Here is a 165924-nt window from a genome sequence, read left to right on the forward strand (position 1 = left end):
GTCTCTGGAATTCGTTGGTGCCAAGATGGGCGATGGTGTCTCTCAGGCCATTATGCCCACCGTGTCCTCCGCCTCTTTTAAGCTTGGCGGTTCCAGGGGGTAGGTCGAGCTCATCGTGAGCGATCAGTATCTGGCCGGGGAGAATTTTGAAAAAGTCAGCGAGGGCCTTTACAGATAAGCCGCTGCGGTTCATGAAGGTAGCGGGGTTCAGTAGGTGAAGTTCAAGACCTTGCCACTGAATGCGGGCGTAGTGCCCATTATACTTCTTTTCGGGGCGGAGCGACTGGCCCGCATCGCGAGCCAGTGCTTCGACGAAAAGGGCGCCGGCATTATGGCGGGTATTCTCGTAGTCGGGACCGGGGTTACCCAGCCCAACCACCATGACAATATCCTGTGCCATCTGCCAACGCCTCCGGAGTGATTACTCCTTGCTTTCGCCTTCTTCGCCTTCGGCTTCGTCTTCAGCGTCGTCAGCTTTGATGCCTTTCGGCTTGCTGACAGACACAACAGCCTGATCGTGCTCTGCACCGTGTTGCAGGGCAGGAATACGAACGCCTTTCGGAAGTTTCAGGTCGCTCATGTGAACGATCTGATCCATCTCTACGTCGATCATATCGATTTCGATGAACTCAGGCAGGTTCTGCGGCAGACAGGCTACCTCAACCTCAGTTTTCAGGCGGAATGCAACGCCACCCATAGTCTTGATTGCCGGAGCTGAGTCTTCGTTCAGCAGGTGCAGCGGAACGTGAACAAAGATTTCCTGATCTTTTTCAACGCGCTGGAAATCGGCGTGAGTCAGCAACAGCTTGTACGGATGACGCTGAAGGTCCTTCATGATTACGCTTTCTTTCTTACCATTCACTTCGATGGTCAGAATGTGCGAGAAGAACGCTTCGTTTTCCAGAGCTTTTTTCAGCTCGTTGTGCCAGATGGAAATCGGAGTAGCTTCTTTGCCGGCACCGTAAATGATGGCCGGGATTTTACGTTCTTCGCGACGCAGGCGGCGGCTCGCACCTCTCCCCTTGTCGTCACGAGGAAATGCTTCAATAACAAAGTCCTGAGACATGGTCTGTACCTCAATCGTCACCTGAACTGCCCGCGACCAGGCGTTGGGACAGGTGATGTTTCCGAAAAGCCGGGTTTTCCGGCTGACTAAAAGAGTCGGGAGCCTGTTTAGGCTCCCGACTCGGTAACTTTTTGCGATCGCTTATAACTTCCTGTTTTTCTGAGTGTTATGACTGCTTGCCTACTCAGACATTCTCAAACAGGGCGCTGATGGACTCTTCGTTGCTGACGCGGCGAATGGATTCCGCGAGCAGTCCGGCCATACTGAGGGGGCGGATTCTATCACAATTCTTGGCTTTGTCACTCAGCGGAATGGTGTCGCACACAACGAGCTCATCCAGATCCGAGGCCTCGATGTTTTCGATAGCCGGGCCGGAGAGAACGGGGTGGGTGATGTAAGCCACTACCCGGGATGCGCCACGCTCTTTGAGGGCGTTCGCCGCTTTGCACAAGGTACCTGCGGTATCCACGATATCGTCGACCAGGATGCAGGTCTTGTTCTGCACGTCACCAATAATATGCATTACCTGCGAAACGTTGGCCTTCGGGCGACGCTTGTCGATGATGGCCAGGTCGGCATCATCCAGTCTCTTGGCAACGGCGCGGGCGCGTACAACGCCGCCCACATCCGGTGACACCACGACAAAGTTCTCGAACCGCTGCTTTTCGATATCTTCAAGCAGAACGGGTGTGGCGTAGATGTTGTCTACCGGAACGTCGAAAAAGCCCTGAATCTGGTCTGCATGAAGATCTACGGTTAATACGCGGTCGACGCCAATGCTGGAAATCATGTCGGCAACGACTTTGGCGCTGATGGCAACCCGGCTGGAACGCACCCGGCGATCTTGGCGGGCGTAACCATAATACGGAATGACCGCCGTTATGCGTGATGCAGAAGCGCGGCGCAGAGCGTCGGCCATCACGATAAGTTCCATCAGGTTGTCGTTGGTGGGGTAGCAAGTGGGCTGAATGATGAATACATCGTGTCCACGTACATTTTCATTGATCTCGACGGTGGTTTCGCCATCGCTGAACCGGCCTACAGTGGCCTCTCCCATGGGGATGTGGAGTTTTTTGGCGATAGCATAGGCAAGCTCTGGATTGGCGTTGCCTGAGAAAATCATCAGTTTGGACACGATGGCACCCTTCTCGTTTTCGGCGTTTGAGTCAGAATCAGAAGAAGCGGGAGAAAGTTGGCTGGGGTGGCAGGATTCGAACCTGCGCATGACGGGATCAAAACCCGTTGCCTTACCACTTGGCGACACCCCAGTATCGTGCTTTTTTGGCATCATTCCAGCTCTGTCAGCTTTTGGTGAAGAGGTGATACGTTCACCCCTTGAGCTACGAACCCGGTGATGCCGGAGGGTTTGCTTTCCCAGATGATCCGGGCTGCGGATTCTGTAGGGAAACGTCCAAATATGCAAGCCCCGGTTCCGGTTAATCTTGCAGGTCCGAATTGTGTGAGCCATTCCATGCTCTGTTTGACGTCAGGATACAGTCTTCTGACTACATCTTCACAGTCGTTTCGGTACCTCGAGGCGTCTCCCTCAAAAGCGGGCGCTATTCTGATTCTCGGGGTGTTTCTTGTCAACCCTTGCGCTGAAAAAATCTTTCCTGTGTTGATGTCACAGGCAGGTTTCAGGACCACAAACCAGTCTTCCGGCGGGAAAGCGGGGGTCAGTTTTTCTCCTACGCCTTCTCCGAAAGCGGCATGACCACGCACAAAAACCGGCACGTCAGCGCCGAGTGCCAGCCCTGTTTCCGCCAGTTCATCAAGCCCTATCCCGAGTTTCCAGAGGTGGTTCAGGCCGAGCAAAGTTGTGGCTGCATTGGAACTTCCGCCGCCGAGCCCGCCACCCATTGGCAGACGCTTGGTGATGGCTATGGTTACGCCAGGCAGCTCGCAAGGTGCTTTTTTCGCAAGAGCGCGTGCGGCTCTGATAATCAGGTTGTCTTCATCCGCAACCCCGTTTACGGGCCTCTCAAGCCGGATGCCGGGCTGTTCCGGGGTCAAGCTCAAGGTTATGTCGTCGCCATAGTCGAGGAACTGAAACAGTGTCTGAAGCTCGTGGTGGCCATCCGGGCGCCTGCCAATAATGTGCAGGAAGAGGTTCAGTTTGGCGGGTGAGGGCAGTGTGATGGCAGTTGTCACGGGTTCAGGTCCTGCCAGCTGCTGACGACAACACGTACCCGCTTATCCTTTTTTAAGGCGGTAATCCGGGCGGGCAGGGCGGGTGTGTTGCCTTGCAGCTTATGCCAGCGTTCGTAACGGATTTCCCAGCCAGCCTGGCGAATCATGGCCAGTTCGCCCCGGGTTCCAAACAATAGCCGGAAATCGCCGCCAGGTGCCGGGAGGCCGCGTATCCACCATGTCAGGCTCTCCAGGGGGAGTTGCCAGCCGGTGGCTGCTTTCATCAGTGCATCCGGGTCTCCGGAGCGGTAGGTCTCGCCGTTCGAGAGCGTCAGTTCAATGAATCCCGGCACGCCTTTAAGCTTCGTGCTGCCCATTCCGAGGAATGATGACGACAAGGCGAGGTCGTAGGTTTCGCCTTCCTGTATCCAGTAATTGATGATGGCGGTGCCACTGTCCGAAGGCTGACGCACAGCCAGTTTTCCGGACAGTTGCCAGTGATCAAATTGCCTGAGTTTGGCGGAGCGGTCTTGCCAGTCGGCCGGCGGTTGATCGGTCATGCCCTCCGGCAGTGGCTCCAGCTGAATGGTAGTACAGGCGCTCAGCCCGGCAATCATGAATATGGCCGCCCAGGCGCGAATGAGCTGACCCATTACTGGTCACCGTTGCCGGTCAGCCGCTCAATGGTTTCCCGCAGTACATCGTGGTTTGCATCCTGCGCAAGCCCTTCTTTCCAGATGATCTGTGCCTGCTCTTCTGCACCGCTCATCCACAATGCTTCGCCGTAATGGGCAGCGACTTCCGGGTCGGGATAGGCAGCCCATGCGCGGGATAGGTAGTCCAGCGCGGGTTCGATCTGGCCTTCCTGAAGCAGAACCCAGCCCATGCTGTCGAGAATGGCAGGGTTTTCCGGATCCAATGCTATAGCCTGCTCGATGTAGCCGCGGGCTTCCTTCAAGCGGTCAGTGCGGGTTGTAAGTATGTATCCCAGAGCGTTAAGTGCGACCGCATTTTCGGGGTTATTTTCAACAATCCGCTTGAGATCTTCCTCGGCTTTGCCCGGTTGGTCCAGGGCGTCGAAAAGCATGGCTCGCGCATAGAGGATCTGGAGGTTTTCAGGGTATTCCTCAAGTGCGCTGGAGGCAGCTTCGAGGGCCTCTTGCTGAAGCCCTTGGTCGAGCAGCAAGTTTACCTCCAGCAGCCAGAAATTTTCTGCCCGATCAGGGTTGGTGCTTCGCAAAGAGCGAATATTGTCCAGCGCGTCATCCAGCTTGCCTTCTGCTGCCAGCAAGGCGCTTGCCCGGGCGAGGGAGGGGAGGTAATAGTTGCCCTGTTCCACGCTCTGGTAGTAACCGATGGCCTGCTCCGTATTGCCGGCCTCATCTTCAATCCGGCCAAGGTAATAGCTGGCTTCGCTAATGTGGTGGCCCTGCTCGGTGAGTTTTGTAAGCTCTTCCTTTGCGAGTTCGAGCTGCCCGTTTTCCAACGCAACAAGCGCGTGTGAAAGTCGCAGGCCAGGATTGTCCGGGTAGCGGCTCACCAAACGACTGAACTCATCCTGAGCGGCCTGTAATTCACCTTCGCTGATCAACATGCGCCCGTATAGCGTGCCCATCTGTCGATTTTCCGGGAAGCGCCGGGTATTTACCATCAGGTGATCAATGGCCTCGCCTTCTTTGCCAACCTGATACAGGAGGTCACCCTTAAGGATAATGGCGGGCTGAAAGTTGGGTTTTTTTGCAAGCAGTGGCTCCAGCCTGCTAAGTGCCGCCTCAGGATTCCCGGTGATTTTCAGCAGCAAGGAGGTGCTATATTCCAGCTCCGGTGTGTCCGGATGGCGGTTTGCCATCTTTTCATACAAGGCCAGCAACTCCTGTTGCTGTTCCGGAGGGAGGTTTCCTGCCATGGCTGCAAGGCTGTCGAAATCTGCGTCGCCGCCCTGATTCAGAATCTGCTCCATATACCCCAGGGCAGCTTCAAGTTCATTCCTTTTGACAGCCTGAATGGCTAAAACCCGAAGGGCCTGGAGGTTGCCAGGATCTACGTCGAGCCATAACTCTGCCAGTGTCTTCTGGGCGTTGTCGCCATTGAGGGACTGGGCAATGCGCATGGCCCGCTCGATGACATTTTTATCCCGGGATTGCTGCGCGGCTCTGAGGTAGTTAACCAGAGTGACGTCATACCGGCCACGTTGTGCAGCAATTTCTGCCGAGAGGAGCAGATAAAGAGTTTCCGGCTCAAAGTCTGCGTATTCAATGGCCGGCTCGCTGCTTTTCTGCCCGATACTTTCCTGTTTGTTCGTGCCGGTTGTATCGTCGACGGCAGATGTGCCACCCGAACCGGTTATACTGGCGCAACCTGCCAGTGAGAGGGTGAACAGGCAGATAACCAAAAGCGGTGCGGATTTGTGCATGCAACTTCCCGTAATTTGTCGACTACGCATCTTGAATAACCCGAATCCCCTCTTTTTTGAGCTGAGTCGGGCCCCGGCGGCTGCCGTTTCCCTATAATGGCATAAGCTCCTGTTCTTGCCCAACCTGTCCGCACTTCCCGAAGCACAGGCGGGTTTGGGTGACAGATGCAGGCTCGGGCGGCTAAAATGCCCGCGAAACGGCGCTCGTTTACATTGCACACCGGTAAAGGATTGTATAACCAAGAGATGGCATTGCTAACGCTGGGAATCAATCATCGCACGGCCCCTATTGAGTTACGGGAGCGGGTTGCGTTTACGCCTGAGCGCATGTCAGAGGCGTTTGCGGAGCTGCGGGCGGCGTCTGGCGCCAGTGAGGCAGCCATTCTTTCTACCTGCAACCGCACAGAGCTGTACCTTGCGGGCGACGATGACTGCGCGCCGCTGGTGTTGCGCTGGCTGGCAGGCTTTCACGATCTTGATGTCGCCGAGCTTGAAGAGGTGCTTTATATACACCGCGACGCGGACGCGGTGCGACACATGATGCGCGTCGCTGCCGGGCTGGACTCAATGGTTCTGGGTGAGCCGCAGATATTCGGCCAGTTAAAGGATGCCTATGCGCTGGCCCGGGAATACGGTGGGAGTGGGTCCTTTCTTTCTCGCTTGTTTGAGCAGACGTTCTCCGTAGCCAAGCGTGTCCGTACACAGACCGCCATCGGCGAAAACCCGGTTTCCGTAGCCTATGCTGCCGTGAGTATGGCTCATCGCATTTTTGCCGACATGTCCCACAACAAGGCGCTGCTGATCGGCGCAGGCAAGACCATCGAACTGGTTGCCCGCCACCTTGCAGATGCCGGCGTAAAGAATTTCATTGTTGCCAACCGAACGCTGGAGCGAGCTCAGGCGCTGGCAGAATCCAGAGGTGGCCAAGGTATTCTGCTTTCTGAAATTCCGGATTATCTGGCGGATGTCGATATTATTATTTCATCCACTGCCAGCCCGCTGCCTATCCTTGGGAAAGGCGCGGTCGAGCGCTCGCTGAAGAAGCGCAAACATCGGCCATTTTTCATGGTTGATATCGCCGTGCCCCGGGATATCGAACCGGAAGTGGCTTCCCTGGCGGATGTTTATCTTTATACCGTTGATGATCTACGCCAGGTAATCGAAGAAAATATCCGTACCCGTGAGGGTGCTGCTCGTGAAGCGGAAAATCTCATCGCGGCCGGCGTTCAGGAGTTCCTCAGCCAGCTTCGCGCACTGGATGCGGTTTCTACGTTGAAGCAGTTCCGGCAGCGTGCGGAAGTGTTACGGGACGTAGAAATAGAAAAAGCTCTGCGCGCCTTGCGCAATGGCGGTGATCCCGAGACAGCTTTGCGCGGCCTTGCGCGGGGCCTTACAAACAAACTCCTGCACGAACCGTCTATACAGGTTCGTAAGGCCACCACCGAAGGGCGCACCGAGGTGACCGAGTGGCTGAGAGAGCTTCACCAGCTTGATGTGTTGGACGTAGACGCGACGACCACCCCGGAAAAACTATGAAATCATCAATACAGTCCCGCCTCGAACAGCTCGTTGAGCGCTTCGAAGAGGTGAGTGCTTTGCTCAGCGATCCGGCCACCATTGCCCATCAGGACAAGTTCCGGGAATTGTCCCGGGAATATGCCGAGATTGAGCCTGTGGTGCAGTGCTTTCAGGCATGGAAACAGTCGCTGGACGATATCAGCGAGGCAAAAGAACTGGCCAAAGACGGCGATGCGGATATGCGCGAAATGGCCGCCGAAGAGCTTGAGATTGCTGAGCAGAAAACCGAAGACCTGGATGAAGAGCTGCAGCGGTTGATGCTGCCAAAAGATCCGAACGATGGCAAAAACGTGTTTCTGGAAATCCGTGCGGGAACCGGTGGCGATGAAGCTGCAATTTTTGCCGGGGATCTTTTTCGCATGTACAGCCGTTACGCTGAGCGTCGGCGCTGGCAGATGGAAGTGCTGAGCGAGAATGATGGCGAGCACGGTGGTTATAAGGAAGTTATTGCCCGGGTTGCGGGTGACGGTGTTTATGGCGCACTGAAATTCGAATCCGGCGCGCACCGGGTGCAGCGGGTTCCGGAAACCGAATCCCAGGGTCGTATTCATACTTCTGCCTGTACCGTTGCCGTCATGCCGGAGGCGGATGAGGCCGAGGCGATTGAGATCAACAAGGCGGACTTGCGCGTGGATACCTTCCGCTCCTCCGGCGCGGGTGGCCAGCACGTTAACAAAACCGATTCCGCCATCCGGATTACCCACCTGCCAACCGGTATTGTGGTGGAGTGTCAGGAAGAGCGCTCGCAGCATAAAAACCGTGCCAAGGCTATGAGCTTTCTGGCTTCACGATTGAATAATGCTGAAACTGAGCGGCAGCAGAAATCCATGGCAGAAACCCGCAAAAGCCTGGTGGGCAGCGGCGATCGCTCCGAACGTATCCGCACCTATAACTTCCCCCAGGGCCGGGTAACTGATCACCGTATCAACTTGACGCTTTACAAGCTTGATGACGTAATCACCGGTGATCTGGACTCCGTGGTCGTGCCTCTTCAGCAAGAGCATCAGGCGGAGCTTCTGGCCTCGCTTTCGGATGACCAGTAAACCCTTACTAACCTGTGAGGCGCTGTTGGACAAAGCGGTTCGCAGGATTACCAGTGATACGCCCCGGCTGGATGCGGAGTTACTTCTTGCCCACGTGAGTGGCCTGAGCCGTTCTGGCTTCCGTGCTTTTCCCGAACGCGAAATGGATGCCCGGCGGGCAGCGGAATTCGAAGACCTTGTGGTGCAGAGGGCGCAGGGAATGCCGGTTGCCTATCTGTTGGGCCATCAGGAGTTCTGGTCACTTCTGCTTAATGTGAGCAGCAGTACCCTGATTCCCCGGCCTGATACCGAGTGCCTGGTTGAACAAGCGCTGGAACTACCCCTGCCGGATAACGCCCGGGTTATTGACCTGGGTACTGGCACGGGCGCCATTGCCTTGGCACTGGCCAGCGAACGGCCTGGCTGGGTGATCAGTGCCTGTGACCTGATGGAAGAGGCTGTGGCTTTGGCACAGGCGAATGCCAGCCAGTTACAACTACCAGTGGAGGTTTTTCAGAGCCGTTGGTTTTCTGATTTGCTGGCTGCCAGTTTTGATCTGATTGTTTCCAATCCCCCCTATGTGGCTTCGGAAGATCATCATCTTGATGAAGGCGATGTGCGCTTCGAGCCCGCCTCTGCGTTGATATCCGGCCCTGATGGGCTTGATGATATCCGCCTGATTGTGGATGCAGCTCCTTCCTGGCTGAACAGCGAAGGCTGGCTTATCCTGGAGCATGGATTTGATCAGGCTGAGGCCGTTCAGGAGCTGTTCGCCGCCCGTGGGTTTGCTAAGGTGGAAAGCCGCAAAGATTATGGCGGGAACGATCGCATGACACTGGGGCAATGGCCCCGAAAAGGAGCCAGCCTTGCTCAGTGATGAAGAACTCCTGCGCTTCAGTCGCCAGATTCTGATGCCCCGTTTTGATATCGCGGGCCAGGAAGCTTTGAAATCCGCACGTGTCATGGTGGTTGGCGCGGGTGGCCTAGGCTGCCCGGTTGCGCTTTATTTGGGCGCAGCAGGTGTGGGCCATTTAACGCTGGTAGATGATGATGTTATCGAGTTGGCCAATCTGCAGCGCCAGATAGCGTTTGAAACTGCCCAGATTGGTGAATTCAAGGCAGAAACTCTGGCTGCTCGGGTGCGTAGAATTAATCCAGAGGTGTCTGTTTCTGTGGTTAACCGCCGCCTCGAACTGGACGACGTTGCACGCGAAGTGGCCGAAGCCAGCCTGGTTCTGGATTGCTCGGATAACTTCAGTACCCGGTTCGCCCTGAACCGCGCCTGTGTGACTGCAGGCGTTCCGTTGATCTCCGGTGCGGCTATTCGGGGCGAGGGCCAGCTTAGTGTTTACGATAGCCGGAATCCGGACTCTCCTTGTTATCACTGTTTATATCCGGAGCAGGGTAATGAAGACCTGACCTGTTCCGAGGCGGGGGTGATTGCTCCACTTGTTGGGATGATTGGCTCAGCTCAAGCCATGGAGGCCATTAAGGTGATTTCTGGTGTTGGCAGACCGCTCGTGGGGCGTTTGTTGATTCTCGATGCCTGGGAAATGCAGTGGCGCGAAATGAAGCTAAACAAAGACCCTGATTGTCCGGTTTGTGGGTCGAAATAGTATGGGACTGGCCGAAGCGGGCGTGGGAAAAGACTCTCCAAAACACGCTGTGAATACGTCCGTGTACGCTCGGCTCCGCCATCCATGGCTCCGCATGGTTTTGGAGAGTCTTTTCCCACGCCCGCTTCTACATTGGTTCCTCGGTCTAGTTCTTTAGCGCCTGGAACTTCGCGATGGCCTCTTTTCTACTCTCTTTCAGATCAACAATTGGCCTTGGATACCCACCCGGAATAACTCCACCTTTCGATGGGTCGTGGATGCGTTTGTTATCCAGCGTCGCCAGCTCAGGCACCCACTCGCGGAGGAACTCACCTTTCGGATCAAAGCGTTCACTTTGAGTGACCGGGTTGAACACCCGGAAGTAGGGCGCGGCGTCGGTGCCGGTGGACGCGCTCCATTGCCAGCCGCCGTTGTTGGAGGCCAGAAAGCCGTCCGCCAGCTTTGACATGAAGTAGGCTTCGCCGAGACGCCAGTCGATAAACAGGTTTTTGGTCAGGAACATCGCCGTGACCATTCTCAGCCGGTTGTGCATCCAGCCGGTCTGGTTGAGCTGGCGCATGGCTGCGTCAACCAGGGGGATGCCGGTATTGCCTGATTTCCAAGCCTCAAAGTGCTGACTCGGATCGTTCCAATGCAGTGCCTCGGTTTCCGGCTTGTAAGCGCGATGCATGCTCACCCGCGGGTAGTGATACAGGATGTTGATGTAGAAATCCCGCCAGGCAATCTCGTTTATCCAGGTTGCCAGACCTTCCTGATTGCCTCCCATGTCTTGCGCCTGCCGCGCTGCGATCAGGCACTGGCGGCCGGAGAGTACGCCGTTGGCCAGGTAAGGGGAGAGCTTGCTGGTGCCATCAAGCGCCGGGAAGTCTCGTTGTTCCTTGTAGGCGCCACCGCGCTCCGTGAGGAAACGCTCCAACTGGGAGTGCGCGGCATCCTCGCCGGTTTCTGCCAAGGCTGGCGGAGCATCGTTAAAACCTTCAGGAATTTTAGTGATGCGTTCCGGCTGAATGGCATCGCCCTGGGCCTTGGGAACCGAATAAGGCATCGGCTGATTGTCGTCAATCCAGCTGCGCCAGCGGCGGGAGAAGGGGGTGAATACGGAGTAAGGCTCGCTTTGGCCAGTCAGTATTTGGCCTGCCGGTGCTACGGTTTGATCGCGGTACTTGCGCGTCGCAATGCCCAGTTCATCAAAGCGATGCTTCACCGCCTTGTCGCGCTTGCGCTCGTTGATGCCATACTCTTCATTGAAGTGGAGTCGGTTGATGCTGTGTTCCCGGCAATGGGTTTCCAGTGCTGTGATGCTATCGCTGAAGCGATCAGCCTCTATAAAGGAAAGCGGTATGCCGAGTTTTGCCAGTTCCCCGGCCAGTGCGTTTGCGTGGGCGATAACAAACTGAACCCGCGCCGGCGACCAGTCATGCTCCTGCCATTGCGCCGGCGTGAGGATGAAGCAGGCACGAATGCCTGTATTACCCTCTGCTACGCTGGATTCTTTGCAGGCGGCGGTAAGGGCGGAATTGTCGGCGATCCGCAGGTCGTTTCTGAACCATACCAGTTGTGTCATTGGCTATTCCGTATCCGGTTCCGGCTTTGAATGTAAGGGTAATTACATCGCACTGTGGCAATAAAATCACATAGTTAGATATTCGCCCAAGGTCACTGATTGGATTATAGTTGTCACAACTTTACCAGCAGTATTCGTAAGGAATTCGCAGCGTTTATGGACAATGAAACCGAAAGCCGGCGTGACGGTAATTGGGCCCAGCCGTACGAGCTTGTCTCCGGCCAGACCCAGCACCACAAGCTCGGGCATGTCCGGCTGTGGGTTACTCTGCTGGACCAAGAGTGGCAGGTACGCTCCGAAACCCGAGAGCCTGAGACCGACCCCGTGAGCTGGACGGAATCCGTAGGTCGTCAGCTGCCACTCGCAAGCATGTCCCTGCAACGGTTTATTCGAGAGGGGGATTCGTCAACGGTAACCTTCATACCGGCAGTGGCCAATCTACCGACGGTGATTCGTCCTTATCATCCGCTGACCATCCCCGCTGGCGCTCGGTGCACGATCTACGTGGGAACGGTTGTCTGGATGAAAGTCTGTGCCGGGCAGAATCAGACCCTACTGACCGAGGTTCCGCTGGCGGTGCCATCTTTAACCTGGGTGGGGCGAAATACCATGGAAGGGGAGCTGTGCTACTCGTCGTCGAGCTTTGGCCGTTTAGTACTTGAGGCAGTGCCGAAACGGCCGTGGCGGGCAGTGACTCCGGTCACAATTATTAACCGCAGGACTGAGTCCCTGTTGCTGGAACGCTTCAGCCTGCCTACACCGTTACTTTCACTGCATCAGAATCAGCGCGGGGAGCTTTGGACGCCGGGAGTGGTTGTAGAAGTGGCAACCGATATGAATTCAGCAAGCCTGCATATAGATGAAGGCTTGCTCGTTGCTGCCGGCCCCTGCCAGCAAGTGGCGCCGGCTCGGGAAACGTCTGCCAGAGGGCGCCTGGTGCGAGCCTTCGACCGGGTATTTGGCTAATGCGCATTCTGCGGAGTAACGATTGTGGTTGAAGAGCTGAAAGCGGGTGCAATGAATGTGTTTGCCGGCATAGCCTGGGGGCAGTGGATCGGCTCCGGCTTTTTGTTGGTGCTCGGGCTGGTTCTCGGATCTTTCGCAGCCCGCAGTGTGTCGCGGGTCATGGCCAAGCGCAGTTCCCGTCACCATACGGTTATGGTCCGGCGGCTGGTTTTTTACGTCATTGTTCTACTGTTTGGTGTGGCGGCACTTCGGGAGGCCGGCTTTTCGCTGGATGTGGTTTTGGGTGCGGCCGGTATTCTTACCGTCGCCATCGGTTTTGCGTCCCAGACTTCTGCGTCAAATATGATCAGCGGTTTATTCCTGCTTGTTGAAAAGCCCTTTGAAATCGGCGACTTCATCGAAGTGGAAACCATCATGGGTGAAGTGGTGGGAATCGATATGCTCAGCGTAAAGCTGCGCACCAGGGACAATCTTTATGTGCGTATTCCCAACGAAACGCTGATCAAGACCCCCGTAATCAACCGGTCCCGGTTTCCGATTCGGCGGATCGACCTGAGCGTGGGAATTGCCTATGCTGAAGATGCAGAGAAAGTAGAAGCTCTGTTGATGGGGTTGGCAGAAAATAACCCCGCCTGCCTGGAAGAGCCAAAAGCGTTTGTATTGGTGTCCGCGTTTGGCCCCTCCTCGGTGGATCTGCAGTTTTCTTTCTGGGTGCCGAAAGACAAGGTGCTTGAGGGCAAAAGCGACATGCTCGTAGCCATCAAGAAGACCCTGGACAGGGAAGGCATAGAAATACCTTTCCCGCACACCAGTATATACGCCGGCAGTCATTCCGAGCCCTTCCGTGTGCAACTGCTGGGGCTGGAAAAAGCCACTGAAAAGGAAGTGTTGGATGTCGACAAAGACAGCTGAAGCTCTCAAAACCGTTGCGCCTATACCGGGTGAAAACAAAATCAGCCTGGGCTGGCGGGAATGGGTGGCGCTACCTGATCTCGATATTAACCGCATCAAGGCGAAAGTGGATACCGGTGCACGTACCTCCTGCCTGCATACGTTCCGGACGGAACCTTACACAAAGGACGGCGAGCGCCGGGTTCGGTTCTGGGTTCATCCGGTGCAGAATGATATGCATCAGGTGGTGGAGTGTGATGCCCGTGTTCTTGATGAGCGTGACGTCTCGGATTCCGGCGGCCACAAGGAACTACGGCTGGTGATCGAGACCACGTTGATGATTGGTGGCCAGAGCTGGCCCGTTGAAATGACACTTACGAATCGGGATACCATGCGGTTTCGCATGTTGCTTGGGCGTACCGCGATGGCGGGGCGCTCGATGATTTATCCCGAAGCTTCCTATCTCGCCGGGGAACCGGCTTTAAGGCCTGAAAAATGAAAATTGCAGTTCTGTCCCGTAACCGGCATCTCTACTCGACCCGTCGTCTGGTGGAAGAAGGTATTAACCGTGGTCATGAGGTGAAGGTTATCGATTGCCTGCACTGCTCGATGAACATCACGTCTGCCAACCCCCGGATTCATTATCACGAGGAGGTGCTGGAAAATTTTGACGTTGTGATTCCCCGTATCGGGGCCTCCGTAACCTTCTATGGCACAGCGGTTCTGCGCCAGTTTGAAATGATGGGAACCTTCCCGGTAAACGAGTCTGTTGCTATCACCCGTTCAAGGGACAAACTGCGCTCCCTGCAGTTGCTCGCCCGTAAAGGCGTCGGCATGCCGATAACCGGGTTTGCCAACAAACCGGATAACGTACCGGAACTGCTGAAAATGGTGGGCGGTGCACCGGTTGTTATCAAGCTTTTACAAGGTACCCAGGGCATTGGCGTAGTGCTGGCGGAAACCCGTACAGCGGCAGAAAGTGTAATCGAGGCCTTCATGGGCCTCAAAGCCGACATTCTTGTGCAGGAGTTCATCAAGGAAGCCGGCGGCGCCGACATTCGCTGCTTTGTTATCGGCGACAAGGTGATTGCCGCCATGAAGCGACAGGGCGCCGAGGGTGAGTTCCGGTCCAATTTGCATCGCGGCGGCAGCGCGTCTCTGGTTCGCATTACACCGGAAGAACGAAAAACAGCCATTACCGCAGCCAAGTCCATGGGCCTGAACGTTGCTGGTGTCGACTTGCTTCGCTCCAGCCGCGGCCCGTTGGTGATGGAAGTAAACTCCTCGCCTGGCCTGGAAGGCATTGAAAACGCCACCGGCAAAAACGTAGCGGGCATGATCGTTAACTGGATCGAAAAAAATCAGGCGCCTTGGCGCACCAAAACCAAAGGTAGAGGTTAGTCGATGGCGCGCGCGCCCTTTGAAATGGCCGGAATTCAGGTTCAGCCCGGTGCCCGGCAAACCATAGAAATTCCGGTCGCAAAGCTGTACACCCATACCCCTCTGCACTTGCCAGTGGAAATAGTGCACGGGCGCAGGGATGGCCCGGTATTGATGGTTTGCGGTGCAATACACGGTGATGAAATTGCCGGCGTGGAAATTGTGCGCCGTGTGCTCACCAATTCGGCGCTTCGTAATTTGCGCGGCACCCTTATTGCCGTGCCTATTGTGAATATTTTCGGGTTTGTGCACCGCACCCGCTATCTGCCAGACAGGCGCGACCTTAACCGCTGCTTTCCCGGCAGTGAACGTGGCTCCCTTGGCGGGCGCATTGCTTACCTTTTGCGTACCCAGATTATGGAGCACGTAACCCACATCATCGATCTGCACACAGGCGCTATTCACCGCTTCAACCTGCCGCAGATCCGGGCGGAGCTGAAAAACCCGGAAACTGCGCGTATGGCCGAAGCGTTTGCAGCACCCGTTATTATCAATGCGGGTCTGCGTGAGGGCAGTCTGCGCGCCTATGCAGACTCTCTGGACATTCCCGTAATCACCTATGAAGGTGGCGAAGCGTTGCGGTTTGATGATGTTGTTATCGGCAGCGGCGTGAAAGGCGTGATGCGAGTGATGCGGGAACTGGAAATGGTTCCTCCAAGGAAAGGTCGCAATACGTCGAAAAAACGCTCGGAAATTGCAGCCAGCTCGCAGTGGGTGAGGGCAGATATCGATGGCATCATGCGCCCCGTTGCCCAGCTCGGGCAGAAAGTGCGCAAAGGCCAGAAGCTGGCCATGGTCGCGGACCCCTTTGGCGAATCAGAAACGGCCGTTATCTCGCCCTGCTCCGGCATTGTGATTTGTGTGAACAACCTGCCTCTGGTCAACGAAGGCGAGGCAATCTATCACATCGCGCGGTTTGACGAACTCAGCGAAGCAGAGAAGGCGATGGATTACTTCCGTAGCTCCTTTGAGGCGGAAGTGAGCGAAGCCGTTGTGCCCATGCACCCCTGGGATGAACTCCAGAAATAGGCCACAGGAGCAGTCATGATCTGGGATCAGACGTTTGTTGACCTGGCGCCGCTGCCACGGGGATTTCACTTGGTAACCAACGAAATCCTGGTCCAGGCGCCGGATATGACCAACTGCGAAGTCGGGCTGCTGCACCTGTTTATCCAGCACACCTCGGCTTCGCTGGCGGTGAACGAAAACGCTGATCCGGATGTGCGCGGTGATTTTGAGCGCCACTTCAACGTGATGGTGCCTGAAAGGGCGCCGCACTATGAGCACGTTATGGAGGGGCCGGACGACATGCCGGCTCATATCAAGAGCGTTCTCATCGGCCCGTCACTCACTTTGCCTGTGCATCACGGGCGCCTTGCTCTCGGAACTTGGCAGGGCCTCTATCTTTGCGAGCACCGGGATCGTGCTGATGGCCGCCGGATTGTGGCTACACTGCAGGGGCGTTGGTGAGTGCGGGGCGTTTGCAAAGTGTGCTAACGGGGATGAAGTCTCCCCTCAAGCTTTAAGCCCCGCGCATAGGTCTGTATTTAACGAAACGGTGGTTCATCAAAGCTACGCAGCTTGCGCGAATGCAGGGTGTATCGCTCACTGCGCACCAGTTCCAGCGCGTGGGCCTCTTTCAAAATTTGTCCGGCGGCAGCGACTTGTTGGGCCTCAAGCCCACCGGCGTACCTCAGACCTGTAATTTGTGTATGACTCACCAAACTTTTCGCTCATGAATTGCTCCTCCGGAACGATCTGAAAGCGGTTCATGTAGATGATGAAGGCGGGAAGAAAGAGCAAAGAGAAGGCGTTGCCCAGGAACAAGCCCCACCCACATAGGACTAGCAAAAATCCTAAATACATCGGATTTCGGCTATGTCGATAAACTCCACGAACCACCAAGGTTGCCGATTGGTCTGGCACCCGTGGGTCTACAGTCGTTTTGGCTACTCTGAATTCCAGGACTCCAAGAACGACGATGCAAACGCCAACGAGAGCAATGCCGGCTGATAACCATGCTACGCCGGGGCTGGTAAAATATAAGTTTGGCGAAATACGCGACAAAGCCCACATACTGGCAGCCACTATGGCTACCAATGCAACGGGGGGAACTTTAAGCTCAAGTGCTTTCATGGCATCATTTTTGTTGCTCAAAAAGTTCCTTCCAGACTGAAAAAGGATATGTTGCCGCCTTCAAAGTCGTGCTTTGGCAGACCGAGACCTTCGCCATAGAAGCGAGTAGCCCTCTCCAGATCCGCCACACCAAGCGTGATAACGCGGATCTTCGGTTTCATTAGGCTCTTCCTAACAGGGTAGAACCCCGTGAAGTCTTTATTTTGCTCAATCAATCGTATTGCATAGAAATGCCGTTACAGAAATCGGAGGGGCAGAGCAGGCTGTAGCGGGTTTCGATAGGAGCGAGGGAAGCAGCGAAAGGCCGACAGGCTCCGATGCGGGTCGGGAGCCGGACCGATCATAAGATGTATATCCGTGTTCCAGCGCTCCAGTTTGGTGTGGCGGAATTCAACCCATGGGCCTTTATTAATGGGTCAGAACGCACCCATTTCTTAGCGTTTATTTTTCGGCTTTTCAGAACATCGTTGTTTTATAGGCATTTTTTAATCTGGCCTGCTCCTTGCTGCTCATTTTTCATCGCAGCCCTTCCGGGCTTCGTTGAGCACCCAACAAACAAAATGAACCAGGGAGCATTCTCTATGAAGACCCAAGCCATTATGGCAGTGGCATTCGCCTCTACTCTTGTTGCTAGTCCCGTTTTTGCCCAGGATCGGGCTGGATGGCCGGATAACTTTACTGTGGGAACGGCCAGTCAGGGCGGAACCTACTTCGCCTATGGCTCCGGCTGGGCTAACTTTGTTGCAGAAAATCTGGGTGTTTCCGGCGGTGCCGAGATTACCGGTGGCCCGATGCAGAATATGGCTTTGGTGCATACAGGCGACCTCAAGTTTGGTCTGACCACCATGGGCCCTGGACGGGAGTCCATGGAGGGCAACAGCCCGCTGGCGCCAGGCATGAAGATGGATAACGTTTGTGCCATGTTCCCGATGTACGAGACGCCTTTCTCGGTAACAGCGCTGAGCAGCTCCGGTATCACGGCTATTTCCGATATCCCGGATGGCGCCACCATCGGTTTCGGCCCGGCTGGCTCAACGTCTGACACCTATTTCCCGCGCATGATGGAAACCCTGGGTGTGAACTTCGAACGCCGCAATGGCAGCTGGTCTGATCTTGGCGGTCAGCTTCAGGATGGCTTGATCGATGTTGTAGCCTTTGCCGCAGGTATTCCCATTCCGGCCGTTAGTCAGCTGGAAGTTCAGACCGATGTGAACATCATCGGCATGACCGATGCGGAAGCCAAAAAAATCACTGATAACTTCCCGGTGTCCGAATTCACTATTCCAGCGAGCACGTATCAGTCTCTGGACAAGCCGTCGCGGGTTGTTTCCATGTGGAACTTCGCCATGGTGAATTGCGATATGCCTGAGAGCTTCGTCTATGAAATCACCAAGCTGACGATGGAGCAAAACGAGAGGATGGTCTCCATTCACAAGGCAGCCCGCAACTCGATTCCTGAGAACTACGGCAAGAACAACGTTCTGCCCTGGCATCCGGGTGCGGCACGTTGGTTCAACGAAAATGGTTACACCATCGAAGCAAGCAAGATCAAGTAACACGGTTGATCTGAACGACTGACTGAAGGGGGCCGGCAAGGCCCCTGAACAATAGCCGGCAAACTCTGCCGGCTCCGATTTGCCTGCTGGCAGGACCCCCTCAATGACACTCGAACGACACCCCAAAGACTTTTCCGATGTGGAGGTGGGCGAAGACCACGTGCTTGCCCACGATGTGGACGAAGAGCCTGTAGAGGCAAACCGCAGGCTGTTTGAAGGCGGCATGCTGAGGTTTGTTTCTTTGCTTGCGATTGTTTACTCCTCATTTCACCTTTATTCACTGAATATTGCACCGCTGGAAACCTGGTCTTTCCGGATTGTGCACATTGCCGGGACCCTTGTTCTGGGTTTTTTGCTGTTTGCCGGCGCACGTTTTGTTTCTGCCGAAGAAGGCCCGGTGCGCCATCGCTGGACTACCTGGATCAGTGCTGTAGCGCTTTTACCTGCATTTTATGTGCTGTATCAGACTTTTTCGTTCTGGCAGATGGTTCAGAACGGCGCCATGCGAATTCCTGTTGAGCTGGAAACCTGGCATTTTGGCTGGCCCTTACTGGCGACAACAGGCACGGGTATCGTGATGAGCTGGTTCCACCAGCGCGAACGCTCGCGCTTCAGCTTGCCGGATCTGGTTCTGATTGTGTGTTCGATCGCTGTCGCCGCGTACTTCCTGGTGGCCTATAACACCTCCATGCGCATGTCCACGGGCACATCGTTTGCACCGGTGGGTATATCGTTTGCCGCTGTCGGAGGCACCGCGCTGATCATGGAGCTTACCCGCCGGGTTGCTGGCCTTGCGCTGGTGGTTATCGGGCTGATATTTCTCTTGTATGTATTTGCCGGGCCTTATCTGCCCGGGTTCCTCGGCTATCCGGGGCTTTCGGTGCAGCGCTTTTTCAGCCAGGTGTATACCGACGCCGGCATTCTTGGGCCCACTACGGCCGTATCGTCTACATACATTATCCTGTTCATTATTTTTGCCGCATTTTTGCAGTCATCAAAAGTGGGTGACTACTTCGTAAACTTCGCGTTTGCGGTGGCTGGGCGCTCACGGGGCGGCCCCGCCAAGGTATCCATTTTCGCCTCAGGCCTTATGGGTATGATCAACGGCACCAGTGCAGGCAATGTGGTGTCCACCGGGTCACTGACTATCCCGCTGATGAAAAAAGTGGGCTACAGCAAGAAATCGGCCGGCGCTGTGGAAGCGGCTGCTTCTACCGGTGGCCAGATTATGCCTCCGATCATGGGGGCGGGCGCCTTCATCATGGCCGAGATTACCGGTATTCCGTATACCGAAATTGCCATCGCTGCCATTATTCCCGCGATACTGTACTTCGCGTCCGTTTATTTCATGGTCGATTTCGAAGCTGCAAAAACCGGCATGCGTGGCATGCGCGAAGACGAGCTGCCAAAGCTGCGTACCATGGTGAAGCAATGCTACCTGTTTTTACCGATCATCATTCTGGTGGTGGCGCTGTTTATGGGCTATTCGGTAATACGTGCCGGGACCCTGGCTATGATTTCTGCGGCGGTTGTCAGCTGGTTTTCACCGAACAAGATGGGCATTCGTGAAATTTTGCATGCGCTGGAAATTGCCTCGTACATGGCAATACAGATTATTGTGGTTTGCGCGGCGGCGGGTGTTATCGTCGGCGTTATTTCCCTGACTGGCGTCGGTGCCCGCTTCTCGGTGCTGCTGCTGGATGTGGCAGAGGCGAGTCAGTTGCTCGCGCTCATCTTCGCTATGTTCATATCTATCCTTCTGGGCATGGGGATGCCGACAACGGCCGCATACGCGGTTGCCGCTTCGGTGGTGGCGCCAGGGCTTGTGCAGCTCGGGATTGAGCCGCTGACAGCGCACTTCTTCGTGTTCTACTTTGCGGTTGTTTCGGCCATTACTCCGCCGGTGGCGCTGGCTTCCTATGCGGCAGCGGCGATTTCCGGTGCCAAAGCCATGGAAACCTCAGTGGCGTCGTTCCGGATCGGTATTGCGGCGTTTATCGTGCCTTTCATGTTTTTCTACAACGGCGCCCTGTTGATGGAGGCAGGATGGTTCGACATTGCCCGTGCACTGGTCACCGCTCTCTTTGGTGTGTACATGCTATCGGGTGGGGTGCTTGGCTGGTTTGCCAATGTGTCGGCTTCCTGGGTAGCCCGTCTAATGCTGGTGGGTGCTGCACTGCTTATGATTGAAGGTGGCCTGATATCCGACCTGGCGGGCATCGCTCTGGCAGCGATGGTTTTCCTGCTGCAGCGGCAGCGCAAAGTTCGTATGGCAGCAGCATGAGTTAAGGAGTATAGCCAGGCCCTTGTCCTTGAAAGGGCCTGGCTATACTCTGGCGTCCTTCAACGGTTTTGCGGGAACCGGGTTATGTCCTACCGGATAGGCGCATTTTTTGTCTTTGTGTTCACTCTCATGGTGTCCTGGATGCTGGGTGGCTGGGTTGGCTACCGGCAGGTTGAGCAGGATAGCCTTGAGGAGTCTTTTCGCTATCGCCAGCTGGTCGGGAACGAGCTTAACCGGTACCTGCCTATTCCTGAACTCATGGCTGAGCACCCATTGCTGGAGGCCGCGCTGAGCTCTCCGGATAACTCAGCGGTGATTCATCAGGCCAACGAGGAAATGCAGCGCATGGCCACCATTGTGGGCAGTTCCGATGTTTATTTGATGGACACGTCGGGGCTGACGATTGCGGCCAATAACTACCAGCAGACAGACAGTTTTGTGGGCCGGAACTTTGCATTCAGGCCGTACTTTTATGAGGCCATGGAGAGCGGTCATTCGGCCGTCTATTTTGCGCTTGGGCTCATGTCTGGTGTGCGAGGTCTCTATTTTTCCCACCCGGTTCGGGGCCAGGATTCCGCAATTCTGGGCATTGTCACTGTAAAGGTACTGGTTCATGAACTGGAGTCCCAGTGGCACAGGCCGGCTTCCGTGCGTGCAGCAGAAATGGTGGTGCTGGATGAAGCCGGTGTGAGCTTTCTGGCCAGCAAGCCCGAATGGTTGTACCGGGACTTTACCGGCAGCGCCGGGGAGGCTCCGGGCGAGGCGTCACGCCAACGTTACCCGGATCGGGATCTCAAGCCGGTGTCACTGAATTATCTTGGTAAGCCCTTGGGCTTGTCTGGTTCATCGGAAACGTTACGCATTCGGGAAGACGGCGTAGGTCGGGAATACCTGAGCGTTCGGACGCCATTGCCCAGGCTGGACTGGACGCTGCAGGTAATGGTGAGCACCCGCTCGGTCGTCTGGATGCGGCTCGGGTTTGTGGTAGGAGGTATCGCAATATTTTTCGGTGGTCTGCTGGCCTGGCTCTACCTGCGCGAGCGCTACCGTCGCGAGGCGGAACTTGCTCTCAGAGGGGAGCAGCTTGAACTCAGTGTGGCTGAGCGAACAGCTGACCTGGAACACTCCAACCGTAAACTTCTGGATGAGATACGGGAGCGTGAGCGCACCCAAAGCGAATTGCGGGAAACTCAGCAGGAGCTGATTCAGGCGGCCAAGCTGGCGGTGCTGGGGCAGATGTCCGCTGGCCTTAATCATGAGATGAGCCAGCCTCTTACCGCCATCCAGACCTACGCCAGAAACAGTCGCCGCTTCCTTGAAAAAGGCGCCGCCGATATGGTGGATGCGAACCTCAGTGAAATCGTACTTTTGTGCGACAAAATGGCGGAACTCACCCGCCAGTTCAAGGTGTTTGCCCGCAAGTCTGAAGGCCCGCCAACGATCGTGGACTTTCGCCTGTCGGTGGATGCGTCCCTGAAAATTATTGCCGCACAGAAAAGTTGCGCGGGCATTAATATTTGCTGGGACCGGCCCTCGTTGCCGGTTTCTTGCCATGGTGACCTGATCCGCATTGAGCAGGTGATGGTCAATCTGCTTGCTAACGCTGTACAGGCGGTTGAAGGTCAGGAACAACCGGAAATCAGCATAGAGGTTGAGGAACAGGAGGGGAGCTGGCGCTGTTTTGTCCGGGATAACGGGTCCGGGCTGCCAGCGAATACGGAGCAGATTTTTGAACCTTTCTTCACCACCAAGTCAGTCAAGCAGGGGCTCGGGCTCGGATTATCTATCTCAAGGCAGATTGCTGATGCTTTGGGTGGCCGGCTCACCGGGCGCAATCGCAGCGATGCACCGGGTGCGGAATTTGAATTTACCCTGAAAAAACGGGAGGCCACGGAATGACAGAACCTTCGGTAATCTTTGTGGATGATGATCCGCACATCCGCCAGGCCATTTCCCAGGCGCTCACTCTGGAAGATCTGCCTGTGCGCTGTTTCGAGGATGCAGAGTCGGGCCTGATGGCCATTACGCCGGAATACAGTGGCGTTGTACTTTGTGACTACAACATGCCGGGTATGGATGGGCTTGAGATGCTGAGCGCCGTTCAGGCTCTAGACACTACCATCCCCGTTATTATTCTGACCGGCCAGGGTGATATCAGCACGGCTGTCTCCGCTATGCAGCGGGGGGCTTATGATTTTATCGAGAAACCGTTCAATCATGATGAGCTGATCGAACTGCTTCGGCATGCGCTGGAGAAGCGGTACCTCGCTCTGGAGAACCGTCGTCTCAAGGCCCAGTTACGTCATCTGGCCCGGCCTGGCCCCAGGATTCTGGGTAGCACGCCTAGCATGCAAAAAGTGATGGATACCATTACGCCGATTCTGGACATTACCGCCAACATTCTATTGCATGGCGAGACCGGCTCTGGCAAGGATGCTCTGGCCCGTTACATCCACGAGAACAGCCCGAGAGGTGCGCATAACTTTGTTGCGATCAACTGCGGTGCTGTGCCTGAAAACCTGATTGAAAGTGAGCTTTTTGGTCATGAGGCCGGGGCGTTTACCGGCGCTGATAAACGCCGCATCGGCAAGATCGAACATGCCCATCAAGGCACGTTGTTCCTGGATGAAGTAGAAAGCATGCCCATGCCGCTGCAGATCAAACTACTCAGAGTGCTTGAAGAGCAAAAGGTCGAACGCCTGGGTAGTAACAAGGTTCAGGAGCTGGATGTGCGCATTATTGCGGCCACCAAAGCTGATCTCAAAACGCTCAGCGATGAAGGCGTTTTCCGTGCGGATCTCTATTATCGGCTGAATGTGGTGAAAGTGGATATTCCACCCCTGCGTGAGCGCAAAGAAGACATCCCGATGTTGTTTCACCACTTTGTTCTGATTGCCGCCGCACGTTACGACCGGGAGAGCGTTCCATTGGATGCCAGCCAGGCTGCGCGGTTAATGCATCACAGCTGGCCCGGAAATGTTCGTGAGTTGCGTAACCTGGCCGAGCGTTATGTGCTGCTTGGTCCGGCTGCTTTGGACGAAAATGAACCTGTGGCCAAGGCCAATGTGAGTGGGCGGCGAACGCTTACAGAAATGATGGACAGCTTTGAGCATTCGGTGCTGACCAGCGCCCTCAATGCCTGCCATGGCAGTATCAAGGACACCATGGTGCAGCTGGGTGTTGCCCGTAAAACCCTCTACGATAAAATGAAAAAGCACGGCCTGGATAAGGCTGTGTTCAAGGACTGAGCCAAGTATCTGACACACAGTGACACGCGTATTTACACTCTGGATACAAAATACGCAGTACTCTCAACGATAATTTACGTGGCTATTCTGTAGCATCCCGTTTCTTTGCTTTGGGCGGTAGCTTCCGTCCATCCCCTGTAATAGACGGAAGACCTGCCAGATATGAAAAACCTGACCATTCAGGCGCGGGTGCTGTTGCTGGCGCTGGTGCCAGTGATTTTGCTCACTGTGTTTCTGACCACATATAACCTGAATCAAGCCCGGGGCATCGGTGACGGAGCCGTAACTGGTTTTTCCTCGGCCATGGAGGCGAGCAAACGCCAGGAGCTGAAAAACTATCTGGAGCTGGCACGCACCTCAATTGCCCACCTATACAATAAGCCGGGATCAGCTAACGATCCTGAAGTGCGCGAGCAGGCGTGGGACATCCTTCGCCAGATGCGCTTTGATGATTCCGACAGTGTTGGCTATATCTTCGCCACTGACACCAGTGGCCTAACCGTTATGCATGGCGCAAAGCCGGCATTAGAAGGCAAGAATCTCTGGGACGCTCAGGATCCCAATGGTACCTATCTAATCCGCGAACTGGTAAGAGTGGCTCTGAGTGGCGGTGGCTATGTGCCCTATGACTGGCAGAACAGCGATACTGGTAAAATCGCCCCGAAACTGGGTTACGCCATAATGCTGCCGAAATGGAACATCATGATTGGTACCGGTTTCTGGGTAGATGGCCTGGAAAAACAGGTTGCTGCTATGGATGATGAAGTCGAGGAGGCCTTGGGTAATGCGGTAATCGCCTCAATAACCACCTCGCTGATTGCACTGGCCATTATCGTCTTTTTGGCCCTGATTGTAGTACGCAGCATTATCCGGCCACTGAAATCGGCGGTGTCGGCCATGAACGATATCGCCAGAGGCGATGGTGACCTGACTCGTCGATTGGAGATGGAGGGCAAGGACGAGCTTAGTCAGTTGGCGACGGCGTTCAACAGCTTTGCTGACCAGGTGCACGGATTGGTTGAGCGGGTTCTCTCGTCCACCCGCACCCTGAATGAAGCCTCTACGGAGCTGAACCAGATAATGGGAGAGGCAGAGCAAGGCGTAGAGCGTCAAAAATCCGAGAGTGATCAAGTGGCAACTGCCATGAATGAGATGACCGCCGCGGCCCAGGAAGTAGCTAATAACGCCAGTGAGGCTTCCGATGCTGCGGACCATGCCAATGTTCAGGTATCTGATGCTCAGGGCCTGGTGCATCAGACCATCGAAGTGATCGGTGGCTTGTCTGAGCAAGTTGAAGAGGGCGTTAAAGTTATTCAAAAGCTTGGCTCGGATTCCCGCAAGATTGACAGTGTTCTGGAGGTGATCCGTGAGATTGCCGATCAGACAAATCTGCTCGCCCTGAATGCGGCCATCGAGGCCGCGCGGGCCGGCGAAGCGGGTCGAGGCTTTGCGGTGGTCGCGGATGAAGTTCGCACGCTGGCGAGCCGGACTCAAAAGAGCACCCAGGAAATTCAGGAAACCATCGAGCGGCTGCAAGCCGGTGCCGGCAATGCAGTGAAGCTGATTGGTTTGATCAGTGAGCGTAGTGAGGCCACAGTTGCGGAAACGCGTAAGGTGAGTGACGCGCTGCAGAGAATTAATCAGGCGGTCGGTACCATCAACGATATGAACACCCAGATTGCCAGTGCCGCAGAGGAGCAAACCAGCGTCTCCGAAACAATCAACCAGAATGTTCACGAGATTGTTGCGATAACGGAGCAGACTGCTCAGGGGACGTATCGGGCGGGCTTGGCAACACAGCGACTCAAGGCGCTGGCGGCAGATATGTCAGACCAGGTCAGTCGTTACCGGGTGTGAGTAATTGAGAATTTAAAAGCCGGGGCCCTGGCCCCGGCTTTTTTGTGACCCTGTGTCAGAGGTTGGCTTCGGCAAACTCCGCCAGTATTGAGCGCGGTACACCTTGCAGGTGAATGTGTCCCCCATGGCTGAAGCTTTTGAAGCGCTCGGTCATATAGGTCAGGCCGGAGCTCAGCGCGCTCAGGTAGGGCGTGTCGATCTGCGCCAGGTTGCCCAGGCAGATCACCTTGGAGCCATTACCCGAGCGGGTAATGATGGTCTTGATCTGATGCGGAGTCAGGTTCTGGGATTCGTCAATAATAATCAGACTGTGCTGGAAGCTGCGGCCACGAATATAGTTCATGGATTTGAAGTGCAGGGGCACCTTGCTGAGGATGTAGTCCACACTGGCGGTCATGTTCTCATCGTCTTCGTGCAGTGCTTCCAGGTTGTCCACGATGGCGCCCAGCCAGGGTTCCATTTTTTCTGCCTCGGTGCCGGGCAGGAAGCCGATATCTTCATCCAGGCCTTGGGTTGAGCGTGTTGCAATAATCCGTTTGTAGAGTTTGCTGGCAACGGTCATCTCGATGCAGGCGGCCAGCGCCAGAATGGTTTTACCTGAGCCGGCTGAGCCTGTGAGGTTGACCAGATGGACATCCGGATCAAGCAGCAGGTTCAGGGCCATGGCCTGATAGATGTCCCGCGGCACCAGGCCCCAGACTTCTTCATTCATCAAGTCGTGCTGATGCAGGTCCCTGATAACCACCTGAGTGTCGGTGATGTTCACGACTTTGCCGACAAACCCCTGCTCATCAAGAACAAATTCGTTAATGTTAAGTTTTGCCAGTTCGCCTTCGCGCTTGAGAATGTGTTCGGTTACACCTTCCCTCTGCACGGTTTCCACTTTGGCAATGGTGTCCCAGAATGAGTTCGGAAACTCGCGATAGCCTTTCGGCAGCAGGTTAATGTCATCCAGCAACTGATCGTTTTGGTAGTCCTGAGCTTCAACACCGAAGCCACGGGCTTTAAGCCGCATGTTGATGTCTTTGCTGACTAATATGATATCCCGGGACTTGTGCCGCTCCTGAAGTGCCGCAAGGGTGTTGATGATCTTGTTGTCGTTCAGATGTTCCGGCAGTGAATGGTTACCGGTGTGCTCTGTGCTCATCAGAATGGAGAGGGTGCCCAGAGGGGCAGCCATCTTGGCCCGTATGATGGGTACGCCTTTCTCTATGTCCTTCGGGCTGGCATCGCCAAGCAGCCTGTCGATGGTGCGGATCGCCTGGCGACAATCAGCAGCCACACTCTGCTTGCCGGATTTGAGGCCATCGAGTTCTTCAAGGACGGTCATCGGGATGATGACATCGTGTTCTTCAAAGTTGAGGAGGGCGTTCGGGTCGTGAATCAGGACGTTGGTATCGAGGACATACATTTTTCTTCGAGCTTGCGGTGCACTTTCCGGTGTTCTGGGCATATGGGCGCTACCTCTGTGGTGGTTCAGTCGTTACGGGCGCAGCGTTTCGTAAGCTCTTCATCCGAGATGACTTTCAGCATATCGTATGTAGTTACAATTCCGGTTATTTTCGACTCCCGGGTGATAAAAATCCGATGCAAGTGTTCACTCATCATGATGTTGGCAATGTCGCGCACTGGCGTGTTCTCGTCAACCGATAATACGATGGGCGTCATGATATCCCGGACTTCTACCGGCACTTTGCCCATTTCCTCAAAAAGTACCATGCGTAAACGCCGCGCTTCCTGCTGGTCTTCTGCAGTGAGCTCTTTGTCGGCCTCAGGCCGGTTGGCATTCCAGCGGAATTCTGTAATGTCCTTGAGTGTGGCAATGCCGACAATCTCGCCTGAGTCGTCAGTAACAGGGCTGCCGGTAATTTCGTTATCGGTGAGAAACCGGGCAAGACGATCCATTGTCCAGGATTGCGGTACTGCCTTGATGCTGGGAGTCATTATTTCGTAAGCGAGCACGGTCATTTGGTGTTCTCTGCTTTGTGAAGTCCTTGCCCCAGAGCTTAGCGTTTCGTACTCTGCCCGTCACCTCTCAGTTGCCTGTCGGTTTTTGCACATCAACCAATCGACCGTCCTCGTTGTAGATCAGGTTGAAACCCTGGTAGCGCTCCAGGCCTGCTACCCGTTCCAGTTCTTCCATTGAACTTACCGGTATATCAACCAGCCAGCCGGGCAGGGCGCCGTTGGGATCTGTGTGTTGCAGTCATATCATTCGGGTTTTACGGCCTTCGGGAATAAACCGGTACAAGGTATCGGAGCGATCAACCCTTATCCGGCTGCTACTCTCTGCCCGCTTACCCGGCGTGGCGCTCATTTCCATGAGGATTTCGCCTGAAATCTCGTTGCCCCGTGTGCGGATGTTCAGAACATAGTCGCGGTCGGTAACCGGCCAGGGCATGTCATTTACGGAGTAGGCGTAGCGGTCATAAAAGCTGCCTTTGCCGACACTGTAGGATTCAGTGCAGTTGAGCACCCACTTAACACAGGATGCCGGGTTTACCATGACTGCCTCAATAGGGGCATCAAGCAGTGTTTCGGCTTTGAACGCCTGAAAACTGGAGTCATTCTGGTTGGTGGTATAGATGCGAATATCGCCGGCTTCCTTGCGCAGGCTCCATGCTTCGCTGTTTTCGGCGGGCAATGCCGCGCGGGCGGTGGCGGCCGCCATGGCAGAAACCAGCAAGGCGCAAATGACACCGCTGATGACTGGGGCCCAGCCTTTAAAGCCATGGGCTCCGGTCTTTCTCATAAGCTACACTTCCCTGATGATCGTGGGCCGAGTCTAACATGAGGTGTTGGGCGTGATGGCTCCCGAAGCAGGGGATTGTGAACCAGGTAACGGCCCGGTGAAGCAGTTCGTTAAATTGGCCCGATCTGACGACGACCATGACCAAAATAAAACTTATTGATGCAAAGGGGCACATCTCGCCGGGTGTGCTTAACCAGCCGGTAGACGAAATAAACTACCTGGACTACGACTTGCGAACCGTGATGGATCGCCCGCGTTCAGGGCTGGCCCGGCGTTGGCGCTTTAACCAGTTCCAGTTCGTCAGCGCGACCGGCCCGGGGTGGGTATTTGGTCTGGCGCTTGTGGATCTGAAGCTGATAGGGAGTGGCTTTTTCTACCTCTACGATTTTGCATCCGGGCAAATGCTGGAGCGCAGCTTCATGCGCCCTCTGGCGCTAGGTACCCGGATTGAGCCCTATCCCGAACAGGGCTCGGCCTCTTTCATCAAAGGGGACGTTTCCATGCGCATTCTACCCTTTGTAGGGGGTAGGAGTGTCTCCGTATCCGCGCCCGGCGGAATTCGGGTGGAGCTTACGCTGAGAGAAGACAATGACCCTCTGCGGCTGGTGTGCCCGGCGGGCTACAATGGCTGGGTATTCACCCGGAAATCAGCGGGCCTGCCGGTGCAAGGTGAGATTCGCTGGGACGATCGCGTCTGGCGGTGTGATGAAGCCACCCGTGGTGCTATCGACTGGAGTTGCGGTTTTATGCGCCGCGAAACCGCCTGGAACTGGGCGAGCCTGGCCGGTCAACTGCCGGATGGCCGCTCTCTAGGGCTCAATCTGGCTGCTGGCGTTAATGAAACCGGCATGACAGAAAATGCGCTCTGGCTGGACGGGCAGTGCCAGAAACTCGGTGCTGCCCAGTTTCGCTTTGATCGTTATCATCCTGGAGGCGACTGGCACGTGACCACCGAAGACGGCCGGGTTGATCTGCACTTTGAGCCGGCGGCCGCACGTAAAGAAAAACTCAACGCAGTGATCCTGGCGTCCAATTTCCGGCAGTATGTGGGGACCTTTAACGGGACTCTTACTGATGAGAAAGGCGCAAAGGTTGCTGTACAGGATTTGCGGGGGTTGGTCGAAGACCATTTTGCCCGGTGGTAGTGATGAGTACCTGCCCACAGAAAATGGGCAGGTACTTTTCTGGCTCGTGCTGGTTTTGCCTTAGCGGGCTTCAGCGTTCCGGCAGGGTTACGTTCAACTCCAGAACAGAGCAACTGCCGTTGCGGTCTACTTCGACCTGAACCATGTCATCACTGATCTGGACATATTTTCGAATCACCGCCAGCAATTCCTGCTGCAATTGCGGCAGATAGTCTGGCTGATCGCGCTGGCCGCGCTCGTGGGCCACAATAATCTGCAGTCGCTCTTTCGCAACATTGGCAGTGCCGGTTTTTTTGCTTCTGAAATAATTGAGGAAACTCATCCGTCAGCCCCCTTTGAACATCCGTGAGAAGAAGCCCTTTTTCTGGGTAGTCATGAAGCGCTGTTCCCGCTCCTCACCCAGAAGGCGTGCAACTGCGTCATCGTACGCCTGGCCGGCGTCGCTCTCTTCTTCGAGAATAACCGGCAGGCCCTGGTTCGACGCGTTGAGGACAACCTGGCTTTCGGGGATAACGCCCAATAGCGGAATGGCAAGAATCTCTTCCACATCGGCTACCGAGAGCATTTCGCCTCGTTCAACCCGGCCTGGGTTGTAGCGGGTCAGCAGCAGATGCTCCTTAACCGGATCCTGGCCCATTTCGGCGCGCCGGGATTTGCTTTGCAGGATGCCTAGAATCCGGTCTGAGTCCCGCACTGAGGAAACTTCCGGATTGGTCACTACAATGGCCTCATCGGCATAATACAGCGCCATCATCGCTCCGTGCTCAATACCAGCGGGCGAGTCGCAGATGATGTAGTCGAACGTTTCAGAAAGTTCGTTGATGATTTTTTCAACGCCTTCTTTGGTGAGTGCTTCTTTTTCCCGGGTCTGAGACGCCGGGAGGATGTAGAGGGTATTAACCCGCTTGTCGCGGATCAGGGCCTGATTCAACGATGCCTCGCCCTGTATGACATTTACAAAGTCATACACTACACGGCGCTCGCAGTTCATGATCAGGTCCAGGTTGCGCAGGCCCACGTCGAAGTCAATCACGACGGTCTTGTGGCCGCGTTTGGCAATGCCGGTGCTGATAGAGGCGCTGGTGGTGGTTTTGCCAACGCCGCCCTTTCCTGAGGTAACGACAATGATTCTAGCCAAGGTTAATTTCCTGTGTCTCGGTGGATTCGTCGTGTCTGCCGGATAAACCGGTCACATTATTCTGCTCGATTCCAGTATCAGGCCTTGTCCAGTGGTGTCACCACCAGCAGGTCATCCCTGAGCTGGATTTGCACAGCGCTTTTCCAGCTATTGTCCTGAAGATCTTCGGAGATTTTATAGTGTCCGGCGATGGACACAAGCTCTGCCTCAAGTGATTGACAGAAGACTCTCGCGGACTCAGCGCCATGGATGCCGGCCAGAGCCCGGCCTCGCAGTGGTCCGTATATGTGAATGTTGCCTGCCGCCAGTACTTCTGCCCCCGCCTGAACCGGCGCCAGAATAACCAGGTCGCCTTCTGGTGCATGGACTTGCTGGCCCGAGCGAACCGGTTGGCTGATGATTTTGGTCGGCCGCACTTCCGAAGCAGTCTGGGCTGCTGGTGCTTCCGCTGCTTTTTCAGGCACCGCGTCGGTTTCATGGGCCCGGTCTCTCTGGCCGTTTCCCGGCATAAGGGCTAGAGAGGCTCCCCGGGCCAGTCGGCGCTGGTCATCATTGCCACCGCGAACGCCAATGACATGAATGTTGTTGCGCCGGCAAGTGCCGATGATGTTGAAGAAATCGAGCTCGCTGTCGAGGCCTTCGTACTTTTCCAGGCTGATGATGAGGGGCGTATCCCGGAAGAAGCCGGGAGCCTGGCTGATCTTGTCTTTCAGTGTTTCTTCGAATTCGTCGTTATCGAAATAGTAGAGCTCCAGCGCTGTCATGGAAACGCTGGTGCTTTTCAGCTGGAATCCGTGCTTTACCCCGGAGGTGGCGGTGTCGCTCATGAATGGGTCTCTTCCTTGGTGTCTGGCTCGGGTGGAGTTTCGCGCAGGCGCAGTGGTGCGTTTTCAAAACAGATGCCGGACCAGCCTGTGCTGATGAACTGGCGGATATTGCCGTGGCTTTCTTCGGTGGGGCTGTTCAGAACCTGCTCATAATGCTGCGCAAATAGCTTCAGCGTGTCTGCTTCGTTCAGGCTGCAATACTGAGCAATACCAAATACCTGGCAGGCCCCCGTGTTTTCACCGGCGGCATTGAATACCGGGCCGTTGCGGAAACCTGTGGGCTGGTAGTTAAAGTACTGTTCGATCAGCGCCAGGGTGTCATCAAAATCCGCATGGCCACCATCCAGGGATGCCAAGTGGATACGTAGTGCATTGTTTACGTTCATTACTTGTGATCCTGCCTGGGGCCGGCCTGGTGGAGAGCTTTCCACTCTTCGTAAGGCATTCCGTAGATCTCTTCCCTGGCGGCGGGATCGGAAATGTCCAGGCCTCGCTCGCCGGCTTCTGCCCGGTACCATTTGGAAAGGCAGTTGCGGCAGAATCCGGCCAGATTCATCAGATCGATGTTCTGAACGTCTGGGCTGTCCCGCAAATGTTTAACCAAGCGACGAAATGCCGCTGCTTCTATTTCGGTGCGCTCAGAGTCTGGAATGGGGTTTGTCATGGGGCCTCGTGATGGTATCCGGTTCTTAGCATGGGGGTTCCTGACATTCTCAGCATCTTACTTTAAGATACAAGGCTGTATAAATGTACAGAAACCCGACGCGAGCGCAGTGATTATGCCTCAACGCAAGATCATCCACGTGGATTGTGACTGTTTTTATGCGGCGGTCGAGATGCGTGATGACCCGACACTGCGAAATGTTCCGCTGGCAGTAGGCGGTGCCGGTGGCCGAGGTGTTGTCACTACTTGTAACTACAAAGCCCGGGCTTTCGGTGTGCGTTCCGCCATGCCCGGCGGTGAAGCCCGGCGGCTGTGCCCCGATCTGGTTACCGTGCCAACGGATATGGCCCGTTATCGGGCGGCGTCGCAACAGGTGATGAGCATTCTCCGCGAACTGACCGATCTGGTTGAGCCCCTGTCCCTCGACGAGGCTTTTCTGGACGTATCCGATATTACCGATCACCGGGGCAGCGCCACGCTGATGGCCCGCTACCTGCGGGAGCGGGTAAAAAAGGAAGTGGGTATCACCATTTCTGCCGGCGTGGCCCCCAATAAATTTCTGGCCAAAATTGCCAGTGACTGGCAAAAGCCCGACGGGCTGTTCGTGGTAAAGCCTGAAGATATCGACGGCTTTGTCCGGGAGTTAAAAGTCGAGAAGCTGTTCGGAGTAGGACAGGTGACAGCGGCCAAGCTGCACGCGCTTGGAGTGCAGACCTGTGGCGACTTGCAGGCGTTGGGCGCCGATGTGCTGATCGAGCGTTTTGGTAAGCAGGGGTACCGGCTGTACGAAATGGCCCATGGCCGGGATGAGCGGCCTGTAGTGGTTTCTCGGATTGCGAAATCCGTGAGTGTAGAGCGTACCTTCTCCAAGGATCTACCGGATATGGCGGCCTGTGAAACCGTGCTTGCATCGCTGGTTGCCGATCTTAACCTTCGGCTTTCCCGCAAAGGGCGGGAGAAACCCATTCACAAGTTGTTCATCAAAATACGGTACAGCGATTTTTCCACCCACACGCTGGAGCGCGTGCGGGGAAATATAAGGGAACCGGCTTTTGAGGATTATCTGCCACTTCTGACTGAGCTGGTAACCAATCGCGAGCGCCCCGTTCGCCTGTTGGGTCTTGGAGTGCGTTTTCGCAATGATGATGCGCCTGTTACGCAGCTGCGGTTATTTGATTGAGGTCAGCCGGGAAACAGGGCGAGGAAATCACTGAGAAAGTACAAAGTTGACAGGTATCCCATCAACCCTCCTATTAATGCCCCCGCTAAAACATCGGTGGGATAGTGCAAGCCCAACACAACCCGGGAGGCTGCCACACTCAGGGTAAATGGAAGGGTGGCCAGCGCCAATTCAGGTGTTGTCATGAATAGCATGGCCTGGAAGCAGGCAGCATGAAGCGTGTGTCCGGATGGGAAGCTGTAACGATCTAAGGGAGGCGTACAGCAGTTAATGGAGGGAAAGGATATAAACGGCCGCTCGCGAATCAGCCAGCGCTTAAGGAGTTTGTAGGTCAGGGTGCAGGTCAGCCCCGTCAAAGCCATTAGCAGTGCCAGGCCAGCGCCAGCCTCGGGCTCGATGAAGGGGGCGGACAATATGAGAACGTACCAGAACCATCCGTCACCCAGTCGGCTTACCAGCTGGAAGTAGCGGAGTACTGGCCGGAACCTGACTATTCGATTTATGCACTGACAGAAGGCGTACTCACGCTGATCTGCCGATTCAAAGAAGCGAGATGCTTTGCTTATTATTGGCATAGTATCGGGCCTTTGGGCTCTGGTTTAGCACGAGTTGCTCGAATTGTTCGATCTGCGAATTCCAGCTCAGTTTGAGAGCGTCCAGCCGGGCCTGGGCGCGAATACGATTGAGCAGAGTTGGCTGGTTAGCCAATCGGAGTGCCCCGCTAGTAAATTTCTCATCCATGGTCAACGGAGCCTTTAAGCCATTTTCCTCGTGGCGGATGTGTTCGCTGGCGGCGGCGTCGTCGTAGGCAACCACGGCGAGGCCGCTAGCCATTGCTTCAAGCACGACGTTTCCAAATGTGTCGGTTTTGCTGGGGAACAGGAACAGATCACCGGATGCATAGTGACGGGCGAGATCACTGCCACGTTGGATGCCGCAAAAAATATAGTCTGGGTGTTTTTCGGCTAACTGTTTGCGCATAGGGCCATCACCCACCAGCACAAATTTGGCTCGGGGATGTAATTTACGTATGCGCTCGTAGCACGCTACCGCCATCCTGAGATTTTTTTCTGCGGCTAGCCGTCCCACATAGAGCACCGCGAGGCTCTTGCCTTCGAGGCCCCAGCGCGAGCGCAGCGATTCATCCCGCTTGTGTGGTGTAAATCGGCTGCAATCCACCCCGCGACTCCAAAGGCCGGTCGGAGTGATGCCCATTTTTGCTGTGACCTGCTGCATTTTTTTTGTGGGAACCAGAGTTATTGATGTGCGGTTGTGGAACCAGCGCCCATAGGCGCAAAGCAACTTTTCGAGAGCTCCAACGCCGTAGTATCGACTGTACTGGTGAAAGTTGGTGTGAACGCCGGAGCTGACAGGTAGTTCCATCTTTTTTGCTGCAGAAACTGCAGCTATCCCCAAAGGCCCCTGAGTAGCTACATAGATTGCATCTGGCCGGTTCGCTTGCCAGAGCCGCCGGAGTTCGCTGCTGTGGGCTATACCGAAACGCAGATCGGTATAGCCGGGCAGGGGCACACCGGTCACAACGTATTCCCGGGAGAACAATTCATTGCCTGCGCTCGGCATCAGGCCTTTGCTCTCATGACGTTGCCGTGGGCGTATAACAGTGACTTGGTGCCCGTGTTGCATTAGTCCCTGGCACAGGTGCTTTAGTGTATTGGCAACCCCGTTGATTTCCGGCGGAAACGTTTCGGAAACGATGGTAATGTGTTGTTTTCGCGGGCTGGCCTGCTTGGTTTTGATCACGACGTTTCCCGAGGTTGCTTTGACATGCTTTCACTATGGGAGTTACGAGTGACAGTTATGCGACGCTCCTGTGACATTCTCTTTACTTATTTATCAATCTGAACCGGAGATTCTATGCAAACCCGAAAGCTCGGCAGTACGGACATTGACGTCAGCCTGATATGCCTTGGCACCATGACTTGGGGGGAGCAGAACAGCGAGCAGGAAGCCTTTGAGCAGCTCGATTACGCCACCTCTGAGGATGTGAATTTTATTGATGCTGCAGAAATGTACCCGGTACCGCCGCGGGCAGAAACCCAGGGGCTGACCGAAACTTATCTGGGCAACTGGCTGGCGAAGCGCGGGCGCCGTGATGATCTGGTGATTGCCTCGAAAGTCGCTGGGCCAGGCAATGGGTTGAGCTACCTGCGGAATGGACCGCGTCTGACCCGCGATCACATTATTGAAGCCTGTGAGGCCAGCCTGAAGCGTCTGAAGACCGACTACATTGATCTGTATCAGGTGCATTGGCCGGATCGCAACACCAACTTTTTCGGTAAGCTCGGTTATGAGCATGACCCGAAAGAGAAATTTACGCCGATAGAGGAAACGCTGTCTGCACTCGGTGAGCTGGTTGATGCGGGGAAAGTCCGGCATATCGGGATCTCCAACGAGACGCCCTGGGGGGCCATGGAGTATCTGCGCCTGGCAGGCGAAAAAGGCTTGCCGCGGATTGCCAGTATTCAGAACCCTTATAATTTGCTGAACCGGACTTTTGAAGTTGGTACCGCGGAAATAGCCCACCGGGAGCAGACGGGCTTGCTGGCCTATTCACCTTTGGCCTTCGGTATGCTGTCTGGCAAATACATGGGTGGTAAATGGCCTGAAAAGGCTCGCCTGACTCTCTATGAAAGGTTCAGCCGCTACACAAGCGGGGGCGGTGCGGATGCGACTCGCGCTTATGTAGAGCTTGCCCGGCATAGTGGTCTGTCTCCGGTTCAGATGGCCTTGGCCTTTGTAAACAGCCGGAGCTTTGTAACCAGTAATATCATTGGCGCAACCAGCATGGAGCAGCTTCGGGAAAACCTCGGCTCGCTGAACGTGAATCTCAGCCCGGAGACACTGGAAGCGATCGAGACGATTCACCAGGAGTTTACCTATCCCTGTCCTTGATAGCCGGTACAGTTGAAAAATGACCCAAGGTATAGAGCCAGAAGGAATTGGCCTTGCCTGACGAAATATTTGTTACATTCTGCAATATTGAGGATCATTTTTTGACAAAAAAGCGGGGCAATTGTGTGCGATTTCACATCTTTTCACCGCTCAGTGGTTAGACTTTAGCCTAGGGTATAAGTAAACTTCTGATCCGGTTAAAGGTCATCGTAAGTCTCATGATTATTCGCATATTTGTCGCATTGCTTGTTCTGAACGTCGCCGCGTTTGTGGTTCGCGCTGAGGCGGCTGAACGCGGGTTTAACGAACTGAGCGAGATAATGACCACCGAAGATGTTTATGAGCTGCAGCAGCGGATGTCCGGTGATTTTGACGACGACGCTGATGCCTTTGCCGAAATCGGGTCTCGTTTGCTGAGCTTGTCGCTGGTGCGCACTGTTAACACGGGCAAGCAATACGCTTCCCAGCCTGCCCAGGCCGATCATGGCATTGCGCTTCTGAATGATGGTGCTTGCCTGAATCTGAAGTGGAACTTCTGACCCCGTTATTGTAACCCGCAAGCTTTAGTTCGCTGTTCACCCTATCTTTTAATCTTGTTGCGTTCGCTCCGAACGTCAGACTTTTCCTCCCTCTGTATTTTCTGTCTCCTCTGGTTAATAGCCGGATTCATGATCTGGTGCATTGTCTGCGCACATATGTCATGTGATGATCCCCTTATGGATAAAAGCTGATTGATCAATGAGGATCCTGATATGGCGATAAACAGCAAAGAGCGTCTGAATGACACAGAACGTTGCGTGGATGAATTAATCCGCCGGGTTGGCAAGAATATTACGTTAGGTTTGCCCCTGGGTTTGGGAAAGCCAATCCGCTTTTTGAACGCGCTTTATCAGAGGGCCAAGGACGACCCGGAGATAAATCTGCACATATTTACAGCTCTGTCATTGCTGGCTCCCGCTGGCAGCTCATCTCTGGAAAAGCGCTTTATGGGGCCGTTTTCGGAGCGACTTTACGGCGGCATTCCGGACCTGCAATATGCCCGGGACGTCAGCAAGAACCGCTTGCCCCCCAATGTTCAGGTTTCGGAATTTTTCTTCAAGGCTGGCAGTTACCTCAACAACCGCAGCCAGCAGCGCCACTACGTATCCACCAACTATACCCATGCCGTTCGTGACCTGATGGATCTGGGGGTTAATGTGGTCGCTCAGATGGTGTCGCCTGGTGAGCTGCATGATGCGCCGGGTATGGTAAGCCTTAGCTGCAACCCTGATCTGACCCTCGATCTGCTGCCGCTGTTACGTGAGCGTGAGGCTGCAGGCACTCCGGTGGCTATTGTGGGCGAAATCAATCGCCAGCTACCCTGGTTTGGTCGTGATGCCGCTGTTGCCGAAGATCAGTTTGATATGGTGTTTGAGCATCAGGCCACGGAATACCCGTTGTTTTCTGCCCCTCAGATGGCCATCAGCCCGGAAGACCATCTGATTGGGTTTTACGCCAGCACCTTGCTGAAAGATGGTGGCACACTGCAGTTGGGCATTGGCTCTCTTGGGGCGGCTTTGGTGCATAGCGCTATTCTGCGCCACAAGAATAACGATGCTTGGCGGGCTGTTTTTGACTATCTGAAAGTTGCGGAAAACTTTCCTCTTGCTGAAAAAGAAGGTGGAACGGGGCCATTTGAGAAAGGCCTCTACGGCTGCAGCGAGATGATGGTCGACGGCTTTTTATACCTGATGGAAGCGGGCATTCTTCGGCGCGAGGTGCATGATCATGCCGATCTGCAAACACTGATCAATAACGGCGAAATTCATGAGCAGATTTCCCTGGTTACCCTGGATGTACTTCGCCGGGAGGGGCTCATTGATTCACCCATGAGAGCCCGGGATGTGGCCTGGCTGACACGGTACGGAATTCTCCGTGAAGCGGTTGAGTTCAAGGGCGGTCGGCTGCGGATTGGAGAGCACTCACTGGATGCCAATCTGGATGATGCCGGGGCGAGGGAGGCGATTGGAGCCTTGGCGCTCGGTGAACGGCTAACCGGCGGGGTGGCCATGCACGGTGGTTTTTACGTCGGTCCTCAGCAGTTCTATCAGTCATTGCGTGAGCTTTCCGATGAGGATCGTGATCGTATCTGCATGACCAGTGTCAACTTTATTAATCATCTTTACGATCATCGCTTCGGTAACCAGCGCCTTAAAGCTGCCCAGCGGATACACAGCCGGTTTATCAATACAGCCATGATGCACACACTCAGTGGTGCAGCGGTTTCCGATGGGCTTGAGGATGGCAGGGTGATCAGCGGCGTAGGTGGTCAGTACAATTTCGTGGCCATGGCCCATGAGCTGCCCGGGGCCCGATCCATTATCGCTCTGCGGAGTATCCGTAAATCTCAGGGCGCGGTGGTATCGAATATTGTGTTCAATTACGGCCACTGTACGATTCCCCGCCATCTGCGAGATGTTGTGATTACCGAATATGGTATTGCTGATCTGCGTGGCCAGTCAGATGAGCAGGTATACCTGCGCCTGATCCGTATCGCGGATTCTCGGTTCCAGCAGGATCTGCTCAAGCGGGCGCAGAAAGCTGGTAAGGTGGATGCGGCGTTCCGGCTACCGGCCAGTTGGCTTAACAATACGCCCGATGCCATCGCAAAGCTGTTCTCAGAAGCTGGCGGCAAAGACTGGTTTCCGGCGTTTCCTTTTGGCCGGGATTTTACCGACCAGGAGTTGGTTTTGGGCAAAGCTCTAAAGAGACTCAAGTCTGAAACGGCGACCCGCCGTGGTAAACTGTGGACGCTCTTGCAAGCCATCCGGACCAAAGATGAGCAGGGCCGTTATACCGAATTGCTGCAACGAATGGGCCTGCTCCAGCCTTCAGGGCTGCGTGAAAAACTGGATCAGCGGCTCGTGATCCATGGCCTGCAACTGACAGAAAATCCATCGGATACAGGAAACTCGAAACCCTGATGCAAGCTTCCCAAAAAAAACCTGACGTTTTTACTGTTCATTATGTGCTGAAGAACAAGGTCGGCGAGTTGGTTGATACTTCAGAGGGCAGTGAGCCTCTGCACTTTTTGTACGGTAGTCCGGATATTATCAAAGGTATCCAGGAGGCAGTGAAAGACCGTAATGCCGGAGACTGTCTGGAGGTAACCGTTCCACCCGCCATGGCCTATGGAGAACACAGGGAAGACCTGGTTCGGAAGATTCCCAAGTCGATGTTTGAAGGTGTGGAAAATCTGCAGGTTGGTATGAAGTTCCAGACCAATACCGGAGATAACGCCCAGATTGTTCAGGTCATGGGAATCGACGGCAACCTTATCCGGGTTGATGCTAACCATCCTTTGGCCGGTTTCACCCTGTATTTTGATCTGGAAGTCATTGAGCGCCGTGAAGCGACAGATGAAGAAATCGCTCAAGGCCGGCCTCTGTTGTGAGTGAACCGGCCTTTCTGAGCCTGCGAAAGACCCAGGTCAGAATTTGTCACCGGGTGTAACCGCAGGATGGGTCCATGTATATTTCTGAATAGCATGTATAATTGCTGTTACATCAGGTTGTCTGTATCGTCGGATACAGGAAGAAACTGAACCCGGAAAAATAAAATCAGAGATGGACCGCGTGGAACAGACAAACGAAAGTTGGCGAATTCTTATTGTCGAAGATGATGAGCGGCTGGCCGAGCTGACCCGGGAATACCTCGAAAGCAACGGCTTGGCTGTATCACTCGAAACGCATGGAGGCTCTGCCGTTGAGCGCATTCGCAACGAGCAGCCTGATCTTGTTGTACTGGATTTGATGTTGCCCGGTGAGGATGGCCTTTCCATTTGCCGTCGTGTGCGACCGTTTTATTCCGGCCCCATTATTATGCTCACTGCGCGTACTGACGATCTGGATCAGGTGCTTGGCCTTGAAATGGGGGCGGATGATTACATCGGCAAGCCCGTCAAGCCCCGCGTGCTTCTGGCCCGTATCCGCGCCATGCTGCGCCGTGTTACAGAAAATGCTCAAAACAGCGCCGATGAAGCAAGCAACGAAGAACCTACGCGGCTTCAGTTTAACGACTTGGTGGTTGATCGCTCCATGCGTGAAGCATGGTTGAGTGATATAAGCATCGACCTGACCAGCGCCGAATTCGATCTGCTCTGGTTGCTTTCGAGCAATGCTGGACGTGTGTTGAGCCGGGAAGAGATTTTCACCGCCTTGCGGGGCATCGAATACGATGGTCAGGACAGATCCATTGACGTTCGGGTCTCCCGGATTCGACCGAAAATCGGCGACGACCCCATCCACCCCCGCAGGATCAAGACGGTTCGAAGTAAAGGCTATCTGTTTGTGAAAGAAGCCTGACGATTCAGCCTTTAACGTCGGCCGGGGGTTTCCGGCCGGCGTATTCCTGCCTGGGTTCGTTGACATGCCCCTGAAGTTTTTTCTCAAGCTCTATGCCCGCCTCGCCGGCCTTACTGCACTGGTGATATTGCTTTGTGTTGTCCTTTTCGTGGGTGTCAATTCCGTACGCTCACAGTTCTGGCATGAACGATTCTCTGAACCGTTGATGCGTTGGCTGGCCTCATCGCCCGCACCGGAGCTCCAGTACCACTGGCTGGCTTCCCAGTATGACTTCAGCGTTGCAGGCGCCGGAGAGCTAGGGCTCTCTCAGGTTATCCGTGAGCGTCTGGGCTATGGCCAGGTGGTGTCGGTTGAGAGCAGCTTGGGATACCGGTTTCTGGTAACCGGGTTTCACGGTGAGGCTTTGCAATTCAGGGCACCTGAACCCTATCGAGATATAGCCGTTGCTTCCGCACAGATTCTGCGGGTGCACCTGGACGCTGCAGGACCGGAGGAGCGGGAGGAAGTCGTTGAGCGGCTGGCGGGAGGCTTGAATGTGACGATTTTGAGGATTCAGGGCTCCGGGGCTCTGCCGGATGACCAGGTTCTGGAGCGGGTTTACAGTCGCGGTTCCGCCTTTTATCACGACAACGGGAAGGGGCGGGTACTGGTGAAGTTGGCAGACGGCGAGCTGATTCAGGTTACCTTGCCTGCGCCCTTCAACCCATGGGCATGGCCGGTCATTCTGCTGTTGCTGGTGGTGTCAGGAAGTGTGCTGGCGCTGTCGTTGATTCTTGTGCTCCGAGGTCTGGACAGCAATTTTCGCAAAGTGGAGTCAGTCGCGGTGCGAATTGCCCGGGGAGAAATGAGTGCTCGAGTAGAGGCAGGCGAGGGCACTATTGTCTCGCGATTAGCGGCGGCGTTTAACGGCATGGCGGAGCACATTCAGCGTCTTGTGAACGTTCAGCGGGAAATGATTCATGCGGTTTCCCACGAATTGAGAACTCCGGTTGCCCGTATTCGCTTCGGCGTACAGATGATTGAGGACTGTCAGGGCCAGGAAGCTCTGCAGAAACAGTTGGATGGTATCGATGGCGATATTCAGGAGCTGGATGAACTGATTGATGAGATCCTGACCTATGCCCGCCTCGAACAGGGTGGGCCGGTCTTTTCGCTTGAGGAAGCGTCCATAACCGACATTGTGCACCAGGTTTTGGCGGAGCAACAGCTTGTCCGGCCGGCTCTGAGTATCGAGGGTGAAATTGATGAGGCGACAGAGCGCCTGGCTGTGGCCGACGTTGAACCGCGTTATATTCACCGTGCCATCCAGAACCTTGTGGGTAATGCCGGTCGCTATGCGGCTGACAGAGTACTTGTCCGTTGCCATATCGATGAAGATCATTGCCGGATTGATGTGGAGGACGACGGCCCGGGGATTCCGGAAGAAGAGTGGGAGAAGGTGTTTACGGCATTTGCCCGGCTTGATGACAGCCGCACTCGCACCTCCGGTGGGTACGGGCTTGGACTCTCTATCGTGCGCCGCATTCTCTACTGGCATAACGGTCAGGCATTCGTGAGCCGGAGTGATAGCCTTGGTGGAGCGCGTTTCAGCCTGGTCTGGCCGCGCAAAAAGCCGCTGGAGCCGGGTTTGTGAGGAGTTTGTGAAGCAGGTCTCAGGCTTTCACCTGATGTAACAAAGCGGCTACACAAGAACTACTGAAATCTTCGCCGAAGGCACAGATAATCAAAGCGTAAGGGATGACTTTTGAGGTTGTAGTTCTTACGAATTTTCCTTGTTTCATTCGTCATTTGAGGGCCGGTTCTCCGGCCCTTTTTTTTCTTTCTTTTTTGCATACTCTGCACTTTCTCCTGTCTGTTTACCTCCCGAATCCGCACCAATCTTCTTCTTCCCTGGAACCTGCTGGTAGAATCCGGTAAACAACCAGACACCAGGATCCATAATGACCCGTTACCTGCTTGCCATTGATCAGGGCACTACCAGCTCCCGAGCCATTGTTTTTGATCAGAGTGGTACCAGTGTTGCCGCAGATCAGCGGGAGTTCTCCCAGCACTTTCCCAGTGATGGCCGGGTAGAGCACGATGCCATGGAAATCTGGGAGAGTATCTTGGCTGTATGCCGAGGCGCGCTTGAGAAGGCTTCAGTTGATGCCTCGGAGCTGGCCGGAATCGGCATTACCAACCAGCGCGAAACCACGGTTATCTGGGAGCGAGCTACGGGTAAGCCCATCCATCACGCGATCGTCTGGCAGGACCGGCGCACAGCCTCACTGTGTACCAAGCTTAAAACCGACGGCCATGAGGATGCGGTGGTCGAGCGCACAGGCCTGCTGATTGACCCTTACTTCTCTGCCACCAAGATCGCCTGGATACTGGATAACGTGGAAGGTGCCCGCGACCGGGCCGAGGCCGGGGAGCTGGCGTTCGGCACGATAGACAGCTGGCTCCTTTGGAACCTGACCGGTGGGCGCTCGCATTATACTGACGCCAGCAACGCGTCCAGAACCGCGTTGTTCAATATTCACGAACAGCGCTGGGACGATGAGCTGCTATCGCTGTTTCGTGTCCCGCGCTCGTTGTTGCCTGATGTTCTCGACAGTGCAGCGAACTATGGTGAAACCGAATCCCATTGGCTTGGCGCACCGGTTATGGTGGCTGGTATCGCCGGCGATCAGCAAGCGGCTCTGATTGGTCAGGCCTGCTTCAAACCGGGCATGGCCAAGAGCACCTACGGCACGGGTTGTTTTCTGATGGTCAATACTGGTGCTAAAGCCCTGCGCTCTGAGAACCGCCTGCTGACAACTGTCGCTTACCGCCTTGATGGCAAACCCTGTTATGCGGTGGAGGGCAGTATTTTTGTGGCGGGTGCCGCAATGCAGTGGCTGCGTGATGGTCTGAAACTGATTCGTCATGCAAATGAGTCATCCACCTATGCAGAAAATGTTGGTGTGGATAATCATGTGTATCTGGTGCCTGCGTTTACCGGGCTGGGTGCTCCTCATTGGGATCCCCATGCCCGTGGGGCGATTATGGGGCTGACCCGGGATACCGGAATCGGCGAGATTGTGACCGCTGGACTGCAGTCGGTGTGCTATCAGACAAAGGATCTGGTGCGGGCCATCCAGAATGACGGTGCAGATCTGGCGTCACTTCGCGTGGATGGTGGTATGGTGGTCAACGACTGGCTGATGCAGTTTCTGGCAGATATCCTGAACGTTACGGTTGATCGCCCCCGGATTACCGAAACGACTGCTTTGGGTGCAGCCTATCTTGCCGGCCTGCAAACGGGTGTCTATGACAGCTTGGAGCAGATCTCAGAGCTCTGGGAATGCGAACGGCAGTTTCATGCCGAAATGCGCCCGGCGCTGCGTGAATCGCTGTATGCGGGCTGGCTGGACGCTATCGAAAGGGTCTGCAACAACTGACTCTGTTGATCAGTTGTTGCGTTCGAAAGCAATGAGGTGGTCAGCTTCTACTCGCACCGGAACCGTCTCACCCAGATGGAAATCCAGATGGCTGCGGAACAGGGCCTCAAATTCTGTATCTTCAGAGCAGCGGAAGCGGTAAAGCGTGGAGGTGCCTGCGAACGTTTTTTCCACCACTTTCGGGCGCAGGTCTGACGCCGCATCGTAGACAATATCATCAGGGCGGATAAGCACGTCTACCAAGGTGCCGGCGGGCCATTTGTAGGCTCTGTTGCCGTGAATTATACCCAGCTCGGACTCTATGATGTCTGGCCCCATGGCTTTGCCCGGAATAAATCCGCCTTGTCCGACAAAGCTCGCTACAAAACGGTTCACAGGTTCATGGTAGAGGTTGTAAGGGACATCCCACTGCTGGATTTTACCGTTCTGGAGCACCGCCACCTGATCGCACATGGCAAAAGCTTCCTGCTGATCGTGAGTCACCAGAATGGCGCTGATGCCGAGTGTTTTCAGGATCTCACGAACATCGAGGCTGAGTCTTCGGCGCAGGTCGGCATCCAGATTGGAGAAGGGCTCGTCGAGCAGTATCAGTGTTGGTTCCGGAGCCAGGGCCCGTGCCAGTGCAACCCGCTGTTGCTGGCCGCCCGAAAGTTCGTGCGGATAGTTCTCCGCCAGGTCCTGCAGGTGAACAACGTGAAGCAGTTCCATGACTTTCTGACGCTTCTCGGTCTTGTCCAGCCGGCGCAATCCGAAGCCTACGTTATCGGCAATGCTCAGATGCGGGAACAGGGCGTAGTCCTGAAAAACCATACCGATACGGCGCTTTTCCGGCGGCAATGTGCGGCCAGGGAGGCTGATCTGCCGGGACTGCAGGCATATTTCACCTCCGGTCAACGGAAGAAACCCCGCCAGAGCCCTTAGAATGGTGCTTTTCCCGCAACCGCTGGGCCCGAGCAGGCAGCCGATATCCCCGTGGCTGAGTGCGAAGCTGACATCTTTTACAACGGCGTCTCCGCCATAACCACAGGTCAGGTTATTTACTTCAAGCAGCCAGTTGTGAGCGGTCGTTTCGGGCGTGTTCATAAATCTTAGTCCAGGCGATTCAGGATCAGGAATTCCAGCAGAGCTTTCTGGGCATGGAGCCGGTTTTCGGCCTCGTCCCAGATTACGGAGCCTGGGTGGTCTATCATGTCTGCAGAAATCTCCTCGCCACGATGAGCGGGCAGGCAGTGCATGAGCAGTGCGTCTTTTGCTGCGATACCCATCAACGCCGGATTGATCTGGTAGTTGCTGAAGGCTTTCTCACGGGCTTTCTGCTCGTCTTCCTGGCCCATGGAAGCCCATACATCGGTTACCAGCAGGTTTGCATTGCGGGCAGCTTCAGCCGGCTCCTGCATGAGCGTTATGCGGGAGCTGTGGGCCTTTACCAGTTCCGGGTTTGGTTCGTAACCCTCAGGCGTTGCTATGTTCAGGTGAAAATCGAACTGTGTGGCAGCATTGATATACGAATGGCACATGTTGTTGCCATCACCAATCCAGGCCACCGTCGCACCCCGTATGCTTCCGCGATGTTCGCGGTATGTCTGCATGTCTGCCAGCAACTGGCAGGGGTGGAAATCATCCGTCAGGGCGTTGATAACCGGTGCCCGCGAAGTTTTTGCAAACTTTTCAACCGTTTCATGAGCAAAGGTACGGATCATTACAGCATCCACCATGCTGGAGATAACAATAGCGGAGTCTTCTATAGGCTCGCCGCGGCCAAGCTGCGTATCCCGCGGCGAAAGAAACATGGCAGAGCCGCCCAGCTGGGTCATGCCGGCCTCGAAAGAGACTCGGGTGCGGGTTGAGGACTTTTCAAAAATCATCGCCAGCACGCGATTTTTCAGTGAGTCCCTGACCTTGCCCTGACGCCATTCGCTCCGGAGCTTGGTTCCATGATCCACCAGGTTTTCCAGCTCGGTGGTGGTCATATCATTTAGTGTCAGAAAATGCCTTGCTGCCATGGGATGGCCCTTACCTTAATGAAGCCCAGGATGAGTATAAATACTGGTGAAAAACGGGGTCGACAAGTCTAGCCCTTCACGTCAGTGATGACAACGCTGCGGGTGGGGGCTTGCCCTGCATCAAATTGCAGGGTTTGGTGAGGAGCTCGCCCGACGTGTACAATGGAGGCTAGACAAGGCAGGTGCAACAGCGCAAAAGACTGTTCCGTTTTCAATCAGAGGTGAATGTTCATGGACATTAACGAAACCATTAAAACCCAACTCGCAGATAATCCAATTATTCTGTACATGAAGGGATCGCCCCAGGCTCCACAGTGTGGCTTTTCTGCTAAGACCTCACAGGCCCTGATGGCATGCGGTGAGCGTTTCGCATTCGTGAACATTCTTGATAATCAGGAGTTGCGTGAAGGCCTGAAAGTTTATTCGAGCTGGCCGACTTATCCTCAGCTTTACGTTAGCGGAGAGCTTGTCGGTGGCTGTGACATCATCATGGAAATGTCCGAGAACGGTGAATTGGCCAAGCTGGTAAAGGAAGCCGCCAAGCAAGCCGAGGCCTGATTCCTTTTTCCCTGCCGTTCAGAGCCGCGACGGAGCAAACACCAGTTTAACTTCGAAGCGGCTCTTTCCGCTCTGATCGGGCGTCGGTTCCGGGTAGGGGCTGGCAGATAGTGCGGCCCGGTAGGCCGCACTATCGATCTGCTCAATCCCTGTCGACCTGATCACTCTCGCTCTGGTAAGCGCGCCACTCCCTAGTAAGTAAAGCTCCACTTCCCTGATAGCCGATATCCGCAGCGTTTCAAGCTGGGTAGCCAGATGCGTGGCTAGTTTGATCAGGTAAGGATCCTGCTCCGAGGGCGATTGCGAAATCCTGGTAACATCTTCAGAGATTTGTTTGGCTGATGCCTGAGTGCGGGAACCTGACGTTGACGGCTCGCTTTCGGGATTTGAGAGTGTTGCTGAGCTGGTTTGATCCGCTTTTTTCGCCTGAGACTGGCGTGTGGGCAGAAGCGGGTGTCTCGGGAGTGCTCGCCGATGCGACCAACTCCAGGTTCAGTTGCTGCCGGTGCGTGACCGGGGGAGCCGGGATTAAAGAATGAGTTCCGGACAGCAACAGCGTATGAATCATGAAAGCAATTGATAAAGCGAGGGCAATCCGGTACTTCGCCGGAAGGCTGTTGTTGCTGCCATGCTCCAGCATTGATCTCAGGTTACTCCATTATTACCGTTTGATCGTTGCGCTAAGTGCCGGGCCTGCAGGATAGCTGCGGGGCCCGGGCCAGCTCAGGCAGTTTTGCTGCGCAGTGAACCGACGACGGCATCCAGTGCCCGGTCAATGAATGCACCTTGCTCAAGCAGCGTCATTCTCCCGCGTCGCATCTCATGTGCCAGCTCCACGCGTGTCTTTTCGATGACCTTCAGGCCCATGCGGTTCACAAAGACGAAACAGTCTGCTTCGTCAATGATCGCTGAAAGCTTGCACCGAAAGCTTGCACCATTAATCAGGCGGAACTCAACCCAGTTGCCTATCTCAATGCCGTCGATCTGAACCATGAACTCAGCGATAGCTGAATCCTCAGGCTGAAGCTCCGCTTTATTTCCGGAGTCATCCTGCTCATATTCCTGAGCCGGAAGCTCTTCAGCAGGTGCCATGCTGGAACTGGCGCGGAAAGCTTCCGCCAGTTCGTGCTTGAGCTGGCTCATAGTGTCATCAAGTTTTGTGGAGTTATATGAAACCTCTTCCAGCCCTGCTCGCAGCGATTTGAGCAGGCCGGGAACAACGCGCACCCACTGGTCCCTTTCTGCATCTTCCTGATGGGGATGCAGGCACCAGATCAAATCATCAACAACTTTCACGCTCTCCTGCCAGCGATGCTCCACATCGTCCCGAAGGTAGGCCAGAAACATGACCCGGCTCCAGCCATTGATCAGAATGTTATAGGTAGGCTCCGGAAGCCGGTAGCGAGCTACGCGTTCCTTTATTACCCGATCCACCAACTCCTGGGCTTTCTGGGATTTAATGCGTCCACGCTCAGATTCACGGGTGCGTTGCTCTACCAGGGATGCTTTGCGATTTTCCCGGGCAAGAAACTCTTCAAACTCATCGTTCAGTACTTCAAACAGTGCAACGTCACCGTCGAACTCGCAGAGGATCCTCTGCACAATACCGTGAATCTTTTCGTACAGCTTGTCTCTGGCTTTTTCGTCACTGTTGCTCCAGCCAATGCCTGCACGGGCAAGAGCGTTGAGCAGCTTCCTCGCAGGGTGCGTGGTCTTGCTGAAAAAACTCTTGTCTTTTATGACAACTTTCAGGATTGGTATCTGTAGCCGGCTTATCAGAACCTGGACCGGGGCGGACAGGTTGTAGTCATCAAGAATGAATTCAAAGAGCATGGATACAAGGTTGATCAGATCCTCGTCCATCTCCTTGAGTGCAGGCTTTTTGCCATCGCTGGCGTTGGCCTGGGACAGAATCTGTTGAACCACGTCACGAAGATCAATGGTAAGCGGTGCGCCTTCGCTCAGGTTGTGTTCAGCGCCGGCGTTAGTGCTGACAGGCAATGAGGCCAGCAAGCCTGCCAGTTCATTACCCCCGATAACCCGAGTGTTAGGGTCGTATTGTCTTGACGGTATGCCGGCATTGGCCCGCTGACGTGCCAGTAGCTGATGGATCTGCTCAAATACGGCGTTGCTGCCAGCACTGACATCTTGCCGGCTTTCTGATCCCACCGGGCCTTTCTGGTTCTCGGCAGCTGCTTCGCCCTCAGCTGCGCTATGTCGCTGGCCACTCTTACCGTGATAGCGGAAATTGGGGATAACGCCCGCCTGAATGAGGATTCTGTTTGCCTCATCCAACAGCATGCCCAGATTGGAGACAACATAGCGATCAAACTGCTTGAGCAGGATTAACCGTTCGCGGATCTGTATTTCCAGCGCCTGAATGGCTTCAGTAAAGGCGCTACAAAGATGCTCGGGCGCAATGGGGTTCACAGGTGATTCGTCTGACGCGCCGTCATAGACCTGGCTGAAGCGGGTCTGGAGCTGCAAAAGAGGGCCCTGGAAATGTGCCTTAGCCTTGGTGATCATGGCGTTCAGTGCAACCTGCTCTTCCAGATCATCATTGCCAACGAGCGCGAGGTTGTCTGCGTTTGCCTGCCGCCCCAGAGTGTCTTCCTGAAGTTGACCGGTGTGGGGTGGATTGGCAAAAAATTGGGCAACTGTATTCTGGAAATGACGCTCTACGCCTTTTCGCTTGATGCGAATTTCCCGCATGGCTTCAAAATAGCGATTCTGCTCATTATTACTGCGGGCATTGTTGGCCAGCTCGAACAGTGAATCATCAACGGCATCAAAGGCGCCCTGCAGCAAATCTCCGAGCCCGGCGACAACGGTGTCTCGAATGCGGGTGACCTCCACAGGAACCGACTTGCTGCTTCCAGCTTCTCTATGCCCACGGAGGTAATGTATGCCGGACTGCTTGTTCATGGCCGACTCCTGTTTACGGCTCAACCGGGTACATGACCGAGCTTGACTGCCTGTTTTTTGATTATAAGTTAAATTTACCGCATTTCCGGCTGCGTTAACATGAATAAAAACTAACCTGCGTGTTAAATCGAAAAATAAAGGGTGCTCCGGAGAAGCACCCTTTATTTGTCACTGACACGAATGCCGGGCCCTGATGATCCTCAGGTTACATACTCCGGGCCGATACCCATACTCCAGATCACTACACTGATTGCAAGGAGGGCGACAAACATGATCAGCCCTACAGTCAGTACCGCTGTGGCAAACATGAACCCGCGATCTTCAGGAATTCTCATCAGAATGGGCAGACCTTCGTAGAGCAGATACACCGCGTAAGCAATGGCGACGAGCCCTGCCAGCATATTCACCCAGATATTAGGATAAACTGCGATAACCCCGATCAGAAAGATAGGTGTGGCTGTGTAGGCGGCCATTGTAATGCCCCGTGGCGTTTCATCCACCGCATCATAGGTTGCCGCAAAGAAATCAATGAACTTGCCGAGAATGAATATGCCGGCCAGCATGGCGGCATAAAACAGCACGGACAGGCTCAGCGCGCTGCTGATAGACAGGCGTGTGACTTGGCCGTCACCGATTTGCCAGCCCACTTGGGTGGTTCCGAAGAAACCTGCCAGAGCAGGTATCAGGGCGAGAAGCAAAACGTGTCCTGTGTAAAGGCGGGTAACAGACTCAGATTCTCTTCGGATGGCTTCCCATTGTTGGTCAGGATGGGTCAGCAGGCCAAAGGTATGTGTCAGGCTCATGGACAAACTCCTTGAATTTATTATTTTTCGCATTCTTCCTAAGTGTTGGCGGTAGATTGATATGCGTCAAGGAGCTGGTTACATTTTGATCTTTCAAGAACCGGCTTCGCTATAACCGGGGCGTCTATCGAAGAGAGCAGAAATGACGGTGTCAGGTGATGGACAGTGCCCGTTTTTTGCGCTTTTTCGGATGCACAATCGCCGCTTTTACAACGTTGTCCTTGATCTGGAGAACCTCGACCCGATGCCCGCCTACCTTCAGGCAAACGTTGGTGTCCGGAATATTCTCAAGGGTTTCAGTGATCAAGCCATTAAGCGTTTTCGGGCCGTCGGTAGGTAGCTTCCAGCCCAGGGTTTTGTTGATGGTGCGCACGGCGGCAGTGCCATCAACAATGAAGGTGCCGTCGTCCTGTGGAATGATGTCTGGGCTGGTGGCAGCGTAGTCCGTTGTGAATTCGCCAACAATCTCTTCGAGAATGTCTTCCAGAGTAGCGAGCCCGAGCACATCTCCATATTCGTCCACCACGATCCCAAAACGGCGCTTACCTTTCTGGAAGTTGATGAGCTGCGTATTCAAGGGGGTGCTTTCGGGAACGAAGTAAGGCTCCTGGCAGAGTTGCAGAATCATGGTCTTGTTGATTTCTTCCTGTTGCAGCAGTTTGGCTGCGCTGCGCAGATGCAGGATGCCCTGAATATCGTTGATATCCCCCTTAAATACCGGTAGCCGTGTGTGTTGGCTGTTCCTCAATTGCCGCAGGATGGTGTCGGTATCGTCATCCAGATCGATGCCGGAGACTTCGTTACGTGGCACCATGATGTCGTTTACTGTCACTTTCTCCAGATCCAGGATGCTGACAAGCATATCCTTATGCTTTGCCGGGATCAGGGCGCCTGCTTCGTTTACCAGGGTTCTGAGCTCTTCCCGGCTGAGGTGATCGCTGGCGGCGTCGTTTGGGGAAATTCTCAGAATCCTGAGGATAGCGCCTGTAAACAGGTTTACTGCCCAAACGATCGGGTAAAGGATTTTTAGCAACGGCCCTAGTATGTAGCTCGCCGGGAATGCAATTTTTTCCGGGAACAGGGAGGCCAGAGTCTTAGGTGTGACTTCGGCAAAAATAAGGATGACGATCGTCAGTAGTAGTGTGGCAATGGCGATGCCGGCATCGCCCCATATGCGGATCGCAATAACGGTGGCAATGGACGACGCCAGGATGTTGACGAAGTTGTTGCCGATAAGAATGATGCCAATAAGCTGATCTGTGCGTTGCAGTAAACTCTGCGCCCGTTTTGCGCCTTTATGGCCGGTTTTTGCCATGTGTTTGAGGCGATACCGGTTGAGTGACATCATTCCGGTTTCAGAGCTGGAGAAAAATGCCGACAGCATGATTAGCCCGACGAGAATAATCGACAGCGCAGTAAGCGATGTACCGTCCAAACCAGAGGTGTCCTTATGTTGCTGACAAGTAGCGAAAATAGGTTGTGATTGTGTCTGGTGTCAAGAGGTTATGGTTGGCGGATCAGCCGCCCTTCCGGAATACCAGTTCGATGGCGAATTTGCTGCCGTAAAAGGCCACCATAAGGAGAGCGCAGCCGGCCAGTGTCCAGCGGCTCGCAGTTATGCCGCGCCAGCCTTTCGTGTAGCGACCGACAAGCAGCGCAACGAAAACCAGCAGCGAGAGTAGAGAGAATACGGTTTTATGGGCCAGGTTCTGGGCAAACAGGTTTTCGACAAAGAGGGCGCCCGTCACAATGGCGAGAATCAACATGACGACGCCTGCCCAGACCATCTCGAAAAGCAGGGATTCCATGGTTTGCAGTGGCGGTAAGTTGCGCACCAGAGGGCTATTATAGTTGCGCTTCAGTTGGCGGTTCTGGAAATAAAGCAGGCTTGCTTGTATGGCCGCCAGGGAAAACAGACTGTAGGCTGTAACTGACAGCGCGATATGAGAAAGTACACCGTAGCTTTCATCAGAAACCACGCGTGACGGCGTGTGTGTGATCAGTGCCGTGATGATGGTGAAGGCCGCCAGCGGATAAACCCCCAGGAAGAGGCTTTGAACCTGCTTTTTGAGGTTTAGTCCCAGCAAAAGGAAAACGATTAACCAGGAAATCAGCACCGAGCTTTTGAATAAACTGAAGTCGACACCACCATCGTGGCGAATGGTCTGGGCAATCAAAAGCCCATGAGCAGTGAGCGCCAGTATGCCTATAAGGGTGGTGATCGCAATGTTACTGTGAACGCGTCCACGAAAATGAAGCGCTTGCAGAGCGGTGCCGACGCTATACAGAAAAAGAGAGGTGACCGCGAGAATCAGCGTTCCCATGACTTCCTTATTAACCACTGTGCTGGCTGGAGATCGGCAGACATGGCTGCCGATTTGACCGGATTGGTCGTTTCAGGACGATAGTCTGGTTATAATGTCGCTATTATGCAACAGGAATCAAGGAGCCCAAGCCGGCTCTGAGATTTGTGCACTCAATTTATCCGGGGTACGGAAGAGCAACATGTTTGAGAACCTCCAAGATCGACTTTCCGGCAGCCTGCGCAAAATTTCCGGCCAGGCGCGGCTCACCGACGATAATATAAAGGACACTCTCCGGGAAGTGCGCATGGCGCTGCTGGAGGCGGACGTTGCCCTGCCGGTAGTAAAAGACTTTGTTGAAGGTGTTCGTCAGCGCGCTATCGGCCAGGAAGTCCAGCGCAGCCTTACTCCCGGTCAGGTGTTTGTAAAGGTAGTCCAGCAGGAGCTTGAGCGGGTAATGGGTGAGGGGAATGAAACCCTCAATCTCGCCGTTCAGCCGCCCGCCGTGATCATGATGGCCGGTCTTCAGGGCGCGGGTAAAACAACCACGGTTGCAAAACTGTCACGTTTTCTGAAAGAACGACAGAAAAAAACCGTCATGGTGGTGAGTGCTGACATTTACCGGCCGGCCGCCATCAAGCAGTTGGAAACCCTTGCGGCCGAAGTTGGCGTTGAGTTTTTCCCAAGTAGCGCAGACCAGGACCCGGTTGCCATTGCCGAAGGTGCTGTTGCGGCCGCCCGCAAGAAGCACATTGATGTTGTGATTCTGGATACCGCGGGTCGCTTGCACGTTGATGAACAGATGATGGGTGAGATCGGTCGCCTGCACAAGGCGGTTAACCCGGTTGAGACCCTCTTTGTGGTTGATGCCATGACAGGGCAGGATGCTGCAAATACCGCCAAGGCATTTAACGATGCTTTGCCGCTGACCGGTGTGGTGCTGACCAAGACCGATGGCGATGCCCGTGGTGGTGCCGCGCTTTCTGTAAGGCATATAACGGGTAAGCCCATCAAGTTCCTTGGGGTTGGCGAAAAAATTGATGCCCTGGAACCGTTTCACCCGGATCGGGTGGCATCCCGTATTCTTGGTATGGGCGACGTGCTCTCTCTTATTGAAGATGCAGAGCGCAAGCTGGATCAGAAAAAGGCAGAGAAACTCACCAAAAAGATCAAAAAAGGCAAAAGCTTTGATCTTGAGGACTTCCGTGACCAGCTTCAGCAGATGAAGAGCATGGGGGGTATCGGTGGCTTAATGGACAAATTGCCGGGAATGGGGCAGATGGCTCAGGTAGCGCAGCAGCAGGTTAATGATAAGTCGATGGGGCAGCTGGAAGCGATCATTTGCTCAATGACCGGGAAAGAGCGTCGCCACCCGGATGTTATCAATAATTCCCGCAAGCGCCGTATCGCCGCCGGTTCTGGAACGCAGATACAGGATGTTAACCGCCTGCTAAAGCAACACAAGCAAATGCAGAAGATGATGAAAAAGTTTAGCAAAAAGGGCGGAATGGCGAATATGATGCGCGGTCTTGGTGGTATGATGCCGCCGGGCGGTGGCGGCGGTGGCGCGCCGCCATTTGGTCGTATGTGAAAAGCCTTACATGGAAAACCTCGAAACAGTGTGTTTCGAGGTTTTCTTTGGCGCGTTTTTAGCATAGAATGGCGCCCCTTTCGAGTATGGGTCTTCGCGTAAGCCACTACTGTGGTCGGCGTGAAACGTACAAAGTTCGTATAACAGAACAGGATATTGGTTAAATGGTAACAATCCGTTTGGCTCGCGGCGGTTCCAAGAAGCGCCCGTTCTATCATCTGACAGTCACCGACAGTCGCAAATCACGCGACGGCGCTTTTATTGAGCGCGTTGGTTTTTTCAACCCGATCGCCCGCGGTCAGGAAGAGCGTCTTCGTGTTGATCGCGACCGTGTAAATTTCTGGGTTGGCCAGGGTGCACAAACCAGCGATCGCGTTGCGCAACTGCTCAAGGCTGCTGTGTAAGTTTTACTGACCACCGGGGTTGTTGTATGACGCAGAATCCTAAGGAAACTGTGATCGGTCGGATTACCTCGGTATTTGGGGTTAAAGGGTGGCTTAAGGTTTTTTCCTTTACCGACCCCATAGAAGGAATACTGGACTATACCGACTGGGTTCTTGATCTGGACGGTAAGCGTATCCCTGTAAAGCTTGAGGAAGGTCGCCGCCAAGGGCGGGCGATCGTTGTCAGGCTCAAAGGTATTAACGATCGTGAGCTGGCTCGCACATACTGTGGAGCCGAAGTCAGGGTTCCGACTACTGAGTTGCCCGTGCTCCCTGAAGGGGAGTTTTACTGGCTTCAGTTGCAGGGGCTAGATGTGTTCACGGTTGACGGTGAATGCTTCGGTCGAGTGGATCACCTGATAGAAACCGGTTCCAACGATGTTCTGGTGGTGCATGCAACGACAGGCTCCATTGATCAGCGCGAGCGTCTGATTCCTTACCTTCCTGATAAAGTTGTTCGGGAGGTGGATCTGGCAGGGCGTAAAATGATCGTAGACTGGGATCCGGAGTTCTGACGGGTGTGGATTGGTGCAGTGAGCCTGTTTCCGGACATGTTCCAAGCGGTAACAGATTACGGGATAACGAGCAGGGCAGTGCGCGATGGTCTTCTGACCTTCGAAAGCTGGAATCCTCGCGAGTTTACCCACGATCGCCACCGTACCGTTGATGACCGGCCCTATGGTGGTGGCCCCGGCATGCTGATGAAGATTCAGCCGCTCAGGGATGCCATTCACGCAGCGAAAGAAGCCGCGCCCGGAAAAGCTTGCGTGGTTTATCTTTCGCCTCAGGGCGAAACACTGAGCCAGGCTGTTGTTGAGTCACTTGCTGCAGAAGAACGTTTGATTCTGGTAGCAGGGCGCTATGAAGGTGTTGATGAACGCCTGATAGCGGCAGAGGTCGACCGGGAAATATCATTGGGCGACTTTGTACTCTCCGGCGGCGAACTGGCAGCCATGGCTGTTATTGATGCGGTTACACGCCTCATCCCCGGAGCGCTGGGTCATGCGCAGTCGGCAGAACAGGATTCTTTTGCTGACGGTTTGCTGGATTGTCCGCACTACACCCGGCCCGAAGTTTACGAAGGTCAGGCGGTGCCGGATATTTTGTTGGGCGGTCACCATGGACAGATCCGGCGTTGGCGGCTCAAGCAGTCGCTGAGGCGAACCCGGGAGCGACGCCCCGATCTGCTGGAAAAGCGGGTGCTTACGGACGAAGAGCGTGAGCTGCTGGGTGAGATTTTAAACGAACCGTGTGCCTCTGAATCATCAGGGCATTAAAAGATTGGGTATCAGGAGCATTACGATGAGCGGCAAGAACAACATCATCAATCAACTTGAAACAGAGCAGATGGCCAAGGAAATTCCCGCGTTTGCGCCGGGCGATACCGTGGTTATTCAGGTTCGTGTAACTGAGGGCAACCGTGAGCGTCTGCAGGCGTTCGAAGGCGTTGTTATCGGCAAGCGTAACCGTGGCATGAATTCGTCTTTCACTGTACGGAAAATTTCCTACGGCGTAGGCGTTGAGCGTACTTTTCAGACCTTCTCCAAGCTGATCGACAGCCTTGCGGTGAAGCGTCGCGGTGATGTGCGTCAGGCCAAGCTTTACTACCTGCGCGAGCTTTCTGGTAAGGCGGCACGTATCAAGGAAAAGCTGGGCTGATCAGCTATTTGCTGAGAAACCTTGTAGTGAAAAGGCAGCCTGAGGGCTGCCTTTTTCGTTTCTGGCGAGCCAGAATGCAGTGTTGCGGATATGGGTTGTCAGAGGGCGATGGTGTGAGATCAGAAGATGAAGCGGTAACTGTCCGGTTTGTTGATGCCGTTTGGCTTGAGGATGGCCTGGGTGAGAAAACCCGTCAGGCATATCGCAGCGATTTGCAGCGTCTGGCTGCCTGGCTTGAGAACCAGCCCGGCCGGCCGCTACTTGCTGAGGCGCGAAGGACGGATTTACTGGCGTGGATGGCCAGTGGACTCGCGGAGGGTATAAAGACATCTACGGCGGCTCGTCGTCTCTCCGGTGTCCGTCGGTTTTATCGGTTTCTGCTCCGGGAACGGCTGATTGCAGAAGACCCTACTTTGCGTATAGACAGCCCCCGGTTACCTCGCCGATTGCCGGAGTCGCTGACCGAAGAAGAGGTGGATGCACTTCTGGCGGAGCCGGATCCCGGCTTGCCGATTGAGCAACGGGACAAAGCCATGCTGGAGATCCTCTATGGCTGTGGTCTGCGAGTATCTGAGCTCACAGGGTTGCGTGTCGATCAGGTGAATCTGCGCCAGGGTGTTATACGCGTGACCGGCAAAGGCGATAAAGAGCGCCTGGTTCCTTTAGGTGAAGAGGCTGTGGACTGGCTTCTCCGGTATATGAAAGAGGGGCGCCCTGAACTTCTAAAGGGGCGCGCCTGCGATGCGCTGTTCCCCGGCAACCGGCCGGCCGCCATGACGCGGCAGACCTTCTGGCACCGGGTTCGACACTACGCTTTACGTACCGGTATTCGCAAGCATCTTTCTCCCCATACCCTCCGGCATGCCTTCGCAACTCATCTGCTTAACAATGGTGCGGACCTGCGTGTCGTTCAGATGCTGCTAGGGCACTCGGATCTTTCAACTACCCAGATATATACTCACGTTGCGCGCCAAAGGCTGCAGTCGTTGCATCAGGCTCACCATCCCCGTGGTTGAGTCTGTGATTTTTAGGTAAGGTGACGCTTTGAACTTTTGTGGCGAGCAGATGTCGCACGTAAACCCAATATTACCCGACTGAAAAGGTGTGTTTGCCAGGATGAATATAAAACGTTTTTTTATGATTGCAGTGATAGCGGCTGGTGTTCTGGGTTCGCCCTTCAGCGTTGCCGGTGATGTTGAGGACAGCATCAGCGAGCGTCTTTCCAGTGCCGTGCCCGGGCTTAAAATATCGTCTGTACGGGAATCAGAGGCGAAGGGGCTTTACGAGGTTAAGAGCAATAACGGAGATATTATCTACACTACGCCCGATGGCCAGTTCCTGCTAACCGGCGATTTGCTGCGAGTTTCCAGCAATGGCATTGCCAATGTGACAGAAGAAGCCAGGGCCGGCGAGCGACGCAAAACCATGGATAGCTATGGTGAAAAGGGCGTTATCAGCTACAAGGCCAGCAACGAGAAGGCGGTTGTTGATGTGTTTACCGACATTGACTGCCCTTACTGCCGCAAACTCCACGATGAAGTACCGCAGCTCAACGATTATGGCATTACGGTGAATTACTACGCCTATCCGCGCTCAGGTCCGGGCACGCCATCGTTCACAAAATACATGTCAGTCTGGTGTGCCGAGGATCAACAGTCTGCAATGACTTCAGCCAAATCCGGGAAAACGGTTGAAGCGGCGACCTGCGACAACCCTGTTCGGGAGCAGTTCGAGCTCGGTCGGCGTGTAGGTGTAACGGGTACGCCAGCCATCGTGCTGGAGGACGGCAATATTGTGCGTGGTTATGTACCAGCGAAGAATCTGGCCGAAGGGCTGGGCCTGCTCTGATACAACTGTGAGCCCGGCTGCATCCCGGGCAGCTGCAGTTATGTGACAAGCTTTCGATTCAGGGCTTATTCAGTAAGCCCTGAATCGGTATACTATTCGGCCTTTCAGTGTCGCAACATCACAATGCTGCACTATTACAATTCATCAGCACCCCTTCGGGATCAGAGGTGAGAGCTTGAAAGACGTTAGTGTCGGAATCTGCGGACTGGGAACCGTTGGCGGCGGTACATTCAATGTATTGACTCGCAACGCCGCGCTTATTGCGGGCCGTGCGGGGTGTAATATCCGGATTGCCCGGGTTGCCAGCCGACGCAGCCGTGACGATATAGATCTTGGCAACGTCGCCTTCAGCACCGAGATATTCGACGTGGTGAATGATCCTGCGATTGATGTGGTGGTAGAGCTGATCGGCGGCTACGAGACAGCGCGTGAGCTGGTGCTTTCTGCCATTCGTAATGGCAAGCATGTGGTTACCGCCAACAAGGCGTTGATTGCCGTTCACGGCAATGAGATTTTTGAGGCTGCGGAAAAAGCCGGCGTTGTGGTTGCCTATGAGGCGGGAGTTGCCGGTGGTATTCCCGTGATGAAGGCTATTCGCGAAGGCTTGGCGGCTAACCGTATCGACTGGATTGCCGGCATTATCAATGGCACGGGCAATTACATTCTTACCGAAATGCGCGCAGGTCGGGCATTTGCTGAGGTTCTTAAAGAAGCCCAGGATCTTGGATACGCAGAAGCAGACCCTACCTTTGATGTTGAGGGTATTGACGCTGCCCATAAACTGACCATTCTTGCTTCGGCCGGGTTTGGCGTTCCTTTGCAGTTCGAAAAAGCCTTTACCGAAGGGATTTCATCGATCACGCCCTACGATATCGCCCATGCTGAGCAACTTGGCTATCGCATCAAGCATCTGGGCATTGCCCGTCGTCGGGATGAAGGTATTGAGCTTCGCGTACACCCGACTCTGGTTCCCCAAAGTCACTTGATTGCTCAGGTTGATGGCGTCCTGAACGCCGTTCTTGTGGATGGCGACGCGGTTGGCCAGACCATGTATTACGGGCCGGGTGCTGGCGATGAAGCAACGGCTTCGGCTGTCATTGCCGACATTGTGGATGTTGCCCGAATTGTGGCGAGCGGGAGCACGCTACGGGTGCCTCACCTCGGATTTGTGCCGGGCGCGCTGGAAAACCTGAACGTTCTGTCCATGGAAGATATCCAGTCTGCATATTATCTGCGCATCACCGCCCTGGATCGCCCGGGCGTGCTGGCGAAGATAGCCTCGATTCTGAGTGAGCACGGCATCAATATTGAGTCGATCATGCAGAAAGAATCCGAAGTGAAGGATGGCCGAATTCCCGTCATTATCCTGACCCACACCGTGCAGGAACGACAGATCAACCGCGCCATCGAAGAACTGGAATCGCTTTCCGATACGGATGGCCCGGTTGTGCGTATTCGCGCCGAAAACTTTAACTGAGAATCCTATAACTGACAGGTGCGCACGTGAGATACATCAGTACGCGGGGAGAAGCACCCGCACTGGGCTTTGAAGACGTTCTGCTCACCGGGCTGGCTCCCGATGGTGGTCTTTATGTGCCGGAGTCACTCCCGCACTTCAGCCTGGAAGAGATCCGCAGCTGGCGCGGACTTCCTTACACCGAGCTTGCGTTCAACATCATGTACCCGTTTGTGGAAGAGGCCATTCCCGAGGCTGATTTCCGGCAGATGCTTGATGAAACCTACGGTGTTTTTACCCATAAAGCTGTCGCCCCGCTGGTTCAGCTGGATACCAACGAGTGGGTGATGGAGTTGTTCCGTGGGCCAACGCTGGCATTCAAGGACTTTGCGCTTCAGTTATTAGGCCGCCTGCTGGATTACGTGCTAGGAAAGCGCAAAGAGCATGCCGTCATTATGGGTGCAACCTCCGGGGATACCGGCTCCGCGGCCATTGAAGGCTGTCGTCGCTGCGAGCACGTGGATATCTTTATCCTGCATCCTTACGAGCGCGTATCGGAAGTGCAGCGGCGTCAGATGACTACGGTTCAGGGCGACAACATCCATAACATTGCTGTTCGGGGCAATTTCGATGACTGTCAGCGCATGGTCAAAGAGAGCTTTGGCGACCAATCTTTCCTGGGTGGCAAAGCCAGGCTGGCAGCTGTTAACTCAATCAACTGGGCCCGGATCATGGCTCAGATTGTTTATTACTTTCATGCTTCTTTGGCCCTCGGTGGCCCGGATCGCAGCATGGCGTTTTCTGTGCCTACCGGTAATTTCGGGGATATCTTTGCCGGCTATCTGGCAAAGAAAATGGGTCTGCCCGTGTCACAGCTGGTTATTGCCACCAACCGGAACGATATTCTCCATCGCTTCATGAGTGGCAACAAATACGAGCAGCACCAGCTTGAGCACACGCTTTCGCCGAGTATGGACATCATGGTATCCAGTAACTTTGAGCGCTTGCTGTTTGATCTTCATGGTCGCGATGGACTGGCGGTTAAACAACTGCTGGAAAATGCAGCCAAAGGGCCGGTGAGCATCGAAGATTATCGCTGGAAGCGTGTGCGCAAGCTTTTCGACAGTGCTGCGGTTGATGATAAGACTACGTGTAACACCATTCGCGAGGTCTACGAGCAGAACCAATACCTGCTGGATCCGCATACGGCCATCGGCGTGCACGCTGCTCGTGCCTGTCGCCGGGATATCCAGGTGCCGATGATCACTCTCGGGACTGCCCATCCGGCCAAGTTTCCGGATGCCATCGTCGAATCCGGTCTGACTGTAAAACCAGAACTTCCGGCTCATATGGCGGATCTTTTCGAACGTGAAGAGCACTATACGGTGCTTGATAACGACCGCGCGGATGTGCAGGCATTTATTGCAAAACACTGGAAGAATACCTGACCCGGTATGGCACCAAAAAAGATCCTGCGTCGCCCTCAGCCGGGCACCGTTTCGGCTTGGGGGCAAGACCTGCCCCCCTTGCTCCGGCGCCTTTACGCTGCCCGCGGCGTTACTTCCAACGAGCAGCTGAGTTACACCCTCAGGCATCTGGCCTCACCCTTCACGTTGCGGGGCATTGACCGCGCGGTCGAATTGCTCGCGGATGCCATCGCCCGGAATCAACGGGTACTTATACTCGGGGATTTCGATGCTGACGGCGCGACCAGCACCGCTGTTGCGATGCTTGGGCTTTCCATGCTCGGGCTACAGAGTATTGATTTCCGGGTGCCCAGCCGCTTTGCGGATGGCTACGGGCTGACCCCCGGGATCATTGATCGCCTGGTGGAGGAAGGTGAGCTGCCGGATCTTATGGTCACGGTGGATAACGGCATCTCTGCCATCGACGGCGTGAAGGCAGCACGGGACCTGGGCATCAAGGTGGTGGTTACGGATCACCATCTGGCCGGCGAGGTGCTGCCGGATGCCGATGCGATCGTAAACCCGAACCAGCCCGGCTGTGCTTTCCTTAGCAAAAACGCCGCTGGCGTAGGCGTTATGTTCTATGTGCTCACGGCACTGCGCAAGAAGCTCCGGGAGGCCGGCAGGTTGCCGCAGCCGGAGCCCAACCTGGGTAACCTGCTGGATCTGGTGGCATTGGGCACGGTCGCTGATGTCGTGCCGCTGGATCATAATAACCGTATTTTTGTTGAGCAGGGCCTGCGGCGCATTCGGCAGGGTGAAGCCCGACCCGGAATTCTTGCGCTACTGGAAGTTGCCGGCCGGGAACACGCAAACATTAGCTCAACCGATCTCGGGTTCGTGGTTGGCCCGCGCCTCAATGCCGCTGGCCGGCTGGACGATATGAGCGTTGGTATCGCCTGCCTGCTGACAGACAGTCGTGATGAAGCTCGACGCCTTGCTCGCGAACTGGATACGTTTAATCGGGAACGGCGCACTATCGAAAAGGATATGAAAACCCAGGCGCAGGATTTGCTTGCCTCTATGTCTCTGGATCTGGACGGGCTGCCATGGGGATTGGCTTTGTTTGATGAGGACTGGCATCAGGGTGTGATCGGTATCCTCGCGGCCCGCATCCGCGAACAGACTCATAGGCCGACGATCGCTTTCGCGCCGGATGAAAACGGCGTGGACGTAAAGGGTTCTGCCCGCTCAATTCCAGGGCTTCATATCCGCGATGTGCTGGCGGCTGTGGACTCCCGTCATCCCGGGGTGATGAAAAAATACGGCGGCCACGCCATGGCGGCCGGCATGACGCTGGCTCGCGGCGATTTTGGTGTCTTTGCGGAAGCGTTCGATAGAGCTGTGCGAGATATCCTGACTGCCGCGGATCTTGAGGCAGTCATCACTACCGACGGTCCGCTGAGTTCTGATGAGCTGTCGCTGGAAACGGCCGCTCTGCTGAAGCGTGCAGGCCCTTGGGGGCAGCATTTCCCGGAGCCTTTGTTTGACGGAGAGTTTCGTGTGATCAGTCAGCGTATTGTTGGAGAAAATCATTTGAAGCTGGTTTTGCAGCCGGTGGATGGCAGCGGCATTATTGACGCTATTGCGTTCAATACCGGGCCGGAGGTTCCTGACTATACGCGCACGGGTGCACGGGTGGTTTATAAACCAGATGCCAACACCTTTCGTGGCCGAACAAATCTTCAGCTTTTAGTAGAGTATCTGGAGCCGGTTTCCTAATTCGTTTTGTGGGCTGGTTTCTGGGAGTAAGTCAGGGGGTGGGTGCTCTTTTCTGCCGGAAAAAGATGTTTGAGCGCAGCGAGTTGCTTTTTCCAGAAGAAAAGAGCACCCGCCTCCTGACCGATAAGGCAGCACCAAGCCAGCGGACAACGGCTGATTTGCCACTGGAATTCCGGTAGAATCCCGCCACTGTTTTTTCACCATTTTCCAATACGAGTAAGGTTTTCATGGAAATTAATCCCATTGTGACGAAGATTAAAGAGCTTCGTGAGCGTACTGAAGCGCTCAGGGGGTATCTTTGACTACGATCAGCGTAGTGAACGGCTGGTCGAAGTAGAACGAGAGATGGAGCTGCCCACGGTGTGGGAAGATCCTGATCGTGCTCAGGCGTTGGGCAAAGAGCGCTCCGATCTTGATCTTATTATTAGTACGATCGACAACCTCACAACCGGCCTGTCCGATGCGGAGAGTCTGCTGGAAATGGCTGTTGATGAAGATGACGCAGGCACAGTGACCGAGATTGAGTCGGATCTTGAAGCTCTTGATGCAGAGCTTGAGAAGCTCGAGTTTCGCCGTATGTTTTCCGGTGAGATGGATGCCAACAGTGCCTATCTGGATATCCAGGCGGGGTCTGGTGGTACTGAAGCTCAGGACTGGGCCAATATGCTTTTGCGTATGTACTTGCGCTGGGCTGAGCGTCGCGGTTTCAAAGCCGAGATTGTGGAACTGCAGGAAGGTGATGTGGCCGGTATCAAGAGTGTCACCATTCACATTCAGGGTGAGTTTGCGTTCGGTTGGTTGCGCACGGAAACCGGCGTTCATCGTCTGGTTCGTAAGTCGCCGTTCGACTCTGGTAACCGCCGCCATACTTCTTTCTCTTCGGTGTTTGTATCGCCGGAAGTGGATGACAGTTTCGAGATTGAAATCAACCCGGCAGATTTGCGGGTGGATGTTTACCGTGCCTCCGGCGCCGGTGGCCAGCACGTTAACCGGACGGAATCTGCGGTGCGTCTGACTCATAATCCGACGGGTGTTGTTGTGGCCTGTCAGGCCGGTCGAAGCCAGCATCAGAACAAAGATCAGGCCATGAAGCAGCTCAAGGCCAAGCTTTATGAGCGTGAGATGCAGGCGCGTAACGCCGAGAAGCAGAAAGCCGAAGACGCAAAATCCGATATTGGTTGGGGCAGCCAGATTCGCTCCTACGTGCTGGATGACAGTCGAGTCAAGGACTTGCGTACCAAGGTTGAAACCAGCAACACTCAGGCGGTGTTGGATGGTGATATTGATAAGTTTATTGAAGCCAGCCTGAAGATGGCGCTTTAACCCGCGCCACTGCCAAGTCACCCGGACATCCCCGATTTTCTAGTGAGCCAACATGACAGAACACACCAAGAATGCACCGCAAGAGGACAACAGGCTGATCGCTGAGCGCCGCGCCAAATTGGCTGAGTTGCGTGAAAGTGGCAATCCGTTCCCAAATGATTTCCGCCGCAATGCCACCGCTGCCGAACTGCAGGCGAAATACGGTGACAAGAGTAAGGAAGAGCTGGAATCCATGGGTATCAAGGTTGCGATCGCTGGCCGTATGATGCTTGACCGCAAAGCATTCAAAGTGGTTCAGGACATGACCGGCCGTATGCAGATCTATGCGACCAAAGATGTGCAAAAAGACACCAAACAATGGGATCTCGGGGATATTGTTGGTGTGCGGGGAATGCTGACGAAATCCGGTAAGGGCGACCTTTATGTGACCATGGACGAGTACGTGCTGCTCACCAAGTCGCTGCGTCCGCTGCCGGAGAAACACAAAGGCCTGACTGATACCGAATCGCGCTATCGTCACCGCTATGTGGATCTGATGGTTAACGAAGACAGCCGCCGGGTATTTCTTGCGCGCTCGAAAATCATTACCGCCATGCGTCAGTTTTTTGCCGATCGCGATTTCATGGAGGTGGAAACCCCCATGTTGCAGGTAATTCCCGGAGGTGCAACCGCTCGGCCGTTTATGACCCACCATAACGCTCTGGGTATTGATATGTATCTGCGCATCGCGCCGGAACTGTATCTGAAGCGACTGGTTGTGGGTGGCTTTGAGCGGGTGTTCGAGATTAACCGTAATTTCCGGAATGAGGGGCTTTCCACCCGCCATAACCCGGAATTTACCATGGTGGAATTCTATCAGGCGTATGCCGATTACAATGACCTGATGGATCTCACAGAGGACATGCTGCGCGCTATTGCGGAGCAGGTGCTGGGTGCCACCACCGTGGTGAATACTCGCATTTTGGCTGATGGCAGTGAAGAGTCTATCGAGTACGACTTCGGCAAGCCCTTTGAGCGTATGACGGTTGTGGACGCGATCCTCCGATTCTCTCCGGATGTGACTGCGGAGCAGCTGGAAGATGAAGCATCGGCGCGGCAGTTGGCAAAAGATCTGCGCATTCACCTGAAAGATGGCTGGGGTCTGGGCAAGGTGCAGATCGAGATCTTTGAGGCGACGGCAGAGCACCGCCTGATGCAGCCTACGTTCATCACCGAATATCCGAAAGAAGTGTCGCCGCTGGCACGTTGCAAGGACAGCAACCCGTTTGTTACCGAGCGCTTTGAGTTTTTTGTGGGTGGCCGCGAGATTGCCAACGGATTTTCCGAGCTCAACGATGCGGAAGACCAGGCGGAGCGATTCCAGGCTCAGGTCGCCGAGAAAGACGCCGGTGATGACGAGGCCATGTTCTACGACGAAGACTATGTGATGGCACTGGAATACGGCTTGCCACCCACGGCGGGCGAGGGTATTGGTATTGATCGGCTGGCAATGCTCCTGACCAATTCGCAGTCCATTCGCGACGTTATTCTGTTCCCGGCCATGCGCCCGGAGCACAAAGCCGAGAGCTCGAACAACGAGAGCATCTAAGGTAAGGAGCACCCATGCATCCGGTCGAGGCACTGGCAAGTCATCTCAGCCCCGGTCGGGGCTGGAAAGAACACCTCGCGGATGAATTCAGTCAGCCCTATATGCAGGCGTTGGCTGAATTTTTGGCTGCTGAAGAAAACGCCGGAAAAATTCTCTTTCCGGACAGTTCACACTGCTTCAATGCCCTGAACAGCACTCCGTTGGATCAGGTGCGCGTTGTCATTCTCGGTCAGGATCCCTATCACGGTCCCGGTCAGGCCCACGGTCTGTGCTTTTCAGTAAGGCCTGACGTTCCCGTGCCACCTTCGCTCGTTAACATGTTCAAGGAAATCCAGAGCGATCTGGGTGTTGCGCCGCCGGATCACGGCTGCCTGCAGCCTTGGGCGGAGCAGGGTATTTTGCTTCTGAACAGTGTGCTCACGGTTGTTCAGGGCCAGGCAGGCGCGCATCAGGGAAAAGGCTGGGAGACGTTTACAGACCGTGTGATCGAAACCGTGAATCGTGAACGTGAGGGCGTCGTGTTCCTGCTCTGGGGTAATTATGCCAGGAAGAAGGGGCAGCACATTGATCGCAGCCGGCACTTGGTGCTGGAGGGGCCGCACCCGTCGCCGCTCAGTGCTTATCGCGGGTTCTTTGGCTGTAAACATTTCTCCCGGGCCAATGAATGGCTCCGGGAGCAAGGGCAGAAGCCGGTAAGCTGGGAGCTGCCCTCCAAAGCAGATCTGAGCATCGGTTATTGAAGCAGCGCCATCGCCGCTTCCATCTGGGCATTCAGGTCTTCTTCTTCGTTCATATCGATATTCGGGTCGATACCGAGGCGATCAAAAGCCGAGATGGCAGACCAGTCCATCTCTGCCCAGCGGTGCTCAGAGCCTGCAACCAGCTGAAGGTTGGCTACCATGACCAGATCGGCGTAGTCAGCTGAAGGCGCTTCTCTCTGGAAGTTCGCGTATTCCAGTGGGACATTTTGCAGGTCTTTCGGGAAATCCCACTTTTTGAGAATGGCTGCACCGATTCTCGGATGCAGTTCCTCAATGACATTGTCCAGCATGATGCTGCTGATCTGCACGTCTTCATCTTCCACGTAGCGCAGAATGGGCAGCACGCCGATCAGGTGCACCAGACCAGCGAGTGTGGCCTGATCGGGCTTCAGCTTCGTGTAATGCTGGGCAAGTACGTGGCAGACGCCAGCCACTTCGGTGCTGGTCTGCCAAGTTGCGCGCAGGCGCTGGTCGATCATGTCGGAGGTTGCCTGGAACATCTGCTGCATTGCCAGACCCATGGCCAGGTTGCTCGTGTAGGCCATGCCTAGCCGGCTTACAGCCATGTTCAGGTTCTCTATCGCGCGGTTGCCCCGGAAAAGCGGGCTGTTGCAGACCCGGATAATGCGGGCAGACAGAGCTGTATCGTTGCTGATCACCTTGACCAGGTCGCCAATGGCTGAGTCCTCGGACTCGGCGATCTCGCGCACCTGAAGCGCAGCTTCCGGAAGGGTAGGGAGTACCAGTTTATCGTTTTCGATGGCGGCGGTAAGATCCGCTTTTATAATTTCAGCAATATTCGACATGGTTCGGTAAGGATCCGGTTGTCAGTTCGGGGGGGCGTGACTGAGCAGGCCCGACACCCCGAAGATCAGAATTATGAACTCTATGTATAGCAAATTCTGGCGGCTTTGCCTGTCAACTTATGTATCAGTAGTTGTGCGATGCTCACGCTCTGTAACGTTATAAGGTAGAGGCTGTAGCTGCAGAAGGGCATCTGGCTGGCCATCAGCAAACAGTTTGCCATTGGCGGCGTCATGCCGGACGACTGCAAGTAGCTGGCAGGACCCGTCATTGAAACCGACTGCGTTGACCACTTCTCCCACAGAACGCTCGCCCGCCATGATGGGCATTCCCGGTGTGGGTACGGAGTCTGCTTTCGAAATGTGAAAGCGGAACAGGCTTTTTTTGAGCTGTCCGAGAAAGTGCATCCGGGCGATCACTTCCTGGCCGGTGTAGCAGCCTTTTTTGAAGTTCACGCCGCCCAGGTGTTGCCAGTTGAGTATCTGTGGCACATAGGATTCGCTGGTCGATGTGCTCAGCATGGCGACGCCGGCAGCAATCTCTGATGCCTGCCAGTCGGCAAGGGTCTTCACCGGAATGCTGTCCAGCTCCAGACCGCCGGCATCGGGTTGCCATAGCTCAAAGCGGGACAACCCTTCAGCCGTGTTCTCGATGCGGATCAGGAAGCCTGGGGCCAGTGCAAGTGTGTCGCCAGGCGATGCCAGGCGGTCCAGGTCCTCTCCGGCGAGGCTTGACGCGGCTTCAGTGCCCAACAGTCCGATGATTTGCCCATCCGTTTGTGCCGTCATGGATGTGCCACGGAACAGCATCATGTATTTGCGCAGGTGAGTCATGATCGGCTCTGCCAGTTCGGAGGGAAGATCCATCAGAACGTCGCCCCCATCGCGTACCAGGCGTGTAAGGCAGTATGCGCGGCCTTTTGGCGTTGCACCTGCGGCGCGGGGCGATGTGCCCGCTTTGACGTCGTCGAGGTTCTGGCTTAACTGGCCTTGCAGGAACTTGTCGGTACCCGGACCGGAGATACGAACCAGAACACGATTGGTCAGCAGAATGCGGCCTGAAGCCGATGGCGGAAACTCGGCTGAAGTGTAAACAGGCGCGGCTGAAACAGGTGTTTCTGTACCAGTCATGGGAAAACTCCGGGCAGAAGACTATTCAAATGATTGCTGAGTGCGGCCCAGTCGCAACCACATTCTCAGACGACGAAACTGATCTTCGGATAGGTTACCGGCGATCCGTTTGCCGGAGAGTAACACAACCGGGTACGAAGCAGATCTGGAGGCTGCGGACTGCAGTTTCAAGAGCACGATCTTTGAGCTGACGCGACTCGAAGGGCAGGCGCGCACAGCTACAGTTTGCCCGTTACCGAGGCGCGCGTAGAGCGTGTCCTGATCCTGGTGCAGCCCCAGAACCGCCGACGGCCCTGCCAGTAACCCATTAAGCCGATACTGGAACATGGCGCCCACGAGGGTTAGCGGAGCCAGCGTATACATCCAGGTTTTGCCGAAAGCACCTGCAGTCAGTGCGAAGGCGCTGGCAACCAGCCATGGTGCAGCAGCCAGGCAGCCAACCGCAACACAGCGTGATAGCGTCAGGTCAATCCGGTTGGACACGGGTAAGGATGATGTCAACGATGCGCTGGAGATCCGAATCGTCCGGGCGGCTGCGCTGCATGAACCATTCGAACATATCGGCATCTTCACAGCTCAGAAGCTTGTTGTAGCGTTCCTGATCTTCCTTGTCCAAATCCCGGTAGGCTTCTTCCAGAAACGGAATCAGCAGGACATCCAGTTCCAGCATGCCGCGGCGGCTATGCCACCAAAGACGGTTGAAATCCGAGTTCTCCGCAGGGGGTTGGGTGTCTGACATAGTGGTTCTCTTTACGGCGAAGGTGTTCTGTAGGTTGTTGGTATCAGTACAGTATCACGGGCTTCATGTAGCAGTCCCGGATAATCCAGTGTGTAATGCAGGCCGCGGCTTTCCTTGCGTTGCAGTGCTGCACAGATAATCAGGTCGGATACGGTTACCAGGTTCCTGAGTTCCAGAAGATCGTTGGTTACCCGATAGTTGCTGTAAAACTCGCCGATTTCGCGGGATAGAAGATCGACTCTGTGTTTTGCCCGCTGAAGGCGCTTCGTGGTGCGCACGATGCCCACGTAATCCCACATAAAGTGACGCAATTCGTCCCAGTTGTGAGAAATCACAACGTCTTCATCAGAGTCTCTTACCTGGCTTTCATCCCAGGCCGGCGCTTCAGGCGGGGGCGGGATGTCAGCTTCCCGGCGCGTAATGTCGGCGGCAGCTGCCCGGCCATACACCAAGCATTCCAGTAATGAGTTGCTGGCCATGCGGTTGGCGCCATGAAGCCCGGTAAACCCTGCTTCCCCGACAACGTAAAGCTGGTTGATGTCTGTTCGCGCCCGCTCATCGCTGACAATACCGCCGCAGGTATAATGCGCTGCTGGCACTACGGGAATGGATTCGCGGGTAATGTCGATGCCAAACGCGAGGCATTTTTCGTAAATGGTCGGGAAATGATGCCGGATGAAATCCGCTGGTTTGTGGCTTATGTCCAAGTAAAGATGGTCTGCGCCCAGCCGCTTCATCTCGTGGTCGATGGCTCGGGCCACTATGTCCCGGGGTGCCAGTTCTCCGCGTTTGTCAAAGCGGTCCATGAAGCGGGAGCCGTCCGGCAGCTTCAGCAATCCGCCTTCACCTCGCACCGCTTCGGAAATCAGGAATGACTTGGCGTGAGGGTGATACAGGCAGGTAGGGTGGAATTGGTTGAATTCCATGTTGGCAACACGGCAGCCGGCACGCCAGGCCATGGCAATGCCATCTCCGGATGCACCGTCAGGGTTGGTGGTATAGCGATACGCCTTGGAGGCACCACCGGTCGCAATCACGGTGAATCGTGCCCGGAACAGCTCCACATGGTTATCGTCAAGGTTCAGTATGTAGGCGCCAACGCAGCGGTTGCCCGGTAAAGCCAGTTTGCGGTTGGTAATCAGGTCCACAGCGACTCGCCCGGACATTAGCTCAATGTTGGGCCGGGCCTGGGCTTGGGCGGTCAATGTTGTGGATACGGCATGCCCGGTGGCATCAGCGGCGTGAATAATACGCCGGTGGCTGTGGCCTCCCTCGCGGGTGAGGTGGAGCTGGGCGTCGGTGTCCCGGGTAAAATTAACGCCGGTGCCGATGAGCCATTCAATGCTTTCTTTGCTTTTCTCTACGGTAAATCGCACGGCATCTTCGCTGCACAGGCCGCCTCCTGCGGCAAGGGTATCCTGCACATGGTTTTCGGTGGAGTCCTGGTCGTCCAGAACGGCGGCTATGCCGCCCTGAGCCCAGAGTGTCGCACCGCTGCTGATTTCTGCCTTGCTGACAAGGCATACCTTCAGGTGTTCCGGGAGATTAAGCGCAACGGTCAGGCCGGCAGCGCCGCTGCCGATAATGAGAACATCGTATTCATGGGACTGTGGCATCGGGTCGTTATCGCGGGCCATAATGTAGACGTCTATTGAACTAAACTTTACGCTTGCTGTCTATTTTGCCTGATGGATGACCTGCCTTGCGGGCTGAGTCGTCGTTTTCATAAACGGGCGCCGGACAATGAGTATGAATCATCAGAAACTCGTATTGGCCGGAAAGCTGGCCGCGAAAACAGAGAGTACCGGCATAGCGTCCATGGCACCCGATAACGATCAGAAAAAGACTGAGCAGCCAGATAGCCAGACCGACCTGCAACTTGTTCGCAAGGTCCGGAACGGGGATCGCGCAGCGTTTGACCTGTTGGTTGTCAAATATCAGTCAAGAGTAGCCTCCATCATCAGTCGTTACGTTTACGACAGCCAGGAAGTCATGGATCTTACCCAGGAAGCGTTCATTAAGGCTTACCGGGCTATTGATCGTTTTCGTGGTGACAGTGCTTTTTATACTTGGCTCTACCGTATTGCGGTGAACACCGCGAAGAATTATCTCGAGTCGCGCAGTCGCAGGCCTCAGGGCAGCGCTGACTCGGCCGAGGCAGAGAACTTTGACGATGGTCGACGCTTACGCGATATCGCCTCGCCAGAGCGCCTGCTCCAGCGTGATCAGCTGCAAAAAGAGCTCAGTAATGCGATAGCCAGTCTGCCAGAGGAACTGCGGTCGGCATTCCTTTTGCGCGAATATGACGGGCTCAGTTATGAAGACATTGCGCGGATTCTGGAGTGTCCCATCGGGACTGTGCGCTCGCGTATTTTCCGGGCCCGGGATGCCGTTGACAGGCATCTTGGACCTCTGCTTAATCATTCCGTGACGTAATTGAGGGTGCATCCTATGGATGATCGTCTCAGAGAAACACTGTCTGCCATGATGGACGATGAAGCCGACGAGCTTTCGGTCCGGCGTCTGTTGTCCCACGAGGGTCAGGATGACGTGCGTGCCCAGTGGCAGCGGTGGCAGGGTATTCACGATCTGATGCACCGAGTCCATTCACCGGCTGAGGGTGTAGATATAAGTGCGGCAGTGCGCGAGGCGCTGGACGGCCGCACAAGATCGCAGGTGCAGGCCGTAACGCAGAATCGTGAGGCGCCGCGCCGCTGGCAATGGCCGGCGGTGGCAACGGTTGCCGTTGCTTTGCTGGTAGGTTTTGGTGCAGGTGCAGGCTGGGATGCCGCAGAGACTTCTCCTGATGCCCTGGCCGCCGCGCCTGCAACGGAAGCGCCCGGTGCTGACTCTGCCAGCGAAGGTTCGCCGATTCAGGAAGTTGCCTTGCAGGGGCTGGATGAGAAACAGTGGGAACACATGAGCCGTTATCTGCTGGAGCATGCTCAGCACAACAGTGTGGGTGCCGGGCAGGGCTCGGTGGGCTATGCTCGTCTTGTCAGCGCAAATGGCGGCTACTGATATCAAGTAATGAAGGTGTTCATGAGCAAAGCTCGTTATTTCGGCCTGAGACTGACTTATCTGTCATTGCCTGGGCTCATTGCGCTTTTTCTGACTATGGTCATGCCGGCCTCGGCGATTGCCGGTGAGAAGTCAGCGGCCTACTGGCTTGAGCGCCTGGGGCCTGCCCTCAACATGACTTCTTATCGAGGCGTGTTTGTGTACGCCCGGGGTTCCAGCGTCCATTCCATGCAGATCGCCCACCGTTATCACGATGGCATCGTGGAAGAGCGGCTGGTTCTGCAGGACGGAGGCAGTGGTGAGATTGTTCGCCGGGATATGAATGTGGTCTGTGTGCTCCCGGAGCAGGGCAAGATAAAGCTGGATCAGGTCATTCCCTCCGGGCCCTTTGCAGAGGCATTCACCAGTCAACTGAGTCCTGTAAGCCGATGGTACAGTGCCGAACTCAAGGGCGAAGATCGTATTGCCGGCTATGATGTGGTTACCGTCGCGCTGACTGCCAAAGATAAGAATCGTTACAGCCATAGTCTGTGGCTGGAAAAATCCACTGGTCTTTTGCTAAAAAGCCACGTACTTGCAGCCGATGGCGATGTGCTGGAACACTTTCAGTTCACCAGTCTCGAGATTACTGAAGATATTCCTGACAGCGAGTTTGAAATCCGCACCGAGGGTCGTGAGATCTCCCGCACCTTGAGCGAGGCTGGTCGGCATTCTGGTTCGCGGGACGGGTTTTCAAAAACACCGCGTATGCATGGCTGGCACCTTGACTGGCGCCCGGAAGGTTTTGAGCCTGCCGCAGTGCCCAGCTCCAGTAAGGGACAGACAGTTGCGTTTTCGGACGGTCTGGCGGCATTCTCTGTGTTTGTTGAGCCTGTTGGCAGAGTGAGTATGCCTACGGGTGCCTCCCGCATCGGGGCGACAACCATATATATGCGCCAGTTGCAGAGCCGGAATAAGGCATTTTTGGTGACTGTTGTGGGTGAGCTGCCACCGGCTTCGGCCCGCCAGGTTGCCGAATCAGTGCGGATTGACGAAGCCTTTGCTCTGGGTGCGAGTGAACAGTGATTACCGAGACCGGAAAAGTCGTTGCCGTTACGGGTGAGCACGCCTGGATCCAGACCATCCGCACCAGCGCCTGCCAGAGCTGCGCTGCGCGCAATGGCTGTGGGCAGAAAGTGTTGGCTTCTGTCACGGGTGGCCGGGCCAACCAGGTGCGTGTTGTTAATTCAGTGGATGCCCGTGTTGGCGAAGAAGTGACACTGGGTATTGATGAAAGTGCGCTCCTTGGCGCCTCGCTGCTAGTGTACGCGCTTCCTCTGTTGCTTATGGTGGCTGCCAGTATGTTGGGGCACTACCTGTCCAATGGCAGCGATTTTGCGGCCATGTCGGGCGCCGTTGCCGGTCTTGCGTCAGGCTTCCTGGTAAGTCGCAAATTACAGAGCCGGAATGTCGGCAACTATGAACCCACGCTGCTCCGGGTTAACCGTATCCCGGCCGGAGCAGTTCCTCATCCAGACTCGATAACATGACATATAGGGGATTCTGACATGCTGAGAACGAGAACAGTAGTTACCTTGTTTTCCCCGGCATCACTCACTCAGAGGGTGCCAGCTTTTTTTCTGCTGATGCTGGCAGCCATTCTGATGGTGGCCTGGAGTCAGGTAGGTTTCGCTCGAGGCCTGCCGGATTTTACAGATCTGGTTGAGGAAAATGCAGGCGCGGTCGTCAATATAAGTACCACCAGCGCCCCCGCTGTGGGTAACACCCGCTTTCACAACTTGCCTTTTGATGAGCGGCAGCTCGACCAGTTGCCGGAGTTTTTCCAGGATTTTTTTCGTGGCCCCCAGTCACCCTTTGGCGGAGCACCGGGTAATGCTCAGCCGCGGCGCTCTATGGGCTCAGGGTTTATTGTTTCCGCCGATGGCTATGTGTTGACCAACAATCATGTGGTTGAAGGTGCTGATGAGATTATTGTCCGGCTCAACGACCGTCGTGAGTTGCCGGCAACTTTGGTTGGCACAGATCCCCGCTCGGATATGGCCGTTTTGAAAATCGAGAACGGGGACGACCTGCCTGTTGTAAAAACAGGGCGCTCCAAAGACCTCAAAGTTGGTGAATGGGTGGTTGCGATCGGGTCGCCGTTTGGCTTTGATTACACCGTCACGGCCGGCATCGTCAGTGCACTTGGCCGTTCACTTCCTTCAGAAAACTACGTGCCGTTTATTCAGACCGATGTTGCCATCAACCCGGGTAACTCCGGTGGTCCGCTATTCAATCTCGACGGCGAAGTCATTGGTATTAACTCGCAGATCTACACTCGCTCTGGTGGTTTCATGGGGGTTTCGTTTGCTATTCCCATTGATGATGCCATGAGCGTATTTCGCCAGATTCGCGATAAGGGTGTTGTTTCCCGTGGCTGGCTGGGCGTTCTGATTCAGGAGGTGAATCGTGATCTGGCTGAGTCGTTCGGGCTCAAACGCCCGAGGGGTGCGTTGATTGCAGAAGTTATGGATGGCTCGCCGGCTGAGGAGGGTGGCTTGCAGTCTGGTGATATCGTTCTTGAGTACGATGGTGACGATATTCAACTCTCGTCGGATCTGCCGCCTATGGTGGGCCGCACCCCGGTAGGTGAGACGGCTCGCCTCACTGTTCTTCGTAGCGGAAAAGAAATCGCACTGGACGTGGAAATTGGCGAGCTACCGGATGAAGGCGGTGCCCGGCAAGCCGCTCCCTCTGGTGGCAGCTCTTCAACCGCGCCCCTGGGGTTGACTGTTGAGCCTTTGCCGTCGGACCTTGCGGATTCTATTGGTGTATCCGGCGGTGTTGTAGTGACCGGTGTTGGCAGAGGGCCGGCCTATAATGCCGGCATTCGCGACCGGGATGTGATTACCGAGATCAACAGGAAAGCGGTGTCGTCGGTCGAGGATTTCCGGAAGGTGGTGAGATCACTGCCTGAAGGGCAAGCGGTATCCGTTCGCGTAGTGCGCCAGGGCAGGGCAATCTATCTTGTCATGAAACCCTGATAGTAATGATCTGAGCGGTCACCATTATTGCAAGAAGCCTCCAGGCCTGATGTTAAAAACGACAGTCTTGGGGGCTTTTGTTATACTGGCCGGCTACAATAAAACAGAACGGCCACGGAATGGACCAGATCAGATTATGAACAGAATGGACCTCCCCCTCCTGCAACTTCTGAAACCCCGTAATGCCTGGCTTGCCTGGCTGCTTCTGGTCGTGGCGATCGCCGTAACCGTCGTGTCGTGGCAGTTTTCCATCCGTCTGGTAGAAGATCGTACTGAAGCCCGGTTCCGAACCCAGTCGCTGCAATTGAAAACCGCCATTGAGGAACGGCTGCTTAACTATGAGCAGGTTCTGGCAGGCAGCGCCGGTCTTTTCGCGGTCGCGGGTAAGGTGTCCCGTGATCAGTGGCGGGAGTATGTTGATAAGGTCGACATTAACCGCTATTACCCGGGTATTCAGGGCATCGGGTATGTTGAGCGTATTGAAGTGCGGGAGATGGCCGATCACATTGCGTCGGTGCGTGCAGAAGGTGTTCCTAAATATCTTGTGAAACCACTGGGAACCGGACCTTTCTATTACCCCATGGTGTACCTCGAACCCGGAACCGAAAGTAATCGGTCAGCGCTGGGTTATGACGCCTTCAGTGACCCGGTTCACCGCAAGGCCATGGAGCGGTCGCGTGACAACGCAATTCCGACGGTAACGGCTAAAGTTGTTCTGGTTCAGGAAGAGCTGGAAGAGGGGCAGGCCAGCTTCCTTATGTATTACCCTGTTTTCCAGGGTGGTGTGGTGCCGGATATACGGGCAGAACGTCGCATGATGCTGGCGGGCTTCGTGTTCAGTGCGTTTCGCATGAACAACCTTCTTGACGGCATCATCGGCCTGATTTCGCCGTTTCTCGATGTTCGCATCTACGATAACGGTGCGGTCGCCCGTAAAAATCTGATGTACGGCTCGAACCTGGGCTCCCTGGATAATGAGTTCAGTTTTGAAATGAGCCAGACCGTAAGCCATGGCGGGCGGGACTGGTTGCTGCAAACCCGATCCACTCCGGCCTTTGACTATCTGGCATCAGATCCTCGTCCGTCGATCGTGCTTGGCAGCGGTGTTGTTATAAGCCTGTTGCTTTTTGCTGTATCACTGGTGCTGATACATTCGCGCCTCATGGCGCAGATCGGTGCCGGGCGTTATCGCGCTATTACGGAGGGCGCGGCTAACGTTACGCTGGTTATGGATGAGCACGGAACGCCGCTTTATGCCAGCCCGTCCTGTTTTGATATTCTCGGATTTGACCCCGACGAAGTTCAGGCGATTGCGCTGGAAAGTCTTGTGCACGAGGACGACTGGCCCCAGCTGCAACAGGGCTTTGATGATGCCGTAGAGGCACCAGGCAAGCAGATGACGGTTATCCGGGCGCGTATCCGCGATGCTGCTGACAACTGGCGCGACATGGAGGGTACCTATACCGCCATGCTGACAGTGCCTGGCGTTAACGGTGTGGTGCTGAGTCTGCGTGACCTGACCCAACTGAAAGCGGCCCAGTCCGAGTTGCACCGTCTTGCGTTTTACGATCCCCTTACCGGGCTGGCCAACCGCCAGTTATTCCGTGATCGTCTCAACAGTGTGGTGCGCCGGAGTCGCAGAAGCGGCGAGCCGGCAGCTCTGATGTTCCTGGACCTTGATGGTTTCAAGCGTATTAACGATACCCTTGGTCATGAAGCGGGCGACGAGCTTCTGTGTCAAGTGGCACAATGGCTTGAGGGTTGTGTGCGTGAAGAAGATTCTGTGGCAAGGCTTGGCGGTGATGAGTTTGTTGTGTTGCTGTCAGAGGTCAGTGGCACAGACGCTGCCTCCAAGGTTGCGGAAACCATTCTGCGCAGATTGTGCCAGCGGATTCGACTGAGTGATCATGAGGTGGGTATTACGGTCAGTATCGGCGTCACCATGATTTCCCTCGATAGCGAAGATCCCGGTACTTTGATGAAATATGCGGATCTGGCTATGTACCGGGCCAAGGAAATGGGTCGCAACACTTACCAGTTCTTTACCCCTGCCATGAATATCAAAGCCGCACGCCGTTTACTGCAGCAGGAAGAACTGGCGAGCGCCCTCGAGGGTGAGCGTTTTGTTCTGCATTACCAGCCAAAGGTGGATCTGGTCAGTGAGCGGGTAATTGGTGTTGAAGCCTTCCTGCGCTGGCATCACCCCGAGAAGGGTCTGGTGTCGGCGCAGCAGTTTATTGGTCTGGCCGAAGAAACAGGGCTGATTGTACGTCTCGGTGAAATGGCATTGCGCCAGGCCTGTATTCAGGTTCAGGCGCTGGAGCGGGCGGGCTTTGAAGCCCTGAAAATGGCGGTCAACCTGTCGGTAAGGCAGATCACAGATTCCCGTTTTCTCGATATGGTCCGGCAGGTAATTACTGAGACCGGTGTTTCACCAGAGAAGCTGGAACTGGAAATGCCAGTGGAGTTGCTGAATGAAGATCCGCGCATGCTGCGTGAGCTCCTTGTATCGCTTAATGACCTTGGCGTCTGCCTGATTCTGGACGATTTCGGAGCTGGCTCATGCTCCCTGGTTGCTTTGCAGCAACTTCCTCTCGATGTTATAAAAATTGATCACCGGTTTATCCGCGATATTCCGTACAATGTAAGCGCAACCGATGTGGCTTCTGCGGTGATTGCGCTGGCGCAGAAACTCCACCTTACCGTGGTGGCTGAGGGAGTAGAAACACCGCAACAACTGAGCTTCCTGAAATCGGCAGGGTGCACCCAGTGCCAGGGCAACCTCTTCAGTTACCCGCTGGATGAAGATGCGCTGATTGGCTTTCTTATCCGGCAATATGAGCGCCCTCTTATTTCCTGATCATGGCAATGGCGGCCGGTAACCGGTAAAATCACGCCTGCCCCGGATCCTGATAGTGGTCTCTCCGGGCCCAATCCTTCGTATTATTATGAGTATTCATTGTCTGTGACTGAACTGAGCCGAATCCGTAACTTCTCCATTATCGCCCACATTGACCATGGAAAATCCACACTTGCAGACCGTTTTATCCAGGTTTGCGGAGGCCTGACCAAGAGGGAAATGGCCGAACAGGTGCTGGACTCCATGGATCTGGAGCGGGAACGGGGCATCACCATCAAGGCTCAGAGCGTTACGCTGCATTACACGGCCAGGGATGGTCAGGTATACAAACTGAACTTTATCGATACCCCTGGTCATGTGGATTTTTCCTACGAGGTGTCGCGCTCTTTGTATGCCTGTGAAGGTGCGCTGCTGGTTGTGGATGCAGGCCAGGGCGTGGAAGCGCAGTCTGTCGCCAATTGCTACACTGCTATCGAGCAGGGTCTGGAAGTTGTACCGGTTCTGAACAAGATGGACTTGCCCCAGGCTGAGCCAGAGCGGGTTGCTGCTGAAATAGAAGACATCATCGGTATTGATGCCTCAAGTGCGGTGCGCTGCTCGGCCAAGAGCGGCATGGGTGTTGAAGATGTTCTGGAAGATCTGATCCAGAAAATACCACCACCCCAAGGCGATCGCTCAGCTCCGCTGCAAGCGCTGATCATCGATTCCTGGTTCGATAATTATCTGGGCGTTGTCTCTCTTGTCCGCGTTACCCAGGGCATTATGAAAAAAGGCGACAAGATCGTTCTCAAATCCACGGGCAAGGCCTGGAACGCGGACAAGGTGGGGATTTTTAATCCCAAACCCCATGATACCGGCATACTGGAAGCCGGCGATGTGGGCTTTGTTGTTGCGGGGATCAAGGATATACACGGTGCGCCGGTGGGTGACACCATCGTGCATCACAAGTTTGCCGCAGAGACGCCGATGTTGCCGGGGTTCAAGAAGGTGCAGCCGCAGGTCTATGCTGGCCTGTTCCCGGTAAGCGCTGACGACTACAACGATTTTCGCGACGCGCTGGAAAAACTCACGCTGAACGATGCTTCACTGTTTTACGAACCTGAAAGCTCCGATGCTTTGGGCTTTGGGTTTCGTTGTGGTTTCCTGGGCATGCTGCACATGGAGATCATTCAGGAGCGGCTGGAGCGTGAATACGATATTAATCTGATTACCACCGCGCCCACGGTTATATACGAAGTGCTGACTCGCCTGGGCGAGACGCTGTCGGTGGACAGCCCCTCAAAGTTGCCGGATATTGGCTCGATTGAGGAAATGCGCGAGCCCATCGTCGAAGCGAACATTCTGGTGCCCCAGGAACACTTGGGTAATGTGATTGCCCTGTGTGAAGAGAAGCGGGGGGTTCAGAAAAATATGCACTTTACGACCAACCAGGTGCAGTTAACCTATGAGCTCCCGATGGCAGAGGTGGTGCTTGATTTCTTTGATCGTATAAAATCTGCCAGCCGCGGGTTTGCCTCATTGGACTACCACTTCGTTCGTTTCCAGCAAGCGAACCTTGTGCGTCTTGATGTGCTTATAAACGGTGAGCGCGTGGATGCGCTGGCTCTGATCGTCCATAAAGAACAGGCGAACTACAAGGGGCGCCAGCTCATAGAGAAGATGAAAGAGCTGATCCCCCGGCAGATGTTTGATATTGCAATCCAGGCCGCCATTGGAAACCAGATTGTGTCGAGGGTCAGTGTAAAGGCGCTGCGCAAAAACGTAACTGCAAAATGTTACGGCGGAGATGTCAGTCGCAAGAAAAAACTGCTCCAGAAGCAGAAGGAAGGCAAAAAACGCATGAAGCAACTGGGTAATGTTGAGGTGCCTCAGGAAGCGTTCCTTGCCGTATTGAAAGTCGATAATTAAAAGGCATATGGATGGATATTGATTTTCCACTGGTTCTGGTGGTTCTGACCTTCGTGTCAGGGCTGATCTGGCTGGCAGACATACTGTTTTGGCGTAAGCGTCGTCTTGCAGCATCCCCTGCAGATGCGGCTCACGGCGAAGAAGCGCCAAAAGAGCCCTACCTGGTCGATCTCAGTCGTTCGTTTTTCCCGGTACTGGCTATTGTGCTGGTGCTCAGGTCTTTTCTGGTGGAGCCCTTCCAGATTCCTTCAGGCTCCATGCTGCCAACGCTGGAAGTCGGCGATTTTATTCTGGTCAACAAGTATGCCTATGGCCTGCGTTTGCCGGTTGTCGGAACCAAGGTTCTTGATATTGGGGATCCGGCCCGGGGTGATGTGATGGTATTCCGCTATCCCAAGGACGGCGAAACCAACTACATCAAACGCGTGATTGGCCTTCCCGGGGACACAGTGCGCTATCGCAACAAGCAGCTTTTCATCAACGACCAGCAGATTGAAAGCGAGTTTGTTGTGCGCCTGCCACCGGTAGAAGTGCGCCGGGAAGATTTGGGCGCGGTTGAGCACGATATTTTCCTGACCATGGGGCGTCCGGGCACCGCCGGTGAAGGCGAGTGGCAGATACCGGAAGGGCATTATTTCATGATGGGTGATAACCGTGACAACAGTAACGACAGTCGTTACTGGGGTACGGTTCCGGATAAACTGATTGTGGGTAAGGCTTTTGGGATCTGGATGCACTGGGAATCCATCACCAGTCTGCCATCCTTCAAGCGTGTGGGCGGTATTGAGTAATTCTGACTATTCTGGAGTTCAGTTGTAATGAAGAAAAATAATCTTTCCGCCATGGGCCGCCAGGGTGGTGCCTCAGCGCTTGTTATTCTGATTATGGTGCTGTTTTTCGGCAGCCTGTTGTCCCTGCTCTTAAAGGTTGGGCCAGCTTACATGGATGATCTTACCATTCAGGAAGCTCTGGAAAGTCTGGATGGCACTGAGGGGTTGTCTCAGATGGGGCCGGCACAGCTCCGCACCCTTATGAACAAGCGCTTGAGCGTAAATAATGTCCGGGGCTTTGATGCCAAGGATATTTCGATTGAGAAAGACGGCGAACTTGTGGTGATCAATGTCGACTATGAAGTGCGCAACAACATTTTTCGCAATGTGGATACCGTTGTTCACTTTCAGCACAGATATGAGATGAAGGGCAAGTGAGTTCGCAGCCGGATCTGGATCAGTTACAGCGATGTCTTGGTTATCAGTTCAAGTCACCAGAGCGGCTGATGCTGGCGCTTACGCACCGGAGTTATGGCAACCAGAATAACGAACGACTGGAATTTCTCGGCGACTCGATTGTCAATATGGTTATCGCGGAGTATTTGTTCCTGAACTTCGAGAAAGCCCGGGAAGGCCAGTTGAGCCGTTTGCGGGCCAGAATGGTTAAAGGTGTAACCCTGGCCGAGATTGGCCGTGAATTCCAGTTGGGTAGTTATTTGCGCCTGGGTTCCGGTGAGCTGAAAAGCGGTGGCTTTCGTCGCGAATCCATTCTTGCCGATGCGGTGGAGTCAATTATCGGAGCCATCTATCTCGACAGTGATTTCCACACCTGCCGGGAGCAGATACTGCGCTGGTTTGAGCGCCGGCTGGAACAGCTCGACCTTCAGGATACACAGAAAGATCCCAAGACCCGTTTGCAGGAGTATCTTCAGTCCCGGCAGTTTCCTCTTCCCAGGTATGATGTTATTTCTGTGGACGGAGAAGCTCATAACCAGACATTTCATGTGTCCTGTGTGTTGTCTTCGCTGGACCGAACAACCAGCGGAATCGGCAACAGCCGCCGCGTGGCGGAGCAGGAAGCAGCCCGCAGCGCGCTGAAACAACTTGGCGTGGAGACACCCTGATGAACGATATTACCCGTCCGGAGAATCCCGATAGCCGTTGTGGTTTTGTGGCCATTGTTGGTCGCCCCAACGTAGGCAAGTCGACGCTGCTGAACCATATTCTGGGCCAGAAGCTGAGCATTACCTCCCGCAAACCACAAACCACTCGCCATAAGGTACTGGGAATCAAAACCGTGGGTCCGGTGCAGGCGATTTACGTAGATACACCCGGCATGCATGTGGAAGAGCCCAGGGCTATTAACCGGTACATGAACAAAGCGGCCACTTCTGCACTTTCTGGTGTGGATGTGGTGGTATTCGTGGTGGATCAGCTTGCCTGGACCACTGCTGACGAGATGGTACTGGAGAAACTGAGCAAGCTGGAATGCCCGGTTATTCTGGCGGTGAATAAAGTTGACCGGATTGAGAAGCGGGAAAACCTGTTGCCGCACTTGGACATGCTTTCCAGAAAGCGTGAGTTTGCCGAAATTATTCCTATGTCGGCGCTGAAGCAAACCAACCTGAAGCCGCTGGAAGAAGCGGTTGGTCGTTTCCTGCCTGAGAGCGTCCACTTCTACCCCGATGATCAGATAACCGACCGGAGCGAGCGTTTTCTGGCCTCGGAAATGGTGCGTGAAAAAATTACTCGCCAGCTCGGGGCCGAGCTACCTTATTCTGTTGCGGTAGAAATTGAAGAGTTCAAGCGTGACGGCAAGACGCTGCATATCTCTGCGCTGATTCTTGTGGAGCGCGAGGGCCAGAAAAAAATCATGATCGGCGATAAAGGTGACAGGTTGCGGAGCATCGGCCAGGACGCCAGAGCCGATATGGAGCGCATGTTTGACAGCAAGGTCATGCTGCGGCTTTGGGTGAAAGTGAAACGCGGCTGGGCAGACAGTGATCGCGCGCTGAAAAGTCTGGGCATGAACGACCTCTGAGGCCGCTATGCCCCTTGAGGCACTATGAAAAGAGACGCGCAGCAGCAAGAGCCCGCTTATGTGATGCACCGGCGACCCTGGCGGGAAACCAGCCTCCTGGTCGATCTGTTTACGCTCAATCACGGTCGTATGAGCGTGATTGCCCGAGGTGCCAGCAGCAGCAAGAGCCCGCTCAAAGCGCAGCTCCAACCCTTTCAGCCCCTCGTGTTGGGCTGGGTAGGGCGCGGTGACCTGAAAACCCTGACCCAGGTGGATGTGCGCGATGGCCCCATATTGCGTCGCACCGTATCCTTGTACAGCGGCTTGTATCTGAATGAACTGATGCAGCGGATATTACCCCAGGAAGACCCTCACCCAACTCTTTTTGCGGCTTACATTGAGGCGCTTGCGTTGCTCGCGGAAACGTCTGATGTAGAGCCGGTGTTACGGAAGTTCGAACAAGCGTTTGCTGCGGCTCTGGGTTACGATTTTGCCTGGGACCTGGCGACGGATACTGGTCACACCATCAGTGCAACACACTCCTATTGCTACGATCCCGAACAGGGTATTGTCGCTGCTGTCTCTGCCGGTGTCCGGTTGCAGAACTTGCCCGGAGATGCGCTGCTTGCGCTTGCAGACGGAGATTATGAGGCCGTCGCAAGCCGCCGGGTCTCAAAGCGGGTTATGCGCATACTGACAGATTACCTGCTGCAGGGGCGTCCGTTGAACAGTCGCAGTCTTTTCAGTCATCCCAGGGGAGAACGACATGAATCCTAGAGTATTGCTTGGTGTCAATATTGACCATATTGCCACTTTACGTGAGGCCCGGGGGACCCGTTACCCTGACCCGGTTCAGGCTGCCCTGTTGGCGGAGGAAGCTGGCGCAGACGGCATAACGATCCACCCCAGAGAAGACCGGCGCCATATCCAGGATCGCGATGTATTGCTGCTGAAACAAGTGCTTCAGACGAAAATGAATCTTGAGATGGCGGTCACTGACGCCATGCTGGATTTTGCAGAGCAAGTCCGGCCTGAATGCGTTTGCCTGGTTCCCGAAAAGCGGGAAGAGTTGACGACCGAAGGCGGGCTTGATGTGGAAGGCCAGGAGGGTCGTGTGGCCAGTGCCTGCGAACGACTGGCCAAACTGGGCGCAGAAGTTTCTCTCTTTATTGATCCGGATCGCGCGCAGATTGATGCAGCGGTGCGCTGTGGTGCTCCGGTTATCGAGCTCCATACCGGAGAGTATGCTGAGGCTGTGGGCGCAGAAGCGGAAGACGCGGCATTCAAGGTCCTGGTTGAAGCGGTTACTTACGCTCGCAAAAAGGGGCTGATTGTAAATGCAGGCCATGGCCTGCATTATCACAATACTGAGCGGGTTGCCGCTATTCCTGGTATTAATGAACTTAATATTGGCCACGCGATTATTGCCAGAGCGGTATTTTGCGGCCTTAAAGAAGCGGTCCGGGATATGAAGGCGATCCTTGATCGGGCGCGTGGAAGAGCCTGATCAGCCCTGGTGGTGATATACGGAACACCATCAGCTGGTCTCAGCCCGCTGATAGTGTTTCCGAAACAATTGCTGCCAGTCGGTTCGCTCGCTCCAGATCTGCAACCGCTCCATGGCGGAGGCTAACTGATTCTTCTGTAGCTCCGTGTCCGGCGCTGAACATTTGAGCGCTGTTTCCAGGCGATTTGCAGCTGAGCGCAGCTCCGGAACCCCGCAGTAACGTGTTGCACCGTGAAGTTTGTGCACGCATTCCAGCAGACTTACCAGGTCTTGCTTACCCCAGAACCGTTCAATCTGGTTCAGATCAGCAGGCAGTTGCTCCAGCAACATACTGAACAACTCTTCTGCCAGATCTGCCTTGCCAGCTGCCAGTTGGATGCTCTCAGCCACGCTCACACAGTCCCGCTGCATTTTGCGCGTGGAGGGTCTTAATGCACGTCTTGTATCGCGGATTTCCGGTACTGGAAATCGGTCAGCATGGCCGGCATTTCGGCAATCATACCCCGTGCACTCCCGTATGGTTTCTGCAAGCTGTCCGCTGCTGATGGGCTTGGGCAGATAGCCATCGAACCCCTGCCTGATCAGTCGCTCCTGCTCGTCGGCCAGTGCATGCGCCGTGAGGGCGATGATCATTGTTCTGTGGTTGCTGTTGTCCATCTCACGAAGGCGTGAGGTGGCTTCCACGCCGTCCATGCCCGGCATCTGAAGATCCATGAAAACCAGATCAAAAGACTTTTGCCGGGCTTTGCTCAAGGCCTCAAAGCCGCTTGATGCGCCTTCCGCGTCTATCCGGTAATCCTGCAGCAGGGTCATCACCAGTTTTAGATTGGCTTCGTTATCGTCCACGGCCAGTACTCTGGGCATATTGGCGGGAGCGGGTAGTAGGTGGGCCGGATGTTCCTGGCGCGACATACCTCGCCCGGAGGTGTTTATACCGTGTACCAGAAGAAGCAGTTCATCATAAAGTGCTTCACGACATACCGGCTTGGACAGGTGGCCGCTTACCAGCTCTGACAGAGGTGTGTCGTGGATTTCCAGGGTTGGTGTCAGCAACAGCGTTCGGCAGTCGCGTTCAATCTCCAGGATCCGCACCAGCCCGCAGTACTGGCTTGAGTTAAGCAAGTGCCGGGTAATTCCGATAATAGCTGCGGCATACCCTGACTGGTTCTTCTGGGCTTCCTCGATCTGCTCCTGCATGGCACCAGGGGATGCGGCGCGATGAACCGTCATCCCCCATTGCCGCAAAAGGTGCTCGACAGCAAGGCCACAGGTTTTCTGGTGCTCCAGATAAATAACCCGCTCACCTCGAAGAGCGTCCCGGGGCGCACTCGTCTCGCCGCTTGAGGAAAGTTCCGGTGTCAGGGTAAACCAGAAAGTGGAGCCTTTTCCCAGCTCACTCTGCAGTCCGATCTTGCCCCCCATTTCTTCAACCAGGCGCTTGGAAATGGCGAGGCCAAGGCCGGTACCGCCGTACTGCCTGGCCGTTGATGCATCAGCCTGACTGAATGCATTGAACAGCGATTGCTGCTGAACCCGGGACAGCCCCACACCGGAATCGGTAATACTCAGGCGAAGGGTAACCCGATTGTTTTCCTTGTCCTCATCTTCAAGGCTGACACGCAGTACCACCTCACCGGTCTGGGTAAACTTGATGGCATTGTTGACCAGATTGGTAATTACCTGTTTGACCCGTAGGGGGTCGCCCATGATGTTATCCGGAACGTCATTATAAACCAGAGGCACAAGATCAAGATTTTTACTGTGGGCGGCCGGGGCCAGCATGACCATGACCTCTTCTACAATATCCCTGAGCTGAAAAGGAACGCGATCGAGGATCAGTTTGCCGGCCTCAATCTTCGAGAAATCCAGAATATCGTTGATGATGGTCAGGAGAATCTCTGAGGACTTGCGTATCGTGCTCAGGTGGTCTTTTTGCTGGCGGGGCAGGGAGCTTTTGAGGAGTAATTCGGTAAAACCGATAATGCCATTGAGCGGAGTCCGGATTTCATGGGACATATTGGCCAGAAACTCGGATTTTATCCGGCTGGCCTCCAGAGCCTCCTTGCGGGCGAGATCCAGTTCGATGTTCTGGATCTCGATGGTCTCCAGGGTTTCGCGAAGGTCCTCGGTAGCCTGATCAATGTTCTGCTGCATTTCTGCCTGCGCTTTGCTCAGTTCCTCCGCCATGGCGTTGAGGCCGGATTCCAGCTGTTCAAATTCCGGGCCGGCTCCAGTGTTAACACGGGTTTCAAGCTTGCCTTCCTTGAGCTTTGCCACCGCTTCGTTCAGCTCGAATATCGGACCGGTGAAAGCCCGGCTTAAACGCAGCGCTATCAAGAGACTCAAAATAACGCCGCCGAGCACGAGCAAAAGCGAGATCAGCAGGGCCTTATAGGTCTCCTTTTCGGTGCGGATATGAGACATCTCCACAGCAACCCAGCCCAGGGGCGCTCTCTGTCGGGCAGCGGACTGGCGCGCATCCGGGTCGAGCATGTTCTGGATCATCAGGTCCTGAAGAAAAACCGGTGTGACGAATCGGGTACTGGCGTTGTGGGTAATACGGCTTGCCTGTGAGCTTGCCAGTTTTTCGATATCAAGATTGTCAGAGCTGCCCGGTCCAGTGTGCAGCAAGCGGGTGCGGTCACTATCAAAGAAGGTTATGGAGCGGACATCCTGTTCTTCCAGAAGCGCATTGGAAAGGCTGGTCAACAGGCCGCGATTGGCGGTAAACAGGCCGTATTCCGAGCCGGCGGCAAGCTGGCGTGAAAGCGACTCACCACGATCCCTCAGCAGGCTTTCAATATTGGTAACCCAGCTGTGGGTAAAAAACAGTCCCAGCATCAATGTGGTGATAAGGGTGGGAACCAGAGTTACCACCAGCACTTTTTTGCGAATGCCCCAACGTCGCATAGCAGATTCCTGGAAAATAGCTTAACACCGCTCGTTTAAGCGGGTTACGTCCTTGTAATAGTAGGTCATCCGGGCGCAGATAGCCTTCGAATCAGTGCCGGGCGAGCCAAAAAATACACGGGGTATATAGCCTTCAGTCATGGATTTAGCGAGAAGCTGTATTGGGCGACCGGGGCCATAACGCGTATCATGCCAACGCAAAAGTGTACCACAAGGTTCTCACTATGCATTTTCCCACAATTGAAGATTATGTCGGGCATACGCCCTTGGTTCGGTTGCAGCGCCTTCCAGGCAATACCAGCAATGTCATCTTGGCAAAGCTTGAGGGCAATAACCCGGCGGGATCTGTAAAGGATCGGCCAGCCATGGGGATGATTCAGGAAGCCGAGTGCCGCGGTGAAATCCGGCCAGGCGATACGCTGATTGAGGCAACCAGTGGCAATACCGGTATTGCTCTGGCCATGGCCGCGGCGATCAAGGGTTACCGCATGGTGCTCATCATGCCGGCAAACATGAGTGAAGAACGTCGGGCATCCATGAGAGCCTACGGCGCCGAGATTATTACGGTCAGCAGTGAAGAGGGCATGGAAGTGGCCCGGGACAGGGCTCTAAAAATGCAAGCTGACGGCAAGGGTACGGTACTTGATCAGTTCAGTAACCAGGATAACCCGTTGTCTCACTACCGAACCACGGGGCCGGAAATCTGGGCGCAGACCGAAGGCGGGGTCACCCACTTTGTCAGCTCCATGGGGACCACGGGCACTATTATGGGCGTTTCCCGGTACCTCAAGGAGCGCAACCCCGATATCAGCATCATTGGGCTGCAGCCAAAAGAAGGGGCGTCTATACCTGGTATCCGCCGCTGGCCGGAAGCCTACCTTCCCAGCATATACGATGCGACCCGCGTTGATCAGGTGCTTGACATCGGCCAGCAGGAAGCCGAGGACACCATGCGCGCGCTGGCAGTGCAGGAAGGAATCTTCTGCGGTGTATCATCCGGCGGATCTGTTGCAGCGGCGCTTCAGCTGTCACAGCAGGTTGAAAATGCCATTATCGTGGCTATCATCTGTGACCGCGGCGACCGCTACTTATCGACCGGCGTATTCCCCGGCGCCTGAACCTGACGACACCAAGAGAACAGACTATGAGCAGACGACGCAGGAAGGTACTTCCTACGGAACCCGTGCGCTGTGATGTGGAAACCCTTAGCCATGATGGCCGCGGCATAGCTCGTCAGGATGGCAAAATCCTTTTTGTGGATGGCGCATTGCCGGGCGAAAAGGTTATGGCCAAGGTGGTGTCCACCCGAAGTAAGTTTGATGAACTGCGCACGCTTGAGGTGCTGGAGGCCGCACCCGATCGACAGACGCCTCCCTGCGAGTTCGCAGATCTTTGTGGTGGCTGTAGCCTTCAGCACATGAGTAGCGATACTCAGGTCCGGTTCAAGGAAAACACGCTGCGCGAGCAGTTTGCTCATTTTGGTGGCATAGAGCCTGAAGAGTGGGTTGCGCCATTGCGCCCGAACAGCACTCTGGGATACCGCCGCAAGGCACGCATGGGCGTGCGCTATGTTAAGGCGCGGGAATCAGTGCTGGTAGGTTTCCGGGAGAAACGTAACAGTTTTCTCACGGATATCGACCGTTGTGTGGTGCTGGATCCAAGGATTGGTGAGCGCATTCTCCCGCTGCGAGATATGCTGCACGGCCTGGATGCCTATGCCAGTATCCCCCAAGTGGAAGTTGCCTGTGGCGATGATACTGCGGCGATGGTTTTCCGCAACATGGACGACCTGAGCAGTGGCGACCGGGAAAAGTTGATTGCCTTTGGCCAGGCCCACGATCTGCACATCTATCTGCAGCCCAAGGGCCCAGATACCGTTCACCGTATCTGGCCGGAATCAGCGGGCCGGGATGATGAACGCCTCAGTTACCGGCTTGATGCGTTCGATCTGACCATGAAATTTCATCCCATGGACTTTACCCAAGTCAATGCAGACATCAACAAGGTCATGGTAAACAGGGCCGTGGAATGGCTGGATGTGCAGCCTGGTGAGCGGGTCCTGGACCTGTTTTGCGGGCTGGGCAACTTTACACTGCCTCTTGCACGCAAGGGCGCTGAGGTCATTGGGGTGGAAGGCGATGATGCCATGGTCATCCGGGGCCGCGAGAATGCGAAACTGAACGGGCTTGGGAATGTGTCGTTCCATGGTGCGGACCTGCACGGTGATTTTACCGGCCAGAGCTGGGCGAAAGAGGGCTTTGATAAAATCCTTATCGACCCGCCGCGCTCCGGGGCGGAGGAAATCTGCAAATACCTGACTGCGTTCGGTGCCCGGAGCATCGTATATGTGTCCTGCAACCCCGCCACTCTGGCCCGGGATGCGGGTGTGATGGCCCGTAACGGGTACCGACTGGTGCGTGCTGGTGTGATGGATATGTTTCCTCACACCACGCATGTGGAGTCTATTGCGTTGTTTGAGCGGGACTCGTAGTGAATGTCGTTGTGCGCAGCAAGGGATTGCTGAGTGAACCATCAGGAATAAAAAGACAGATATGGTAAAAGTTCGCGAAGACTATGCAATGACCGGCGATGGCCAGGTTGATATCGAGGTCTGGGTAAAGCAGATTGCCTCGCAGACCTACCTGGATGATGTGGAACAGTTTCGCAGGGCCTGTGAAAAAGCCGCTGAAATCGATTTGCAGGCATTCCGGGAAGACCGCTTGTGGGCGTCGGGCTCCAGCAGTTTTCGTATTGGTATCGAAATGGCCCAGGTGCTGGCCGAGCTGCGCCTGGATCAGGCCAGCCTTGTGGCAGCCATCCTTTACCGCGCGGTGCGGGAGGAGCGGGTTGCTCTTGAGGTGATCCGTAAGGAATTTGGTGACGAGGTAGCTGGGCTGATTAATGGCGTGCAGCAGATGGCGGCCATTTCATCCATACATCACCCGCTCAAAGGCAATGTACTCGGGCAAAGCGAAGGCCAGCTGGACAACGTCCGCAAAATGCTGGTGACCATGATTGATGATGTCCGGGTCGCCCTGATCAAACTTGCAGAGCGAACCTGTGCCATCCGTGGAGTCAAAAACGCACCGGAAGAAAAGCGCATGCGGGTCGCTCGGGAGGTGTTCGATATATACGCGCCGCTTGCCCACCGCCTGGGTATTGGGTATATCAAATGGGAACTGGAAGACCTCTCGTTCCGCTATCTGCATGAGACGGCGTACAAAAAAATCGCCAAGCTTCTGGATGAAAAGCGCCTCGACAGGGATGGCTATATTCGCCGTGTGATTGCCACCCTGCAGGCGGAGCTGAAAGCCTCAGATATTGAAGCCTCGCTCTCCGGTCGTGCCAAGCATATCTACAGCATCTGGCGGAAAATGCGCAAAAAGGGCATTGACTTCTCCCAGGTGTACGACATAAGAGCGGTGCGGATCCTGGTTCCGGAAGTGCGGGACTGTTATGCCGCTCTTGGGATTGTGCATACTTTGTGGCGCCATATCCCCAACGAATTTGACGATTACGTTGCCAACCCCAAGGAAAATGGCTACCAGTCGCTGCATACGGCTGTGATCGGGCCTGATGGCAAAGTGATGGAGGTTCAGATCCGCACTCACGCGATGCACGAAGATGCGGAGTTAGGGGTTTGTGCTCACTGGTTATACAAAGGCACTGACAGAAGTAATAAATCCTCTGGCTATGATGCCAAAATTAACTGGCTCCGGCAGGTGCTGGAGTGGCAAGAAGAGCTGGGCGACCTCTCCGGCCTGGCGGATCACCTCAAATCCGATATCGTCTCGGACCGGATCTATATCTTTACGCCCGAAGGGCATGTTGTCGACCTGCCCCAGGGTGCTACACCCGTTGATTTCGCGTATCGGGTTCACACCGAGGTCGGCCATGCCTGCCGTGGTGCCCGGGTGAACAGCCGTATTGTTCCTCTGACATATCCTTTGAAGACCGGAGAGCAGGTGTTTGTTCTTACCTCCCGGAATAATGCTGCGCCCAGCAGGGACTGGCTGAACCCGAGCCTTGGTTATATTCAGACCTCCCGGGCCCGGGCCAAGGTAACGCACTGGTTCAAGCAACAGAATCGTGAGCGTAACGTAACGGATGGCCGCGCCATTATTGAAGACGAGTTCAGGCGCCTTTCGTTGCACGGTGTGGATCTGGGCGAGCTGGCCGTAAAAGTGAATTATCACAGTTCTGAAGACATGTTTGCCGCTATTGGTGCCGGTGACCTCCGCCCTGCGCACGTTGCCAACGTGGCCCAGCAAATGCTGGAACCAAAATCCGAACAGCTTGACCTGAAGCTGGCCGCCCAGCGGCGTAAACCTTACGAGACCGACTCCGATATCCACATTGTGGGTGTGGGCAAGCTGAAGACTCAGGTGGCGAAATGCTGCAAGCCCTTGCCGGGAGATGCTATCGGCGGATACATCACGGTCGGGCGGGGCGTGACAGTTCACCGCAAGGACTGCCTGACGTTTCTGAACCTGCAGGAGTTCGAGCCCAACCGGATTATTGAAGTGAGCTGGGGCGGCCAGCAGGCTTCCGTTTACCCCGTGGATATCGAAATTGAGGCTTATGACAGATCCGGCCTGCTGCGGGATATTACCCAGGTTCTATCATCTTCAAAGAGCGATGTACTGTCCCTACATACCGTGACGAACCGTGATGACAACACCGCAACCATGATTGTTACGGTGGAAATCCACAGCCTGGAGCAGTTGGCGCGGTTGCTGGCCCAGATCCGCAATCTTCCTAATATTATCGACGTCAGGCGCAAGCGCTCATGAGCTATTCTATTGCAGACCTGAAGGTGCTGATGGCCCGGTTGAGAGATCCTGAGACCGGCTGTCCCTGGGATGCCAGACAGACATTCAGAAGTATTGTGCCGCATACCCTGGAAGAGGCCCACGAGGTGGCAGATGCCATTGATCGGGAGGACTATGCGAACCTCAAAGACGAGTTGGGCGACCTGCTGTTTCAGGTGATTTTCTACTCTCAGATAGGGGCGGAGGAAGGTCACTTCAGTTTTGATGCCGTCGTCGATAATCTGGTACGCAAGCTTGTGCGTCGTCACCCCCATGTGTTTCCGGATGGTACGCTGGAAAGCCGTATTGATCCGGATAACCGCCCAGACGAAGCCTGGATCAAAGAGAGCTGGGAGCGCATCAAAGCCGAGGAGCGTGCTCAGGCGCAAGCGGAGGATGCATCACCGGCAATATTGCCAAGCCGCCTTGAGGGCATCGCCCGTGCCCTGCCCGCGATGGTGCGGGCGGAGAAGTTACAGAAACGGGCAGCGAGGCATGGGTTCGACTGGCCCGATATCGGCCAAGTGTTCGACAAGCTCCATGAAGAAATCGACGAGTTGAAGGAAGCCTGGCAGGCCGCCGAGTCGGGACAGGGTGATCACGACGCCGTTGAGGACGAACTGGGCGACCTGCTGTTCGTGTGCGTGAACCTGGCGCGCTTCATGAAGGTCAACCCGGAACAGGCGGTCGGGCGCACCAATCACAAGTTTGAGGCGCGCTTCCGCGCTATTGAGCAGGTTCTGGCGCGGGAAGGCCGCTCGTTTGATGCCGAAACTCTCGAAGCACTCGATGAGGTCTGGCAATCGGTTAAAGGCGTGGAAAAGAAAAGCAGACGGTAAGAATAGGTACAATCCGTTACCAATTTCCTGAGTTTGCAGCCCCGAGCTTCGTCTACACTTTCCCAAACGCGTGAATCTTTTTTTGCGCGCTATTTGTGGTCAACAGGAAGGAGGAGTCAGGCGCCATGAAAATCAAAGATCTGGTCGGTTACTGGGATAAGTACGCAAGAGGAAGGCTGACCCGGGACGCCTCTTTTATGGCTCTATCTGACCAGCACCATCAGCAGTTGGAAAAGCTGGCGGTCCGCTATCCTCTCAAATCTCCGCAGGATCTGATGCGCGACCTGGTGTCCGCCGCTCTGGATGAAATAGAAACTGGCTTCCCCTACGTGCAAGGAGCCAAAGTAGCGGCCTACGATGAGGATGGCTTCGAAATATACGAAGATAACGGGCTTACCCCGGAATTCGTGCGTTTGAGCCAGAAGCACATCGAACGTCTGAAAGCGCGCCAGCTAGAATCCATAGCGTGACCGAATACCCTGCGGGAGAGGGCCTTCAGTTAAGGCCCTTAACTGAAGGCCCTTAATTGGTTTTCTTACCAAGTTTTTCCTTTAGCAGCCCCTGGCTGGACAGGTCGTCCAAGGCCGCGGCAATCACATCATTGAGAATGTCACTTTCGCTGCGGCCGGGGTAAAGCTCTGCAAGCGCCGCGACTCTGGCAGCGTCTTCCAGAGGAAGCCTGAGATTGTAATCGTGGGTGCGTTCGACAGACTGTTTCTTTTGTTTCCAGTGCTTGGGCAGATCTGTAACTTTCATGGGTACTCCTCGTAAGTGTGGTCGTAGGTACGGCATCAAACGCCAATAGACTTTCCCGCCAATTCCTTAGTATCGTTAGTTTACTTTGTCTCCGTCAATTCAAAAGGAAGCCGATGTGACTGAGTTGCACCCTGATCTTCGTGAAAATGTCCGTATGCTGGGCGAACTGCTGGGGCAGAGTATCCTGCGCCATCCCGGCCGTGACTGTTTTGAACTTATTGAGGAAATCCGGGCTGCCGCCAAATCCGATCGCCGGCAGGAAAGCGGCTCCGGCCAGCGCCTGGTCAACCTTCTCGGCAAGTTAAGCGATGATGAGCTGTTGCCGGTCACCAGGGCGTTTAACCAGTTTCTTAACCTTGCGAACCTTGCCGAGCAATATCACGGTATTCGCCGCAAACGCGATCATCAATCTGACCTTATGGTGGAGCCGGTTGCAGGCGTTTTCGAACGTTTGAAAAACAGCGGTGTCAGCCCCGAAGCACTTCATAAATGCGTGGCGGATCTGCGTGTCGAGTTCGTACTGACAGCGCACCCTACGGAGGTTGCGCGTCGCACTCTGATCATGAAATACGATGAAATGTCGGAATGCCTTGCAGGTCTTGATCACGATGACCTGTCGACTGCTGAGAGAGATGGGATTGTAGGGCGTCTGTCCCGACTAGTGGCAGAGGCCTGGCACACGGATGAAATCCGGCATGAACGCCCCACCGCAGTTGATGAAGCCAAATGGGGGTTCGCAGTCATCGAAAACAGCCTTTGGCAGGCTCTGCCGCGGTTTCTTGAGAACCTTGATACATCGCTGCAGGAAGCAACAGGGAGAGGCTTGCCGTTGCAGGCATCACCCGTCCGGATTGCCTCTTGGATGGGTGGAGACCGGGATGGCAATCCCAATGTCACGCATCAGGTGACCCGCAAGGTTTTCGTGTTGGGTCGCTGGATGGCAGCGGATCTCTTTCTCCGGGATATCCAGTCGTTGCGGGCAGAGCTTTCCATGTGGCAGGCGAGTGATGAGCTGCGTGGTCTGGCGGGCGATTCGCGAGAGCCTTATCGGTATGTACTGGCCGAGCTCCGGGACCGGCTGATCAAAACGCGGGACTGGGCCGAGGCCAGCGTCAGCGGTGAATCTGCAGATACCAGCGGTATCCTTTTCGAAAACGAAGACCTGACGGCGCCGTTGGAGCTGTGTTATCGCTCAATGGTTGAGTGCGGGCTTGAGCACATTGCCAAAGGCGCGTTGCTGGACACTATTCGCCGGGCCCACACCTTTGGTCTGCCTCTGATTCGTCTGGATATTCGCCAGGAGGCGACGCGTCACGCCGAGGCCGTTGCCGAGATGGTGGAGTACCTTGGCCTGGGAGACTACTTGTCCTGGACTGAAAACGAACGTCAGGCATTTCTGGTGCGCGAGCTTCAGGGGCGTCGCCCGCTGGTTCCCCGGAACTGGGAGCCGTCCGCTCCGGTGCGAGAGGTGCTGGATACCTGTGAAGTGGTTGCGCAGCAAACACCTGAAGCTCTGGGCTCCTATGTTATCTCAATGGCCAGCAAGCCATCTGATGTGCTCAGCGTTATCCTGCTTCTCCGTGAGTCGGGCATTAAATTCCCTATGCGGGTAGTTCCTTTGTTTGAAACACTGGACGACCTACGCGGCGCACCCGACAGTATGGCGGCGCTGTACGAGGTGGAGTGGTACCGGGATTACTGTCAGGGCCGGCAGGAAGTCATGATTGGTTATTCGGATTCGTCCAAGGATGCCGGCCAGCTTATGGCGGCCTGGGCTCAGTATCAGGCACAGGAAAAACTCACCCAGGTCGCGAGTCAGTATGGCGTTCATCTGACCCTGTTTCACGGCCGAGGGGGAACCGTTGGTCGGGGCGGTGGACCTGCTAATCGAGCAATTCTGTCCCAGCCTCCCGGCTCGGTGAACGGCAGCTTTCGCATTACTGAACAAGGCGAAATGATCCGCTTCAAGTTTGGTTTGCCCCAGCTGGCCGTGCAAAGCCTGACGCTCTACACCACCGCGGTGATTGAAGCGACTCTGGCGCCGCCACCCGAGCCTGAAGACAAATGGCGTGACACCATGGACTGGCTGACGGAACGTTCCCTCAAGGCCTACCGAGAAGTGGTTCGGGAAAACCCGGATTTCGTACCTTATTTTCGTCAGGTGACCCCGGAGCAGGCGCTGGGAAAACTGGCATTGGGCAGTCGGCCAGCGCGGCGCAAGGCTTCTGGTGGTGTAGAAAGCCTGAGGGCAATACCCTGGATTTTCGCCTGGACGCAGATGCGGCTGATGCTGCCCAGCTGGCTTGGCAGTGATGTCGCGCTTGAAGACGCAGCCAGGGAAGGACGGCTCCCGGTTTTACGCGAGATGATGCAGGGCTGGCCATTTTTCCGGACTTATGTCGACATGCTTGAAATGGTATTGGCGAAAGCGGATTTGCGTATTGCGGATTATTACGAAAAGACCCTGCTGGACGACGATGGGCTGAAAGAGCTCGGGGCCAGTCTGCGCAAGCGTCTTGAGGGCTGCGTTCAGCGCCTTCTGGAGCTCAAGGAACAAAGTGAATTGCTGGAGGGTGAGCCGGCTTTCGCCCACTCAATGCGCGTACGCAACCCCTACACAGACCCCTTGCATTATCTTCAGGCGGAGCTGCTAAAGCGTGATCGTGAAAGCGAAGGCAAGGGCGAGGTGCCGGAGCTGGTAGAGCGCGCGCTTAAGGTTACAATGGCGGGAATTGCTGCCGGGATGCGTAACACCGGTTAAGATGACCGGGAACGGATGAGGGGCATAGCCCCTGCCATGGACAACAGGAGTATTCTTGTGGCTCTTGCAGTGCGACTGGAGCGGTTTTTTGATCAACAGGGCATAGCCCACAAAGAACGATCTATTGATCAGGCTCCAAGCCTGGATGCGGCGGTGTCCGCTTTGGAACAATCCCGGGAGGACGTTATCAGGGCAACGCTGCTGATTGATATCAGCGGCATTGTGATGGTCGTTCACAGATACGACAGTGCGCTTGATGCAGAGGCCCTCCGGCAAATGACGGGCCGTCATCTGCAGCCACTCACGGCGCACCAGACCATGCGGCTGTTCAGCGACTGTGATCCCGGGTTCATTCCGCCGATTGGCAATGCGTACGATCTGCCGGTGTTGCTGGATGAGGGTATTGCCCGGGCCGAGCGGGTTTTGTTTTCCAGTGGCACAGATCATTCTCTGGTTGAAATGGACGGTCGCTCCCTGCGCTTGGCGATGGCCGGCTCGCGGGAAGGGCATCTGGCGATCCGCGGCCCGGGCGATGATGGTGCCCGGGAAGCACTGACATTGGCGGAAGTGGCCAGCAAGCTGAAAAAGCTGTACCGGTTACCACCCATGCCGGCACTGGCGCTGCGCATTCTGCGACTGACTTCCAATACCGAGGCGACTGCCCGGGAGCTGTCGGAGCTCATAGAATTCGATCCAAGCCTGACCGCGCAGGTCATGCGTTATGCACGCTCGGCGCTGTTCCACTATCCGGGCCAGATTAATTCTGTCCAGGAGGCGGTAACCCGGGTTCTGGGCTTTGATCGTGTTGCACATGTTGCTCTGGGTATTGCCTCTGTGCGCGCGTTCGATGTACCCAGGGCCGGCATATTGGGCATGGATAATTTCTGGCGCCATTCACTATACTGTGCCTTCCTTTGCCAGCTTCTGGCTCCGCGCTGCGGTGGAGACAAAGGCCTTGCATACTTGTGTGGCTTGCTGCATAACTTTGGTTTGCTGCTGGTGGGCCATCTGTTTCCTGTCGAATTTAAAGAGCTTAACCGGCTGCGGGAAGCCAACCCCGACGCCAGCATGCAATCGCTTGAACAGCAGGTATTTGGCCAGGGCAGCGAGCAGGAAATTATTGCCGTTGGGCACGGTGCCATTGGTGGTATTCTGCACCGGTTATGGGAGTTGCCTGATCCTGTTGTCAAAGCAGCCGGTGTCCATCAGCAGCCGGGTTACCAGGGTGAGCATGAGAACTATGTGATGATGGTTCAGCTAGCCAATGCACTGTTAAAGGATCGGGGTATCGGCGATGAGTTTAACCCTGATGATGTTCCGGCACTGCTGCAAGGGTTAGAGCTGGAGCCGTCAGTCGTAGGTGAGCTGATGACTGAAATCGATCAGGTTGCCCCGGAACTGGATGCGCTTGCATCGTCACTGATCAACTGACCGCGACGTTCCCGGTTTCTGTTGCAAGTCCGTTTTCTGAAGATGATACGGAGGTCGACTTTCTCTGGGATGCCTGACTTCGTATAATGCGCCATTGCCGAATCCGGTTGACACCTGTTCCGAAGGGAGAGGTTGTCGCAAAGGCACAGGTTTTTGCCGCAACTTTTCAAACTATAATGACGAAAACGGGAGCACAGCGTTATGCGAATCATCATGTTAGGCGCACCAGGCGCGGGGAAGGGGACTCAGGCCCAGTTCATTACTGAACGTTTTGGCATTCCCCAGATTTCTACCGGTGACATGCTTCGGGCAGCGGTCAAGGCCGAATCCGAGCTTGGCAAACAGGTCAAGGAAGTTATGGCAACCGGTGGCTTGGTGTCTGACGGCATCATCATTGCGCTGATTGAAGAGCGGATTCAGCAGCCAGACTGTAAAAATGGCTTTCTGCTGGACGGTTTCCCGCGCACCATTCCCCAAGCTGAAGCCCTTAAAGATCAGGGTATTGTGATCGACTACGTTGTCGAGATTGCAGTGGATGATGAAGAGATCGTCAGTCGCTTGTCTGGTCGCCGCGTGCATGAAGGCAGTGGTCGCATCTATCACGTCAAATACGATCCGCCCAAAGTGGAAGGCAAGGACAACGAAACCGGCGAGCCGCTGATGCAACGTGCAGACGACAAAGAAGAAACCGTTCGCAAGCGCCTGAAGATCTATCACGACCAGACAGCACCTTTGATCGGCTATTATCAGGGCCTGGCTGAAAAACAGCCGGAAGTGGCACCTGAGTACGTGCGCGTTGAAGGCGTTGGCAGTCTGGACAGTATTCGCGATCAGATTCGCGCCAGCCTCAAGTAATCCACTGACGTTCTATCGAGGCCACTCACGCCTGTGAAACTTTTGGCACTGGACACCTCCTCAGAGGGTTGCTCTGTAGCCCTTTTTGTTGATGGAGAAGTTATCGAGAAGTTTGAGGTTGCTCCCAGAGGCCATACTCGCCTGCTGATGCCGATGATTCGGGAGTTGTTGGCGGAGCAAGACCTTAACCCATCAAATCTTGATGCACTGGCTTTTGCCTGTGGCCCCGGGTCATTTACCGGAGTTCGTATCGCCACGGGCGTGGTTCAGGGGCTGGCGTGGGGGCTTGATCTCCCGGTTGTTTCTGTTTCTTCTCTGGAGACGGTTGCTCTGGGGGCTATTGAAGCCTTGCAGGTAAACGAGGGGGATGGTGTTGCTGTCGCTTTTGATGCCCGTATGAGTGAGCTTTACTGGGGTTGTTTCCGCAATCGTTCTGGCCTGCCGGAGCTACTCGGCGAGGAGCGGGTTTGTCTGCCTTCCAGGGTTATTCTGGAGCCTGGTATTGCAAACTGGGCTGGTGCAGGTCAGGGCTGGGCTTTTCGTGACGGCATGCCTGACGCCGTATCAGGCCGAATTAACTCTGTGGATGAAGCTCTTATCCCGCGGGCAAGCTGGGTTGCGCGTCTGGCCGCTGTGAAGTTCAGCCAGGGCTGGGCTGTGTCGGCAGAGCAGGCGCAACCGGTATACATCCGGGATGAAGTTACCTGGAAGAAGCTACCGGGCCGCGAGTAGGTCTTTTAATCGGCGCGGACTTCTTCCATACTTCAACAAAGCATAATTATTTCTTTCCGAGCGAGTGGTACCCTGACGATGATTGGTGGTATTAATCCAGGTAGTACACTTTCCTATCAGTCGGGCTCTAACAGCCCCTTGCGGGAGCGTAGTGATGCTGCCCGTTCCCCTGCATCTGCTCCCGAAAAGACAGCCGAAACAGCCCGCCGTGATCTCGCAGACAGCCCACGCTCACCAGCGTCAGAGCGAAGCGTCAGTGACAGCCCGGAACGTCGTGTAGAGGCTCGCCGCGCGTCTGAGGATGCGCGCCTGGAGCGCTTTCGGGCAGATGAGGTTCCACTTCCTGCGGCCCGGGCATTGTCTACCTTTGCCAGCGTTGCTGCAGCGGGACAGGAATCTGGTGGCACAGTGCTCGCCGGAATCGATATTCTGGTCTGATGTCGCGCTCCAAAGCTTCGAACGCGTCCTCCACAAACGAAACCATTCCGCTGGCAATTGCCAGGAGTCCGCTTGGTGATGATCATCAGGCCCTGTCCCTCAGTATTGATCTTTCCTTGCCTTATCTGGGCGTTGTGCGCCCGAAAGACGTGCGAAATGCCAGTGCTTTGCTGTTTCTGGATGAAAGCGGCTTGTGCCTTCAGGTGGCTGGGAAAGGCGCTCCTGGTCCGGTGAGGGCAGAGTTTGTAACCGGCAAGATGGGATACCGTCGTGAGCATGGTGGTGGCTCAGGCCAGCTTGTAGCGCGTGCCGTAGGCTTGCAGAAAACAAAGGTCGGCCTGCATGTTCTGGATGCCACAGCAGGCCTCGGGCAGGATGCTTTTGTGCTTGCCAGTTTGGGGTGTCGGGTGAGCCTGTTTGAACGTAACCCGGTGATTCATGCGCTGCTCGCGGATGGGCTGGCGCGGGCAGCGCTGAATATGGATTGCGCTCCGATCATCGCCCGGATGACACTCCAGCCCGGTAGCAGTATTGATTGGCTGCGCAGTGCCGCTGAAAGCGCCATAGAGAGTGCCGCTGATGACGCGAGTTCCGACCAGCAAGCAGCGGCTGATGTGGTTTATCTCGACCCCATGTTCCCCCACAGGGAAAAATCGGCGCTGGTAAAGAAAGAAATGCAGGTGTTCCGAACCGTCGTAGGGGATGATGACGATTCAGAAGTGCTGCTGGAGGCTGCATTGGCTGCAGCCAGATACCGGGTTGTGGTGAAGCGCCCACGCAAGGCCCTGGCGATCAGCGGGCCGGAGCCAGGTACTCGGGTAGAGGGTAAGAGCAGCCGCTACGATATCTACCCAATCCGCGCACTGCCCTCTCGCCAGGCGTAAGTTTGCCGGGCTTCTACTCTCCTCAGACGCCTAACATGGTCACTTGCTGAATAGCTTGGCGCTTCTCCACGCTCAGCACCAGCCGGGCATCGTCCGCCACCTCATCCAGCCCTTCGCCATAACAGAGCAGCCCGTTGTCATCGGTGGTGATAACGCCGTTTTTCTGCATGTTGGCGATAAAGTTACGGAACAGGCTCTTGTCAAAAAACTCAGGCGCATTCAGCCCGAACAGTATGGACATGCGCTCGGCCAGCAGCGTGCTCTGTTCTTCCAGTTCCATTGCGGTGATCTTGGCGGGACCATACTTGCGCAGGATGCCCAAAACGATGTGGTAACGCTCTACGGTCTGGATGATGAATCGTGACAGTACCTTCAGGCGCAACATGGCTTCGGTACCTTCTTCCGGGTGTGCGATTCTTTCGTTGTCCAGGGTTACCAGCAGGCCCTGATCTACCAGAACATCAATCCACTGGTTGATCACAGCTTCCGCTTCGCCGGGCGGGTATTTCAGGAACAGCTCCGATTGCAAGTAGGGGTAGGCTACGCTGGCCAGATAAACGATCTTGTCCCGGGCCAGGGAGCTCTTGTTCTCAAACAGGCTGGCCACCAGCGACGGCAATGCGAAAAGATGCTGAATGTTGTTACGGTAGTAGGTTGCCAGAATGGCATTGCTGCCTTCCAGCCCGATAATGTCTCCCAGTTTCTGGGGCTGGCGCGAGATCAGCCCCATGGACTCACAGTAGGCAACCCAGTCTTTGCCAGTGCCTTCTGGCAAGGTTACGGTTTCGGCGTAAGGGTAGGCTTTCAGAAGATCCGCATATTGGTCAGCCAGGCGGATAAGCTGGCCCTCATCCATAGCCAGCCTTTCGGCGCCAAGCAGCACGGTTGCGATCATGCCTACGGGATTAACGGCAACAGCGGCGTTGATGTTGGAGGCGACACGCAGAGACAACTCGGAGACTGCGTTGTTAAGCCAGGCCGGGCGGTATTCAGAATCGTAGGCTTCATCCCGCCAGCTGCCATGAACATCGTCCAGAACTTCAGAAAGGTGTATGGCTTCACCAAAATTAACCGCAACCCGCCCAAAGGAATTGCTCAGTTTGCGAGCTGTTTTGGCAAGACCGAACACACTTTCCTTTTGTTTTTTCTTGCCTCTGAGTTCGCCGAGGTAAGAGCGCCCTTCCATGACTTTTTCATATCCGATGTATACAGGTACAAACACAATCGGTTTGTGATGATCACGCAGAAAACTGCGCACCGTCATGGAGAGCATGCCCGGGCGCGGCTGCAACATCCGCCCGGTGCGGCTGCGGCCGCCTTCTACAAAATACTCAACCGAGTAGCCACGGGAAAACATGACATGCAGGTATTCATTGAAAACCGTGGCGTACAGCGGGTTGTCGCGGAAGCTGCGACGCATGAAAAAAGCGCCGCACCGGCGCAGAATCGGCCCTACGATCGGCATGTTCAGGTTGATGCCGGCAGCTATATGCGGTGGCATCAGGCCGTTTTTGTAGAGCACGTAAGACAGCAGCAGGTAATCGATGTGGGAGCGGTGACACGGCACGTAAACCACAGCGTTATTCTGCGCGCTTTCCTTCACCACGCGGATGTTGTTAACGGTAATGCCTTTATAAATACGGTTCCATAGCCAGGCGAGCACCACCTCAAGAACGCGGATAGTGACGATGGACATATTGGCGGCAATTTCATCGGCGTATTTGTAGGCCCGGGCACGTACCTTCTCTGGCGCAATGTCTTCTTTGGCCGCGGCTGTGTTGATAGCATCTTTCACCGACTGGGTTCTCAGCAGGCCCTGTACGAGGGTTCTGCGGTGAGACAGGTCCGGGCCCAGAACGGCTTGCCGCACCTTGCGAAAATGGGTACGCAGAATACGTGCGAGTTTGCGGTTGGCGCGCTCTTCGCTATGGCGATACTCGTCGATAACCTGCTTCAGAGAGAGCGGCTTGTTGAACTGCACGTAGGTATTGCGGCCGTGTACCAGAATAATCAGAAATTTCTGCAGCCGGCCGGCAACAGACCAGGTGTCTGATAGAAGCAGTTTTACCAGAGACTTTTCTTTATCCGGCGAGCGCCCCCAGAACAGGGATACCGGAACAATCTGAACATCCTGCTCAGGATTCTCAAGGCCATAGCGCACCAGAGCCTGGAATTCGGCGGTAGGAACCGGTGGCTGGCGTTTACGGAACAGGCCGCCAATACGCTGATAGAGGAAAAAAAACGAATGTGAAGGGCCGTTCTTCACTGGAAGCGATGTGGTTGCGCCCGGCAGTTGCGCTCGTATCACTTCTTGTTCAAGCACCAGACGGCTCGATAGGGAGCTATACTGCAGCACGTAACAAACCGGCCTTTCAGACGACAGCCCCAGAGCATCGGCGCTGTTTCCGCTGACATCTGTCCGAACCCATAAAAACAGTATTTTCCGGAAAAAGGTCAGAATCAGGCTTCGAATACCCTGGTACAGGCGCATAAAATGTCTCTCCGATGAAAAACAGGCGCCAAGTTTACTTGGTTGCGTACGGGCCGGAAAGTCACTGCTGCACTCTTGGTGGTCCTGGCTCTGTGATACATTCCTGTTTGGCCCGTTTATCACGAAGGTGCGATGCAGATGGCGACATCAACGATTCAGTGGAGTCCCGGCTGGACCACGAAGGCTCCCGAGCGGGGCGATCTTGTGCTGGCGCTCTCGGGGTCCGGTGTCTTCAAACCGGAAGATGGCTGGCTGCAAGCGCTGGAAAACATTCCCGGCAATCCCGGAAACGCAGGTTTTGTATCGCTGGGAAGCGCCGACGGCCGCCCGGTTTTTGTGACGGAAGTGTCGGAATCTGTGGTCGCAGGCGGTGAAGTTGTTCCGTTGCGTGATGCGCTGATGATGATCAGCGATGCTCCGGCGGCTATGCTCAGTACCGGCTTTCAGGTGTGGCAGTGGTTTCAGGATCATCAATACTGTGGTCGCTGCGGTCGCGGAACCGGTTTTCATCCGCGGGAGCGGGCAAAGTGGTGCAGTAGCTGCAATATCCCGTGGTATCCGCGGCTTGCACCCTGCGTGATCGTGGTGATACGCAAGCAGGATCGTTATCTTCTGGCAAAGTCCTCCCGGGTAAAACGTCATTTCTACAGCCTGATCGCGGGCTTTGTGGAGCCCGGTGAGAGCCTGGAAGGCGCAGTTGCCCGGGAGGTGAAAGAGGAAACCGGCCTGGACGTAACCAATATTCGCTATCAAGCGTCCGAGCCCTGGCCATTTCCGCATCAGTTGATGGCAGGATTTTTTGCAGATTATGCCGGCGGCGAGCTGATTCTCCAGGAAGATGAACTGTCGGATGCTGGCTGGTTTTTGCCTGACAGCAGGCCCCCGGTGCCCCCGGAAACCACCATTTCCGGGCGCCTGATACGTGACATGGAAAGAATGATTTCCGAGGGAGGTGCCGGGTCTTGAGTGAGTGTGGAGTTCCCCGAATTCTGGTTTTTGACTCCGGTGTTGGCGGGCTCAGCGTTGCGGCCCGTGTTCATGAAAAACTTCCGCACGCATCGATTGTGTACCTGGCCGATAACGCTGCGTTCCCCTATGGAGGCCAATCGGAATCTGTGGTGATTGAGCGCTGTTGCAGGCTCATTGCCGGTGCGCTTGAACAATACCCTTGCGATGCCATCGTTGTTGCCTGTAACACCGCTAGCACATTGGTTCTGCCGCACTTGCGAGCCATAACAGAGGTGCCTGTGGTTGGGGTGGTGCCGGCGGTGAAGCCGGCGGCTGCACAAACCCTCAATCATCGCATAGGCCTTCTGGCGACTCCGGCAACGGTGCGCCGGCCCTATCTTGACCAGCTGGTTCGGGAATTTGCAGCTGATTGTCAGGTTGAGCGCGTGGGCCACCCGGAGCTTGTGCAGTGGGCGGAGGATCTGGTGCGGGGAGTGCCGGTGCCGCAGGCTGAACTGGATAGCGCGGTTGCAGAGCTGCGCGATACTGGAGTTGATACGGTGGTTCTCGGGTGCACCCACTATCCGCTTTTGCTGGATAGTCTCAAGCAGAGCCTGCCGGACGTGAAGTTCTGGGTGGATTCAGGAGACGCTATTGCCCGCCGGGTAGTCTGGCTGCTGGCGCAAGCCGGTAAATCCGTGGAAGCAAATAAAGGCGACAGCGCGATTTGTATGCCAGTGGCAGTGGCGCTTTTCTCAGGTAGTGCGCCGGAGGGCGTTTACGGCTTTATGGCAGGTCTGGGCCTGCAGCCGCGCGCAGTCAGGGGGAACTGGCCCGGAAAGTCATAGCAGCCGGGTCAGTTTGAACATGGCAAGAAACTCCAGAGCCGGAATGCTTCGCTTGTGGCAGCAGTAGGTTTTGAAGTTGTCGCCTCGGAACCGTGATTTGGTGAACTCCAGCCCCTTGAAGTTATAGAGGAAATTCCCCTTGTTGTAGAGGCCGTGCAGAAGCCGCTTCAGAAGCGGGCTTTCCTGGTATTCCATAGCGGAATGGAGAGACAGTGGTATAAGGCCCAGATCCAGGTAGGGAGCGCCCTCGGCTTTGAACGATTCTATGGCACGTGCCATAAGGGTGTAGAAAATTCCCTGCCGAAAGTCGGCGTTAGCACGGGAAATATTGGGCACGTAGCTGATAATTTCATTGTTGCGATAGATCGGGTCAAAGTAGATAAACCCCACAGCCTTATCATCCTGATACGCATAGAAATGACGCCCGTTCTCCCGGTAATCCATCTCCATGGGGCGAATAAGAAAGCGGATCTCATTGCTTTTGCATTTCCGGGTGCGAATCCAGGCTTCTGAAATTTCACGGGTGTGATCGTCGCTGAAGCGTTCCTGCACGCTAATTTCGCTCTTTTCGGCCTGGTTCAGTGCCGTGCGCAGAATCTGTTTTTTCTTGCCGCTGAGAGACCACTTGCTGAGGTCGATACGGGATTCACTGCCAAACTGCGTCCCATACAGGCCAAAACGCAGGTGCATGAATTCGACCACCGGATTGGAAACCTGAACATAAGAGGCGTTGGGGTATCGCTTGTGGAAGCGCTCAAGAATCGCACCGAAGTTTTCCGGGGCGCCGTATGTGTTCCAGGTAGTTGTAGATTTTATGGAAGGCATTGTTGGCAAACAGCCAGAACGTGAAAACGGCCATGTACCAGTACAGCTTCTTGAGCGTGCGTGAGAAAACGTTGCCTGTCGGGAAGCAGAAGTCCCCCACAACAACGCTGGCATCTGCCTTGCCAAGATGAATCAAGTGCTCCAGAACACGCACCATCATGGCTTCGTCAAATACATTGAGGAAGAAGTTGGCGACGACCATGTTGTACTGGCCGAACTCCTCCACCTTCATGATGTCGCTGTGAATGCGGCGAATGTTCAGGTGAGGGGCTTCACTCGTCTGGGCTTCTCCAAACTTCCGCAACATGGTTTCTGACAGGTCAACAACGGTAACGTCAGCTCCCAGTTCAGCTGCGCGTATGGCATCTCGGCCATGGCCGACACCGGCAAAGAGGATGCGGTCTCCGGGTTTTACCGTCTCTACATCCAGCATGGCAGTTTTACAGCGATGAATGTTTTTTCCGCTATAGAGATTACTCAGGAAATCGTATACGGGGCCAATATAACGGTACTTGTCGCGCATGATGACAGCTGCCTGTTCTTGTTCGCTGGGATATTGCCACCGTTATTGTGATTTTTGCCGTGACGAATTGTTTCGGGCGTTTCGGTGGCCAATGCCTTGTGAATCCGAGCTTAGAGAACGGGGTAGCGAAATTATGTGCAGCAATACGCATTTCCGGATACACAAATTAACGCAAGGCAATACTTTGCAAACAGGGTCAAGGTTTGTGTTAGGAATGTAGGACAATATACGACGTGAGGATGGCTTCGGAGTCAGCTGGATACGGCGGTGCGGACCGTTGCTTGTGTCAGTAGTTTGCTGATATCACTGGCCGGCTGTGCGGGGCCATAGAAAAAGCCCTGTACCTGCTGGCAACCAAGGTTGCGCAGGTACTCAAGCTGTTTGCCCGTCTCCACGCCCTCGGCTACGATTTCGAGTTTCAGCCCGTGGGCCATGGCAACAATAGCGTTAACAATGCAGGTATCATCCGCGCCACTGCGAATGGCTTGAACGAAAGACTGGTCTACCTTCAGCGTATGGATAGGTAACCTGTGCAGATAGTTGAGTGATGAATAGCCAGTGCCAAAGTCATCAATGGCGATGCGGACGCCCAGATCTGCCAGCTCACGGAGCTTCTGGCTGATCTGTTCCAGGTCATTCATGATCACGTTTTCGGTAATTTCGATTTCCAGATTACCTGGAGGGAACTGGGTGGCGTTAACCCGTTCCATCAGGGTTTCCACAAACCGGGGGTGCTCTACCTCAACAGGGGAGAGGTTGACGGCCAGGCGCAGATCCTGATGGCCGGAGCGGATCCACTGGCCGACATCCCGGCAGGCCTGGTCCAGAACCTGTTCGCTCAGCTGGCTGATCAGCTTGGTTTCTTCTGCCAGGTCCAGGAAATCCCGGGGGTAGAGTAAGCCACGCTCAGGGTGCTGCCAGCGCACCAGGGCTTCGAGCCCCAAAATCCGGTTCGTTTGTGCGCAAACCTGGGGTTGATAAAATACGCGCAGCTCACCCTTCTCAAGTGCCAGGCGCAGATCCCGCTCCAGGTTCAGGCGGTTCGTGCTGTCGATACTCATGCTCTCTGAGAAAAAGCGGTAGCTGTCTTTGCCCTTGGCTTTGACGTGGTACATGGCGATATCGGCGTTCTGGATAAGCTGATCCATGCTGTCGCCCGCCTCGGGATAGATCGCGATACCAATGCTGACGCCCACGAACACTTCATGTTCGCCTAGCAGAAATGGTGCTTTGAGCGTCTTGATCAGCTTGCTGGCAATCTGGCTGGCATCCTCATGGCTGTGAATAGACGGCAGCAGCAGCGTGAACTCGTCACCACCAAACCGTGACAGGGTGTCGCCCTTGCGCAGACAGCCATCGAGGCGATGGGTAACCGCTTGCAAAAGGCGATCGCCCATAGCATGGCCAAGGGTATCGTTAATAATCTTGAAGCGGTCGAGGTCGAGAAACATCACTGCCAGCTTCTGGCTCCCGCGGCGGGCATGGGTGATTGCCAATTCCAGACGATCTTTAAACAGGGCGCGGTTAGGTAGGCGTGTGAGCAGGTCGTGATAGGCCTGAAAGCTGATAAACGCTTCGGCTTCCTTGCGTTCTGTAACGTCCCGGGCAGTACCGTAGTAGCGGGCGTTCTGGCCACTGCCGCCGCCCCGGGTGTTACTATTGTGAGTCCATGTTTGGGGGTCGATGGGAAAGGCGGTTATCTCAAAATGTCGAGTGGCTCGTCTGCTGCCGCGAGTTTTAAGGCGGATTTCCAAGGTTCGGGGATTGTCTGCGCTGATATCCGGTGCATTGAGCGCGTATATACCCTTGGCAACATCCCGGTCATCCAGAATGTGCCGGAAATGCCGAGCACAGAGCTCAGCCGGCTTGTAACCCAGCAGGCTTTCAATCTTGCTGTTAACAAAACAGAAGCGGCCATCTGCGTCGAGCATGAAAACGATGTCGGGTGAACTGTTTACAATGTAACGGTGCAGGGCTTCAGATTTCTCAAGGCGCACCTGTATGTCTTCGTGGGCTTTTAGTAGCGATTGTTTGCCAACGACGCCTTCTATCGTAGAGAGTAATTCTTCCGGATCAAAGGGCTTGCGGACATAGTCCAGTGCGCCACGCCGGAGCGCACGGCTGACAGCCGTAAATGAGCTTTCTCCACTGATTACGATGCTGCCGCATTCGGGCTGCTGGTTCGCAAGGTGGGCCATAACGGCGAAACCGTCGACCTCTGGCATGCGCAAATCAAGCAGGGCAAGGTCGAAGCGTAGAGTGTCTATCAACTTACATGCGTGCTTTCCTCCCTGAGCTTCGGTGACATCATAACCGCTGCTGCGAAGCAGTGAGGCCAGTGCGGTTACCAGGCGTGGTTCGTCATCAACGACCAGAATGCGCGCTGTTGCCTCCTGCGAGAAGAGCCTGTTGGTCTGTTCAGGTGCCATCTGTGTGTATCCGTTTTTCTTCGTCAGTCGGATTTTGTTTTTTCCTGGCTGGCCGCCGGCAGTAAAATCCGGAAGGTCGTGCCTTCCTGCCCCGTGTGGCAAGCAATGATGCCCTCCATGTCATCAACAAGCTGCTTCACAATGCTCAGACCGAGACCGCTGTGGCCTTCTCCTTTTGTCGTTTTCCCCGGCGTAAACAGAGCTTCCTGGACTGCGTTGGGGATGCCTGTGCCGGTATCGGTAACTTCCATCTCTACCCAGTTACGGCGACCTTGCCACACCGGAGCTGATGTTTTTATCGTAACGGCACCACCGGCATCTGGCAGACTTTCTACGGCATTTCTGATCAGGTTAATCAGAATCTGGCGAATAGCTGACGGGCCGGCAATAACAAGCGTCGGACTACTGCACATTAGCACGTTAAAATGCAGGTTGCTGTCACTGAAGAGGCTGCCTTCAAGCACCCGGGCAAGGCTTCGTAATTCTGCATTAAGGTCGGACGTTTCTTCACTTGTGTTACCGGCGGTGTTGTTGCTCATCTGCAGCAGCAGGTTACCCGCGCGATCCAGCTCTTCCCGCACGACATCCAGATCTTCCCGGGCGTCAGGGTCATCAAGCCGGTTTCGTAGTTGGTGAAGATGCTGCCGTATTATGGTCAGAGGGTTGCTGATCTCATGCACCTGTTCGCGCAGTTTTTCGATGGCAATCTCGTGATCTATCCCGGCGCTTTCTGTTTCGTTCGCGAGGGCAATACTCTTTTCCTGAAGAACGGCGGATAGTTGGCGGATAAACAGGCGTATAAGTTCAGTGGTTGTATCGGGTGTGTTGCCGTCGGTACCCAGTACAAACACGCCGGTGCATCGGTCACCTGTGATTACCGGAATGGCTGTCAGCGAGGGAGTTCGCAGTAGAGATAAAAGCTGGCGGTCAAGCACTGTGGGCGCTTGCTCGTTGAGGCTGGCAGGCATTCGGGAGGCGAAGGCCTCTGTGAGCACGCTGCCGCCGGCCTGCGCGGTAACCGCTAGGTGTGGGTGCGGCCCGGCCGTGCCGGAAAGCAGAACAAGGCTGTCATCGTCGTATCCGAAACACAATGCAGGCAGCCCGGTAATCAGCGTCAGGCTGCTAACCGTTTCCGCAAGAATGGCGCCAGTCTTACCGGTAAGGTCGGCAAAACCAATGGCCTGCTGGGCGATGGCCTGGCGCAATACGATTTTACGGAGTTCTTGTGACGCCGGCTCGGCACTGTAGCTGCTGACCAGCTGTATTCCCAGGGAGTCGGCCATCGCGGATACGTCGTGGCTGATTCGCCGGTTGATTTCACGGGTCAGTTCCTCACTGAGCCCGAACATGGTGCCTGCCGCCGCGATGCCGGCCGAATCAGAAAGCGCCAGGCGGGTGGAAAGGCTGATTACCTTGACCAGATGCCCTGCATCCCGCAACTCTGAGGGCAGGGCCTGCTGATAACGCATAGCATCGGCTGCCAGAGGGCCCAGTCCCCAGGATGTAACCAGCTCCGCAGCGATATCTGATTGCCGATTCATATACTGCTGCCTGGTTTCCATATCCGGCGCTTTAATGGCAATCAGCTCCCCGATGTTATGGAGCATGCCCAGCATAAAGGCTTCGTCGGCTTCCGGGTAACGCGTCAGGGTTGCCAGAGCCCGGGCAGTCAGAGCAGTGGTCAGAGCATGTCTCCAGAAATCCCGTAACTGTTGCCATGCGTCGCCGCCCAGTTCGAACAGGATCTGGCGCAGTGCGGCGGTGAGTATCAATGTTTTAAAGCGCCTGGTCCCAAGACGCAGCAGAGCCTGATCTATTGAGCGAATGCCGGGAGTGGGGCCATACAGGGCAGAGTTGGCCAATGCCAGGATCCGAACCACAAGAGCCGTATCCGAGGCTACGATTTCGCTGATCTCGCGATAGTTTCCATCCTGATTACAGACTTCAAGCGCTCGCAGCGTGACCTCTGGAAGACTCGGGAGCTGAAGGTCGGGTACTGTATTCATAAGTATGCTTGCCGCGCTCTGGGATCAGTTTCTGAAAGTTTATTCATTTTTGCCTTCAAAGATGGAGCTTAGACAATAACGTGCTGATTTAAAACAATCGCTGTTCTTTTTTTGATCAGCGTATTCACCGCAACGCGATATGTGTACAATTTTTACAGACTATAGCGCCTTTTGTTGTTGTTTCAAGGATGTAAAATCGCCCGTCATGAGTGTTCAGGAACCTCGCAAACACAAGATGAGCCCACCCAGGACTATTGCGGTAACTGGTGGTAAAGGGGGTGTCGGTAAAACATCGGTAGCCCTTAACCTGGCGCTTACTCTGGCTCGTCAGGAAAAGCGCGTGCTGTTGCTGGACGGCGACACCGACCTTGCCAACGTCAGCATTATGCTGGGCCTCTATCCAGAGCGAACGCTTGCAAATGTGGTTGCCGGTGAGTGTCGTCTCGAGGATATTCTGCTGGAGGCGGATTTCGGCCTGCACATTGTTCCCGGTGCTTCCGGTGTCCAGGAATGCATGGACATGGAGCCCGAAGACAGTTTTCGGATCCTGCGTGCCCTCTCGAAACTTGAAAGCCGGTACGATTACGTCATAACGGACACTGCAGCCGGCCTTCAGCCCGCTGCTTTGCACATGATTGCCGCGGCTGAGTTGGCTTGTGTTGTTGTTACTCCTGATCCCGCCTCGATAACGGATGCGTTTTCCCTGATCAAAGTGCTGAAACGCCGTGGTTACCGGAGAACGCCCAGTGTACTGATCAATATGGCGCAGGGTGCCAGCCAGGCCCGTTCGGTGTTCCAGCGCCTCGATTCGGCGGCCCGGCGCCATCTGCAATGCTCTCTTCATTACATGGGCGGTATCTGGCGCGACGAGACCCTGCGCCAGTCGGTGCTGAATCAGAGGCCCGTTGCACTGTTGCCGGTTTCCGATCCGTCTTGTCGCCAATTCAGCACGCTGGCAGACATGCTGGATGTGCGTTTATCGCAATCGCCCGCTCGTAAAGCCGGCATCGCGGCCTACTGGCATTCCGTCTCGAAGCGGCAACCGGCGCGCAAGCAAAAGGCTGATACGGCTGCGCCCGCAGTGGCCAGCCCCCGCGAACGCTGCCTGCAGGCAGTTGGCGAACTGGAAGCTGTATTCGGGCAGGCACCGGAGAGTGCACTGCTGCGCTACGATGCGTTCACCCGCTTGTTCGCGCTGCTAGGCCGGACGCCAGACAGTGATACCGTTGAAATTATCCAGGCAGGGCTTGGTGCCATCGACTGGGAACCCCTGGTTCCTGAGCAGCGTGAGCATCTGGCAGCTCATCTGAGACATCTTGCGGATGAGATCTGGGTATCTTCTGACGCCAGCGAGAGCGAGCAGGAATCCTCGCAGCCTGTGCTTCCCGAGCCCTTTTACGACCGCATCAGTTTTGGTGATCAGGACAAGCTTGTCAGGGTTTTGAAAGAACAACCCTCCGATATTTCTTTGAATAACTTCCTTCGGTCACTGGCTGGCAAGGAAAATAACGACGGCTGAGGGGTCACGATCAAATACTGCTGTACAGACATGCCGGTTAATCCGTCATTTCATCAGTGTTGTTTGTGGCGTAGCGTTCTGGTGATAGCCATGCAGTTGGTCACGGCACTGTCATAGAGATTGTGCAACGATCAATTACTGCAGGGATCCGGGAAAAGGAGTTTTCACATGGTAAGGCAGCAAAAGGGGGCGGGAGTGTCTTCGTCAAAGGTGCTCGAGCAACTTCGAGGCAAGCATGTCCTGATTACGGGCACCACGGGCTTTCTTGGAAAAGTCGTTCTGGAAAAACTGATTCGTGCTGTGCCGGACATTGGGGGCGTGCATCTGCTGATACGAGGCAATGCTCGTCACCCTGACGCACACAGTCGTTTTCTTGCTGAAATTGCGACCTCGTCAGTATTTGATCGCCTGCGACAGGAGAACGGCCAGGCTTTCGAGGTTTTTCTGGAAGAGCGCCTTCACTGTGTCACAGGAGAAGCAACACAGCCCGGTTTTGGTCTGCAGCCTGAAGCGTTCCGAAAACTGGCGGACAGTATTGATGCCGTTATTAACTCCGCCGCCAGCGTCAATTTCCGAGAGGAACTGGACAAAGCTCTGTCTATCAACACCTTGTGCCTGGAAAATATTGCAGAGTTGGCGCGCCAGAACCCGTCGCTTGCAGTTATTCAGGTGTCGACCTGCTACGTAAACGGCATGAATTCGGGACAGATTACCGAGTCGGTTATAAAGCCTGCGGGCGAAGGGATCCCCCGCAGCCGTGCTGGCTATTATGAAATTGAAGAGCTGGTTCGGCTACTTAAAGACAGCATTGCGGACGTGCGCTCGCGCTACTCGGGCAAAATGCTGGAGCGCAAACTCGTGGATCTGGGTATCCGTGAGGCAAACCGCTACGGCTGGAGCGATACCTATACCTTGACCAAATGGCTGGGTGAGCAGTTGTTGATGAAGGGTCTGGAAGGTCGGGCCCTTACAATTGTGCGCCCATCCATTATCGAGAGCGCTCTGGAAGAGCCTGTACCAGGCTGGATTGAGGGCGTGAAAGTGGCTGATGCCATCATTCTTGCCTACGCCAGAGAAAAAGTAACGGTATTCCCCGGTAAACGCTCCGGGATTATTGATGTCATCCCCGTCGACCTTGTGGCGAACTCTATTATCCTGGCAGTCGCGGAGGCTCTTGGTGAGCCTTCCCGGCAGTGGGTCTATCAGTGCTGCAGTGGCAGCTCCAATCCGGTGTCTCTGGGTGAGTTTATTGATCACCTGATGGCGGAAGCCAAAACCAATTACGCAGCCTATGAGCGGCTTTTCTATCGCCAGCCGGTCAAGCCCTTCTTTGCGGTGAACCGGGCCTTGTTCGATGCCCTGGTGGGTGGTGCGCGCATTCCGCTCAGCATGACCCGTCGCATGATGCGTCTGCTGGGGCAGGATCGTGAACTCAAAGTATTGCGAAACCTTGATACTACCCGCTCACTGGCAACCATTTTTGGTTTCTACACCGCGCCGGATTATATATTCCGCAACGATGATCTGCTGGCGCTGGCATCGCGCATGGGCGAGATAGACAAGGCTCTGTTTCCGGTGGATGCTCGCCAGATCGACTGGGCGGTGTATCTGCGCAAGATCCATCTCGCAGGTCTGAATCGTTATGCGCTCAAGGCAAAAAGTAAGCCTCGCCCGCGTTCCTCAAGGGCCCGCAAGCAAGCGGCCTGACCATGCTGCGCTAAAAATTCAAGTGTGTTAGGACGTTAGTCTAATTCATTGTTTGGTGGCACACATGGTGAACTACAGCTATGTGTCCGCAGGGCCGGTGTGCCCTATCGCTCTGAATTAATAAAACCGACAATGACAACAGACTCTGATCAAGGGGGAACACAATGACTGATAAACACCTTTATCCGGTAAGCCCGGAAGTGGCCGAGCGGGCTTTGCTGAACCGTGAGCAGTATGACGAAATGTATCGTCAGTCAGTCGAAGATCCAGATACCTTTTGGGGCGAACATGGCAAGCGCCTGGAATGGATCAAGCCGTATTCTAAGGTCAAAAACACCACTTTTGATTACAACAACCTTTCCATTAAATGGTTTGAAGATGGGGAGCTGAATGCTTCTGCTAACTGTCTTGACCGTCACCTCGCTGCACGAGGTGACCAGACGGCTATTATTTTCGAAGGCGATGACCCAGCCGATTCCCGTCACGTTACCTACCGCGAACTGCACGAAGAAACCAGTAAGTTTGCCAACGTTCTGAAAGGCCTGGGCGTGAAGAAAGGTGACGTGGTCACTATCTATATGCCAATGATTGTTGAAACAGCCGTGGCCATGCTTGCCTGTGCGCGTATTGGCGCTATCCACTCTGTCGTCTTCGGTGGCTTCTCGCCCGAAGCGTTGGGTGCGCGGGTAGCCAACGGCAATTCCCGCTATGTAATCACCTCCGATGAAGGTCTTCGCGGTGGCCGTAAGATTCCTCTGAAAAAGAACGTGGATGCGGCTCTTAATAACCAAGAAGGTGCGAAGGTCGAGAAAGTTATCGTTGTCAGCCGCACCGGTAACAAAGACGTGCCCTGGAACGAAGGGCGCGATGAGCGCTATGAGGATCTGATGGAGTCTGCCTCTGCAGATTGCCCACCAGAGCCCATGAACGCAGAAGACCCTTTGTTCATGCTTTACACCTCGGGTTCGACCGGCGCGCCCAAAGGCGTCCTGCATACGACTGGCGGTTACATGGTATACGCATCCATGACCCACGAGTACGTATTCGATTACCACGACGGTGATGTTTACTGGTGTACGGCAGACTTTGGCTGGGTAACCGGCCACAGCTATATTTTGTATGGCCCGCTGTGTAACGGTGCGATCTCCGTGCTGTTCGAAGGTGTGCCAAACTACCCTGACAGCTCTCGCATGGGTCAGATTGTCGATAAGCATCAGGTGAACATTCTGTATACAGCGCCGACCGCAATCCGGGCCCTGATGGCCGAAGGCGAAGCGTGCATGAACGGCACAACCCGTAAGAGTCTGAAGTTGCTTGGCTCAGTAGGTGAACCGATCAACCCGGAAGCCTGGGAATGGTACCATCGTGTTATCGGCAACAGCCAATGCCCCATTGTGGATACCTGGTGGCAAACAGAAACTGGCGGCATTCTGATTTCACCATTGCCCGGTGCGGTGGACCTGAAGCCCGGCTCTGCGACATTGCCGTTCTTCGGCGTGCTGCCTGGCTTGGTCGATAGCGAAGGTAATTTGCTGGAAGGCAAGACCGATGGCAATCTCGTGATTCTGGACAGCTGGCCTGGGCAGATGCGCACGATTTATGGCGATCACGAGCGTTTTATTCAGACGTATTTCAGCGCTTATAAAGGTATGTACTTTACCGGCGATGGTGCTCGTCGTGATGAAGACGGTTATTACTGGATTACCGGCCGCGTTGATGACGTGCTCAACGTATCCGGGCACCGCCTGGGTACTGCTGAGGTTGAAAGCGCTCTGGTAGCTCACGACAAGGTTGCCGAAGCCGCTGTTGTTGGCTTTCCCCACGACATCAAGGGGCAGGGTATCTATGTCTATGTGACCCTTATGCAGGGCGAAGAGCCTTCAGATGAGCTCAAAAAGGAACTGGTACAGTGGGTTCGCAAGGAAATCGGCCCGATTGCGTCTCCGGATGTGATTCAGTGGGCACCGGGCTTGCCTAAAACACGATCAGGCAAGATTATGCGCCGGATTTTGCGTAAGATTGCAGCTAATGAACACGACCAGCTGGGTGATACTTCTACCTTGGCAGATCCTGGTGTGGTGGATGAGCTCATCGGCAGTCGCGAGTTCAAATAAGGTCTGAAAGCAGGCCGCAAACCTGTGAGGAATCGGTTTAATGACACAAACAATTATCGTCGCTGATGATCATCCGCTGTTTCGGGCTGCCCTGAAGCAGGCGGTCAATCAAGCGGTACCTGATGCACAGACCGTAGAAGTTGATAGCATCAAGGCACTTCAGGCGTCGGTAGATTCGCACCCGGATGCAGATCTGGTTCTGCTTGATCTCAACATGCCGGGTGCCCACGGTTTTTCCGGGCTGGTGTTCATGCGTGGACAGTATCCCGGGTTGCCGGTGGTGGTTGTGTCTGGCTCGGAAGAACTGCAGGTTATGCGGCGCTCGATTGATTACGGGGCGTCTGGCTTTATTCCAAAATCGGCGCCACTGCCCACCATTACGGAGGCAATCCGAGCCATTCTTGAAGGCGATGTCTGGTTGCCGGAAGGTGTGGCAGACAAGCTGGAGCGCATGCATCCGGATACCACCGACTTCTCCGAGAAGCTGGCATCATTGACCCCTCAGCAGTTCAGGGTTCTCGGTATGCTGGCAGAAGGGCTGCTGAACAAACAGATTGCTTATGATCTGGATGTGTCCGAGGCTACCATCAAGGCACATATTACGGCTGTATTTCGGAAGCTTGGGGTTCGTAACCGCACTCAGGCGGTTATCGCAATACAGCAGATGGAGATTGATCCTTCTGATCAGTCGTTGTCCGGAAGCTGAATCTCAGTTTTCGGGCTGAATAAAAAACGGGAACCCGCGGGTTCCCGTTTTTTTGGCCGACTGCTCGCCCTGGAGGGTCATTTACTCCCGGCGTAACCCAGTTCTTTGTTGACTAGATTGAACAGCTCTCCGTCCTTGTGCCAGCGGTCAAAGTTCTCAAGAAACTGATCGGTAAGGGCTCGCTTCCAGCCGATAAAGTCACCGGCCATGTGCGCCGTCATCGTAACGTTTTCCATGTCCCACAGAGGATGATCCCCGGGTAATGGCTCCTCCTCAAACACATCAAGCCCTGCGCCGGCGATCTCACCGCTCTCGAGCGCAGCAATCAGATCGTCGGTTTTTACAATCGGCCCGCGCCCGATATTGATCAGGCGCGCCGTATTTTTCATTGCTTTGAATGCCTTCTCGTCAAACAGACCCTCTGTTTGCGGTGTAAGCGGTGCGGCGATAACGACATAATCAGCATGGCCCAGCTGTTCATACAGATCGTCATTGCCGTGCACCGCAACAAAGTCGGGGTCGTCTGTGCGGGCTGTTCTGGCAATGCCGTGTGGTCTCAAGCCAGCAGCTGCAACAAGACGCCCGATCTGGCGACCGATGGAGCCCGCACCTACAACCAGAACCTGTTTGCCTTCGGCTCTTTCAGTGTCCCGGTGTTTCCACTGGTGCTTCAGTTGCAAACGGATAGAGCCCGGGAAATCCTTGGCGAACATCAGAATGGTGCACAACACATATTCGGCGATAGTCCGGTCGAATATGCCTCTGGCATTGGTGACCACCACATTGCCTTTGGTGAGGGCAGGGAACATCAGAGCATCCACCCCGGCACTGGTCGCGTGGATCCATTTCAGCTTGTCAGCGCAGCCCCAGGCGGCCTCAAGGGCCTCGGTGCGAAAATCCGTCACCATCATTACATCGGTGCCTGGCAGGCTGCTACGCAGAGTTTTCTCGTCACTGGCGAAACGCACTTCTGCGCGTGCCCTGAGTGAATCCATGCCCGGTGGCTCTTGTTCTCCGGGCGCGGTGAGAACGGTTACCACGGGCTTGCTGCGCTGAGTCATTGAACCTCCGCCTGATCAGATCGCTGATTGTCGTATGTGTTTTTCCTGAGGCTTGTCATTCCCGCTGTCAGGCATTCGACACAGTTTGGTCGGCAGACGCCGTTGGGTCAACCTCGGCGCGGTTCAGTTGTTCCTGTGAAAGCTATTCTGGCACGTGCATATACTTACGCGATGTTTGTCTGCTTTTGTCTTGTATGCCTTGGCCTTACTGGCTAACCTGCAGGGGTAGTTCTTTTTTGCTCCCGTTCCCGTTGCAAGAGGTTGTTATGGCAGACGCTACCAACAGAGACACCGGCCAAGACTCACCGCGGAAAGTGAAGTATCGGAAGACCAAGGCCAGTTGGAATCCTGCCATGCAGGCAGTCCCTGTGCCGGGTATTCGGCGCATGGTCAATATGGCGGCCACCATGAAGGATGTTATCCATCTTTCCATCGGCCAGCCGGATCTGCCGACGCCACGGCATATTATTGATGCCTACATAGATGCCCTGAACGCGGGACAGACCGGTTACACCATGGACGCCGGTTTACCCGAATTGCTGGTAGCGCTGAGGGACTATTACGGTAAGCGTTACAACCGTAAGCTCACCAGAGACAACATCCTGGTCACCAGTGGTGCCACCGAGGCCATGTATCTCGCAATTTCAGCGACAGCAGCGCCAGGGCGACAGTTCATTGTGACGGATCCCTCCTTCCTGCTATATGCGCCGCTGATTCGCATGAACGGTGGCGAGGTCAAGTTCGTACCAACCCAGGCGGCGAACAATCATCAGCTTGATCCTGATGAGGTGATACGTGCCATGGGGCCACGCACCTTTGCGCTGATACTCAATAACCCGAATAACCCAACCGGAGCCGTGTACCCTCGCAGCACCGTGGAAACCATTCTGGAAGAGTGTGCATACCGGGGCATACAGGTTTACGCCGATGAGGTGTATGACCATCTGATTTTTGATGACGATGATTTTGCCAGTGTCCTGAACTGTTCCATGGATCTGGACAACATCATGTGCATCAGCAGTTTTTCGAAAACCTACAGTATGGCGGGACTGCGTATAGGTTGGGTGATCTCCAGCCAGGCGGCGATCAAATCCTTGCGGCGCTACCACATGTTTACGACCTCGGTTGCGAATACGCCTTCCCAGTTCGCCGGTGTGGCGGCGCTGACGGGCGATCAGCAGTGTGTAAGGGACATGCTGGGTATCTATCGGGAGCGCCGGGATAAAGTCGTGGAACTGATTGACCAGACCCCATATATGACCGGGTACAAGCCAGGCGGCGCATTCTTCGCGTTCCCGGATTTGCCGCCCCATGTTGATGGTTCAGATCTGGCGCTGCGCATGCTCAAGGAAACAGGCGTATGCATGGTGCCGGGGGATGCCTTTGGCGAAGGCTGTACCAATGCCGTTCGTATCAGTTTCTCCACGACCTGTGAGAGGCTTGATGCTGCGTTTGATCGCATCATTCCGTGGATGGCTAAACAACAGTTCTGAGGAGTGCATATGTCGGCTCTGGATTCTGTACTTATCCAGTGCCCCTACTGTTGGGAGGCGCTGGATATCAGCGTCGATCCGTCAGTGGCGGAGCAGGAATACGTGGAAGACTGCCAGGTATGCTGCCAGCCCATTCTATTACGGGTTGTTTTCGACGATAATCTCACTCCTCACGTAGAAGCCCGGGCCGAGAACGAGTAAGCGGTCGCTCAATCCATGGAGAGTAAATGATGAACAAACTGCACCTGAGTGGCCTTTGGGGCATGGTGTTTCTGGCGCTTGCCTTGTTCAGTGGCTGTGCCAGCATTTCACCCTATGCAATCTCGGAAGGAGAGCTGGAGCGTCACCTGCAGGATGTGGTTCGTGATTACGATCGCACGCAGCTTAAGAACGGTTCTCCACTAAGCCTGAGCCTTGATAGCGCCGACGTTACCCTGGGACCGGATGGTCGTGATGTGGCAGTGATTGATGTCAGAGGGCAGGTCGCACTGAACGCGTTTCTGGCCAAACTTCCGGTTGATATTGCTTTGAAAATTGAAGGTGCGCCGGTTTACGACAGCAAGGAAAAAGCCATCTATATTCGCAGAATAAAACTGCTTGAAAGCAGTATTGATTCTGGTTTCTTCAAGGGCGATCTTGCGCCGGTCACTGACAGTGTGATGCGGGTTGTGGCTCAAATGCTGGAAACCATGCCGGTTTACCGCCTGGATGACACTAATCTCGCCCAGCGCATGTTCGGAATGGTACCTTTGGATATCCGTGTGGTACCAGGTCGTCTCGAATTTGTGATGGCTGATAAATAAGCGTCTACGAATAAAGCAGGGCCAGTAAACGTTTTCTGGCCCTGCTTATTCTGCCTCTCAGGCTGACAGCCTTTGACAGATCGCTTCGCCGATCTCATTTGTACGCCGCCGCGCGCCGGCATTTTCTGCCAAATCCGCAGCTACAGCATCAAACAGTTCCTTGCCTGCTGCCGCCATAACGGGGTCTTTCCGCCCCAGCCATTCCAGCATGCGAGCTGTGGTAAATAGCATGGCTGTGGGGTCCGCCAGGCCCTGACCGGCTATGTCCGGGGCACTGCCATGGGTGGGCTCGAACATGGAAGGCATATCCGGGTCTGTCGGGTTCAGGTTGCAAGAAGGGGCAACGCCCATACCGCCAGATAGCACGGCGGCAAGATCCGTAAGAATATCCCCCTGCAGGTTGCTGGCAACCACCACATCGAATGCCCACGGGCTTTGGACGAACTTCATACAGGCCGCGTCCACCAGCTCGTGGTGAGTGGCTACATCCGGAAATTCCTTACTGATTTCCTCAAAAGCTTCGGTGTACATATCACCCCAGTAGCGCAGGGCATTGCGCTTGGTGATCAGGCAGACCTGACTTTCGCAGGTGCGACCATCCCGAGTGCCATCAAGAGCATGGAAGGTTCTGGTGCGGCTTTCTCTAACACGATCCGCAGCTCTGATGCGAGCCTGCTCGAAACCGTAGCGAATAATGCGATTGGTCGCCTTGCGGGTAAACACTTCCATCTGAGTGGCAATCTCATCCTCGGTTCCCTTGCGCAGGCGCCCACCTTGGCTCACATACTCACCCTCAGAGTTTTCCCGGATTACCAGCATATCTATGTCTTTCGCGCGTTCATCAGCAAGATATTGGCGCGCACCGGGTAGCAGGCGGGCGGGGCGTTCGCACACCCACTGGTCAAAGCCTTTACGCATATCGAGCAAAGGTGCCAGTGAGACACTGTCGGTTAATAAATAGCGGTCCGGATCGTCAGCTGGGCCCGGATCACCCAAAGCACCGAGTAATATGGCGTCGTAAGCTTTGAGCTGGGCCAGGGCATCATCGGGCATGGACTCGCCGTGCTCCTGGTGCCAGGCGTGGGAAGGCCAGGGGAAACGGGTCCATTCAAGCGCCAGGCTATGCTTGGCGCGCAGCGTTTCCAGACATCGTATGGCTTCCCCCACGACTTCCGGGCCAATGCCATCGCCCGGGGTCACTGCGATGCGGGTTGTTTGGGCCATTATGGAGACTCCTTTAGTTGAAAGGCTCGTACGAGTGCTAAAGCCCAGTGTAGTTGTGTGACTGGCGGATGCCAGCGTTTGACAGACTTTTACCATAAGCCGTTTTACCAGCAAGCTGTTCGCGGCTATAGTGGCTCGCCAATACTCTATTACTGACCCGGTCAACATGTCCGGTTCAAAACACCGGAGTTAACGTGATAAAACCAGAAACTCTGTTTGATGAGTCCCACTGTGCACAGTGCGCTTGCGGGGAAGGGCTGGACTTCTCTTTTACCTTTGCTTTTCAGCCTATCGTCGACGTTATCAACAAAACTGTATACGCCTATGAGGCCTTGGTCAGGGGTCCCGATGGTGAGGGTGCCCTGAGCATACTCGGCAGAGTAAACGAACAAAACCGCTATGCCTTTGACCAGGTTTGCAGAGTCAAGGCCGTTAAGCTGGCGTCGCGGCTTGGCATGAAAACGCGGCTCAGCATCAATTTCATGCCTAATGCGGTCTACCAGGCAGAATATTGCATCCGGACGACGCTGGCGGCTGCTAAAACCTACAATTTCGATACCAGCAAGATCATCTTTGAACTGACGGAAGGCGAGGATCTGACATCGGTGGACCACCTTGTCTCGATTATAGAAGCCTATCAGGAGATGGGGTTCAGTACTGCGATCGATGACTTTGGCGCGGGCTACTCCCGTTACAATATTATGATGGCCAGTCCGCCCGACCTGCTTAAACTGGATATGGGGCTGGTACGTAACGTTCATCAGGAGCCTAATAAACAGGCTGTCGTGTCTGGCATTATCACCATGATGTCGCAGTTGGGCGGTAAGATCGTAGCTGAAGGCGTGGAAACCGCCGAAGAGTATTTCTGGCTGCGTTCCCAGGGCATTAGTCTGTATCAGGGTTATCTGTTTGCGAGGCCCGGTTTCGAGTGTTTGCCAGAGCCGTATTACCCGGCCTGACGTTTTCCCTAACTGACAGGAAGCCTGATCGTGCTTTACCGAGTTCTTACTATTATTGGTGGGCTTGTATTTGTTGTCGCGCTCTTTGCGCTGTTGTGGTTCTTCTGCAAGAAGTTCCTTGAGCACCATGGCGTTACCGACCAGCTGTCAGACCGCACCACTGCGCTTGCCACCTGGACATTTGCCGGTATCAGCGTCGGGCTTGTCTTTGCGGTGGTAGGCGCATTTGTGCTTGGTCCCTGGGCGTTTTATCGCACCCTGCGCGGCCACGGAGTCGCTATTTCAGATGGCGCAGCCGTCTGGTGGGGGTTTGGTATTGTGGCAGCCTCGCTTGGTATCACGGCTGCCGGATTTTTCGGCTTCCTTGCCATTGTAGGCGCTTACTGAATCGCGTTTAGCTGTTCCCGAAACCAGATCAGTGCTGGCTCCTGACCATAGGCCTTGTGCCAGTAAAGATGCACATCGAGTGAGGGCAGGTCTGCCGGTGGGTTCATGATGGTGATGCTTGCCCGTTCCGAAATAATTTTGGCGTAGGTTTCCGGCATGGTCAGCAAAAGGTCGGTGGCTTCCACGACACGGCAGGCTGCATAGTAATGTTGGCAGCGCAGGCGGATGCTGCGCTGAACCCCAAGCCTTGAAAGTTCGAAATCCTCGATTCCCGGCCCTTCCGTGCGTGACGAAACCAGCACGTGACGCGCTGAAAGATACCCCTTCATATCCAGTGTCTGTGATGCCAGCGGGTGACCATCCCGGGCCAGAACCACAAGCCTGTCCTGCCTTAGAAGTTCATGAGACGTCTGGCTACTGACCGGTAGCAGAACATCAACAGCGAAGTCCAGCTTGCCGGCCGCGAGTTGTGTTTCCATATCCCGTCGGGGGATGCGTTTGCTGACAATTTCCAGCTTCGGGTAGGGATTCAGCCGTTGCATAAGCTGGGGCAGAAAGGTTGATTCCAGAACATCCCGCAGGCCCAGCGAATAGGTTTTGCGATGATTGGCGGGATCAAATGCATGAAACTGGTTAACCGCGCCCTGGATCTGTGTAAGCCCGGGTTTCATGGATTCAAGGAAACGGCGAGCCAGAGGGGTTGGTACCATCTGATTGCCCTGACGCGTGAACAGCGGGTCGTCAAAATGATCCCGCATACGCGACAGGGAGTGGCTGACAGCCGGCTGGGTCAAATGTAATGCCTTTGCTGCGCGGGTGAGACTGCCTTCCCGGTATATGGTGTCAAAAACATGCAGGAGGTTGAGATCCAGGCGAGTCCCGGCCATAGTCAGTAAGCTCTCATTGAATAAGCAGCGTTAATAGTAAACGATAAGAATAATTCAGTCGCGTAATAGTTGGTGCAACCTTAGACTGACTCCATTGTGCTTATATTTATCGCACCATTTAGTTATTAGTAGTTCAATTTCTGTGAGGGTTCAGCAATGGATTTCAGTATCTCCGAGAAAGGTCAGGATTATCTTGAGCGTGTAAAGGCGTTTATGGCGGAAGAGATTTTCCCGGTTGAAGCTCAGTATCATAAGGAGCTGGCGTCTCTTGAAAATCGCTGGGTTGTGCTGCCAATCATCAAAGAGTTGAAGGAAAAGGCCAAGGCTCAGGGGCTCTGGAACATGTTTTTCCCGGATGAGAAGCATGGTTGTGGCCTCCTTAACTCCGATTACGCTTTAATTGCTGAAGAGACGGGCCGCAGTTTTATTGCGCCTGAGATCTTTAACTGCAATGCGCCGGATACCGGCAATATGGAAGTGCTTATCCACTACGGTTCTGAGGAACAGAAGGCTGAATGGCTCCCACGTTTGCTCAGTGGCGAAATCCGTTCTGCGTTCTGCATGACCGAGCCTGCAGTAGCCTCATCTGATGCAACCACTATGGAAGCAACCGCGATCGTTGAAGGTGACGAAGTGGTGCTGAATGGTCGCAAATGGTGGAGCACCGGTATTGGTCACCCTGATTGCAAGGTCGGCATCTTTATGGGGCTGTCTGATCCGGATGCCCATAAACATCGTCGCCATTCTATGGTTCTGGTTCCACTCGATGCACCGGGTGTGAAGATTGAACGTATGCTTCCGGTGTTTGGGGAGTATGACGAGCCTTACGGACATGGCGAAGTCTTGTTTGATAACGTGCGCCTACCCAAGAGTGCCTTTATTGCTGGCCCGGGTCGCGGTTTCGAGATCGCTCAGGGTCGTCTCGGGCCTGGCCGCGTGCACCACTGCATGCGTGCCATCGGGGCCGCCGAGCGTACGCTTGAGCTTTTGATCAAGCGGGCGACAAGCCGAGAGGCGTTTGGTCGCCCGCTGGCAAAGCTTGGTGGCAACCCGGATATCATTGCAAATGCGCGTATGTCGATTGAGCAGGCGCGTCTGCTGACTCTCAAGTGTGCCTGGGCTCTGGATACCAAGGGTATTGCGGGTGCAATCCAGGAGGTCTCCATGATCAAGGCAGTTGTTCCTTCGATGCTGCAAACCATTGTTGATCAGGCGATTCAGATTCACGGCGGTGCCGGTGTGAGTGACGATGACTTCCCGCTGACCCAGTTGTTTGCCTATGCTCGCGTACTGCGGCTGGCGGATGGGCCGGATGAAGTGCATCGGGCTACGGTGGCTCGCATCGAGTTGCGCAAATACAAAAACTGATGGAAAACACTATGACACAAAGAGTATTCGTAACAGGCGGCGCAAGCGGCCTTGGCCGGGCCATTGCATTGCGCTATGCCAGAGAGGGCGCAAAGGTCTGTATCGGTGACATTAATCCGGAGCAGGGTGTTGGCGTCGAGCAAGAGATCAATAATGCCGGTGGTGAAGGCTACTTTGTGGAGTGCGATGTCCGGCGGCTGACGGATCTGGAAAAGATCTGTGCTGATCTCACGCAGAAGTGGGGCGGTATTGATGTGGTGGTGAATAACGCCGGTGTGGCTTCTGCCGGCTCGATTGAAGACACCACCATGGCGGACTGGGAGTGGATTATCGATATCAACGTGCTGGGAGTCGTGCGGGGCTGCAAGGCGTTCACACCACAGTTCAAGAAGCAGGGCTCCGGTACGTTTGTGAACATTGCTTCCATGGCGGGCCTTATGTTGGCGCCGCTTATGGATAGCTACAATGTGTCCAAGGCCGGGGTAATCGCTTTGTCGGAAACCTTGAGTCAGGAATTACGGGGCGACGGTATTCATGTCAGCTGCGTGTGCCCGGCGTTTTTCCAGACCAATCTCACCAACAGCATGCGTTCGGACATTCCCGGTATTCAGCAGAATGTGAACAAGCTGATGAAGCGCTCCAATATTTCTGCAGATCATGTCGCAGAAGACATTGTGCGTTCGGTGAAGAACAAGGATTTCTGGGTGTTGCCCCATGTAAAAGAGCGCCGCATGTGGATGCTCAAGCGCTACGCGCCTTGGGCTTTTGACAAGCTTATGTACGAAGAGAGCAAGCGCTGGATGAAAAAGATGGGCGGTAAGGCCAAGGCCTGATCGGAACACGAGAACAAAAGGAGATCCATGAATGACCCAGATTGATCAGGCCGCAGATATCCGCGAAGGCGAGGAGCTGGATCTGTCAGCAGTCGACCGGTTTATGAAAGATGCTATGCCGGATCTGACCGGTGAGCCGGTGATCCGTCAGTATCCAGGCGGCGCTTCCAACTTGACGTATCAGGTGGACTATGGCGATCGATCGTATGTCTTGCGCCGCCCGCCTTTCGGCAAGATCGCAAAGTCTGCCCACGATATGCTGCGTGAAGCGAAGGTGATGCAGGCGCTTAAGCCGGAGTATCCCTATGTGCCGGATATTATCGCTATTTGCGACGATCACGACGTGCTGGGGTGCGATTTCTACGTGATGGAGCGAATGAATGGCATCATCTTGCGTCAGGATTTTCCCAAGGATCTGGAGCTGAATGAAGCCGATACACGCAAGCTGTGCCTGAATGTGATCGACAAGTTGGTGGAGCTCCACCGAGTCAATGCCACAGCGGCGGGATTGGACAGGCTGGGCAAGGGCGAAGGTTATGTTCAGCGCCAGATTGGCGGCTGGAGCGATCGTTTCCGCAAGGCCCACACGGATGATGTTGGTGATTTTGAGGCAGTTATGTCCTGGCTTAACGACAAGATGCCAAATGACATTGCCCAGGTTGTTATCCATAACGACTTCCGCTTTGACAACGTCGTGCTGAACCCGGATAACCCCTTTGAAGTGATCGGTGTGCTGGATTGGGAAATGGCGACGATTGGTGACCCTCTGATGGATCTGGGTAACAGCCTTGCCTACTGGATTGAGGCAGACGACGAAGGCCCGTTCCAGATGCTGCGCCGTCAGCCCACGCATCGCCCCGGCATGCTGACGCGTAATGAAGTGGTGGAGTACTACATGGAGAAATCCGGCTTCCGGGCTGACAACTTCGATTTCTATGAGATCTATGGGCTATTCCGGTTGGCGGTGATTGTTCAGCAGATCTATTACCGCTTCTACCATGGCCAGACCAGTGACAAACGTTTTGCCGCATTCGGCCATGCTGCCAACTATCTTGAGAAGCGCTGTCAACGCCTGATCTCAGAGAGCTCCCTGTAATGGCCACGGTGTATCTTGTGCGCCACGGTCAGGCCAGTTTCGGTAAGGAAAATTACGATCAGCTATCGCCTCGAGGCTGGCATCAGGGCAAGGTTCTGGGCCGCTGGATGGTCGATAAAATAAAACCTGCCGCGATCTTTGGCGGCGATCTGCAGCGCCACCGGGAAACGGTTGAAGCCGTTGCAACGGGCTACGGTGCGCAGTTGCCGGATATGCAAGTAGCGCCCGGCTTCAACGAATTCGATCATATCTCCGTTGTTAACCGTTATCGCCCCGAATGGAGCGATCGGCAGGTTATGGCGAGAGATCTTGCGGCGTTTCCGAAACCTGCGGCAGCCTTTCAGCAAGCCTTTGTCAGCGCGGTTCGCCGCTGGGCATCCGGAGACTATGACGCGGAATATGACGAGACCTGGACGGATTTCAAGACCCGGGTTCTTGCGGCTTTTGATGAAATGATCGAGTACGCAGACGGCGGTGATGTGCTGGTGTCCACGTCTGGCGGCCCTATTGCGGTTATTTGCCAGCACCTTCTGGGCCTTGAAGACGAGAGGGCACTGGCACTGAACGAGGTCATCGCCAATACCAGCGTCACACGGGTGCTCTATTCCTCCGGCCGTCGCAGTTTGTCTGTTTTCAATAACTACAGCCACCTGGAAGCGGAAGACCCCGCCCTGGTGACGTTCCGATAACGAATTGAGGTGAACGAATGAGCAAGAAAGATCTGTTTGATCTAACCGGCAAGATCGCCCTGATTACTGGTGCCAGCCGTGGCATCGGCGAGAGCATTGCACGCATGCTGGCGGACTATGGCGCTCACGTGATTGTTACCAGTCGCAAAATTGACGGCTGTGAAGCCGTGGCTAGCAGCATCCGTGATGCCGGTGGCAGCGCCGAGGCCTATGCCTGCCACATTGGCGAAATGGAGCAGATCGAAGCTATCTGGGCTCATATTGAAAAAGAGCACGGCAAGCTGGATATTCTGGTGAACAACGCGGCGGCAAACCCGTACTTTGGCCCGGTTGAAGATACGGACCTGGGTGCCTTCAACAAGACTGTTGATGTGAATATCCGTGGTTATTTCTTCATGTGTTCCCGCGGTGCGCAACTGATGAAGAAGAACGGCGGAGGTTCGATCGTGAACGTTGCTTCAGTGAATGGTGTCAATCCGGGGCACTTCCAGGGCATCTATTCTGTGACCAAGGCGGCGGTTATTTCCATGACCAAGTCCTTTGCCATGGAGCTCGGCCAGCAAAAGATCCGTGTAAATGCGTTATTGCCGGGCCTGACCGACACCAAGTTTGCCAGTGCGCTGACCAGCAATGAGGCCATTAAAAAGCAGGCTATGGCTCATATCCCGATGAAACGGGTAGCAGATCCCAGCGAGATGGCAGGTACCGTTCTTTACCTGGTCTCAGAAGCCTCAAGTTACACCACGGGAGCCTGTATCAATGCCGACGGTGGTTACCTGACCATCTGATTCCCCGTTGAAGCTGCAACTTCGGGAGCTGGTGAGCAGGTCAGTGTCTCGAAGTCGCTGTTCAATTCTGCGGTACGATTACTCAGGTGGGCGAGGTGCGTTGTATCGCTCGCCTGAATCAGATCGACCATCAGGGTTTTCATGGCGGTGCTGCTCTCCGCCATCATCGCCCGGTATTCTTCACCCTGCGCCTCATCAGGCTCTTTTATCAGATGTTCAATCCCATTGGCGAAACCTTCTTCGCTTCGCCTTTCCAGAGCGCTCAATAAGGCCTGTTGCCAGTTGCGTCGTCCCTGCAGCCAAATCTCTGTTTGCCGGCCACGCTGTTCCGACCAGGTTTGAACGATCGCCCTTTGATCAACGTTCAGATCGCCCAGCCAGCGCTCCACACGCCCCCGCGTTCGCTCTGCTCGGGCTGTTGCGCTCGCTTCCGGGTTGTCAGTCATGAACTCTTCTTCGAACTCTTGCTGCTTTTGCTCTATGTTTTCGGCGAGTTCCCGCACCTGGGCGTCGCTGAGGCTGGCAAGCAGATTGGTCGCAATGGGGGTCACTTTTGAAAGTAAAGGCGGGAAGAACCCAAACAACTGTTCCTGATGAAAGGCGACCGCAGTCATGTCAAGCGTGCCTTGGCCGATGTCAGATTCAAGCCCGCTCAACCAGCTCTGGTAGCGGGGCAGCTCCGATGAACAATGCCATTGCCGGAAGTCATTAATGTCGACATTGAGTTGTTGCTTCTGGGCATAGTTGAGCGTCACATAATCCTCGACCCACCAGACAATCCCCCAGTCTGCGTACCGATAGGCCATTTTCGTTGAACTGCACGCCGAGATGAGTACTGCACATAATACGAGCAGCGCAGCGGTGCAACTTTTCAAAACTCGATTTCCGATCAGGACAGTCATGTCGCCCCCGGAGTAGTAGTAAGACTTATCGCTAAAAAAGCGCAAGCTCATTATCATGTTGTCCTTTCTCTGTCTTATATTACGACAATCCGTCTTTTTCAGATGTTACCGATGCGAATCGCGCTGCCTGAACAGGAGATATTATGAGCCGAATTAAGCCTGCACGTTTACGTCAACTCGTCTTCGGATTCTACATGTCTGGAATGATGTCGCTGCTGATGTCCGGGGTGATTACCTTTATTAATACCGGCATAGACAGCGAGTTCGTTTATCGCTGGCTACCCGCCTTTCTGGTTGCGTGGGCTGTGGCTTTCCCGTTGGTGACCTTCATAGCCCCCATCGCGGTGAAGCTCACCGAAATGACAGTGGGACGGCTTGGCAAAGAAGATAAGCGTACATCTGTAAACTGAACTGCAAAATACTGTGAATCCGTTTTTGTTGTCTCCTCGTAAGTTGTTTCGACGCATAGTTCAGGAGCTGAACTTGTGCAGAAGCGAACCACTTAATCCCGGTAGTTAACCTTGGAATAGAGGGTAAGAGACAATGAAAACAAAATTTGCACTAACTATGGCCCTGGCCGGCAGCGTCATGCTGGTGGGCTGTAGTGACGATGATCCGGTAGCACAGGATCCCACTTCGAAGGTCAGGGTGTTACATGCGGTTTCTGATGCGCCCGCGGTCAATGTTTTGGTAGACGGGCAAGCGGCCATTTCAGGTGCTGATTATAAGCAGGCGGCCGTCATTTCTCCCACAGTGGGAAGTTATTCACTGACGGTTGAGGGTATTCTTCCAGGTGGCTCTACAACACCCGTTATTGGCCCTGCCGACGTTACGCTTGAGGAAGGCTTCAACTACGACGTAATCGCAGTAGGAAATTTGGCAACTATTGAGCCCCTCATTCTGGCTGACGATGGCGCATTAACTGATGCGAATAACGTTCGCTTGCGAGTTGCTCATTTGTCTCCAGCGGCTCAGGCTGCCGTGAATGGGCCTGTTGAAGTCTACGTGTCTGTTCCGGATGCAGAACTTAGTGACGACGGCGTTCTTTCGTTCAGCTTTGAGTTCAAGGGAGTGCAGGATCCGATTGAAGTCCCTGCTGGTGATTACAGAATTCGCGTCGCAATTCCTGGAGAGACTCCAACCGTGGTCTATAACAGCGGTGCGGTCTCGCTCGCTGCGGGATCGGATCTGTTGGTTGGTGCCGTCGATAATACCAGTCCAGCAACAACGGATGGCGCGGCTAATAGCCCGATCAGCTTGATTGCTGTCACCAGCGCAGGCCAGGTTCTGGAACTTTATGATGAGAACCAGAAAGCCGGTGTGAGAGTTGTTCATAACTCCGCAGATGCTCCGGCAGTTGCCATTCTTGTGGACGACAGCGTTGCAATACCGAGCTTGGCGTTCCCTAACGTCGCACCGGGCGCAGCCATTAACAGTTATGCAGTTATTCCCCACGGAACCCGCAATCTCAAGGTTTCCCCTGCGAGCAGTGCAGTTCCGGAATCGGCTGTCATTGATGCTGATGTTGAATTCGGTCGGGCTTCTGCCAAGACCGTAGTTGCGGTGAATGTTCTGGCTGATATTGAACCATTGGTATTGGAAGACAGTGTCCGTAGTATCGCCACACAGGCTTCTTTGCGAATTGTGCACGGTGCTGTTGAAGCTGGAACTGTAGACGTATTTCTGGTTCCAACGGCTGAAGGCGGTGCGGCTGCCACGGTTTTGAATACTGAGGTAAATGACCCGACCTTGAATGACTTTGAATTCAAGAGTAACACCGGATACCTCGCGGTGCCTGAGGGAAACTATGTTGTATTCATTACAGATCAGAGTGGTAATGTATTGTTAAAAACCGGTAGTGTTTCTCTTTCCAGTGGTGGCGTATACACAGCTATTGCGCGCCTTGCACCTGAAGATAATGACAATACTGCAGGTTTGACCTTACTTGATGACTTTGCCGGCCCAGTGTGAAATGAATTAATCAGCATTAGGAAAGTTAAAGCCCCGGTCTTCCGGGGCTTTTTTATTGAACAGAAGTACGGGGCTGACCTGAATCCACACGAGAAAGCGCCGTTCCCGTAGGCGGTCGGAAATGCAGAGAATAAAGAATCCGGTCCAGCACAGCTTGACCATTCCAGGCCGGATCATTATTCACCATGCCTACGACCGCCCAAGTGGTGTTGTTTTCATCCCGCGTAAAGCCGGCGATAGAGCGTACGTTTTCCAGGTATCCGGTCTTAATGCGCCCCTCGCCATCCATGCCGGTGTTGCGCAGGCGCCGGGCCATGGTTCCATCCATGGCGATGATAGGCATGGAGGTCATAAGATCTGAAGCGTAGGGGCTGTTCCAGGCGTGCTGCAGGATTTTTGTGCCCTGTCGGGCGGTGATCCTGCCGTGTCGGGTCAGGCCAGCCCCGTTGTCGATAACCATCCCGGAGGTATCGACTCCCTTCTTCTCCAGCCATTCATAAATAACGCGTATGCCGGCAACCCGGTCGTCGTTCTCGTCGTCCAGCCGGTTTTGTGCGCCAATGGTCAGCAATAGCTGCCGTGCCATCACGTTACTGCTCCACTTGTTTATGTCCCGCACCATGGTAACCAGATCTGGCGATGTGGTTTTCATAACAAGCCGCGCATTTTCCGGAGTAGGTCCGTTCAGGTTGCCACCGGATACGATGATGCCCATCTCTCCAAACAGGGAGCGTATCATTGAGGCGCTATATTGCTCCTGGGGTAGCAGGGAGAGGTAGGTGGTCGTGCGACACCCTTGTGGCAGTTCGCCGGTTACCCGCACGGTTACTCTTCCGCCTTCCTGAAATACCGGCTCCCAGTCGAAACTGCGGCGCGACGGACAAGATCCCTCGGCAACGGCGGTTACCCGGTTGTCGATAACAATCTCGCTCAGAGCTGGCGTGCTCCAGGCCTGGGTGCCGCGCTCATCGGCACGAATCTGGAAATGCATGAGGTTGAGGTTGGTCAGGTAGGCCGACGGCTCAACCAGAAACGGTGCGTATGGGTTGTCGCCGTTATCTTCAAAGGCAGGGAAACCACCGTCAATTTCAAAGTAGCTGCCATCGAGCACCAGATTGCCATCGATGCGGGTGATCCCCATGTCGCGGAGTTCACGCAGGGTTGTCCAGAGTCTTTCGAAGGTGAGTTTCGGGTCGCCACCAAAGCGCACATAAAGATTGCCTTTGAGCGTATCACCAACCATTTCGCCATCAGTCAGAAAATCCGTATCCCAGTGATGGGTGGGGCCGAGAATTTCCAGTGCTGCGTAGGTGGTGATCACCTTCATTATGGAGCCGGGACTCATGGGCACATCGGCATTGATGTTTTGATCAAGCCCCGGGCCGTTCAGGGGCACCGCAGCCATGCTCAGTGCTTCTTCACTTTTTAGGGATTTCGTGGCGTAGTCTCGCATCTCGCTGGCCCAGAGGCGATTGCTACTGTAGCCCACGCTGTCGCCGTCGGCGGCCAGTGCCGATGGCAGGTTTGCCAGAGCAGGTGCCAGGGCCAGGGCAGCGGCGAAAGCCAACGCTGGGCGCCTTTGTCGAAGACTGAGTTTTCCTGCGCTGTTTGAATGTGGCATACCCGGAATCACCATGATGGCTGCTCAATGAGATGTGCAGAGAAACTTCCTACATGAACAATAGCTCATCTTTTCGGCTTGTACTATGCAGAAAAGCTCTACATGACGTTAAAAAATGCCAGTAGCCTGCTTGTTTGTATTAGGATTTTGTGACTGAGTGTAAGTCAGCTTACGCGAAGCGATGAGGTATGTATCAACAGGATACCGACGGATGCACTGCTGCCAGCCCTTGCTGTGATCGTAAGCCAATGGAAAGTCGCTTTATTTGATGATAATGGTCGTGTTACCCATTGAGGATTTGATTATGTTTAATAGACTCGCTCATCACGCGAACGTGTTGGGTTCCGTCGCAACCTCATCGCTGACGGCGTGGCGTGGATGCCTCGTAGTAAACAGCGTGCCGCAGCCGGAGCAGCCCCTTGTGCTTTACGACATGGAAGGCTGCTCCTACTGCCGCCGGGTGCGCGAAGCGCTGACAGCTCTTAATCTGGATGTGGAGATTCGCCCGTGCCCCAAGGGTGGCCGGGTTTTCCGCGCGGAAGCAGAAACGATTGGCGGCAAACAGCAGTTTCCGTTGCTGGTGGATCAGAACGCCGGGACGGTGATGTATGAATCGGAAGACATCGTGAAGTATCTTTTCCATGAGTATGCTGGCCGATCCGTGCCGAAGTACTATCGCAGCAGATCCTGGCAGCCGGCTCTGGGCTCAATGGCGTCTGCGGCGAGCGCTTTGCGAGGGATGCGGGCCAGCGCAGGCAGGCAGCCTGAGCAGCCACTGCATTTGTGGAGTTTTGAGGGCAGCCCGTTCTCGCGACTGGTGCGGGAGAAACTTTGTGAGCTGGAAACTCCCTATACCTTGCATAATCTGGGCAAGGAGCACTGGACTGAAATCGGCCCTGCAAAGCAGCGGATCAAGCCCGGGCCTTACACGCCTGCACCCGGCGGAAAGCGCGATGCCTTCTTCAAGGCGCATGGCCGGGTTCAGGTGCCTTATCTTGAAGATCCGAATTCCGGGGAGGGTTTGTTCGAATCTGCCCGCATACTGGATTACCTGAATGCGGAGTATGGTTAAAAACAATCGGCGGTCACGCTGTTTCACGGGCACCTTGGCGGGTATCATAAGCGGCCATCGAGAAGATTCTGAACGCTCGGAAAACGATAATCAGGAAGCCTATGTATACCGGCCATTGCCTGTGTGGCGATATTACCTTCGAATACGAAGGCCCCCTGGGACCGATCTCTCTGTGCCATTGCAGCCAGTGCCGCCGCGCCCACGGCAGCGCATTTTCTGCCAGTTCTCCGGTGCAGAAAGTGTGCTTCCGGTTCTTGTCCGGGCAAGAAAAGCTGTCTGAATATGAGTCGCGCCCGGGTAAATACCGGGCCTTCTGTAGCCGCTGCGGAAGTCATCTGTACAGTCGCGTGGATGCGATTCCCGGTATTCTCCGCCTGCGAGTGGGTGTAATTAACGAATCCCTGGGGAAAGGGCCGGCGCAGCATGTCTACACCGGCTCAAAGTCAGACTGGTTTGAAATAACGGACGCTCTGCCCCAGTACGAGAAAACCGAGCGCACCGGCGATCCTCACTGAACCGGCACAATCCGGTAGACTTTCCCTTGTGGTGAATCCGTCAGTAGCCACAAACTGCCGCCTGGGCCGGTCCTGACGTCTCGAATACGTTCTCCCAAGGTGGTGAGTAGATCTTCTTCCCCGGTTACTTGCCCATTCTCTATGTTCAGACGAACCAGTTTGCGCATTTTGAGGGCTCCTACAAACAGACTGCCTTGCCATCGGGGAAACTCGGACCCGCTGTAAAACGCCATGCCGGAAGGCGCAATAGACGGATCCCAGTAGTGCAGGGGCTGTGCCATGCCTTCCTTTTCGGTTTCCAGAGTAATCGGAATCCCTGAGTAATCAATGCCGTAGGTTATTTCAGGCCATCCGTAGTTAGTGCCGGCTCTTAAAATATTTATTTCGTCGCCACCTCGGGGGCCGTGTTCATGGGTCCAGATATCTCCAGTTACGGGATGAACAGTCATGCCCTGAATATTGCGATTTCCCCAAGTAAACAGGGTGTTATTAATGCCTGGGTCATCAACCCCCGGGTTGCCCGGTGCCGGCTCGCCATTAACGGTAATGCGGTGGACGCCGCCCGCATCGTCTCCGGTGTTCTGTGCCCGATCCATTTCTCCGCGATCACCAACCGATATATAAAGATAGTCAGACCCATCGAATGCCATCCGTCCGCCGAAGTGTCGTGTTGTGCCGGAGCGGGGAAGCGCTTCGAATATGACGGTTACGTCTTTTAATCTATTCTTATCAAGAATTGCCCGGGCTACCCTCGTGGTCATTCCTGCGCCGGAGCGGTGAGCGTAACTCAGGAACAGCGTCTGGTTTTTTTCAAAATCAGGATGCAGGGCTATATCGAGTAGACCTCCCTGGCCGGACACAGCTGGTGCCGGAAGCCCAAGAACAGGTTGAGGTTCCAGCTCTCCATTTCGAATTGCACGTAGTCGGCCAGCTCTCTCTGTAACCAGCATGGAACCATCTGGGAGAAATGCCAGGCTCCAGGGATGCTCAAGGCCATCAGCAACAGTTTCCAGTCTGAAACTCGCTTCTTGGGATATGAACACTTGGCTTGTTGCTAAAAGAGGTAGGCTAGTTAGAAGTAAACCACTTAGCATTATCAGTTGTTGAAAAGAGCGCATTTTAATCTCCTTTTTAATTGAAAATGATAATCAGTTTCATTAATGTGGTTCATGCTCCTGCCAGCCTTTCGGGAGGTAGGAGTACTTCATAGGGTCTGTTTACATCATATACCAAGGGAGATACAGCCATGACCGCGGAACAGGAAATGATCGAAGGCCTCAAAATTGCGGCTGGGGCCGGTCTTTTTATTGCATTGGTTGTTATCGGGTTAATGATTACGCTGTAACCAACGGTCCAGCTTGTTTGCAAATTGTTTTCGATCGGTCTGACTGAACGGGGCCTGGCCGCCTGTAACCTGCCCGGCATTTCGCATCTCTTCCATGAAATTCCTCATCGCCAGGCGCTGGCGGATGTTTTCCTTCGTGAAAGCCTGGCCTCTTGGGTTGAATACATCAGCGCCTTTTTCGATGGCCTCGGCCGCTAAGGGGATATCCTGAGTAATGACGAGGTCGCCGGCGTTGAGTTGATCCATGATTTCGTTGTCCGCCACATCGAAACCTTGCATGACCTGCCTTGCCTTGATGTGAGGGCTTGGCGGTAGTTTGATCACATGGTTGGCAATAAACGTGGTCTGGACCCGCCAGTGGGTTGCAGCGCGGCAGAGTATTTCCCGTATGGGCACGGGGCAGGCGTCGGCGTCGACCCAGATTGGCATGGCTGATTCCTTAATTGGTTCGGTTCTTTTGGGGATTCTACCTGTCATTGTTGTGAGCCTGGTAGCTCGCTTGTGCGTATTCGTTGATGTGCTTTCTGGTTTGCCAGATGGGCGTAATTAAAGGAGTACGTGTTATGGCACTGAGATTTGTGGTTTCAGGAATACTCACGCTCGTTATGTCTCTTTCAGCGCTTGCAGCTGATCGCAATGCCGGAGCCTGGAAAGCGCTTCGCGAGGGTGACGCGGTTTTGATGATGCGCCATGCACTGGCACCGGGAACCGGCGACCCGGTAAGTTTCAAGTTGGGTGATTGCAGTACTCAAAGAAACCTTAACGACGTTGGCCGGCAACAGGCGCGGGCCTGGAAGCCGTTTTTGGCGGAACGCGGGATAACCGATGCCCGGGTTTTCTCCAGCCAGTGGTGCCGGTGTATGGATACCGCGATGGAGATGAGTGTTGGTGAAGTGTCGGAGTGGCCGTCACTGAATTCGTTTTTCCAGGATCGGGGCAATCGATCCGGTCAGACCCTGGAACTCATAGCGGGCGTGAACGCTATACCGGCGGGTCCGCCGGTAATTCTGGTTTCCCACCAGGTTAATACAACCGCGCTGACCGGGATCTTTCCGTCGTCCAATGAGGGCGTTATTATCGCGTTGCCATTGTCTGGCTCGCCAGAGGTTCTTGCCAGAGTTTCGCCGGGACGTTGATGGTATAATCCTGTGTAAATTCAACTACCAGGAAAATCCGATGTCCCAACTTCCACCTTGCCCCCAGTGTGGTTCTGAATATACCTATGAAGATGGTGTCCAGCTTGTTTGCCCTGAGTGTGCTCACGAGTGGACGGAAGCAGAGGCAGCTTCGGAAGAAGCGGGCAAAGCGGTGCGAGATGCCAACGGAAACGAACTTCAGGATGGCGATACTGTCACGGTGATCAAAGATCTGAAGGTAAAAGGTTCCAGCTCTGTCGTTAAGGTTGGTACCAAAGTAAAGAGTATTCGACTGGTGGAAGGTGATCACGATATCGATTGCAAGATTGATGGCATTGGTGCCATGAAGCTTAAATCCGAATTTGTAAAAAAAGTCTGATACTGGCGGTATTGGTCTTTTAATAAAGTTCCGCAGGAGTTCTATGCCAGATAAAGAGCGTGAAGCGGCCCCGGTTCAGTCAAAGGCTGAAAAAAAACACGAACTGCACCAAGAGCTTCCTACGGACTTTCCCGACCCGTTGTTTCGCGGGTTGCACCTGATCATAAGGTTTGCTATCCGTGTTCTGGCGGTTCTTATGGTGGCGGTGATCTTGTGGGGAGTAGGGGATGTTATTTATATCATCTACGATCGACTGGTAACGCCTCCTTTCTTGCTTCTGGATATTAATGATATTTTCTATACGTTTGGCGCATTCATGGCGGTGCTTATTGCGGTAGAAATTTTTATCAATATTCGGCTTTATCTCGGCACGAATGTATTTCCGGTTCAGCTGGTGGTCGCTACGGCATTGATGGCAATTGCCCGGAAAGTCATTGTGCTGGATTTCGACACGCTCACTCCTATGTATCTGATTGGTATTGCAGCCACAACGGTAGCACTCGGCATTACCTACTGGCTTCTCCGGCAAGGTAATCAACACCATGAGTGGGACGATTGATGGGGGGCCTCCCCTGATTTCAGGCTGCGACTATTCGACGCACCCAGCTGCTTGCGTTGAGCGGGTCTCAACGCAACACTGTACGCATTACAGCTTCCAGGCGTGACGTAAGTCATTATCAGTTCAACAGTAGCGACGCGAGACACCATGAAAAAACTAATCACACTGCTGTTTGCCAGTAGCGCACTGATCGCATCGGTCTTTGTCACTGTTGTGACGGCCAATGAGCATGCCCACGGCAACATTGTTATTGAGAATCCGTGGAGTCGGCCGACGCCGCCAGGCACTCCCATGGGTGTAGGATATATGGTTATAAGAAATCATAGCGACAGGGATATCACACTGGTTAGTGCGAGTTCGCCCAGAGCGGATCATGTTTCAATTCATGAAACGATGATGAAAGATGGGGTTATGCGCATGCAGCCGCTTCAGAACGGTCTTGCTGTGCCGGCGGGAGGTTCTGTAGAGCTCAAGCCCCGCAGTTATCACTTAATGCTGGAAAAGCTTGTAAAACCACTGAAAGAGGGAGAGAGCATCCCCCTGACTCTGGAGTTTGAAGGCGCAGAAGCTATTGCCGTTGAGTTAAGCGTACAGTCGCTGGACGCTGATATGAACAAGCCGGAAATGGATCACTCTGAGCACCAGATGGATCATTGATCCTTTCCGGTTTTAACGGCCAGTGGCGTTTCCACAGTGCATAATATATCGTGGAAGCGTCACTGGTAACTTCTTAAATAACTGCATCATAAGAAATTTTCTGTTTGGTTCACATTAAGATCTATTTTAAATGACCCTTATTGCATATTTAATGGGTAGTCAACGGATATTTTCACTGTTTAGGTAGGCGGTATGGATGACCGGCGGGAGCTTTCCGAAAAAGATTCCGGATTGTGCTTTCGTGCTAGAGTCATCGGCCGATATACTTATTGCCCGGGTGTGCTACGTCTTTTTGCTCTGGGTTTCCGTGACAATATTTGAGGCCGCGCAGACCGTTCTGCAGTAGGGGATTTTGCAGTATATGGATAACCACAAAAGTACTGTGAATCCTGCGTCTCGACGTGAGCGTGGATCGCAATTCTGGCAGGTTGCCCGACGGGCATGTCAGCTTGCAGCGGCTGTCGATATTTCCTTTTTCTTCCTGTTTCATATGCTCGGGTCGCCCATCCTTGCGTGGATAAACGTTGGCAGTGTCGCGATCTATGCGGCCGCTTATCATGCTCTTGAGCGTAGGCAAAATCGCCTGGCTATCGCGCTGATCTGGCTAGAGGTAATTGTTCACTCGGCGCTCGGGACCATAATGATCGGATGGGGCAGCGGCTTTCACTACTATCTGCTGCTGTTTATCCCGGCACTGTGCGTCAGTTCGGTGCGTCGCGGAGCGATTCTGTCTTTGGTAGTGGGGCTATGGGGCTATTACATAGCCCTTGATATTCTCATGTGGTTTATCGAGCCTGTTCAACCGATCTCGTCCCAAGCCTTGCTCGGCGTTCATCTGTTCAACCTGAGCATCGTATTTGCAATGTTCAGCTACCTGTCATTCTTTTATGTGAATATGGTGCTTTCGGCGCAACGCAAGCTTCGAAGATTGGCTACCGTCGATTCGCTGACAGGACTGTTTAATCGCCGCCATGGCAGCGATCTGGCTGAAAATGAAATCGCACGTTTTCGCAGGGCCGGGCATCCTGTTGCCTTCATGTTGCTGGATGTTGATCATTTCAAATCAATTAATGACCACCATGGTCATGAAATGGGTGACAGAATCCTGACGGAGATTGGGCAGCTAATCCCGGCACAGCTGCGAGCCCAGGATGTTGTTGTGCGTTGGGGCGGGGAGGAGTTTCTGGTTATTCTTCCGGACACCGGGATCGAGAGTGCGCTGGCAAGTGCAGAGAGAGTCCGGAATGCATTTCGTAGTCATGACTGGGAAGCCGCTGCAGGAGAGGCGATTGCCGTCACCATCAGCGTTGGTGTGAGCGAGATTCGTGACAACGATGATCGAGGTTCTGTCATCAGTCGTGCAGACAGAGCTCTATATCGCGGTAAGGCCGGAGGTAGAAATCGGGTGGAGCGGGAAGAGGTTGTTCTTGGGTGACAAAATGCGGGCAATAAAAAAGGCAGCTTAAGCTGCCTTTTTTAGCGTTGTCTGTTAATTAAACAGCAACGACGTTCTCAGCCTGAGGACCTTTCTGGCCCTGAGTCACGGTGAAATCAACCTGCTGGCCTTCTGCCAGAGTCTTGAAACCGCCACCTTGAATAGCGCTGTAGTGAACAAATACGTCCGGGCCGCCTTCACGAGTGATAAAGCCAAAGCCTTTTGCTTCGTTGAAGAACTTAACAGTACCGGTAACAGTTGACATAATAATTAATCCTGAATTCAATCTTTTAAGTGCCGCCAGGTCATCATGTTGATGGCTGGTCAGCGATATGCGGAAACAAAAAACTGGCGTGATCAAAAACAGGACGATGCACAACGTACGGGTACAAAAATGCGTCTTATTGATGAAGTGCTTTGCTAAATCTTTCCAACGGAGATCACTGTACCCGCTGCCAGCTGAAAAGCAAAGCACTTTCTTATAGGCATAAACCCGACATTTTCAGCAACATGAGGTATGTTTGCCTCAGTATTCCGGAATTCGTGTGAATTAATATTAAGGAGCCTTGCCTTGTCTGAGCTATCCACTTACGAAAGTTTTTCTGTCAGCGTTGAAAACAAAATTGCCCATGTGCAGTTCAGCCGCCCGGAAGCGTTGAATACCATGACCAAGGCCTTCTGGCTTGAGTTGCCTAAGTGCATGCAAGAAATTGAATCAAATACAGATGCGCGGGTGATTGTAGTGTCATCCACGGGTAAGCATTTCTCTGCGGGCATGGATCTTGGTGTCTTCACCGACCCCAAAGCGGTGCCCATGAGCGGTGATCCTGGCCGTATGGCGGAAAACCTCCGGCGGGTTGTATTGCAGCTTCAGGATACTCTCACATCTCTGGAGAACATTCGCCTGCCGATACTGGCGGCTATCCACGGAGGCTGCATCGGTGGTGCCTTGGACCTGGTGTGTGCGGCCGATAGCCGTTACTGCACTGAAGACGCGTACTTCACGATCAAGGAAACCGAGCTCGGCATGACAGCAGATGTGGGGACTCTGCAGCGTTTGCCCAAGCTGATGCCGGAAGGCGTTGTGCGTGAGTTGGCGTATACCGGCCGTAAATTTTCTGCGCAGGAGGCGAAAGGCCTTGGTTTTGTGAATGCTCTCTTCGCAGATCAGGATGCCCTGATTGCAGGTGTTATGGAAATTGCCGTTCAGATAGCCGCCAATTCACCGCTTGCGGTCACGGGCTGCAAAGAGATGCTGAACTATAGCCGCGACCACAGCGTGGCCGACAGCCTGAAATACATGGCAACCTGGCAGGCTGGCATGTTCCGCCCCACGGATATGATGAAAACCTTCCAGGCCAAGGCACAGAAACAGGCGCCCAAGTATGATGACCTGTTCGCCGTGAAAGGCCTTTTTGAACAGTAAATGACGGTGAGCAACCGGAATAGATCGAAAGTTTCTCCGATTACTGCCCTGGTATTCCAGGGTGGGATTGGGGTGGTTGGGCTCCTGGTGATTCTGGTCGCGGATATTCCTGTACAGGTCTCCGGCGCCGGGCTTTTGCCAAGTGTGTTCTATGGTCTTCTGGGTGCGATGTGCACCTATGGTGCCCTTTTATTGCTCTCCCGGATTCCTGGTTTGTTCCCGGACAACCTTGATCGGCAAATGCGCGGCCTTTACAGGTTTGCATCCGGTTATTCCTGGTCTGTGCTTCTTCTGCTCTCAGTCTTCGCCGGAGTAGGCGAAGAACTCCTGTTCCGGGGAGCAGTGCAGGGGTGGTTCGCAGTGCACACGGATACCACTACCGCTGTGTTGGCCGCATCAGTGCTTTTCGGTCTTGTGCACTACGCTTCTTTTACTTACTTTGTTGTCGCTACAGGCCTTGGGCTGGTGCTTGGGCTGGCTTATGCGATAACCGATAGCATCCTTCTGGTCATGATCTGGCACGGCGTTTACGACATGATAGCGCTGTTCTGCCTGCTTCGATTTCCTGAGTGGTTTGGTATAAAAAACGGAGCTTAGATCAGTGCTTGAAAGTTACCTGACGGGTTTGATTGTCTGCGGCGGAATTATCGTTGCTATTGGAGCGCAGAATGCCTACGTGCTGAGCCAGGCGATCCGCCGTGAGCACCATTGGTGGGCGGCCGGTTTGTGTATGGCGGCGGACATTACTCTTTTCACGCTTGGTATGTTCGGGGTCAGTGCTGCTCTGATGGCCATGCCGCAGGCGCTGGAAATTCTGCGCTGGCTCGGGGTGGTTTTCCTTGGATGGTTGGCTATCCAGGCGTTTGTGCGGGCCAGTCGGGGTAGGGCTGCACTGGAAACCGGTGAGGCATCGCGCCGCAGCCTTAAAGGCGTTCTTTTTACCACGCTCGCGGTTACCTTGCTGAACCCTCAGGTGTATCTGGATACCCTGCTGCTGATTCCGGCGGTGGGCGCACAACAGGAAAACGCAACGACGTTTGTGGCGGGGGCGAGCAGCGCATCGGTTCTGTGGTTTGGTTTACTGGCCTGGAGTGGGTCTGCACTGGCGCCTGTGCTTTCACGCCCGCTGGCTTGGCGGGTTATCGATGGCACTATTGGTTTGATGATGGCTGCCATCGCATTTCACCTTGCGTTCAACGGCAGCCTGTAGTGTTAATAAAGAGCGTTAATCGAACCGTCTCGCGCCGGAGAAGCGATTTTTCCAGTAGTAACCGTTAAGTTCTGACATGATAACGCCAGACGATGTTGATGCGTGGATAAAGCGGTTGTCGCCCATATAAATGCCGGCGTGCTGGTCTTTTCCTGCGATTCTGAAAAATACGATATCACCGGGTTTAACGTTTCCCGGCTGAACCACGTCACCATAACGCAGCATTTGCGAGGTTGTGCGTGGCAGTTTTTGCCCCAGACCTTCACGATAGGCCGTAGTGATAAAGCCCGAGCAGTCGAAACCACGGGCTGTCGTGCCGCCGTATTGATAAGGCGTACCTTCATAGCGCTCAAAGGCTTGCCACAATTTTTCAGCCTTCTCAGAACCTGGTGCGGACTTAGCCGGTGAGTATTGGAGTGAGACCCTGCCGGACTGTAAGTTTTGATTACTGGCGCAGCCACTCATCAAAAGGGATGAGAAAATTAGAATGAAGGCATACCTGAAAGTCTGAGCCATGCAAAATCCTCAGCCGCTGCTCTTTGACTCCACTGTATTATCGAATTGTCAGGATGTCAGGTTACGGTTTGCGGGATTTGTTATCCTTGATCCATGCTGAAAATATCCAATGCTGTTGAAATCGCTGAATGGGAACTGGAAATCACCCAGATCCGAGCCCAGGGCGCCGGTGGCCAGAACGTAAACAAGGTGGCCTCGGCCGTGCACCTGCGTTTCGATGTGCTGAATTCTGCCCTGCCTCCCTTCTATAAGGAGCGTCTTATGGCGCTCCAGGATCAGCGCATAAGCAAGGAAGGCGTTATTGTGATCAAGGCCCAGTCGTTTCGTACGCTGGAGCTGAACAAGGAAGATGCTCTTGAGCGTCTGAAGGAATTGATACAGGAGGCGGTCAAAGTTCAGAAGGCGCGTCGCGCTACTCGCCCCTCAAAATCCGCTCGGCGAAAACGGGTCGACCGCAAGACCCAGAAAGGTAAAACCAAATCCCTGCGTGGCAAGGTTCAGGTCTGAGCCTCCTCTGGTTGGCGCTTGCCGGCCTCTATTTCGCGAATAAACCCTTCTATGTCAGCGAACGCCTCCTCGGCTTCGGGCAATATCGGAGTGAAAATCTGCCAGACGTGAACCATTCCAGGCCAGGTGTGCAGCTCTACTCGCGAGCCTTCGGCCTTTGCCTTGGCTGCGTATCTTCGAGCGTTATCCAGAAGCATCTCGGAATCACTGGCCTGGATCAGCGTCGGGGGCAGGTTGACAAGGCTACCCCGAAGCGGTGATGCGACAGGGCTGGTTGGAGAAATACGGAAGGCTGCAAGCGTTGCCCACCAGATGACCGGTCGGGGTATTTTCGACAGACCGCCAAACATCGGTCCCAGCATAGGGTCCGTAGCGATATTGCTGCGGTTGCTCGGCGCGGTAAGCGTGAGGTCGGTGGAGGGTGAAAACGCGACGGCGCCATCAGCCTGGCGCAGGCCGCTTTCGCGTATCCAGGCCAGTAGGCCAAGGGCGTGGCTGCCACCGGCAGAATCTCCCGCCACCAGAATAAACGTGGCTTCAATTGTGCTGTCCGGGCCATTGGCTGTCAGCCAGGTATAGGCTTTACGGCAATCACGCACGCCGTCCATAAACCGGTGCTCCGGCATAAGGCGGTAGTCCACAGCAAACACGGCTGCACTGGCAATGTGAGACAGGCGATCCGTAATGGCGCGATGGCTGCGCGGGCTGCCGGCTGCCCAGGCGCCGCCGTGGATATAGAGAATCCGCCGCCGAGTGTCTGCACCCGGTGCGATTACCCATTCACCATTCGGGCTGTCGCAGTGTCGGAACTCTGATTGCAGATCCAGGCCGTCACTCAGGCCGTCCATGTGCTTTCGCATCGCCATCAGCCTCGCTTTGCCACGAAGACCTTTTCCGGCTTTGCCCATTTCCCGGATGCGCTCCAGAACTTTCAGATTCTCTTCACTGGGGGTTGCCTCCCTCACGGAATACTCTGCCTCGTCCAGATGAGACAAATCCTCAGTGCGAAACAGAAGCAGAGTCAATGCGATAATGAATAGAACAACGGCAGCGATAATCCAGAACATGAGTCTTCCGTATCTTGAGAGTTGGCCCCGGTAGCGGAGGCACACTATGCTTTGGATACAAAGCATCGCAGATTTTTGCGATTTCTGCCCTCAAATGTCACAAAAGGAGAAGGGCGTTGCAAATTGCCTACAGGGCCAAGGACATCACTGAAGCGCATATTGTTGCCGGGTTACTGAAAGCCAACGGTATTGAAACTTACGTGGGTGGTCATTATCTACAGGGTGCAATGGGCGAAATTGGCGCAGCCGGGTTCAGTAATATTCACGTAGAGGATGAGGATCTTTACCCGGCCCGGCAGCTGGTTGCAGAGTATGAAGCGAGTAGCCGTGTTACCCCGGCCGAGGAAAGTAGCGATGACAAACCAGATTCTTATGCCCGCTGGTTTTTGCTGGTTATGGCGGTGTTGGCATTGATCTGGCTGAATCTTTGATAAGCGCAAAGACATGAAATTTAGCTGATAAACGGAGCGTAAAACTTATGGCAGATAGCCCCTCAAAAAAACCCGTTATGTTGATTACCGGCGCATCTTCCGGCATTGGAGTTGCAACCGCCCGGGCGGCGGCCAAAGAAGGCTATCGCCTGGTTCTCGCAGCCCGCTCTGCAGACAAGCTGCAAGCCCTGCAGGCGGAACTCGGTGGTGACAGCGAAGTGTTGATTGTCGAATGCGATGTGCAAAACGGTGACGATCAAAGAGCGATGGTTGAACAGGCACTGAAAACCTTCGGCCGCTTGGACAGCGTGTTTGCCAATGCTGGTCGGGGAGGGGAGCCGGGTGGTTTCAGCGAAGCCGATCCGGCTGTCTGGAAGGATATGATCCTTACCAATATATACGGAGTTGGCCTGACTATTCAGCACTGTCTGCCGGCTCTTCGGGAAAGCAAGGGGCACTTGTTGCTGACAGGTTCTGCGGCAGGCAGGGTGACCATTCCCGGCTCGATGTACAGTGCGACCAAGTGGGCTGTTTCCGCGATTGGCTATGGCGTGCGGGAAGAGTTACGTGGTTCCGGGGTGAGGGTAACCTTGATAGAGCCCGGTATGGTTGATACGCCGTTTTTCGATAAACCACCGGCTCATGCATTGATGCCAGAAGATATCGCCCGCGCTGTAATTTACGCGGTATCCCAGCCTTCCCATGTGGATGTAAATGAAATTCTGGTGCGGCCAACGCCGGCGGAATAACAGAAACAGCCCGGCCCGTTCAGCTTTGCCTATCGTTTGACGCTGCGCTGCCTTGGCTTTCCGGCCTTGGGGCGCTTTGACGATTTGGGCTTTTTGCCGGCGGCGGGCCGGGCTCCAGGCGTTTTAGGCCCCGCCTTGCGCCCGCCTCTTTGCTCGACACTGGGCGGTCGCGGTGAGCGTTTGGGTTTGCTGGCGGGCTTCTTTCCTGGAGCCGCAGCTTTGTCTGGGGCCGCATCGGAAGATGAATCACGAATCGCATCAAACAGGCCCGCCAGTTCTTTCTCCGTAAGATCCCGCCATTGGCCTGTACCCAGACCCTTCAGGTTGACGTTCATAATGCGGACGCGCTCAAGCCGGGTTACTTCAAACCCGAAATGCTCGCTCATTCTGCGAATCTGGCGGTTCAGACCCTGTACCAGCGTGATGCGGAACACAAAACGGCTTTCCTGTATCACTGTGCACTTTCTGGTCATGGTGCCGAGGATGGGCACGCCTCCGGCCATGCCTTGAATAAAAGATTTGGTAACGGGCTTGTCGACCGTTACAACGTACTCTTTTTCATGATTGTTGCCGGCACGCAGAATTTTATTGACCAGGTCGCCGTTGCTGGTCATGAAAATCAGCCCCTGTGAATCCTTGTCCAGGCGCCCGATCGGAAAAATGCGCGCGCTGTGGCCAACAAAGCGCTGAATGTTGTATTTTTCCGCATCATCGGTGGTGCTGACGATGCCCACCGGTTTGTTCAGGGCGATAAACACCAGATCTTCTTCCGCGCGGGGCTCGATAACCTGGCCGTTTACCTTGACGATATCTGTGGTTAAAACCTGATCGCCTACACTGGCCCGTTTGCCATTGATATAGACATTGCCCTGCTCAATGTAACGATCTGCCTCCCGGCGGGAACACATGCCGCTTTCGCTGATGTATTTGTTAAGACGGGTGGAGTGATTGATGGTCATCGATTGTCCGGTTGCTTATCTGGGTGCGGGCATCATAACAGGCGACTGATACTCTCGCAGCCCGTCTGTTGGCGCTTTGGTGTCGAGTCTGCCATTATTTTTCAACGCAATTGTCCGTTTTAAGGTCGTCGTGAACCATGAATCTTCCTCGTTTTCCTTACCCGGTGTGGTCGGCGGCTTTTCGCAAAGCCTGTGCCGGTCTGTTTCTTCTGTTTGCACTGCCTGTTTCGGCACAGACGCTGCAGCTGGTGACTGAGGAGTGGCCCGGGTTGATTAACGATACACCGCAAGGGCCTAGTGGTGTGCTCTGGGAAATATCAAGAGACGTGATCGAGAGCATGGGGTATGACTTAACACTGGAGTTTGTACCCTGGAAGCGGGCTCAGCGCCTGGTGCTCATGAATGAGCGTGACGGTATCATTGGCATAGGCCTTACCGCTAAACGAGAGACAATGTTTCGTTTTCCGGGGGAAGCTCTTTTGGTTAGCGAAACAGCTGTATACACAACACAGGAGCAGACCTTTGAGTATGAAGATCTGGACTCTCTGAAAGGTATGAGAGTCGGCGTCTCTCCCGGCTACACCTATTCATCCGAAATCAAGGCTGCAACCCATTTCAAGCAGGTAGATATGCCATCTATTGATTCGGGGTTGCAAATGCTATTGCTCGGGCGGATCGATGCGATGCTGGCAAACCGATACGTTGTCGGGATTCAGGCTGAACGATTGGGCGTTGCAGATCGCATCAAAGCTTCTGAGAAGCCAGTCAGTGGCGGCCCTGTTTATCTGGCCTTCAGCCCGGAAACGTCCGAAGAGTTTCTGGAGGCATTCTCCAGTGCCCTGGAGCGCTATAAAAACGCTGAAAATTAAAGGTTCAGGAATGCCGGTAGTAACAGAGATCAGCGTTTATGAAGGCGCCGCCTGCAATGTTTGCGAGCAGGGTGCGCTGGCCTGCTTTCGGGTAGTGAAGGGACGGGAATACCTGCGTTGCACGCACTGCGAGGCAACGATTATGGCGCAGGCAAGCTGGCTTGCTCCGGATGAGGAACGGGCGGTTTACGATCTTCATAATAATGATCCGGGCGACCCGGGTTATCGGGTTTTTCTTGAGAAGCTTGTCTTGCCCTTGCTTGACTGTATTCAGCCGGGCGCTCTGGGGCTGGATTTCGGCTGTGGCCCCGGCCCGGCGCTCGCAGTAATGCTGAGTGAAGCGGGAATGGAGATGGTGCTTTACGATCCCTTTTTCTATCCGGCGCAGTCAGCGCTGAACCATCAGTATGATTTCATTACCTGTACAGAGGTGTTGGAGCATCTGCATCACCCGGCAGAGGTGTTCAGTCAACTGGATGATTTACTGAAGCCCGGAGGGTGGGTTGGCATAATGACGTGCTTTCAGACCTGCGATGACCTGTTTGACAATTGGCATTACCGGCGGGACCCCACACACGTTGTGTTCTATCGCGAGGTGACGCTGGCCCTTATTGCTAACCGCCTGGGCTGGACAATGTATGTGCCACGAAAGGATGTGGCGATTTTTTATAAGCCTGTAATCCCTCACCGCACTGATAGCTCTTAGCTGGTATTGTTCTCAGTGAATGTGATCAAGGGCGGTGCAGTCATCAGGCTGAGTTCAGAATGTCGAAAGCCCGGTTGCTTCCATTAAGCGGTAACGCCAGTAGCGCAGCATCGAGTCGTCGGCCCAGTGTTCATAGGGAAGGCTCATAACAGGGTCGCTGCCGGGGCCAGACTGCCACTGCTGTTCAAAGAAACCAACCGCTTTTGTGGCCACTACAGAGTCTGATGGAACTGAAATCCAGACGTTGGTTTCCAGGTTAAGATCATCGAGATTGCGCCGTGTGAAGTTGGCTGAGCCCAACAACAGCTCGGCTTGGCTGTTCAGCTGGCGCAGGATTAACAACTTGCTGTGGCACTGCTCGCCGTTGGTGTTGCACCAACGCACAGGAATGCCGGCTTTGTGAAGTTCCAGGGCAACCTGTCGGTTGGGTATGCCACTTTTCTGGTGGCCGAAGGCCTCGTTGTTGGCGTCGAGAAGCACGCGTATGTTCGCGCCGCGTTCATGAGCGTCGAGCAAGGCTGCAACAATCTCCCGGTGCGAGAGATAGAAAAACGCAAGATCCAGCCCGCTTCCGCTCTGCGCTTTTGCGATCATCTGAAGTGCCGAATCCAGAATGGCCGATTCTGTTTTTACCGCAATCATACCGGCGGTATGCTGACCCGTTGTCTGACTGTTATTCGCCTCGCTGATCAGCCTGTCTAGCCTCGGGTTAGACTGGCCAGACATGATCAGAACCGCTTGCTCGCTTTTCAGAACATCGGCGACCGCCGGGCCGGAAAAGCTGATGGCTGTATTGCTGTGCCGGCTGCTGCCATCGTGAGGGTTCGCGGAGGTTACAAGTGCGCGCAGTTTTTCCCCTTCATCTGCCACCAGAATTTTACGATGGTTTGCCTTGAAGTTGGGTAGCGCAAGGTAGCTGCGTATGGTGACAGGTTGCGATCCCAGAGCGTTCGGCAACCAGCCGCCCTCGGGATTATTGCCGAGCCACTGACAGCAGAGCCGCCAGATTGCCGACCAGGCCGGGTTGCTGTCACGAAGTGGCAGCAAGTTGCTCTCTGTTACTGAAATTCCTGCTTGGCGGAGCGCCTGAAACCAGGGCGAAACCGAGCCTCCATAGAAAGTGTTCAACGGATCAGAGATAACAACAATCTCCAGCCCAGGCTGCTCAGCTTTTCGATTAATCAGTGCCTCGGTAAGCTGTTCCGAGAGATGTCGGTGCTCCACGCCTTCAGGGCGGCTGCTGTTGAAGAGGAACATGTCGACAAGAACGAAGGATCTGGCCTGGCTGATGAGACGCAGTATTTCGTCGAAGATTTCATGGTCGCGGGTTTCTGATCCATCGTTATGATGATAGGTCGCATCCACCAGCAATGCCGCGTCGTTCAGGGGGAGTGCGTCACCGCTGTGGCTGATGCCAGGAGGCAGAGGTTTGTAGGTATGGTAAAAGCCTACGCTGACCAGAGTCAGAACAATGAGTGCAAGCAATAACTTCAGAGTCATAAGCGGCCCAGTACCGTTTCAGCCCTTTTTGTTTTCTGTTACCAGAGCCGAAAAGCGCTCAAGCAACCTGGATGCTTCAGGAGTATCGGTAACCGAGTCCATCATTGTTTGCGAGTCAAACCCTTCGCGTTCCAGATCCGGTGCCTGCACGCCCAGGTAGGCTCTCATGATGGCTTCAGAGAACTCGGGATGGAATTGCACGCCCCAAGCGCACTTGCCTACTCTGAATGCCTGGTGTGGTTCAAATTCGTTGCGGCCAAGCAGAACAGCGTCCAAGGGCAGGCGTAATACGGACTGCCTGTGGGTGAGCTGTGCGCTGAAGCTGCCTGGCATGCCGCAGAGTAGTGGGTCATTCTGGGCATTGGCCAGCAGTTCGACGCGCCTTGTTCCACTCTCCCGGCCGCCCGGGTGATAGCCGACCTCGCCGCCCAGTGCGTGTGCCAGAAGCTGGTGTCCGTAGCACACGCCGAGTAATGGAACGGCCTTTTCCACAGCCTGTGCCAGCCATGCTGCTGCCTTTTCGCTCCAGGGCTCGCGATCACTGACCATGGCGGCGGAGCCTGTCATGACAATTCCGTCCCAGTCTGCCGGGTCTCCGGGCAACTCTCCGGCTGCCGTATTGAGCACAGTAATGTCGAGCCCGGGTGACAGCCCACGCACGAACCATTCATCGAAATCACCGAACTGCTCTTTGATGTCCGGGTAGGTGCTGCCTGTTTTAAGGATCACCACTTTTGGGCTCGGCTGGCTCACTGCTCTGGCAGTTCCGCGTTGTGGAAGATGTTCTGCACATCGTCCAGCTCGTTCAGCATGTCGCAAAACTTCTCGAACATCGGAATGTCATCGCCTTCCACAGGGGTTGTGGTTTTTGGCAGGAACTGGATGTCGTCGACATCGAAGTCAATGTCGGCAAAAGCGTCTGTCAGTGCCTTATGGGCTTTGGCATATTCCGTGTTTGGCGTAAACACCGTTATCTGGCCGCCTTCGCTCTCGATATCGGTAACGTCAACGTCGGCCTCCATCAGGGCTTCAAGTACGGCTTCGTCGTCTTCACCCTTGAACACAAAAATAGCGCTGTGATCAAACATGTGTGCAACGGTGCCCGGTGTGCCAATCTTGCTTTTGGTTTTGGTGAAGGCCTGGCGAACATCGCCGAAGGTGCGGTTGGGGTTGTCGGTAAGGCAGTCCACGATCACCATGCAGTTGCCCGGACCATAGCCTTCGTAACGGGCGGCCGAGTAGTCTTCGCCGGCGCCACCGCGGGCTTTTTCTATGGCTTTTTCAATAACGTGAGTGGGCACCTGATCTTTTTTAGCGCGCTCAATCAGACCGCGCAGTGACAGGTTGCCATCCGGGTCTGTTCCGCCGGACTTGGCGCTCATATAGATTTCGCGCCCGTACTTGCTGTAGACCTTGGTTTTGGCCTCCGCTGTCTTGGCCATGGATTGTTTGCGGTTCTGGTAGGCTCTGCCCATTTTTGCGCTGCCTCATGATTGCGGGAGAAAAGGCCGGATTTTACGCAAGAATAGCGGTTTGGGACAGGCCTATTTGACGGGCTGCCCCTCGGCGTTCAGATGTAATCGACCGGAACGCGGTAATTGTCTTGAGCCATCAGGTCGATACCACACTCTATATTGCTGACCCAGTTCAGAAACCGATCTACCATCGCCGGGCCTTCGAAGCGCTTTCCGTGCTGCGGCACAATCATCTGAACATCCATATCCCGGATCATGTTGGCCCACAGCCGGCATACCTTGTTTGACGCAATGTAGCGTCGGTGGAAACCCATCATATTAGGGATGTGCCGGTCAAAATCCTTTACTGGCAGGTGGTCGTCTTCAGCGCCCATGGACGCGCCGAGATCCCCGGAGAACAGGATTTTTGATGCCGGATCGTAGAACTGCAGGTTGCCTACTGAGTGCATGAAGTGAGCAGGCAGGCACTGGAGATAGGAGTCCCCGAACCTTACATTGGCGCCTGCATCCGGAATGCTGATAATACGGTCGTAGACGCTGCCGCTGAGCTGGTTGGTGACATAGCTGGACACCAGATGAGGGAGAAACCTGGCCCACAGCTTTGATGTTACGATTTTCGCACTGGTATGCACGATCCATCGGTCAATGGCGCCGATGATGTCAGGGTCCTGGTGCGACGCAAATACAAACTCCATATCCCGGATATTCATGTATTTGGAGGCAGCCACAGCAAGTGGAGTGTAGGTAAGGTCGCCGCCCGGATCGATCAGCGCTTCGTGCTTACCGTCAACGACGAGAAACTGGTTGGACTGGACACCCTCGCCGGTGACCAGGGAATCGAACATCAGGCATTTATGATGCCCGTTATCAAACAGGACAATTGGCTCGTTTGCCATTTAAATCTCCGCAGGATGAGGGCCGGCTGGGGTGGCCGGATATTGCAAGTTGCGCGGAGATTACAAAATTGATGGATAACAGCAATTGCCTCAGGTCAATTATCTGATATCCATAAAGTAATGTTTTGTTTCGCCCGGCAGCCCGGGTTATGCCAGCTTTGGTACCTGCCCGATGCCACGGCGAATGGCCTTCTCCAGGCCGGCGCTGAGCAGTTTGCCGGTAAACGGCACAATATCGTCAAATGAAATGCGGTAGCGCACGCGGGTGTGCCCCTCAGGAGTATCCTCAAAGCGAATGCGGCCCCGGTGATTTCTGATCGGGCTCAAGCTGGTGATGGTGTACTCGATCAGCAAGTCTGGCTCGAAGCTGGTTATGGTTTCTTCCAGCCCGATGGGGCCGATGCCAAGCCTGCGTACCGAGCCGAGACCATTGGGGTCAGCCTGATTGCTGTCCTTTATCCGCTTAACGGGCGCCCCGAGGAGTTTTCCGAAGCTTCGATGGTCGGCAAACAGAGCAAAAACTTTGTTGCGAGGTACGTCGAAAGTTTCGTCAATCTCAAAGTGATATGTAGCCATCAGGATGCTCTTGTTGTTGTCTTTCCCGTCAAGACTAACGGTTTAGTCTTTACAACAAAAGTCGCAGTTAGCGGCAGGTTAACGACTGGCCCGTTGTACCAGGCCAGTGCCGGGCTAGTGCCTTGGAGTATGCCGGTAGTCCCTCGGTGCCTGTCCCATCACTTTTTTGAACAGTCGGGAGAAATAATAGGCGTCGTCATAGCCAAGGCGATGGCTTATTTCTGTAAAGCTCAGGCTCGTAGCATCCAGCATCTGACAGGCTCTTTCTATTTTCAGATGAAGGAAGTGCTGGATGGGAGAGGTGCCGGTCTGTTCTCTATAGCGGGTAGCAAAGTGGGCAGGGGAAAGCCCGGCAAGATCAGCAAGCTGTTCCAGAGTAATGCGCTCATCGAGGTGTTCACGCATATAGTTGTTGATCGTGTCCAGTTCGGCCTGCCGTTCGTGACTGGTTTCATCGACGCTGATCGGAACGGCTGCCAGCAGTTGTCGCAGGCGATTGGCAGCGTGAATCAGGCCGCGGGCGCGGAAGCCGGTCTGGCGCACGGAAAGCAGGCCATTAAAGTCTACCAGTAGCCTGGGTTGCCGTCCCAGATGGCGGATCGGCGTGGAATCATCGAAACCCATGTAATTGCGAAATTCGTCCGCCAACGGCCCGGTGTAATGCACCCAGTGAATAGTCCAGGGGTTCTCCGGGTCAGCCGTGTAACGGTGGCTGGCGCCCGCCGGTAACAACAAGAGATCCCCCGCTTCCATTGTGTGAGGTTCGCCATTCACATTCAGAAAGGCCCTTCCCTCGGTGCAGTAAATCAAAAGATTGTCGCGATGGTGTTCCCGGTGCATATGATGGCCGGTCGCCCGGCGGTAATGGCCGAAAGCCAGCGGGTAAAGGTCGCGGGTAAGGGGGTGCTCAGACAAAAGCCTGATGATTGGGGCTGGTACCACGTAACGAATGCTGTTCTTGGGCACTGGCCACTGGGAGGTCTGTGTCATGTTTTCCGAGGCCGTAGATTTTTGTCGATCGAAAGATAGTCCATCAAGTGCGAAATTTAGTCAATCTTCAAGTGCCGGTGCGCGTGCTATGGTCTTACCATACATTGCTAAAGCCCTTGGCATACATTTTTAAAGCCACGGAGTTTTGGCCCGCCTCTCGCACAACAACAAACAGGGATATCGAGATGAAAAACGTTCCACTGTACATAGCAGGTGAATTCGTTCAGAGCCAGACCAGCGAATGGATTGATGTTACCAATCCTGCTACCAACGAAGTGATTGCTCGCGCGCCAGCAACTACGGACGCTGAGATGCGAAAAGCCATTGATACCGCCGGTGAGGTTTTCAAAACCTGGAAAGAAGTCCCGGTTTCTGAGCGTGCGCGCGTGATGCTGCGTTATCAGGCGCTGCTGAAAGAGCACCACGACGACATTGCTGAAATCCTGTCCCAGGAAACCGGCAAAACGTTTGACGATGCCAAAGGTGACGTGTGGCGTGGTATTGAGGTTGTTGAGCATGCGGCCAACGTAGCTTCTATGATGATGGGTGAAACCGTTGAGAACGTAGCGCGGGAGGTGGATACCCACTCCTGGATTCAGCCGTTGGGTGTGTGTACCGGTATTACGCCGTTCAACTTCCCCGCTATGATTCCGCTTTGGATGTTCCCCATGGCGATTGCCTGCGGTAACACGTTTATTCTCAAGCCGTCCGAGCAGGATCCACTCACCCCAATGTATCTTGCCGAACTGTTTGGGAAAGCCGGCGCCCCCAAAGGTGTGTTGCAGGTAGTGCACGGTGGCAAGGCACAGGTCGATGTGCTGCTCACCGATCCTGCCATCAAGGCTGTGTCCTTCGTAGGCTCCGTGCCGGTTGGCCGTTATATCTACGAGACCGGTACCCGCAATATGAAGCGTGTTCAGAGCTTTGCCGGTGCCAAAAACCACATGGTTATCTTGCCGGATGCCGATAAGCAGCAGGTAATCAATGCGCTTGTAGGTGCGTCTGTAGGTGCCGCTGGCCAGCGTTGCATGGCGATTTCCGTCGCTGTGTTTGTAGGTGAGGCCCAGGCCTGGATTCCGGAATTGAAAGAAGCCATGGCGAAAGTTCGCCCGGGTGCCTGGAACGATTCCGGCGCCAGCTATGGCCCGGTGATCTCGCCCAAAGCCAAGGCCCGTGTTGAATCCCTTATTGCCACCGGCGAAGCCCAGGGCGCTAATCTGCTTCTGGACGGCCGCGGTTGCACGGTTGAAGGACTGCCTGATGGGAATTGGGTTGGCCCGACTTTGTTCTCGGGTGTGACCACCGAGATGGACATCTACAACGAAGAAATCTTTGGCCCTGTGCTGACCTGTATGGAAGAGGACAGTCTTGCTGACGCCATCGCGCTGATCAACAAGAGCCCTTATGGCAACGGTGTCTCGATCTTTACCAGCTCCGGCGGTGCTGCCCGTCGCTTCCAGCATGAGATCGACGTAGGTCAGGTTGGGGTGAATATTCCCATTCCTGTACCCCTGCCATTCTTCTCATTCACCGGCTGGAAGGGTTCCTTCTACGGTGATCAGCACGCTTACGGTAAACAGGCGGTGCGTTTTTATACTGAGACCAAAACGGTTACTTCACGCTGGTTCTCCAGTGAGGCGACTGCGGAAGCAAACTTCTCTATCCAGTTGCGTTAATTGCGTTGACGGTGGGTACATTTGGGCCGGAACCTGTTTCCGGCCCCTTTTTAAACCTGCGTGACCCAAGACTCTTTGAGCTGGAGCGTAACTGTTCTGGAGAGAAACGATGGACTTTAACCTCACTGAAGACCAATTGGCGTTTCGTGAAGCTGCCCGTGCCTTTGCTGAGAAATCCATGGAGCCCCATGCGGCAAAGTGGGATAACGAGCATATTTTTCCGGTAGATGTTTTGAAAGAAGCTGGCGAAATGGGCTTTATGGGGATCTATACCCCGGAAGCACTCGGAGGCATGGGGCTTTCTCGGCTGGACACATCTGTGATTGTGGAAGAGCTGGCAGCGGCCTGCCCCTCAACGGCGGCGTTTATAACCATTCACAATATGGCAACCTGGATGGTCGCGAGCTTTGCGCCCGATGACCTCAAACAGGAAGTTGTGCCCAAGCTGGCCAGTGGTGAATGGCTTGCCTCTTACTGTCTGACGGAACCCGGCGCGGGTTCGGATGCTGCCAGTCTGAGAACCAAAGCGGTTCTTGATGGCGACAGCTATGTCATCAACGGCAGCAAGGTCTTTATCTCCGGTGCCGGTGATACCGATATCCTCGTGCTGATGGCGCGCACGGGTGCGGCGGACTCCGGCTCTAAAGGTATTTCCACGTTCGTGATTCCTGCGGATGCCGAAGGCATCTCCTACGGCAAGAACGAAGAGAAAATGGGCTGGCACAGCCAACCTACTCGTACGATTAACCTTGAGAATGTCCGTGTTCCCATAACCAGCCGGGTGGGCGAAGAAGGTGACGGCTTTGCCATTGCCATGAAAGGCCTTGATGGCGGTCGTCTCAATATTGCCACATGTTCTCTGGGCGGAGCACAAGCCGCGTTGTTGAGAGCTCGCAATTATATGCACGAGCGTGAACAATTCGGTAAACCGCTAGCTGCTTTTCAGGCCTTGCAATTCAAGCTGGCGGATATGGCGACCAATCTGGTGGCGGCCCGGCAGATGGTTCGTCTTGGAGCTTTCAAGCTGGATAGTGGTGACACAGAAGCCACACTGCACTGCGCCATGGCCAAACGCTTCGCAACCGATGCCTGTTTTGATGTGGTGAATGACGCCCTGCAGCTGCACGGTGGCTATGGTTATATCCGGGAATATCCTCTGGAGCGCTATTTGCGCGATCTGCGCGTGCACCAGATTCTGGAAGGTACCAACGAAATCATGCGCCTGATTATTGCCCGTCGCATGCTGGATAACGGTGTGGCCGAGGCCATTCAATAATCCGCAAAAAATTACAGGAGAAAGATGATGAGCGATCTGATTCAGCTCGAAAAACGCGGACACATTGCAGTACTGACCATCAATAATCCGCCGGCCAATACCTGGACAGCGGATTCCCTGCTGAAGTTGACCAAAACCGTTCGTGAACTCAACGAAGACACGAATATTTTTGCGCTGGTTCTGACCGGCCAGGGCGAGAAATTCTTTTCCGCAGGCGCCGATCTTAAAACCTTTGCCGATGGCGACAAGGCCCGGGCCAACTACATGGCTCAGCTCTTCGGTGAAGCTTTTGCCGCATTGACAGCGTTCCGTGGCGTATCCATTGCCGCGATAAACGGTTACGCGATGGGCGGAGGCCTTGAGTGTGCGTTGGCCTGTGATATCCGTATTGCCGAAGAGCATGCACAGATGGCATTACCGGAAGCGTCTGTTGGCCTCCTGCCCTGTGCGGGTGGCACCCAGAATCTGCCTTGGATAGTGGGTGAGGGCTGGGCCAAGCGCATGATTCTGTGTGGCGAGCGGGTCAAGGCCGATAAGGCGTTGCAGATTGGCCTGGTTGAAGAAGTTGTTGCCAGCGGTAAGGCGCTGGAGAAGGCGCTGGAGTTGGCGGAAATGGCGTGCAAGCAAAGCCCGTCTTCGGTCGCCCGTTGCAAGACTCTGGTGATGAGTTCCCGTGATGGTCGCAGCCACTCCGATAGCTGGCGCATGGAGCGTGAGCTATTCGTTGAGCTGTTCTCAACTGAAGATCAGAAAGAAGGCGTGAATGCCTTCCTGGATAAACGTAAACCGGAATGGAAAAACCGCTGAAACCCTGGGGCACATCGGTTCAAGGATTTGTTATATGAGTCATCAACCTGTAAAGAGCCATCAACCGATTGTTTTTGAAGAGTTGAAAACCGCTGACGGCGCTCTGATTGCCGTAGCCCGGCTGAACACGCCCAAAGCGCTCAACTCACTCTCTCTCGAAATGATTCGGCTGCTGACACCTCAACTAAAGCGCTGGGCCGAAGACGACAGAATTCGTGCCGTCTGGATCGAGGCGGAAGGTGACAAAGCATTTTGTGCCGGCGGCGATATTATAGCGCTTTACCGCAGCATGACCGAACCACAGCGTGGGGCCGGCGCGAGTGAAGGTGCAGCCTTTTTCACCGAAGAATACGAGATGGACTATCTGATTCACTCGTTTCCAAAGCCGGTGGTGTGCTGGGGGCACGGCATTGTGATGGGTGGCGGTATTGGCATCATGGCCGGCGCCTCTCACCGGGTGGTTACCGAGGCGTCCAAACTGGCTATGCCGGAGAGCAGTATCGGGCTATATCCGGACGTTGCCGCTGGCTGGTTTCTGAACCGCACACCCGGGCGCACGGGGCTGTTTCTTGGTTTGACCGGTGCTCGTATGAATGCCGCCGACGCACTGTTCATTGGTCTTGCCGATCGATTCATCAAACACGAACTGAAAACTGCCGTGGTCGCTGACCTGATCGCCCAAAACTGGAAGGGTGAAGATGCTTTCGCCATGGTTGGCAGCGTGCTCAGGCAGCACGAAAATCAAAGCGCGGATGCGTTACCCGAGTCTCCGGTGCGGGCTCATTTCGATGAGATCAACCGGGTGACTGATGCCGACAGCCTGACCGTCATGGTCGCGCAGATGATGGAACTTGCGAGTGGCGATGGCTGGCTTGCCAAGGCGACCCGGCCTCTGGAAGCCGCCTCGCCAACGTCGCTGGCACTGTGCTGGCAGCATCTTCGGAACTGCCGCCAGGACAGCCTCAGCGAGGTGCTCGCCAAAGAGATCATGCTCTCCCGGAATTGTTTGAGCAAAGGGGAGTTCGCCGAAGGTGTGCGCGCGCTCCTGATCGACAAGGACAAACAGCCCCGCTGGCGCTACGCCTCGTTGGCGGAAATGGACAGTGAGTGGATTGACAGCTTTTTCAAAAACTAGCCAAAAAGGCCGCCCGAGCGGGCGGCCTACTCAACCGAATACAAAAACAAGGGGATGATTATGGCAACGATTACCTTTATTGGTCTGGGCAACATGGGCGGCCCTATGGCCAGCAACCTTGTAAAAGCCGGGCACGACGTAACCGTTTTTGACCTGTCAAAAGATGCGGTAGCTGCGCTGGTCTCAGAGGGCGCGAAATCTGCAGCCACGGCTCATGAAGCCGCCAAGGGGGCAGAGTGTGTAATCACCATGCTGCCTGCGGGCCAGCACGTTGAGGCTGTGTATCTGGGTGATGATGGCCTGCTGGCCAAGTTGCCTGCGGGCACTCTGGTCATTGATTCATCCACTATTGCACCGGAAACCGCTCGCGGAGTGGCGGAAGAGGCCGAGGCCAGAAATATTCCATTCCTTGATGCGCCGGTCTCCGGCGGTGTGGGTGGTGCCAAAGCCGGTACACTGACCTTCATCTGTGGCGGCGCTGAGGATACCTTCAATAAGGCGAAGCCAATTCTGGAAACCATGGGTAAGAACATCTTCCATGCCGGCGAGCACGGCGCCGGTCAGGTTGCCAAAATCTGCAACAACATGCTGTTGGCTATCCTGATGGCAGGCACCAGTGAAGCCTTGGCTCTGGGTGTGAAAAACGGGCTGGACCCTGCGGTTCTTTCGGAGGTTATGAAGCAGAGCTCCGGCGGTAACTGGGCGTTGAATGTATACAATCCCTGGCCTGGAGTCATGGATGCGGCGCCCGCTTCACGGGGTTATGAAGGTGGCTTCCTGGTCAACCTGATGAACAAGGATCTTGGTCTGGCTTTTGATAATGCCGTCAAGAATCATGCGGCGATTCCTATGGGATCTCTCGCCCGTAACCTGTTTGAGCTCCATGCCGGGCAGGGCAATGGAACACTGGATTTTTCCAGTATCCAGCGTCTTTACAAGCCTGAGTAAGATATTCCGGGGCAGGGTCTTCCTTGCCCCGGAAGCTTTCTTTGCAATTAATATTTCCCGCCTTTTATATCCCTGCCAGTCGTCGTAAAACTGTTGAGCAAGATAACTATAAGGAGGAGAATGAATCTTCTCAATGTTGGATCGGTAGCGAGTATAACGTAGCCGGTTTTTGATCACGGTTGCAGGTCTCTCTAGCTATGCTGACGAATACCTTTGTACTTTACTTATCGACGGTGTTGATCTGGGGGTCGACGTTTATTGCGATACCCCTGCAGTTGGGCGAAGTGCCCGGTGATGTGTCTATCGCCTATCGGTTTGGGTTGGCCGCGCTGGTGCTGATGGTTTGGTGCCACGTGACCCGTCGGAATATGAAATTCGGCGTTCGTCAGCATCTCTGGATGGCGGGCCAGGGCCTGATGTTATTCGGGTTCAACTACATGCTGGTTTATCAGGCCGCAGCCGACATAACCAGTGGATTGATCGCGGTGGTGTTTTCTACCATTATCGTAATGAACATCGTTAACGGTGCCCTGTTTTTTGGTAACCGCGTATCGCGTACCGTTATTGTCGGAGCCGCTTTTGGGCTGGTGGGTATCTGTCTGGTGTTCCTGCCGGAAATCCGCGCTCTGGACGCAGACGGTGCTACCTTACGCGCAATTATCCTGAGTTTGGTGGGAACGTTTATCACCTCGTTCGGTAACATGCTCTCCGTCCGAAATCAGTCTTCGAAACTACCCATCATGCAGAGCAACGCCTACGGTATGGCTTATGGCGCCCTTGTATTGGCGCTCATTGCCTGGGGTCGGGGTGAACTGTTTGTTTTCGAAGCAAGCTGGACTTACACGGGGTCTCTGATCTACCTCGCTCTGGTCGGTTCGGTGCTGGGGTTCGGGAGTTTTCTCACGCTGCTTGGGCGAATAGGGCCGGAGCGTGCGGCCTACTGCATGGTGCTCTTCCCGGTGGTGGCGCTTGCGCTCTCAACCGTATTCGAGAACTATCACTGGACTGGCGAGGCGGTTGCGGGCGTGTCGCTGGTACTTGCCGGTAACCTGCTGGTGATAATGCCCAAAGAGCAGCTGCAGCGGGTATTGCGGATCGTTCGCCCGGCCCTGAGTCGCACAATAGAGAGTGCGCCGCGCGACGATGGTCAGTGAACAACACGAGGTACGCGTGATGCGGTGTTAAGTCTATAATGGCCGCAACGCGTGGCAGCAGCGCGCCAAATTCTACAAATCGGTACCCTCGCAATGGAAATCAACGTTAACTTTCTCGACAACCTCCGAATTGAAGCCAGGTTTGACGACTTCACGGTTATTGCCGACCAACCCATACGTTACAAAGGCGACGGTTCAGCGCCCGGTCCTTTCGACTACTTTTTGGCATCCTCTGCGTTGTGTGCTGCCTATTTTGTTCGGGTATATTGCATAGCTCGCAACATTCCGACCGACAATATCCGCCTGTCGCAGAACAACATCGTTGATCCTGAAAACCGCTATAACCAGATTTTCAAGATTCAGGTTGAGTTGCCAGAGGACATCTCTGACAAAGACCGCCAGGGCATTGTGCGTTCAATCGACCGTTGTACGGTCAAAAAGGTGGTGCAAACCGGCCCTGATTTCCAGATTGAAGTCGTAGACAGTCTCGATGAAGACGCCCAGGCGCTTCTGATGACCAAGCCCGAGGGTGACGCCAGCACTTACATTGTGGGTAAAGACCTGCCGGTGGAGCAAACCATCGCTAACATGACCGCAATTCTGGCAGACCTTGGCATGAAGATTGAAATCGCGTCCTGGCGCAATATAGTGCCTCATGTGTGGTCACTGCATATTCGCGATGCTGCCTCGCCCATGTGTTTCACCAATGGTAAGGGCTCCACGAAAGAAAGCGCCCTGTGTTCGGCGCTGGGGGAGTTTATTGAGCGTCTGAACTGCAACTTCTTCTACAATGATCAGTTTTTTGGTGAAGACATCGCCAACAGTGAGTTTGTTCATTATCCGATGGAACGCTGGTTCAAACCGGGGCCAGATGACGAATTGCCGCAGGGCATTCTGGACGACCACTGCCTGGCCATCTATAACCCGGACGATGAACTGTGCGGTTCCAACCTGATCGACACCAACTCTGGCAATGTCGAGCGCGGAATCTGCTCCTTGCCGTTTGTGCGCCATTCAGACAGCGAGGTGGTGTACTTCCCCTCGAATCTGATCGAGAACCTGTTCCTGAGCAATGGCATGAGTGCTGGCAACACATTGTATGAAGCGCAAGTACAATGCCTGTCAGAAATCTTTGAGCGGGCAGTGAAAAAGCAGATCATTCAGGAAGAAATTGTACTACCCGATGTGCCTCTGCACGTGCTGGAAAAATACCCCGATATTCTGGAGGGCATTCGCGCGCTGGAAGCGCAGGGTTATCCGGTGTTGGTCAAAGACGCCTCCCTCGGCGGCCAGTTCCCGGTAGCTTGTGTCACCCTGATGAACCCGAAAACCTCCGGCGTTTTTGCCTCCTTCGGAGCGCACCCGATGCTGGAAGTGGCACTGGAGCGCAGCCTTACCGAATTGATGCAAGGCCGCAGCTTTGAAGGCCTGAATGATATGCCGCCGCCGACCTTCAACAGCCTCGCGGTTTCTGAGCCTAATAACTATGTGGAACACTTCATTGATTCCAGTGGCGTCGTTTCCTGGCGTTTCTTCAGTGCCAAAGAGGATTACGAGTTTAGCGAATGGGATTTCTCGGGCACCAACGAAGAGGAAGCGGCCTGCCTGTTCAATATCCTCAAAGACATGGGCAAAGAAGTATACACAGCGGTTTATGATGACCTGGGCGCCCCAGTCTGCCGCATGCTGGTGCCTGGCTATTCCGAGGTATACGAGGTAGAGGATCTGATCTGGGACAACACCAACAGGGCGCTGGACTACCGTGAAGATATCCTCAACCTGCACTCCCTGAGTGATGAGCAATTGGCCGCTCTGGTGGAGCGTCTGGAAGACAGCCAAATCGACGATTACACGGATATCATTACCCTGATCGGTATTGAGTTCGATGAAAACACGGTTTGGGGGCAGCTCACCATTCTAGAGCTTAAGCTGTTGATCAACCTTGCTCTGCAGAGGCATGAAGAAGCCCTTGAGCAGGTCGAAATGTTCATGCAGTTCAATGACAACACTGTTGAGCGCGGATTGTTTTACCGGGCAATGAATGCGCTACTGGAAATTACTCTCGATGATGAACTTGAACTGAGTGATTATCTGGTGAACCTCCGACGCATGTTTGGCGATCAGACCATGGATGCTGTGGTGGGCTCGGTGAATGGCAGTGTGCGCTTCTACGGGCTTACCCCAACCAATATGCAGCTGGAAGGCCTGGAAAAACACCTGCGCCTGATCGAAAGTTATAAGAAACTGCATGCAGCGCGTGCCGCGAGAGCTGGACACGGATAGAGCTAGTCTGAACCCCTGACTGAGTGCTAAAACGGTATGAACTTTCCTCTTGTTACAACGGACTGGTTGGCAGATAACCTGACCAGGAAGGACCTCGTGCTTCTCGATGCCAGCATGGTGACTGTGATCGGCAGAGAGCCCATTGTGTATGACCGGCCGGTGTTTATCCCGGGAGCCAGAAAGTTCGATCTGGAGGGAGATTTTTGTGACCTCAGCTCCCCGATGGTTCATGCTTTTCCAACGGAAGAACAGTTCACGCGGGAAGCTCGGAAGCTTGGGATAAACGCCGACAGCACCGTCATTATCTATGACAATCAGGGCGTCTATTCCTCACCAAGGGCCTGGTGGATGTTTCAGGCGATGGGGCATGAAAACACCTTTGTTGTGGACGGTGGCTTGCCCAAGTGGCTTGCGGAAAAAAGAGAGACGGTTTCCAGCCTTGTGCAGGAGCAGGCCGAGTCAGGAAACATCAGAGGCGTGTTTCACTCAGGCATGGTGTGTGATTCCAGCTGCCTTCTGAAAGAGTTGGAAGCAGTGAGGGTAGCTGCCGTTGATGCACGCTCCTCCGAGCGTTTTTTCGGAACAGCACCAGAGCCAAGAGAAGGGGTTCGCAGTGGGCATATTCCAGGGTCACGGAACCTGCCGTTCTCCCAGGTTTTGGATGAGCACACGTTCAAAAGTGCAGAGCAGTTAAAGGCGGTCTTTGCGCGAACCTTGCCAGTAGACAGTGAGCGAACCGTGTTTTCCTGCGGCTCGGGTATAACCGCCTGCATTATATTGATGGCTGCCGTTATTGCAGGCTACAAAAACAATGTGCTGTACGATGGTTCCTGGGCTGACTGGGGGAGTAATCCGTCGTTGCCAGTTACCACATCAGAGTGACCTGGCTTTACAGTACTTTTCTGAAAAGCGCGTTTGAAAAAGTGTGCAGAAGCGAATGATGATAGATGCGATAACCGTCCCAGACCCCAGCATTAGCTGCACAAGTTGCCAGGCGTGCTGCTGCCGCCTGGAAGTGATGCTGATCACCGAGACGGGTGTGCCTGAGCGGTTTGTTGAGACCGATCAGTGGGGCGGCCTAACCATGGCGCGATTAGAAGATGGCTGGTGCGCAGCGCTGGACCGCAACACCATGTCATGTTCAATCTATGAGAAGCGACCGTTGATCTGCCGGGAGTTTGAAATGGGCGGCTACGAGTGTAAAGCCGAACGCGCCGTCAACGCTCCGATAACGTAAAGTATCGGCTTTTCTTGGCCGGTTACTGCTCTTTGTCCTGGGCGAACTTCACTCGTATTTTGTTTTTACTGATACGGGCGTCGTTCAAACGCGCCTTGGCCATCTTGGCCTCCTTTGGATCCGGCATTTCCACGAAGCCAAAACCCTTTGATGTGCCAGTTTCTTTATCTAAAACCAGTGTGCACTCAGTGACAGTGCCGTGAGCCGAAAACAGCTCCTGGATTTCCTGTTCTGTTGTTGTGCGTGCGAGGTTGCGGACTAATAGTTTCATGATGGGCCATATAAAAAGGTAATTATGAACCCAATTGTTTCAGTGTGGGTTAGTAAGAACAAGCTGTTTTGTCTGCGTGATGAGATCTAATGCGTCTTTGACGCAGTGAGAGTTTGATTAAACGCCGTTTTTGCTACAGAATCTTCTCCCGGACTCATACAGAACCATACCTTCAAGGATTGAAGATATGCCCCAGGCAAACGGACTGCAGTTTACCGCCCGTATTGGCGAACTCCCCTCTGATCTATTTTCCGTTGTTGGCTTTACGCTGACAGAACGGCTTTCCGAACTGTTCCACGGCTGCCTTGAACTGGCCAGTACCGATCCGGGCGTTGATGCGTCTGAGGTTCTGGAACAACCGGTGGATCTTCTGGTCTGGCAGGATGATGCGCTCCTGCGACGCTTTACAGGTGTGGTCAACGAGTTTGCCCGGGGTGACAGCGGTCACCGCCGTACCCGCTATGAACTCGTCATCCAGCCGCCTTTATGGCGTTTAGGGCTGATGCACAACAGCCGCATCTTTCAGACTCAGACCACAGACACCATCGTGCGCTCGCTGTTGGAAGAGCGGGGCATAGTGGATTCGGTGTTTGATCTCAAACGAGGTCCCCAAGAACGGGAATACGGCGTTCAGCACCGGGAAAGCGATCTGGCGTTCATTGAACGAATGGCCGCAGAGGAAGGCTGGCATTACCGTTACCAACACGGCAGTGTCGATGGAAACCAGCAACCTGGCCTGATCATGGCCGACCATCACGGCGATGCGCCCCGGCTGGGAACTGCTGAATATAACGGCAAAGCAGGCGGAAGTACCAGGCAGCCTTCGGTGTTCCGCTTCCGCTACGAAGAACGGGTTCGCGTCGCCGCCGTAGCCACGAAGGACTACACCTTCAAGAACCCTGCCTACGCCCTGATGCACGAACAGAGCGCCGCCACTCCCAGCCAGCGCCAAGACTATCAGCACTTCGACTACCCGGGCCGCTTCAAGGCCGATGCCAGCGGCCAGCCGTTTACCGAAGCGCGATTGGATGCTCTCAGAAACGACGCCAGCACCGCCCACGGCGAAAGCAATCGCGCAGACTTTACCTGCGGTGCCAAAGCCGAACTGACTGAGCACGACAACGAAAAACTGAACCGGGACTGGCTACTCACCGCCGTCACTCAC

Annotated in this window: 164 protein-coding genes and 1 tRNA gene (1 of these 165 only partly in view); 105 read left to right on the forward strand and 60 right to left on the reverse strand. The window is 54.7% G+C overall.

Annotated features, from left to right (window positions below; translation table 11 throughout):
* From pth to BUA49_RS14610, 7 genes are all read right to left on the reverse strand, one after another.
* A protein-coding gene (gene pth, locus BUA49_RS14580; protein ID WP_072798912.1) for an aminoacyl-tRNA hydrolase crosses the window boundary here: on the reverse strand, window positions 1-400 show its 5' portion. The gene continues 194 nt to the left of window position 1, outside the view; the window shows 400 of its 594 coding nt (coding positions 1-400); the start codon lies at window positions 398-400; its stop codon lies beyond the left edge, outside the window.
* A gap of 21 nt (window positions 401-421) precedes the next feature.
* Window positions 422-1066, reverse strand: a complete 645-nt coding sequence (locus BUA49_RS14585) for a 50S ribosomal protein L25/general stress protein Ctc (protein WP_072798914.1) — start codon at window positions 1064-1066, stop codon at window positions 422-424.
* A gap of 184 nt (window positions 1067-1250) precedes the next feature.
* The gene (locus tag BUA49_RS14590) at window positions 1251-2201 is read right to left on the reverse strand and encodes a ribose-phosphate diphosphokinase (RefSeq protein WP_072799184.1); all 951 of its coding nucleotides are present in this window, start codon (window positions 2199-2201) and stop codon (window positions 1251-1253) included.
* Between the two features lie 58 nt (window positions 2202-2259).
* Window positions 2260-2334: transfer RNA gene (locus BUA49_RS14595), tRNA-Gln, on the reverse strand.
* Window positions 2335-2353: 19 nt separating this feature from the next.
* Entirely contained in the window at window positions 2354-3217 is an 864-nt protein-coding gene (ispE, locus tag BUA49_RS14600) for a 4-(cytidine 5'-diphospho)-2-C-methyl-D-erythritol kinase (RefSeq protein ID WP_072798916.1), read from the reverse strand.
* The gene (lolB, locus tag BUA49_RS14605; RefSeq protein ID WP_072798917.1) at window positions 3214-3849 is read right to left on the reverse strand and encodes a lipoprotein insertase outer membrane protein LolB; all 636 of its coding nucleotides are present in this window, start codon (window positions 3847-3849) and stop codon (window positions 3214-3216) included. Before lolB ends, ispE begins: the two co-directional genes overlap by 4 nt.
* On the reverse strand, window positions 3849-5609 hold the full coding sequence (locus tag BUA49_RS14610; RefSeq protein WP_072798919.1) for a tetratricopeptide repeat protein: 1761 nt from the start codon (window positions 5607-5609) through the stop codon (window positions 3849-3851). The genes lolB and BUA49_RS14610 overlap by 1 nt, the downstream gene beginning before the upstream one ends.
* A gap of 246 nt (window positions 5610-5855) precedes the next feature.
* On the opposite strand from BUA49_RS14610, the gene hemA reads away from it, so the two are divergent.
* Genes hemA through BUA49_RS14630 form a run of 4 tightly spaced genes read left to right on the forward strand, consistent with a single transcriptional unit; the run spans window position 5856 to window position 9825 of the window.
* Window positions 5856-7145 (forward strand): glutamyl-tRNA reductase, encoded by a 1290-nt coding sequence (gene hemA, locus BUA49_RS14615; protein WP_072798921.1) that lies wholly within the window; start codon window positions 5856-5858, stop codon window positions 7143-7145.
* Window positions 7142-8230, forward strand: coding sequence for a peptide chain release factor 1 (prfA, locus tag BUA49_RS14620; RefSeq protein WP_072798923.1), 1089 nt, complete (start codon window positions 7142-7144; stop codon window positions 8228-8230). Before hemA ends, prfA begins: the two co-directional genes overlap by 4 nt.
* Complete coding sequence (gene prmC, locus BUA49_RS14625; protein WP_072798925.1) at window positions 8220-9086, forward strand: peptide chain release factor N(5)-glutamine methyltransferase; 867 nt, start codon at window positions 8220-8222, stop codon at window positions 9084-9086. The genes prfA and prmC overlap by 11 nt, the downstream gene beginning before the upstream one ends.
* Window positions 9076-9825: a HesA/MoeB/ThiF family protein gene (locus BUA49_RS14630; RefSeq protein ID WP_072798926.1), complete on the forward strand. Its 750-nt coding sequence runs from the start codon at window positions 9076-9078 to the stop codon at window positions 9823-9825. The genes prmC and BUA49_RS14630 overlap by 11 nt, the downstream gene beginning before the upstream one ends.
* Before the next feature lie 145 nt (window positions 9826-9970).
* Here the strand turns inward: BUA49_RS14630 and phrB are convergent, their stop codons facing one another.
* Window positions 9971-11389, reverse strand: a complete 1419-nt coding sequence (phrB, locus tag BUA49_RS14635; protein WP_072798928.1) for a deoxyribodipyrimidine photo-lyase — start codon at window positions 11387-11389, stop codon at window positions 9971-9973.
* A gap of 156 nt (window positions 11390-11545) precedes the next feature.
* Between phrB and BUA49_RS14640 the strand changes: the two genes are divergently transcribed.
* The 6 genes from BUA49_RS14640 to BUA49_RS14665 are packed head-to-tail and all read left to right on the forward strand — an operon-like array spanning window position 11546 to window position 16156.
* Window positions 11546-12355: a hypothetical protein gene (locus tag BUA49_RS14640; RefSeq protein ID WP_072798930.1), complete on the forward strand. Its 810-nt coding sequence runs from the start codon at window positions 11546-11548 to the stop codon at window positions 12353-12355.
* A gap of 51 nt (window positions 12356-12406) precedes the next feature.
* Window positions 12407-13267, forward strand: a complete 861-nt coding sequence (locus BUA49_RS14645; protein ID WP_072799186.1) for a mechanosensitive ion channel family protein — start codon at window positions 12407-12409, stop codon at window positions 13265-13267.
* Entirely contained in the window at window positions 13248-13745 is a 498-nt protein-coding gene (locus BUA49_RS14650; RefSeq protein WP_072798934.1) for an ATP-dependent zinc protease family protein, read from the forward strand. The genes BUA49_RS14645 and BUA49_RS14650 overlap by 20 nt, the downstream gene beginning before the upstream one ends.
* Window positions 13742-14647: a 30S ribosomal protein S6--L-glutamate ligase gene (rimK, locus tag BUA49_RS14655; RefSeq protein WP_072798936.1), complete on the forward strand. Its 906-nt coding sequence runs from the start codon at window positions 13742-13744 to the stop codon at window positions 14645-14647. Before BUA49_RS14650 ends, rimK begins: the two co-directional genes overlap by 4 nt.
* A gap of 3 nt (window positions 14648-14650) precedes the next feature.
* The gene (locus BUA49_RS14660; RefSeq protein ID WP_072798938.1) at window positions 14651-15715 is read left to right on the forward strand and encodes a succinylglutamate desuccinylase/aspartoacylase family protein; all 1065 of its coding nucleotides are present in this window, start codon (window positions 14651-14653) and stop codon (window positions 15713-15715) included.
* Between the two features lie 15 nt (window positions 15716-15730).
* On the forward strand, window positions 15731-16156 hold the full coding sequence (locus BUA49_RS14665) for a secondary thiamine-phosphate synthase enzyme YjbQ (protein WP_072798940.1): 426 nt from the start codon (window positions 15731-15733) through the stop codon (window positions 16154-16156).
* A gap of 77 nt (window positions 16157-16233) precedes the next feature.
* On the opposite strand, the gene BUA49_RS17815 is transcribed toward BUA49_RS14665, so the two are convergent.
* From BUA49_RS17815 to BUA49_RS18090, 3 genes are read right to left on the reverse strand one after another with little or no spacing between them, the layout of a single operon-like run.
* Entirely contained in the window at window positions 16234-16407 is a 174-nt protein-coding gene (locus BUA49_RS17815; RefSeq protein ID WP_175547595.1) for a hypothetical protein, read from the reverse strand.
* Window positions 16361-16822 carry a methyltransferase family protein gene (locus tag BUA49_RS14670; protein ID WP_072799188.1) on the reverse strand — a complete coding sequence of 154 codons (462 nt, stop codon included), beginning with the start codon at window positions 16820-16822 and terminating at the stop codon, window positions 16361-16363. The genes BUA49_RS17815 and BUA49_RS14670 overlap by 47 nt, the downstream gene beginning before the upstream one ends.
* 17 nt (window positions 16823-16839) lie before the next feature.
* Window positions 16840-16983, reverse strand: coding sequence for a VOC family protein (locus BUA49_RS18090; RefSeq protein WP_228704507.1), 144 nt, complete (start codon window positions 16981-16983; stop codon window positions 16840-16842).
* 420 nt (window positions 16984-17403) lie between these two features.
* Between BUA49_RS18090 and BUA49_RS14675 the strand changes: the two genes are divergently transcribed.
* The 5 genes from BUA49_RS14675 (at window position 17404) to BUA49_RS14695 (ending at window position 25767) form a co-directional block, all read left to right on the forward strand.
* Window positions 17404-18378, forward strand: a complete 975-nt coding sequence (locus tag BUA49_RS14675; protein WP_072799189.1) for a TAXI family TRAP transporter solute-binding subunit — start codon at window positions 17404-17406, stop codon at window positions 18376-18378.
* A gap of 103 nt (window positions 18379-18481) precedes the next feature.
* Window positions 18482-20662, forward strand: coding sequence for a TRAP transporter permease (locus BUA49_RS14680; protein ID WP_072798942.1), 2181 nt, complete (start codon window positions 18482-18484; stop codon window positions 20660-20662).
* A gap of 84 nt (window positions 20663-20746) precedes the next feature.
* Window positions 20747-22561, forward strand: coding sequence for a sensor histidine kinase (locus BUA49_RS14685; RefSeq protein ID WP_072798944.1), 1815 nt, complete (start codon window positions 20747-20749; stop codon window positions 22559-22561).
* Window positions 22558-23910, forward strand: coding sequence for a sigma-54-dependent transcriptional regulator (locus BUA49_RS14690; protein ID WP_072798945.1), 1353 nt, complete (start codon window positions 22558-22560; stop codon window positions 23908-23910). The genes BUA49_RS14685 and BUA49_RS14690 overlap by 4 nt, the downstream gene beginning before the upstream one ends.
* Window positions 23911-24072: 162 nt before the next feature.
* The gene (locus tag BUA49_RS14695; protein ID WP_072798947.1) at window positions 24073-25767 is read left to right on the forward strand and encodes a methyl-accepting chemotaxis protein; all 1695 of its coding nucleotides are present in this window, start codon (window positions 24073-24075) and stop codon (window positions 25765-25767) included.
* A 55-nt stretch (window positions 25768-25822) separates the two neighbouring features.
* Here BUA49_RS14695 and BUA49_RS14700 read toward each other — a convergent pair whose 3' ends face one another.
* From BUA49_RS14700 to BUA49_RS14710, 3 genes are all read right to left on the reverse strand, one after another.
* A complete protein-coding gene (locus BUA49_RS14700) occupies window positions 25823-27178 on the reverse strand; it encodes a PhoH family protein (RefSeq protein ID WP_072798949.1) in 1356 nt (451 codons plus the stop codon).
* A 65-nt stretch (window positions 27179-27243) separates the two neighbouring features.
* Complete coding sequence (locus BUA49_RS14705; RefSeq protein WP_072798951.1) at window positions 27244-27735, reverse strand: CBS domain-containing protein; 492 nt, start codon at window positions 27733-27735, stop codon at window positions 27244-27246.
* Window positions 27736-27973: 238 nt separating this feature from the next.
* Entirely contained in the window at window positions 27974-28519 is a 546-nt protein-coding gene (locus BUA49_RS14710; protein WP_228704508.1) for an SRPBCC family protein, read from the reverse strand.
* Window positions 28520-28656: 137 nt separating this feature from the next.
* Here BUA49_RS14710 and BUA49_RS14715 point away from each other — a divergent pair, with 137 nt between their 5' ends.
* Window positions 28657-29664: a DUF2804 domain-containing protein gene (locus BUA49_RS14715; protein ID WP_072798952.1), complete on the forward strand. Its 1008-nt coding sequence runs from the start codon at window positions 28657-28659 to the stop codon at window positions 29662-29664.
* A 70-nt stretch (window positions 29665-29734) separates the two neighbouring features.
* Here BUA49_RS14715 and minE read toward each other — a convergent pair whose 3' ends face one another.
* The 5 genes from minE to BUA49_RS14740 form a co-directional block, all read right to left on the reverse strand.
* On the reverse strand, window positions 29735-29986 hold the full coding sequence (gene minE / locus BUA49_RS14720; protein WP_072798954.1) for a cell division topological specificity factor MinE: 252 nt from the start codon (window positions 29984-29986) through the stop codon (window positions 29735-29737).
* A gap of 3 nt (window positions 29987-29989) precedes the next feature.
* Window positions 29990-30802 carry a septum site-determining protein MinD gene (gene minD / locus BUA49_RS14725; protein ID WP_072798955.1) on the reverse strand — a complete coding sequence of 271 codons (813 nt, stop codon included), beginning with the start codon at window positions 30800-30802 and terminating at the stop codon, window positions 29990-29992.
* Between the two features lie 77 nt (window positions 30803-30879).
* The gene (minC, locus tag BUA49_RS14730) at window positions 30880-31629 is read right to left on the reverse strand and encodes a septum site-determining protein MinC (RefSeq protein WP_072798957.1); all 750 of its coding nucleotides are present in this window, start codon (window positions 31627-31629) and stop codon (window positions 30880-30882) included.
* Complete coding sequence (locus BUA49_RS14735) at window positions 31626-32015, reverse strand: HopJ type III effector protein (protein ID WP_072798959.1); 390 nt, start codon at window positions 32013-32015, stop codon at window positions 31626-31628. The genes minC and BUA49_RS14735 overlap by 4 nt, the downstream gene beginning before the upstream one ends.
* Window positions 32015-32293, reverse strand: coding sequence for a DUF1244 domain-containing protein (locus BUA49_RS14740; RefSeq protein ID WP_072798962.1), 279 nt, complete (start codon window positions 32291-32293; stop codon window positions 32015-32017). Before BUA49_RS14740 ends, BUA49_RS14735 begins: the two co-directional genes overlap by 1 nt.
* A 115-nt stretch (window positions 32294-32408) precedes the next feature.
* Here BUA49_RS14740 and dinB point away from each other — a divergent pair, with 115 nt between their 5' ends.
* Complete coding sequence (dinB, locus tag BUA49_RS14745; RefSeq protein ID WP_072799191.1) at window positions 32409-33473, forward strand: DNA polymerase IV; 1065 nt, start codon at window positions 32409-32411, stop codon at window positions 33471-33473.
* A 2-nt stretch (window positions 33474-33475) separates the two neighbouring features.
* Here dinB and BUA49_RS14750 read toward each other — a convergent pair whose 3' ends face one another.
* Window positions 33476-34048, reverse strand: a complete 573-nt coding sequence (locus tag BUA49_RS14750; RefSeq protein ID WP_072798964.1) for a phosphatase PAP2 family protein — start codon at window positions 34046-34048, stop codon at window positions 33476-33478.
* The gene (locus BUA49_RS14755) at window positions 34014-35234 is read right to left on the reverse strand and encodes a glycosyltransferase family 4 protein (RefSeq protein ID WP_072798966.1); all 1221 of its coding nucleotides are present in this window, start codon (window positions 35232-35234) and stop codon (window positions 34014-34016) included. The genes BUA49_RS14750 and BUA49_RS14755 overlap by 35 nt, the downstream gene beginning before the upstream one ends.
* A gap of 114 nt (window positions 35235-35348) precedes the next feature.
* Here BUA49_RS14755 and BUA49_RS14760 point away from each other — a divergent pair, with 114 nt between their 5' ends.
* The 6 genes from BUA49_RS14760 to BUA49_RS14785 all read left to right on the forward strand — a co-directional run bounded on the left by BUA49_RS14760 (window position 35349) and on the right by BUA49_RS14785 (window position 42362).
* Window positions 35349-36386 carry an NADP(H)-dependent aldo-keto reductase gene (locus BUA49_RS14760; RefSeq protein ID WP_072798968.1) on the forward strand — a complete coding sequence of 346 codons (1038 nt, stop codon included), beginning with the start codon at window positions 35349-35351 and terminating at the stop codon, window positions 36384-36386.
* A 218-nt stretch (window positions 36387-36604) separates the two neighbouring features.
* The gene (locus BUA49_RS14765) at window positions 36605-36925 is read left to right on the forward strand and encodes a hypothetical protein (RefSeq protein ID WP_072798969.1); all 321 of its coding nucleotides are present in this window, start codon (window positions 36605-36607) and stop codon (window positions 36923-36925) included.
* Window positions 36926-37138: 213 nt separating this feature from the next.
* Entirely contained in the window at window positions 37139-39349 is a 2211-nt protein-coding gene (locus BUA49_RS14770) for an acetyl-CoA hydrolase/transferase C-terminal domain-containing protein (RefSeq protein WP_072798971.1), read from the forward strand.
* Entirely contained in the window at window positions 39349-39819 is a 471-nt protein-coding gene (locus BUA49_RS14775; RefSeq protein WP_072798973.1) for an FKBP-type peptidyl-prolyl cis-trans isomerase, read from the forward strand. Before BUA49_RS14770 ends, BUA49_RS14775 begins: the two co-directional genes overlap by 1 nt.
* Window positions 39820-39991: 172 nt before the next feature.
* Window positions 39992-40729, forward strand: a complete 738-nt coding sequence (locus BUA49_RS14780; protein ID WP_072798975.1) for a response regulator — start codon at window positions 39992-39994, stop codon at window positions 40727-40729.
* 64 nt (window positions 40730-40793) lie between these two features.
* Window positions 40794-42362 (forward strand): ATP-binding protein, encoded by a 1569-nt coding sequence (locus tag BUA49_RS14785; RefSeq protein ID WP_072798977.1) that lies wholly within the window; start codon window positions 40794-40796, stop codon window positions 42360-42362.
* A 144-nt stretch (window positions 42363-42506) separates the two neighbouring features.
* Here the strand turns inward: BUA49_RS14785 and BUA49_RS17820 are convergent, their stop codons facing one another.
* On the reverse strand, window positions 42507-42668 hold the full coding sequence (locus BUA49_RS17820) for a hypothetical protein (RefSeq protein ID WP_175547597.1): 162 nt from the start codon (window positions 42666-42668) through the stop codon (window positions 42507-42509).
* 1 nt (window position 42669) lies between these two features.
* On the opposite strand from BUA49_RS17820, the gene glpK reads away from it, so the two are divergent.
* Window positions 42670-44151 carry a glycerol kinase GlpK gene (gene glpK / locus BUA49_RS14790; protein WP_072798979.1) on the forward strand — a complete coding sequence of 494 codons (1482 nt, stop codon included), beginning with the start codon at window positions 42670-42672 and terminating at the stop codon, window positions 44149-44151.
* Between the two features lie 9 nt (window positions 44152-44160).
* Here glpK and BUA49_RS14795 read toward each other — a convergent pair whose 3' ends face one another.
* Together BUA49_RS14795 and argF are read right to left on the reverse strand one after the other, a co-directional pair.
* Complete coding sequence (locus BUA49_RS14795; RefSeq protein WP_072798980.1) at window positions 44161-45234, reverse strand: ABC transporter ATP-binding protein; 1074 nt, start codon at window positions 45232-45234, stop codon at window positions 44161-44163.
* Between the two features lie 5 nt (window positions 45235-45239).
* Window positions 45240-46154 (reverse strand): ornithine carbamoyltransferase, encoded by a 915-nt coding sequence (argF, locus tag BUA49_RS14800; protein WP_072798982.1) that lies wholly within the window; start codon window positions 46152-46154, stop codon window positions 45240-45242.
* A gap of 231 nt (window positions 46155-46385) precedes the next feature.
* Here argF and grxD point away from each other — a divergent pair, with 231 nt between their 5' ends.
* Window positions 46386-46712, forward strand: coding sequence for a Grx4 family monothiol glutaredoxin (grxD, locus tag BUA49_RS14805; protein WP_072798984.1), 327 nt, complete (start codon window positions 46386-46388; stop codon window positions 46710-46712).
* A gap of 18 nt (window positions 46713-46730) precedes the next feature.
* Here the strand turns inward: grxD and BUA49_RS18095 are convergent, their stop codons facing one another.
* The 5 genes from BUA49_RS18095 to BUA49_RS14830 all read right to left on the reverse strand — a co-directional run bounded on the left by BUA49_RS18095 (window position 46731) and on the right by BUA49_RS14830 (window position 52764).
* Window positions 46731-46922, reverse strand: a complete 192-nt coding sequence (locus BUA49_RS18095; protein ID WP_228704509.1) for an energy transducer TonB family protein — start codon at window positions 46920-46922, stop codon at window positions 46731-46733.
* Window positions 46923-47435: 513 nt separating this feature from the next.
* A complete protein-coding gene (locus BUA49_RS14815; protein WP_072798986.1) occupies window positions 47436-49637 on the reverse strand; it encodes a DUF1631 domain-containing protein in 2202 nt (733 codons plus the stop codon).
* Window positions 49638-49837: 200 nt separating this feature from the next.
* Window positions 49838-50440 carry a Yip1 family protein gene (locus tag BUA49_RS14820; RefSeq protein ID WP_072798988.1) on the reverse strand — a complete coding sequence of 201 codons (603 nt, stop codon included), beginning with the start codon at window positions 50438-50440 and terminating at the stop codon, window positions 49838-49840.
* Window positions 50441-50591: 151 nt separating this feature from the next.
* Window positions 50592-51875 (reverse strand): HlyC/CorC family transporter, encoded by a 1284-nt coding sequence (locus BUA49_RS14825; RefSeq protein WP_072798990.1) that lies wholly within the window; start codon window positions 51873-51875, stop codon window positions 50592-50594.
* 82 nt (window positions 51876-51957) lie between these two features.
* Window positions 51958-52764: a cytochrome C assembly family protein gene (locus tag BUA49_RS14830; protein ID WP_072798992.1), complete on the reverse strand. Its 807-nt coding sequence runs from the start codon at window positions 52762-52764 to the stop codon at window positions 51958-51960.
* A gap of 181 nt (window positions 52765-52945) precedes the next feature.
* Here BUA49_RS14830 and ffh point away from each other — a divergent pair, with 181 nt between their 5' ends.
* The 10 genes from ffh to recJ all read left to right on the forward strand — a co-directional run bounded on the left by ffh (window position 52946) and on the right by recJ (window position 62928).
* Window positions 52946-54334, forward strand: coding sequence for a signal recognition particle protein (gene ffh, locus BUA49_RS14835; RefSeq protein WP_072798994.1), 1389 nt, complete (start codon window positions 52946-52948; stop codon window positions 54332-54334).
* Between the two features lie 164 nt (window positions 54335-54498).
* On the forward strand, window positions 54499-54738 hold the full coding sequence (rpsP, locus tag BUA49_RS14840) for a 30S ribosomal protein S16 (RefSeq protein WP_072798996.1): 240 nt from the start codon (window positions 54499-54501) through the stop codon (window positions 54736-54738).
* Between the two features lie 26 nt (window positions 54739-54764).
* Window positions 54765-55292, forward strand: coding sequence for a ribosome maturation factor RimM (gene rimM / locus BUA49_RS14845; RefSeq protein WP_072798998.1), 528 nt, complete (start codon window positions 54765-54767; stop codon window positions 55290-55292).
* A 3-nt stretch (window positions 55293-55295) separates the two neighbouring features.
* A complete protein-coding gene (gene trmD / locus BUA49_RS14850; RefSeq protein WP_072799000.1) occupies window positions 55296-56054 on the forward strand; it encodes a tRNA (guanosine(37)-N1)-methyltransferase TrmD in 759 nt (252 codons plus the stop codon).
* A gap of 25 nt (window positions 56055-56079) precedes the next feature.
* Window positions 56080-56436, forward strand: a complete 357-nt coding sequence (gene rplS / locus BUA49_RS14855) for a 50S ribosomal protein L19 (protein WP_072799002.1) — start codon at window positions 56080-56082, stop codon at window positions 56434-56436.
* Window positions 56437-56510: 74 nt separating this feature from the next.
* Window positions 56511-57452, forward strand: a complete 942-nt coding sequence (xerD, locus tag BUA49_RS14860; RefSeq protein WP_139248797.1) for a site-specific tyrosine recombinase XerD — start codon at window positions 56511-56513, stop codon at window positions 57450-57452.
* 100 nt (window positions 57453-57552) lie between these two features.
* Window positions 57553-58284: a DsbC family protein gene (locus BUA49_RS14865; RefSeq protein ID WP_072799003.1), complete on the forward strand. Its 732-nt coding sequence runs from the start codon at window positions 57553-57555 to the stop codon at window positions 58282-58284.
* Window positions 58285-58459: 175 nt separating this feature from the next.
* Window positions 58460-59761, forward strand: coding sequence for a homoserine dehydrogenase (locus BUA49_RS14870; RefSeq protein ID WP_072799005.1), 1302 nt, complete (start codon window positions 58460-58462; stop codon window positions 59759-59761).
* 26 nt (window positions 59762-59787) lie between these two features.
* Complete coding sequence (gene thrC, locus BUA49_RS14875; protein ID WP_072799007.1) at window positions 59788-61188, forward strand: threonine synthase; 1401 nt, start codon at window positions 59788-59790, stop codon at window positions 61186-61188.
* 6 nt (window positions 61189-61194) lie between these two features.
* Entirely contained in the window at window positions 61195-62928 is a 1734-nt protein-coding gene (recJ, locus tag BUA49_RS14880; protein WP_072799008.1) for a single-stranded-DNA-specific exonuclease RecJ, read from the forward strand.
* Window positions 62929-62959: 31 nt separating this feature from the next.
* On the opposite strand, the gene BUA49_RS17720 is transcribed toward recJ, so the two are convergent.
* Complete coding sequence (locus tag BUA49_RS17720) at window positions 62960-63157, reverse strand: hypothetical protein (RefSeq protein WP_139248798.1); 198 nt, start codon at window positions 63155-63157, stop codon at window positions 62960-62962.
* Between BUA49_RS17720 and prfB the strand changes: the two genes are divergently transcribed.
* The 3 genes from prfB to ung all read left to right on the forward strand — a co-directional run bounded on the left by prfB (window position 63156) and on the right by ung (window position 66579).
* A protein-coding gene (gene prfB / locus BUA49_RS14885) for a peptide chain release factor 2 (RefSeq protein ID WP_139248799.1) occupies window positions 63156-64251 on the forward strand; the annotation gives its coding sequence in 2 pieces (ribosomal slippage) (window positions 63156-63227 and window positions 63229-64251; 1095 coding nt in all). The genes BUA49_RS17720 and prfB overlap by 2 nt on opposite strands.
* A gap of 52 nt (window positions 64252-64303) precedes the next feature.
* Window positions 64304-65839: a lysine--tRNA ligase gene (gene lysS / locus BUA49_RS14890; RefSeq protein ID WP_072799012.1), complete on the forward strand. Its 1536-nt coding sequence runs from the start codon at window positions 64304-64306 to the stop codon at window positions 65837-65839.
* Window positions 65840-65853: 14 nt separating this feature from the next.
* Window positions 65854-66579: a uracil-DNA glycosylase gene (gene ung / locus BUA49_RS14895; RefSeq protein ID WP_072799014.1), complete on the forward strand. Its 726-nt coding sequence runs from the start codon at window positions 65854-65856 to the stop codon at window positions 66577-66579.
* Here the strand turns inward: ung and BUA49_RS14900 are convergent.
* The 5 genes from BUA49_RS14900 to nadB form a co-directional block, all read right to left on the reverse strand.
* Window positions 66573-67406, reverse strand: a complete 834-nt coding sequence (locus BUA49_RS14900; RefSeq protein ID WP_072799016.1) for an HDOD domain-containing protein — start codon at window positions 67404-67406, stop codon at window positions 66573-66575. The genes ung and BUA49_RS14900 overlap by 7 nt on opposite strands.
* 117 nt (window positions 67407-67523) lie before the next feature.
* The gene (gene ygfZ / locus BUA49_RS14905; protein WP_072799018.1) at window positions 67524-68534 is read right to left on the reverse strand and encodes a CAF17-like 4Fe-4S cluster assembly/insertion protein YgfZ; all 1011 of its coding nucleotides are present in this window, start codon (window positions 68532-68534) and stop codon (window positions 67524-67526) included.
* Window positions 68535-68555: 21 nt separating this feature from the next.
* Window positions 68556-69017, reverse strand: a complete 462-nt coding sequence (locus BUA49_RS14910) for a hypothetical protein (RefSeq protein ID WP_072799020.1) — start codon at window positions 69015-69017, stop codon at window positions 68556-68558.
* Window positions 69001-69273, reverse strand: coding sequence for an FAD assembly factor SdhE (locus BUA49_RS14915; protein WP_072799021.1), 273 nt, complete (start codon window positions 69271-69273; stop codon window positions 69001-69003). Before BUA49_RS14915 ends, BUA49_RS14910 begins: the two co-directional genes overlap by 17 nt.
* 11 nt (window positions 69274-69284) lie before the next feature.
* Window positions 69285-70889 (reverse strand): L-aspartate oxidase, encoded by a 1605-nt coding sequence (gene nadB / locus BUA49_RS14920; protein ID WP_175547601.1) that lies wholly within the window; start codon window positions 70887-70889, stop codon window positions 69285-69287.
* Window positions 70890-71022: 133 nt separating this feature from the next.
* Between nadB and rpoE the strand changes: the two genes are divergently transcribed.
* The 13 genes from rpoE (at window position 71023) to pdxJ (ending at window position 84382) form a co-directional block, all read left to right on the forward strand.
* On the forward strand, window positions 71023-71709 hold the full coding sequence (rpoE, locus tag BUA49_RS14925) for an RNA polymerase sigma factor RpoE (RefSeq protein ID WP_072799025.1): 687 nt from the start codon (window positions 71023-71025) through the stop codon (window positions 71707-71709).
* 15 nt (window positions 71710-71724) lie between these two features.
* Window positions 71725-72294: a sigma-E factor negative regulatory protein gene (locus BUA49_RS14930; RefSeq protein WP_072799026.1), complete on the forward strand. Its 570-nt coding sequence runs from the start codon at window positions 71725-71727 to the stop codon at window positions 72292-72294.
* A gap of 21 nt (window positions 72295-72315) precedes the next feature.
* Window positions 72316-73359, forward strand: coding sequence for a MucB/RseB C-terminal domain-containing protein (locus tag BUA49_RS14935; RefSeq protein WP_407656711.1), 1044 nt, complete (start codon window positions 72316-72318; stop codon window positions 73357-73359).
* A complete protein-coding gene (locus tag BUA49_RS14940) occupies window positions 73356-73823 on the forward strand; it encodes a SoxR reducing system RseC family protein (protein WP_072799028.1) in 468 nt (155 codons plus the stop codon). Before BUA49_RS14935 ends, BUA49_RS14940 begins: the two co-directional genes overlap by 4 nt.
* 96 nt (window positions 73824-73919) lie before the next feature.
* Window positions 73920-75317, forward strand: coding sequence for a DegQ family serine endoprotease (locus BUA49_RS14945; protein ID WP_228704518.1), 1398 nt, complete (start codon window positions 73920-73922; stop codon window positions 75315-75317).
* Between the two features lie 136 nt (window positions 75318-75453).
* A complete protein-coding gene (locus BUA49_RS14950) occupies window positions 75454-78177 on the forward strand; it encodes a bifunctional diguanylate cyclase/phosphodiesterase (protein WP_228704510.1) in 2724 nt (907 codons plus the stop codon).
* A 105-nt stretch (window positions 78178-78282) separates the two neighbouring features.
* A complete protein-coding gene (lepA, locus tag BUA49_RS14955) occupies window positions 78283-80085 on the forward strand; it encodes a translation elongation factor 4 (RefSeq protein ID WP_072799198.1) in 1803 nt (600 codons plus the stop codon).
* Window positions 80086-80096: 11 nt separating this feature from the next.
* Window positions 80097-80876, forward strand: a complete 780-nt coding sequence (gene lepB / locus BUA49_RS14960) for a signal peptidase I (RefSeq protein ID WP_072799032.1) — start codon at window positions 80097-80099, stop codon at window positions 80874-80876.
* Between the two features lie 27 nt (window positions 80877-80903).
* Window positions 80904-81293: a DUF4845 domain-containing protein gene (locus BUA49_RS14965; protein ID WP_072799034.1), complete on the forward strand. Its 390-nt coding sequence runs from the start codon at window positions 80904-80906 to the stop codon at window positions 81291-81293.
* The gene (gene rnc / locus BUA49_RS14970; protein ID WP_072799036.1) at window positions 81290-81979 is read left to right on the forward strand and encodes a ribonuclease III; all 690 of its coding nucleotides are present in this window, start codon (window positions 81290-81292) and stop codon (window positions 81977-81979) included. The genes BUA49_RS14965 and rnc overlap by 4 nt, the downstream gene beginning before the upstream one ends.
* Entirely contained in the window at window positions 81979-82896 is a 918-nt protein-coding gene (gene era / locus BUA49_RS14975; protein WP_072799038.1) for a GTPase Era, read from the forward strand. The genes rnc and era overlap by 1 nt, the downstream gene beginning before the upstream one ends.
* A gap of 24 nt (window positions 82897-82920) precedes the next feature.
* Window positions 82921-83652 carry a DNA repair protein RecO gene (gene recO, locus BUA49_RS14980; protein WP_072799039.1) on the forward strand — a complete coding sequence of 244 codons (732 nt, stop codon included), beginning with the start codon at window positions 82921-82923 and terminating at the stop codon, window positions 83650-83652.
* Entirely contained in the window at window positions 83642-84382 is a 741-nt protein-coding gene (gene pdxJ / locus BUA49_RS14985; RefSeq protein WP_072799041.1) for a pyridoxine 5'-phosphate synthase, read from the forward strand. Before recO ends, pdxJ begins: the two co-directional genes overlap by 11 nt.
* Window positions 84383-84412: 30 nt before the next feature.
* Here the strand turns inward: pdxJ and BUA49_RS14990 are convergent, their stop codons facing one another.
* Complete coding sequence (locus BUA49_RS14990) at window positions 84413-87292, reverse strand: ATP-binding protein (protein WP_072799043.1); 2880 nt, start codon at window positions 87290-87292, stop codon at window positions 84413-84415.
* Window positions 87293-87516: 224 nt separating this feature from the next.
* Between BUA49_RS14990 and cysM the strand changes: the two genes are divergently transcribed.
* The 5 genes from cysM (at window position 87517) to BUA49_RS15015 (ending at window position 93412) form a co-directional block, all read left to right on the forward strand.
* The gene (cysM, locus tag BUA49_RS14995) at window positions 87517-88410 is read left to right on the forward strand and encodes a cysteine synthase CysM (protein ID WP_072799045.1); all 894 of its coding nucleotides are present in this window, start codon (window positions 87517-87519) and stop codon (window positions 88408-88410) included.
* A 26-nt stretch (window positions 88411-88436) separates the two neighbouring features.
* On the forward strand, window positions 88437-89783 hold the full coding sequence (gene rlmD / locus BUA49_RS15000) for a 23S rRNA (uracil(1939)-C(5))-methyltransferase RlmD (protein WP_072799046.1): 1347 nt from the start codon (window positions 88437-88439) through the stop codon (window positions 89781-89783).
* A 61-nt stretch (window positions 89784-89844) separates the two neighbouring features.
* Window positions 89845-92085 carry a GTP diphosphokinase gene (gene relA / locus BUA49_RS15005; RefSeq protein ID WP_072799048.1) on the forward strand — a complete coding sequence of 747 codons (2241 nt, stop codon included), beginning with the start codon at window positions 89845-89847 and terminating at the stop codon, window positions 92083-92085.
* Window positions 92082-92942 carry a nucleoside triphosphate pyrophosphohydrolase gene (gene mazG, locus BUA49_RS15010; protein ID WP_072799050.1) on the forward strand — a complete coding sequence of 287 codons (861 nt, stop codon included), beginning with the start codon at window positions 92082-92084 and terminating at the stop codon, window positions 92940-92942. Before relA ends, mazG begins: the two co-directional genes overlap by 4 nt.
* A gap of 125 nt (window positions 92943-93067) precedes the next feature.
* On the forward strand, window positions 93068-93412 hold the full coding sequence (locus BUA49_RS15015) for a pilin assembly protein (protein WP_072799052.1): 345 nt from the start codon (window positions 93068-93070) through the stop codon (window positions 93410-93412).
* 52 nt (window positions 93413-93464) lie between these two features.
* On the opposite strand, the gene BUA49_RS15020 is transcribed toward BUA49_RS15015, so the two are convergent.
* A complete protein-coding gene (locus BUA49_RS15020; RefSeq protein ID WP_072799054.1) occupies window positions 93465-93698 on the reverse strand; it encodes a hypothetical protein in 234 nt (77 codons plus the stop codon).
* A 115-nt stretch (window positions 93699-93813) separates the two neighbouring features.
* Here BUA49_RS15020 and ppc point away from each other — a divergent pair, with 115 nt between their 5' ends.
* From ppc to BUA49_RS15050, 6 genes are all read left to right on the forward strand, one after another.
* On the forward strand, window positions 93814-96459 hold the full coding sequence (ppc, locus tag BUA49_RS15025; RefSeq protein WP_072799056.1) for a phosphoenolpyruvate carboxylase: 2646 nt from the start codon (window positions 93814-93816) through the stop codon (window positions 96457-96459).
* 57 nt (window positions 96460-96516) lie between these two features.
* Window positions 96517-97890 carry an HDOD domain-containing protein gene (locus tag BUA49_RS15030; protein WP_072799057.1) on the forward strand — a complete coding sequence of 458 codons (1374 nt, stop codon included), beginning with the start codon at window positions 96517-96519 and terminating at the stop codon, window positions 97888-97890.
* A gap of 201 nt (window positions 97891-98091) precedes the next feature.
* Window positions 98092-98745, forward strand: a complete 654-nt coding sequence (adk, locus tag BUA49_RS15035; RefSeq protein WP_072799059.1) for an adenylate kinase — start codon at window positions 98092-98094, stop codon at window positions 98743-98745.
* A gap of 33 nt (window positions 98746-98778) precedes the next feature.
* On the forward strand, window positions 98779-99477 hold the full coding sequence (gene tsaB, locus BUA49_RS15040) for a tRNA (adenosine(37)-N6)-threonylcarbamoyltransferase complex dimerization subunit type 1 TsaB (RefSeq protein ID WP_072799061.1): 699 nt from the start codon (window positions 98779-98781) through the stop codon (window positions 99475-99477).
* A gap of 78 nt (window positions 99478-99555) precedes the next feature.
* The gene (locus tag BUA49_RS15045) at window positions 99556-99915 is read left to right on the forward strand and encodes a UDP pyrophosphate phosphatase (RefSeq protein WP_072799063.1); all 360 of its coding nucleotides are present in this window, start codon (window positions 99556-99558) and stop codon (window positions 99913-99915) included.
* On the forward strand, window positions 99915-100799 hold the full coding sequence (locus tag BUA49_RS15050; RefSeq protein ID WP_072799065.1) for a class I SAM-dependent methyltransferase: 885 nt from the start codon (window positions 99915-99917) through the stop codon (window positions 100797-100799). Before BUA49_RS15045 ends, BUA49_RS15050 begins: the two co-directional genes overlap by 1 nt.
* A 22-nt stretch (window positions 100800-100821) precedes the next feature.
* Here BUA49_RS15050 and plsB read toward each other — a convergent pair whose 3' ends face one another.
* Entirely contained in the window at window positions 100822-103290 is a 2469-nt protein-coding gene (plsB, locus tag BUA49_RS15055; RefSeq protein ID WP_072799067.1) for a glycerol-3-phosphate 1-O-acyltransferase PlsB, read from the reverse strand.
* A 138-nt stretch (window positions 103291-103428) separates the two neighbouring features.
* Here plsB and nudC point away from each other — a divergent pair, with 138 nt between their 5' ends.
* Complete coding sequence (gene nudC / locus BUA49_RS15060) at window positions 103429-104256, forward strand: NAD(+) diphosphatase (protein ID WP_072799069.1); 828 nt, start codon at window positions 103429-103431, stop codon at window positions 104254-104256.
* Window positions 104253-105086 carry a glutamate racemase gene (gene murI / locus BUA49_RS15065; protein WP_072799071.1) on the forward strand — a complete coding sequence of 278 codons (834 nt, stop codon included), beginning with the start codon at window positions 104253-104255 and terminating at the stop codon, window positions 105084-105086. The genes nudC and murI overlap by 4 nt, the downstream gene beginning before the upstream one ends.
* Here murI and BUA49_RS15070 read toward each other — a convergent pair.
* The 4 genes from BUA49_RS15070 to BUA49_RS15085 all read right to left on the reverse strand — a co-directional run bounded on the left by BUA49_RS15070 (window position 105081) and on the right by BUA49_RS15085 (window position 110869).
* The gene (locus BUA49_RS15070; RefSeq protein WP_228704511.1) at window positions 105081-105911 is read right to left on the reverse strand and encodes a DUF2156 domain-containing protein; all 831 of its coding nucleotides are present in this window, start codon (window positions 105909-105911) and stop codon (window positions 105081-105083) included. The genes murI and BUA49_RS15070 overlap by 6 nt on opposite strands.
* Complete coding sequence (locus BUA49_RS15075) at window positions 105841-106434, reverse strand: class I SAM-dependent methyltransferase (protein ID WP_072799073.1); 594 nt, start codon at window positions 106432-106434, stop codon at window positions 105841-105843. Before BUA49_RS15075 ends, BUA49_RS15070 begins: the two co-directional genes overlap by 71 nt.
* 251 nt (window positions 106435-106685) lie before the next feature.
* Window positions 106686-108863: an EAL domain-containing response regulator gene (locus BUA49_RS15080; RefSeq protein WP_072799075.1), complete on the reverse strand. Its 2178-nt coding sequence runs from the start codon at window positions 108861-108863 to the stop codon at window positions 106686-106688.
* A 23-nt stretch (window positions 108864-108886) separates the two neighbouring features.
* On the reverse strand, window positions 108887-110869 hold the full coding sequence (locus BUA49_RS15085; protein WP_072799076.1) for an HDOD domain-containing protein: 1983 nt from the start codon (window positions 110867-110869) through the stop codon (window positions 108887-108889).
* 235 nt (window positions 110870-111104) lie between these two features.
* On the opposite strand from BUA49_RS15085, the gene BUA49_RS15090 reads away from it, so the two are divergent.
* The 4 genes from BUA49_RS15090 to BUA49_RS15105 all read left to right on the forward strand — a co-directional run bounded on the left by BUA49_RS15090 (window position 111105) and on the right by BUA49_RS15105 (window position 116915).
* Window positions 111105-112388, forward strand: a complete 1284-nt coding sequence (locus BUA49_RS15090) for a MinD/ParA family ATP-binding protein (RefSeq protein WP_228704512.1) — start codon at window positions 111105-111107, stop codon at window positions 112386-112388.
* A 168-nt stretch (window positions 112389-112556) separates the two neighbouring features.
* Complete coding sequence (locus tag BUA49_RS15095; protein ID WP_072799080.1) at window positions 112557-114095, forward strand: fatty acyl-CoA reductase; 1539 nt, start codon at window positions 112557-112559, stop codon at window positions 114093-114095.
* 164 nt (window positions 114096-114259) lie between these two features.
* Window positions 114260-116209 (forward strand): acetate--CoA ligase, encoded by a 1950-nt coding sequence (acs, locus tag BUA49_RS15100; RefSeq protein ID WP_072799082.1) that lies wholly within the window; start codon window positions 114260-114262, stop codon window positions 116207-116209.
* A 40-nt stretch (window positions 116210-116249) separates the two neighbouring features.
* A complete protein-coding gene (locus BUA49_RS15105; RefSeq protein WP_072799084.1) occupies window positions 116250-116915 on the forward strand; it encodes a response regulator transcription factor in 666 nt (221 codons plus the stop codon).
* 77 nt (window positions 116916-116992) lie between these two features.
* Here the strand turns inward: BUA49_RS15105 and BUA49_RS15110 are convergent, their stop codons facing one another.
* The gene (locus tag BUA49_RS15110; protein WP_072799086.1) at window positions 116993-117976 is read right to left on the reverse strand and encodes a D-2-hydroxyacid dehydrogenase; all 984 of its coding nucleotides are present in this window, start codon (window positions 117974-117976) and stop codon (window positions 116993-116995) included.
* Between the two features lie 266 nt (window positions 117977-118242).
* Between BUA49_RS15110 and BUA49_RS15115 the strand changes: the two genes are divergently transcribed.
* From BUA49_RS15115 to BUA49_RS15125, 3 genes are read left to right on the forward strand one after another with little or no spacing between them, the layout of a single operon-like run.
* On the forward strand, window positions 118243-119469 hold the full coding sequence (locus tag BUA49_RS15115) for a pyridoxal phosphate-dependent aminotransferase (protein WP_072799087.1): 1227 nt from the start codon (window positions 118243-118245) through the stop codon (window positions 119467-119469).
* Window positions 119470-119478: 9 nt separating this feature from the next.
* Complete coding sequence (locus tag BUA49_RS15120) at window positions 119479-119670, forward strand: CPXCG motif-containing cysteine-rich protein (RefSeq protein ID WP_071266235.1); 192 nt, start codon at window positions 119479-119481, stop codon at window positions 119668-119670.
* Between the two features lie 29 nt (window positions 119671-119699).
* Window positions 119700-120272 carry a DUF1439 domain-containing protein gene (locus tag BUA49_RS15125; protein ID WP_072799200.1) on the forward strand — a complete coding sequence of 191 codons (573 nt, stop codon included), beginning with the start codon at window positions 119700-119702 and terminating at the stop codon, window positions 120270-120272.
* A gap of 57 nt (window positions 120273-120329) precedes the next feature.
* Here BUA49_RS15125 and BUA49_RS15130 read toward each other — a convergent pair whose 3' ends face one another.
* Window positions 120330-121496, reverse strand: coding sequence for an isocitrate/isopropylmalate dehydrogenase family protein (locus BUA49_RS15130; RefSeq protein ID WP_072799089.1), 1167 nt, complete (start codon window positions 121494-121496; stop codon window positions 120330-120332).
* Window positions 121497-121690: 194 nt separating this feature from the next.
* Between BUA49_RS15130 and BUA49_RS15135 the strand changes: the two genes are divergently transcribed.
* Together BUA49_RS15135 and BUA49_RS15140 are read left to right on the forward strand one after the other, a co-directional pair.
* A complete protein-coding gene (locus tag BUA49_RS15135; protein ID WP_175547598.1) occupies window positions 121691-122455 on the forward strand; it encodes an EAL domain-containing protein in 765 nt (254 codons plus the stop codon).
* Between the two features lie 30 nt (window positions 122456-122485).
* Window positions 122486-122842, forward strand: a complete 357-nt coding sequence (locus BUA49_RS15140; protein ID WP_072799091.1) for a hypothetical protein — start codon at window positions 122486-122488, stop codon at window positions 122840-122842.
* Here the strand turns inward: BUA49_RS15140 and BUA49_RS15145 are convergent.
* On the reverse strand, window positions 122836-123729 hold the full coding sequence (locus BUA49_RS15145) for a LysR family transcriptional regulator (protein WP_072799093.1): 894 nt from the start codon (window positions 123727-123729) through the stop codon (window positions 122836-122838). The genes BUA49_RS15140 and BUA49_RS15145 overlap by 7 nt on opposite strands.
* Before the next feature lie 156 nt (window positions 123730-123885).
* On the opposite strand from BUA49_RS15145, the gene BUA49_RS15150 reads away from it, so the two are divergent.
* From BUA49_RS15150 to BUA49_RS15170, 5 genes are read left to right on the forward strand one after another with little or no spacing between them, the layout of a single operon-like run.
* Window positions 123886-125097 (forward strand): acyl-CoA dehydrogenase family protein, encoded by a 1212-nt coding sequence (locus tag BUA49_RS15150; RefSeq protein ID WP_072799095.1) that lies wholly within the window; start codon window positions 123886-123888, stop codon window positions 125095-125097.
* Between the two features lie 11 nt (window positions 125098-125108).
* Window positions 125109-125930 carry an SDR family oxidoreductase gene (locus tag BUA49_RS15155; protein WP_072799203.1) on the forward strand — a complete coding sequence of 274 codons (822 nt, stop codon included), beginning with the start codon at window positions 125109-125111 and terminating at the stop codon, window positions 125928-125930.
* 31 nt (window positions 125931-125961) lie between these two features.
* A complete protein-coding gene (locus tag BUA49_RS15160; RefSeq protein WP_072799097.1) occupies window positions 125962-127026 on the forward strand; it encodes a phosphotransferase family protein in 1065 nt (354 codons plus the stop codon).
* Window positions 127026-127715 (forward strand): histidine phosphatase family protein, encoded by a 690-nt coding sequence (locus BUA49_RS15165; protein WP_072799099.1) that lies wholly within the window; start codon window positions 127026-127028, stop codon window positions 127713-127715. The genes BUA49_RS15160 and BUA49_RS15165 overlap by 1 nt, the downstream gene beginning before the upstream one ends.
* Window positions 127716-127732: 17 nt before the next feature.
* Window positions 127733-128503 carry an SDR family oxidoreductase gene (locus BUA49_RS15170; protein WP_072799101.1) on the forward strand — a complete coding sequence of 257 codons (771 nt, stop codon included), beginning with the start codon at window positions 127733-127735 and terminating at the stop codon, window positions 128501-128503.
* Here the strand turns inward: BUA49_RS15170 and BUA49_RS15175 are convergent.
* Window positions 128488-129309, reverse strand: a complete 822-nt coding sequence (locus BUA49_RS15175; protein WP_228704514.1) for a DUF6279 family lipoprotein — start codon at window positions 129307-129309, stop codon at window positions 128488-128490. The two genes, BUA49_RS15170 and BUA49_RS15175, sit on opposite strands and share 16 nt — an antisense overlap.
* 239 nt (window positions 129310-129548) lie before the next feature.
* Here BUA49_RS15175 and BUA49_RS15180 point away from each other — a divergent pair, with 239 nt between their 5' ends.
* Both BUA49_RS15180 and BUA49_RS15185 read left to right on the forward strand, forming a co-directional pair.
* Window positions 129549-129815 carry a DUF2798 domain-containing protein gene (locus tag BUA49_RS15180; protein WP_072799102.1) on the forward strand — a complete coding sequence of 89 codons (267 nt, stop codon included), beginning with the start codon at window positions 129549-129551 and terminating at the stop codon, window positions 129813-129815.
* Between the two features lie 133 nt (window positions 129816-129948).
* Window positions 129949-131376: a DUF4397 domain-containing protein gene (locus BUA49_RS15185; protein WP_072799104.1), complete on the forward strand. Its 1428-nt coding sequence runs from the start codon at window positions 129949-129951 to the stop codon at window positions 131374-131376.
* A gap of 52 nt (window positions 131377-131428) precedes the next feature.
* Here the strand turns inward: BUA49_RS15185 and dacB are convergent, their stop codons facing one another.
* Complete coding sequence (gene dacB, locus BUA49_RS15190; protein ID WP_084063605.1) at window positions 131429-132997, reverse strand: D-alanyl-D-alanine carboxypeptidase/D-alanyl-D-alanine endopeptidase; 1569 nt, start codon at window positions 132995-132997, stop codon at window positions 131429-131431.
* Window positions 132998-133301: 304 nt separating this feature from the next.
* Between dacB and BUA49_RS15195 the strand changes: the two genes are divergently transcribed.
* Both BUA49_RS15195 and BUA49_RS15200 read left to right on the forward strand, forming a co-directional pair.
* Complete coding sequence (locus tag BUA49_RS15195) at window positions 133302-134069, forward strand: glutathione S-transferase N-terminal domain-containing protein (protein WP_072799207.1); 768 nt, start codon at window positions 133302-133304, stop codon at window positions 134067-134069.
* Window positions 134070-134170: 101 nt separating this feature from the next.
* Window positions 134171-134584 carry a GFA family protein gene (locus BUA49_RS15200; RefSeq protein ID WP_072799107.1) on the forward strand — a complete coding sequence of 138 codons (414 nt, stop codon included), beginning with the start codon at window positions 134171-134173 and terminating at the stop codon, window positions 134582-134584.
* On the opposite strand, the gene BUA49_RS15205 is transcribed toward BUA49_RS15200, so the two are convergent.
* Both BUA49_RS15205 and BUA49_RS15210 read right to left on the reverse strand, forming a co-directional pair.
* Complete coding sequence (locus tag BUA49_RS15205) at window positions 134578-135702, reverse strand: PQQ-dependent sugar dehydrogenase (protein ID WP_072799109.1); 1125 nt, start codon at window positions 135700-135702, stop codon at window positions 134578-134580. The genes BUA49_RS15200 and BUA49_RS15205 overlap by 7 nt on opposite strands.
* A gap of 209 nt (window positions 135703-135911) precedes the next feature.
* A complete protein-coding gene (locus BUA49_RS15210) occupies window positions 135912-136358 on the reverse strand; it encodes a YaiI/YqxD family protein (protein ID WP_072799111.1) in 447 nt (148 codons plus the stop codon).
* A 134-nt stretch (window positions 136359-136492) separates the two neighbouring features.
* Here BUA49_RS15210 and BUA49_RS15215 point away from each other — a divergent pair, with 134 nt between their 5' ends.
* The 5 genes from BUA49_RS15215 to BUA49_RS15235 all read left to right on the forward strand — a co-directional run bounded on the left by BUA49_RS15215 (window position 136493) and on the right by BUA49_RS15235 (window position 140095).
* Window positions 136493-137065, forward strand: a complete 573-nt coding sequence (locus BUA49_RS15215) for a histidine phosphatase family protein (RefSeq protein WP_072799113.1) — start codon at window positions 136493-136495, stop codon at window positions 137063-137065.
* Window positions 137066-137105: 40 nt separating this feature from the next.
* The gene (locus tag BUA49_RS15220) at window positions 137106-137444 is read left to right on the forward strand and encodes a zinc ribbon domain-containing protein YjdM (protein WP_072799115.1); all 339 of its coding nucleotides are present in this window, start codon (window positions 137106-137108) and stop codon (window positions 137442-137444) included.
* Window positions 137445-137487: 43 nt separating this feature from the next.
* Window positions 137488-138003 carry a phosphate-starvation-inducible PsiE family protein gene (locus BUA49_RS15225; RefSeq protein WP_084063604.1) on the forward strand — a complete coding sequence of 172 codons (516 nt, stop codon included), beginning with the start codon at window positions 137488-137490 and terminating at the stop codon, window positions 138001-138003.
* 147 nt (window positions 138004-138150) lie between these two features.
* Complete coding sequence (locus BUA49_RS15230; RefSeq protein WP_072799116.1) at window positions 138151-138660, forward strand: copper chaperone PCu(A)C; 510 nt, start codon at window positions 138151-138153, stop codon at window positions 138658-138660.
* 361 nt (window positions 138661-139021) lie between these two features.
* Window positions 139022-140095 carry a GGDEF domain-containing protein gene (locus BUA49_RS15235; protein WP_072799118.1) on the forward strand — a complete coding sequence of 358 codons (1074 nt, stop codon included), beginning with the start codon at window positions 139022-139024 and terminating at the stop codon, window positions 140093-140095.
* A gap of 58 nt (window positions 140096-140153) precedes the next feature.
* Here BUA49_RS15235 and BUA49_RS15240 read toward each other — a convergent pair whose 3' ends face one another.
* Window positions 140154-140360, reverse strand: a complete 207-nt coding sequence (locus tag BUA49_RS15240) for a cold-shock protein (protein WP_071266268.1) — start codon at window positions 140358-140360, stop codon at window positions 140154-140156.
* 306 nt (window positions 140361-140666) lie between these two features.
* On the opposite strand from BUA49_RS15240, the gene BUA49_RS15245 reads away from it, so the two are divergent.
* The 3 genes from BUA49_RS15245 to BUA49_RS15255 are packed head-to-tail and all read left to right on the forward strand — an operon-like array spanning window position 140667 to window position 142731.
* Complete coding sequence (locus BUA49_RS15245; protein WP_072799120.1) at window positions 140667-141521, forward strand: crotonase/enoyl-CoA hydratase family protein; 855 nt, start codon at window positions 140667-140669, stop codon at window positions 141519-141521.
* Complete coding sequence (locus BUA49_RS15250; protein ID WP_072799122.1) at window positions 141522-142118, forward strand: CPBP family intramembrane glutamic endopeptidase; 597 nt, start codon at window positions 141522-141524, stop codon at window positions 142116-142118.
* Between the two features lie 4 nt (window positions 142119-142122).
* On the forward strand, window positions 142123-142731 hold the full coding sequence (locus BUA49_RS15255; protein WP_072799124.1) for a LysE/ArgO family amino acid transporter: 609 nt from the start codon (window positions 142123-142125) through the stop codon (window positions 142729-142731).
* 15 nt (window positions 142732-142746) lie between these two features.
* On the opposite strand, the gene BUA49_RS15260 is transcribed toward BUA49_RS15255, so the two are convergent.
* The gene (locus BUA49_RS15260) at window positions 142747-143247 is read right to left on the reverse strand and encodes a C40 family peptidase (RefSeq protein WP_072799126.1); all 501 of its coding nucleotides are present in this window, start codon (window positions 143245-143247) and stop codon (window positions 142747-142749) included.
* 93 nt (window positions 143248-143340) lie between these two features.
* On the opposite strand from BUA49_RS15260, the gene arfB reads away from it, so the two are divergent.
* The gene (arfB, locus tag BUA49_RS15265; RefSeq protein WP_072799128.1) at window positions 143341-143754 is read left to right on the forward strand and encodes an alternative ribosome rescue aminoacyl-tRNA hydrolase ArfB; all 414 of its coding nucleotides are present in this window, start codon (window positions 143341-143343) and stop codon (window positions 143752-143754) included.
* Here arfB and BUA49_RS15270 read toward each other — a convergent pair.
* On the reverse strand, window positions 143745-144821 hold the full coding sequence (locus tag BUA49_RS15270) for an alpha/beta hydrolase (RefSeq protein WP_072799130.1): 1077 nt from the start codon (window positions 144819-144821) through the stop codon (window positions 143745-143747). The genes arfB and BUA49_RS15270 overlap by 10 nt on opposite strands.
* Window positions 144822-144937: 116 nt before the next feature.
* On the opposite strand from BUA49_RS15270, the gene BUA49_RS15275 reads away from it, so the two are divergent.
* Window positions 144938-145252, forward strand: a complete 315-nt coding sequence (locus tag BUA49_RS15275; RefSeq protein WP_072799132.1) for a putative signal transducing protein — start codon at window positions 144938-144940, stop codon at window positions 145250-145252.
* Between the two features lie 47 nt (window positions 145253-145299).
* Window positions 145300-146001, forward strand: a complete 702-nt coding sequence (locus BUA49_RS15280; protein ID WP_072799134.1) for an SDR family oxidoreductase — start codon at window positions 145300-145302, stop codon at window positions 145999-146001.
* A gap of 29 nt (window positions 146002-146030) precedes the next feature.
* On the opposite strand, the gene rluF is transcribed toward BUA49_RS15280, so the two are convergent.
* Window positions 146031-146960, reverse strand: coding sequence for a 23S rRNA pseudouridine(2604) synthase RluF (rluF, locus tag BUA49_RS15285; protein ID WP_072799136.1), 930 nt, complete (start codon window positions 146958-146960; stop codon window positions 146031-146033).
* A gap of 137 nt (window positions 146961-147097) precedes the next feature.
* On the opposite strand from rluF, the gene BUA49_RS15290 reads away from it, so the two are divergent.
* Both BUA49_RS15290 and BUA49_RS15295 read left to right on the forward strand, forming a co-directional pair.
* The gene (locus tag BUA49_RS15290) at window positions 147098-147829 is read left to right on the forward strand and encodes a substrate-binding periplasmic protein (protein ID WP_072799138.1); all 732 of its coding nucleotides are present in this window, start codon (window positions 147098-147100) and stop codon (window positions 147827-147829) included.
* Window positions 147830-147839: 10 nt separating this feature from the next.
* A complete protein-coding gene (locus tag BUA49_RS15295) occupies window positions 147840-148535 on the forward strand; it encodes a class I SAM-dependent methyltransferase (RefSeq protein ID WP_072799140.1) in 696 nt (231 codons plus the stop codon).
* A gap of 54 nt (window positions 148536-148589) precedes the next feature.
* Here BUA49_RS15295 and BUA49_RS15300 read toward each other — a convergent pair whose 3' ends face one another.
* From BUA49_RS15300 to BUA49_RS15325, 6 genes are all read right to left on the reverse strand, one after another.
* The gene (locus BUA49_RS15300) at window positions 148590-150035 is read right to left on the reverse strand and encodes a phospholipase D family protein (protein ID WP_072799142.1); all 1446 of its coding nucleotides are present in this window, start codon (window positions 150033-150035) and stop codon (window positions 148590-148592) included.
* An 18-nt stretch (window positions 150036-150053) separates the two neighbouring features.
* Entirely contained in the window at window positions 150054-150788 is a 735-nt protein-coding gene (locus tag BUA49_RS15305) for a glutamine amidotransferase (RefSeq protein WP_072799144.1), read from the reverse strand.
* Window positions 150785-151510, reverse strand: coding sequence for a YebC/PmpR family DNA-binding transcriptional regulator (locus BUA49_RS15310; protein WP_072799146.1), 726 nt, complete (start codon window positions 151508-151510; stop codon window positions 150785-150787). Before BUA49_RS15310 ends, BUA49_RS15305 begins: the two co-directional genes overlap by 4 nt.
* A gap of 95 nt (window positions 151511-151605) precedes the next feature.
* Window positions 151606-152406 carry an oxygen-binding di-iron domain-containing protein gene (locus BUA49_RS15315; protein ID WP_072799148.1) on the reverse strand — a complete coding sequence of 267 codons (801 nt, stop codon included), beginning with the start codon at window positions 152404-152406 and terminating at the stop codon, window positions 151606-151608.
* 147 nt (window positions 152407-152553) lie between these two features.
* The gene (locus BUA49_RS15320) at window positions 152554-152982 is read right to left on the reverse strand and encodes an SRPBCC family protein (protein WP_072799150.1); all 429 of its coding nucleotides are present in this window, start codon (window positions 152980-152982) and stop codon (window positions 152554-152556) included.
* Window positions 152983-153096: 114 nt separating this feature from the next.
* Window positions 153097-153972 (reverse strand): AraC family transcriptional regulator, encoded by an 876-nt coding sequence (locus BUA49_RS15325; RefSeq protein ID WP_072799152.1) that lies wholly within the window; start codon window positions 153970-153972, stop codon window positions 153097-153099.
* Window positions 153973-154157: 185 nt separating this feature from the next.
* Here BUA49_RS15325 and BUA49_RS15330 point away from each other — a divergent pair, with 185 nt between their 5' ends.
* From BUA49_RS15330 to BUA49_RS15370, 9 genes are all read left to right on the forward strand, one after another.
* Window positions 154158-155648, forward strand: coding sequence for a CoA-acylating methylmalonate-semialdehyde dehydrogenase (locus tag BUA49_RS15330; protein ID WP_072799153.1), 1491 nt, complete (start codon window positions 154158-154160; stop codon window positions 155646-155648).
* Between the two features lie 109 nt (window positions 155649-155757).
* Window positions 155758-156924, forward strand: a complete 1167-nt coding sequence (locus BUA49_RS15335; protein ID WP_072799155.1) for an acyl-CoA dehydrogenase family protein — start codon at window positions 155758-155760, stop codon at window positions 156922-156924.
* 27 nt (window positions 156925-156951) lie between these two features.
* Window positions 156952-157731, forward strand: coding sequence for an enoyl-CoA hydratase (locus tag BUA49_RS15340; RefSeq protein WP_072799156.1), 780 nt, complete (start codon window positions 156952-156954; stop codon window positions 157729-157731).
* A gap of 34 nt (window positions 157732-157765) precedes the next feature.
* Window positions 157766-158866, forward strand: a complete 1101-nt coding sequence (locus BUA49_RS15345) for an enoyl-CoA hydratase/isomerase family protein (RefSeq protein ID WP_072799158.1) — start codon at window positions 157766-157768, stop codon at window positions 158864-158866.
* 60 nt (window positions 158867-158926) lie between these two features.
* Window positions 158927-159814 (forward strand): 3-hydroxyisobutyrate dehydrogenase, encoded by an 888-nt coding sequence (gene mmsB, locus BUA49_RS15350; protein ID WP_072799160.1) that lies wholly within the window; start codon window positions 158927-158929, stop codon window positions 159812-159814.
* Window positions 159815-160011: 197 nt separating this feature from the next.
* The gene (locus tag BUA49_RS15355; protein WP_072799161.1) at window positions 160012-160968 is read left to right on the forward strand and encodes a DMT family transporter; all 957 of its coding nucleotides are present in this window, start codon (window positions 160012-160014) and stop codon (window positions 160966-160968) included.
* 93 nt (window positions 160969-161061) lie between these two features.
* The gene (locus BUA49_RS15360; RefSeq protein WP_072799163.1) at window positions 161062-163251 is read left to right on the forward strand and encodes an OsmC domain/YcaO domain-containing protein; all 2190 of its coding nucleotides are present in this window, start codon (window positions 161062-161064) and stop codon (window positions 163249-163251) included.
* 36 nt (window positions 163252-163287) lie between these two features.
* Entirely contained in the window at window positions 163288-164133 is an 846-nt protein-coding gene (locus BUA49_RS15365; RefSeq protein ID WP_072799165.1) for a sulfurtransferase, read from the forward strand.
* A 58-nt stretch (window positions 164134-164191) separates the two neighbouring features.
* Window positions 164192-164488 carry a YkgJ family cysteine cluster protein gene (locus tag BUA49_RS15370; RefSeq protein WP_407656713.1) on the forward strand — a complete coding sequence of 99 codons (297 nt, stop codon included), beginning with the start codon at window positions 164192-164194 and terminating at the stop codon, window positions 164486-164488.
* Between the two features lie 22 nt (window positions 164489-164510).
* Here the strand turns inward: BUA49_RS15370 and BUA49_RS15375 are convergent, their stop codons facing one another.
* Entirely contained in the window at window positions 164511-164759 is a 249-nt protein-coding gene (locus BUA49_RS15375) for an RNA recognition motif domain-containing protein (protein WP_072799168.1), read from the reverse strand.
* Window positions 164760-164946: 187 nt separating this feature from the next.
* Here BUA49_RS15375 and BUA49_RS15380 point away from each other — a divergent pair.
* Window positions 164947-165924, forward strand: a 978-nt coding sequence (locus BUA49_RS15380; protein ID WP_139248800.1) for a type VI secretion system Vgr family protein, incomplete at its 3' end; no start/stop codon positions are given.

It is taken from the genome of Marinobacter antarcticus, assembly GCF_900142385.1.
GTDB classification, from domain to species: domain Bacteria; phylum Pseudomonadota; class Gammaproteobacteria; order Pseudomonadales; family Oleiphilaceae; genus Marinobacter; species Marinobacter antarcticus.

Coding starts and splice junctions, on each gene's coding strand:
- BUA49_RS14585 (WP_072798914.1), bottom strand. CDS start 1,066: ATGTCTCAGGACTTTGTTATTGAAGCATTTCCTCGTGACGACAAGGGG.
- lolB (WP_072798917.1), bottom strand. CDS start 3,849: ATGGGTCAGCTCATTCGCGCCTGGGCGGCCATATTCATGATTGCCGGG.
- BUA49_RS14610 (WP_072798919.1), bottom strand. CDS start 5,609: ATGCACAAATCCGCACCGCTTTTGGTTATCTGCCTGTTCACCCTCTCA.
- hemA (WP_072798921.1), top strand. CDS start 5,856: ATGGCATTGCTAACGCTGGGAATCAATCATCGCACGGCCCCTATTGAG.
- prfA (WP_072798923.1), top strand. CDS start 7,142: ATGAAATCATCAATACAGTCCCGCCTCGAACAGCTCGTTGAGCGCTTC.
- prmC (WP_072798925.1), top strand. CDS start 8,220: ATGACCAGTAAACCCTTACTAACCTGTGAGGCGCTGTTGGACAAAGCG.
- phrB (WP_072798928.1), bottom strand. CDS start 11,389: ATGACACAACTGGTATGGTTCAGAAACGACCTGCGGATCGCCGACAAT.
- BUA49_RS14640 (WP_072798930.1), top strand. CDS start 11,546: ATGGACAATGAAACCGAAAGCCGGCGTGACGGTAATTGGGCCCAGCCG.
- BUA49_RS14645 (WP_072799186.1), top strand. CDS start 12,407: ATGAATGTGTTTGCCGGCATAGCCTGGGGGCAGTGGATCGGCTCCGGC.
- BUA49_RS14650 (WP_072798934.1), top strand. CDS start 13,248: ATGTCGACAAAGACAGCTGAAGCTCTCAAAACCGTTGCGCCTATACCG.
- rimK (WP_072798936.1), top strand. CDS start 13,742: ATGAAAATTGCAGTTCTGTCCCGTAACCGGCATCTCTACTCGACCCGT.
- BUA49_RS14660 (WP_072798938.1), top strand. CDS start 14,651: ATGGCGCGCGCGCCCTTTGAAATGGCCGGAATTCAGGTTCAGCCCGGT.
- BUA49_RS14665 (WP_072798940.1), top strand. CDS start 15,731: ATGATCTGGGATCAGACGTTTGTTGACCTGGCGCCGCTGCCACGGGGA.
- BUA49_RS14670 (WP_072799188.1), bottom strand. CDS start 16,822: ATGAAAGCACTTGAGCTTAAAGTTCCCCCCGTTGCATTGGTAGCCATA.
- BUA49_RS18090 (WP_228704507.1), bottom strand. CDS start 16,983: ATGAAACCGAAGATCCGCGTTATCACGCTTGGTGTGGCGGATCTGGAG.
- BUA49_RS14675 (WP_072799189.1), top strand. CDS start 17,404: ATGAAGACCCAAGCCATTATGGCAGTGGCATTCGCCTCTACTCTTGTT.
- BUA49_RS14680 (WP_072798942.1), top strand. CDS start 18,482: ATGACACTCGAACGACACCCCAAAGACTTTTCCGATGTGGAGGTGGGC.
- BUA49_RS14685 (WP_072798944.1), top strand. CDS start 20,747: ATGTCCTACCGGATAGGCGCATTTTTTGTCTTTGTGTTCACTCTCATG.
- BUA49_RS14690 (WP_072798945.1), top strand. CDS start 22,558: ATGACAGAACCTTCGGTAATCTTTGTGGATGATGATCCGCACATCCGC.
- BUA49_RS14695 (WP_072798947.1), top strand. CDS start 24,073: ATGAAAAACCTGACCATTCAGGCGCGGGTGCTGTTGCTGGCGCTGGTG.
- BUA49_RS14700 (WP_072798949.1), bottom strand. CDS start 27,178: ATGTATGTCCTCGATACCAACGTCCTGATTCACGACCCGAACGCCCTC.
- BUA49_RS14705 (WP_072798951.1), bottom strand. CDS start 27,735: ATGACCGTGCTCGCTTACGAAATAATGACTCCCAGCATCAAGGCAGTA.
- BUA49_RS14710 (WP_228704508.1), bottom strand. CDS start 28,519: ATGAGAAAGACCGGAGCCCATGGCTTTAAAGGCTGGGCCCCAGTCATC.
- BUA49_RS14715 (WP_072798952.1), top strand. CDS start 28,657: ATGACCAAAATAAAACTTATTGATGCAAAGGGGCACATCTCGCCGGGT.
- minE (WP_072798954.1), bottom strand. CDS start 29,986: ATGAGTTTCCTCAATTATTTCAGAAGCAAAAAAACCGGCACTGCCAAT.
- minC (WP_072798957.1), bottom strand. CDS start 31,629: ATGAGCGACACCGCCACCTCCGGGGTAAAGCACGGATTCCAGCTGAAA.
- BUA49_RS14735 (WP_072798959.1), bottom strand. CDS start 32,015: ATGAACGTAAACAATGCACTACGTATCCACTTGGCATCCCTGGATGGT.
- BUA49_RS14740 (WP_072798962.1), bottom strand. CDS start 32,293: ATGACAAACCCCATTCCAGACTCTGAGCGCACCGAAATAGAAGCAGCG.
- dinB (WP_072799191.1), top strand. CDS start 32,409: ATGCCTCAACGCAAGATCATCCACGTGGATTGTGACTGTTTTTATGCG.
- BUA49_RS14750 (WP_072798964.1), bottom strand. CDS start 34,048: ATGCCAATAATAAGCAAAGCATCTCGCTTCTTTGAATCGGCAGATCAG.
- BUA49_RS14760 (WP_072798968.1), top strand. CDS start 35,349: ATGCAAACCCGAAAGCTCGGCAGTACGGACATTGACGTCAGCCTGATA.
- BUA49_RS14765 (WP_072798969.1), top strand. CDS start 36,605: ATGATTATTCGCATATTTGTCGCATTGCTTGTTCTGAACGTCGCCGCG.
- BUA49_RS14770 (WP_072798971.1), top strand. CDS start 37,139: ATGGCGATAAACAGCAAAGAGCGTCTGAATGACACAGAACGTTGCGTG.
- BUA49_RS14775 (WP_072798973.1), top strand. CDS start 39,349: ATGCAAGCTTCCCAAAAAAAACCTGACGTTTTTACTGTTCATTATGTG.
- BUA49_RS14780 (WP_072798975.1), top strand. CDS start 39,992: ATGGACCGCGTGGAACAGACAAACGAAAGTTGGCGAATTCTTATTGTC.
- BUA49_RS14785 (WP_072798977.1), top strand. CDS start 40,794: ATGCCCCTGAAGTTTTTTCTCAAGCTCTATGCCCGCCTCGCCGGCCTT.
- BUA49_RS17820 (WP_175547597.1), bottom strand. CDS start 42,668: ATGGATCCTGGTGTCTGGTTGTTTACCGGATTCTACCAGCAGGTTCCA.
- glpK (WP_072798979.1), top strand. CDS start 42,670: ATGACCCGTTACCTGCTTGCCATTGATCAGGGCACTACCAGCTCCCGA.
- BUA49_RS14795 (WP_072798980.1), bottom strand. CDS start 45,234: ATGAACACGCCCGAAACGACCGCTCACAACTGGCTGCTTGAAGTAAAT.
- argF (WP_072798982.1), bottom strand. CDS start 46,154: ATGGCAGCAAGGCATTTTCTGACACTAAATGATATGACCACCACCGAG.
- grxD (WP_072798984.1), top strand. CDS start 46,386: ATGGACATTAACGAAACCATTAAAACCCAACTCGCAGATAATCCAATT.
- BUA49_RS14815 (WP_072798986.1), bottom strand. CDS start 49,637: ATGAACAAGCAGTCCGGCATACATTACCTCCGTGGGCATAGAGAAGCT.
- BUA49_RS14820 (WP_072798988.1), bottom strand. CDS start 50,440: ATGAGCCTGACACATACCTTTGGCCTGCTGACCCATCCTGACCAACAA.
- BUA49_RS14830 (WP_072798992.1), bottom strand. CDS start 52,764: ATGGGAACGCTGATTCTCGCGGTCACCTCTCTTTTTCTGTATAGCGTC.
- ffh (WP_072798994.1), top strand. CDS start 52,946: ATGTTTGAGAACCTCCAAGATCGACTTTCCGGCAGCCTGCGCAAAATT.
- rpsP (WP_072798996.1), top strand. CDS start 54,499: ATGGTAACAATCCGTTTGGCTCGCGGCGGTTCCAAGAAGCGCCCGTTC.
- rimM (WP_072798998.1), top strand. CDS start 54,765: ATGACGCAGAATCCTAAGGAAACTGTGATCGGTCGGATTACCTCGGTA.
- rplS (WP_072799002.1), top strand. CDS start 56,080: ATGAGCGGCAAGAACAACATCATCAATCAACTTGAAACAGAGCAGATG.
- xerD (WP_139248797.1), top strand. CDS start 56,511: ATGCAGTGTTGCGGATATGGGTTGTCAGAGGGCGATGGTGTGAGATCA.
- BUA49_RS14865 (WP_072799003.1), top strand. CDS start 57,553: ATGAATATAAAACGTTTTTTTATGATTGCAGTGATAGCGGCTGGTGTT.
- recJ (WP_072799008.1), top strand. CDS start 61,195: ATGGCACCAAAAAAGATCCTGCGTCGCCCTCAGCCGGGCACCGTTTCG.
- BUA49_RS17720 (WP_139248798.1), bottom strand. CDS start 63,157: ATGAAAACCTTACTCGTATTGGAAAATGGTGAAAAAACAGTGGCGGGA.
- lysS (WP_072799012.1), top strand. CDS start 64,304: ATGACAGAACACACCAAGAATGCACCGCAAGAGGACAACAGGCTGATC.
- ung (WP_072799014.1), top strand. CDS start 65,854: ATGCATCCGGTCGAGGCACTGGCAAGTCATCTCAGCCCCGGTCGGGGC.
- BUA49_RS14900 (WP_072799016.1), bottom strand. CDS start 67,406: ATGTCGAATATTGCTGAAATTATAAAAGCGGATCTTACCGCCGCCATC.
- ygfZ (WP_072799018.1), bottom strand. CDS start 68,534: ATGACTGGTACAGAAACACCTGTTTCAGCCGCGCCTGTTTACACTTCA.
- BUA49_RS14915 (WP_072799021.1), bottom strand. CDS start 69,273: ATGTCAGACACCCAACCCCCTGCGGAGAACTCGGATTTCAACCGTCTT.
- nadB (WP_175547601.1), bottom strand. CDS start 70,889: ATGCCACAGTCCCATGAATACGATGTTCTCATTATCGGCAGCGGCGCT.
- rpoE (WP_072799025.1), top strand. CDS start 71,023: ATGAATCATCAGAAACTCGTATTGGCCGGAAAGCTGGCCGCGAAAACA.
- BUA49_RS14930 (WP_072799026.1), top strand. CDS start 71,725: ATGGATGATCGTCTCAGAGAAACACTGTCTGCCATGATGGACGATGAA.
- BUA49_RS14935 (WP_407656711.1), top strand. CDS start 72,316: ATGAGCAAAGCTCGTTATTTCGGCCTGAGACTGACTTATCTGTCATTG.
- BUA49_RS14945 (WP_228704518.1), top strand. CDS start 73,920: ATGCTGGCAGCCATTCTGATGGTGGCCTGGAGTCAGGTAGGTTTCGCT.
- BUA49_RS14950 (WP_228704510.1), top strand. CDS start 75,454: ATGAACAGAATGGACCTCCCCCTCCTGCAACTTCTGAAACCCCGTAAT.
- lepB (WP_072799032.1), top strand. CDS start 80,097: ATGGATATTGATTTTCCACTGGTTCTGGTGGTTCTGACCTTCGTGTCA.
- BUA49_RS14965 (WP_072799034.1), top strand. CDS start 80,904: ATGAAGAAAAATAATCTTTCCGCCATGGGCCGCCAGGGTGGTGCCTCA.
- era (WP_072799038.1), top strand. CDS start 81,979: ATGAACGATATTACCCGTCCGGAGAATCCCGATAGCCGTTGTGGTTTT.
- recO (WP_072799039.1), top strand. CDS start 82,921: ATGAAAAGAGACGCGCAGCAGCAAGAGCCCGCTTATGTGATGCACCGG.
- pdxJ (WP_072799041.1), top strand. CDS start 83,642: ATGAATCCTAGAGTATTGCTTGGTGTCAATATTGACCATATTGCCACT.
- BUA49_RS14990 (WP_072799043.1), bottom strand. CDS start 87,292: ATGCGACGTTGGGGCATTCGCAAAAAAGTGCTGGTGGTAACTCTGGTT.
- cysM (WP_072799045.1), top strand. CDS start 87,517: ATGCATTTTCCCACAATTGAAGATTATGTCGGGCATACGCCCTTGGTT.
- rlmD (WP_072799046.1), top strand. CDS start 88,437: ATGAGCAGACGACGCAGGAAGGTACTTCCTACGGAACCCGTGCGCTGT.
- relA (WP_072799048.1), top strand. CDS start 89,845: ATGGTAAAAGTTCGCGAAGACTATGCAATGACCGGCGATGGCCAGGTT.
- mazG (WP_072799050.1), top strand. CDS start 92,082: ATGAGCTATTCTATTGCAGACCTGAAGGTGCTGATGGCCCGGTTGAGA.
- BUA49_RS15015 (WP_072799052.1), top strand. CDS start 93,068: ATGAAAATCAAAGATCTGGTCGGTTACTGGGATAAGTACGCAAGAGGA.
- BUA49_RS15020 (WP_072799054.1), bottom strand. CDS start 93,698: ATGAAAGTTACAGATCTGCCCAAGCACTGGAAACAAAAGAAACAGTCT.
- adk (WP_072799059.1), top strand. CDS start 98,092: ATGCGAATCATCATGTTAGGCGCACCAGGCGCGGGGAAGGGGACTCAG.
- BUA49_RS15045 (WP_072799063.1), top strand. CDS start 99,556: ATGATTGGTGGTATTAATCCAGGTAGTACACTTTCCTATCAGTCGGGC.
- BUA49_RS15050 (WP_072799065.1), top strand. CDS start 99,915: ATGTCGCGCTCCAAAGCTTCGAACGCGTCCTCCACAAACGAAACCATT.
- plsB (WP_072799067.1), bottom strand. CDS start 103,290: ATGCGCCTGTACCAGGGTATTCGAAGCCTGATTCTGACCTTTTTCCGG.
- nudC (WP_072799069.1), top strand. CDS start 103,429: ATGGCGACATCAACGATTCAGTGGAGTCCCGGCTGGACCACGAAGGCT.
- BUA49_RS15070 (WP_228704511.1), bottom strand. CDS start 105,911: ATGCCTTCCATAAAATCTACAACTACCTGGAACACATACGGCGCCCCG.
- BUA49_RS15075 (WP_072799073.1), bottom strand. CDS start 106,434: ATGCGCGACAAGTACCGTTATATTGGCCCCGTATACGATTTCCTGAGT.
- BUA49_RS15080 (WP_072799075.1), bottom strand. CDS start 108,863: ATGGCACCTGAACAGACCAACAGGCTCTTCTCGCAGGAGGCAACAGCG.
- BUA49_RS15085 (WP_072799076.1), bottom strand. CDS start 110,869: ATGAATACAGTACCCGACCTTCAGCTCCCGAGTCTTCCAGAGGTCACG.
- BUA49_RS15090 (WP_228704512.1), top strand. CDS start 111,105: ATGAGCCCACCCAGGACTATTGCGGTAACTGGTGGTAAAGGGGGTGTC.
- BUA49_RS15095 (WP_072799080.1), top strand. CDS start 112,557: ATGGTAAGGCAGCAAAAGGGGGCGGGAGTGTCTTCGTCAAAGGTGCTC.
- acs (WP_072799082.1), top strand. CDS start 114,260: ATGACTGATAAACACCTTTATCCGGTAAGCCCGGAAGTGGCCGAGCGG.
- BUA49_RS15105 (WP_072799084.1), top strand. CDS start 116,250: ATGACACAAACAATTATCGTCGCTGATGATCATCCGCTGTTTCGGGCT.
- BUA49_RS15110 (WP_072799086.1), bottom strand. CDS start 117,976: ATGACTCAGCGCAGCAAGCCCGTGGTAACCGTTCTCACCGCGCCCGGA.
- BUA49_RS15115 (WP_072799087.1), top strand. CDS start 118,243: ATGGCAGACGCTACCAACAGAGACACCGGCCAAGACTCACCGCGGAAA.
- BUA49_RS15120 (WP_071266235.1), top strand. CDS start 119,479: ATGTCGGCTCTGGATTCTGTACTTATCCAGTGCCCCTACTGTTGGGAG.
- BUA49_RS15125 (WP_072799200.1), top strand. CDS start 119,700: ATGAACAAACTGCACCTGAGTGGCCTTTGGGGCATGGTGTTTCTGGCG.
- BUA49_RS15130 (WP_072799089.1), bottom strand. CDS start 121,496: ATGGCCCAAACAACCCGCATCGCAGTGACCCCGGGCGATGGCATTGGC.
- BUA49_RS15145 (WP_072799093.1), bottom strand. CDS start 123,729: ATGGCCGGGACTCGCCTGGATCTCAACCTCCTGCATGTTTTTGACACC.
- BUA49_RS15150 (WP_072799095.1), top strand. CDS start 123,886: ATGGATTTCAGTATCTCCGAGAAAGGTCAGGATTATCTTGAGCGTGTA.
- BUA49_RS15155 (WP_072799203.1), top strand. CDS start 125,109: ATGACACAAAGAGTATTCGTAACAGGCGGCGCAAGCGGCCTTGGCCGG.
- BUA49_RS15160 (WP_072799097.1), top strand. CDS start 125,962: ATGACCCAGATTGATCAGGCCGCAGATATCCGCGAAGGCGAGGAGCTG.
- BUA49_RS15165 (WP_072799099.1), top strand. CDS start 127,026: ATGGCCACGGTGTATCTTGTGCGCCACGGTCAGGCCAGTTTCGGTAAG.
- BUA49_RS15170 (WP_072799101.1), top strand. CDS start 127,733: ATGAGCAAGAAAGATCTGTTTGATCTAACCGGCAAGATCGCCCTGATT.
- BUA49_RS15175 (WP_228704514.1), bottom strand. CDS start 129,309: ATGGCCTATCGGTACGCAGACTGGGGGATTGTCTGGTGGGTCGAGGAT.
- BUA49_RS15180 (WP_072799102.1), top strand. CDS start 129,549: ATGAGCCGAATTAAGCCTGCACGTTTACGTCAACTCGTCTTCGGATTC.
- BUA49_RS15185 (WP_072799104.1), top strand. CDS start 129,949: ATGAAAACAAAATTTGCACTAACTATGGCCCTGGCCGGCAGCGTCATG.
- dacB (WP_084063605.1), bottom strand. CDS start 132,997: ATGCCACATTCAAACAGCGCAGGAAAACTCAGTCTTCGACAAAGGCGC.
- BUA49_RS15195 (WP_072799207.1), top strand. CDS start 133,302: ATGTTTAATAGACTCGCTCATCACGCGAACGTGTTGGGTTCCGTCGCA.
- BUA49_RS15200 (WP_072799107.1), top strand. CDS start 134,171: ATGTATACCGGCCATTGCCTGTGTGGCGATATTACCTTCGAATACGAA.
- BUA49_RS15205 (WP_072799109.1), bottom strand. CDS start 135,702: ATGCGCTCTTTTCAACAACTGATAATGCTAAGTGGTTTACTTCTAACT.
- BUA49_RS15210 (WP_072799111.1), bottom strand. CDS start 136,358: ATGCCAATCTGGGTCGACGCCGACGCCTGCCCCGTGCCCATACGGGAA.
- BUA49_RS15215 (WP_072799113.1), top strand. CDS start 136,493: ATGGCACTGAGATTTGTGGTTTCAGGAATACTCACGCTCGTTATGTCT.
- BUA49_RS15220 (WP_072799115.1), top strand. CDS start 137,106: ATGTCCCAACTTCCACCTTGCCCCCAGTGTGGTTCTGAATATACCTAT.
- BUA49_RS15225 (WP_084063604.1), top strand. CDS start 137,488: ATGCCAGATAAAGAGCGTGAAGCGGCCCCGGTTCAGTCAAAGGCTGAA.
- BUA49_RS15230 (WP_072799116.1), top strand. CDS start 138,151: ATGAAAAAACTAATCACACTGCTGTTTGCCAGTAGCGCACTGATCGCA.
- BUA49_RS15235 (WP_072799118.1), top strand. CDS start 139,022: ATGGATAACCACAAAAGTACTGTGAATCCTGCGTCTCGACGTGAGCGT.
- BUA49_RS15240 (WP_071266268.1), bottom strand. CDS start 140,360: ATGTCAACTGTTACCGGTACTGTTAAGTTCTTCAACGAAGCAAAAGGC.
- BUA49_RS15250 (WP_072799122.1), top strand. CDS start 141,522: ATGACGGTGAGCAACCGGAATAGATCGAAAGTTTCTCCGATTACTGCC.
- BUA49_RS15260 (WP_072799126.1), bottom strand. CDS start 143,247: ATGGCTCAGACTTTCAGGTATGCCTTCATTCTAATTTTCTCATCCCTT.
- arfB (WP_072799128.1), top strand. CDS start 143,341: ATGCTGAAAATATCCAATGCTGTTGAAATCGCTGAATGGGAACTGGAA.
- BUA49_RS15270 (WP_072799130.1), bottom strand. CDS start 144,821: ATGTTCTGGATTATCGCTGCCGTTGTTCTATTCATTATCGCATTGACT.
- BUA49_RS15280 (WP_072799134.1), top strand. CDS start 145,300: ATGGCAGATAGCCCCTCAAAAAAACCCGTTATGTTGATTACCGGCGCA.
- rluF (WP_072799136.1), bottom strand. CDS start 146,960: ATGACCATCAATCACTCCACCCGTCTTAACAAATACATCAGCGAAAGC.
- BUA49_RS15290 (WP_072799138.1), top strand. CDS start 147,098: ATGAATCTTCCTCGTTTTCCTTACCCGGTGTGGTCGGCGGCTTTTCGC.
- BUA49_RS15295 (WP_072799140.1), top strand. CDS start 147,840: ATGCCGGTAGTAACAGAGATCAGCGTTTATGAAGGCGCCGCCTGCAAT.
- BUA49_RS15300 (WP_072799142.1), bottom strand. CDS start 150,035: ATGACTCTGAAGTTATTGCTTGCACTCATTGTTCTGACTCTGGTCAGC.
- BUA49_RS15310 (WP_072799146.1), bottom strand. CDS start 151,510: ATGGGCAGAGCCTACCAGAACCGCAAACAATCCATGGCCAAGACAGCG.
- BUA49_RS15315 (WP_072799148.1), bottom strand. CDS start 152,406: ATGGCAAACGAGCCAATTGTCCTGTTTGATAACGGGCATCATAAATGC.
- BUA49_RS15320 (WP_072799150.1), bottom strand. CDS start 152,982: ATGGCTACATATCACTTTGAGATTGACGAAACTTTCGACGTACCTCGC.
- BUA49_RS15325 (WP_072799152.1), bottom strand. CDS start 153,972: ATGACACAGACCTCCCAGTGGCCAGTGCCCAAGAACAGCATTCGTTAC.
- BUA49_RS15330 (WP_072799153.1), top strand. CDS start 154,158: ATGAAAAACGTTCCACTGTACATAGCAGGTGAATTCGTTCAGAGCCAG.
- BUA49_RS15335 (WP_072799155.1), top strand. CDS start 155,758: ATGGACTTTAACCTCACTGAAGACCAATTGGCGTTTCGTGAAGCTGCC.
- BUA49_RS15340 (WP_072799156.1), top strand. CDS start 156,952: ATGAGCGATCTGATTCAGCTCGAAAAACGCGGACACATTGCAGTACTG.
- BUA49_RS15345 (WP_072799158.1), top strand. CDS start 157,766: ATGAGTCATCAACCTGTAAAGAGCCATCAACCGATTGTTTTTGAAGAG.
- mmsB (WP_072799160.1), top strand. CDS start 158,927: ATGGCAACGATTACCTTTATTGGTCTGGGCAACATGGGCGGCCCTATG.
- BUA49_RS15355 (WP_072799161.1), top strand. CDS start 160,012: ATGCTGACGAATACCTTTGTACTTTACTTATCGACGGTGTTGATCTGG.
- BUA49_RS15360 (WP_072799163.1), top strand. CDS start 161,062: ATGGAAATCAACGTTAACTTTCTCGACAACCTCCGAATTGAAGCCAGG.
- BUA49_RS15365 (WP_072799165.1), top strand. CDS start 163,288: ATGAACTTTCCTCTTGTTACAACGGACTGGTTGGCAGATAACCTGACC.
- BUA49_RS15370 (WP_407656713.1), top strand. CDS start 164,192: ATGATAGATGCGATAACCGTCCCAGACCCCAGCATTAGCTGCACAAGT.
- BUA49_RS15375 (WP_072799168.1), bottom strand. CDS start 164,759: ATGAAACTATTAGTCCGCAACCTCGCACGCACAACAACAGAACAGGAA.